Source organism: Chelatococcus reniformis (assembly GCF_014640075.1).
In the GTDB taxonomy this organism is placed as follows: domain Bacteria; phylum Pseudomonadota; class Alphaproteobacteria; order Rhizobiales; family Beijerinckiaceae; genus Camelimonas; species Camelimonas reniformis.
The window spans coordinates 112474-343159 of sequence record NZ_BMGG01000010.1; the positions used below are offsets into that span (position 1 = coordinate 112474).

At 67.7% G+C, this 230686-nt stretch carries 194 protein-coding genes, 1 tRNA gene and 2 pseudogenes (1 of these 197 cut by a window edge); 100 read left to right on the forward strand and 97 right to left on the reverse strand.

Features of this window, described 5'->3' with window-relative positions; genetic code table 11:
- Positions 1 to 941, forward strand: the 3' portion of a protein-coding gene (locus tag IEW34_RS25140) for an NAD(P)H-dependent flavin oxidoreductase (protein WP_188611983.1). 37 nt of this gene lie to the left of the window's left edge; only the last 941 of its 978 coding nucleotides appear in the window; its start codon lies beyond the left edge, outside the window; it ends in the stop codon at positions 939 to 941.
- Between the two features lie 159 nt (positions 942 to 1100).
- Here the strand turns inward: IEW34_RS25140 and IEW34_RS25145 are convergent, their stop codons facing one another.
- A complete protein-coding gene (locus tag IEW34_RS25145) occupies positions 1101 to 2342 on the reverse strand; it encodes an ABC transporter substrate-binding protein (protein ID WP_188611984.1) in 1242 nt (413 codons plus the stop codon).
- 378 nt (positions 2343 to 2720) lie between these two features.
- Between IEW34_RS25145 and IEW34_RS25150 the strand changes: the two genes are divergently transcribed.
- The 4 genes from IEW34_RS25150 to IEW34_RS25165 all read left to right on the forward strand — a co-directional run bounded on the left by IEW34_RS25150 (position 2721) and on the right by IEW34_RS25165 (position 7967).
- Positions 2721 to 3929 (forward strand): acyl-CoA dehydrogenase family protein, encoded by a 1209-nt coding sequence (locus IEW34_RS25150; RefSeq protein ID WP_188611985.1) that lies wholly within the window; start codon positions 2721 to 2723, stop codon positions 3927 to 3929.
- Positions 3930 to 4129: 200 nt separating this feature from the next.
- A complete protein-coding gene (locus IEW34_RS25155; protein ID WP_244642200.1) occupies positions 4130 to 5788 on the forward strand; it encodes an acetate--CoA ligase in 1659 nt (552 codons plus the stop codon).
- Complete coding sequence (locus tag IEW34_RS25160; RefSeq protein WP_188611986.1) at positions 5785 to 6531, forward strand: FadR/GntR family transcriptional regulator; 747 nt, start codon at positions 5785 to 5787, stop codon at positions 6529 to 6531. Before IEW34_RS25155 ends, IEW34_RS25160 begins: the two co-directional genes overlap by 4 nt.
- Before the next feature lie 209 nt (positions 6532 to 6740).
- On the forward strand, positions 6741 to 7967 hold the full coding sequence (locus IEW34_RS25165) for an MFS transporter (protein ID WP_188611987.1): 1227 nt from the start codon (positions 6741 to 6743) through the stop codon (positions 7965 to 7967).
- A 159-nt stretch (positions 7968 to 8126) separates the two neighbouring features.
- Here the strand turns inward: IEW34_RS25165 and IEW34_RS25170 are convergent, their stop codons facing one another.
- The 6 genes from IEW34_RS25170 to IEW34_RS25195 form a co-directional block, all read right to left on the reverse strand.
- Positions 8127 to 8570, reverse strand: a complete 444-nt coding sequence (locus tag IEW34_RS25170) for an SRPBCC family protein (RefSeq protein WP_188611988.1) — start codon at positions 8568 to 8570, stop codon at positions 8127 to 8129.
- Between the two features lie 318 nt (positions 8571 to 8888).
- Positions 8889 to 9158 carry a hypothetical protein gene (locus IEW34_RS25175; protein WP_188611989.1) on the reverse strand — a complete coding sequence of 90 codons (270 nt, stop codon included), beginning with the start codon at positions 9156 to 9158 and terminating at the stop codon, positions 8889 to 8891.
- The gene (locus tag IEW34_RS25180) at positions 9155 to 9949 is read right to left on the reverse strand and encodes a DUF899 domain-containing protein (RefSeq protein WP_188611990.1); all 795 of its coding nucleotides are present in this window, start codon (positions 9947 to 9949) and stop codon (positions 9155 to 9157) included. The genes IEW34_RS25175 and IEW34_RS25180 overlap by 4 nt, the downstream gene beginning before the upstream one ends.
- Positions 9950 to 10285: 336 nt before the next feature.
- Complete coding sequence (locus tag IEW34_RS25185) at positions 10286 to 10528, reverse strand: hypothetical protein (protein WP_188611991.1); 243 nt, start codon at positions 10526 to 10528, stop codon at positions 10286 to 10288.
- Positions 10529 to 11077: 549 nt separating this feature from the next.
- Positions 11078 to 11374 (reverse strand): hypothetical protein, encoded by a 297-nt coding sequence (locus tag IEW34_RS25190; protein ID WP_188611992.1) that lies wholly within the window; start codon positions 11372 to 11374, stop codon positions 11078 to 11080.
- A 539-nt stretch (positions 11375 to 11913) separates the two neighbouring features.
- Positions 11914 to 13443 carry an ATP-binding protein gene (locus IEW34_RS25195; protein ID WP_188611993.1) on the reverse strand — a complete coding sequence of 510 codons (1530 nt, stop codon included), beginning with the start codon at positions 13441 to 13443 and terminating at the stop codon, positions 11914 to 11916.
- A gap of 492 nt (positions 13444 to 13935) precedes the next feature.
- Between IEW34_RS25195 and IEW34_RS25200 the strand changes: the two genes are divergently transcribed.
- On the forward strand, positions 13936 to 15105 hold the full coding sequence (locus IEW34_RS25200; RefSeq protein WP_188611994.1) for a DJ-1/PfpI family protein: 1170 nt from the start codon (positions 13936 to 13938) through the stop codon (positions 15103 to 15105).
- A gap of 133 nt (positions 15106 to 15238) precedes the next feature.
- Entirely contained in the window at positions 15239 to 15442 is a 204-nt protein-coding gene (locus IEW34_RS25205) for a CsbD family protein (RefSeq protein ID WP_188611995.1), read from the forward strand.
- Between the two features lie 186 nt (positions 15443 to 15628).
- Here IEW34_RS25205 and IEW34_RS25210 read toward each other — a convergent pair whose 3' ends face one another.
- Genes IEW34_RS25210 through IEW34_RS25230 form a run of 5 tightly spaced genes read right to left on the reverse strand, consistent with a single transcriptional unit; the run spans position 15629 to position 21771 of the window.
- Positions 15629 to 16756, reverse strand: a complete 1128-nt coding sequence (locus IEW34_RS25210; protein WP_188611996.1) for a DSD1 family PLP-dependent enzyme — start codon at positions 16754 to 16756, stop codon at positions 15629 to 15631.
- Positions 16753 to 19083 (reverse strand): xanthine dehydrogenase family protein molybdopterin-binding subunit, encoded by a 2331-nt coding sequence (locus IEW34_RS25215; RefSeq protein WP_188611997.1) that lies wholly within the window; start codon positions 19081 to 19083, stop codon positions 16753 to 16755. Before IEW34_RS25215 ends, IEW34_RS25210 begins: the two co-directional genes overlap by 4 nt.
- Positions 19080 to 19919, reverse strand: a complete 840-nt coding sequence (locus IEW34_RS25220; RefSeq protein WP_188611998.1) for an FAD binding domain-containing protein — start codon at positions 19917 to 19919, stop codon at positions 19080 to 19082. The genes IEW34_RS25215 and IEW34_RS25220 overlap by 4 nt, the downstream gene beginning before the upstream one ends.
- On the reverse strand, positions 19916 to 20371 hold the full coding sequence (locus IEW34_RS25225) for a (2Fe-2S)-binding protein (protein WP_188611999.1): 456 nt from the start codon (positions 20369 to 20371) through the stop codon (positions 19916 to 19918). Before IEW34_RS25225 ends, IEW34_RS25220 begins: the two co-directional genes overlap by 4 nt.
- Positions 20372 to 20400: 29 nt before the next feature.
- Positions 20401 to 21771, reverse strand: a complete 1371-nt coding sequence (locus IEW34_RS25230; RefSeq protein WP_188612000.1) for an amidase — start codon at positions 21769 to 21771, stop codon at positions 20401 to 20403.
- A 255-nt stretch (positions 21772 to 22026) separates the two neighbouring features.
- Between IEW34_RS25230 and IEW34_RS25235 the strand changes: the two genes are divergently transcribed.
- Positions 22027 to 23001, forward strand: coding sequence for a Bug family tripartite tricarboxylate transporter substrate binding protein (locus IEW34_RS25235; RefSeq protein WP_188612001.1), 975 nt, complete (start codon positions 22027 to 22029; stop codon positions 22999 to 23001).
- Between the two features lie 138 nt (positions 23002 to 23139).
- Here the strand turns inward: IEW34_RS25235 and IEW34_RS25240 are convergent, their stop codons facing one another.
- Positions 23140 to 24549: an amidase gene (locus IEW34_RS25240; RefSeq protein WP_188612002.1), complete on the reverse strand. Its 1410-nt coding sequence runs from the start codon at positions 24547 to 24549 to the stop codon at positions 23140 to 23142.
- Positions 24550 to 24709: 160 nt separating this feature from the next.
- On the opposite strand from IEW34_RS25240, the gene IEW34_RS25245 reads away from it, so the two are divergent.
- From IEW34_RS25245 to IEW34_RS25260, 4 genes are all read left to right on the forward strand, one after another.
- A complete protein-coding gene (locus tag IEW34_RS25245; protein WP_188612003.1) occupies positions 24710 to 25732 on the forward strand; it encodes an LLM class flavin-dependent oxidoreductase in 1023 nt (340 codons plus the stop codon).
- Positions 25733 to 25865: 133 nt separating this feature from the next.
- Positions 25866 to 26306, forward strand: coding sequence for a tripartite tricarboxylate transporter TctB family protein (locus tag IEW34_RS25250; RefSeq protein ID WP_188612004.1), 441 nt, complete (start codon positions 25866 to 25868; stop codon positions 26304 to 26306).
- A 1-nt stretch (position 26307) separates the two neighbouring features.
- Positions 26308 to 27825: a tripartite tricarboxylate transporter permease gene (locus tag IEW34_RS25255; protein ID WP_188612005.1), complete on the forward strand. Its 1518-nt coding sequence runs from the start codon at positions 26308 to 26310 to the stop codon at positions 27823 to 27825.
- Positions 27826 to 28062: 237 nt separating this feature from the next.
- Positions 28063 to 28944: a GntR family transcriptional regulator gene (locus IEW34_RS25260; protein ID WP_188612006.1), complete on the forward strand. Its 882-nt coding sequence runs from the start codon at positions 28063 to 28065 to the stop codon at positions 28942 to 28944.
- Between the two features lie 64 nt (positions 28945 to 29008).
- Here the strand turns inward: IEW34_RS25260 and IEW34_RS25265 are convergent, their stop codons facing one another.
- The gene (locus tag IEW34_RS25265) at positions 29009 to 30166 is read right to left on the reverse strand and encodes an amidohydrolase/deacetylase family metallohydrolase (protein WP_188612007.1); all 1158 of its coding nucleotides are present in this window, start codon (positions 30164 to 30166) and stop codon (positions 29009 to 29011) included.
- Positions 30167 to 30564: 398 nt separating this feature from the next.
- Here IEW34_RS25265 and IEW34_RS25270 point away from each other — a divergent pair, with 398 nt between their 5' ends.
- The 6 genes from IEW34_RS25270 (at position 30565) to IEW34_RS25295 (ending at position 38531) form a co-directional block, all read left to right on the forward strand.
- Entirely contained in the window at positions 30565 to 31014 is a 450-nt protein-coding gene (locus IEW34_RS25270) for a YybH family protein (RefSeq protein ID WP_188612008.1), read from the forward strand.
- 23 nt (positions 31015 to 31037) lie between these two features.
- Positions 31038 to 32039, forward strand: coding sequence for a glucose-6-phosphate dehydrogenase (coenzyme-F420) (gene fgd / locus IEW34_RS25275; protein ID WP_188612188.1), 1002 nt, complete (start codon positions 31038 to 31040; stop codon positions 32037 to 32039).
- A gap of 7 nt (positions 32040 to 32046) precedes the next feature.
- Positions 32047 to 33015 carry a 2-phospho-L-lactate transferase gene (gene cofD, locus IEW34_RS25280; RefSeq protein WP_188612009.1) on the forward strand — a complete coding sequence of 323 codons (969 nt, stop codon included), beginning with the start codon at positions 32047 to 32049 and terminating at the stop codon, positions 33013 to 33015.
- 244 nt (positions 33016 to 33259) lie between these two features.
- Entirely contained in the window at positions 33260 to 34594 is a 1335-nt protein-coding gene (locus tag IEW34_RS25285; protein WP_188612010.1) for an NtaA/DmoA family FMN-dependent monooxygenase, read from the forward strand.
- Between the two features lie 280 nt (positions 34595 to 34874).
- Positions 34875 to 35756, forward strand: coding sequence for a universal stress protein (locus tag IEW34_RS25290; protein ID WP_188612011.1), 882 nt, complete (start codon positions 34875 to 34877; stop codon positions 35754 to 35756).
- Between the two features lie 33 nt (positions 35757 to 35789).
- Complete coding sequence (locus IEW34_RS25295; protein ID WP_188612012.1) at positions 35790 to 38531, forward strand: cation-transporting P-type ATPase; 2742 nt, start codon at positions 35790 to 35792, stop codon at positions 38529 to 38531.
- A gap of 37 nt (positions 38532 to 38568) precedes the next feature.
- Here the strand turns inward: IEW34_RS25295 and cofE are convergent, their stop codons facing one another.
- From cofE to IEW34_RS25325, 6 genes are read right to left on the reverse strand one after another with little or no spacing between them, the layout of a single operon-like run.
- Positions 38569 to 39372: a coenzyme F420-0:L-glutamate ligase gene (gene cofE, locus IEW34_RS25300; protein ID WP_244642202.1), complete on the reverse strand. Its 804-nt coding sequence runs from the start codon at positions 39370 to 39372 to the stop codon at positions 38569 to 38571.
- Positions 39365 to 40075 (reverse strand): ABC transporter ATP-binding protein, encoded by a 711-nt coding sequence (locus tag IEW34_RS25305; protein WP_188612013.1) that lies wholly within the window; start codon positions 40073 to 40075, stop codon positions 39365 to 39367. Before IEW34_RS25305 ends, cofE begins: the two co-directional genes overlap by 8 nt.
- Entirely contained in the window at positions 40062 to 40850 is a 789-nt protein-coding gene (locus IEW34_RS25310) for an ABC transporter ATP-binding protein (RefSeq protein WP_188612014.1), read from the reverse strand. The genes IEW34_RS25305 and IEW34_RS25310 overlap by 14 nt, the downstream gene beginning before the upstream one ends.
- Complete coding sequence (locus IEW34_RS25315) at positions 40847 to 41791, reverse strand: branched-chain amino acid ABC transporter permease (RefSeq protein ID WP_188612015.1); 945 nt, start codon at positions 41789 to 41791, stop codon at positions 40847 to 40849. Before IEW34_RS25315 ends, IEW34_RS25310 begins: the two co-directional genes overlap by 4 nt.
- Before the next feature lie 3 nt (positions 41792 to 41794).
- Complete coding sequence (locus IEW34_RS25320) at positions 41795 to 42667, reverse strand: branched-chain amino acid ABC transporter permease (RefSeq protein ID WP_188612016.1); 873 nt, start codon at positions 42665 to 42667, stop codon at positions 41795 to 41797.
- A 10-nt stretch (positions 42668 to 42677) separates the two neighbouring features.
- Positions 42678 to 43817 carry an ABC transporter substrate-binding protein gene (locus tag IEW34_RS25325; protein WP_188612017.1) on the reverse strand — a complete coding sequence of 380 codons (1140 nt, stop codon included), beginning with the start codon at positions 43815 to 43817 and terminating at the stop codon, positions 42678 to 42680.
- Positions 43818 to 44174: 357 nt separating this feature from the next.
- Here IEW34_RS25325 and IEW34_RS25330 point away from each other — a divergent pair, with 357 nt between their 5' ends.
- The 5 genes from IEW34_RS25330 (at position 44175) to cofH (ending at position 51377) form a co-directional block, all read left to right on the forward strand.
- Entirely contained in the window at positions 44175 to 45197 is a 1023-nt protein-coding gene (locus tag IEW34_RS25330; RefSeq protein WP_188612018.1) for an AraC family transcriptional regulator, read from the forward strand.
- Positions 45198 to 45347: 150 nt separating this feature from the next.
- Positions 45348 to 46658: a phenylacetate--CoA ligase PaaK gene (paaK, locus tag IEW34_RS25335; RefSeq protein ID WP_244642204.1), complete on the forward strand. Its 1311-nt coding sequence runs from the start codon at positions 45348 to 45350 to the stop codon at positions 46656 to 46658.
- A 32-nt stretch (positions 46659 to 46690) separates the two neighbouring features.
- Positions 46691 to 47809, forward strand: a complete 1119-nt coding sequence (locus tag IEW34_RS25340; protein WP_188612020.1) for a TIGR03617 family F420-dependent LLM class oxidoreductase — start codon at positions 46691 to 46693, stop codon at positions 47807 to 47809.
- A 471-nt stretch (positions 47810 to 48280) separates the two neighbouring features.
- Positions 48281 to 48922, forward strand: a complete 642-nt coding sequence (gene cofC, locus IEW34_RS25345) for a 2-phospho-L-lactate guanylyltransferase (RefSeq protein WP_188612021.1) — start codon at positions 48281 to 48283, stop codon at positions 48920 to 48922.
- Between the two features lie 22 nt (positions 48923 to 48944).
- The gene (gene cofH, locus IEW34_RS25350) at positions 48945 to 51377 is read left to right on the forward strand and encodes a 5-amino-6-(D-ribitylamino)uracil--L-tyrosine 4-hydroxyphenyl transferase CofH (protein WP_244642205.1); all 2433 of its coding nucleotides are present in this window, start codon (positions 48945 to 48947) and stop codon (positions 51375 to 51377) included.
- Here cofH and IEW34_RS25355 read toward each other — a convergent pair.
- Positions 51354 to 52382, reverse strand: a complete 1029-nt coding sequence (locus tag IEW34_RS25355) for an NADPH:quinone oxidoreductase family protein (RefSeq protein ID WP_188612023.1) — start codon at positions 52380 to 52382, stop codon at positions 51354 to 51356. The genes cofH and IEW34_RS25355 overlap by 24 nt on opposite strands.
- An 81-nt stretch (positions 52383 to 52463) precedes the next feature.
- Here IEW34_RS25355 and IEW34_RS25360 point away from each other — a divergent pair, with 81 nt between their 5' ends.
- The 16 genes from IEW34_RS25360 to IEW34_RS25435 all read left to right on the forward strand — a co-directional run bounded on the left by IEW34_RS25360 (position 52464) and on the right by IEW34_RS25435 (position 71661).
- Positions 52464 to 53558 carry an AraC family transcriptional regulator gene (locus IEW34_RS25360; protein ID WP_188612024.1) on the forward strand — a complete coding sequence of 365 codons (1095 nt, stop codon included), beginning with the start codon at positions 52464 to 52466 and terminating at the stop codon, positions 53556 to 53558.
- A 204-nt stretch (positions 53559 to 53762) separates the two neighbouring features.
- Entirely contained in the window at positions 53763 to 54926 is a 1164-nt protein-coding gene (locus IEW34_RS25365; protein WP_188612025.1) for a transporter substrate-binding domain-containing protein, read from the forward strand.
- Between the two features lie 5 nt (positions 54927 to 54931).
- Positions 54932 to 55522 (forward strand): ANTAR domain-containing response regulator, encoded by a 591-nt coding sequence (locus IEW34_RS25370; protein WP_188612026.1) that lies wholly within the window; start codon positions 54932 to 54934, stop codon positions 55520 to 55522.
- A gap of 370 nt (positions 55523 to 55892) precedes the next feature.
- Positions 55893 to 57947 carry a hydantoinase/oxoprolinase family protein gene (locus IEW34_RS25375; RefSeq protein ID WP_188612027.1) on the forward strand — a complete coding sequence of 685 codons (2055 nt, stop codon included), beginning with the start codon at positions 55893 to 55895 and terminating at the stop codon, positions 57945 to 57947.
- Positions 57948 to 57978: 31 nt separating this feature from the next.
- Positions 57979 to 59991 (forward strand): hydantoinase B/oxoprolinase family protein, encoded by a 2013-nt coding sequence (locus IEW34_RS25380; RefSeq protein WP_188612028.1) that lies wholly within the window; start codon positions 57979 to 57981, stop codon positions 59989 to 59991.
- 111 nt (positions 59992 to 60102) lie between these two features.
- Entirely contained in the window at positions 60103 to 61347 is a 1245-nt protein-coding gene (locus tag IEW34_RS25385; protein WP_188612190.1) for an urea ABC transporter substrate-binding protein, read from the forward strand.
- Positions 61348 to 61511: 164 nt separating this feature from the next.
- Positions 61512 to 62378: a branched-chain amino acid ABC transporter permease gene (locus tag IEW34_RS25390; RefSeq protein ID WP_188612029.1), complete on the forward strand. Its 867-nt coding sequence runs from the start codon at positions 61512 to 61514 to the stop codon at positions 62376 to 62378.
- Positions 62378 to 63439, forward strand: a complete 1062-nt coding sequence (locus tag IEW34_RS25395) for a branched-chain amino acid ABC transporter permease (protein WP_244642207.1) — start codon at positions 62378 to 62380, stop codon at positions 63437 to 63439. The genes IEW34_RS25390 and IEW34_RS25395 overlap by 1 nt, the downstream gene beginning before the upstream one ends.
- Positions 63440 to 63442: 3 nt before the next feature.
- Positions 63443 to 64165, forward strand: coding sequence for an ATP-binding cassette domain-containing protein (locus tag IEW34_RS25400; protein WP_188612031.1), 723 nt, complete (start codon positions 63443 to 63445; stop codon positions 64163 to 64165).
- On the forward strand, positions 64162 to 64839 hold the full coding sequence (locus tag IEW34_RS25405; RefSeq protein WP_188612032.1) for an ABC transporter ATP-binding protein: 678 nt from the start codon (positions 64162 to 64164) through the stop codon (positions 64837 to 64839). Before IEW34_RS25400 ends, IEW34_RS25405 begins: the two co-directional genes overlap by 4 nt.
- Positions 64840 to 64880: 41 nt before the next feature.
- Complete coding sequence (locus tag IEW34_RS25410) at positions 64881 to 66017, forward strand: aminomethyl transferase family protein (RefSeq protein ID WP_244642232.1); 1137 nt, start codon at positions 64881 to 64883, stop codon at positions 66015 to 66017.
- A gap of 13 nt (positions 66018 to 66030) precedes the next feature.
- Positions 66031 to 66630, forward strand: a complete 600-nt coding sequence (locus tag IEW34_RS25415; RefSeq protein WP_188612033.1) for a dimethylamine monooxygenase subunit DmmA family protein — start codon at positions 66031 to 66033, stop codon at positions 66628 to 66630.
- Positions 66627 to 67586, forward strand: a complete 960-nt coding sequence (locus IEW34_RS25420) for a PDR/VanB family oxidoreductase (protein WP_188612034.1) — start codon at positions 66627 to 66629, stop codon at positions 67584 to 67586. The genes IEW34_RS25415 and IEW34_RS25420 overlap by 4 nt, the downstream gene beginning before the upstream one ends.
- 78 nt (positions 67587 to 67664) lie before the next feature.
- Positions 67665 to 68705 carry a heme-dependent oxidative N-demethylase family protein gene (locus IEW34_RS25425; protein WP_188612035.1) on the forward strand — a complete coding sequence of 347 codons (1041 nt, stop codon included), beginning with the start codon at positions 67665 to 67667 and terminating at the stop codon, positions 68703 to 68705.
- Positions 68706 to 68849: 144 nt separating this feature from the next.
- Positions 68850 to 70376, forward strand: coding sequence for an acyl-CoA synthetase (locus IEW34_RS25430; RefSeq protein WP_188612036.1), 1527 nt, complete (start codon positions 68850 to 68852; stop codon positions 70374 to 70376).
- A gap of 76 nt (positions 70377 to 70452) precedes the next feature.
- A complete protein-coding gene (locus IEW34_RS25435; RefSeq protein WP_188612037.1) occupies positions 70453 to 71661 on the forward strand; it encodes an ABC transporter substrate-binding protein in 1209 nt (402 codons plus the stop codon).
- A gap of 342 nt (positions 71662 to 72003) precedes the next feature.
- Here IEW34_RS25435 and IEW34_RS25440 read toward each other — a convergent pair whose 3' ends face one another.
- Entirely contained in the window at positions 72004 to 73185 is a 1182-nt protein-coding gene (locus IEW34_RS25440; protein WP_188612038.1) for an acyl-CoA dehydrogenase family protein, read from the reverse strand.
- A 274-nt stretch (positions 73186 to 73459) separates the two neighbouring features.
- On the opposite strand from IEW34_RS25440, the gene IEW34_RS25445 reads away from it, so the two are divergent.
- A complete protein-coding gene (locus IEW34_RS25445; RefSeq protein ID WP_188612039.1) occupies positions 73460 to 74806 on the forward strand; it encodes an NAD(P)/FAD-dependent oxidoreductase in 1347 nt (448 codons plus the stop codon).
- Here IEW34_RS25445 and IEW34_RS25450 read toward each other — a convergent pair.
- The 12 genes and pseudogenes from IEW34_RS25450 to IEW34_RS25495 form a co-directional block, all read right to left on the reverse strand.
- Positions 74763 to 75140, reverse strand: coding sequence for a YciI family protein (locus IEW34_RS25450; RefSeq protein ID WP_188612040.1), 378 nt, complete (start codon positions 75138 to 75140; stop codon positions 74763 to 74765). The two genes, IEW34_RS25445 and IEW34_RS25450, sit on opposite strands and share 44 nt — an antisense overlap.
- 10 nt (positions 75141 to 75150) lie before the next feature.
- Positions 75151 to 76299 carry an alpha-hydroxy acid oxidase gene (locus IEW34_RS25455; RefSeq protein WP_188612041.1) on the reverse strand — a complete coding sequence of 383 codons (1149 nt, stop codon included), beginning with the start codon at positions 76297 to 76299 and terminating at the stop codon, positions 75151 to 75153.
- Between the two features lie 7 nt (positions 76300 to 76306).
- On the reverse strand, positions 76307 to 77704 hold the full coding sequence (locus IEW34_RS25460) for an FAD-binding oxidoreductase (protein WP_188612042.1): 1398 nt from the start codon (positions 77702 to 77704) through the stop codon (positions 76307 to 76309).
- Positions 77701 to 78564 (reverse strand): ABC transporter ATP-binding protein, encoded by an 864-nt coding sequence (locus IEW34_RS30370; protein ID WP_210324583.1) that lies wholly within the window; start codon positions 78562 to 78564, stop codon positions 77701 to 77703. The genes IEW34_RS25460 and IEW34_RS30370 overlap by 4 nt, the downstream gene beginning before the upstream one ends.
- Positions 78561 to 80333 (reverse strand): branched-chain amino acid ABC transporter ATP-binding protein/permease, encoded by a 1773-nt coding sequence (locus tag IEW34_RS25465; protein WP_210324584.1) that lies wholly within the window; start codon positions 80331 to 80333, stop codon positions 78561 to 78563. Before IEW34_RS25465 ends, IEW34_RS30370 begins: the two co-directional genes overlap by 4 nt.
- Positions 80330 to 81370, reverse strand: a complete 1041-nt coding sequence (locus tag IEW34_RS25470) for a branched-chain amino acid ABC transporter permease (protein ID WP_188612043.1) — start codon at positions 81368 to 81370, stop codon at positions 80330 to 80332. Before IEW34_RS25470 ends, IEW34_RS25465 begins: the two co-directional genes overlap by 4 nt.
- Positions 81371 to 81434: 64 nt before the next feature.
- Positions 81435 to 82577, reverse strand: coding sequence for an ABC transporter substrate-binding protein (locus IEW34_RS25475; protein ID WP_244642208.1), 1143 nt, complete (start codon positions 82575 to 82577; stop codon positions 81435 to 81437).
- A gap of 310 nt (positions 82578 to 82887) precedes the next feature.
- Positions 82888 to 83211, reverse strand: coding sequence for a 2Fe-2S iron-sulfur cluster-binding protein (locus IEW34_RS25480; RefSeq protein WP_188612044.1), 324 nt, complete (start codon positions 83209 to 83211; stop codon positions 82888 to 82890).
- Between the two features lie 188 nt (positions 83212 to 83399).
- The gene (locus IEW34_RS25485; protein WP_188612045.1) at positions 83400 to 86831 is read right to left on the reverse strand and encodes an indolepyruvate ferredoxin oxidoreductase family protein; all 3432 of its coding nucleotides are present in this window, start codon (positions 86829 to 86831) and stop codon (positions 83400 to 83402) included.
- A gap of 315 nt (positions 86832 to 87146) precedes the next feature.
- Positions 87147 to 87596 carry a TetR-type transcription factor C-terminal domain-containing protein gene (locus IEW34_RS25490; RefSeq protein ID WP_244642209.1) on the reverse strand — a complete coding sequence of 150 codons (450 nt, stop codon included), beginning with the start codon at positions 87594 to 87596 and terminating at the stop codon, positions 87147 to 87149.
- 12 nt (positions 87597 to 87608) lie between these two features.
- Positions 87609 to 87743: pseudogene (locus IEW34_RS31160) on the reverse strand (helix-turn-helix domain-containing protein); the annotation flags it as partial.
- Between the two features lie 293 nt (positions 87744 to 88036).
- On the reverse strand, positions 88037 to 89425 hold the full coding sequence (locus IEW34_RS25495) for a phenylacetate--CoA ligase family protein (RefSeq protein WP_210324585.1): 1389 nt from the start codon (positions 89423 to 89425) through the stop codon (positions 88037 to 88039).
- Positions 89426 to 89673: 248 nt separating this feature from the next.
- Here IEW34_RS25495 and IEW34_RS25500 point away from each other — a divergent pair, with 248 nt between their 5' ends.
- The 3 genes from IEW34_RS25500 (at position 89674) to IEW34_RS25510 (ending at position 92403) form a co-directional block, all read left to right on the forward strand.
- Positions 89674 to 90930: an aromatic ring-hydroxylating oxygenase subunit alpha gene (locus IEW34_RS25500; protein WP_188612048.1), complete on the forward strand. Its 1257-nt coding sequence runs from the start codon at positions 89674 to 89676 to the stop codon at positions 90928 to 90930.
- 10 nt (positions 90931 to 90940) lie between these two features.
- Positions 90941 to 91450, forward strand: coding sequence for an aromatic-ring-hydroxylating dioxygenase subunit beta (locus IEW34_RS25505; protein WP_188612049.1), 510 nt, complete (start codon positions 90941 to 90943; stop codon positions 91448 to 91450).
- Between the two features lie 125 nt (positions 91451 to 91575).
- Entirely contained in the window at positions 91576 to 92403 is an 828-nt protein-coding gene (locus IEW34_RS25510) for an enoyl-CoA hydratase/isomerase family protein (RefSeq protein WP_188612050.1), read from the forward strand.
- A gap of 70 nt (positions 92404 to 92473) precedes the next feature.
- On the opposite strand, the gene budC is transcribed toward IEW34_RS25510, so the two are convergent.
- From budC to IEW34_RS25525, 3 genes are read right to left on the reverse strand one after another with little or no spacing between them, the layout of a single operon-like run.
- Positions 92474 to 93298, reverse strand: coding sequence for a meso-2,3-butanediol dehydrogenase (gene budC, locus IEW34_RS25515; protein ID WP_188612051.1), 825 nt, complete (start codon positions 93296 to 93298; stop codon positions 92474 to 92476).
- A gap of 36 nt (positions 93299 to 93334) precedes the next feature.
- Positions 93335 to 94414, reverse strand: coding sequence for a zinc-binding dehydrogenase (locus IEW34_RS25520; protein WP_188612052.1), 1080 nt, complete (start codon positions 94412 to 94414; stop codon positions 93335 to 93337).
- Entirely contained in the window at positions 94411 to 96168 is a 1758-nt protein-coding gene (locus IEW34_RS25525) for a thiamine pyrophosphate-binding protein (RefSeq protein ID WP_188612053.1), read from the reverse strand. Before IEW34_RS25525 ends, IEW34_RS25520 begins: the two co-directional genes overlap by 4 nt.
- Positions 96169 to 96414: 246 nt before the next feature.
- On the opposite strand from IEW34_RS25525, the gene IEW34_RS25530 reads away from it, so the two are divergent.
- Both IEW34_RS25530 and IEW34_RS25535 read left to right on the forward strand, forming a co-directional pair.
- Entirely contained in the window at positions 96415 to 97068 is a 654-nt protein-coding gene (locus IEW34_RS25530) for a TetR/AcrR family transcriptional regulator (RefSeq protein WP_188612054.1), read from the forward strand.
- A gap of 120 nt (positions 97069 to 97188) precedes the next feature.
- The gene (locus IEW34_RS25535) at positions 97189 to 98409 is read left to right on the forward strand and encodes an ABC transporter substrate-binding protein (RefSeq protein WP_188612055.1); all 1221 of its coding nucleotides are present in this window, start codon (positions 97189 to 97191) and stop codon (positions 98407 to 98409) included.
- A gap of 293 nt (positions 98410 to 98702) precedes the next feature.
- Here IEW34_RS25535 and IEW34_RS25540 read toward each other — a convergent pair whose 3' ends face one another.
- The 5 genes from IEW34_RS25540 to IEW34_RS25560 are packed head-to-tail and all read right to left on the reverse strand — an operon-like array spanning position 98703 to position 103108.
- Complete coding sequence (locus IEW34_RS25540; protein WP_244642233.1) at positions 98703 to 99092, reverse strand: MaoC family dehydratase; 390 nt, start codon at positions 99090 to 99092, stop codon at positions 98703 to 98705.
- Positions 99092 to 99475: a hypothetical protein gene (locus IEW34_RS25545; RefSeq protein WP_188612056.1), complete on the reverse strand. Its 384-nt coding sequence runs from the start codon at positions 99473 to 99475 to the stop codon at positions 99092 to 99094. The genes IEW34_RS25540 and IEW34_RS25545 overlap by 1 nt, the downstream gene beginning before the upstream one ends.
- Before the next feature lies 1 nt (position 99476).
- Complete coding sequence (locus tag IEW34_RS25550) at positions 99477 to 100268, reverse strand: enoyl-CoA hydratase-related protein (RefSeq protein WP_188612057.1); 792 nt, start codon at positions 100266 to 100268, stop codon at positions 99477 to 99479.
- A gap of 54 nt (positions 100269 to 100322) precedes the next feature.
- Positions 100323 to 101456: an NAD(P)H-dependent flavin oxidoreductase gene (locus IEW34_RS25555; protein WP_188612058.1), complete on the reverse strand. Its 1134-nt coding sequence runs from the start codon at positions 101454 to 101456 to the stop codon at positions 100323 to 100325.
- Between the two features lie 41 nt (positions 101457 to 101497).
- Positions 101498 to 103108: an AMP-binding protein gene (locus IEW34_RS25560; RefSeq protein WP_188612059.1), complete on the reverse strand. Its 1611-nt coding sequence runs from the start codon at positions 103106 to 103108 to the stop codon at positions 101498 to 101500.
- 151 nt (positions 103109 to 103259) lie between these two features.
- On the opposite strand from IEW34_RS25560, the gene IEW34_RS25565 reads away from it, so the two are divergent.
- From IEW34_RS25565 to IEW34_RS25575, 3 genes are all read left to right on the forward strand, one after another.
- Entirely contained in the window at positions 103260 to 103943 is a 684-nt protein-coding gene (locus tag IEW34_RS25565) for a TetR/AcrR family transcriptional regulator (RefSeq protein WP_188612060.1), read from the forward strand.
- Positions 103944 to 104094: 151 nt separating this feature from the next.
- Positions 104095 to 105342, forward strand: coding sequence for an ABC transporter substrate-binding protein (locus IEW34_RS25570; RefSeq protein ID WP_188612061.1), 1248 nt, complete (start codon positions 104095 to 104097; stop codon positions 105340 to 105342).
- Positions 105339 to 106469, forward strand: a complete 1131-nt coding sequence (locus tag IEW34_RS25575) for an acyl-CoA dehydrogenase family protein (RefSeq protein ID WP_188612062.1) — start codon at positions 105339 to 105341, stop codon at positions 106467 to 106469. The genes IEW34_RS25570 and IEW34_RS25575 overlap by 4 nt, the downstream gene beginning before the upstream one ends.
- A gap of 25 nt (positions 106470 to 106494) precedes the next feature.
- On the opposite strand, the gene ybaK is transcribed toward IEW34_RS25575, so the two are convergent.
- On the reverse strand, positions 106495 to 106968 hold the full coding sequence (ybaK, locus tag IEW34_RS25580; protein ID WP_188612063.1) for a Cys-tRNA(Pro) deacylase: 474 nt from the start codon (positions 106966 to 106968) through the stop codon (positions 106495 to 106497).
- Positions 106969 to 107275: 307 nt separating this feature from the next.
- Here ybaK and IEW34_RS25585 point away from each other — a divergent pair, with 307 nt between their 5' ends.
- Together IEW34_RS25585 and IEW34_RS25590 are read left to right on the forward strand one after the other, a co-directional pair.
- Positions 107276 to 108523, forward strand: a complete 1248-nt coding sequence (locus tag IEW34_RS25585; protein WP_188612064.1) for an ABC transporter substrate-binding protein — start codon at positions 107276 to 107278, stop codon at positions 108521 to 108523.
- Positions 108524 to 108654: 131 nt separating this feature from the next.
- The gene (locus IEW34_RS25590) at positions 108655 to 109902 is read left to right on the forward strand and encodes an ABC transporter substrate-binding protein (protein WP_188612065.1); all 1248 of its coding nucleotides are present in this window, start codon (positions 108655 to 108657) and stop codon (positions 109900 to 109902) included.
- A gap of 617 nt (positions 109903 to 110519) precedes the next feature.
- Here IEW34_RS25590 and qhpR read toward each other — a convergent pair.
- Entirely contained in the window at positions 110520 to 111578 is a 1059-nt protein-coding gene (qhpR, locus tag IEW34_RS25595; RefSeq protein ID WP_244642210.1) for an AraC-like transcriptional regulator QhpR, read from the reverse strand.
- 406 nt (positions 111579 to 111984) lie between these two features.
- Between qhpR and IEW34_RS25600 the strand changes: the two genes are divergently transcribed.
- From IEW34_RS25600 to IEW34_RS25610, 4 genes are all read left to right on the forward strand, one after another.
- On the forward strand, positions 111985 to 113940 hold the full coding sequence (locus tag IEW34_RS25600) for a primary-amine oxidase (protein ID WP_188612066.1): 1956 nt from the start codon (positions 111985 to 111987) through the stop codon (positions 113938 to 113940).
- Positions 113941 to 113964: 24 nt separating this feature from the next.
- Entirely contained in the window at positions 113965 to 114099 is a 135-nt protein-coding gene (locus tag IEW34_RS30965) for a hypothetical protein (RefSeq protein ID WP_280516332.1), read from the forward strand.
- A 246-nt stretch (positions 114100 to 114345) separates the two neighbouring features.
- Positions 114346 to 115410, forward strand: a complete 1065-nt coding sequence (locus tag IEW34_RS25605; RefSeq protein ID WP_210324587.1) for a threonine aldolase family protein — start codon at positions 114346 to 114348, stop codon at positions 115408 to 115410.
- A gap of 326 nt (positions 115411 to 115736) precedes the next feature.
- A complete protein-coding gene (locus tag IEW34_RS25610) occupies positions 115737 to 117410 on the forward strand; it encodes a porin (protein WP_188612068.1) in 1674 nt (557 codons plus the stop codon).
- A 293-nt stretch (positions 117411 to 117703) separates the two neighbouring features.
- On the opposite strand, the gene IEW34_RS25615 is transcribed toward IEW34_RS25610, so the two are convergent.
- Entirely contained in the window at positions 117704 to 118102 is a 399-nt protein-coding gene (locus IEW34_RS25615; protein WP_188612196.1) for a RidA family protein, read from the reverse strand.
- A 211-nt stretch (positions 118103 to 118313) separates the two neighbouring features.
- On the opposite strand from IEW34_RS25615, the gene IEW34_RS25620 reads away from it, so the two are divergent.
- Positions 118314 to 118910 (forward strand): TetR/AcrR family transcriptional regulator, encoded by a 597-nt coding sequence (locus IEW34_RS25620; RefSeq protein ID WP_188612069.1) that lies wholly within the window; start codon positions 118314 to 118316, stop codon positions 118908 to 118910.
- 75 nt (positions 118911 to 118985) lie between these two features.
- Here the strand turns inward: IEW34_RS25620 and IEW34_RS25625 are convergent, their stop codons facing one another.
- A complete protein-coding gene (locus IEW34_RS25625) occupies positions 118986 to 120644 on the reverse strand; it encodes an FAD-binding dehydrogenase (protein WP_188612070.1) in 1659 nt (552 codons plus the stop codon).
- A 219-nt stretch (positions 120645 to 120863) separates the two neighbouring features.
- Here IEW34_RS25625 and IEW34_RS25630 point away from each other — a divergent pair, with 219 nt between their 5' ends.
- A complete protein-coding gene (locus IEW34_RS25630; RefSeq protein WP_188612071.1) occupies positions 120864 to 122747 on the forward strand; it encodes a sigma-54-dependent Fis family transcriptional regulator in 1884 nt (627 codons plus the stop codon).
- Positions 122748 to 122904: 157 nt separating this feature from the next.
- Here IEW34_RS25630 and IEW34_RS25635 read toward each other — a convergent pair whose 3' ends face one another.
- From IEW34_RS25635 to IEW34_RS25650, 4 genes are all read right to left on the reverse strand, one after another.
- Positions 122905 to 124005: an LLM class flavin-dependent oxidoreductase gene (locus tag IEW34_RS25635; RefSeq protein ID WP_188612072.1), complete on the reverse strand. Its 1101-nt coding sequence runs from the start codon at positions 124003 to 124005 to the stop codon at positions 122905 to 122907.
- 235 nt (positions 124006 to 124240) lie between these two features.
- A complete protein-coding gene (locus tag IEW34_RS25640) occupies positions 124241 to 125863 on the reverse strand; it encodes an AMP-binding protein (protein ID WP_188612073.1) in 1623 nt (540 codons plus the stop codon).
- 34 nt (positions 125864 to 125897) lie between these two features.
- Positions 125898 to 127118 (reverse strand): ABC transporter substrate-binding protein, encoded by a 1221-nt coding sequence (locus IEW34_RS25645; RefSeq protein ID WP_188612074.1) that lies wholly within the window; start codon positions 127116 to 127118, stop codon positions 125898 to 125900.
- Between the two features lie 162 nt (positions 127119 to 127280).
- Entirely contained in the window at positions 127281 to 128600 is a 1320-nt protein-coding gene (locus tag IEW34_RS25650; RefSeq protein WP_188612075.1) for an FAD/NAD(P)-binding protein, read from the reverse strand.
- 207 nt (positions 128601 to 128807) lie between these two features.
- Here IEW34_RS25650 and IEW34_RS25655 point away from each other — a divergent pair, with 207 nt between their 5' ends.
- From IEW34_RS25655 to IEW34_RS25665, 3 genes are read left to right on the forward strand one after another with little or no spacing between them, the layout of a single operon-like run.
- Complete coding sequence (locus tag IEW34_RS25655; protein ID WP_188612076.1) at positions 128808 to 129761, forward strand: TAXI family TRAP transporter solute-binding subunit; 954 nt, start codon at positions 128808 to 128810, stop codon at positions 129759 to 129761.
- Positions 129758 to 131896 carry a TRAP transporter permease gene (locus tag IEW34_RS25660; protein ID WP_244642212.1) on the forward strand — a complete coding sequence of 713 codons (2139 nt, stop codon included), beginning with the start codon at positions 129758 to 129760 and terminating at the stop codon, positions 131894 to 131896. Before IEW34_RS25655 ends, IEW34_RS25660 begins: the two co-directional genes overlap by 4 nt.
- 21 nt (positions 131897 to 131917) lie before the next feature.
- Complete coding sequence (locus IEW34_RS25665) at positions 131918 to 132319, forward strand: DUF1850 domain-containing protein (protein WP_188612077.1); 402 nt, start codon at positions 131918 to 131920, stop codon at positions 132317 to 132319.
- A gap of 85 nt (positions 132320 to 132404) precedes the next feature.
- On the opposite strand, the gene IEW34_RS25670 is transcribed toward IEW34_RS25665, so the two are convergent.
- Genes IEW34_RS25670 through IEW34_RS25680 form a run of 3 tightly spaced genes read right to left on the reverse strand, consistent with a single transcriptional unit; the run spans position 132405 to position 135729 of the window.
- Positions 132405 to 133967, reverse strand: a complete 1563-nt coding sequence (locus tag IEW34_RS25670; protein ID WP_188612078.1) for an ABC transporter permease/substrate-binding protein — start codon at positions 133965 to 133967, stop codon at positions 132405 to 132407.
- A 2-nt stretch (positions 133968 to 133969) separates the two neighbouring features.
- Positions 133970 to 134791 (reverse strand): ATP-binding cassette domain-containing protein, encoded by an 822-nt coding sequence (locus IEW34_RS25675; protein WP_244642213.1) that lies wholly within the window; start codon positions 134789 to 134791, stop codon positions 133970 to 133972.
- The gene (locus tag IEW34_RS25680) at positions 134788 to 135729 is read right to left on the reverse strand and encodes a class I SAM-dependent methyltransferase (RefSeq protein ID WP_373288326.1); all 942 of its coding nucleotides are present in this window, start codon (positions 135727 to 135729) and stop codon (positions 134788 to 134790) included. Before IEW34_RS25680 ends, IEW34_RS25675 begins: the two co-directional genes overlap by 4 nt.
- A gap of 386 nt (positions 135730 to 136115) precedes the next feature.
- On the opposite strand from IEW34_RS25680, the gene IEW34_RS25685 reads away from it, so the two are divergent.
- The 3 genes from IEW34_RS25685 to IEW34_RS25695 all read left to right on the forward strand — a co-directional run bounded on the left by IEW34_RS25685 (position 136116) and on the right by IEW34_RS25695 (position 139107).
- Entirely contained in the window at positions 136116 to 137096 is a 981-nt protein-coding gene (locus IEW34_RS25685; protein ID WP_188612080.1) for a glutathione S-transferase family protein, read from the forward strand.
- A gap of 220 nt (positions 137097 to 137316) precedes the next feature.
- Positions 137317 to 138261, forward strand: coding sequence for a transglutaminase family protein (locus IEW34_RS25690; protein ID WP_188612081.1), 945 nt, complete (start codon positions 137317 to 137319; stop codon positions 138259 to 138261).
- A gap of 42 nt (positions 138262 to 138303) precedes the next feature.
- Complete coding sequence (locus IEW34_RS25695; protein ID WP_188612082.1) at positions 138304 to 139107, forward strand: transglutaminase-like domain-containing protein; 804 nt, start codon at positions 138304 to 138306, stop codon at positions 139105 to 139107.
- A gap of 343 nt (positions 139108 to 139450) precedes the next feature.
- On the opposite strand, the gene IEW34_RS25700 is transcribed toward IEW34_RS25695, so the two are convergent.
- The gene (locus IEW34_RS25700; RefSeq protein ID WP_188612083.1) at positions 139451 to 140143 is read right to left on the reverse strand and encodes a TetR family transcriptional regulator; all 693 of its coding nucleotides are present in this window, start codon (positions 140141 to 140143) and stop codon (positions 139451 to 139453) included.
- 329 nt (positions 140144 to 140472) lie between these two features.
- Between IEW34_RS25700 and IEW34_RS25705 the strand changes: the two genes are divergently transcribed.
- Entirely contained in the window at positions 140473 to 141684 is a 1212-nt protein-coding gene (locus tag IEW34_RS25705) for an LLM class flavin-dependent oxidoreductase (protein WP_188612084.1), read from the forward strand.
- A 37-nt stretch (positions 141685 to 141721) separates the two neighbouring features.
- On the opposite strand, the gene IEW34_RS25710 is transcribed toward IEW34_RS25705, so the two are convergent.
- From IEW34_RS25710 to IEW34_RS25750, 9 genes are all read right to left on the reverse strand, one after another.
- The gene (locus tag IEW34_RS25710; RefSeq protein ID WP_188612085.1) at positions 141722 to 142513 is read right to left on the reverse strand and encodes an SDR family NAD(P)-dependent oxidoreductase; all 792 of its coding nucleotides are present in this window, start codon (positions 142511 to 142513) and stop codon (positions 141722 to 141724) included.
- A 119-nt stretch (positions 142514 to 142632) separates the two neighbouring features.
- Positions 142633 to 144051: an aldehyde dehydrogenase family protein gene (locus IEW34_RS25715; protein ID WP_188612086.1), complete on the reverse strand. Its 1419-nt coding sequence runs from the start codon at positions 144049 to 144051 to the stop codon at positions 142633 to 142635.
- A 14-nt stretch (positions 144052 to 144065) separates the two neighbouring features.
- Positions 144066 to 145169, reverse strand: a complete 1104-nt coding sequence (locus IEW34_RS25720) for an NAD(P)-dependent alcohol dehydrogenase (RefSeq protein ID WP_188612087.1) — start codon at positions 145167 to 145169, stop codon at positions 144066 to 144068.
- A gap of 322 nt (positions 145170 to 145491) precedes the next feature.
- Entirely contained in the window at positions 145492 to 146442 is a 951-nt protein-coding gene (locus IEW34_RS25725; protein ID WP_188612088.1) for a sulfonate ABC transporter substrate-binding protein, read from the reverse strand.
- 280 nt (positions 146443 to 146722) lie between these two features.
- Complete coding sequence (locus IEW34_RS25730; protein ID WP_188612089.1) at positions 146723 to 148252, reverse strand: sugar ABC transporter ATP-binding protein; 1530 nt, start codon at positions 148250 to 148252, stop codon at positions 146723 to 146725.
- A complete protein-coding gene (locus tag IEW34_RS25735; RefSeq protein WP_188612090.1) occupies positions 148252 to 149361 on the reverse strand; it encodes an SMP-30/gluconolactonase/LRE family protein in 1110 nt (369 codons plus the stop codon). Before IEW34_RS25735 ends, IEW34_RS25730 begins: the two co-directional genes overlap by 1 nt.
- Positions 149361 to 151514, reverse strand: a complete 2154-nt coding sequence (locus IEW34_RS25740; RefSeq protein WP_188612091.1) for an ABC transporter permease — start codon at positions 151512 to 151514, stop codon at positions 149361 to 149363. Before IEW34_RS25740 ends, IEW34_RS25735 begins: the two co-directional genes overlap by 1 nt.
- A gap of 164 nt (positions 151515 to 151678) precedes the next feature.
- The gene (locus IEW34_RS25745; RefSeq protein WP_188612092.1) at positions 151679 to 152692 is read right to left on the reverse strand and encodes a sugar ABC transporter substrate-binding protein; all 1014 of its coding nucleotides are present in this window, start codon (positions 152690 to 152692) and stop codon (positions 151679 to 151681) included.
- Positions 152693 to 152753: 61 nt separating this feature from the next.
- A complete protein-coding gene (locus tag IEW34_RS25750; protein WP_244642215.1) occupies positions 152754 to 153743 on the reverse strand; it encodes an ABC transporter permease in 990 nt (329 codons plus the stop codon).
- Positions 153744 to 153996: 253 nt separating this feature from the next.
- On the opposite strand from IEW34_RS25750, the gene IEW34_RS25755 reads away from it, so the two are divergent.
- Together IEW34_RS25755 and IEW34_RS25760 are read left to right on the forward strand one after the other, a co-directional pair.
- The gene (locus IEW34_RS25755; RefSeq protein WP_188612093.1) at positions 153997 to 154659 is read left to right on the forward strand and encodes a GntR family transcriptional regulator; all 663 of its coding nucleotides are present in this window, start codon (positions 153997 to 153999) and stop codon (positions 154657 to 154659) included.
- Positions 154660 to 154826: 167 nt separating this feature from the next.
- Positions 154827 to 155471 carry a COG3904 family protein gene (locus IEW34_RS25760; RefSeq protein WP_188612094.1) on the forward strand — a complete coding sequence of 215 codons (645 nt, stop codon included), beginning with the start codon at positions 154827 to 154829 and terminating at the stop codon, positions 155469 to 155471.
- Positions 155472 to 155594: 123 nt separating this feature from the next.
- Here IEW34_RS25760 and IEW34_RS25765 read toward each other — a convergent pair whose 3' ends face one another.
- The gene (locus tag IEW34_RS25765; protein ID WP_188612095.1) at positions 155595 to 155825 is read right to left on the reverse strand and encodes a YMGG-like glycine zipper-containing protein; all 231 of its coding nucleotides are present in this window, start codon (positions 155823 to 155825) and stop codon (positions 155595 to 155597) included.
- Positions 155826 to 156188: 363 nt separating this feature from the next.
- On the opposite strand from IEW34_RS25765, the gene IEW34_RS30770 reads away from it, so the two are divergent.
- On the forward strand, positions 156189 to 156536 hold the full coding sequence (locus IEW34_RS30770; RefSeq protein ID WP_244642216.1) for a hypothetical protein: 348 nt from the start codon (positions 156189 to 156191) through the stop codon (positions 156534 to 156536).
- Positions 156494 to 156856: a methyltransferase family protein gene (locus IEW34_RS30775; protein ID WP_244642217.1), complete on the forward strand. Its 363-nt coding sequence runs from the start codon at positions 156494 to 156496 to the stop codon at positions 156854 to 156856. Before IEW34_RS30770 ends, IEW34_RS30775 begins: the two co-directional genes overlap by 43 nt.
- 59 nt (positions 156857 to 156915) lie before the next feature.
- Here the strand turns inward: IEW34_RS30775 and IEW34_RS25775 are convergent, their stop codons facing one another.
- Positions 156916 to 157971, reverse strand: coding sequence for a glycosyltransferase family 4 protein (locus tag IEW34_RS25775; protein ID WP_188612200.1), 1056 nt, complete (start codon positions 157969 to 157971; stop codon positions 156916 to 156918).
- A gap of 142 nt (positions 157972 to 158113) precedes the next feature.
- Between IEW34_RS25775 and IEW34_RS25780 the strand changes: the two genes are divergently transcribed.
- Positions 158114 to 159883, forward strand: a complete 1770-nt coding sequence (locus IEW34_RS25780; RefSeq protein WP_188612096.1) for an ABC transporter ATP-binding protein — start codon at positions 158114 to 158116, stop codon at positions 159881 to 159883.
- Positions 159884 to 159947: 64 nt separating this feature from the next.
- Here IEW34_RS25780 and IEW34_RS25785 read toward each other — a convergent pair whose 3' ends face one another.
- Positions 159948 to 160655, reverse strand: a complete 708-nt coding sequence (locus IEW34_RS25785; protein ID WP_188612097.1) for an LrgB family protein — start codon at positions 160653 to 160655, stop codon at positions 159948 to 159950.
- The gene (locus tag IEW34_RS25790) at positions 160633 to 161049 is read right to left on the reverse strand and encodes a CidA/LrgA family protein (RefSeq protein ID WP_188612098.1); all 417 of its coding nucleotides are present in this window, start codon (positions 161047 to 161049) and stop codon (positions 160633 to 160635) included. The genes IEW34_RS25785 and IEW34_RS25790 overlap by 23 nt, the downstream gene beginning before the upstream one ends.
- An 87-nt stretch (positions 161050 to 161136) precedes the next feature.
- Here IEW34_RS25790 and IEW34_RS25795 point away from each other — a divergent pair, with 87 nt between their 5' ends.
- Positions 161137 to 162036 carry a LysR family transcriptional regulator gene (locus IEW34_RS25795; protein ID WP_188612099.1) on the forward strand — a complete coding sequence of 300 codons (900 nt, stop codon included), beginning with the start codon at positions 161137 to 161139 and terminating at the stop codon, positions 162034 to 162036.
- Positions 162037 to 162211: 175 nt separating this feature from the next.
- Positions 162212 to 163441: an MFS transporter gene (locus IEW34_RS25800; RefSeq protein WP_188612100.1), complete on the forward strand. Its 1230-nt coding sequence runs from the start codon at positions 162212 to 162214 to the stop codon at positions 163439 to 163441.
- Here the strand turns inward: IEW34_RS25800 and IEW34_RS25805 are convergent.
- A complete protein-coding gene (locus tag IEW34_RS25805) occupies positions 163375 to 164904 on the reverse strand; it encodes a carbohydrate porin (protein WP_188612201.1) in 1530 nt (509 codons plus the stop codon). The genes IEW34_RS25800 and IEW34_RS25805 overlap by 67 nt on opposite strands.
- A 181-nt stretch (positions 164905 to 165085) precedes the next feature.
- Complete coding sequence (locus tag IEW34_RS25810) at positions 165086 to 165970, reverse strand: alpha/beta fold hydrolase (RefSeq protein ID WP_188612101.1); 885 nt, start codon at positions 165968 to 165970, stop codon at positions 165086 to 165088.
- Positions 165971 to 166092: 122 nt separating this feature from the next.
- Between IEW34_RS25810 and IEW34_RS25815 the strand changes: the two genes are divergently transcribed.
- The 4 genes from IEW34_RS25815 (at position 166093) to IEW34_RS25830 (ending at position 169297) form a co-directional block, all read left to right on the forward strand.
- On the forward strand, positions 166093 to 167016 hold the full coding sequence (locus tag IEW34_RS25815) for a LysR family transcriptional regulator (protein WP_188612102.1): 924 nt from the start codon (positions 166093 to 166095) through the stop codon (positions 167014 to 167016).
- Positions 167017 to 167145: 129 nt separating this feature from the next.
- Entirely contained in the window at positions 167146 to 167859 is a 714-nt protein-coding gene (locus IEW34_RS25820) for an SDR family NAD(P)-dependent oxidoreductase (protein WP_188612103.1), read from the forward strand.
- 9 nt (positions 167860 to 167868) lie between these two features.
- Positions 167869 to 168105, forward strand: coding sequence for a tautomerase family protein (locus tag IEW34_RS25825; protein ID WP_188612104.1), 237 nt, complete (start codon positions 167869 to 167871; stop codon positions 168103 to 168105).
- 118 nt (positions 168106 to 168223) lie between these two features.
- Positions 168224 to 169297: an NAD(P)H-dependent flavin oxidoreductase gene (locus tag IEW34_RS25830; RefSeq protein ID WP_188612105.1), complete on the forward strand. Its 1074-nt coding sequence runs from the start codon at positions 168224 to 168226 to the stop codon at positions 169295 to 169297.
- A gap of 52 nt (positions 169298 to 169349) precedes the next feature.
- Here the strand turns inward: IEW34_RS25830 and IEW34_RS25835 are convergent, their stop codons facing one another.
- From IEW34_RS25835 to IEW34_RS25855, 5 genes are all read right to left on the reverse strand, one after another.
- Positions 169350 to 169796 (reverse strand): nitroreductase family deazaflavin-dependent oxidoreductase, encoded by a 447-nt coding sequence (locus tag IEW34_RS25835; RefSeq protein WP_188612106.1) that lies wholly within the window; start codon positions 169794 to 169796, stop codon positions 169350 to 169352.
- Between the two features lie 412 nt (positions 169797 to 170208).
- Positions 170209 to 170466 carry a hypothetical protein gene (locus IEW34_RS25840; protein WP_188612107.1) on the reverse strand — a complete coding sequence of 86 codons (258 nt, stop codon included), beginning with the start codon at positions 170464 to 170466 and terminating at the stop codon, positions 170209 to 170211.
- Between the two features lie 126 nt (positions 170467 to 170592).
- The gene (locus IEW34_RS25845; protein ID WP_188612108.1) at positions 170593 to 170799 is read right to left on the reverse strand and encodes a hypothetical protein; all 207 of its coding nucleotides are present in this window, start codon (positions 170797 to 170799) and stop codon (positions 170593 to 170595) included.
- 232 nt (positions 170800 to 171031) lie between these two features.
- Positions 171032 to 172489 (reverse strand): metal-dependent hydrolase family protein, encoded by a 1458-nt coding sequence (locus tag IEW34_RS25850; protein WP_188612109.1) that lies wholly within the window; start codon positions 172487 to 172489, stop codon positions 171032 to 171034.
- A gap of 239 nt (positions 172490 to 172728) precedes the next feature.
- A complete protein-coding gene (locus tag IEW34_RS25855) occupies positions 172729 to 173658 on the reverse strand; it encodes an MBL fold metallo-hydrolase (protein WP_188612110.1) in 930 nt (309 codons plus the stop codon).
- Between the two features lie 382 nt (positions 173659 to 174040).
- Here IEW34_RS25855 and IEW34_RS25860 point away from each other — a divergent pair, with 382 nt between their 5' ends.
- From IEW34_RS25860 to IEW34_RS31165, 3 genes are all read left to right on the forward strand, one after another.
- Entirely contained in the window at positions 174041 to 175219 is a 1179-nt protein-coding gene (locus IEW34_RS25860; protein ID WP_244642219.1) for a GAF domain-containing sensor histidine kinase, read from the forward strand.
- A gap of 348 nt (positions 175220 to 175567) precedes the next feature.
- Positions 175568 to 177502, forward strand: a complete 1935-nt coding sequence (locus tag IEW34_RS25865) for a Hint domain-containing protein (RefSeq protein ID WP_188612111.1) — start codon at positions 175568 to 175570, stop codon at positions 177500 to 177502.
- A 95-nt stretch (positions 177503 to 177597) separates the two neighbouring features.
- Positions 177598 to 177984, forward strand: coding sequence for a DUF6766 family protein (locus tag IEW34_RS31165; protein ID WP_373288321.1), 387 nt, complete (start codon positions 177598 to 177600; stop codon positions 177982 to 177984).
- Between the two features lie 68 nt (positions 177985 to 178052).
- On the opposite strand, the gene IEW34_RS25870 is transcribed toward IEW34_RS31165, so the two are convergent.
- The 3 genes from IEW34_RS25870 to IEW34_RS25880 all read right to left on the reverse strand — a co-directional run bounded on the left by IEW34_RS25870 (position 178053) and on the right by IEW34_RS25880 (position 181203).
- On the reverse strand, positions 178053 to 178613 hold the full coding sequence (locus IEW34_RS25870) for a hypothetical protein (RefSeq protein ID WP_188612112.1): 561 nt from the start codon (positions 178611 to 178613) through the stop codon (positions 178053 to 178055).
- A gap of 106 nt (positions 178614 to 178719) precedes the next feature.
- Positions 178720 to 179568, reverse strand: a complete 849-nt coding sequence (locus IEW34_RS25875) for a metal-dependent phosphohydrolase (RefSeq protein WP_188612113.1) — start codon at positions 179566 to 179568, stop codon at positions 178720 to 178722.
- Between the two features lie 90 nt (positions 179569 to 179658).
- Positions 179659 to 181203 carry a CYTH and CHAD domain-containing protein gene (locus IEW34_RS25880; protein WP_188612203.1) on the reverse strand — a complete coding sequence of 515 codons (1545 nt, stop codon included), beginning with the start codon at positions 181201 to 181203 and terminating at the stop codon, positions 179659 to 179661.
- Between the two features lie 613 nt (positions 181204 to 181816).
- On the opposite strand from IEW34_RS25880, the gene IEW34_RS25885 reads away from it, so the two are divergent.
- Positions 181817 to 182920 carry a YihY/virulence factor BrkB family protein gene (locus tag IEW34_RS25885; RefSeq protein WP_244642220.1) on the forward strand — a complete coding sequence of 368 codons (1104 nt, stop codon included), beginning with the start codon at positions 181817 to 181819 and terminating at the stop codon, positions 182918 to 182920.
- Between the two features lie 50 nt (positions 182921 to 182970).
- Here IEW34_RS25885 and IEW34_RS25890 read toward each other — a convergent pair whose 3' ends face one another.
- Positions 182971 to 183930: a TIGR03885 family FMN-dependent LLM class oxidoreductase gene (locus IEW34_RS25890; RefSeq protein WP_188612204.1), complete on the reverse strand. Its 960-nt coding sequence runs from the start codon at positions 183928 to 183930 to the stop codon at positions 182971 to 182973.
- Between the two features lie 196 nt (positions 183931 to 184126).
- Here IEW34_RS25890 and IEW34_RS25895 point away from each other — a divergent pair, with 196 nt between their 5' ends.
- The gene (locus IEW34_RS25895) at positions 184127 to 184723 is read left to right on the forward strand and encodes a PRC-barrel domain-containing protein (RefSeq protein WP_244642221.1); all 597 of its coding nucleotides are present in this window, start codon (positions 184127 to 184129) and stop codon (positions 184721 to 184723) included.
- 139 nt (positions 184724 to 184862) lie between these two features.
- Here the strand turns inward: IEW34_RS25895 and nikE are convergent, their stop codons facing one another.
- From nikE to IEW34_RS25925, 6 genes are all read right to left on the reverse strand, one after another.
- Positions 184863 to 185711, reverse strand: a complete 849-nt coding sequence (gene nikE / locus IEW34_RS25900) for a nickel ABC transporter ATP-binding protein NikE (protein ID WP_188612115.1) — start codon at positions 185709 to 185711, stop codon at positions 184863 to 184865.
- Complete coding sequence (locus tag IEW34_RS25905; protein ID WP_373288322.1) at positions 185708 to 186493, reverse strand: ATP-binding cassette domain-containing protein; 786 nt, start codon at positions 186491 to 186493, stop codon at positions 185708 to 185710. The genes nikE and IEW34_RS25905 overlap by 4 nt, the downstream gene beginning before the upstream one ends.
- The gene (gene nikC / locus IEW34_RS25910; protein WP_244642222.1) at positions 186490 to 187359 is read right to left on the reverse strand and encodes a nickel ABC transporter permease subunit NikC; all 870 of its coding nucleotides are present in this window, start codon (positions 187357 to 187359) and stop codon (positions 186490 to 186492) included. Before nikC ends, IEW34_RS25905 begins: the two co-directional genes overlap by 4 nt.
- Positions 187352 to 188299 carry a nickel ABC transporter permease subunit NikB gene (nikB, locus tag IEW34_RS25915; protein ID WP_188612117.1) on the reverse strand — a complete coding sequence of 316 codons (948 nt, stop codon included), beginning with the start codon at positions 188297 to 188299 and terminating at the stop codon, positions 187352 to 187354. Before nikB ends, nikC begins: the two co-directional genes overlap by 8 nt.
- Before the next feature lie 2 nt (positions 188300 to 188301).
- Positions 188302 to 189900 (reverse strand): nickel ABC transporter substrate-binding protein, encoded by a 1599-nt coding sequence (gene nikA, locus IEW34_RS25920; RefSeq protein WP_444542166.1) that lies wholly within the window; start codon positions 189898 to 189900, stop codon positions 188302 to 188304.
- An 84-nt stretch (positions 189901 to 189984) separates the two neighbouring features.
- The gene (locus tag IEW34_RS25925; RefSeq protein WP_188612118.1) at positions 189985 to 192204 is read right to left on the reverse strand and encodes a TonB-dependent receptor; all 2220 of its coding nucleotides are present in this window, start codon (positions 192202 to 192204) and stop codon (positions 189985 to 189987) included.
- 322 nt (positions 192205 to 192526) lie between these two features.
- Between IEW34_RS25925 and nikR the strand changes: the two genes are divergently transcribed.
- Complete coding sequence (gene nikR, locus IEW34_RS25930; RefSeq protein ID WP_188612119.1) at positions 192527 to 192967, forward strand: nickel-responsive transcriptional regulator NikR; 441 nt, start codon at positions 192527 to 192529, stop codon at positions 192965 to 192967.
- Between the two features lie 414 nt (positions 192968 to 193381).
- Positions 193382 to 194245, forward strand: a complete 864-nt coding sequence (locus IEW34_RS25935) for a LysR family transcriptional regulator (protein ID WP_188612120.1) — start codon at positions 193382 to 193384, stop codon at positions 194243 to 194245.
- A gap of 434 nt (positions 194246 to 194679) precedes the next feature.
- Here the strand turns inward: IEW34_RS25935 and IEW34_RS25940 are convergent, their stop codons facing one another.
- Positions 194680 to 195501 (reverse strand): SDR family NAD(P)-dependent oxidoreductase, encoded by an 822-nt coding sequence (locus IEW34_RS25940; RefSeq protein WP_188612121.1) that lies wholly within the window; start codon positions 195499 to 195501, stop codon positions 194680 to 194682.
- A gap of 343 nt (positions 195502 to 195844) precedes the next feature.
- Between IEW34_RS25940 and IEW34_RS25945 the strand changes: the two genes are divergently transcribed.
- The 3 genes from IEW34_RS25945 (at position 195845) to IEW34_RS25955 (ending at position 200692) form a co-directional block, all read left to right on the forward strand.
- Positions 195845 to 197344 (forward strand): AMP-binding protein, encoded by a 1500-nt coding sequence (locus tag IEW34_RS25945; protein ID WP_244642223.1) that lies wholly within the window; start codon positions 195845 to 195847, stop codon positions 197342 to 197344.
- Between the two features lie 335 nt (positions 197345 to 197679).
- Positions 197680 to 198831 carry a serine hydrolase domain-containing protein gene (locus tag IEW34_RS25950; RefSeq protein ID WP_210324588.1) on the forward strand — a complete coding sequence of 384 codons (1152 nt, stop codon included), beginning with the start codon at positions 197680 to 197682 and terminating at the stop codon, positions 198829 to 198831.
- A 16-nt stretch (positions 198832 to 198847) separates the two neighbouring features.
- On the forward strand, positions 198848 to 200692 hold the full coding sequence (locus tag IEW34_RS25955) for a flavin-containing monooxygenase (protein WP_188612122.1): 1845 nt from the start codon (positions 198848 to 198850) through the stop codon (positions 200690 to 200692).
- A 241-nt stretch (positions 200693 to 200933) separates the two neighbouring features.
- On the opposite strand, the gene IEW34_RS25960 is transcribed toward IEW34_RS25955, so the two are convergent.
- Positions 200934 to 202529 (reverse strand): AMP-binding protein, encoded by a 1596-nt coding sequence (locus IEW34_RS25960; protein ID WP_188612123.1) that lies wholly within the window; start codon positions 202527 to 202529, stop codon positions 200934 to 200936.
- Positions 202530 to 202595: 66 nt separating this feature from the next.
- Positions 202596 to 203402: an SDR family NAD(P)-dependent oxidoreductase gene (locus IEW34_RS25965; protein ID WP_210324589.1), complete on the reverse strand. Its 807-nt coding sequence runs from the start codon at positions 203400 to 203402 to the stop codon at positions 202596 to 202598.
- A 423-nt stretch (positions 203403 to 203825) separates the two neighbouring features.
- Here IEW34_RS25965 and IEW34_RS25970 point away from each other — a divergent pair.
- Positions 203826 to 204242: pseudogene (locus IEW34_RS25970) on the forward strand (ABC transporter substrate-binding protein); the annotation flags it as partial.
- Positions 204243 to 204581: 339 nt separating this feature from the next.
- Here the strand turns inward: IEW34_RS25970 and IEW34_RS25975 are convergent.
- Positions 204582 to 205565, reverse strand: coding sequence for a LysR family transcriptional regulator (locus IEW34_RS25975; protein WP_188612125.1), 984 nt, complete (start codon positions 205563 to 205565; stop codon positions 204582 to 204584).
- Between the two features lie 395 nt (positions 205566 to 205960).
- On the opposite strand from IEW34_RS25975, the gene IEW34_RS25980 reads away from it, so the two are divergent.
- The 7 genes from IEW34_RS25980 to IEW34_RS26010 all read left to right on the forward strand — a co-directional run bounded on the left by IEW34_RS25980 (position 205961) and on the right by IEW34_RS26010 (position 214225).
- Positions 205961 to 206755: an enoyl-CoA hydratase/isomerase family protein gene (locus tag IEW34_RS25980; RefSeq protein WP_188612126.1), complete on the forward strand. Its 795-nt coding sequence runs from the start codon at positions 205961 to 205963 to the stop codon at positions 206753 to 206755.
- Between the two features lie 108 nt (positions 206756 to 206863).
- Positions 206864 to 207691 carry an SDR family oxidoreductase gene (locus IEW34_RS25985; protein ID WP_188612127.1) on the forward strand — a complete coding sequence of 276 codons (828 nt, stop codon included), beginning with the start codon at positions 206864 to 206866 and terminating at the stop codon, positions 207689 to 207691.
- A 180-nt stretch (positions 207692 to 207871) separates the two neighbouring features.
- Positions 207872 to 209167, forward strand: a complete 1296-nt coding sequence (locus IEW34_RS25990) for a spinster family MFS transporter (RefSeq protein WP_188612128.1) — start codon at positions 207872 to 207874, stop codon at positions 209165 to 209167.
- A 682-nt stretch (positions 209168 to 209849) separates the two neighbouring features.
- Positions 209850 to 210449 carry a recombinase family protein gene (locus IEW34_RS25995; protein ID WP_188612129.1) on the forward strand — a complete coding sequence of 200 codons (600 nt, stop codon included), beginning with the start codon at positions 209850 to 209852 and terminating at the stop codon, positions 210447 to 210449.
- A 362-nt stretch (positions 210450 to 210811) separates the two neighbouring features.
- Entirely contained in the window at positions 210812 to 212401 is a 1590-nt protein-coding gene (locus IEW34_RS26000) for a porin (protein WP_188612130.1), read from the forward strand.
- Positions 212402 to 212553: 152 nt separating this feature from the next.
- Positions 212554 to 212778, forward strand: coding sequence for a hypothetical protein (locus IEW34_RS26005; protein ID WP_188612131.1), 225 nt, complete (start codon positions 212554 to 212556; stop codon positions 212776 to 212778).
- A gap of 271 nt (positions 212779 to 213049) precedes the next feature.
- Positions 213050 to 214225, forward strand: coding sequence for a hypothetical protein (locus IEW34_RS26010; RefSeq protein ID WP_188612132.1), 1176 nt, complete (start codon positions 213050 to 213052; stop codon positions 214223 to 214225).
- Positions 214226 to 214403: 178 nt separating this feature from the next.
- Here IEW34_RS26010 and IEW34_RS26015 read toward each other — a convergent pair.
- A tRNA-Arg gene (locus tag IEW34_RS26015) sits at positions 214404 to 214480 on the reverse strand.
- A gap of 351 nt (positions 214481 to 214831) precedes the next feature.
- Here IEW34_RS26015 and IEW34_RS26020 point away from each other — a divergent pair.
- Together IEW34_RS26020 and parA are read left to right on the forward strand one after the other, a co-directional pair.
- Positions 214832 to 215830, forward strand: a complete 999-nt coding sequence (locus IEW34_RS26020) for a Tim44 domain-containing protein (RefSeq protein WP_188612133.1) — start codon at positions 214832 to 214834, stop codon at positions 215828 to 215830.
- A gap of 201 nt (positions 215831 to 216031) precedes the next feature.
- The gene (parA, locus tag IEW34_RS26025; protein WP_188612134.1) at positions 216032 to 216673 is read left to right on the forward strand and encodes a ParA family partition ATPase; all 642 of its coding nucleotides are present in this window, start codon (positions 216032 to 216034) and stop codon (positions 216671 to 216673) included.
- Between the two features lie 46 nt (positions 216674 to 216719).
- On the opposite strand, the gene IEW34_RS26030 is transcribed toward parA, so the two are convergent.
- Positions 216720 to 217202 carry a PaaI family thioesterase gene (locus tag IEW34_RS26030; protein ID WP_188612135.1) on the reverse strand — a complete coding sequence of 161 codons (483 nt, stop codon included), beginning with the start codon at positions 217200 to 217202 and terminating at the stop codon, positions 216720 to 216722.
- A 229-nt stretch (positions 217203 to 217431) separates the two neighbouring features.
- On the opposite strand from IEW34_RS26030, the gene IEW34_RS26035 reads away from it, so the two are divergent.
- From IEW34_RS26035 to IEW34_RS26045, 3 genes are all read left to right on the forward strand, one after another.
- Entirely contained in the window at positions 217432 to 218208 is a 777-nt protein-coding gene (locus IEW34_RS26035; RefSeq protein ID WP_188612136.1) for a cyclase family protein, read from the forward strand.
- An 84-nt stretch (positions 218209 to 218292) separates the two neighbouring features.
- Complete coding sequence (locus IEW34_RS26040; RefSeq protein ID WP_188612137.1) at positions 218293 to 219834, forward strand: DUF1800 domain-containing protein; 1542 nt, start codon at positions 218293 to 218295, stop codon at positions 219832 to 219834.
- 70 nt (positions 219835 to 219904) lie between these two features.
- Complete coding sequence (locus IEW34_RS26045) at positions 219905 to 221089, forward strand: DUF1501 domain-containing protein (RefSeq protein WP_188612210.1); 1185 nt, start codon at positions 219905 to 219907, stop codon at positions 221087 to 221089.
- 36 nt (positions 221090 to 221125) lie between these two features.
- Here IEW34_RS26045 and IEW34_RS26050 read toward each other — a convergent pair whose 3' ends face one another.
- Positions 221126 to 221683, reverse strand: coding sequence for a type 1 glutamine amidotransferase domain-containing protein (locus IEW34_RS26050; RefSeq protein WP_188612138.1), 558 nt, complete (start codon positions 221681 to 221683; stop codon positions 221126 to 221128).
- A 242-nt stretch (positions 221684 to 221925) separates the two neighbouring features.
- On the opposite strand from IEW34_RS26050, the gene IEW34_RS26055 reads away from it, so the two are divergent.
- Positions 221926 to 223038, forward strand: coding sequence for an acyltransferase family protein (locus tag IEW34_RS26055; protein ID WP_188612139.1), 1113 nt, complete (start codon positions 221926 to 221928; stop codon positions 223036 to 223038).
- A 76-nt stretch (positions 223039 to 223114) separates the two neighbouring features.
- Here the strand turns inward: IEW34_RS26055 and IEW34_RS26060 are convergent, their stop codons facing one another.
- Positions 223115 to 224017 carry a metallophosphoesterase family protein gene (locus IEW34_RS26060; RefSeq protein ID WP_188612140.1) on the reverse strand — a complete coding sequence of 301 codons (903 nt, stop codon included), beginning with the start codon at positions 224015 to 224017 and terminating at the stop codon, positions 223115 to 223117.
- Positions 224018 to 224311: 294 nt separating this feature from the next.
- On the opposite strand from IEW34_RS26060, the gene IEW34_RS26065 reads away from it, so the two are divergent.
- The gene (locus tag IEW34_RS26065; protein WP_188612141.1) at positions 224312 to 224782 is read left to right on the forward strand and encodes an NUDIX domain-containing protein; all 471 of its coding nucleotides are present in this window, start codon (positions 224312 to 224314) and stop codon (positions 224780 to 224782) included.
- A gap of 11 nt (positions 224783 to 224793) precedes the next feature.
- Here IEW34_RS26065 and IEW34_RS26070 read toward each other — a convergent pair whose 3' ends face one another.
- From IEW34_RS26070 to IEW34_RS26085, 4 genes are all read right to left on the reverse strand, one after another.
- Positions 224794 to 226353 carry a class I adenylate-forming enzyme family protein gene (locus IEW34_RS26070; protein WP_188612142.1) on the reverse strand — a complete coding sequence of 520 codons (1560 nt, stop codon included), beginning with the start codon at positions 226351 to 226353 and terminating at the stop codon, positions 224794 to 224796.
- 145 nt (positions 226354 to 226498) lie between these two features.
- Positions 226499 to 227728: an ABC transporter substrate-binding protein gene (locus IEW34_RS26075; RefSeq protein ID WP_188612143.1), complete on the reverse strand. Its 1230-nt coding sequence runs from the start codon at positions 227726 to 227728 to the stop codon at positions 226499 to 226501.
- Between the two features lie 156 nt (positions 227729 to 227884).
- On the reverse strand, positions 227885 to 228712 hold the full coding sequence (locus IEW34_RS26080) for an AraC family transcriptional regulator (RefSeq protein ID WP_188612144.1): 828 nt from the start codon (positions 228710 to 228712) through the stop codon (positions 227885 to 227887).
- A gap of 49 nt (positions 228713 to 228761) precedes the next feature.
- A complete protein-coding gene (locus IEW34_RS26085; RefSeq protein WP_188612145.1) occupies positions 228762 to 229190 on the reverse strand; it encodes a DUF2000 domain-containing protein in 429 nt (142 codons plus the stop codon).
- A 136-nt stretch (positions 229191 to 229326) separates the two neighbouring features.
- Between IEW34_RS26085 and IEW34_RS26090 the strand changes: the two genes are divergently transcribed.
- A complete protein-coding gene (locus IEW34_RS26090) occupies positions 229327 to 230304 on the forward strand; it encodes a D-2-hydroxyacid dehydrogenase (RefSeq protein WP_244642224.1) in 978 nt (325 codons plus the stop codon).
- Positions 230305 to 230325: 21 nt separating this feature from the next.
- On the opposite strand, the gene IEW34_RS26095 is transcribed toward IEW34_RS26090, so the two are convergent.
- A complete protein-coding gene (locus tag IEW34_RS26095; RefSeq protein WP_188612147.1) occupies positions 230326 to 230622 on the reverse strand; it encodes a hypothetical protein in 297 nt (98 codons plus the stop codon).
- Between the last annotated feature and the right edge of the window lie 64 nt (positions 230623 to 230686).

Below are 230686 nucleotides of genomic sequence, written 5' to 3' on the forward strand. Positions count from 1 at the left end.
ATCCGATCATCCAGGGCGGCATGCACTATGTCGGCTTCGCCGAGATGGCGGCGGCGGTGTCGAACGCCGGCGGGCTCGGGATCATCACGGCCTTGACGCAGCCGTCGCCCGAGCATCTCGCCCGAGAGATCGCCCGCTGCCGCGAGATGACCGACCAGCCGATCGGTGTGAATCTCACCTTTCTGCCGTCGGTGAAGCCGCCGGACTATCCCGGCTACGTCCGCGCCATTCTCGACGGCGGCGTCAAGATCGTCGAGACGGCAGGCAACAATCCGCAGCAGTGGCTGCCGGCGTTGCAGGAGGCCGGCGTCAAGGTGATCCACAAATGCACGTCGGTGCGCCATGCCCTGAAAGCCGAGGCCATCGGCTGCGATGCGGTCAGCGTCGACGGCTTCGAGTGCGGCGGCCACCCGGGCGAGGACGACGTGCCCAACATGATCCTGCTGCCGCGCGCTGCCGACGAGCTCAGGATCCCGTTCGTCGCGTCCGGCGGCATGGCCGACGGGCGCAGCCTGGTCGCGGCGCTCGCCATGGGCGCCGACGGCATGAACATGGGCACCCGCTTCGTCGCCACGCGCGAGGCGCCGGTGCACGACAGGGTCAAGCAGGCGATCCTGGCGGCGAGCGAGCTCGACACACGGCTGGTCATGCGCCCGCTGCGCAACACCGAGCGGGTACTGGTCAACGCTGGCGTCACCCGCCTGCTGGAGAAGGAGCAGACGCTCGGCCGCGACATTACCTTCGACGACATCGCGCCGGAGGTGGCCGGCGTCTATCCGCGGGTGATGGTGGACGGCGACATGGACGCCGGCGCCTGGAGCTGCGGCATGGTCGCCGGACTGATCCACGACATCCCGACGTGCCGCGAGCTGATCGACCGCATCATGGGCGAAGCCGACACCATCATCCGTGGCCGCCTGGAAGGATTGCTCGCCGCCTAGAGCATCTCCGCGTTTCTTCGAATCGCCGAAATGCTCTATCCGTTTGATTTGGCGCGTTTTCTTCACGCGAACCGGCGTCCACTTCGCTCGAAAACGCTCTAGATCGCTGCGCGGATGAATGGCCGGGCGTGACCGGCCATCAACTTGGCAAAGTGCCGCCTACGACTTGACCAGCGGGCAGCCGCCTTCGGCCATGGGGCGGTAGGCCTCGTCGCCGGGGATGCGGGCGAGCACGGAGTAATAGTCCCAGGGCTCCTTGGATTCCGCGGGGGATTTCACCTTGAGCAGGTACATGTCGCGGACCAGCCGGCCGTCCTGGCGGATCTTGTAGTTGTCGCTCCAGAAGTCGTTGACCGGCAGCTCCTTCATCTTGGCGGCGACCGCAAGGGATTCGTCCGTGCCTGCCGCCTGTACCGCCTTGAGATAGTGAAGCACGGCGCCATAGACGCCGGCCTGGTCCGCGGTGGGCGCCTTGCCGCCGTGGCGGGCCATGAAGCGGCGCGACCAGTCCCGCGTCTTGTCGTCCAGGTTCCAGTAGAAGGATTCGGTGATCACCAGCCCCTGCGCGTCGGTGAGGCCGATGGCGTGCACGTCGGTGATGAACATCAGGAGGCCGGCAAGCGTCTGGCCCGGGGTGATGCCGAACTCCTTGGCCTGCTTGATGGCGTTCACCGTGTCGCCGCCGGCATTGGCGAGCCCGATCACCTTGGCCTTCGAGGCCTGCGCCTGCAGGAGGAAGGAGGAGAAGTCGAGCGTGTTGAGCGGATGGCGCACCGCGCCGGCCACCTTGCCGCCGCCCTGCTCGACGAAGCGGACCGCGTCCTTCTCCTGGGAGTGGCTGCCGGCGTTATCGGCGGTGATGAAGAACCAGCTGTCGCCGCCCTGCTTGATCAGCGCCCGCGCCGTGCCGTTGGCCATGGCGTAGCTGTCGTACGTCCAGTGGATGGTCGTCGGCGCGCACAGCTTGCCGGTGAAGTCCGACAGCGCGGGGCCCGATAAAAGCAACATGCGGTTGCGATCGCGGGTGACGCTGAGCACGCCGAGCGCGGTGGCCGAACTGGGCACGTCGGCGATGGCGTCGACCTTGTCCACATCGATCCACTTGCGCGCGATGGCCGAGCCCACGTCCGGCTTGTTCTGGTGGTCGCCGGCGACGATCTCGATCGGCTTGCCGAGCACGGTGCCGCCGAAGTCCTCGACCGCCATCTTGGCCGCGAGCACCGAGCCCGGGCCGCTGAGGTCGGCATAGAGGCCCGACTGGTCGTTGAGAACACCGACCTTGACGACGCCGTCCGAGATGCCGCCCGCCGCTGCGGGCGCGGCCGGCTTGTCCGCCCCCTGCGCCAGCGCGCCGCCCGCCCATACCGCGCCCACCGCCGCAGCGATCCATAGCTTGCGCATGCACGTCCTCCCGGTATCTCCGACTATTATTGTCGGACAAAAAATGAGAATAGAAGCGGGAGGCCGCTCCGTCAACGACGCGCACGTCGATTGTTGTCTCGCGGCGGATGGATGGTCGGCTGGCCCGATCATGACGATAACTCGGCGGAGATGCTGCGACTTCGACGTCATGATCGGGCTCGACCCGACCATCCGTCCTCTAAAGGCCTGCGGCGGCCTGCACCCCGCTTGACAGCAAGCCCTCGGACGCGCGACATCGTTATTGTCCGACAATAAAAGCCGACGTGCCCGCCCGATGCGGCCGCCGTCGGCGGGCATGCCATCGCGGCGCGGCGATGCTAGTGCTGCGGCACTGTTGTTCCAGGGAGACCCCACGACATGTCGAAGCCCACCACCAGCGCCGCCTTCGGGTTCGAGATCCCGGCCGAGCTGACGGAGCTCGCCGACCGCATCGGCGCCTTCGTCCGCAACGAGATCATCCCCTACGAGAACGACCCGCGCTGGGGCGCCCACGGGCCGAGCGACGAGCTGCGCCGCGAGCTGAACGCGCTGGCCCGCAAGGCCGGCGTCTTCGCCCCGCATTCGCCGGAGGAGTTCGGTGGGCTCGGCCTCGGCCACCTCGGCCGCGCTGCGAGCTTCATCGCCGCCGGCTACTCCATGCTCGGCCCGATCGCGCTGCATTGCGCGGCGCCCGACGAGGGCAACATCCACCTGCTCGAGATCGTCGCCACGCCCGAGCAGCGCGAGCGCTACCTGAAGCCGCTGGCGAGCGGCGAGGTGCGCTCGTGCTTCTGCATGACCGAGCCCGCGCCCGGCGCCGGCTCCGATCCGCGCCAGCTCGCCACCGTGGCCCGGCGCGATGGCGACGACTTCGTCATCAGCGGTCAGAAGTGGCTGATCACCGGCGCCTATGGCGCCGCCTTCGCCATCATCATGGCCCGCATCGAGGGCGGCGAGGGCGACGGCAAGGCCACCATGTTCCTGAGCCCCATGGACGCACCCGGCATCGTCATCGAGCGCGCGCTCGATTCGCTCGATTCCAGCTTCACCGGCGGCCATGCCGTGATGCGCTTCGACGGCTTGCGCGTGCCGGCGAGCGCCGTGCTCGGCCAGCCGGGGCAGGGGCTGCGGTACGCCCAGGTGCGTCTGGCGCCGGCGCGGCTCACCCACTGCATGCGCTGGCTCGGCTCGGCCATGCGCGCCCACGATGTCGCCGCCGACTATGCCCGCACCCGGACCGCCTTCGGCAAGACGCTGGCGGAGCACGAGGGCATTTCCTTCATGCTGGCCGACAACCTCATGGACATCCACACGGCGCGCCTCACCATCTGGCACGCCGCCTGGCTGCTCGACCGCGGCGAGCAGGGCGGCAACGAGAGCTCCATGGCGAAGGTGATCTGCTCGGAGGCGATCTATCGGGTGGTCGACCGCTCGCTGCAGGTGCTCGGCGGCCTTGGCGTCACCCGCGACGCCATCGTCGAGCGCATCTTCCGCGACGTGCGCTCGTTCCGCATCTACGACGGCCCCTCCGAGGTGCATCGCTGGGCGCTCGGCCAGCGCATCGCCAAGGGCGAGCTCAGCTACTGAGGAGCGCGCTGCGTTCCCAGCGTCATGGCCGGGCTTGACCCGGCCATCCATCCACTCGGGAACGCTCCGCTCCGGCCAGCCCTGGCGGGCTGCATTTGGTTCGATCGATGGATGGCCGGGTCAAGCCCGGCCATGACGGCTGAGGCGCGTTGCGCGAGACCGATCTCGGGCCGGCCTTGGGATGAGGCGGGAGGACAATCATGCGGGACATCTGGACGGCTGGACCCGAGGCTTCCGGTGAGAGCTACGTGGCGATGCGTGCCGGCTTTCGCTGGGACGTGCCCGCCACCTTCAACTTCGGCAGCGACGTCATCGACCGCTGGGCGCAGGAGCGGGACGGGCCGGCGCTGATCTGGCGCAATGCCGCAGGCGCTGCCCGCACGCTCACCTATTCCGACATGGCGACCGAGACCAACCGTCTGGGCAACGTGCTGCGTGCCCATGGCATCGCGGCCGGCGACCGCGTCCTCGTCATGCTGCCGCGCATCCCGGAGTGGATGACCGCCCTCGTCGGCGCCCTCAAGATCGGTGCCGTGCCGATCCCCTGCATCGAGATGCTGACGCCGCGGGACATCGAATATCGCGTGCGCAACTCCGGTGCCAAGGCGGTGATCTGCCGGGCCGAGCAGGCGGACAAGTTTGTCGCTGTCACCGGCGAGGTGCCGGTGCGCATCGCCATCGGCGGGGAGGCGGGGTCGCCGGCAGACTGGCTCGACTGGAGCCGCGCGCTGGCTGCGGCGGCCGAAACGCTGGAGGCCGCCGTGGTCAGGGCCGACGATCCGGCCATCATGTATTACACCTCGGGCTCCACAGGGCATCCCAAGGGCGTGCTCCACGCCGCGCGTGCCCTCTACGCCTGGCGCGTCTCGGCAATGTACTGGCTCGACCTGCGGCCCGGCGAGCGCATCTGGTGCACTGCCGATACCGGCTGGAGCAAGGCCGGCACCAGCATCCTGTTCGGGCCGCTGAGCTGCGGTGCCGCAAGCTTCTTCTACGACGGCCCGTTCGTACCGAGCGAGCGGCTGAAGCTTCTCGCCGAGCATGGCGTCACCGTCTACTGCGCGCCGGCGACGGAGCTGTTCCGCCTCGTCGACGAGAACATCGCCGCCTACGACCTCTCGGCGCTGCGCCGAGTCGTCTCCTCGGGCGAAGCCATGAATCCGGTCGTCGCGGGTCGCTGGGAGGCCGCCACCGGGCTGCGCGTCGACGAGGCCTATGGCCAGACCGAGACCTTGATGACCGTGCTCAACTATCCCGGCGAGCCGGTGAAGTACGGGGCCATGGGCCGGCCCTCGCCCGGCAGCGAGCTGGCCGTCATCGACGAGGCGGGCCGGCGGCTGGCCCAAGGCGAGGAGGGCGCGCTGGCGCTGCTGACGCCCAATCCGCAGATGATGCTCGGCTACTGGCAGGACGAGGCGCGCACGGCGGCGGCCCACGTGGAGGGGCCAGAGGGTCGCTGGTACCTCACCGGCGACCGCGCCAGCTTCGATGCGGACGGCTACCTCTGGTATCGCGGCCGCGCCGACGACGTCATCAATTCGGCCGGCTACCGTATCGGGCCGCTCGAGGTGGAGAATGCGCTGCTCGAGCATGCGGCGGTCCAGGCCTGCGCCGTGGTCGGCAGCCCGGACACCGAGCGCGGCGAGATCGTCAAGGCCTTCGTCGTGCTGCGCGCCGGCCATGCCCCGTCCGATGCGCTCGCCCGCGAGCTGCAGGACCACGTCAAGCATGTCACCGCGCCCTACAAATATCCGCGGGCCGTCGCCTTCATCGCGGCGCTGCCGCTGACCGCGACCGGCAAGATCAAGCGGCGGGACCTGCGCGATCAGGAATACGCCAAGGCGGACGCCGCGCCATGACCGGTGTCGATGTGGGCCTGGTGCCGGCCCGCACCGGGCTCGCCTACCGCACAGTCGCGAGCTTCATCGAAGACCGCATCCTGCGCGGCGACTGGGCGGTGGGCGCCCGGCTGCCGTCGGAGACGGCGCTGGCCGAGCAACTCGGCGTCAACCGCTCGACCATGCGCGAGGCCATCCGGGTGCTGGAGCAGAACGGGCTGGTGCGGCGCCACGAGGGCGGCAAGCGCCTGTTCGTCAGCGCCCCGCGCGACGCCGACATCGCCTCGCGCGTCGCGGCCGCCATGGTGCTGCGCGAGATGAGCTTCTTCGAGCTGTGGGAAGCCATGCTGAGCCTGGAGCCGGGCCTGGCCGAGGGGGCGGCCGGCCGCATCTCCGCCGATGAGCTCGACGCCATCGCCGACAACGTGGCGCGCACGCGCCGGGCACTCACCGACGAGCGCAGCCTCACCGAGCTCGACATCGAGTTTCACGACCTCGTCGCCAAGGCCTCGCGTAACCGCGCTCTCCAGCTCTGCCGCGAGCCGATCAGCCGCCTGTTCTACCCCGCGTTTCTCCAGGTGTTCTCGCGCCTCAACGCCGGCGAGCGCCTCATCTTCGCCCACGAGCGCATCCTCGCCGCGCTGCGCGCCGGCGCCGCGTCCGAGGCCCGCGCCTGGATGGACAAGCACATCGTCGATTTCCGGCGGGGCTACGAGCTGGCCAGCCTGGACATCGAGGCGCCGGTGCGGATGCCGCAGGCTTAAGAGCTCACCGGGCAGGCCTAGGGGCGTGGGATCATGCCGGGGTGAGGGGGCGCGAGGGGGCGGACATAGGCCATCCAGCGCCGGCTGGCCATTGCGCGGTCAGCATTCGCGCCCAGCCAGCCCTGACAAGGTCAGCATTGTCCGATAAGGTGACCGCCGCCATCGGCGCCATGGCTTGAATTGCCTTTTCGGGCACAGCGGGGTCCGCATTGTACGCGCAAGTTGCAGCCATAATACTTGCCACGAGCTTTGTTCAACTGGCGAACGGGTTCTTCACGACTTTAGTCGCGCTGCGCCTCGGCATCGAGAATTTTTCTCCCTCGCTGGAGGGCGTGATCATGAGCGCCTATTTCGTGGGCTTCACCATCGGCTCGCTGACCTGTGGCGGCATCATCCAGCGTATCGGGCATATCAGGGGCTATGCGGCGTTCGGCGGCATCGTCATCTGTGCCACCATGGGCATGAGCCTCCTCGTGGACGGCCTTGCCTGGGCCTTGCTGCGGGCCGCCATCGGCTTCGGCTGCGTGGGCCTTTTCGTGGCGACTGAGAGCTGGCTCAACGCCAAAGCCACGCCGGCGCTGCGGGGCCGCATCTTCTCCACCTACATGGTCGGCACGTTTCTGGCGCTCGCCGGCGGCCAGTTGCTGGCGGGGCGGCTGTCGCCGACCGGCTCGGCCTCGTTCGACATCATCGTCGCGTTGTTCGCGCTGGCGCTGGTCATCGTCAGCATGACGCGCGCCGAGCCGCCGGCCATCGTCACGGAGGCCAGGCTGCCTTACGGGGCCTTGGCGCGCGTGGCTCCGCTGGCGGTGCTGGGCGCGGCCATCGCAGGTATGGTCAGCGCCACCTTCTACGCCGTCGTGCCCACGTGGATGATGGCCCGAGACGTCCCGCAGGAGACCATTGGCCTCGTCATGCTCAGCGTCGTGCTGGGTGGATTGGCCTTGCAGGTGCCGGTGGGGCTGCTGTCCGACCGCGTCGACCGCCGGCTGCTCCTCGCAGCCCTTGCGCTCGGATATGCGACGGCCGCACTGGCGTTGATCGTCGTCCCGCGCAACCTCGCCATCGTGCTGCCGCTGGCAGCCGTGCTCGGCGGGTTCATGTCCACGATGTATCCGGTCTGCGTCGCCAACGCGATGGACAACATGGGGGGCGAGAGAGCCGTTTCCGTCAGTGGCCGGCTCATTCTCGTCAGCGGCATCGGGTCGATCATCGGGCCCTTCGCGGGCACATGGCTGATGTCGCATCTCGACATCGACGGGGTGCTCTACTTCGTTGCAGCCGCTGCCCTCGTGCTGGCCGCGGTGGCGGTCTGGCGCGCGGTGTCGCGCGCTGCCGTCCCGGCGGTCGATGCACCTTTCGTCATTGCCCCTTCGCAGGCGGCACAGTTCGTTCCCGAGCTCGAGCCGGGCGCCTCCCGACCGGGCGCGGTATGATGCCGGCGGCCCGCCACGCGCCCGACCGCCTGCCGACCATTCGTCGGCGATAACGGGATCGGGCGGGGGCACCCGAGGGGCGGGCTCCAGGCGCCGCCGTCGGATCGCGGGGTTCGGCCGCGCGATCCGATGCCGGGGCCTCGCTCGACGCCGATGCGCCTACTCGTTGATCTCGGGCTCGACGAGCTTGGCCAGATTTCGCAGCGACTCCTGCCAACCGAGGTAGCACGCCTCGAGCGGAATGACGTCCGGCACGCCGGACTGCTCGACATCCAACTCGGTGCCGACCGAGACCTTCTTCAACGTCACGGTGACCTGCATCTCGCCGGGCAGGTTGGGATCGTCGAATTTGTCCGTGTAGCGCAGGCGTTCGCCGGGCACGAGCTCGACATATTCGCCGCCGAAGGCGTGGCTCTTGCTCGTTGTAAAATTCCGGAACGACATCTTGAAGGTGCCCCCGACCTTGGGCTCCAGATGATGCACGGTGCAGGCAAAGCCGTTGGGTGGCAGCCATTTCGCAAGCGCGTCGGCCTCGACGAACGCGCGATAGACCTTCTCCGGGCTGGTCGCCAGAACGCGGTGCAAGCGCACAGTGTTGGGCATACTCGTATCCTCATGCATTGGCGGATGGCTGTCGACGCGGTCAAGCGCCTGGTATCGGCAGAACCGGCAAGATCTCCACCGGACGGGGCCCGGAGAGAGCGATAGCAAGCCCCTTTGCGCCCGTGAATTGCCGATCCATGGTCCGAGGACGAAGACGGGCTTGTCAATCCGACAGCGGGTCTCAGATTTATCGAGGCCACCTGCGATTGCTTGCGGATCCACGGCGATGAATGGGGCGGGCCGGGCCCGTTCTCATATTGAGGATGAGGGCTTTCGCTTTCGCCACGTCATCGGCGGTCTGACGCGACCTCCATTCGCTCAACGGGCCGGGCGGCTACCGGCACGGATCAGCTTCAGCCACGGTGCCGCGTGGAAGAAGCTCATCAGCAGGTACATCGTCGCCATGCCGCTCAGCGGCCACACGGGCGCGGCCGCGCAGAGCATATCCGCCGGGCCGCCGCCCAGCACGCCGGTCAGCAGCGCCATGACGGCGAAGGTGGGCGAGGCCGCCAGCGCCAGCCCGTCGGCCACCCCCAGCGCAGGTGCGCGCCGGGGTGGCGCGGACCCGCCGACACACGCCGGGCTCATGGCTTGGCGCCCGCGTCCCGGTTCCGGAACGCCGCCTCGCCCGCATCCGACACCGCGACCCACGTCTTGTCGGGTGCGGCGTCCGGGACGTAGCTGTCGTGCCAGTTCCACCACTTGTAGGTCGGGGTCTGAGGATAGCCTTCGGGCGAGTCCTCCCAGGTCTCCTGCCGGCCCAGCGGCGTGACGTCGAGGTAGTTCCAGGTGCTCCCCATCTGCTCGTCGCCGCGGTTGTTGACGAAATAGGTGCGGTAGACGCGATTGCCATCGCGGTAGAACACGTTGGTGCCGTGCCACTCGCCCACGTCGAAGTCGGCGTCGAAGCTGTCGGTGATGGTGAACCACGGCATCTCCCAGCCCATACGCGCCTTCAAGCGCGCGATGTCGGCCTGGGATGCCCGCGAGATGAACACGAGTGTGGTGTCCCGGGCATTGAGATGGGCGAGGTGGGCGACCTGGTCGGCCACCATCGAGCAGCCCCGGCAGGCCTGCTCGGGCCAGCCGAACACGCCGGGCTCGAAGAAGGCGCGGTAGACGATCAGTTGGCGCCGGCCCGCGAAGAGGTCGAGCAGGCTGGTCTTGCCCGCAGGTCCCTCGAAGGCATAGGTCCTCTCCACGGCCATCCACGGCATGCGCCGGCGCTCGGCAGCCAGGGCGTCCCGGGCACGGGTCTGCGCCTTTTCCTTGACCAGCAGTTCCTGATGAGCCGTCGCCCACGCCTGAGCCGACACCACCAGTGGCGTGTGCATGGCGGGCTGGCCGTCGTCGCGTCCGTTCTGGACTGATGTCGTCATGGCTGGTGAACCTCCTGACCTGGCAATGTCCTGCCTCGGGGCGAGGCGCGACTTCCGCCGCGGCCCATCGCCCGTGTGTTGGCCGTGAGATCGTTTTTGCACCGCCGATCGAACGGCGGGGAGTAACAAGTGCGGCGCCATTTCGCTGGCGCTGCGCCGGGCCTGTGCAGCGGCTGAAAGGCGATGGCATCCCCGCGTGCCGCGGCCCCTGCGGGACGCCACGCATTTCGGAAAGGTCCGACGGGTGGAACGGTTCCGGCGATCGCGAAGCGCTCCGGCTTCAGAAAGCTATGAGCATTCGTGCGCTGCGGCTGGGGTCGGCTTTGTCATGATCGTTCATACGAATGACCTCTCCTCCCCCTTCAACACAGCATCGAAGCTGCACGAATAGAGTATCCTGCCTTCTGCATCGGTGACCGTCAGCGCGTCGGGTCGCTGCGGCATATCAAGGGCTTGCGCCAGCGCCCAGGCTCGCCCAATTGCGGCGTCGCGATCGAACGCATCCTCCGTCTCGCGGCCGACGACAGCATGAGCGCCATCCTCCTGTCGGACCCGGAAAAACTCGATTACGATTCTCACGGCCACCTCGCGTTGCTACAACGGGCGCGTTGACGATCCGAGCCCGGCGCCGCCTTGCCCGCAGAGCGTTGGCCAGAAGGGCAACGGATCTGACGGCCGCAGTCCTAACAGTTCGAGCAGATTCCGCTCGTTGCGCGCTTCAATTCGGTCGCTCTCTTGTTGAAGGCGCGCTCTTCAGCATCTTGCTTGGTGTGGTTAGGGTTCCTTCCGGTGTTCACGCTGGTACGACCGCTCTCCAGTTCGGTCGACTGTAACGGCCGGTGCGGACCAGGCTTCTCCTTGGCGAAGCCAACAGCAGGCAGCGTCGCCGAAAAAGCAAGTACGTATAGCCCGAAGGCATAGCGTCTAGACCTGATTTGTATCATTCGATCTGACCTTAGTATGATTTTACTGACGATACCGATATTCCGTCGCGGTGACGAATATTCGGCGTCCGTCACGGAATGACATTCCTATCCCGACTAATATTTTGCGCCTGGCTCCCTCGAAAGACCGCGCTCCGCCGCGCATCGCCCGCGTTCTGCGCCCGCGATCAGCCCGAGGGCCCGATCAGGTTAGGCCTTCGACCTCGTCAAATATCTCTTGGGCGCCCTCGATATCGCATGCGGGGACCCATACCCAGCAGTCGCCCCATCGGGTCGCCTTGGGCACGGTATCCATCCATTCCCTTGGAACGCCCATCGCCCAGAGCCCGACATAAGGCCCGCCGTCATCCTTGGAGATGCGCCAAATGGCCTCGAACACACCGGTTTTACCGATGAACGCCGCGGATCCAGGTTTCAAATCGGCCATACGCTTCGGCGAGTACATGGCGCGGTAGCGACTGTACAGGACAAAATCTTTCATTTCGCCGTTCCCCGCAGCTCACAACGTCGGTGCCATCCGCGGCGGCTCACCTGTCGCGTCGGCCCCAACGTTCCCGCCCGCAGAGGTCGCCGCACTATCTTGCCGGCATCGTCAGCTGCCAATCGGCATCTTTTGTCAGTTTGAGCAGGGCGCTCTCGCCAGCAGTCCTTGCCTCCTGCTCGGTTGCGACAACCGGCCCGCTCCGCCCGGGAACTCTCACGCTGGCGCACCAAAGCTGATACTGGAACCCGCCCTCAACCCGAAGGACAAGCGATACAGGGGAGCGGGACAATTTCCTTGCCATGACCATACGCTCATGTGGGGGCGCCGACCAACGAATGTAACCAGGCGCGTTGCGGCGGCTGGCGGCTCGAGCGACGCTGTTTGGAATGCATGGTTCCGCTTCCCCAAAAGGGAACGAACTGTCCGGCTCCGCCTTGGCGCTGATGGGCACCGTACGCCGGTTCGGGCGGAAACTTCCGGGTGATGGACGATCGGGCGGAGTGCGCGTCTGTCAGCGTGAGCCGCTCCGATCGCGTTCACTCCGCCGCTTGGCCGGGCATGCTCATCCCCGCCGGCGCGTTCGGGTCGCCAGGCTCGGTTTCCCAGGCCAGGCCCGGAATGGCCACGATGCGCCGGCCGCGACCGTCCTGACGGCAGACGATCACCTGACGTTCCTCCATGTAGGCGAGCAGGCGCCGCGCCCGGCCCGGCGAGCGGCTGCCGTAGGAGCGGGCGACGTCGGCGTCGGACGGGCAGAGGCGGCGGTCGAAGGCGGCCCGCGCCAGGGACAGGAACACGCCCTGCATGTCCTCCGGCAGGGCGCCCGCCATCGTCAGCACCTCGGCCCAGGGAGAATCCTCCGCTTCCGCCTCGGCGAGGTCGATGCCCGCATGGGCCACCGCCAGCCGACGCCGGAAGGACGGGAGGCTGAGGGGCTCGCCCCCGACCCGGCGGATCCGGCAGCGCACCAGGAAGTCCTGGTACAGCACCGCGATGGTACGAAAGCCGGCGTCGCTCTCGCTCAGGATCTCGCGCAGCGCCGCGTCGATGGCCGCCTGACGCTGCTCGGGCGAGAGGCTGGGCAGCGGCTCGGCGGCGGGCGGCAGCGCCGGCGGCACGCTGCGCGCGAGTTGGGTCAGCACGTCGGCGGTGGATGTCACCGCCGGGGCCCGGCGCGGCGCCGGCGGCCGCGCCTCGTCGGCTCCTGGGGTGAAGATCAGATCGCGCGTCTCCTCGGCGGCGGCCGGCTGCGGTAGTGGCATCAGCCTGGGGCTGGTGGAGCGTGGCGCCGTCTCGACCGGGCCGATGCGCACCGGCAGCGGGCGGCGGGCCAAGGCCGGCCCGAGGGCGACGAAGTGGCCGCTCTCCAGATCTCGGAACATCTCGGCCTGGCGCCGCTCCATGCCCAGGAGGTCGGCGGCCCGGGCCATGTCGATGTCGAGGAAGGTGCGGCCCATGAGGAAGTTGGACGCTTCCGCCGCCACGTTCTTGGCGAGCTTGGCCAGGCGCTGGGTGGCGATGACCCCGGCGAGGCCACGCTTGCGGCCACGACACATGAGATTGGTCATGGCGCCGAGCGACACCTTGCGGGCTTCGTCCGACACCTCGCCCGCGGCGGCAGGGGCGAACAGCTGCGCCTCGTCCACCACCACCAGGAGCGGGTACCAGATGTCCCGGTCGGCATCGAACAGCCCGCCGAGGAAGGCGGCGGCGGCGCGCATCTGCTGCTCGCTGTCGAGCCCCTCCAGGTTGAGCACCACCGACACCCGGTGCTGGCGCACCCGCGCCGCCACGCGCTGGAGATCCGCTTCGCCTCGCTGGGCGTCCACCACCACGTGGCCGTAGCGGTCCGCCAGCGTGACGAAATCGCCCTCCGGGTCGATGATCGCCTGCTGCACCCAGGGCGCGCTCTGTTCGAGCAGGCGGCGCAGCAGGTGCGACTTGCCCGAGCCCGAGTTGCCCTGCACCAGCAGGCGGGTGGCCAGCAGTTCCTCGAGGTCCAGCGCGGCCGTGTCCCCGCCCGCGCGCGTGCCGAGGTCGATGGACACCTTGGCGGGCGGCGTCATCGTGTCGCCGACTCTGCGGTGCGGGGGGCAAACATCATGGGCGGACTCATATCGATTCGCGCCGCACGTTCAACCGCGGGGAAACGGGCAGCCCGTGAAGCCCGGCGCAACGGCCCCTCCGGCTCTCTTGCGCACTGCGACAGGCGGCACCATATCGCAAGCATCAGCAGCGCAGCTCAAGCCGGCCTGAAGGACTTACGTCGAAAGGCGTAGTGTTTATTGTTTGTATGCGCTGCATCGCGGAATTAACTATAAGTCTCCCGTTGGCTTCCAGCCATTACGGCCAACGGGAAGCTTGGGCCGGCGCAACCTGATGGATGCGTCGGCCCTTTTCTTCGCCGACCCTGTTCCGCCCCGCGCACAGAGGCGCGGCCGATGCTGACGGGGCGGACGTGCCGCCCGGCCCTGCAACGGCAGTTTGGCAGAAAGGACACGTCATATGGCGCTTGCGCCATGGACGACGCTGGTATCCTCCGCCGCAATGGAGGCCACATGCGCAAGCGCACCATCCTTCTCGCCATTGGCGCCGCCCTCGCGCTCCCGCTGATCGCGGCGCCGTTCGTGCTCGCGCCTCGGCCGGCGTCGACGCCGCTTCCGCCTGCCGCTGCCGTCGGTTCCGCCGAGCAGGCCCGGACCATCGCGGCGATGCGACCGCCCAAACGGGCGCGGCCGGTGATCGCCATCGCCACCTTCAACGCCGCCACCGAGGTGTCCGACCTTCTCTCCGCCTATGGCGTGTTGCGCCGGGCCGACGTCGCCGACGTGACCGTAGTGGCGGAGCGGGCCGCGCCGGTGCAGCTCTATCCGAGCCTCAGCATCGAGCCGGAGGCGACGATGAGCGATTTCGATGCGCGCCATCCCGAGGGGGCGGACTATGTCGTCGTGCCGGCGATGGAGCCGGTCGACCCGTTCGTTGCCGGCTGGATCGCGGCGCAACATCGCAAGGGGGCCAAAATCGTCGGGATCTGCAATGGGGCGAGGACGCTCGCCGCCGCGGGGTTGCTCGACGGCCGTCGCGCTACGGCGCACTGGAATGCCATTCCCGAGCTCAGGCAGCAGCATCCGACCATGCAGTGGGTGCGGGACCGGCGCTACGTCAGCGACAACGGAATTACCACCTCGACCGGCATCTCCGCCAGCGTGCCGGTGATGCTGGCGCTGGTGGAGGCGATCGGCGGCCGGCCGGTGGCCGAGCGGGTGGCGGGCGATCTCGGCGTCACTGACTGGGATGCGCGTCATCGATCGGCCGCGTTCGAGCTCACTGGCGAGCACCAGAAGACCTTCGTGCGCAACACCCTGACGTTTTGGCGCCGGGAGACCGTGGGCATCCCTCTCCATGCCGGTGTGGACGAAGTCGCCCTCGGCTTCATGGTCGACGCTTACGCCCGCACGGCAATGGCGACGGTCGTCACGGTCGGCGGCGAGGGCGCTGCGGTGCGCAGCCGCCACGGCCTGATGATCCGCCCGGACCGCGCGAGTGACGCCTCTGCGGCGGATCACATGCTTCCCGCGCCATCGGCCGAGTCTCCGGCACAGACGATCGCGCGGGAGCTGCCGCGCATCGCCGCCCGCTACGACGGGTCCACGGCGGCGATCGTGGCGCTGGTGATGGAGTACCCTTGGCCGGGCGCGGACGTCGCGGCGGGCGCGCCGGGCGGCTGATGGAGCCGCGATCGGAGGGGCTCCCGGGCGAGGCGATTGCCGCGTCATCCGCGTGTGTCGTCTGTCTCACATTGGAACCAATCGGCCAGCTCGGATCTTTCCAATTCATGATCGTATCCAAGAGGAGGATGGATTGGATTGGAACCGCGTCGAAGGTAATTGGAAGCAGTTCAAGGGGAATGTGAAGGAGCAGTGGGGCAAGCTGACCGACGATGACCTCGACGTCATTGCCGGAAAGCGTGACCAGCTCGAAGGAAAGATCCAGGAACGCTATGGCGTTGCCAAGGACAAGGCCAAGGAGGACGTCGACAGCTGGTATTCCCGGCAGCGGCTCTGAGCGCGGATTCCCGCTCTCGAAGGCTTGCGTCCTTGATGCCTGGGGGGCGCGGCGCCCGCTCCCTCCGGGCCAGCCGGCCCCGCCGGCACATTCCCGCCATACGGCTGCAGCTCGCGCCGGCGTCCTCTGGGCGCCGGCCGCGTTCGTGTCCTGCCAGCTGATCGGGCAATGCTTCGCCCGTCTCCGCTAAGGCGTGGTGGTGTAGCGCCCCTCGATGGGCCAGCGCTGCAGCGGGACGTCCGGGTGCCACACGCGGTAGGCGTCGTGCAGGTTGACCGTCGGGTCGCAGTGGCTGGCCGACAGCAGCAGCCGCGTGCCGATCGGGAGCTGGGCGGCGCCGGCCGGCAAGTCGAGGATGCCGTGCTCGTCGCCGCCGAAGCGGAAGCGAGCGCCATCGGCGCCGAGGATGACGTGCGGCGGCGGGCCGTTGGTGGCGATCGCCTTGGTGCCGGCGTCGATGGTGACCTGGCCGGGCCGGCTGGCCGAGACCACGGTGGCGAGCACGTAGAGGGCGACGCCGAAGGCGGCGTCCTCACCGTCGCCGCGCCGCACGCGGTCGTAGTCGGCGTCCATCAGCGCATAGGACCCGGTTTGCAGCTCCGTGTAGGGGCCGTCGCGATCGAAGGCGAAGGCGCCGGTGCCGCTGCCCGAGATCAGCGGCACGGCCAGGCCCTCCGTCTCGATCGCCTCCACCGCTCGCGCCAGCACTTCCGACGACTGTCCGGCCGCCGCCCGGCGCTCGTCCGGATCGACGATGTGCTGGACATGGCCGGCATAGCCCTGCACGCCGGCGAAGCGAAAACGGCCGTCGGCGGCGATCAGTCCGGCAAGCTCGGCCCCGGCTCCGGCGTTGGCGACGCCCGTGCGCCGCTGCCCGACGTCCACGTCGACCAGCATGGAGACGGGCGGATCGGACGGGCGCGAGGCCCGATGCAGCAGCTCGACCTGGGCGGGATGATCGACGACGGCCAGCATCGGCGCCCTCTGATTGAGATCGAGCAGACGCCGCGCCGTCGCCAAGCTACCGAAGGGCGCCGTCAGCAGCAGGCCGTGGATGCCGCGCGCGGCGAGCGCCTCGGCCTCGCCGATGGTCGCGCAGGCGATGCCGACGGCGCCCGCGTCGAGCTGGCGCCGGGCGATATCGGGCGATTTGTGGGTTTTGGCGTGGGGCCGCAGCGCCACGCCGGCGTCCATTGCCGCGGCGGCCATGCGGGCGAGGTTGGCGTCCAGTACAGGAAGGTCGATCACCAGTGCGGGCGTCGCGATCTCAGCGAAAGCGGCGAGGCCGGGGGCGATGCGGGTGGCTTGCGTCATGGCGGGGCGACCAGTCGGTGTGTGGCGAGGCGGCAGGCGGTATAGACGCGCTCGGGCCGCAGCGGCAGCGTGTAGAGCGGCGCCTCGTGGCCGGTAGCGCCCGGCGCGATGGCATGGGCGAGCGCGTTGGCAATGACGGCAGCGGTGGGAATCAGTCCGCCCTCGCCGATGCCGCGCACGCCGAGCGGGTTGGTGCCCGGGCGGGTCTCCACGTGGCCGAGACGGACGCGCGGCAGATCAGGCGCCGTGGCGACCAGGTAGTCGGCCATGGTCGAGGTGACCAATTGACCCTCGTCGCTGTAGATCAGTTCGGAATACAGCGCGCCGCCGATGCCGTCGATGACGCCGCCGATGATCTGCCCTTCCACGATCATGGCATTGAGCGCCCGGCCGGCATCATGGGAGACGAAATAGTCGAGCACGCGAAAAAAGCCGGTCCGCGGGTCCAGGCGGACCCTGGCCACATGTACGGCTCCGCCGAAGGTGAGCGGCTGGTCGCTGCCGTAGACGTACTGAGCTTCGAGCGCCGGCTCCCCGGCAAAGTGCGAGCCGCCAGGGCTCACCGCCCGAGCGATGGCGGCGATGTCGAGATCGGTGTCGCCGCCGGCGGCGCGTACGATGCGCCCATGGGCGATCGTCAGGGCGTCGGCCGGAGCCTGCAGCATATCGGCGGCAACGGCCAGGATCTTCTCCCGCAGCCGCTCGGCCGCGCCGAGCACGGCGTTGGCGCCGAAGATAGCGCCGCGGCTGGCGAAGGCACCGCGGCCGAAGGGCACCAGCTGGGTGTCGCCCATGCGCACGTCGACGCGCTCGAAGTCGACGCCGAGCGTCTCCGCCGCCACCTGGGCATAGGTCGTATGCTGCCCCTGGCCCTGGGTGCTCATGCCGGAGGTGACCGTGACGTTGCCCAGCGCATCGGCGCGAATGACCGCCGTCTCGAAATTGACGAAGCCCGAGCCCTCGATGCAGGCCGCCAACCCCCACGCGGTGCGGCATCCGTCGGCCTCGGTGACGACGTCTCGGCTGTAGCCGCTGTCGGCGAGCGCCTGGTCGAGGAGGGCGGGGAAGTCGCCGCTCTCGAAACGTAGGGGGATGCCGGCGAGGCTGCGTTCCAGCTCGTGCGGCAGGTCGGCCGGGCGGATGAGGTTGCGGCGCCTGAGCTCGACCGGCGTGAGGCCGGCCCGCTTGGCCAGCAGGTCCATCAGGCACTCGATGGGAAATGCCGCCTCCGGCGCGCCCGCGCCCCGGTAGGTGGCGATCGGCGTCTTGTTAGTGCCGATGCAGCTGACGTCGACGCGGAAGTTGGGGATGCGGTAAGCGTTGGCGATGAAGCCGGCGGCCACCTCCGCGGTCATGATGCCGCTGGTGAAGACGTAGCCGCCCATGTCCAGGCGCAACTGCGCCTTGAGCGCGAGCAGCGCGCCGCCTTCGTCGCACCCGAGTTCGATGTCCACGTCGATGGCGCGGGAATGGGTGGTCGCCTGCAGGTTCTCGAAGCGGTCCTCGATCCATTTGACCGGCCGGCGCAGGCGCCGGCTGGCGTGGCTGACGACGAGTTCCTCCACATAGGTGCGCGACTTGGCGCCGAAGCCGCCGCCCACGTCCTCGCAGACGACGCGGACCTGATACTCTGGGAGGTCGAGGATGGAGGAGAGGTTCTGACGCACGTTGTAGTGTGCCTGCGTCGACATCCACACCGTGAGCGCCTGGCGCGCCTCGTCGTAGTCGGCGACGATGCCGCGCGTCTCCAGCGGCAACGGCGCCTGCCGGACGAAGCTGAAGGTTTCGCGCACGCGATGGGCGGCGCCGCGCAGGGCCGCATCGGCATTGCCCGTTGCCTGCTGGAAGTGAGCGCCGACGTTGCCGAGCCAGTCGGGATGCAGGCGCGGCGCGTCCGGCCGGACGGCATCGGCCACCGTGGCGATCACCGGCAGCTCGCGATAGGCGACCTCGACGAGCGCCGCCAGGTCTTCGGCGCGGTAGCGGTCGTCGGCCACCACGAAGGCGATCGGCTCGCCGACGAAGCGGACGCGGTCCGTGGCCAGGAAGCGGGGCAGGCCGCCGCGGATGGCCGCGTGCCAGTAGCGCGTCACCCAGGGGCGATCGTTGAACGGCAGGTCCGCGGCGGTGAGCACCAGCAGCGCGCCGGCGGCGAGCGCGGCGCTCGCGTCGACCGAGACGATCTCGGCGTGGGCGCGCGAGCTGCGGACGAAGGCGCCCTCCACCATGCGGTCGAGATGCACGTCGTCGACGAAGCGTCCGGCGCCACGCAGCAGCCGGGCGTCCTCCTTGCGGCGGGGGGCGGATTGGGCGGCGGTTCGGCTCATGGCGGCAGCACCTCGGCCAGGCAGTCGTTCAGCAGCACGCGGGCCAGCTGAAGCCGGTAGTCGGGGCCGATGACCCCGTCCTCGAGCGGTTCCGTCTGCGCCAGCTCCTCGTCGATCAGGCGGACGACGGCAGCCTGCTCGAACGGCCGGCCGGCCAGCTCCCGGCTCAGGTGCGCACACACGCGGGGCGTCGCTTCCAGGCCGCCGACCGCGATCGTCAGGCCCTCGGGCGACCATTCGGCGGCGACCGCGGCGATGGCGAAGTCGCCGTGGCGGCGCGCCAGCTCCCGGAAGGCGCAGCGCGCCCCGGGGCGGCTTGCCGGAAACGTGATCTCGGTCAGTATCTCGTCGGCAGCGCGCACCGTCTCCATGGCATGCAGGAAGAAGGCACGGGCCGGAACGGTGCGGGTGCCCGCGCTGCTGAGCAGGGTGAGAACGGCGTCGGCGGCCACGGCGACGAGGGCGAGCTCGGCCGCCGGATCGGCGTGGCACAGGCTGCCGCCGATGGTGCCGCGGCTGCGCGTCTGCGGATGGCCGATGTGGGGCAGGGCGAGCGCCAGCAGCGGCAGCGCTTCGCCCACCGCCGGGGTTCGCATGAGCGCCGCCTGCCGGGCCATGGCGCCGATGCGCAGGCGGCCGTCATCGCGCCGCACGTCGGCCAGCCCGGCGATGCCGTTGATGTCGATCACCGTGTCGGGGGCGGCCAGCCGCAGGTTGAGCATGGGCATCAGGCTCTGGCCGCCGGCCAGCAGCACGGCACCGTCGCCCTGCGCCAGCAGGCCTGCCGCCTCCGCGACGGTGCCGGGCCTGGCATAGGCGAAGCTGGGCGGCTTCATCGGGCTTGCGCCAGGACGGCGTCGACGATGTGCTGGTAGCCGGTGCAGCGGCAGACGTGACCGCCCAGCACGTGGCGCACGCCGTCCTCGTCGCCGGGCAACTGCCCGGACCGCGCGAGCGCCTCCAGCGTCATCAGGATCCCGGGTGTGCAGAAGCCGCATTGCAGGCCGTGATGGGCATGCAGCGACGCCTGCATCGGCGACAGCTCGCCGCCAGCGGCCAGGGACTCGGCCGTCTCGATGCGGCAGCCGTCGGCCTGCACCGCGAGCATCAGGCAGGAGCGAACCGGCTCGTCATCGACGATGACGGTACAGGCCCCGCAAACTCCGATCTCGCAGCCGACGTGCGTGGCGGTGAGCCGGAGCTGGTGGCGCAGGAAGTCGACCAGCAGCAGGCGCGGCTCGGCCGTCGCCTCGATCCGAAGGCCGTTCACGGTGCAGGTAAGCTTCATGGGCTGTGCTCCGATCACTGGCCGCTTCGTCAGGCCCGCCGTTGCGCGCCGGGGGCCCACAGGGTCTCGTCGGCGCATACCGCGTCGGCCCAGGCCGGCAGATAGCGCGACGACGCCGTGCCGGCACCGGCGCTGAGCAGACGCTCCAACGCGTCCGCGACCGCAAGCAAGCGCGGTTCGGCGTAGCGTTCGGCCACCACCTGCAGGCCGATCGGCATGCCGGTGGCGCCGGTCGCCGCCGGCAGCGTCAGGCACGGCACGTGCAGCACCGTCCACGGGATATTCTGGGACGGATCGCCGGTGTGGCTCATGTCCGGCGCTTCCGTCGCCGCCGCCGCGCAAAGCAGGGCGTCGTAGCCCGCTGCCGCGCGCTGAAAGGCCATGCGAGCCTCCTCGGCGCGCCCCAGGGCATCGCGATGGTCGGCGGCAGTCCACCGTCCGGCCCGCTCGATGCCGGCGGCCATCGACGGCGCCAGGCGGTCGCGGGCAGCGATATACTCGGGCATCAGGCCGCGGCGCATCTCGAAATCATGGATCGTGCGGCCGATCTCGACAAGGTCGGCGAAAGCCGGCCCGAGGTCCACGTCGTCGATCGCCAGGCCCGCGGCGCGCAGCCGGCCGACGCTGGCCTCGATCGCGGCGCGGGCATCCGGCGCCACCTCGCTCCACCAGGCGCCGCGGCAGAAGCCCAGCCGCAGCCCGCGCCTGTCCGCGGTCTCGGGGCCGGGCTCGTCCACCAGGGCCTCGTAGAGCAGCCGCACGTCCGCGACGCTGCGCGCGAACAGGCCGATGCTGTCCAGCGATTCCGCCAGCGGCTTCAGGCCGGCGCGGCTGAGGCGCGCGTAGGTCGGCTTGAAGCCGACCACGCCGCAATAGGAGGCCGGGCGAACGACCGAACCCAGGGTCTGGGTGCCGATTGCCAAGGGCACCAGGCCCGCCGCGACCGCCGCCGCCGAGCCGGCCGAGGAGCCGCCGGGCGAGCGCGCCGAATCAAGCGGGTTGCGCGTGCGCGCCGGCGGCCACGCGGCGAATTCGGTGGTCGCCGTCTTGCCAGCCACGATGGCGCCACGCTGCCTGAGCGCGGTGACGATCGCCGCATCCATCACCGGGCGATGGCCGGCATAGGCCTTCGAGCCAAAGCTCGTCGGCATGGCGGACGTCTCGAAGATGTCCTTCACGGCAACGGGAAGGCCGGCAAGCGAGCGGCGCACCGGCCCGGCCGATGGGGCCGGCGCCGCGTCGGCGACGAGCGCGTCCTCGCCGACGTAAACGAAGGCTTCCAGGTCGGCGGCGGCGCGGATGCGCGCCAGGGTCCAGCGGACGAGGCGCTCCGCCTCGATCGCGCCGGCGGCGACCGCATCTCTGATCTCGGACAGCGGGGTTTTGGCAAAGGGCTGCATGCGGCTCACGCTTCAATGGCGTAACCATAGGAGACCGAGAAAGAAACTGAAAGTTCAGAATTCGCGCTAGGTGCTCGCTCTTTGCGCCCGCCTGATGAGAGAAGCGGCAGGGAGGCTCTCAATTGGCCTTGACCGCCAATGCCTTCGCCCACATCGTAGATACTGAAATGTCAATTCAAGCAAAAGCTCCAGGGGGCAACCGGGGCGCGTGATGCGCGCGGCGGCCCGACTGACGAGCGCCAAGAGGGGATCGGCATGAAGCGAAGGACCATCTTAGCCGCGCTTGCAGGGGCGATGGCGGTAACCCTCGGGCTGGCGACGGAGCCCGCGGCACAGGCCGCGGGGACGTTTCCCGACAAGCCGATCACCTTCGTGGTGCCGTTTGCGCCCGGCGGCATCAGCGACGTCATGGCGCGCGCCATCAGTGCGGCCATGGCGCCGGAGCTCGGCCAGCCGGTCGTCGTGCTGAACAAGCCGAGCCCGGGCATGGTGCTGGGTCTCAGCGAGATCGCCAACGCCAAGCCCGACGGCTACACCATCGGCATCTGGGCCAACTCGGCCTACACCTTCCCCATCGGCATGAAGACGACGGTACCCTACGACGGCATCGACGGCTTCACCTTCCTTCGCTCCTACAGCGAATTCGTGCTGGGCGTCGTCGTCCGCGCCGACGCGCCGTGGAAGACCTTCCAGGAGCTGGTCGAGGAGGGCAAGAAGAGCCCGGGCAAGCTCAAGTTCGGCTCGGTGGGCATCAACTCCATCCAGCACCTGATCATGGAACAGGTGATGAAGGACACCGGTGCGAAGTTCGTCCACGTGCCGCAGGCCGGAACCGCCGCAGGCATCGCCAACGTGCTCGGTGGCCACCTCGACTTCCTGTCCGACGCCTCGTCGTGGGCGCCCAACGTGCGCCAGGGCCAGTTGCGCCTGCTCGCCTATACCGGTGACCAGCGCTCGAAGTTCTTCCCGGACGCGCCGACCTACAAGGAGCTCGGTTTCGACGTCGTGCGCAGCCGCGGCGCCATCGTCGCACCGGCCCGCTTGCCCGAGCCGATCCGCGCCAAGCTCGAGGCCGCCATCGACAAGGCGCTGAAGGACCCCAAAGTGGTGGAGGCCTTCGCCGGTATCGCCACCGAGATCGGCAGCATGCCGGGCGAGGAGATGCGCACATTTTCCATCGCCGACCGAAAGCAGTGGGAAGCCATGCTGGGCGCCGCGCCGAAGAACTAACGGCGAGCATCTCGACGTCATAGCCGGGCTTGGCCCGGCTATTCATCTCCAAGCCAGGTAGCGGGCAGATTCTTCAGGTGAGAATAGCCGGGTCAAGCCCGGCTACGACGGCAAGGGCAGACCGGCCAGGTCTGCCGCCTAAACCCCCGCTTCGTGCCACATCGGCCAGGGGCGCAGGCGCTCGAAGGCAGCGGCGGCGGCGAGCACCCGGGCGTCGCCGCACCTCGGGCCGACGATCTGCAAGCCGACCGGCAGGCCGGCCCGGGTGCGGCCGGCCGGCACCGAGATCGCCGGCTGGCCGGTAAGGTTGAAGGGCCGCAGATAGGGCGACCAGGCCGATGGCGGCACAGCGCGGCCGCCGATCGTCGCCGGGGCGAGCGTGCCCACGGGGAAGGGCGGCGCCGCCGTCGTCGGTGTGACCAGCAGGTCGAACGCCTCGAAGAGCCCCAGGGGGTGGGCGCACCAGCGGTTCCGCTCCAGATAGGCGTCGTAGAAGGCGTTGGGCGGCAGCGCCGCGGCGTGATCGAGGATGGCGAGGATGCCGTCCTCGATGTCGTCGCGGCGGTCGAGGTGATCCCCGAGGCGCCAGGCAAAGCCGACCGCCGACAGGGTGTTGGCGAAGGCGGCCGGATCCGGCCAGTCGAGGTCGCGCTCGACGATGGTCCAGCCGAGCTCGGCCAGCGCCGTGGCCGCCTCCCGGCACAGCGCCTCGATCTCCGGATCGACCGCTTCGACGAAGCCGAGCTGGGTCGTGAACAGCACCTTGAGGCCGCAGGGCGTCGACTGCGTCGCCGCGACGAAGTCGTCCGCGCCGCGCGGCAGCGAATGGGGGTCGGCCGGATGCGGGCCGGCAGCTGCCTCGAGCACGAGGGCCACATCGGCCACGGTGCGGCCGATGGGGCCGTAGTGCTGCATCAGCCAATGGGGATGTGCCGGCACGTCCGCCAGGCGCCCGTGGGACGGCTTGAAGCCGACCGTGCCTGTAAATGCGGCGGGCGTGCGCAGCGAGCCGCCACCGTCGGTGCCGATGTTGACCGGCGCCAGGGCTGCGGCGGCGCTGACCGCCGCGCCGCCGCTGGAGCCCCCGGCGGTCACGGTGCGATCGTGGGGATTGGGGGTCGGCCCGAAGAGCTTGTTATCGGTCGAGCCGGTCCAGCCGAATGCCGGTGTGTTGGTCTTGCCCACGACGATGCCTCCCGTCCGCCGGACGGCGGCGACGACGCCGGCATCGGCCTGCGGCACGTGGTCAGCGAAGAGCGGCGAGCCGGAGGTCGAGCGCAGGCCGGCGGTCATGATGTTGTCCTTCACGGACACGGGAAGGCCGGCCAGCAACGGCGGCTCGTCCGCCCCCATGAACGCGTCTTCGGCGCGCCGCGCCTCGGCCCGCGCACGCTCCGGGTCGACCAGGACGAAGGCGTTGAGCCCCGGGTTCAGCCGTTCGATGCGGGCGAGGTAGCCGTCCATGACCTCCACCGGCGAGAGCTGCCGCTGCCGATAGAGGCGGACCAGATCGCTCGTGGTCAGCAGCTGCAGGTCCGGTTCGTGCATCGCATGCCCCAATTTTCACCTTGACCGTTATGCATGCACCGCCCAGACTTTCAACTGAAATGTCAGATACTCAAATTCTGATATTGTCAGTCGCAAGGCGCGTTCGCCCATGGCGGGGCCCGGGCCTCGCGTATCGATAGCTGAGCGCAGGAGGCGTCCGGTGCAGAGACGGTTCGGCATGCGTCTGGATGGTTGGATGACGCCGCAGGTCTGCGTCGACCTGGCCATCACCGCTGAAAAATGCGGCTTCGATTCGATCTGGTATGCCGAGAACCCCTTCGGCCGCGGCGTGCTGCCCGCCGTCGCCGCCTGCGGCCTGGCGACGAGCCGCATCGACCTGGGCATCGGCGTGTTCAATCCGTTCAACCGTCACCCGTCGCTGATCGCCATGGAAATGGGCGCGCTGGACGAACTGCTCGGCGGACGGGCCAACCTGGGGCTGGGCTCGGGCGTCGCGCAAATCCTGGCGCATGCGCACCTGGGCTCCGACAAGCCGATCGCCGCCATGCGCGATACCATCAACATCGTGCGCGGCCTGATGAAGGGAGACGCGGTCACCTACGCGGGCAAGGTGTTCTCCGCCACGGACCTGCGGCTCGAATTCGCCGTTCCCCGCCCGGACTATCCGATCTTCATGGCGGCCATGGGCGAGCAGGCGATCCGCCTCACCGGCGAACTCGCCGACGGGCTGATGATCTCCAACCTCTGCACCCCGGGCTTCACCACCCGGGCCATCGAGCTGATGCAGGCAGGCATCGCCAAGCGCACGCTCACAACCCCCGTGACCGTCGTGCAGTACGCGCCCTGTGTGGCGCGGCCCGATCGCGCCGAAGCGCGCATCTTCGCCAAGGACATCGTCGGCAAAATGATCGCGCGCAGCTTCGGCCTCGAAGGCACGCCCCAGCTCAGGGGTTGGCACATGATCGGCAGCGGCGTCGCCGAAGAGGAGTTCGACGAGATCGCCGCGCGGCTCGATGGCGGCGCACCCGGACATACGGTGGTCAGCGACCGCATCCTCGATCTCTATGCGGTCGCCGGCAACGCCGACGATTGTCTGGCCGCCTACGAGCGCTACCTGGCCGCGGGGGTCAGCGAGATGGTGGTCACCTTCCGCGGCCCCGAGCCCAAGACCGAGATGGCCTATCTGGCCGATGCTCTGCGCGGCGGCGGGCTGACCCGCTGATGCCCGGCATCCAATTTGCAAAGCCAGGATGCGTGCGAGCCGGCGGGAGGTGACTCTGCGATTTCCGCTCGTCGAGCCGCAGCCAGACCCGAGGCGGGGCCCGTAGCGGCTGGCCGAAATGCTGGAGAGGCCCATGCGATTGTCCGCCTTTGCCCTTCCCGCCAAGCTGACCGGTCTCGGCCTGCTGCTGATCGTCCTCGGCTTCGGCATCGGCGCGCTGCGCCTCAGCATCTGGCAGTTCGGCATGCCGGGGCCGGGCCTGACGCCGCTGCTGGTGTCGATCGCGCTTTTGCCGATCGCGGCGGTGCTGGTGCTGGAGCCGCTGCGGCCGGAAGAGCGCGAGCCGCTGCAAGGCGCACCCCTGCTGACCGGCCTCGCCTTCCTCGCCTACGTCGCCCTGGTCGAATACGCGGGCTTCGCGCTGCCGACCTTTGCCTTCATCCTCCTGTGGGCGCGGCTGCTCTACGCGCGGTCCTGGGCCGTGTCGCTGGCCACGGCCCTCCTGATGCCCCTGGCGCTCTACGTGCTGTTCATGCTCGGGCTGGGCATTCCGCTTCCGCTGTGGCCGCGTTGACATGACCGACACCCTCCACAACCTGCTCTACGGCTTCTCGGTGGCGCTCACGCCGGGCAACCTTCTCTATGCCCTGGTGGGCTCGCTGCTCGGCACGCTTGTGGGGGTGCTGCCCGGGCTCGGGCCGGTGACCACCGTGGCGGTGCTGCTGCCCTTGACCTACGGCGTCGGCTCGCCGGTCAGCTCGATCATCATGCTGAGCGCCATTCTCTACGGCGCCATGTACGGCGGCTCGACCACCGCGATCCTGCTGCGCGTGCCCGGCGAGGCCGCCTCGGTCATCACCGTCATCGACGGCTACGAGATGGCCAAGCAGGGGCGGGCAGGGCCGGCGCTGACAGTGGCGGCGGTCGGCTCCTGGGTCGCCGGCACCTTCTCGGTGGTGGCCCTCACGGTGATCGGCCCCGTGCTCGCCAACTGGGCTCTCAGCTTCGGTGCTCCGGAATACTTCTCGCTCGCGGTCGTCGGGCTGCTGCTCGCCGGGACGATGACCGGCGGCCGGCCGATTCGCGGCGTGGCGGTCACGCTCGCCGGCCTGATCTTCGGGCTCGTCGGGCTCGATCCGATGTCCGGCCAGAGCCGCTTTACCTTGGGCGAGATCAAGCTGCTCGACGGCATCGACATCATCCCGGTGCTGATGGGCCTCTACGGCATCGGGGAAATTCTCTACAACCTCGAACGGCGCAAGGATCAGGACTTCAAGATCGCCAAGATCGGCAAGCTGATGCCGAGCCGGAAGGAATGGCGTGAATCGTCAGGCGCCATCGGCCGCGGCAGCGTCATCGGCTTCTTCGTCGGGCTGTTGCCGGGGGGCGGCGCGCTGCTCGCCGCGCTGCTCAGCTACATGGCGGAGCGCAAGCTGTCGAAGCACCCGGAAGAGTTCGGCAAGGGCGCCATCGCCGGTGTCGCCGGCCCGGAAGCGTCCAATAACTCCGCCGTCACCGCCGGCTTCGTGCCGCTGCTCACCCTGGGTATCCCGAGCAACATCGTCGCCGCCATCCTGCTCGCCGCGCTGATGATGCAGAACGTGCAGCCGGGGCCGCTGATGCTCAAGGAGCACCCGGACATGTTCTGGGGCGTCATCGCCTCCATGTATATCGGCAATGTCATGCTGCTGCTGCTCAACCTGCCCCTGGTGGGGCTATGGGTGAAGCTGCTGCGAGTGCCGTTCTGGCTGCTCGGTTGCGCCGTCATCGCCATTTCGATGATCGGCGCCTACAGCCTCAGCAACGACTTCTTCAACGTCTACGTCCTCGCCATCTCGGGCATCGTCGGCTACGTCGTGCGCAAGGCCGACTTCGACATGGGCCCCTTCGTCATGGCCTTCATCCTGGCCAAGCTCGTGGACAATTCGCTCGGCCAGAGCCTGCTCATGGGCAACGGCAGCCCGATGATCTTCCTGACGCGGCCGATCTCGGCCTGCCTGCTGATCCTCGGCGCGATCTACCTCGTGGCGACGATCGTCATCGCCCTGCGCGTCCCCAAGCCGCCCGTTCTCGCCGACCTCCCGGCAGAATGAGGGGCCTCTTCGCCTACGTGCTTGGTTTGGCTCGTCGTTCGCGTCAGGGTTGTTAAGTCATGGCTTGACAAGGCAGGGGGACTCCCCAAGAACGGAACTGAAATGTCTCGATCTGCATGGACACGGTTTCGGGCCTCGGGCTCCGTCCGGCGAGGCGGATCGGGACATGGGCAAAGGGTCGGACCGGGCGGCGCCGCGGACGCGGCTATGCCGCTCCGGCGACCGATGGGGTGACGCGTGGCACAGGCTGACAAGCGGGGAAGCGGGTCCCTTCGGCAGAACGCCTACGAAACCATTCTGCAGGCCATCATCTTCGGTGATCTGGCGCCGGGCTCCAGCATCGACGACAAGCAGGTGGCGGACGATTTCGGCCTCGGGCTTGCCGTGGTGCGGGATGCTCTGATGCGCCTGGCGCTGGAAAACATGGTCGAGCGCCATGCCCGCATCGGCACGCGCGTGCCGGACCTCGGCCTGCGCGAGGTGCAGGAGGTGTTCGAGGCCCGCGTCATCCTCGAGGGCGCGTGCGCCGCGCTGGCGGCCGAGCGGGCCTCGGCGGTCGAGGTCGAAGCGCTACGGGCATCGTTCGCCGGCTACGAGGAGGTGATCGAGCGCCGCGAGTTCCGCCGCCTGGTGGCGATGGACCAGGCCTTCCACCGCACCCTGGCGGACGCCTGCCACAACGGCCACATGGGCCGCAGCCTGGTGCTGCTGCACAACAACGCCTCGCGCTTCTGGTACTTCGGCCTGCTGCGGCTCGATGCGGTGACCTTGCGCGCCGACATCAAGGCGCATCTGGTCGTGGCGGATGCCATCGCCGCTCACGACGCGGTGGCGGCCGAGCAGGCCATGCGCGGCGTCCTCGGCCACTTCCCGGCCGACATGCGCAACTTCCTGATCGCGCCGCCGATCTTCGACCGGCTGACGGCGACGCGCGAGGCGCCGGCAGAACCCAAGGCCAGGCCGGCTGCCGAGAAGCCGCCAGCCGAGTCGCCGGTCACCGCCAAGGGGCCGGCCCGCAGCCGCAAAGCGGCGGCGAAGGGGCCGGCGAGCACCAGCCAGACGGGGGTGGAGAAGCCCGCTCCGGCGGGAAAGGCCAGACGAAAGCCGGCTCGGGCTTAGCGCCGGCTCGCCGGGTCCGGCCCGGGCCCGACGCGTCGGGCGGACGCGCTTTCCTCCGACTTCGTCATGACCGGGCGTGATCCGGCCGTTCATCCACCCGGTCGAACTGTCCCGCCGTCACCAGCCCACGGCAGCGGAAGCGGTGGCCGCCGCGGAGCACCTCGGAGCGGGCGTCGTGGTAGGCGAAGTCTCCCTCGTCGATGGAGAGCAGGGTGGCTTCGCCGACCGATCCGGGCTTGAGCGAGCCGAGGTCGGGGCGGCGAAGGGCCACGGCGGGAGCCGTGGTGACCATGCGGACGATGTCGGGCAGGCCGAGGCCGAGGCAATAGAACTTCGACAGGGTCGTCATCAGGTCGAACACCGGCCCGTCGACGTTGAGCGCATGCACGTCGCTGGAGATGATGTCCGGCAGGAAGCCCTTCTCGATCATCGCCCGGGCGACACGGAAGCCGAACGAGAAGCCGCCGTGGCCGATGTCGAACAGCACGCCGCGCTCACGCGCCAGCAGCACCTCCTCGAAGATGTCGCCGTCGCGGCGCACCGGGGCGTTCGGGAACGGCTTGAAGCAGTGGGTGAGGATGTCGCCCGGGCGCAGGCGCGCGAAGACCTCCCGCCGCGACGGCGGCGGATCGTCGAGATGGGTCATCACCGGCAGGCCGGTCTCCTCCGCCGCCTCCACCGCAAGGTCGAGCGGCGCTGCGCCGCTGTCACCTCCGGCGATCTTGCCGACGCGGACCTTGATGCCGACGACGAGGTCCCTGTTCTCGTCGATCACGCGCACGCATTCGCGCGGGTCGAGCAGTCGCATGTCGCCGCACTCCCCCACCATCACAGCCTTGCTGTAGGCGAAGATGCCCGGGTACGAGATGTTGATGAAGGGCAGGATGCGCACCGGCGAGGGCTCGATGACGAAATGCCGGAAGCCCAGGAAGTTGCCCGGACCCGCGGTGCCGGCATCGACCATCGTGGTGACGCCACTGAGCGGCGCCATGCGGCGCGCATCGAGGCTCATCGCGCTCGCGCCCCAGTACACATGGCAGTGCATGTCGATCATCCCGGGGGTCACGATCAGCCCGGCGGCATCGACGGTCCGCCGCGCCTCCTCCGCCAGATGTGGCGCGACGGCGGCGACCTTGCCGTCGCGGAAGCCGACGTCCAGCGTGCCGTCGAGCCCCTGGCCCGGATCGATGACGCGGCCTCCGCGCAGGATCAGGTCTAGCATCGCGCCTTTCTCTCTCCGTGTCGATTGGACGGGATCACGTCTGCCGATGGCCGCGTGTAGCCCGAGACCGGCACAATAGCGGCAGCAGGGCTGCGGTCCAGCTGCGGGATCGATCTGAAATGTCATTTTGGGAGACTTGGTAAGTTGTTGGGCATGCGCCTGGATTTCGAGCTGATCGGGTCGCGTGAGCCGGCGCCGCGCGCTTGACTCGCCAGCCATCCAGCCTCGATACTAAGACTGAAATGTCAGATATCAAGTTAAGAACTCGAATCTGATCGAGGCCAGGAAGGGCAGGCACTGGCCGCCGCTGCACGCGGGAGCCGGTCCGACGCGACATTTGCAGAGGCAGCGCCTGGCTGCCGCAACCATTTGGGGGTTCCATGCCGGACATACATTGGGTGGGTGGATCGGACGAGGATCGGGAGGCCGTCGCCGCACAGCACGAGGCCTATCTCGTCGCCAATTCGAAGTTCGACTGGGATCATCTCATGTCGGTCTACAGCGAGTCGTCGTGGGCGACCTATTTCAATTTGAACGGACATACCTACGACGGGCGTGATCACTGGATCAAATTGTGGAAGTACTACATTACCCAGCAGGAGACTGGCTACTGGCGTCCGTTCGACATGAAGGGGGTGATCTCCGGCGACCTCGCAACCGTCTGGTGTCACCGCAACACCCAGTCGACATGGTTCGGTGGCGACGACCCGATGTCGCCGCGCCGGGAAGGGAAGCCTTTCATCTCGCGCTCGACCATGATCTTCTGCCGCCAGGACGGCGATTGGCGCTGCGTTCACGTCCATTTCTCCGAAAGCCGCAGCGAGGAGCCGCGCCCGGGCGGCATCTGAAGCCATAGGGAGCGTTCGCGGTGATGAGGATCGGATACAAAGCGTCGGCGGAGCAGTTCGGCCCGCGGGATCTCCTGCGGTTCGCCGTCCTGGCCGAGGAGAAGGGATTCGATTCGGTCTTCGTCAGCGATCACTTCCAGCCGTGGCGCCACACCGGCGGCCATGCGCCGTTCTCGTTCGCCTGGCTCGGCGCCGTCGGCGCGGCGACCTCGCGCATCGTCATGGGAACGAGCGTCACGACGCCGACCTTCCGCCACCATCCCTCGACGGTCGCCCAATGCTTCGCCACTCTGGGCGACATGTTTCCCGACCGGGTCGTGCTCGGCATCGGCACCGGCGAATCGCTCAACGAGGTGCCGCCGACCGGCATGGAATGGCCCGAGCCCAAGGAGCGCCTGGCGCGCCTGCGCGAGGCGGTGGCCCTCATCCGCCGGCTGTGGAGCGAGGAGCGGGTCAGCTTCGAGGGCCAGTATTACAAGACCGAGAACGCCACGATCTACGACCGGCCGGCGCACATGGTGCCGATCTTCATCGCCGGCGCCGGGCCGTTGATCGCCAAGTTCGCCGGTCGGGCCGCGGACGGCTTCATCTGCACCAGCGGCAAGGCGACCGAGCTCTACCGCGACACCCTGCTGCCCAACGTCGCCGTCGGCCTCGAGGCGGCGGGGCGGCCGAGCGATGCGATCGAGCGCATGATCGAGATGAAGGTCTCCTTCGACATCGACCTGGCGCGGGCGCGCGAGGATACCCGCTTCTGGGGGGCGCTGGCGCTCTCGCCGGAGGAGAAGATGTCGGTGGAGGATCCGGTGGAGATGGAGCGCCTCGCCGATGCGCTGCCGCTCGAGCGGGTCACCAGCCGCTGGATCGTCTCCGCCGATGCGGACGAGGTCGTCGAGGCCGTGCGCCCCTATGTCGAGCTCGGCTTCCGCCACCTGGTGTTCCACGCGCCCGGCTTCGATCAGCCCCGCTTTATCGAATCGTTCGCCGACGCGGTGGTGCCCAAGCTGCGCCGTGCCTTCGGCTGAACGGACCATGCCACAAGGTTCCGGACACGTCCTGGCACTCTGCGGCGGCATCGGCGGTGCCAAGCTGGCGCTCGGGCTGAGCCGCGCGGTGGCGCCGGATCAACTCACCATCCTGGTCAACACCGGCGACGACTTCGTCCACTTGGGCCTGGCCATCTCGCCCGATATCGACACCGTGCTCTATACGCTCTCTGGCCTCGCCGATCCGGTCCGCGGCTGGGGGGTGCGCGACGAGACCTGGAATTTCATGGCCGCTCTCGGCGGGCTGGGCGGCGAGACCTGGTTCCAGCTCGGCGACCGCGACCTCGCCACGCACGTCGAGCGCACCCGCCGGCTCGCCGCGGGCGAATCCCTGGCCGCCGTGACCGAGGGATTCCGGCGCGCCTGGGGCATCGGGCCGCGCGTCCTGCCCATGAGCGACGACCCGGTGCGCACCCGGGTCGAGACCGCGGCGGGATGGCTCGACTTCCAAGACTACTTCGTCCGCCGCCGCTGCGAGCCGGCCGTGACCGGCCTCGACTTTGCCGGGGCGGAGGCCGCGGACCCATCGGACGCGGCGCTCACCCTGCTGGCCAGCCCGGAGCTGCGGGCCGTGGTGATCTGCCCGTCCAACCCCTACCTCAGCATCGATCCGCTGCTGGCGATGCCCGGCCTGCGGCGGGCGCTGGCCGCCTGCCCGGCGCCGGTCGTCGTCGTCTCGCCCATCGTTGGCGGTGCCGCGGTCAAGGGCCCCACCGCCAAGATGATGGGCGAGCTCGGCATCGAGGTGAGCGTCGCCAGCGTCGCCCGCCACTACGAGGGGCTGATCGACGCCCTCGTCGTCGACGCGGCCGACCGCGACCAGCACGTGCCGCCCGGGCTCGACGTGGTGGTGACGCAGACCGTGATGCGCACGCTCGAAGACCGGGTGAACCTGGCCAAGGCCGTGCTGGCGGCGGCCGACCGGATCGGTGGTTCACGCCGTCGATCGGAGTGAGCCTGCGGCGGTCCCGCCTGCCGACATCGATCTCCGGTGCTCACAGATTAAGCGCCGGGGCGCGCAGAATAAACGAACGCCAATCAGGATGTTTTGTGTTCGTCCGCGTAATGACTCGGCTCAATCCTTGCATGAACTGGCAATAGGCCGGGAGCCGTAGTCGACGTCGCGTGCTCTCTTGCGCGGCGCCTTCGTCGCATGCCGGCGTCGTTTGGTGTCCTCACGCACGAAGGGGTGGGCGTCGATGAAGCGGAAGATGCATCTCGGCTTCGATCTGTCCTGGACGCACCTGGAGGGGCGCTGGCGCCTGCCCGGCTCATGGAGCGGCGTCACCTTTCCCGACGTGCGGCTCTACGAGGAGATCGCGCTGCTGGCGGAGCGCGGGCTGATCGATTTCATCTTCTTCGGCGACGGCACCGGCATCCCCAGCACGTGGCAGGGCTCGCCCGATGCGGCGGTCAAATGGGGCATCGGCTGGCCGCGGCAGGACATGAGCCCCTACATTGCGCTGATGTCGCGGCTGACGCGGCACGTGGGTTTCGGGCTCACTTATTCGTCCACCTTCATGCACCCGTTCTACGTGGCGCGCTTGCTCAACTCGTTGGACCACGTCACCGGCGGCCGCATGGCCTTCAACGTCATCACCTCGACGCGGCGGGCGGACGCCGCTAATTACGGCTTCGACGAGCTCATGGATCATGACTTGCGCTACGAGCGCATGGAGGAGTTCATCGCCGTCTGCAAGGCGCTGTGGGACAGCGTCGCGCCCGATGCGTTCGTCTGGGACCGCGAGACCGGCATCGTCGCAGATACCGCCAAGGTTCGCCCGATCGACCACGTCGGCCGCTTCTTCAAGGTGAAGGGCCCGCTCGCGTCGGTGCCGTCGCCACAGGGGCGGCCGGTGCTGATCCAGGCCGGCGCCTCGCCGCGGGGCATCAGGGCCTCGGCGCAGATCGCCGATCACGTCTTCGCCATGAGCCCGGGGCTGGAGCGCCAGACGCGGCACCGGGCTGTGCTGGATCAGGCGCTGGCCGACCAGGGCCGCAACCCACAGGGCGTCGGCATCCTGTGGGACGTGGTTCTCATCGTGGCCGAGACCGAGGCGGAGGCGAAGCGGCGCCGCGAGCAGCTGCTGACTGTCGTGCCGCCCGAGGCCGTCGGCGCCTTTCTCTCCCACCAGATCGGCTACGACCTGTCCAAGCTGCCGGCCCAGTTCACCATCCTGGGGATCAACGAGGAAATCACCGCCGGCCAGGCGTCGCCAGTCGCTTTCCTCAACATGACGCGCCACCTGGATCCGCAGGCGACGATGTCGCGCGAGGAGTTCTACGATGTCCTGCTACGGCGTACGGCGTCCTACGAGGAGACGCTGGCCGGATCGCCGGCCCAGATCGCCGACTACCTGGAAGAGGTGTTCGAGGCGACGGGCGAGCGCGGGGGCTTCATGATCGCCCACCCGCCGGTGACGCCGCGCGATCTCGCCAGCGTCGTCGACTATCTGGTGCCGGAGCTGCAGCGGCGCGGCCGTTTCCGGACCGCCTACGGAAGCCGGCTGCTCAAGGACAATCTGGCAGATTGAGGAGGCTGGCCGAGAAGGTGTCGACAAAAAGAACTTCTTCGCGAAGAAAACGCTGAATTCGCACCTCGAGGTTTTCATATTTTAAATTCAATTTTACACAAAATCTATATATAAATTTTGCGATTTTCTTCGAAAATTGGCTATGTTGGTGATTTTAAACTTATTTGATTTGGGTCAATAGATATTGACATCAGATGTGTGAATAGTAGCCTCCCGTCCTGGGCGACCGTTGATTGTCGCGCGGGCGCGCATCGCGTAGAGCGGCTCGGGAGGCGAACGTATGACGGCATCAGGCGCATCTCTGCCACGGCATATTTTGCTGGCGACCGACCTGAGCGCGCGCTGCGACCGCGCTCAGGATCGAGCGCTCGAACTTGCCAGGGAATGGCAGGCGAAGCTCACCATGGCTCATGTCCTGGATGTGCCGAGCCTGCCGGACGACGAGGAGGTAAAGCCCGATGCCGGCGACGCCAGGGGGCGGGCATTGGGCCTGATGCACCGAGAGCTCAAGGACATCGGGGATGTGTCCTGGGAGGTTGAGGTTCGCGAGGGCCGACCGTCGGACGTTGTTCTCGACGTCGCCCGAGAGAAGGGCTGTGACCTGATCGTCACCGGCATCGCCGGCCGCGACACGCTCGGGCGGTTCCTGCTCGGCAGCACGAGCCTTGACGTGGTCCAGCATGCCGAGGCGCCCGTGCTGGTGGTCAAGTCGCGATGTCATGCGCCCTATCGAGGCGCCGTCGTGGCCAGCGATCTGTCGCCGGCTTCCGGCAGTGCCTTGGAGGAGGCGACCCGGCTGTTTCGGCCCTCGCAGCTCACCCTGTTCCATGCGTTCGACATGCCGTATCGCGCCTTCGCCGAGGAGCGGCGTGACTACGAGGATGCCTCGGGGCGGATGGCCCTCGACGAGATGAGGAGCTTTCTGACAAGCCGCCTCGGGCCGGCCGGCGGCGAGGTAGGCGTCCATGTCGCCTATGGCGATCCGGCGACGCTCCTGGCCGAGTACGCCGCAAAGTTGGATATCGACCTCGTCGTCGGCGGGACAAACGGACGGACGGGTATTCTGGGCGTGCTCCTGGGGAGCGTCGCTGCGGCGATTCTCGACGAGGTACCCTGCGACGTGCTGATCGTGCCGAGCAAAGGCGCACGGCAAGCGGCGTAGCGATCCGACAACGGCGGGGCCGTGACAGGGGGGATGATGGCGACGACGATCGACGCTGAGGTCGCCGACGATGCGGCCTGCGCCCCTCGCCCATGGCATGCCCAAGCGCCGGCGGAAGTCTGCGCCGCGCTCGAGACCGGCATCGACGGGCTCGATCGCGCCGAGGCGCGGCGCCGTCTGCACGTGTGGGGTGCCAATCAGTTGCCGGCGGCGGCCCGCATCCACCCGCTGGCGCGCTTTCTCGCCCAGTTCAACAACGCGCTGATCTACTTTCTGCTTGCCGCCGCGGCGGCAGCCGCAGTCCTGGGGCATCTCGTCGACGGCGTCGTCATCGTGATCGTCGTGCTGATCAACGCGATCGTCGGCTTCATCCAGGAGGGCAAGGCCGAGCAAGCCCTGGATTCGATCCGCGACATGATCGCGCCGCATGCTGTCGTCGTGCGCGACGGCGAGCGCCACATCATCGACGCGCGCGAGATCGTTCCTGGCGACGTCGTCGCCGTCGAGGCCGGCGACAAGGTGCCGGCCGACATCCGGTTGCTGCGGGCCCGCGGCCTGAGCGCGGACGAGGCGGTTCTCACCGGCGAGTCGGTTCCGGCGGACAAGCGCGAGGACGCGGTCGCAGAGAAGGCGCCGCTCGGCGACCGCTTCTCCATGCTCCATTCGGGGACGCTCGTGACCACGGGGCAAGGCTTCGGCATCGCCGTGGCGACGGGTGCCCGGACCGAGATCGGCAGGATCTCGAGCCTCATCGGCAACGTCCAGACGCTCGTCACGCCTCTGCTGGCGCAGATCAACGACTTCGGCCGGCGCTTCACCTGGTACGTGAGTGGCGCAGCCGTGGCGCTGCTCGTCTTCGCCATGCTCTTCAGGGGCTACGGCTGGGTCGACGCCCTGATGGTGGTGGTGGCGCTCTCCGTGGGCGTGGTGCCCGAGGGGCTGCCTGCCGTCATCACCATCACGCTGGCGATCGGCGTGCGGCGGATGGCGGCTCGCAATGCCGTCGTGCGCCGCCTGCCGGCCGTCGAGACGCTCGGCGCAACGTCGGTGATCTGCTCGGACAAGACCGGCACGCTGACCAAGAACGAGATGACCGCGTGCCGGGTGATCACCGCGCGAAGCGTCTCGATGATATCCGGTTCCGGCTATGCGCCGGAGGGCGCCGCGACGGCGCCCGGCGGCGCTGCTGCGCCCCCTGACGACGTCCGCGATCAACTCGTTCGCGCCGCTCTCCTGTGCAACGATGCCCGCCTCGTCGAGCGCGACGGCCGCTGGTCGGTGCTCGGCGATCCGATGGAAGGCGCATTGGTGGCGCTCGCCGCGAAGGCCGGGCTGCATCCCGAGGCCGAGCGCGAGACTTGGCCGCGCATTGACGAGCTCCCGTTCGATGCACAGCATCGTTTCATGGCGACCCTGCACGACGATCCGCGCGGGGGCCGCAGGATCTTTGTGAAGGGCGCCCCGGAGCGCGTGCTGGCGATGTGCGCGGAGCAGGCGGAGGCGGGCGCGACGGGCCCCGTCGATCCCGCGTCCTGGCAGCGGTGCATCGATCTTGCGGCCGCCGAAGGCGAGCGCGTGCTGGGCTTCGCGGTCAAGGTGGTCGGCGCCGAGACGGAGCGGCTCACCTTCGAGACGACGGAGACCGGGCTAACCTTTCTCGGCATCGTGGGCTTCATCGATCCGCCGCGCGAGGAGGCGATCGCCGCCGTGGCGCAATGCCGGGCCGCTGGCATCGCGGTCAAGATGATCACCGGCGACCATGCCGGCACCGCCGTCGCCATCGCCCGTCAGCTGGCCATCGCAGACGCGCCCAAGGCGATGCAGGGCGCCGAGCTGGACGCGGTCGGTGACGACGACTTGCAGCGGGTGGTGGACGGCGTGAGCGTCTTCTCGCGCACCACCCCCGAGCACAAGCTCAGGATCGTGCGGGCCCTGCAGGCGAACGGCCACATCGTCGCGATGACCGGCGACGGGGTCAACGACGCTCCCGCGCTCAAGCAGGCCGATGTCGGCATTGCCATGGGGCGCAAGGGCACCGAGGCCGCCAAGGAAGCGGCGCAGATGGTGCTGCTCGACGACAACTTCGCATCCATCGTCGCTGCGGTGCACGAGGGGCGGACCGTCTACGATAACATCCGCAAGGTCATCGGCTGGACCCTGCCCACCAACGGCGGCGAAGCGCTCTGCATCGTTGTGGCGATCATTCTTGGGCTCGCGCTGCCGATGACGCCCGTCCAGATCCTCTGGATCAATATGATCCTGACGGTCACGTTGGGGCTGGTGCTCGCCTTCGAGCCGGCCGAGCCCAACGTCATGGGCCGGCCACCGCGCAAGCGCCGTGCCCCGATCCTGTCACGGCTCTTGGTCTGGAGGATCGTGCTCGTCTCGGTCCTCTTCATGCTCGGTGTCTTCGGCATCTTCCACTATGCCCTGGCCACGGGCCAAAGCGAGGCGACGGCGCGAACCATGGTCGTCAACACCCTCGTGGTGATGGAGACCTTTTATCTCTTCAACATCCGCTATCTGCACATGACCTCGTTCAGCCTCGTCGGAGCCATGGGGACGCCGGCCGTACTGGGGGCGGTCGCTGCCGTGATCGTTGCGCAGCTCGCCTTCACCTATGCGCCCTTCATGCACGGCATGTTCGGCAGCGCGCCCGTCGCCTTCGCGGATGGGCTGCTGATCGTCGCGATCGGCTTCCTCACCATGGTCGTGCTCGAGCTGGAAAAGATCATCATGCGGCGCATGGCGCCCGCGACGGCGGCGGCGGCCTGAGCGGGCGGCCGAACGTCTCGGCGCCCGCTCCATCGGCTCAGGTGAACAGGTCTTCGGCGAGCGGCCGCACCAGGTCCGCGGCGGTCCCACGGGCGGCGGCCGCGACAGGCAGGCCGCGCACAATGACCAGCGGCAGGCCCTCCGCCGCCTGCCCCATGACGAGGGAGGCCGCGGCGGCGATCTCGTCTCCGGTGCCGACGACCGTCGAGACCAGGGTCTGGCCGAACAGATCGGGCCGTCCGCGCAGGTCGGCCACGGTGGTGAGGCCGGCCGCGCCGATGCAGGCGCCGCAGGTGCCCAGGCGCCAGGCGCGGCCGAGGCTGTCGATGATCACCACCGCGACGTCGGCGCCCGTGGCCACGGCAAGGTCGTGGCGCAGCGCCGCGGCGCTGGCGTCGGGATCACGTGGCAGCAGCAGCACCCGGTCGCCGCCGGCCGAGCCGGGGATGTTGGAATGGTCGATGCCGGCATTGGCGAGAACGAGGCCGAGCCGGTGACGGACGATGATCACCCCCGGCCGGCAGCGTACGACGGCGGTCGATTCGGCCAGGATGATCTCGACGAGCCGTGGGTCCTTGCCGCAGACCCCGGCGAGGTCGCGTGCCTGTGCCGACGGCTCGACCGACGCGAGCTCGACATAGCGGTTCTCAGCTTTGGAGACGATCTTCTGGGCCAGCACGACGACGTCGCCGTCGCGCAGAGCCAGCTTGTCCGCCGCCAAGGTCGCCAGGATCAGAGGTGCGATCGGCTGGCCCGCCTCCACGAGCGGAAAGCCCGTTGGGGCGAGCAACTCCATTCGCACGCCTGTGCGGCGTTCGGACGGAAGCTGGCTGTCACGCATCAACATGAACTCCGAGATAAGCTTGGCGAACGCGATCATCGCATATCAGCGACCTTCCGCTGCCTTCCAGCGTGATCCGCCCGGTCTCCAATACGTATCCACGGTCTGCGATGGCAAGTGCCGCCTGGACGTTCTGCTCAACGACCAGCACTGTCACCCCCTGGCTTCTGATGTCGGCGATGATGGCGAAGATCTGATCGATCAGCAGGGGGGCCAGCCCCATCGACGGCTCGTCCAGAAGCAGCAAGCGTGGCCGCGCCATCAGCGCTCGCCCGATCGCCAACATCTGCTGCTGCCCACCCGACAGTGTGCCGGCGGCGCGATGGCGGAAGTCGGCCAGCATGGGAAAGGTCACGAAGATGCGTGCGAGATCATCGGCGATGGCGCGTCCGCGCGTCCAGGCGCCGACCAGCAGGTTCTCTTCCACGCTGAGCGGGCCGAAGACCTGGCGGCCCTCCGGAACCTGAACGAGCCCCAGCCGGACGCGGCGGTGTGCCGCGATCCGCTGGATCTCCCGGCCGTCGAACCGGACCCTACCCGCGACGATCGGCTGGACGCCGGACAGCGCCTTGAGCAGGGTCGTCTTCCCCGCCCCATTGGAGCCGACCAGCGCGATGATCTCGCCCGCGGCGACATGCAGCGTCACATCGTGCAGCGCTTCGATGCGCCCGTAGCGGCTGCTCAGGTGCTCAACCGTGAGCACGCGACGTCTCCCCCGGCTTCGCCGTCCCAAGGTAAGCTTCGATCACGGCCGGGTTGTTACGGATCTCGCTCGGCGTTCCTTCGGCCAGCGTCATGCCGCGGTTGAGCACGTGGATGCGGTCGGCGAGCGTCATCACGAAACCCATGTCGTGCTCGACAAGCATGACGGTCATGCCCGAGCCCGCGATCTTGCGGATCACGTGGGCGATCTCAGCCGTCTCCACCGCATTGCAGCCGGCAACCGGCTCATCGAGCATGATCACCGAAGGGCGAGTCGCCAGCGCCCGGGCGATCTCGAGGCGCTTCAGCACCCCGTAGGGCAACTCGCCCGCTGGCTGATCGCCCAGCCCCGACAGACCGACGAGGTCGAGAAGCTCCTCAGCGAGCTTGCGGCTCTCGGCGTTCTGCCGATGCACCATGGGCAGGCCCAGGAAATCGAGCAGCGGGTTGCGCCGCTCGTGCAGGTGACGGCCCACCATGACGTTTTCGGCGGCGCTCATGCGAAAGAAGATCTGCAAATTCTGAAAGGTGCGGGTGAGACCTTTGCGCGCCAATTCGTGAGGAAGCGCGCCGGTGATGGTCTTGCCGTTGAAGCGGATGCGACCGTCCGTGCAGGCGTAGACCCCGCTGACGACATTGAACAGTGTGGTCTTACCGGCCCCGTTCGGCCCAATGAGGGCGAAGATCTCGCCGGGGGGAACGTCGAAGCTGACGTCCGACAGGGCGACCAGGCCGCCGAAGCGGATGCTGACATGCTCGACTGAAATCGCGCTCACGCCGCTCCCCGCAGCAGCCAGGATTGCAGGCTCGGAATGACGCCCCGGCGCAGCGCGATCATCAGCACCATCAGGATGGCCCCGAGGATGGCATGCTCGAACTCGTGAAATGAGGTGAGCGCCTGCGGCAGCACCACCAGCACCGCCGCACCTAGCACGCTGCCCAGGATCGAGCCGAGGCCGCCCAGCACGGCCATGGCGACGAACTCGATCGATCGCAGGATGCCGCCCGTGACCGGTGTCACGTGGCCGTCGAACAACGCAAGAAAGGCGCCAGCGGTTGCGGCGTAGATGGCCGAAATGACGAACACGAGCAGTTTGTAGCGCGCGACGTCGATGCCGAGTACGCCGGCGGCGACCTCGCTGTCGTGTATGGCACGCAACGCCCGGCCCGTCGGGCTGGACAGCAGGTTCGCGGCGCCCAGCATGGCCACGATCAGCGTGATGCCGGCCACCCAGTACCAGTTGGCGACGCCGCTGACACGCCAGCTGCCGATCCACAGGCGAGCCACCTGCATGCCGTCAGGGCCGCCGGTCCAGGCGATTTCGTTGGTGATGACGATCGAGACGATGACGCCCAGTCCAAGCGTTGCGACGGCAAGGTGGTAGCCCTTGAAGCGCAGGATCGGCTTGCCGACGCCATAGGCGACGACGCCGGTCAGGACGATGCCGGCCAGCATCGATGCGAGGGTGGGCAGGCCCAGGTGAGCCGGACCGATGGCGGACGCATAGGCCCCCATGGCGAAGAAGGCCGCGTGACCGAGACTGATCTGGCCGGCATAGCCCATCAGCAGATTGAGCCCGACGACAACGAGCGCGTTGATGAAAACCAGCGTCGCCAGGCGCAAGTAGAAGGGGGATGGCACCAGCAGAGGCACCATGACCACCACCACCGCAAGGGCGAATGCTGGCGCATACGGATTGGCGAGGATCCGGCGCATGGGTCAGACCCGCTCGACGGCCCGGCCGCCAAGGATCCCCTGGGGCCGCAGGAATAGAACACCGAGGAGCACGACGAAGGCGAAGACATCCTTGTACTGCGAGGAGATGTAGCCAGCGCCAACGGCCTCCAGCAATCCGATCATCAGCCCGCCGAGAACTGGACCGGCCGGGTGGGTGAGGCCGCCGAGCACGGCTGCGGCGAAGCCTTTGACCGCCAGCAGCGTCCCCACGTCGAAGCTGGTGAGCGTGATCGGCGTGATGAGGATGCCGCCGAGCGCTCCGATCAGCGCCGATATGGCAAAGGTGAGGCCCACGATGACCCGTGGGTTGATGCCGGCAAGCTGCGCCGCGAGCCGGTTGGCGGCGGTCGCGCGGATGCCGCGACCCAGCTTGGTCATGCGCAGGAACAGCCAAAGGGTCAGGACGATCGCGACGCTGCCGGCCATCACGACGAGGCCCTGTGTCTGTACCGAGGCGCCGCCGAGGTCGAGCGTCGGCGTTGCGAGCAGCGGTGGCAGGGTGTGGAATTCCTTTCCCATGCCGACCGAGGCGAGCCCGCGGATGAAGATCGAGGCGCCTATGGTGATGATGATGACGACGATGGGGCTTGCATCGCGCGCCGGCGCTACGGCGAGCCCGTAGAGCAGGATGCCGGTCACGACCGTCGCGACGATGGCAAGCGATGCGGCGGGCAGAGGAGCCAGCCCCGCTGCTACCGCCGTCGCCGAGATCATGCCGCCCAGCATGACGAACTCGCCCTGGGCGAAGTTGACGACCTCGGAGGAGCTGTAGACCAACGTGAAACCGATGGCGACGAGCGCATATATGGCGCCGACGGTCAGGCCGGAGAAGAGGATCTGCAGGGCCGTGGCCATGGTCGGATGATCAGTCCACCACTGCCCACTTGCCGCGTTTGACCTCGAGCATGCGGAAGGCGGAGAGATCGATGCCCAGATGATCGGTGGGCGACATGGTGATGATGCCGACGGTGGCCACGTAGCCCTTGGTCTTCTCCAACTGATCGCGCACCTTGGCCGGATCGGCGCTGCCGGCCCGCTTCATGGCGTCGACGAGCAGTAGGAGGCCGTCGTGGGCATAGCCCCCGAAGGTGCCCACAGGCTTGCCGGTCGCCTTTTCGATCACCGCCGTATAGTCGAGCAGGACCTTCTTCTGCGGATCGCTGTCCGGCAGTTGCTCGGCGACCAGGAGCGATGGTCCGGGTAGTCGCACCCCCTCCGCCGCCGGCCCGGCGAGCTCCAGGTAGCCCTGTGTCGCGGCGCCGTGGCTCTGGTATAGCGGCATGCCCAGGTTGATCTGGGCAGCGTTCCGGGTGACGATCGCCGGCCCCTGGCCGATGTCTGCGTTGATGACCGCCTTGAGGCCAGGCAGCGCCTTGATGCGGGTGAGTTGGGCCGTCATGTCGCTGTCACGCGGCCCGTAGCTCTCCTCGGCGAGAATCTTGATGCCGTACTGGCCGGCCACTGACCTGCATTGCGTCACCATCGACTTGGCGTAGCCGCCCTGTCCGGCGATGAAGGCGGCATTGGTGAGGCCGCGCTGCTTGAGATCGGTAAAGATCTTGGCGCAGGCCATGCGGTCCGTGTGGGGTGGCTTGAACACCCATTTGCGGACCGGATCGATGATGTCGACGCCGCCCGACAACGATACGAAGGGGATGCCTGCTTCCTCGAACACGGGGATCATCGCCAGGGAGTTGCCGGTGCCGGTGCCGCCGACAACGGCGACGACCTGATCCTGCTCGACGAGACGCGTGGCGAACGTGCGCGAGTTGCTGGCGTCGCTCCCGTCGTCGTAGATGATCAGACGGATCTTCTCGCCGTTCACGCCGCCCGCATCGTTGATGCGCTTTGCATAGACCTCGAGTGTCTGCTTTTCGGGCTCGCCCAGGAACGAGGCCGGTCCGGTCGTCGACAGGACGCTGCCGATGAGGATCTCGCTCCGCGCCGCAGTCGCGAGCCCGGGAGCCATGAGGACAGCGCACACCAATGCCCGGATCGGCTTCATCGTTCCTCCCTGTCGTTCTTGCGCACCGCGTTATGACGGCGAACTGCCGATGCCGGCTGTGGGCGGACGCCTGAAGAGCGAAGCTCGGCTCAGGCCGCCTGCCACCCATGAGGATGCGCAGTGGAGACCGTTTGGGGAGGACCAAAACTCTCCATGAAAGGGACGGTTTCAATCACGTCGGGCGCTTGCCCCGTGACAAACTTTACGCCCAGCCAAGCGCGCGATAGGCTGAAACTGACAGCGAGGGTCATGCGATAGCTTGCGGCCGCAAGGAGCACGGCATGTGGGCGCAAGCTTGGAGCGCTGAATGGCTGATGAATAAAGCTCGGCGTGCCGGAGCAACAGTAGGATGAGCCGGTGCCGACATCCTGCTCCCACTATTTCGGCGAAACCATCCGCGGCGCGCAACGCGTCGGTATCGACGGGGAACTGCTCCTCGCCAACGTCGGGCTGACACGCGAACAGGTGTTCGATCCGCAGTGGCGCGGGAATGTGGAGCTGCTGGCCCGTCTTGTCCAACTGGTCTGGTTCGCGACCAAGGACGAGTTCATGGGACTCGTCGGCCGGCCCGCCAAGCTCGGCACGTTCGCCATGATGGCGCATTGCATCATCGCCGAGCCGTCGCTCGATGCCGCGATCAGAAAAGGCGTCCTCTTCTACGACCTGTTCACAGACGATCTGAAGATGAGCCTTGATGTCAAGGGCGATACTGCAATTTTTACCGTCAAATTCGAGCATCCAGAGCTCGATCCCGAACACTACTTTCTCGAATTCTGGCTGATGATCTGGTACCGCATGATCAGCTGGATGGGTGGGGGACTGCCGCCCCTGTTGCGTGCCACCTTCGCCTATCCGCGGCCGGGCAAGTACGTAGAGGAGCTGAAGCACGTCTTCCGTTGTGGCTATCTCTTCGATGCGCCGACCACATCGCTCTGGTTCGACGCGCGCTTTCTGCGGCAGCCGGTGGTGCGCAGCCGCGATGAGCTGAAGCGCTTTCTCTCCGTCGCACCGCTCGGCTTCATGATGATGCCGGAGGACGAGGCGAGCCTGTCGCGCAGGGTTCGCAGCATGTTGCTGGCCGGTGGCACCCTGCCGCTCAACTTTCCGACCTTCGAAGAGGTGGCTACAGCGATGCGGACCAACGAGCAGACGCTGCGGCGGCGGCTGAAGCAGGAGCTGACTTCGTACAGAACCATCAAGGAGTATATCCGGCGCGACCTCGCTATCCAGAAGCTGATGGAGAGCCGGCTGCCAGTGCAGGAGATCGCTTATCTGCTCGGTTACTCGGAGCCTCGCGCCTTCACGCGCGCCTTCCAGCAATGGACCGGTTCCAGCCCGATCCGGTACCGCACGCGCCTGCACCAGCAGTTTCGACCCTGAGCCATGCGTCACGCCGCCGCGAGGCTCGCCTTGACCGGTCAGGTGAGCTCGCGCGTCAGTTTTCGTCCTGTCCGGCCCGTGCCGGCGGCCCATAGAATCACGGCCAAAGATCCCGGACCGACGACGAACGGTGCGGGCCGGGAGGATATAGTGCAGCAAGCCAGCGGATTGCTCCGGAGCGCAGGGTTCGAGCCGATCGAAACCGCGAGCATCGACGAACTGCGCGCTCTTCAGTGGACGCGGTTGAAGCGGGCGTTGCGCTATGCCTACGACCATATGCAGGTTTACCGGGCGAAGTGTGACGCGATCGGTGTCCATCCCGACGATCTCAAGCAGTTTGCCGACCTCGCCCGTTTTCCCTTCACCACCAAGCAGGACTTTCGCGAGAACTATCCGTTCGGCATGTTCGCGGTGCCCGTGGACAAGCTGGCGCGGATCCATGCCTCGAGCGGCACGACAGGCAAGCCCGTCGTCGTCGGCTATACCCAAAAGGACCTGGAGCTGTGGGCCAACCTCGTGGCCCGCACCATCTATGCGGCGGGCGGCCGGCCGGGGGACAAGGTGCACGTTGCCTATAATTATGGGCTGTTCACGGGCGGCATCGGCTCGCACTACGGTGCCGAGCGACTCGGCTGCACGGTGATTCCAATGTCAGGCGGCCAGACGGAGCGGCAGGTCCAGCTGATCTGCGATTTCGACCCGGACCTGATCATGGTGACGCCGTCGTATCTCATCAACATCGCCGATGAGATGGAGCGGCAGAGTATCGATGCGTCCAAGCTTGCTCTGCGCGCCGCGGTGGTCGGCGCCGAGCCCTGGACCGAGGCGATGCGCGCCGAGATCAACCGCCGTCTCCACATGCGCGCCCGCGACACCTACGGCCTGTCGGAGGTGATCGGACCGGGTGTGGCGCAGGAGTGCGCCGAGACGGAGGACGGCCCGACGCTCTGGGAGGACCACTTCTATCCCGAGGTGATCGATCCCGAGACCGGGAAGGTGCTGCCCGACGGCGAAGCCGGCGAACTGGTTCTCACCTGCCTCACCAAGGAGGCGCTGCCGGTCATGCGCTACCGCACCCGGGATCTCACGCGCCTGCTGCCCGGTACGGCCCGGACCATGCGGCGTCTGGAGCGGGTGACAGGGCGGTCGGACGACATGCTGATCATCCGTGGCGTCAACATGTTTCCGTCGCAGGTCGAGGAACAGGTGCTCGGAATCGCCGCGCTCGCGCCCAATTACCTCATCGAGGTGCGGCGCGAGGGTGCCATGGACGCGCTCAGCGTCCACGTCGAATTGCGCGAAGCCGCTGCGGCGGATCCGGTCGCGGTGGTGCAGGAGCTCCGGCACAAGATCAAGACCTTTGTCGGCGTGTCCGCCGACATCGTGATCGCGCCGCCGGGCTCGCTGGCCCGCTCCCAGGGCAAAGCGGTGCGTGTGATCGATCGCCGCCGCGCCTCGTGATTTATCGTGCATCGCCCGAGAGGAGACGATCGTTGCGCCTTGAAACCCTGCTTCCGCTCGGCAAAGTCGATCCGGGTCTGCGGACGCCCGAAACTCCGCTCGACATTTCGTCCGTCGCCGCCAGCGCGCGGCTGCTCGAGGAGATCGGCTACGACGGTTTGGTCGTCGAGGAGACCAAGGACGACCCCTTCATCATCATGGCCTTGGCCGCGCAGGCCACCACGCGTCTGAAGCTCGGGACGGCCGTCGCCATAGCCTTTCCGCGTAGCCCGACCGTCACCGCCATGAGCGCGTGGACGTTGCAGAAGCTGTCCAGGGGGCGGTTCACGCTCGGCCTCGGCCCGCAGGTGAAGGGCCATATCGAGCGGCGCTTCGGCCTCAAATGGTCACCCGCTGGCCCCTGGATGCGTGAATACGTCGGCGCGCTCAGGGCGGTGTGGGAATGCTGGCAGAACGGCACGCCACTCGACGTTAGAGGGGAGCACTACAATCTCAGCCTGATGGTGCCGCTGTTCAACGCCGGCCCTATCGAGCATCCCGATATTCCGATCCACCTGGCGGCCGTCAACACGGTCATGTGCAAGGTCGCCGGCGAGGTGGCCGACGGCGTCCGGCCGCACCCGGTCTGTACGCCGTCTTATATCGAAAAGGTGATGCTTCCGGCGGTGCGGGCGGGCGCGGACAAGGCCGGTCGGGGCCTCGATGACTTCAAAGTCTGCATGAAGCCGCTCGTCGCGTCGGCTCGCACCCGGGAAGAGCTTGCGCCAAAGATCCGCGACGCACGGGCGCGCATCGCCTTCTACGCCTCGACGCCGGCCTATGCCGCCGCTTTCGAGCACGTCGGTCTCGGCGGTCTCGCCGAGACGGCAAAGGTGTTCTCAAAGGAGCAGCGCTGGGAAGAACTCCCCAAGCTCATCACCGACGAAACGCTCGACATGTTCGCCGTCATCGGCACCTACGATACCGTGGGCAAGCAGTTGGCCGAGCGCTTCGGCAAGCTTGTCACCAATGTCGAATTCTCGATCGCCGTTCAGACCGAACAGGACCGCGAGACGCTCGCGTCGATCGCCCGCGACATCCAGTGCGACGAACGGCTCGATGCGCGGCCCGCGATTCTGGGGCAGGCCGCCCCGGCCTTCAATCGGCGGTGAACGAGGTCATCGGACTGGGCAGATGCTCTCCAAATTGTGGAAGCTGGCGGGCCTCTCCAGCGGTTGACGAGTCCACCTGACGGCCAAGCGCTTCATCGCCGGCTGAAACTGGGAAACTAGCTTTCGTGCTCTTGCAAGCCTATGAATCGAGCCTCGTTTTGGAGACCGCTTGGCAGCGCATGGTTGCCATCCGCGGCATGGGAATTGCCTAGCCCCTGCGCTAAAGTTGGCGGCCCAGCGGGGGGCTCGCATTGACGGTTCGGGCCATGGTCGGCGATGGTGATCGAGAGGTATTGGCGTTGCAGAATGTCTCGGCCGAACAGCTGGGCTCGTTCGAACCGCTCGCCGCGCGATGAGCTGGTGAGCGGCAAGGAAGGAAAGGCACGCCGGGTGGTGCTCGCGTTCAACGGAACGCTGACGCGCGGACGCACGGTCCGCATCTCCATCGTCGACCGCGACGGGTAGAGCCGCATGTGGGCCATCGTTCCGATCAAGCGATTTGCCGAAGCCAAGCAACGCCTGGCGCCGCTGCTCTCGCCGGCGCAGCGCGCGGGGCTGGCGCGGCATATGGCGGAGGGCGTCCTCACGGAGCTCGGGCGCCTGCACTGGCTCGATGGCGTGCTGGTTGTGTCCGCGGAAGCTGGCCTGTCGAATCTCGTGCGGAGGCTCTGCTTCGAGCCTTTCGACGACGCCGGCGCCGGGCTCAACGCGGCACTCGATGCGGCCGGGGCCCGGCTCGCCGGTCGAGGCATCGACGAGACGGTGATCGTCCATGCGGATCTGCCGCTGTTCCATGCGGGTGCGCTCGAGCATGCCGCCGCTTTGCACCGGCGCGGGGGCGCGCGGCGCATGACCATCGTCACCGACTTGCGCGGCGGCGGCACCAACGTGCGCTTCTGCCGCCCGGCCGCCGCCGTGTCCGCCCACTATGGCGAGGGCAGCGCGGCGCGGCATCGGGCGGCGGCGCAGGCGGCGGGTCTCGCGGTCGAGACCGTCACGCTGCGCGAACTCTCATTCGACTGCGATACGCCCGACGATCTTCGCATGGCCTACGGCAACCGTCTTCCCGGCAGCGCAGCGTTCGGCGCCCATCGCGCCCCGTCGGCCGCCTGAGGTGTCCAGCATGGAGCCGAACGTGACATTGCGATCCCAGGCTCCTGCAAGCGCGCACGCGGCCCGATCCGCCGAGGCGGTCCCGGCCGATCTGGCACGGCCCACTGCCGCCCTTTCGGCCGAGGCGCGGGCCATCCGTGATCGCGCCTTCGCCAACCGGATCACCTATTCGCGCAAAGTCTTCCTGCCGCTGACGCAGCTTTGCCGCGATGTTTGCCATTACTGCACCTTCGCCAAGGCGCCGCGGCACCTGAAGGCGCCGTATATGGGTTTCGACGAGGTGCTCGCCGTCGCCCGCGCCGGCCAGGCGGCCGGCTGCGACGAGGCGCTGTTCACCCTGGGGGAGCGACCCGAGGCGCGCTACAGCGCGGCCGCGGACTGGCTGGGGGAGCACGGCTTTGCCTCGACCATCGCCTATGTGGCCGCGGCGGCCCGTGCCGTGCGGGACGAGACCGGGCTCCTGCCGCACATCAACGCAGGCACCCTGAGCGACACCGAGATCGAGATGCTGCGGCCGGTGTCGGCGTCCATGGGCCTGATGCTGGAGAGCGGCGCCGAACGCCTGATGCAGCCGGGCATGCCGCACCACGGCTCGCCTGACAAGGCGCCTCAGGCGCGCCTGGCCACCCTGCGCCGGCTCGGCGAGCATGGGGTCCCGACCACGACCGGCATTCTCATCGGCATCGGCGAGACCGAAGCGGAGCGCCTGGAGTCGCTTGCCGCGCTGCACGACATCCATGGGCGCTACGGGCACATCCAGGAGATCATCGTCCAGAATTTTCGCGCCAAGCCGGGCACGCGCATGCACGGGCACGCGGAGCCGACGCTGGACGACCTCGTGCGCACCGTGGCGCAGGCTCGGCTGCTGTTCGGCGGCGAGGTGAGCATCCAGGTGCCGCCCAACCTCAACCCGAATGGCATCGAAGCCATCGTCGATGCCGGCATCGACGATTGGGGCGGCATCTCCCCGGTGACCATGGATTTCGTCAATCCGGAGGCGCCCTGGCCGCACGTGGACGAACTGGCCGGGCAAATGGCGGCGAAGGGCAAGGCGCTGGTCCAGCGCCTCACCATCTATCCCGCCTACGCCCGCGAGCCGGCGCGCTGGCTCGACCCGGCGATGGCCCCCGCGGTGCTCCGGCGCAGCGACGCCGCCGATCTCGCCCGCGGCTGCGCCTGGAGGGCCGGCGGGACGGCGCCGCCCGCGCCTGCCATCATTGACGAGATCGTGCGCGGCGGCAGGTCCGCCGTTTCGCCGGAGGTGGCCCGATCCATCGATCTTGCCGCGACCGGCAAGCCGCTCGCGGTCGACGCCATCGAGCGGCTGTTCCAGGCGCGCGGCGCCGATCTCGCCTTCGTCTGCCAGGCAGCCGACGCCCTGCGCCGGGAGGCGGTGGGCGGTGTGGTGAGCTATGTCGTCACGCGCAACATCAACTACACCAACGTCTGCACCTACGGCTGCCGCTTCTGCGCCTTCTCCAAGGGCAAGACCCACGAGGACCTGCGCGGCACGCCCTACACCGTGAGCCTGGCCGAGGTCGGCCGCCGCACCGCCGAGGCCTGGGAGCGGGGTGCCACGGAGGTCTGCATGCAGGGCGGCATCCACCCGGACTATACCGGCGATACCTACCTTGCGGTGTGCCGCGCCGCCAAGGCGGCAAGCCCGCCCATGCACGTGCATGCCTTCTCGCCGCTCGAGGTGACGCAGGGCGCCCGCACCCTCGGGCTGCCGCTGGAGACCTTCCTGAGCCGACTGAAGGCCGAAGGGCTCGGCACGCTGCCCGGCACCGCCGCCGAGATCCTCGACGACGAGGTGCGGCAGGTGCTGTGCCCGGACAAGCTCACCACGGCCGAATGGCTGGCGGCCATCGAGGCGGCGCACCGGGTCGGCCTGAAGACCACGGCGACGATCATGTACGGCCACGTGGATCGGCCGGTGCATTGGGCCCGCCATCTGACCCGCATCCGCGCCCTGCAGGACCGCACCGGCGGTTTCACGGAGTTCGTGCCGCTGCCGTTCGTCGCCGCCGAGTCGCCGCTGTACCTCAAGGGCCACGCTCGCCCGGGGCCGACCTTCCGCGAGGCGGTGCTGATGCATGCCGTGGCGCGAATCGCCTTCCACGGTGCTATTCCGAACATCCAGGCGTCGTGGGTGAAACTCGGGCCCGTGGGCGTCCAAGTCTGCCTCGGAGCCGGCGTCAACGACCTCGGCGGCACGTTGATGAACGAGTCGATCACGCGCGCCGCCGGCGCCCAGCACGGCCAGGAGGCGCCGCCGGAGACCCTCGAGGCGTGGATCCGGGCGGCCGGCCGCACGCCGCGCCAGCGCACGACGCTCTACGAGTCCGCGCCGCCTGAGCGGCAGGCGCGCGCCCGGGGCGCTGCGCCGTTGGCGCCGCTGGTCAACGAGGCCTTCGTGCGGCCAAGGCGGTCAACCGTCGGCGGGCGACAGTAGGGCCGGCGAGCCGGGCATGGTGACCACGACCTTGCCAAGCGCGCTGCGGTCGCGCAGGCGGGCGATGGCCTCGCCGCCACGGGCGAGGGGGTAACGCGCGGTGATGGCGGGGGCGATGCGCCCGCTCTCGTAGAGGCGGAAGAGCTCGCGCTGGTTTGCCTCGTTGCCGGCGGCATGGGCCGTGGCGAAGGTGCGCCAGTTCACGCCCAGGATGTCGCAGGATTTCAGGAGCGGCAGGTTCAGAGGGACGGCCGGAATGCCGGCGGTGAAGCCCAGCACGAGATAACGGCCGCCTTCGGCGATGGCACGCAGCGCGGGCTCCGCGACAGGGCCGCCCACGGGGTCGACGATGATGTCGGCCCCAGCCGCGCCGACGGCGCCCTTGAGGGAGCGGGCGAAGGCGCGCCCCTCCTCGATGCCTGCCTGCTCAGGATAAACGAGGCCGTCGTCCGCCCCCTGCTCGCGCGCGAAGGCGAGCTTGTCGAGCGATGATGCGGCGGCGACCACCCGGGCGCCGAGCGCCTTGGCGATCTGGACGGCCGCGATGCCGACGCCGCCCGCCGCTCCCAGGACCAGCACTGTCTCACCCGCCACCAGGCGCCCCCGCGTGACGAGCGCGAAATAGGCGGTGGCGTAGGTGAACAGGAACACCGCTGCCTGATCGAGCGGCATCGCCGCCGGGATGCGCGTGCAGCGGCCGGCGTCGAGCACGATCTTTTCGGCCATGCCGCCCCAGCCGGTGCGGCCGATGACGCGATCGCCCGGCGTGAAGCCCTCGACGTTCGGGCCGACGGCCGCGACCACGCCGGCGACCTCGGCGCCGGGCGCGAACGGCCGCGACGGCCTGGCCTGGTAGAGATCCTGGATCAGCAGCAGGTCCGGGAAGTTTACGCCGCAAGCGGCGACCTCGATCAGCACCTCGCCCGGTCCGGGCGCCGGATCGGGCATCTCCTCGAGCGTCAGGGTCTCGGGACCGCCGACGGCGCGGCTCAACAGAACTTGCATGGGCGAGGCTCCCGCTCCACAAACGGCGCAACGGACGTTTCAACTCGTCGCAGGACATGGAACGAGCCGCTGCGGATCGAAATGGCAGGAACGCTCAAAACCATTGACCCGCGCCGCACGACCGGCGCCGGTGCGGCCGCGCCGCCACGGGCGCCGCGTGCCGGCGATCGGCGCGAGATCGATGCGGGCTATGCCGACCTGGTGATGAGCGGCGTGCGCCAGGCGGGCTACGACGGTGATGCCATTCTCCGCCGTGCCGGCATCGATCCGGCGATCCTCGCCGCCCCCCACGGCCGGCTGTCGCAACGGCAGTTCGCCGCGCTGATCTCGCTGCTGACGCGGCTGACGCGGGACGAGATCTGGCTGCTGTGCAGCCGCCCGATCAAGCCGGGCACCTTCCGCCTGATGTGCCGCCTGCTCGTGCGCTGCGCCAACCTGCGCGAGGCGATCCGCGCCGGCTGCCAATTCTACCACCTGCTGATCGACGACTTCACGGTGCGCTTTCAGGCCGACACCGGCGAAGGGCGCATCTGGCTCGTCGACAGCATCGGCGATGCCGAGCGGCGGCGGATGCTCAACGGCGCCGTGCTGTTCTTCGTTTATGGCCTGATGTGCTGGCTGGTGGGGCGCAAGCTGCCGTTGACCAGCGTCCACTACGTCTTCTCGGCGCGGCCGCACAGTGCCGAGCTCGAGCCGGTCTACGAGGCGCCGATCCTGTTCGACCAGCCCAGGACCGAGTTGCGCTTCGAGGCCGAGCTGTTGGATTTGCCGATCCTGCCCGACGAGGAGCGGCTGCGGCGCTTCCTGGCCGTGGTGCCGGCGACGCTCCTGGTGCGCTACCGCGACGACACCGGCATCCCGGAGCGGGCCCGCGCCATCCTGCGCCGCAACCTGGGCCGCAACCTGACGCTGGAGGACGTCGCGGCCCGGCTCCATGTCTCGCCGCAGACCCTGCGCCGCCGGTTGCAGGAGGACCAGCAGGGGTTCCAGGACCTCAAGGACAGGGTGCGCCGCGACGTCGCCGTGCACCTCCTGCGCAAGTCCCGGCTGTCGCTCGACGACGTCGCGGCGGCGCTCGGCTTTTCGGAGGTGAGCACCTTCCACCGGGCGTTCCGGCGCTGGACCGGGCAGACGCCGGGCGAATGCCGGCACGGCGGCCAAGGGGAGATCGGTTGACGCAATGCTTTGAGCCAAGTCGAGCGCGGCCGTGGCGCAAGATCAGGGCGTTGCGCCCAAGAATGAGGCGCCTTCGCCTGAAGATTGGTCATGATGCGCCTTGACGGCCGGGCGGCCTCTTCATAGCATTTTCCACGAAGAGCCAAGGGGGCTCTCGCCTTTCAACGGGCGAGAGCTCCCTTTTTTGTTGGGGAGCTGGCGTCGGTGTCAGATTCGAAAGAGCCACTGCGCATCGGCGCGCTGTATTCCCAGACCGGCCGGACAGCTTTCGTGGAGCGGACGCAGCTTAATGCAACCCTGCTCGCCATCGAGGAAATCAACGCGGCCGGCGGGATCTGCGGCCGCGAGGTCGTCCCCGTCACCGTCGACGCGCAATCCGATCCGCAGCGCTTCAGCCGCATCGCCGAGCATCTGCTCGACGAGGCTGGCGTCGCCATGCTGATCGGCTGCTACATGACCAACACGCGCCAGGCGGTCGTGCCCGTCGTCGAGCGCCGCGGGGCCGCCCTTGCCTATGCGGCCTGCTATGAGGGCTTCGAGTATTCGCCCAACGTGGTCTACGGCGGCGCCGTGCCCAACCAGCACATCCTGATGCTGGCGCGCCACCTCATGGCCAACGTGGGCAAGCGCTTCTACCTGGTGGGCACACGCTATACGTTCCCGATCGAATCCAATCGCGTGATGATGACCCTGGTCGCCGAGCAGGACGGGCAAACCGTCGCCGAACGCTACGTCAAGCTGGACGCCGAGCGCAGCGAGCTGGCGGCGATCGTCGGCGACATCAAGGCGAAGCGGCCGGACGTCGTCTTCTGCACGGTGGTGGGGGAGGCGGCCAGCCTGTTCTACCAGCTCTGCCGGGACGCCGGGGTCATGTCCGACACCGCCATCGCCAGCCTGACCATCACCGAGGCGGAGATCGCGCTCATGCCGGCCGGTCTGGCCGAGGGCCATTTGACCGCCGCGACCTACTTCCAGACCATCGGGACAGCCGCGAACCGTCAGTTCGTCCGGAACTACAAGGCCAAATTCGGAGCGCACGAGCCACTGAATGCGATGGCGGAGACGGCCTATGGCCTCACCCACATGGTGCTGGCCGCCGGCGCCCGAGCGGGATCCTTCGCTCCGGCGGCGCTGCGGGCCGCCCTTGGCGACCAGCCCTTCGAGGCGCCGCAGGGCACCGTGCGGCTCGATGCCGACAACAGCCACTTCTACCTTTGGCCGCGCATCGGGCGGGTGGAGGCCGACGGCCAGTTCGCCATCATCGAGGAGAGCCCGGTCGCGGTGAAGCCCGACCCCTACCTGATCAACCACACGCTCGCCGACTGCGAGCCGACGATCGCGTTCAACCTGCGGACGGCGCGGAGGTAGGCCCCGTGCTCAAAGCCCTTCGCGATATCCGCAGCCTTCGAGTCCACATCCTGCACCCCAAGGACCGGGAGTGCGACGAGCTTGTCGCCCAGGTGCGCCGCATCGGCTGCCGCGTGGAGGCGGTGTGGCCGCCGCAGGACGACATCCCGCCGGAGACCAACATCGCCTTCTTGCTCTTCCGGCAGGATATACTGACCGATTCCCTATTGAAGGCACTCGCCGACCGGCTGCCGGAGCTGACGCTGATCGGCATCGTCGAGTTCGAGAGCCCGGCGGTGATCGAGGCGGTGGTCCGCGCCGGCGCCAAGGCGGTCATTACCAAGCCGATCCGGCCATTTGGGCTGTTGACAAGTATGATAATCGCCAATACTCTATCTGAAAGGATTAAATCATCATCAGATAGATTAGCTAAGCTGCAAGCCAGGATAAATGGCTTGAAGCGAATCGAGCAGGCCAAGTCGATTCTGATGTCCAGAAAGGGCCTGTCCGAGCAGGATGCCTACGACACGCTAAGGGAGCGTGCGATGGCGAAGCGGACGACGATGGAGTCGATCTCGTCCGCCATTATCGAAGCGAACGAGTTCTTCGGTACGTAAGCTAGGTAGCGGCGGCGGTGGCCGGGACGAGCCTGCCATCCATCCATCCGTGCGGGACGGATCATTCGGTCTGACCCGTCGGGAACGCTTCCGATCTGACGCGGCGATGAAGTTGAGAATGCCATCACCGCAAATAGTAATCCGCCGTATCGTGTTGTCATGCGCGTTGATGTGATCTGAATACGGCTATTCCAAGTTGTACATTCGACGCGGGCGCGCCAAAGCTGCCGCCACCCGTGTCCCGGAGGCTAAGGGAGCCACCACCAGCTTGATCGCTGGCGGTGGCTTTTTCGTTTTCGCGACGCCGTGACCTCAAGGCTCGGCGCAACGGCAGCGGCGCGACCAAAACGCGCCCAAGGAGCAAGTCATCATGTCGACAACCGAAGTATCCAAGGACGCGGTGAGGGTCGCCTGCGACGTGGGCGGCACGTTCACGGACATCTGCGTGCTCAACGAGCTGACGGGCCGCATGCATGTCGCCAAGGTGCCGACGACGCCCGATCCGATCGAGGGCGTGCTCGCCGGCATCGACGCCGGCGGCGTTGCGCTCAAGGACATCGTGCTGTTCTCGCACGGCACGACGCTCGCCACCAACGCGCTCATCACCCGCCGCTTCCCGCCGGCGGTGATGATCACCACCAAGGGGTTTCGCGACACCATCGAGATCCGGCGCGGCAATCGCGACGACCTGTGGGACACCTACAAGGAGATGGCGAAGCCCTACATCCGCCGGCGTGACCGGCTCGTCGTCAGCGAGCGCATCGACTATTCCGGCCGCATGGTGACGCCGCTCGACGAGGCCGAGGCGGCCGATCTGGCGCGCATCGTCAAGAAGCGCGGCGTCAAGACCGTGGCGATCTGTTTCGCCAACGCCTTCATCAACCCGGAGAACGAGCGGCGGATGCGGGACATCCTGGCGCGCGAGATCCCCGACGCCACCATTTCGCTGTCCAGCGACATCATGCCGGAGATCTTCGAGCACGAACGCTTCTCCACCACCGTGGCCAACGCGGTGCTGGCGCCCGTCGTCGGTTCCTACGCGCGCCGGCTGGAAGGGCGCATGAAGGAAGGCGGCTACCACGAAGACGTGCTGCTGCTGCATTCCGGCGGCGGCGTGATGACGGCCAAGACGGCCGAGCAGTTCGCCGCGCGCCTGTCGGCCTCCGGCATCGCCGCGGGCGCCATCGCCAGCCGCTTCGTGGCCGAACATGCCGGCTTCAAGAACTCCATCGGCCTCGACATGGGCGGCACGTCCACAGACGTGTCGCTGTGTGACAACGGCAATCTGCGCGTCACCAAGGAATGGTACGTCGAATACGGCTATCCGATCTGCTTCCCCTCCATCGAGGTGCTCACCATCGGCGCTGGCGGCGGCTCGCTCGCCTGGATCGATGCGGCCAAATCGCTGCGCAACGGCCCGCAGTCCGCCGGCTCGACTCCCGGTCCCGCCTGCTACGGCCGCGGCGGCAGCAACCCGACCAACTGCGACGCCAACGTTGTGCTTGGCCGGCTAAGCGACAATCTGGCCGGCGGCAAGGTCTTGCTCGACAAGGCGCTGGCAACCGCGGCGATCACCGGCGGTGTCGCCGACCCGCTCGGCATGTCGGTCGAGGAGGCGGCGCTGGCGGTGCTCAAGGTGGCCAACGCCAACATGGCTGACGCCGTGCGGCTGCTGTCGATCCGCCGCGGCTACGATCCGCGCGACTTCGCGCTCGTGGCCTTCGGGGGCGCCGGGCCGCTGCACGGGGCGGCGCTCGCCAAGGATCTGTCGATCCCGGTGGTGCTGGTGCCGCCCAATCCGGGGGTGACCTCGGCGCTCGGTTGCCTCTTGGTCGATATCCAGCATGACGTCACGCAGATGTACCTGTCCAAGGTCGAGGACGTCGCCATCGACGACCTCGAGACGACGTTCCGGGCCCTGGAGATCGAGGGGCGCGAACGCCTCAAGAACGAGGGCGTCGGCGACGACCGCATGGTGTTCCAGCGCAAGATCGACATGCGCTACCTCGGCCAGTGGCGGGCGCTGTCGATCCCGCTTTCGGCGCCGATCACCTCGCTGGACGAGGCTATCGCCAGCTTCCACCACGAGCACGGCCGCGAGCACAATTATTCGCGCCCCGGCGCGCCAGTGGAGATCTATCGCGTCAGCGTCATCGCAACCGGCCTCACGCCACAGGCCAGCTTCGCCGAGTTCGATCTCACGGACGCCCCGGCCGTCGCTGTGGGCAGCCGTTCCGTCCGTTTCGACGAATTGCCCGAGGCGGTCGAGACGCCGGTCTACGACCGAGGGGCCCTGCAAGCCGGCATGAAGGTTGCCGGCCCCGCCGTTATCGACCAGCTCGACTCCACCATCCTGGTGCCGCCGGGCGTCACCGCCGAAGTCGACCGCTCCCTCACTATCGTGATGCGCATTCCGCTCGCCTGAGATGCTGCTGCACCTGAAGAAAGATCTTGCCATGAGCACGAACGACAAGGGATTGGATCCCGTCACCTTCGAAGTTCTCAAGAACGCTTACGTCAATATCGTCGACCAGATGGCGGAGCAGATCTTCCGTACCTGCTATTCTTTCGTCATCTATTCCCGCGATTTCTCGTCGGCGCTGTGCGACGTCAACGGCGACACCATCATGCAGGGCAGCGGCGATATCGCCGCGCATGTCGGGACGTTGCACTACACGGCCAAAGCGGTGATCAACAACTTCAAGGATGACATCCATCCCGGTGACGTCTTCGTCGTCAACGACGTCTACCAGGGCGGCACTCACTTCAACGATACACGCATCGTGCGCCCGATGTTCTACAAGGGCGAACTGCTCGGCTTCTCCCAAGCCAACGGCCACTGGGCCGACGTGGGCGGCGCCGTGCCAGGCTCCTTCAACGTCAATGCCATCGACCATATGGCGGAGGGCCTGCGCATCACGCCGACGCGGGTGTGGAGCAAAGGCCGGTGCCTCGACGACGTCTGCCGGCTGATCGCCTCCAACACGCGGGCACCGGCCGACATCATCGGCGACATGCAGGCCCAGGCTGAGGCCACCAGGGTGGCGGAGCAGGAGATCTGCCGCCTGGTCGAGAAGTACGGGCTCGACGTCATCAAGCGCTCCTTTGGCGCCGTGCAGGACTATGTCGAGGTGCTCACGCGCCAGCGGGTCTCCGAACTGCCCGACGGCGTGTGGCAGACCGAGGACTACATCGACGTCGATCCGGGTCTCGGCGAGGGCCTGATCCCGATCCGCATCACCATGACCATCAAGGGCGACAGGGTGCATTACGACCTGTCGAAGTCCCATCCCAAGTCGATCTCGAGCTTCCTCAACGCCTGCTTCGGCGGCGCCTTCGCCGCCATCGTCGCCGGCACCAAGATGCAGTTCCCCGAGATCCCGTTGAACTCGGGCTTCTACCGGGTCGTCACCGTCGATCTTGGTCCAGAGGGATCGGTGGTCAATGCCGCCTGGCCGACGCCGGTGGCCGGTTTCTGCTCGGGGCCGTTCGAGAAGATCATGAACTCGATCTTCGAACTGTGGGCGGAGATCCTGCCGGAGCGGGCGATGGCCTGCACCTTCAACCTGGATTACCTGCTGATCGGTGGACGCGATGGGCGCCAGCCGGGCCACCAATACTTCATGTGGTACGACTGGATGGTCGGCGGCTGGGGCGCCCGCAACGGCCGCGACGGCTGGGCGGCCACCGGCCCGGTGTTCGGCGTCCAGCTCGGTACCCAGCCGTTCGAGGGCCAGGAGCGGCTGGCACCGGTGCTGACCACCTGTCACGAGCTGCAGGTCGATTCCGGCGGCCCGGGCGAGTTCCGCGGCGGCATGGGGGTCGAGAAGGGCGTCATCCTCACCAAGGTGGACCGCACCGTGGTCTCCTACTGCTGCGACCGCGAGCGCTCGATCACCTGGGGGCTGTGGGGCGGCCTGCCGTCCATTCCGCACGGCGTCTGGGTCAACCGGGACACCCAGGGCGAGCGCTACCTCGGCTCCCTCTTTTCCAACGTGCCGCTCGAGGCGGGCGACATGGTCTCGCGACCATCCGCCGGCGGCGGCGGCCTCGGTGATCCGCTGGAGCGGGACGAGGAGCTCGTCTGCGAGGACGTGGCCGACGGCTACGTCTCGATCGAGCGGGCGGCCAAGGACTACGGCGTCGTGGTCAAGGAGATCGATGCGGATCTGGCCGAATACGAGGTCGATCACGAGGCGACGCTCGCCCGCCGCGCCTACATCCGCAGCAACCGCGCGAAGTGGCTGCAGGAGGATGCGGAAACCGTAGCCGCGCGCTACCGCGCCGGCGAACTCACCATGCACGACCTCATCCGCGCCCATGGCGTCATCGTCAACTGGGGCTCGGGCGAACTGCTGCCCAAGACCACCGAACAGTTCCGCGCCATGCTGATGCGCCGCACCGCGCCCTACTGGGGCAAGAGCGTCGCCAGCGGCAAGGACGCATCCGTCACACTCAAGGTCGCCTGAGACCATGGTCGGCCCGCACCGCGGGCCGTCCGCCATCGCGCAGATCCGGCCGCACCGGGCGCCGGAGCGTCATCGCCCGTGCATCAACACAACTGGAAGGTGGACACGATCATGGTCGACATCACCCGTAGGACGCTCCTCACCCTCGCCGCAGGGGGCGCCGCCGCCAGCGTCGGCCCCTTCTATCTCAGGCGGGCGCAGGCCGCCGACGCCATTCCCATCGCCGGCATCCACGATGCCTCGGGCGGCATCGACATCTATGGCCGGCCGATGATCAACTGCCTGCAACTGGCCGTGGAGGAGCTCAATGCGGCCGGCGGCGTGCTCGGCAAGCCATTGAACCTGGTCAACTACGACCCCCAGTCGAACATGCAGCTCTACACCCAGTACGCCACCGAGGCGGCGACGAAGCAGAAGGCCGCGGTGGTGTTCGGCGGTATCCTGTCGGCGTCGCGCGAGGCCATGCGGCCGACGCTGCGGCGCTTCAAGACGCCCTATTTCTACAGCCTGCTGTACGAGGGCGGCGTCTGCGATCGCAACATCTTCTGCATGGGCTCGACGCCGGCGCAGACCTTGCAGAAGTTCACGCCCTTCGTGATGAAGCGTTTCAACGGCAAGAAGATCTACACCTTGGCCGCCGACTACAACTACGGCCAGATCACCGCCAAGTGGATCAAGAAGTTCGCCACCGAGAGCGGCGGCGACGTCGTCGCCACCGACTTCTTCCCCCTCGACGTCAATGATTTTGGGCCGACGATCCGCAAGATCCAGGCGGCGCAGCCCGACATCATCATGTCGGTGCTGGTCGGCGCCAACCACAATGCGTTCTATCGGCAATGGGTGGCCGCCGGCATGAAGAACAAGATCCCGATGGCCTCGACGACGTTCGGCATCGGCAACGAGCAGCTCACCACCTCCCCCGAGGAGCAGAACGGCATCATCGTCTCCTACGCCTACCTCGACGGCATCCAGACGCCTGAGAACAAGGCGTTTCTGGCGAAATACACCAAGCGCTTCGATGACAAGGCGGACCCCGTCACCGAGGGCGCGGCGATGACCTATCACGCCGTCAACCTGTGGGCGAAGGCGGCCGAGCTGGCCGGCAGCGTCGACCGCGATAAGGTGATCGAGGCGCTGGAGACCGGCCTGAGCTTCATCGGCCCGGCGGGCAAGACCACCATCGATCCCGCCACCCACCACGACACGCTCGACGTCTACATCGCCGAAGTGCGGGACCGCAAGTTCAACGTGCTCGAGAGCTACTTGCAGCAGCCTCCGGCCGACACTGCCGCGGTCTGCAACCTCAGGGCCCATCCCAACGAGAACAAGCAATTTGTCATCGACGTGAAGGTGTGATGAGCGCCAGACAACACTGCGATGCCGTCATGGCCGGGCTTGACCCGGCCATCCATCGAAAAGTAACGGCGTCGTCGTCGGCCAGACGATCTGAGTTCTTGAGTGGATGGATGGCCGGGTCAAGCCCGGCCATGACGCGGCGACTACCGTTGAGAGCCCTATAGATGGATTACATCGTCATCATCGTTTTGCAGCTCGCGGTGACTGTCGCCAACCTGGCCCTGATCGCGGCTGGTCTGGCGATTGTCTTCGGCATGATGAGGGTCATCAACTTCGCCCATGGCGAGTTCTTGATGCTGGGCGGCTATGCCGCCATCGTCTCGCACCGGGCCGGAGTCAACCTCTGGATCGCCATGTTCGTCGTCGCGCCCCTCGTCGTCGGCGCCGTCGGAGCCGTTCTGGAGCGGCTGGTGATCCGCCGGCTCTATGGGCGCATGATCGACACCATGCTGGCGACGTGGGGCATCAGCCTGGCGCTGATCGGCCTCGTCACCGTGGTCTTCGGCAACACGGTATCGGGCATCTCGCCGCCGCTCGGCAGCCTGGAGGTCGGCCGCTATGCCATCGGCCGCTACGAGCTGCTGCTGGCGGTCGTCTGCGCAGCTCTCTACGGGGGTGGCTGGTTGCTGTTGCGGCGCACCTCCTTTGGGCTGATCGCCCGCGGCACCATGCAGAACCGCACCATGGCTGCGGCTCTCGGAGTCGATCCCGGCCGCGTCTACGCCGTCACCTTCGCCGCCGGCGCCGCCGTCACTGGTCTTGCCGGCGCTTTGATCGCGCCCATCGCCGGGGTCGTGCCGACGATCGGCGCGGCCTACATCGCCAAGGCCTTCATCACCGTTATCTCCGGCGGCGCCGCCATCATCGCGGGTACGCTGAGCTCGGCCACCCTGCTCGGCTCGATCAACACCGCCTTCGCCTTCGCCTTCAGCCCGGTGTTGGGCGAGGTCGCCCTGCTGGCCGCGGCCGTCATCCTGCTGCGGCTGCTGCCGCAGGGAATCACCGGCCGCTTCTTCAGAAAGTCGCTGTGATGCTGAAGTCCTCCCTCGGCGCCGCCGCCGTCGCACTCGCCGCCGTCTACGCCCTCGTCGTCGTGCCCGCCGAGGGCCAGATGACCACGATGATCAACGGCTCGGTCTATGCGAGCTACGGCATCCTGGCGCTGTCGCTAGCCTTGATCTGGGGCTACGGCGGCATCCTCAGCTTCGGCCAGGCCGCTTTCTTCGGCCTCGGCGGCTACGCCTATGCGATCGCCGCCCTCAACCTGGGCAATACCTGGGCGGCGCTCGTTATCGCCGTAGCGCTGGCCGGCGCCAGCGCCGCGGTGCTCGGCTATTTCATGTTCTGGGGCCGTATCAGCGACGTCTATCTCGGCGTCATCACACTCACCGTGTCGCTGATCCTCTACCGCTTCCTCAACCAGACCGCGGGCGATGAGTGGACCATCGGCTCGGCGCCGCTCGGCGGCTTCAACGGCATCCCGTCGACGCCGATCCTGACGCTGCCCGGCCTGCCCGACGAGCCGCTCTCGCCGGAGCAAATCTACGTGCTGGCCATGGGCGCGCTGTTCGTCGGCTACCTCGCCTGCAAGCTGCTCGTCGCCACCCATTTCGGCCGGGTCGTCGTGTCGATCCGGGAGAACGAGATGCGCGCCGAGCTGCTGGGCTACGACGCGCGGCTCTACAAGCTCGGGCTGTTCACCTTCGCCGGAGCGCTGGCCGGCATCGGCGGCGTGCTGTTCGCCAACTGCGTCTTCGTCAGCCCCAACATGTTCAATTTGCAGACGAACGGCCAGCTGATCATCTGGGTGATCGTCGGCGGCCTCGGCACGCTGGCCGGCCCGGTCATCGGTTGCTTCCTGCTGCTGATGCTGGCGACCTTCCTCGGCACCGTTCACCAAGGCGGCGGCACCAACTGGTTCGACCCCAACCTGGTGCTCGGCGTGCTGCTGACGCTGGTGGTGGTGGCGCTGCGCAAGGGTCTGCTGCCGCTCGCCATCGCGGGCTTTGACGCCATCGCGGCGCGCCGTGGCCAACGCGGCCGCCTGGCCCGAGCCGCCGACCCCCTGGTCTGCGAGCCGCAGGCGGAGTGAGCCATGACCGAGGCCCTCATCCTCGAAGCCCGCGGACTGACCATGCGCTTTGGCGGGGTCACCGCCGTCGATGGCGTCGATCTCAAGGTCCGGCCCGGCGAGTTGCGCTGCCTCATCGGCCCCAACGGCGCCGGCAAGAGCACGTTCTTCAAGATGCTCTCCGGCCAGTTGCGGCCGAGCGCCGGCGACGTCGTGTTCAAGGGGATCAGCCTCGTCGGCCTGCCCGCCTCGCGCATCGCCCGCCTCGGCATCGGCATCAAGACGCAGGTGCCCAGCGTGTTCAACGGCCTCACCGTGGCGGCGGGCGTGACGCTCGCCGCGCGTCGGTCGCTGCCGCCGATGCTGGCTCGCGCACGCACCGACGAGACCTTGGCGCGGATCGGCATCGGGCGGCTGCGCGACCGGCTGGTGGGCGAGCTGGCCCACGGTCAGCGCCAGCTCGTGGAGCTCGCCATGGTGCTGGCGCCGCAGCCCGACCTCGTCCTGCTCGACGAGCCGGCGGCCGGCATGACCGCCGACGAGGTGAGCCGGCTCGCCGATCTCGTCGTCGAGCTGACGCGGTCGAGCGCCGTCATCATCGTCGAGCACGACATGCAGTTCATCCGCCGTATCGCCCGCGACGTCACCGTCTTCAATTGCGGCCGCGTGCTGGCCGAGGGGCCGGCCGGCCAGGTGCTGGCGGACCAACGGGTCAAGGACGTCTATCTCGGAAAGGAAGCGGCATGAGCCTTCTCGCCGCCAGCGGCATCGAAGCGGGCTACGGGCAGATGCGCGTTTTGACCGACGTGCGCTTCGAGGTGGAGGAGGGCGAGTTCCTCGGCATCCTCGGTCACAACGGCATGGGCAAGAGCACCTTGCTCAAGGCGCTGTGCGGCGAGATCCCACTGACCCGGGGCGCCATCGCCTTCGCCGACCGGGATGTCGGCAAGCTGGCCGTGCATGCGCGCGCGCGGGCCGGGATCGGCTATGTGCCCCAAGGCCGGCAGATCTTCCCGGCCCTGACCGTGCGCGAGAACATGCTGATGGCGGCGCTCGGCTCAGGTCGACCGGCCACTGTGGCCGATCGCGTCCTCGCCAAGTTCCCGCGGCTGCAGCCGATCGTCGACCGGGCCGGCGGCGTCCTCTCGGGCGGCGAGCAGCAGATCCTGGCGCTGGCGCGCTGCCTGTGCGGCGAGCCCAAGCTGCTGCTGCTCGACGAGCCGACCGAGGGCGTGCAGCCGTCTATCCGCGACGAGATCAGCGACACCCTGCTCAGGCTGCGCCGTGACTTCGGCCTGACGCTGCTGCTCGTCGAGCAGAACATCCAATTCATGCAGAGCCTGGCCGACCGCGTGCTGCACATGGAGAAGGGCCGCGTCTCGGCCGGGCACGACGAGGCGGCCGGGGCCCTGGCCTTCTAAGGCATCCGCCGATTACCGCAAACCGAGGAGGAAGCATGTCGATGGGCGTGATGTCGTGGCGGCGGTCGCCCCTGGCCGAGAGGCACCGGGCACTGGGGTCCAATCTGGAGGATTGGAACGGCATGGAGACGGCCTGGACCTACGCGGGCCGCAGCGTCGCCGACGAGCATGAGGCGATCCGCACCAAGGCGGCGGTGATGGACGTCTCGGGGCTGCGCAAGGTCCACCTGGTCGGGCCCCATTCGCACCACATCCTGCAGCGGGCGACGACCCGGGACGTGCGCAAGGTCTATCCGGGCAAGTCGGTCTATGCCTCGATGCTGAATGAAGCGGGCAAGTTCATCGACGACTGCATCATCTATCGCACCGGCCCCAACACCTGGATGGTGGTGGTCGGCTCCGGCACCGGCTACGAGGCGCTGACCTGCGATCTTGCCGGCAAGAACGCGGCGCTCCTGTTCGACGACGACCTCCAGGACCTGTCGCTGCAGGGGCCGCTCGCGGTGGACTACCTGGCCCGCCATGTGCCGGGCATCCGCGAGCTCAAATACTTCCATCACATGCAGACTACCCTGTTCGGCAAGCATGTGATGATCTCGCGCACCGGCTACACCGGCGAACGGGGTTACGAGATCTTCTGCCGAGCCGAGGATGCGACCGAGATCTGGGACCAGATTGTCGCCGAGGGCGAGGGCATGGGCATCATTCCGGCCTCGTTCACGGCGCTCGACTGGGTCCGCGTGGAAAGCTATCTGCTATTCTTCCCCTACGACAATTCGCAGATGTATCCCTTCGCGGACGAGCCGCCGGGCGACACCCTGTGGGAGCTCGGCCTCGACTTCACCGTCTCGCCCGGCAAGACCGGTTTTCGCGGCGCCGAGGAGCACTATCGGCTGAAGGGCCGCGAGCGCTTCAAGATCTTCGGCGTGCTCGCCGATACGGACGCAGTTCTGACGGCGGGCGACGCGCTGTTCCAGGGCGACAAGCGGGTCGGCGTGGTTACTTGCGGCATGTATTCTCGGCTGACCCGGCGCTCGATGGCCATCGCCCGCATGGATGTGGCGGTGGCCCGCGAGGGGGTGGCGTTCGAGGTGCGCGGCGCGGAGGTCGCCTGCCGCGCTATCGCCCATCCCATCACCTTCGACGATCCCAAGAAGACCAAGCGTACGGCCGCTTGAGACGGATCCCGCCATGCCTGAAACGAGCATCAAAAGCCGGCCCGTGTACGGCACGCTGGCGCCGCAGCCGGGTACCCGGCATATCCTCCTGGCCGATGGCGACGGGGCCGCGGCGATCGTCGACTTGGCCCGGGCGGCGCCGCCGGAGTTTTTCGAGCGTGCTCACATCATCACTGCGCCGGCAGCCGGCGCAATGGCGGTGCGAGCGCCATTGCGCGCCCTCGCACCGGCCGTCCTCGACGAAACGGACCGACTGGCTGCTGCCCTGTCGCGTCTGGCCGAGGTGCTTGCTGGTGCGGGCATGGGCACACGCCTCTATGTAGCCGGGACAGAGGGAACGATCGGCCAGGCCATGCAGGTCGCCCTGGACGCGGGCGTCGAGCTCGGCGCCATCGCCACCGAGCACCGCGGCTCCAGGGCGCGGCGGGTGCAGTGCGCGCACTGCAAGACCTTCATCGATGAGGTGACCACGCAGCCGGTGGCCTGTTCCGGCTGCGGCCTGATGCTCTTCGTGCGCGACCACTATTCGCGTCGCCTGGCGGCGTTTCAGGGCGTCTGCGTCGACGCGGAGGAGCCGGGCAGCGCCCCTACCCCCGAGGAGGTGTTCACGTGAGCGCCCCGTCGATCGCCGTGCGGGTGAGCGAGGTCGCCGCGGTGACCCCCCTGGTCAAGCGCTTTCGCCTGGAGCCGGAGAGCGGGGGCCGGTTGCCGGCTTTCTCCGGCGGCGCCCACATCGCCGTCGAGATGCAGGACGGCGCGCACCGTCGACGCAACGCCTTTTCGCTGATGGGGTCGCCGTCCGACACCACGGGCTACGTCATCGGCGTGCGGCGCCATGACAACGGTCGCGGCGGCTCGCGCTACATGCACGAGCGCGTGACGCCGGGGACGATGCTTCGCATCGCCCATCCGGCCAATCTGTTCCCCATCGACGGGCGCGCCCGCAAGCACCTGCTGCTGGCCGGCGGCATCGGCATCACGCCGCTGGTGGCCATGGCGGAGCAGTTCGCCCGGGACGGGCAGCCGTTTGAGCTGCACTACGCCGCGAGATCGCCGGAGCATGCCGCCTTCGCCGACGAACTCCTGGAGCGCTTCGGCCCCGCCGTGCACACCCACTTCTCGGCGCAGGGGCGTCGGCTCGCCTGCGCCTCGCTCCTGGCCGAGCAGCCGCTCGGCACGCACCTCTACGTATGCGGGCCCGAGACGTTGATGGACGAGGCCTTCGCGTCGGCCCGGGCACTCGGCTGGCCCGAGCAGAGCCTGCACCGCGAGCGCTTCGCCGCGCCGGCGCGCGGGCTGCCCTTCGCGGTCCGGCTCGCGCGCTCGGGCCGGCGCGTCGACGTCGGCGCGGATCAGTCGATGCTGGAAGCCCTGGAGGCCGCCGGCGCGCCAGTGGCCTCGCTGTGTCGCGGCGGCGCCTGCGGCCAATGCGAGACGCGGGTGCTCGCATGCGACGGCACGCTGCTGCACGCCGATCACTACCTCAGCGCGGCCGAGCGGGGGGCAGGCGGCAAGGTCATGCCGTGCGTCTCACGCTTCGCCGGCCGCTCTCTCACCCTCGACCTCTAGCTCCATGAACCCAGACCGCTTCTTCTGCGATTGGGTGGATCCACCCAATCGCGAAGCGCTCTAAGCCCGAGAGCCGCGATGACCATCACGTTCCGCCGGGAGACGTTCCGCGACGACTACAACTTTAGCAACAGTGCGGTGGGCATCCGCCGTTTTCCCTTCCCGTTCGATCGCGACCACTACATGTACGCGGTCAACATCGAGCCGCATGTGAAGGGGCACCCCGGCACCATCTACGAGAGCCTCATCGACGTCGACGAACACTATGTGGCGGAGATGCAGGACCGGGCGCTGGTCCTCGCCGAGGATCCACTGCGCTCGCAGTCCCTGCCGCATATGGAGCTGGCCGGCTGGGACCTGCTGGAGCTGCTGATGGAGCAGCTGGCGGCCGGCTATCCCGCGCATTTCGAGCTGCGCCGCAGCGGCAAGCGCTGGCGCTGGGTCAATCGGCCGCTCGGCATCGACGACACCTTCGTTTTCGGCGCGGCGTCGACGCTGCCGTATGGCCCGATGGAATACATCACGCGCCAGGCGCAGGGGGATTTCTGCATCCTCGACCAGCGCGACGGCAATCTGTGGATGGACGCGGGCATGGTGACCACGCAGGCCGACTGGTCGCTCGATTTCGACCTCGGCATGAACTTCATGGAGTGGCATGCGCCGGTGCCGCGGGCCCACGAGATGGGCGTGTTCGACCGAGCGCTGAAGTTCATGCTGAACCTGGGGCAAGGCCAGCCCATGCGCCGCTTCAACTGGACCATGACGGTCAACCCGCGGCTCGACACCAGCCCCGAGACCTACCCCAAATGGGGGCCCGACCGCCGCTCGGTCACGGCCGACAACGTCGGCGACAAGGTGCACCTGCGCGTCGAGCTTCAGAGCTTCTGGCGGCTGCCGCGCTCCAACGCCATCGTCTTTCCGATCCGCTGCTACCTGATCAAGCTCGAGGAACTCGTCACCGTGCCCAAATGGGCGCGCCGCATGCATCGGGTGCTGCGCGACCTGCCGCCGGACCTGGTGGACTACAAAGGCCTGACCCGCTGGCGGCCGATTGCCGTCGACTACCTCGCTGCCTTCGACGACGGGGCCGCGACCTCGCCCGGCATCTGGCCGGATTGACGCTCTTTGTGTTCTGCGGCTCCCGGCCGGCGCAGAAATCGCCAACGAATTTGTCAGTCGAGGTCATTCGGCCCCTGCCGGCGGCTCGTTATGGAGATGGCATGAGCGCGGCCACCCGCGTCGCCGCCTGCCGCCGAGACCGCCATGCCGACCTTGCACTCATGGGCCCGCCAGGCCCCGGACAAGCCTGCCTGCATTCTGGCCGATACGGGCGAGTTGCTGACCTATGGCGTGCTGGACCGGCGCGCCAATGCCGTCGCGCAGCTGCTGCTTGAGGTTGGGCTCGCGCCCGGCGACGGCGTCGCCATTCTGCTCGACAATGACCTCGCCTATTTCGAGCTGGTCTGGGGCGCCCGGCGCTGCGGGCTCTACTACACGCCGATCAGCACGCACCTGAAAGCCGAAGAGGCCGCCTTCATCGTGCGCGACAGCGGCGCGCGCGCGCTGTTTGCCAGCGAGCGCTACGCCGACGCCGTGGCGGCGCTGCTCGCGGACAACCCGGCGGGCTGCACCGTCTATGCCGTCCGCGGCGAGATGCCCGGTGCCCGTGACTATGCGGCGGCTCTGGAGCACTTCGACCGCTATGCCGAGTTGCCGGCGGGACCCGTCGGCAAGGATTTTTTCTATTCCTCCGGCACGACGGGGCAGCCGAAGGGCATCAGGCAGCCGCTCTTTACCAATAATCGGCAGGCACAGGCGTCCGGTGACTGGGTTCGCGACAGCTTCGACTTCGTGCAGGACATGGCTTATCTGTCGACGGCGCCGCTCTACCACGGGGCGCCGCTCCGCTTCACCATGCGGACGCTGGAATCGGGCGGCTCCGTGGTGGTGATGCGCAAGTTCGACGCGCCGGCCGCCCTGGCTGCCGTCGAGCGCTATCGGATCACCCACAGCCAGTGGGTGCCGACCATGTTCTTCCGGCTGCTGGCACTGCCGCCCGAGGTGCGCAGCCGCTACGACCTCGCCTCCCACCGCTGCGCCATCCACGCCGCGGCCCCGTGCCCGCCCGAGATCAAGGAGCAGATGATCGCCTGGTGGGGACCGATCGTCTGGGAATATTACGCAGGTTCCGAGCGCAACGGCGTCACCTGCATCTCGACGGCGGACTGGCTCACGCATCGGGGCTCGGTCGGCCGCGCCGTGGTCGGCCGGCTGCATATTCTCGATGAGGACCAGCGGGAGCTCGCGCCGAACCAGGTCGGCGACGTCTACTTCGACGGCCCGGAGTTCGTCTATCACAACGATCCGGAGAAGACCGCGCGGTCTCGCAACGCCGCGGGCTGGAGCACCATCGGCGACGTCGGCTACCTCGACGGAGAGGGGTTTCTCTACCTCACCGACCGTCGCTCGCACATGATCATCTCCGGTGGCGTCAATATCTACCCGGCGGAGATCGAGAACCGTCTGGCGCTGCACGAGGACGTCGCGGACGTGGCCGTCTTCGGTGTGCCGAACCGCGAGTTCGGCGAGGAGGTCAAGGCGGTCGTCGCGCTCAAGGATCCGTCACGGGCATCGCCCGAGCTGGCCTCCGCTCTGAGTGCCTTCTGCCGGGAGACGCTGTCGCACGTGAAGTGCCCGCGCAGCATCGACTTCGAGCCCGAGTTGCCGCGGCACGAGAACGGCAAGCTGTTCAAGCACGTCCTGAAGCAGCGGTACTTGGACCGCGCGTGAGCGGCGCCCGGGGCCACGGTGGCATTCGTCGCGCGGTGCTGCGGCCGCGCGGCTTACCGCACGAGGGGAGGAAGAGATGAAGACGTTCGGCAGGGCCGGATGGGCGCTTGCGCTCGTGCTGGCGACGGCCACCCAGGCCCAGGCGCAGAAGGCCTACGGGCCCGGCGTGACGGACAGCGAGGTCAAGATCGGGCAGACCATGCCCTATAGCGGCCCGGCCTCGAGCTTTTCCGCGATCGGCAAGGCGATGAGCGCCTACTTCGCCAAGATCAACGCCGAAGGGGGCGTCAATGGTCGCAAGATCAACCTGATCTCGCTGGATGACGGCTACAGCCCGCCGCGGGCGGTGGAGCAGACGCGGCGGCTGGTCGAGAGCGACGAGGTCTTCGCCATCGTCGGCACCTTCGGCACGCCGACTAACTTCGCCATCCAGAAGTACCTGAACGCCAAGAAGGTGCCGTCCCTGTTCCTCGGTACCGGCGCGGACCGGATCTCGGAGCCGCAGACCTATCCGTGGTCCATGGGTTGGCAGCCCAACAACCACGCCAAGGGCGTCATCTATGCCAAGTATATCCTGAAGGAGCGGCCCCAGGCCCGGATCGCGGTTCTCTACCAGAACGACGACTTCGGCCGCGACTATGCCAAGGGCTTCCGCGACGGCCTTGGCGACAAGGCGTCGATGATCGTCAAGGAGCTGAGTTACGAGCTGACCGAGCCCACGGTCGATTCCCAGCTCCAGATCCTGCGCGCCACCGGCGCCGACGTGTTCCTGGACCTGTCGACCCCGAAATTCTCGGCTCAGGCGATCCGGCGCGTCGCCGAGACGAAGTGGACGGCCCTGCACCTGCTGAGCGACGCCTCGGGATCGATCGCCAGCGTGCTCGAGCCCGCGGGCCTCGACAATTCCAAGGGCGTGATCTCGGTCGCTTTCCGCAAGGATCCCAACGACCCGGCTTGGGAGAATGATGCGGGCATGAAGGAGTACCTGGCATTCATGAGGACATACATGCCGGATGCCAATGTCCACGAAAGCTACAACGTATTCGGCTACGCGACGGCGCAGACCTTCGTGCACGTGCTCGAGCAGTGCGGCGACAACCTGACCCGCGAGAACCTCATGGCGCAGGCGCGCAGCATCCGGGGGCTGGCGCTGCCGATGCTGCTGCCCGGCATCGTCATCCACACCAGCGCCACCCAGCCGACGCCGATCAACCAGGAGCAGATCGTGCAGTTCGACGGCAAGCGCTGGGTGCCGGTCGGCGAGGTGATCAGCGCCGACAAGTAGAGCTGCCCGCGAAGCTGCTTCGACTGTCGCGCTTGGCGGTCGACGACGATGGAATACAAGTCGTCTTAGTTAGATGGATGGCCGGGTCAAGCCCGGCCATGACGATGTGCAGGCGCAAAGCAGTATTCTCGACGGCATGGCCGACCATGTCGTGGAAAGTGATGGCTTGTCCGTCCCCGCCGCGTCATGGCCGGGTTTGACCCGGCCATCCATCCACTTAGGGACACGACGCGTTGCGATGAGCCATCGTCAAACAAAGACCGGGAGCCAGATGAGGTTTCAAGGAACTCTCATCTGGCTCTCATACTGCAAACCTAAAATTTGGCGCCCTTCGGCGCGATCCTACCGATACGCCTTCAGGACTTCGCGCGCGACCGTGAGCTTCATCATCTCGGTCGTGCCCTCGGCCACCTGCGCGATGCGGCTCTGGAAGTAGAGCTGGCCGAAGCGGCTGTCGCGGAGGACGCCCAGGCCGCCGTGCACCTGGATCGCCCGGTCGATGACCCGGCAGGCCGCCAGCGGGGCGAAGCACTTGACCATCGCCGCCTCCTTGCGGGCATCGAGCCCCTGGTCCAGCATCCAGGCGGTCTTGTAGACCATGAGGTGGGCCTGCTCGAGGTCCATCTCCGATTCCGCCAGCATCCACTGGATCGCCTGCCGGTCGGCGAGCGGCGCGCCGAAGGTCTCGCGCTCGCGCGCCCGCGCCACGGCCTGGGCCTGGGCCCACCGGGCCGTGCCGGTCAGCCGGGCGCCGATCACGGTGCGATTACGGTTGAGCTGGTCCATCATGTAGCGAAAGCCCATGCCCTCCTCGCCGAGGAGGTTGCGGGCCGGCACCACACAATTCTTGTATTCATAGTCGCAACTGCGGCCGAGATAGGTGCCTGGCGCCATCGTCTCGTATTCGCGGATCACCGAGACGCCTGGATTGGGATAGTCCACCAGAAACAGGCTGATGCCCTCGTAGCCCTTGCCCGGATCGGTCACGGCGTAGCAGAGCAGATACTTGGGCGTGATGCCGGGGTGGTTCGGCGGCGGCGCCCAGCGCTTGATGCCGTTAATGACGTAGGTGTCGCCGTCGCGCACCGCCGTCGTGCGGATGCCGGCCGCATCCGAGCCGGCGCCGGGCTCGGAGATGTTGATGTGGTAGAACTTGTCCTCCTTGAGGATGGGATAGAGATAGGCCTCGCGCTGCCACTCCGGGGCGGTGTGCAGGGCCGGGTGGGGGTCGAGGAAGCCCGACCACGTGGCGAGCAGCCCGTGCATCACCGGCGACTTCACGATCTCCTCGTAGACCAGGCATTTGGCGATGGTGCCGAGCCCCTGGCCGCCGGCCTCCTTCGGCACCGCGAGACCGCGGAAGCCGTATTCGCGGAACTTGGCGACGACGCCCATGAAGACGTCGGTCGGCACCTGGTAGTCGTCGACGCCCCAGCTGTCCTCCAGCGGCCGGCAGACCTCGTCGACGAAGAGGGCGGCGCGGTCCTTGATCTCCTGCTGCGCGCGCGACAATGCGAAGTCCATGCGTAGGGTCTCCCAATCTGATCAAATGATCCCTACGGCGTACGCCCGGCCGCATACGGCCGTTATGGCCGGGACGCCCAATGTGGTTGACCGTTCCGGCGGGGCGGCGCGTCCGTGGCCGCAGGTCGTGCGGGTTCGATCGCCGCGCGAGACGGGTGCAGGGGGCGGTTTTGAGATACAGTTGGGGGGACGCGAGCCCTTTCGGGATCGGCGTCACCGCGAGGGTGTCGGGATCGCGGCAGAGCGCGCACATCGCGCGTGTGAGGACGGCGGCATGTCGACGACTCCAACGGTGTGGCGCAGTCACTCGGGCGCGGCGGCGGGCCGCGTGCCGCTGCCGGCAGCCACCGGCCTGCACCGGGTCGTCATTGTCGGCGGCGGCTTCGGCGGCCTGGAGGCGGCTCGCGGCCTTTCCGGCGCACCCGTCTCCATCTGCCTCGTCGATCAGCGCAACCACCACATCTTCCAGCCGCTGCTCTACCAGGTGGCGACCGCGTCGCTGGCCACCTCGGAGATCGCCTGGCCGATCCGGGCCATCCTGCGCAACCGCCCGGAGATCACCACCCTGCTGGCGACCGTCGTCGGCATCGACGCCGAGGCCCACGAGGTGAAGCTCGACGGCGGCCAGACGGTGCCCTACGACACCCTGGTCCTGGCCACCGGCGCCCGCCATGCCTATTTCGGCCACGACGACTGGGAGCCAGTGGCCCCCGGCCTCAAGACCATCGAGGACGCCACGACCGTCCGGCGGCGCATCCTCCTCGCCTTCGAGCGCGCCGAGCGCGAGGCCGATCCCGCGCGGCGGAGGGCGCTCCTGACCTTCGTCGTGGTCGGCGCCGGCCCGACGGGAGTGGAGCTGGCCGGCACGATCGCCGAGCTGGCGAGGGACACGCTGCCGCGGGACTTCCGCAACATCGACACCCAGGAGGCGCGCGTCCTCCTCATCGAGGCGGGCCCGCGCGTCCTTGCCGGCTACCCGGACGACCTTTCCGACTACGCCCGGCGCTCGCTCGAGGCGCTGGGCGTCGAGGTTGAGCTCGGGCGGGCCGTGTCGGCCTGCTCGGACGAAGGGGTCGTTTACGGCGAGCGGACGCTGCCGGCCAAGACCATCATCTGGGCCGCCGGCGTGATGGCCTCGCCCGCCGCCGAGTGGCTTGGGGCGCCGGCGGATCGCGCCGGCCGGCTGCTGGTCGAGCCGGACCTGACGGTGCCGGGCCATCCCGACATCTTCGCCGTCGGCGACACCGCCATGGTCGCCGGTCCGGACGGCAAGCCCGTGCCTGGCATCGCGCCGGCCGCCAAGCAGGGTGGCCGCTATGTCGCCGCCGTGATCAAGGCGCGGCTCGGCGGCGCGAAGGCGCCGCCGCCGTTTCGCTACAGGCACCAGGGCAGCCTGGCGCAGATCGGCAAGCACCGCGCCGTCATCGACTTCGGTTGGATCAAGCTGCGCGGCGCCCTCGCCTGGTGGATCTGGGGCATCGCCCACATCTATTTCCTGATCAGTGTGCGCACGCGCCTTGCGGTGGCCATCAGCTGGCTATGGATCCACGCGCGCAACCAGCGCGCCGCCCGCCTCATCACTCAGGGTGGCGACGAGGATCGCGACCAGGCGCGCCGCTAAGCGCCTTGAGGCGGCGCGCATCGAGCAGCATCGTCTCCAGGAACAGCGGGTCGTCATGCGGCACGAAGCGATCGAGGGCCTCGATGGTGGTCGTCTCGAACAGGCCGGCGCGCGCATAGGGCTCGGCGGCGAGGAACGCCTCGGCGTCGACGTGATCGCAGCCCTTCAACGTCACGAACATGCCGATTACCGTGGCCCCGTCGCGCGCCAGGAGCGCGCCGCCCTGCTCCAGCCGGTCGCGCTGCCCGATCATGTACTCCAGGTGGACGTCGCGGATGGCGAGCCGCGCCTCGGCGCCTCCGGGACGGTAAAGGCAGCGGATGATCAGCGACATGCCACATCCCTCATGGCGCGCGGCGCACACGGTCGCGGCCGATGGCATAGGGCTGCGCCGCCCCGAGCAGCGCCATCGCGGTATCGAGCTCGGCGCGCAGGATTGCTAGCGCCTGTGCGACGCCGGCCTCGCCGCCGGCCGCCGCCGCATAGAGCGTGCTGCGGCCGAGCTGGACGGCCTGGGCGCCCAGCGCCATTGCCTTGGCCACGTCGGTGCCGCTGCGGAAGCCACTGTCGACGAGCACCGTCAGATTGCCGCCGACGGCATCCGATATCTCCGGCAGCAGGTCGATGGCGGCCGCGGCGCCGTCGAGCTGCCGGCCACCGTGGTTGGAGACGACGATGCCGTCGAAGCCACGCCGCGCCGCTTCGCGCGCATCGGCCGGATCGATCAGGCCCTTGACCACCAGCTTGCCGCGCCAGTGGTCGCGCAGCCAGGCGATGTCGTCCCAGGTGACCGCTGCATTCAGCAGGGTGCCCATGGTCTCGGCGATGGTCGCGGTGCGCGCGTGCCCGGCCAGCAGAGAGGCGACGATGGCGAGCTGCGGCATGCCGTGGCGGGCCATGGCGAACGCCCAGCGTGGATGCGCGGCCACCGAGGCGAGCTTGCGCGGCGTCCAGGTGAACGGTAGCGAAAAGCCGTTCTTGTTGTCGCGCAGCCGTGTCCCGGGCACGGCGCAATCGACGGTGACCTCGACCAGCTCGAAGCCGAGGTCGGCGACCTGGTCGAGGAGCTGGCGCGTGAGCGCCCGGTCGCGCAGCAAATAGAGCTGGAACCAGCGGCGGCCGGCACTAGCACGAGCCACGTCCTTGAGGGGGACGGCGGCGGCGGTGCTCATCACGAAGGGCACCCCGAAGGCGGCGGCGGCGCGCGCCAGGTCGATCTCGGCGCCCGGGCGCGCGACGCCGGCGAGGCCGGTGGGGCCGATGACGAACGGCGCGGCGCTGGGGGCGCCGAACAGCTGGACCCCAGTACCGCGTACGGCGACGTCGACCGGAGCTCGGGCCAGCAGGTGCCAGGCATCCAGAGCGGCGCGGTTGTGGCGGAGGGTGGCTTCCGAACCCGAACCGCCGTCGATGAAATCGAACACCATGCGCGGCAGGGCGCGTCGGGCGCTCTCGCGGAAGTCGGGGATCGAGGCATGGTCGGCGATGCGCATCGGCAGCTCAGTCGTAGGGCCGATAGGCGTCAACGCGCAGCACCTTGCCGGGGTTCATGATGCCGCGCGGATCGAGCGCGCGCTTGAGCGCGGCGAGCGTCGCCATGGCCGGGCCGCGCTCGGCCACAAGGTCCTTCATCTTGCCGGTGCCGATGCCGTGCTCGCCGGTGCAGGTGCCACCCACCGCATGGGCACGCGCCACCATGCGCCGGCCGAGTTCGGCAATGCGGCCACGCTCATCGTCGTCAGCCGGATCGGCCAGGACGCACAGGTGGAAGTTGCCGTCGCCCACATGGCCGCAGAGCGGCGCGATCAGCCCCAGCTCGGTCACATCTCGTCCGGTCTCGGCGATGACGCGCGGCAGCTCGGAGATGGGGACGCAGATGTCGGTGGGCAGGCCCTTCGCGCCCGGGCGCAGGGCCAGCGCCGCCCACCAGACATCGTGGCGCGCCTGCCAGAGGCGGCTGCGCTCCTCCGCCGCCGTCGCCCATTGGAAGGCGCCGCCGCCGTGCTCCGCGGCAATGGTCCCCATGCGGCTTACCTGCTCGTCGACACCGGCCGGCGTGCCGTGGAACTCCAGGAACAGGGTCGGCCGCTCGGCGAGTTGGAGCTTGGAGTAGCGGTTGCAGGCGCTGATCTGCAAGGCATCGAGCAACTCGGCGCGAGCTACGGGGATGGCGCTCTGGATGGCGGCGACCACCGCCGAGACGGCGGCGTCGACGCTCGGGAAGGTGCAGACGGCGGCACCGATGTGCTCGGGGATCGGCGCCAGCCGCAATGTCACCTCGGTGATGACGCCGAGGGTGCCCTCGGCGCCGACGAACAGCCGGGTCAGATCGTACCCCGCCGCCGATTTGCGAGCGCGGCTGCCGGTCTCGATGACGTCGCCGTTGGCCAGCACGACGGTGAGCGACATCACCACGTCGCGCATGGTGCCGTAGCGGACGGCATTGGTGCCGGAGGCGCGGGTGGACGCCATGCCGCCGAGCGAGGCATCGGCGCCGGGATCGATGGGGAAGAACAGGCCGGTGTCGCGCAGGGCTGCATTCAAGGCCTTGCGGGTGATACCGGCCTCGACCGTGCAATCGAGATCATCGGGCGAGATGCGCAGCACCTGCGTCATGCGCGAGAGATCAATGGTGAGGCCGCCGCGCTCGGCACTGATCTGGCCTTCCGTCGACGTGCCCGTGCCGAACGGAATGACCGGGCAACGGTGGGTGTGGCAGATCGTCAGCGCGTCGGAAACGTCGCGCGTCGAGGTGGCGAACAGCACGGCGTCGGGCGGCCGGGTGGCGTGCCAGGTGACACCCTCGGCGTGGTGCCGGCGCACGGCCATGGCCGTCGACAGGGTGTCTCCGAAACGCTCGGCCAGCTGGGCCAGCGCGGCAGGAGCAGCACCGTTCATGACGCGGCTCCGATCGCGGGCCGCGTCCGGGCATGGTGCACGCCGGCATCCCGGGCCGGACGGGACGCCTCGCTGCCCGAGGCAAGACCTCCTTCGATCCGCTCGGGCGGCTCCGCGACCGGGCCTTGCGCACCCCCCGTGCGTCCCATGCCGAGATAGGCGCCGACGACGCGCGCGTCCGCCATGACGGTGGCCGCGGAACCCTGCAATTGCACCTCGCCACCCTCCAGCACATAGGCGTGGTCGGCGACCCGAAGAGCGGCACGGGCGTTCTGCTCGATGAGCAGGATCGCCACGCCGTCGCGCTTGAGCTGCTCGATGACGCGGAAGATCTCAGCGACGACGAGGGGCGCGAGCCCGAGGCTCGGCTCGTCGAGCATGAGGAAGCGCGGGCGCAGCATCAGCGCCCGGCCCAGCGCCAGCATCTGCCGCTCGCCGCCGCTCAGCGTCTGGGCCTGTTGATGGCGGCGCTCATCGAGCCGCGGAAACAGGCGGGCCACCTCCGCCAGGCGCGCCTCCATGTCGAAGCCCCGCTCGGAGCGGGCGACAAAGGCCCCGAGCCTGAGATTGTCCAGCACCGTCATGGGCCCGAAGAGGTCGCGGGTCTCCGGCACCAGGCAGATGCGGGCGCGCACCCGCGCTCCGGTCGACAGCGCGGCCTTGGGCCAAAGGGGAAAGGTGACGCGCCCGCGCGACGGGATGAGGCCCATCACGGCGTTGACCAGCGAGGTCTTGCCGGCGCCGTTGGGGCCGATCACCGTGGTAACCTCGCCCGCCCGCGCCTCGAGGCTGACGTCGCTGAGCGCAGTGAGGCGATTATAGCGGACCGACAGCCGCTCGAGATCGAGGAGAATGCTCACGCCGCCACTCCGAGATAGGCTTCCTGCACCTCCACGTTGGCGCGCACCTCGCCCGGCTGCCCGCAAGCGATGAGGCGGCCGAAATTCATCACCATCAGCCGGTCGGCGAGCTCGGAGACGAACTCCATGTCGTGCTCGACGAGCAGGATGGCGAGGCCGTCGGCGCGGAGCTCGAGCAACAGGCGGGCGAGGTCGGTCTTCTCGTTGGCGCGCAGGCCGGCGGCCGGCTCGTCGAGCAGCAGCAGCACCGGGTCGGCGGCGAGGGCGCGGGCGATCTCCACCAGTCGCTGGTGGCCGAGCGGCAGCGAGCCGGCCGCCTCCCAGGCCTTGTCGGCCAGGCCGACGCGCGCCAGGAGATGCTGCGACCAGCCGAGCAACCGCCGCTCCTCGGCGCGGTCGAGGCCGAGGGAGGCGGCGGCGAGGCCGCAATGTCCGCGTTGCGTCGCGCCCATGGCGACATTCTCCAGGGCGCTCATGTCCGGCACCAGCTTCACGTGCTGGAAGGTGCGTGCGAGGCCCCGCCGGCACATGTCGCGGGCGCCCACGCTCGCCAGGGGCTGGCCGAGGAAGCTGAGTTCGCCGCTGCTGCGCGGCAGGGTGCCGCTGATCAGGTTGAAGAGCGTGCTCTTGCCGGCGCCGTTGGGGCCGAGCACGCCGAGGATCTCGCCGGCGCGCACGTCGAAGCTCACGTCGTCCACCGCCACCAGGCCGCCGAAGCTGCGCCGCATGTGGCTGGCGGCGAGGACCGGCAGCCCGGGCGTCGGCCTCGCCCGGCCGCTCGGCAGGTCGATCCCCGCGACTATGGGCGGGGCTGGCAGGTGGAGGCTGATCAGACCCTGCAGCAGCGGCCAGAGCCCCCGCCGCGCCCGGTGCAGCATGACGATCATCAGCGCGGCGAAGACCAGCATGTCGAGCCGCGTGGTGGCGCCGAAGACCGGCTGCAGCAACCCTTGAAGCTCCTGCTTGGCCGTTGTCACCAGGGCGGCGCCGAGCAGCGCGCCCCACACCTGGCCGCTGCCGCCGATAACGGTCATGAACAGATAGTCGATGCTCGCCGGCACCCCGAACGGCGTCGGATTGACGAAGCGCTGCACGTGCGCATAGAGCCAGCCGGACAGCGCCGCGGTGACGGCGGCGGCCACGAAGGCGATGAGCCGGTGGCGCTGTCCGTCGACGCCGAAGCTCTCGGCGATGACGGTGCCGGTGCGTAGGGAGCGCAGCACGCGGCCGGTGCGGGAGGCAAGGAGCCGTCGCGTCCACCAGATGACCAGGGCAAGGGCGCCGAGCACCAGCGCAAAGCCCGCCGCCTCGCTGCGCAGGGCGATGGCGCCGACGGTGACCGGCGGGATGCCGGTGATACCGTTGAAGCGGCCGAGCAACTCCGCGTTGCCGACGAGGAAATAGAAACTGATGCAGAAGCAGAGCGTGGCGAGCGCCAGATAGTGACCGCTCATGCGCACGGTGATCAGCCCGATGAGCGCGGCGAGAACAGCGGCGCTCGCGATCGCCGCGACGAGGCCGATCCAGGGTGACAGGGCGAACGTGGTGGAGAGCGCGGCGGTCACGTAGGCGCCGACGCCGACGAAGGCCGCCTGCCCGAAGGAGACCATCCCGGCGACGCCGGTCATGAGCACGAGGCCGGTGCAGACGATGGCCGCCAGCATGATGTAAGTCGCGACGGTCAGCTGATAGGGCGTGAGAAGCAGCGGCGCCATGGCGGCGACGGCGAGCGCGCCCAGGGGCGCCCAGGCGAGGATCCGGCGCATCATTCCGCCTCCTCTTCCACATGCGGGCTGGCGAGGGAGCGCCAGAACAAGACCGGGGTGATCAGGGTGAAGACGATGACGTCCCGGTAAGCGCTGGCCCAGAAGGAGGCGAACGCCTCGACGAGGCCGACGAGCAGCGCGCCGAGGGCGGCGAGCGGATAGATCGCCAGCGCGCCGACGATGGCCCCGACGAAGCCCTTCAGGCCGAGAATGAAGCCCGAGTCGTAGTAGAGCGTCGTCATCGGGCCGATGAGGATGCCCGAGATCGCGCCGATCAGGCCGGCGACGATGAAGGCAGTGCGGCCGGCGGCCGTGGCGCTGACGCCGATCAGCTCGGCGCCGCGCCGGTTGTGGGCGGCGGCGAGCAGCGCCTTGCCGCTGAGCGAGCGGCGGAAGAACAGGCTGAGCAAGCCGACGAGCACGAGGCTGCTCGCGATCACCCCCACCGTCTGGCGGGTGACCACGAGATCGCCGACAACGAGGGGCGGACCGGCAAATCCAGGCGTGCGGACACCTTCGGCGCCGAAGACGTGCAGGCCGATGCTGCTGAGGCCGAAATGGGCGGCGACTGCCGCGATCAGCAGCACCAGCGGCGAGGCCGCGGCGATCGGCTCGAAGACGAGACGATAGAGAATGGGCCCCAGGCAGGTGATCAGGGCGCAGGTGACCGCCATCTTCCACAACAACGGCGCCTCCTTCGGCACCAGGAACAGCGCCGTCAGCACGATGGCGGCGGGGACGGCGCCGAACCACAGCGCGGCGGAGGCGAGGCCCGCCAGGTTGCGCTCGCCCGCCGCCTTGCCGCCGGCAAGGATCAGTGCCAGGGCCGCGCCCAAGGCGAGGATCCAGACCGTGCCCGGGGTGTGCCCGGCCTCGAAGGCCGCGAGCGTCAGCGCGCTGAACGCGATGAGGTCGCCCTGCGGCACGAAGACGATGCGGGTGACGGTGAAGACGAGCACCAGGACGGTCGCCAGCAGGACGTAGACCGCGCCATTGGCGACGCCGTCTTGAAAAAGGACGGCGGCAATATCGAAGGTCATTCGGCGTCCCCATGCCAAGAGATATGACGGGAGGCGAGCAGAGACGAGCGATCCATCGCCGTCTCTACTTGACGAGCTTCCAGCCGCCGTCGACGATCTGCGTCATCACGGCGGAGCGCTCGTCGAGGCCGAGGTGGTCGGTCGGCGACAACGTGTAGACGCCGTTCGGTCCGGCGACGTCCCTGGTGCTTTCGATGGCGTCGCGTAGTGCGGCACGGAAGGCCGGCGTCCCTGGCGTGGCCTTGGCGCTCGCGGCGGCGATGGCCTTGTCGAGGATGAGCTGCGCGTCCCACAGATAGGCGGCGAAGGTGGAGCGGGCACCGGCGCCGGGCAACGCCTCGTAGCGGCGGATGAAGTCGAGCGCAGGCGCCTTGGCCGCGTGGCTGTCGGGCAGTTGCTCGGCGACCAGGACGGGTCCGGCCGGCACGAAGGTGCCCGCCAGGGCCGCACCGCCGACCCGCAGGAAGTCGTTGTTGGCGACCCCGTGCGTTTGGTAGACGACGCCCTTGTAGCCCCGCTCCGCCAGCGTGGTTTGCGGCAGCGCGGCGGGTGTGCCCGAGGCGGCGATGAACACCGCCTGTGGTTGCTTCGACATGATCTTGAGGATGGGTCCGATGACGCTGGTGTCGGTGCGCTGATAGCGCTCGGAGGCGACCACCTCGATGCCGGCCGCCTGGGCGAGCTTGGTCATCTCCTTGATCCAGCCTTCGCCGTAGGCGTCGCTGAAGCCGATGAAGGCGACGCTCTTGAGGCCCTGACGCTGCATATGATCGATGACGATGCGCGCCATCTGGGCGTCGCTCTGCGGCGTCTTGAAGGTCCAGTGGCGCTTGGCGTCGACGGGACTGACGATGAGTGCCGAGCCGGCCAGGCTGATCATCGGCGTGCCGGTGTCGGTGACCAGATCGAGCAAAGCGAGCGAATTGGGCGTGAGGCTCGGGCCGATGATGACATCCACCTTGTCGTCGGTGATGAGCTTCTGGGCGTGCTTGACGGCGGTCGACGTGTCCGAGGCATCGTCGAGCAGAACATAGTCCGCCTTCAGGCCGCCTAGCGTGCTGGGAAGTATGCCCGCCGTCCTTTGCTGCGTGATGCCGACGGACGCGGCGGGGCCGGTGGCCGAGACGATGATGCCGACCTTGACTTGCGCCCACGCCGGCATGACGACGACGGTCGCAGCGGCGAGCCCGAAGATAAGCCTTCTCAAGAAAGTAAGCCTTTTCACTGTGTCCTCCCTCTGTGCTGTCCTTTGGACATGACCTTATGTTTGCTGAGTCTTGCGCCGGGCAGTGGCAGCATTCGCGTTCGACGCGGGAATTCGACGTGATACGGCCCCAGATCTGCTGCCGGCCCGAGTGATGAAACGGCGCGGTCGATCCTTCGGGCGCCCACCGGGGTTGGGCGATGCGGCCTCAGCTCGTAATTAATAGACCAATCGTTCGGTCTAGTAAATGGTCAATCGGCCATGGGCGGGCCGCGAACGGCACGGCAATGCCGTTGCCGTGGAATCGATCGCATCAAACCTGCCGCTCGGGTACATCGACCAAAAGTCCGTCTAATTCGGAGGTAACCTCGATCCGGCAAGACAGTCGTGAGCGGCGTTCGTCCACGTCCAAGGCAAATTCGAGCATGCTCGCCTCGAGCTCGCCCTTCGGCGGCAGGTGGCCGATCCACGCCTCGTCCACGTACACATGGCAGGTGGAACACGCGCAGGCGCCGCCGCAATCGGCCAGAATGCCGGCCACGCCGTTGTTGCGGCCGCCTTCCATCAGCGTCAGACCCGGCGCGACGTCGACGACGATCGCCTCGCCGAAGCTGGAGCGGTAGGTAATCCTGGCCATGCTTGGTCCGTTACGTTGCTGCGCCCAAGTCAAGGGCGTCATAGCCGGGCTTGAGCCGGCCATTCATCGAATAAAAGGGTGAGGCTCTCAGAATTGCACTTCTTGTCTTGTTCAAAGTGGATGGATGGGCCGGGTCAGGCCCGGCCATGGCGTGGAGATGGGCTTCGATGGCGGGCGTCGCTAGCGATTTACTCGGCGGCAACGGCCGGCGTTGCACGCTCATCCTTGATGCGTGCCAGCAGATCGAGCCGCTTCGCCGCGGCTGCGTCGATGCTGCGCTTCTTCACGTGACCATAGCCGCGGATCGTCTCCGGCAGCCGGGCCAGGACGACGGCGGCGGCGTGGTTCTCCGCGGTCAGCGCACCGGCCGCCGCCGCCATGTCCGTCTCGTATTGCGCGATCAGCGCCCGCTCCTCGCGGCGGTCGGGGTGATAGCCGAAAACGTCCAGAGGCGTGCCGCGCAGCGGCCGCAGGCGTGCCAGGAGGCGAAGGACAGGCAGGATCCACGGACCAATGCGCCGCTTGAGCGGCAGCCCCGTGACGGGGTCGCGGCGGGCGAGGATGGGCGATGCGAGGTGGAAGGCGAGCTTGGTCCCGGGCCCGAACTGCTCGTCCACCTGCGTCCGGAAGACACCGTCGGTGTAGAGCCGGGCCACCTCGTACTCGTCCTTGTAGGCCATCAGCTTCGCCAGGTTAAGGGCGACCGCGTGCGCCAGATCTCCCGCCGCGCCGATCGCCATCCTTTCGGCTACGGCCACGGCCTCGACCTGGCGCCGATAGCGCGCCGCATAGGCGTCGTCCTGGTAGGCGGCGAGGAGGGCGGTGCGGCGGTTCATCACCTCGTCCCATCGTGGCGCCCCGGCTGCCTCCGGCTCGGCGACGGCGGTGGGCCAGGCGGCGTAGTGGCGACCGAGGGCGAAGGCGCGCCGATTGAGCCCGACGGCCGCGCCGTTCAGCTCGATCGCCTTCAGGATGGCGGCCTCGGAGAGGGGCAGGAGGCCCTTTTGCCAGGCGTAGCCGACCATGAGCAGGCCGGCCCCGATCTCGTCGCCGAGCTGCGCGCGGGCGATGGCCCGGGCGGCCAGCAGGTCGGCGCGCTCGTCCAGCACATCGGCGACAGCCGCCTTGAGCCGGGGGGTGGCGAAGTCGAGGTCGGGATCGCGCGTGAAGCGGCCGTCGACGGCCTGTTCGGTGCAGATGACGGCGCGCGCCGACTCGCGGTCCAGGAGGCCGAGCAGCGTGGGATCGGCGCAGACGCCGAGATCCCCGCCGATCATCAGCCGGGCCTGGCGTTCGGCGATGCGGACGCTGCCGAGCGCCTCGGGGCTCCCGGCGATGCGCACGTGGCTGTTCACGGCGCCGTATTTCTGCGCCATGCCGAGCTTGTCATGGATGGTGAAGGGCTTGCCCTCCAGATGTGCCGCCATGCCGAGGATGGCGCCCACCGTGACGATGCCGGTGCCGCCGACGCCCGCGATGACGATGTCGTAGGTCGCGCCGGGGCGGATCGCCAGGGGCGGCGGCTCTGGCAGATCGCCGCTCGGCAGCGGCGCCGGCTCGCGCTTGCGCAGGCCGCCTTCGACGGTGACGAAGCTCGGGCAGAAGCCCTCGACGCACGACAGGTCCTGGTTGCAGCTGGTCTGGTCAATGGCGCGCTTGCGGCCGAACTCCGTCTCGACGGGCACCACCGACAGGCAGTTGGACTTGGCCGAGCAATCGCCGCAGCCTTCGCAGACCCGCTCGTTGATGACGACGCGCCGGGGTGCCTCGGCCATCGTGCCGCGCTTGCGCCGCCGCCGCTTCTCGGTGGCGCAGACCTGGTCGTAAATCAGCACGCTGACGCCGGGCGCCTCGCGCAGCTCCCGCTGCACCTGGTCGAGCTCCTCGCGCGGCCTCACGGCAAGCGCCGAGGGCAGGACGACGCCGGCGTAGCGCGCGGGGTCGTCAGCGACCAAGGCGATGCGCCGGACCCCTTCCGCCTGGAGCTGGCGCACCAGCACGGGGACGGAGAACTCGCCCTCGACCGGCTGGCCGCCGGTCATGGCGATCGCGTCGTTGAACAGGATCTTGTAGGTGACGTTGACCCCGGCGGCGAGGGCAGCGCGGATGGCCAGGCTGCCCGAGTGGAAATAGGTGCCTTCGCCCAGGTTGACGAAGACGTGGCCCGTCCGGGTGAACGGGGCGGTGCCGATCCAGGGCACGCCTTCGCCGCCCATCTGCGTGAAGGTCTCCGTATGGCGCTCCATGCCGGTCGCCATGAAGTGGCAGCCGACGCCGGCCAGCGCGCGGCTGCCGTCCGGCACCTTGGTCGACGTGCTGTGCGGGCAGCCGGAGCAGAAGTAGGGCGTCCGCGCCATGATCGCGGCCGGGCGCGGCTCGGCTGCTCGCAGCAGCAGCGTGTTGAGCAGGCGCCGGCGATCCGGATCGAGGTGGGCCGACAGTTCAGGCGCCAGTGCGCGCAGGATCGGCAGCGGGCCGAGCTCGCCCACCATGGGAAACTGCCGCTCACCGCGGCGATTTGCGCGGCCGAGCACGACGGGGGCGGCGCCTTCGTCCTGTCCGTAGAGGGCAGTCCGCACCTGGGCCTCGAGCAGATCCCGCTTCTCCTCGATGACGAGCACCGTGGCATGGCCGCGGCAGAAGGCGCGCAGCGCCGCTTCGTCGACGGGCCAGGGCATGCCGATCTTGTAGATGGAGATCCCGAGGGATGCCGCCGCGGCGAGGTCGAGGTGGAGCAGCCCCAGCGCCTGCACGAGGTCCAGATACGACTTGCCGGCCGTGACGATCGCCAGGCGGGGGGATGCGGCGCGGGCAACGGTGCGGTTGAGGCCGTTCGCCCGGGCGTAGGCGAGGGCGGCCGGCAGCTTGACCTCCAGCAGCCGCAGCTCGACGTCGGGCCAGGGGTCCGGCCAGCGGATCCAGCGGTCGTTGACCGGGCCCAGGGGCTCGGGCTCCGCGGCCGTCAGCCGGTGGAGGCCCACATCGACGACAGCGGTGGAGTTCACGTGCTCGGCCAAGACCTTGAGCCCGACGTAGCAGCCGGAATAGCGCGACATCTCCCAGCCGTGGCCGGCGTAGTCGAGCATCTCCTGAATGTCTGCCGGGTAGAGCACCGGCATCTGCATGTCGATGAAGGTAGGCTCGGAGTGATAGGCTTGGCTCGACGACTTCAGGGCATGGTCGTCGCCGCTCACCACCAGCACGCCGCCGCGCCGCGAGGCGCCGGCACCGTGCGCATGGCGCAGGGCGTCGCCGCAGCGGTCGAGGCCGGCGCCTTTGCCGTACCACAGGCCGAACACGCCTTCGACCGTTGCGTTGGGGTCCAGGGCCACCTGCTGGCTGCCCCAGACGGCGGTGAGCGCCAGATCCTCGTTGATGCCGGGCACGAAGCGGATGTCCTCGCGGGCGAGATGCCCGGCCGCTTGCCACGCCTCGCTGTCGAGGCTGGCGAGCGGCGAGCCGCGGTAGCCGCTGAGAAAGCCGGCGGTGCGGTAGCCGCGGCGGCGATCGAGGCGCCGCTGGCGCAGCATGGCGACGAGCAAGGCCTGCGTGCCGTTGAGGACCACGGCCCCGTCCTGCGCCGTGTATCGGTCGTCGAGCGCGACGGATCTGAGCTGCATGCGGCGCCGCTTTCTTGCCCGGAAACTGCTGTTGCTGCAGATTGAGCATAGTCCGAACGATCGGTCAATGATTTGATTGGCTGCCGCGTATCCGAGAGGGTCCAGCCGGCGTGCGGGCGGAGCTTCGGCGTTCAGACCGAGGCATGTCCCGGCCTGCGCCGGTCATCCATCATCTTGAATTAAAACGGACAATGATCCAGGCGCCGACCCGATGCGGCGGCAGAGCCGCGATGGCGATCTGTCCAGTCAGGTTGAATGGCCGGGACGGTGATGACGCCGGGGCGCAGGCGCTCTGCAACGAAACCGGTGGCCCGCTCAGGCCTTGACGGCGACGCGCGGCGGCGCGGAAAGGGCGCCGTCGAAGTGGCTGTAGCCTTGCAGGAAGATGTCGACGCTACGGTCGGCGATCTCCTTGGGCGAGATCGCGCCGTTGGCCACGAACCAGGTGTAGGTCCAGTTGATCATGCCGAAGAAGAGCATGGTGTCGACCTGGGTCAGGCCCGGTTCGCGCGCAAGGTCCGGCCGGATGCGGGCGAGCTCGTCGTGCACGTAGGCGACGAGCTTGCGCTCCTTGTCGAGCACGGTATCGCGGGCCTCGGGCGGCAGGAACTCCATGCAGGTCAGCAGCACGACGTGCTTGTCGCGCGAGACCGCGTAGATCTCGAGGAAGTGGCGGATCAGCTCGCGGAAGCGCACCTCGGGCTCCTTCTTGCGGCGGACGATCTGCTTGCACTCGACGAGCAGCTTGTCCACGTGCGTGGTCATCATCTGCTCAAGAATTGATTCTTTAGAATCGAAATAATGATAAAGGCGGGACTTGGAGCATTCGCACGCCTCGGCGATGTCGCCGATGGAAGTCGCCGCATAGCCGCGAGTCGCAAATAGAGCTGCGGTCCGTTCGATGATGAACATTTGGATCGTGTCGTAGTCCGGCGACCGCGTCCTTGCCACTATCCGAATCCCGCGAAAAAATGTTTGACCGATCGGATTATATGTGGCCGGGGAACACAAGGCAATTTGCCTTTCGGCCGCGGGGGCAGCGGCGGGCGCTTCGCGCAGGGAGGTGTGAGCGTTTCCGCCGCGTCATGGGCCCGACCCGGCCCTCCATCCGCCTTGAAGCGCCAGCCGATACCCAGCCTTGACGCCATTTGACCGTTCGATGGATGGCCGGGGCAGCCCGGCCATGACGAGGCGCGTGGTGCCGTCTACCCCGCCTCGGCCCGGTGCAGGACACGGGTGGCCTTGGCTTCGTAGCGCGGCAGGGTGCCTTCGGTGGCGCATTCGACCTCGGCGCTGATGCCGAGCCGGGCGCGGATCTCGCGGCGCACGTCGGCGGCGATGGCGTCGGCGGGCCGGCCGGACTGCCCCTCGGCCTCGACGGCGACGCGCATGGTGCCGATGGTGCTCCGCTCCTTGTCGACATAGATCTGCCAGGCCTCCTTCACCGTGCCCGCCGTCTTGGCGACGATGTCCTCAATCTGAGAGGGGAACACGATGACGCCCTTCACTTTGATCATGTCGTCGGTGCGGCCGATGATGCGGCTGATCTTGCGCATGCCCCGGCGGCCGGACGGGCAGTCGAACGGCGAGGCGGAGAGCCGCACGAGGTCGCGTGTCCGCCAGCGCACCACCGGCGAGGCCTCGCGGCCGAGCGTCGTGACGACGATCTCCCCGACCTCGCCCGGCCCTACCGGTGCCAGCGTCTTGGGGTCGAGGATCTCGGTGATCACGGTGTCCTCGTTGACCAGCTGGAGCTCGTCGTCGGCGTGGGTGTGGGGCGTCGAGATGGCCAGGATCGGGCCGCCGGCCTCGGTGGTGCCGTAGATGTTGTGGCTGACGAAGCCGTCCGGCATCGCGGCCTCGAGCTGGGTGCGGAACTCGGTCGATACCGACTGGCCGCCCAGGATGCCGAGCTTCAGCCCCCACTCGCGCTTGGGATCGATGCCGAGCTCGCGGGCCGTGCTGACCAAGGTCATCAGCCACAGCGGCGACATCGATGCGACCTCGTAGCGGTGGTCGCGCATCCACTTGACCACCAGTTCGCCGCGGCCCGGCCCGATGGGCACGGTGGCGCAGCCGAGCGCGGCGAAGCCGGCATCGAGCGCCGGGCCGCCGATCCACAGGCCGTAGCCGTAGCCCTGATAGGCGCGCTGGCCGCGCTGCACGCCGGCCGCCGTGAGGACGCGGGCCATCTGGTAGGGCAGCAGCCGGCGGAAGTCGTTTCCCGTCATGCCGAACATTACCGGCAGCCCGGTGGTCCCCGACGTCGCCATGAAGCGCTCGATCGCCTCCATGGGTGCGGTGAGAAAGGGGAACGGATAGCGGGCGTGCAGGCTCGACTTGTCGAGGAAAGGGGCGTGGGCGAGGCCATCCGCCGCCGCCAGATCGCGCGGGTTCATGCCGGCCGATCGGAAGTGGGCGATCCACTCGTCGCTTTGGGCGAGCCGCTGACTCAAGGCGGCGAGTCGCTCGCGCTGCAGGGCGAGCAGCGCGTCGTGATCGAGCGTTTCGATCTCGGGGTGCATCATCGGCTCAGGCCTTCCTCCCGGCGCGGTGCGCTCGGCGATGTCTTGGTTGTGGTTAAGGTAAAACATAGACCGATCGTTCGGGCTATGCAATCGGATTCACGCTGCGGAGCCGCGCGGGCCGCGCGAGCCGCCGATGCCCGCTGAGGCCTTGCTGAGCATGGGTCCCCGCGTTTGGGTGTCGATGCTGTGCCGCTTGTCTCACGGATCCTGCGGCGTCGCATGCGGCTTGACAGGCGTAACATTGGGCGGCAATTAATAGCCCGAATGGTCGATCGTGCAATTGCGAGGCGAGGCGGCCGGGATGGGGAGGCCCCATGAACGACATGTCACCGGTGCGCGACTATCGCCGCCTCATCGAGCCGACGCGCGTGCACAGCGCGCTCTACTACGATCCGCAAGTCTTCCAGGAGGAGCTGAGCCGGATCTGGTACCGCGGCTGGGTCTATGTGGGACATGTGAGCGAGGTGCCCAATCGCAACGACTATGTCACCAAGTCGATCGGGCCGACGCCGGTGCTGATGGTGCACGACCGCCGCGGCGACATCAGCCTGCTCCTCAACAAATGCCCGCACCGGGGCAACCAGCTCTGTGCCTACAGTCAGGGCAATCGCACCAGCTTCACCTGCCCCTATCACTCCTGGACCTTCGCCAATTCGGGCGAGCTCATCGGCTATGCCTACGCCGACGGCTACCAGGGTGCCGACAAATCTCAATTCGCCCTGGGCCGGGTGCCCCGCATCGGCATCTACCGCGGCTTCGTCTTCGGCTCGTTCGCCGAGGACGGCCCCTCGCTCGACGATTACCTGGGTGGGGCCAAGGCCTCGATTGATCAACTGCTCGACAACTCGCCGGAGGGCGAACTCGAGCTCACCGCCGGCTTCCTCCAGCACCGCACCAAGGCCAATTGGAAGTTCATGCTGGAGAACGAGACCGACGGCTACCACCCGGCCTTCGTGCACGGTTCGATCTTCCAGGTGGCGGAGAGCGGCATCGGCAACCTCTACAGCCCGGCCTCCACGGCGCTGACCCGTGACTTCGGCAACGGCCACACCGAGTTCGACCTCAGGCCCGAGTGGCGCCGGTCGGCCAAGCCGCTTCAATGGTTCGGCACCGATGCCGAGCGCCTGCCCGGCTACGCGGCGGCGATGACCGCGGCCTACGGGGCAGAACGTGCGCGGCAGATCATGATCGACGGCTCGCCGCACACCATGATCTTCCCCAACCTGTTCATCGCCGAGATCCAGCTCTTCGTGCTGCAGCCGGTCGCCGTCGACGAGACCATCCAGCACGTCACGGCGTTGCAATTCAAGGGCGCGCCGGAGCTGAACCGTCGGCTGCGCCAGCAGACCATGGGCTCGGTCGGCCCCGCGGGATTCCTGCTGGCCGACGACACCGAGATGTACGAGCGCAATCACCGCGGCGCCCTCATCCGCGATCCGGAGTGGGTGACGCTGATCCGCGGGTTGCATCGGGAGGGCCGCGATGCCGATGGTTTCCGCATCGGCCACGCCACCGACGAGGTGCCGCAGCGCGGCATTTGGCGCCACTACCTAGATCTGATGACGTCGTAGGGTGACGAGGATGAACGCGCAGATCGACGCCGCTGCGGTGGCGGCCCGAGAGGGGCTGCACCGGCTGGTCGAGCAGTTCCTGTTCAAGGAGGCCCGCCTCCAGGACACCCACGCCTACGACGAGTGGGAGGCCCTGTGGACGGACGATGGCATCTACTGGGTGCCGGCGAACGGCCACGACACCGATCCGGAGCGGACGATGTCGTTCATCTACGACAACCGCTCGCGTATCGGCATCCGCATCGACCAGCTCAAGACCGGCCGCCGCCACACCCAGACGCCGCGCTCGGAGCTGGCGCGGGTGCTGTCCAACATCGAGATCGTGTCGCAGTCCGGTGACGAGATCGAGGTGCGCGCCAACGCCGTCGTGTTCGAGGACAATCTACGCGGCGAGACCGTCTGGGCCACGCGCAATGAATATCGGCTGCGGCTGGTGGACGGCGCGCTCAAGATGGCGCGCAAGAAGGTGGGCCTCGTGAACAACCACAAACCGATCTTCACGCTGTCGTTCCTCGTCTGAGTAGATGGATGGCCGGGTCAAGCCCGGCCGTGACGTTCCAGGTCGAGCCACGCCAGTCCAAAGTCGTCATGGCCGGGCTTGACCCTGCCATCCATCAGACAAGCAATAAATCCAGGTTCTTTCCAATGCCGCACAGTTTATCCACCGATCCCGAGCCCTGGATCGCCCACGGCCCGGTGCTCCTCGCCTACGCCGATGGTGTCGCCACCCTGACGCTCAACCGGCCGGCCGCATCGAACGGCATGAACATCGAGATGATGCAGGGCCTGTGCGCCGCGGTGATGCGCTGTCACGGCGATGCCCGGGTCCGGGTCGTCCACCTCCGGGGCGCGGGCGCAAACTTCTGCGCCGGCGGCGACGTGCGCGAATTCGCCTCCAAGGGCGAGGCGGTCGGCGACTTTCTCCGCGAGGTCACGGCCCACTTGCAGGTGGCAGTCGGTGCGCTGATCCGGCTCAACGCCATCGTCGTCGCCGAGGTCCACGGCTATGCCGCCGGCGGCGGCGGGCTCGGGCTGGTGTGCGCATCCGATCTGGTGATCGCCGCCGACAGCGCGCGCTTCATGGCCGGCGCCACGCGGGTCGGCATGGCCCCGGATGCCGGCTCCTCCGTCGTGCTGGCGCGGCTCATCGGCCTTCGCCGCGCCACGGAGCTGTTCGTCACCAACCGGGTCGTTGCCGCCGAGGAGGCGCGGGCGCTCGGCCTGATCAATCGCGTCGTTCCGGCGGGCGAGCTCGCGGTGGAAGCCCGGCGGCTGGCCGCCGAGGTCGCGGAGGGGGCCCCCAAGGCGCTGGCTGCCACCAAGCGCCTGCTGTGGAACGGCGTCGGCCTCGGCGTCGAGGCCTGTCTGCCCGAGGAAGCGCGGACCGTGGCCGAGCTGTCGGCCACTGCCGACAGCCGCGAGGGCCTCGCCGCGGTGATCGGCAAACGCCGCCCGGTCTTCTCCGGACGGTGATTCCTGGCGCGGCGCATCGGCCGCCGCCCCCGCGCTCCGCCGAACGGTCGGCGGCGTCGGGCTCGTCGCGTCAGACGCTCGGAACGCCGACCCCTTCGAGGAAGCGGGCGATGTGGGGTTGGCCGGTGTGGGCGGTGAGGCCGCCGTCCACGGGCACGATCGCGCCGACCATGAAGGAGGCGTCGTCGCTGGCCAGGAACGCGACGACGGCGGCGATCTCCTCGGGCTGGGCGAAGCGCCCCAGCGGCACCCGCTCGTCCCAGTGCTCGCGCAGGCCCGGCATCTCGTTGACGCGCGCGATGATCGGGGTGTCGACCGGGCCGGGGCAGACCGCGTTGACGCGGATGCCGGCGCGGGCGAGGCCGATGCCCAGGGCGCGGGTATAGTTGATCACCGCGCCCTTCGCTGCGTTGTAGGCGTCGAAATTGAAGTCGCCGGCCATGCCCGAGATCGAGGCGGTGTTGACGATGGCGCCCGACCCCTGCGCCGTCATGATCGGGATGGCCGCCTTGCAGCCGAAGAAGACGCTGTCGACGTTGACGGCGAACACCCGGCGCCAATCCTCCTCGGGCAGGTCGACCGTCGTGCTGTGCGAGCCGATGCCGGCGTTGTTGAACAGCACGTCGAGCCGGCCGTGCCGGCGCGCCACCTCCTGGATCGCCTCCGCCATCTGCGCCCGGTCGGCGACGTCCACACGGCGGAACGCCATGCGCTCGCCGCCGGCCGCGCGCACCAGCTCGGCGCCGCGTTCCTCGTCGAGGTCGAAGGCGACGACGGATGCGCCCTCGCCGTGCAGCCGGCGCGCCGTCGCCGCGCCGATGCCCGAGGCCCCGCCCGTGATGATCGCCACTTTGCCCGAAAAGCGCACGCTCGTTCCTCCCGCTGCTTCGTCCATTCCGGCTTCGACGCCGGCCGTCCCTTTATGGTCCTGTCAAAGGCGGGGATCGACGACGATCTTGGCGTGCTCGTCGGCGCGGCTCGCCAGGGCGAAGGCGTCCGCCACCGCGGCAAGCCCGACGACCTTGGTGACCAGCGGCCCGGCCTTGATTCGCCCGCCGGCGATGTTGGCAAGCGTAGCGGCGAACTCCTCGGGGGAGTAGGCGAAGACGAAGTCGAAGCTTAGCTGCTTGTTGATGGCCATCAGCGGCTCGATGGCGTCCGATTGCATGCAGGCGCCGACGACGACGATGCGCGACCCCGGCGGGGCGCCGTCGATGACCGCCTGCAGCATCCCGGGCTTGCCGACGCATTCGAAGATCGTCGCCGGGCGGGTCATGCGTCCTGTTGCGAGGGCGACCGATCGGCTGGCCAACGTCGCCGGCACGTCGAACGTCTCCCAGCGCCCATAAGGGCTGTCGACGGCGGGATCGATGACGATGTCGGCGCCGATAGTCTCTGCCAGCTGACGTCGCGCCGGCGAGAAGTCGCAGGCGACGACCGGGCCGATGCCGCGCAGCTTGGCCGCGGCGACGGTGGCGAGCCCGATCGGCCCACAGCCGAGGACGAGGACCACGGCGTCGCCGTCGAGCCGAGCTGTCGCGACCGCATGCTCCCCGACGGCGAACGGCTCGGTCAGGCAGGCGAGGATGTCGGAGAGATGCTCCGGCACCGGCAGCAACAGCGCCTCGGTCAGCAATAGCCGCTCCGCGAAGGCCCCGGGGAAGCGGTTGGAGAAGCCGACGAGCTCCATGCCGCCGGGCCCGGCGCAGAAGGGCATGGCGACGACCCGCGTGCCGGGTCGGATGCGGCCGCTGCTGCCCGGCCCCGCCTCGATCACCTCGGCGCAGAATTCGTGGCCGAACACCACGTCCTTGTCGCCGTCGAGCGTTGTCGCCGAGCCGCAGCGCTGCGCCAGCGCCGCAAGCTCCTCCAGGTGCTCCAGCCCGTGCAGGTCGGACCCGCAGATGCCGCAGGCGAGCGAGCGGGCCAGCACCTGCCCGGTGCCGGGCACAGGCTCGGGGAAGCCCTCGTCCAGCACGAGCCGGCGCTGGCGGCGCACGACGGCCTTCATCGCGCGGCTCCCGGCGCCCGCCGGCCCGGCGCGGGGATGTTCTCGTAGTAGGGGATGGGGATCTCGTCCTCGGCATCCAGCTTGCCGATCATCGTCGGCGTCACGGGGTGCACGATGGCCGGATCGGTCGTGATGTTGATGCAGGCGGCGACCTTGGCCGCCTGGGCGCGCCGGATCGCCGGGGCGATGTCCTCGTAGCGCGTCACTTTCTCGCCGTGGCCGCCGAAGGCGACGGCGACCTCGTGGTAGTCGCTGGCAGCGAGCTTCACCGCCGCGAGATTCTGCCGGCCGAAGACCAGCTCCTGCCCGTGCTGCGACATGCCCCAGCAGGCGTTGTTGAAGATCACAGTCACCACGGGCAGTCGGTGGCGCACCATCGTGTCGAACTCGGCGATATGGAAGCCCGCTGCACCGTCGCCGAGGATGAGGGCGACCGGATGCTCCGGCCGGGCGCGGGCGAGCCCGATGGCGAAGCCCTGGCCCACGCCGAGGCAGCCGAGATAGCCGTTGCCGAGGCTGAGGCCGGGCCCGGGGACGCGCGCGAAGGGGCGGAACCAGCCGGGCGCCTCGCCGCCGTCCCAGGCAATGGCGGTATCGGGGCTCAAGGCTTCGGCCACGGCCCGCGCCGCGTGGAAGGGGTGCAGCAGCCCCCGGCCGTTGTCGGTCGGCGCGCTCTCGAAGGCACGCAGGAAATGGCCGGGGCAACGCTTCAGCGTGTCGATCCACTCGGCGCGGCGGCGCCACGTCCGGCCCCGGGTGCGTTCGGCCACCGCCTTGAGGAACTCGGCCGCATCTGCGGTGATGGCGAGGTCGGGCACCCGCAGGCGGCCGATCTCCGCCTCATCGATATCGATCTGCACCAGCTTGGCGCCGTGGGGGATGATCGTGCCTTGGCGACCGCCGAGGAACATGCCCGCGCGGGCCCCGAGCAGAATCACCAGATCGGCTGGCTGCCGCTCGACGAGCGCGGCCACGGCCAGCGTGCCGGCCGCTCCCGCGCTGAAGGGATGCTCATGGGGCAGGACGCCCGCGCCCTTGTTGCTCGCCAGCACAGGGATCGCCGCCGCCTCGGCGAATGCGCCCAGCAGCGCGGCACAGGCGCGCGACGCAGCCCCGCCACCGACGATGATCGCCGGCCGCTCGGCCGCCTCCAGCAGGGCGACGAACTGATCGATGGCGGCCACCGGCACCGAGGGCCGTGCCGTGATGGCCGGCCGGACGGCACGCGAGAGCAGCGCCTCGTCTGCAACGCCGAACATGATGTCGATCGGCATCTCGATGAAGACCGGGCCGGGGCGCCCGGACCGCGCGAGATGTAGCGCCTTCTCGATCAGATCGGGAATGCGCTCCACGTTGGTGATGCGGTGCGACCACTTGGTCACCGGCGCGGCCATGGCGACCTGGTCGAAGCCGCCTTGCAGCGGGTTGGTCGCCACCTCGCGCAGCGGCGGTGCGCCGGCGATGAACAGCACCGGCGTGGCGTCGAGCCAGGCGTTGGTCATCGACGTCAGGGCGTTGGTGAAGCCCGGCCCGGCGGTGATGACGCAGACCCCCACGTCGCCCGTGGCGCGGGCATAGGCTTCGGCCGCATGGCCCGCCGTCGCCTCGTGGCGCGTATCGGTGAGGCGGATGCCGGTGTCGGCGCAGGCGGTGAGGAAGGAATCGAGGTGGCCGCCGTGCAGCGTGAAGACCTCGCCGACGCCCAGCGCGTTCAGCGCTCTCGCCAGGGCCATGCCGCCGCTGATGTCCGCCATCGTGTCCTCCCGTGTCGCTGGCCATCCGGCGCGGACCGTGGTCTCGCGCGGCGCCTCGTCTTGAACGCTGGTCCGGCGCGGGCCGCCGGCTGGCATCGGCATAAATTTATTAGAGTGGACTCTAAATATGTCAATGCGCAGGTGCGGCTATTTGTGCCCGGCGCGGCGCGATCGTATTGCTGAGGCGTCGGCGAGCGGGTGTCGCCGCGGGGGGAGGGCGATCGGATGCCCCGGGCAGGAGCTTGCATGGACGCCAAGCCGAACGGACACGAACTGGCCAAGCGCCGGCGGCGGGTCCGCATCGTGTCGGCGACGATGATGCTGTTGCGGGAGGTCGAGCTGGAGGCGCTCTCGATCACCCTTGTCGCCGAGCATGCCGGCGTCAGCCCGGCGACCGTCTACAATCTGTTCGGCAACAAGTCGTCGGTCCTGAAGAGCGTGTTCGACCAGGATCTGGCGCACTTCCAGGCGGTCTTCAATGAGCGTTCCGGAGCGGATGGCCTGGACAACTTCTTCATCGCGTTGGATGTGGCGACCGAGCTTTACGACGAGCAGCCGGGTCTCTACAGGGCGATGATGTATGTGAGCGGGCGGGAGGGCAATCTCTACGCCGAGATCAGTAAGCCGCGAGTCGATTTCTGGTGCCGCCTCGTCGCCGCGGCCCGCCAGAGTGGCCGGCTGCGCCGCGATACCGACGATGCCGAGACCGGAGCGACCCTGTCCTTCCTCGCTCGCGGTGGCCTTTCGCATTGGGCCGAGGGGATGATCACGACGGACGAGCTGCGCCGCAAGCTCAAAGTCGGTTTTTCCCTCGTCCTCGCCGCCGTGGCGAAGCCCGAATCGGCGGCGCGGCTGCGCGCGCTCCGGCAAGCGAGCCTCGCTCGGCTGCAAGCCGATTGACATCATTAGAGCGCGCTCTAATCTCCCCGGCAATTCGCGGATCGTGGCCCGCCGGCGTCGGTGCGCGCATCAACGACAAGCCGACCTGCGCAGCAGGCGGTGGCGAGGTGGGGAGGTGGCATGACGGGGTTCGACCGCAGGACATTCGTGGCTGGGCTGGCCATGGCGGGGCTCATCACGGGGGGCGGGCGCCGCGCCCGTGCAGACGACCTGCCCGGCGTGACCGATGCCGAGATCAAGATCGGCAGCACGACGTCGCTGAGCGGTCCGGTCTCGGCGCTCGGCATTCAGGCCCGCTGCCAGGACGCCTTCTTCAGGATGGTCAACGAGGCGGGCGGCATCGCCGGCCGGAAGATCACCTACATCTACTACGACGACGGCTTCAGCCCGCCGCGGACGGTGGAGCAGACGCGCAGGCTGGTTGAAAGCGACGGCGTCGCCTTCCTGTTCAACACGCTTGGCACCGCGCCGAATTCGGCCATCGTCAAGTATCTCAACCAGAAGAAGGTCCCGCACCTGTTCCTGTCGGTGAACGGCGACAAGTGGGGCGACTACAAGACCAATCCCTGGACCATGGGCTTCGCGCCGAGCGCTCGCATCGAGGCGCAGATCTTTGCCAAACACGCGCTCCAGCAGAACCCGTCGGTCAAGTTCGCCATCCTGTATCAGAACGACGACCTGGGTAAGGATTACGTCGCGGGGGTGCGAGATGTCCTGCAGGGTAGTTTCGAAAAGCAAGCGACCACCGTTCCGCACGAGGTTTCCGACCCCACCGTGGATTCGCAGATCGTGCAGTTGAAGCAGAGCGGGGCCGATGTGCTGCTCTCGGGCACCACGGCGAAGTTCGTCGCCCAATCGATCAAGCGAGTCTACGAGCTCCAGTGGAAGCCGACCCACTATATCGCCAATGGCGCCGCCTCGATCGCCGGCGTGTTGATCCCGGCCGGTGCCGAGCGGTCGACCGGCGTGATCGCCTCGGCTTATCTCAAGGACGCCACCGATCCCACCTGGGCCGACGACGCGGGCACAAAGGAATATGTGGACTTCCTGGCCAAATACTTCCCCGACGGCAAGATGAACGATTCCTACATTCTGTATGCTTACACGGTCGCCGGCGTGCTCATGAAGGTACTGGAGCAGTGCAACGGCACCTTCACGCGCGAGAACATCATGAAGCAGGCGACCAGCCTGAAGGACCTCCAGATGCCGACCATGCTGCCCGGCATCCTGGTCAACACCAGCCCCACGAACTACCACCCGATCCGCCAGGTGCAGCTGCAGCGATTCGACGGCGCCGCCTGGAAGCGCTTCGGCGGCATCATTGAGGGGGCGGAGATCTAAGGGGGGGGGTGCGCGCACGAGGTGCAGTCGACCAGGCCAAGTCGAGGCCAAGGTTTCCAACGCGATGGATAGCCGGGTCAAGCCCGGCGATGACGTCGAGGGGAAGGGCCCTTCAATTCCGACTTGGTCATGGCCGGGATTGACCCGGCTATCCCATCGAACCGTATTGCGCCCGCCCCGTGGGCTGGCACTATTCTTTTATCTTCAGAGTCGAACGCTTCGGACCCATCCTAAAGCATTTTCGAGCGCCGTGGACGCCGGTTCGCGTGAAGAAAAATAAACGCGGATATGCTCTACCCGACGTGTGCGAGGTCGACGGTGCCGACAATGACGGCCTCGCCATGCTGGTTGACGACCCGCACCGCGTAGCGGCCGGGCGCATCGGCGACCGCCTCGCCTTCCGCATGCACGGTGTCGTCCTCGCGCACCGGCTTGATGAAGCGCACGTCCATGACGGCCCCGTCCGCCACCTGACGGCCGAAGGTGGCGCGTAAGGCTTGCCAGACCAGGTTGAGCGACAGCATGCCGTGGGCGATGATGCCTTTCATCGGCGACTTGGCAGCGAACTCCGGATCCAGATGGATCGGATTGAAATCGGTCGTCAGCTCGGCGTAGAGGCGGATGGCCTGGCGGTCGATCACCTTCTCGGCGGGGACGAGGCGGGCGGGCATGGCATCGGTCATCACGCGGCCCACACGTTGTTCATGCGGCTGGAGAACAGGTGCTCGCCGTCCGCCGTGGCGCTGTCGATCGCCAGCAGCACCCACTTGCGGCCACGCTTCTCCTCCTTGCGCTCGCAGCCGACCGTGGTGACGATCTCCTCGCCGGCGCGCGGCAGGCGCGACACGCGAAAGACCTGGCCACCGTGCACGCCGCCGGGAGGCGAAGGCCGCAGCGTGTGGGACACGGCGCGGCTGGTGATGACGGGCATCATGCCCGGCGGCATGACGGCGCCGTCCGCATCGGCGGGGTACAACTCACACCATTGGTCGATCAGCGCCTGCTCGAGCGTCAGGCGGTGCGAGCCGATGGCCTGGCCCGGTTGGAACGCGGCATAGTCGAACATGTCAGGCCCCCGTGAAGCGCGGGGCGCGCTTCTCGACGAAGGCGCGCGCCGCTTCCTTGTGGTCGGCCGTCACCGTGGCGCGCGTCTGCTGCAAGGCCTCCGCATCCAGGCAGACGTCGAACGGCGCGGTCTCGGCCAGGTTGAGGTTCTGCTTCATGTAGCTCAGCGTCAGGCTGGGCCCCTGGGCCAGCCCCGAGGCGATCTCGTGCGCGACCCGCTGCAGATCCGCGTCGGCGACGACCTTTGTCACCAGTCCGTGCGCCAGGGCCTCGTCGGCGGTCAGCAGCGGGCACAGCAGGAACAGCTCCCGCGCCTTGGCCGAGCCGAGCAGGCGGGTGAGCAGGTAGGTGCCGCCGAAGTCGCCGGGCAGCGCCACCTTGGCGAAGGCGGTGGTGATCTTCGTCGACTTGGCCGCGATGCGCAGGTCGCAGGCGAGCGCCAGCGAGAGGCCGCCGCCGGCGGCGGCGCCGTCGAGGGCGGCGATCGTCGGCTTGCGCATGTCATGCAGCAGGCGCGACACCTCCATGACGCGGCGTAGCTCGCTGACCTGGTGGTCGACCGGGCCCGAGCCATGGCCGCGCTCGGCCATGCCCTTGACGTCGCCGCCGACGCAGAAGGTGCCGCCGGCGCCGCGCAGCAGCACGGCCCGCGCCTTGGGATCGGCGGCGGCCCGCGCCACCGCCGCCACCAGATCCTCGGCCAGCTCCATGCTGATGGCGTTGCGCCGGTCCGGCCGGTTGAGCGTGATGATGGCGAGACCCTGGTCGAGGTCTTCCGAGACGTAACGGGCCATGGAAACTCCAGTCTAGCGCATGGTAATTCGAAGACGAACCGTCCTGCCCGGGGATCAGCTGGCGAGGGTGTCGAGGTCGCCGAGGGCCTCGGCGAACTCCTCGCGGAAGTCCTGCACGACAGCGCGTGCGGAGCGGACGTTCTCGACCAGACCGACGCCCTGGCCGACGAAGTAGGTGACGAGCTCGCGGCCGCCGGCCACGCCCCGTTCGGCGGCGGCCGTCGCCTTCTGCAGGGCCGGTTCCGAGATCATCGATTGCAGCGGCATGGGCAGCGCACCCGGGCTGTCCGGCCCCTCCCAGGCGTCCGTCCACGCCGACTTGAGCTGGCGCGAATACTTGCCGGTGCGGCCCTTGCTGCGCACGGTGTCGCGCGAGCGCGCCTTGACCATCTTGTCGCGGAAGATCTCGCTGGTCTCCGATTCCGTGGTGGCGAGCCACACCGAGCCGGTCCAGGCGCCGGAGGCGCCGAGCACCATGGCCGCCGCCATCTGCCGCCCGGTCATGATGCCGCCGGCGGCCAGCACCGGCACGTCGCTGACGGCGCGCACGGCCCGCACCACCTCGGGGATGAGCACCATGGTCGAGACCTCGCCGCAATGGCCGCCGGCCTCGCCGCCCTGGGCGACGATGACGTCGACGCCCGCCTCCACGTGGCGCAGGGCATGCTCGCGCGCGCCGGCCAGCGCCCCCACCAGCACGCCCTTGGCGCGGGCGCCCTCGAACATCTCCTTGGGCGGCAGGCCGAGCGCGTTGACGATCAGCTTGATCGGGTGGCGGAAGGCGACGTCGAGCAGGGCGACGCCCTGGGCGCGCAGCAGCGACGGGGGCCGCGACACGCGCACCGCGTCCGCCTCGCCGCCCGGGTCGACGCCGTGCGTCTTGAGCAGATCGGCGACGAACTGGCGATGCTGCTGGGGAATGCCGCGCGCCAGGTCGGTGACGCGGGAAGGGTCTTCGCCGGCCAGCGCCATGTTCTCGGGGAACAGCAGGTCGACGCCATAGGGATGGCCGTCGATGTGCTGATCGATCCAGGTGAGCTCGGTCTCCAGCTCGTCCGGCGAGAAGCCGGCGGCGCCGAGCACGCCGAAACCGCCGGCCTTGCTGACCGCGACGATGACGTCGCGGCAGTGGCTGAAGGCGAACAGCGGGAAGGGCACGCCAAGCTTGGTGCGCAGGGTGTCGTTCATGGCAGTTTCCTCAAGGGTCAGCGCCGGGCCGGGCGGCTGTGTCAGCCGATGGCGCCGATCTTTTCGCGTTTGATGCGGATGCCCGCCTGCTCCCGGTCCCACGTGTCGGACGTGATGCCGGCGCTGCGCAGCAGGTACTTCTCGACCTTCTGCGTGGGCGTGCGCGGCAGCGCCTCCATGACGCGGATGTAGCGAGGCACCATGAAGTGGGCCATGCGCGGGATCAGGAAGGCGATCAGCTCGGCGGGATCGAGGGTCTGCCCGTCGGCGAGCGACACCACCGCGAGCACCTCGTCCTCGGAATACTCGTTGGCGACGGCGACGGCTGCGGCCTCGCGAATGGCGGGATGAGCGCACAGCTCGGCTTCCACCTCGAAGGAGGAGATGTTCTCGCCGCGGCGGCGGATGGCATCCTTCATGCGGTCGACGAAGAAGAAGTTGCCCTCCTCGTCGCGCCGGAAGGCGTCGCCGGTGTGAAACCAGCCGTTGCGCCAGGCGCGCGATGTCGCTTCCGGGTTCTTGTTGTAGCCGTGGTTCATGGCCCACGGCCGCGCCGTGCGCACGATCAGCTCGCCGACGATGCCGGGCGCCACCTCGCAGTCGTTCTCGTCGACGAGGCGTACGTCGACCCCTGGGCGGGGCCGCCCGCAGGTGCCCTTGACCTTGGGGTTGCGCTCGGAGACCAGCGGCGTCGACACCTCGGTCATGTTGAAGCCGGTATAGACGTCGCTGCCGAAGCGGCTGGCGAAGGCCGAGGCATCCTCGGACAGCGGCACCATCAGCACCTTGCGCAGCGTGTGATCCCGGTCGGCCGGACTCTCCGGCTCCTTGAGCAGGAAGGGGGTCATCACGCCGAGCAGCGTGCACACCGTCGCCCGGTTCTCCCGGACCACCCGCCAGAAGGCGCGGGTGTCGAAGGCGTCGACGATGGCGACGGAGCCGCCCCTGGCGAGCATGCCGTAGGTCAGGCTGGCTCCGCCCACGTGGAACAGAGGCAGGGCGATGAGCTCGCGGTCGTCGCCGTCGATGAACCAGAGCGCCTCGACGGTCATCGCATGGGTCTGGATGTAAGACGTCAGCACGCCCTTGGAGGGCCCCGTCGTGCCGGACGTGTAGATGATCATCTGGGTGTCCCAGGGCGCCACGTCGGCCGGCTCGACCGTTGCCGGGTCGCCGTCGAGCGCCTTTGCGGAGAGCGCCTTCAGCGCCGGCGGCAGCTCGGCTTCGCCGCCGAGGACCACGGCCCGGGCCAGGCGGTGCAGCTCGATCCCGGCGAGTCGCGGCGCCAGATCGCGGTGTGCCACGATGAGCGCGGCGTCGGAATTCTGGATCACGTGCTCGAGGATGCGGCCCTTGTAGGCCAGGTTGATCGGCACGAAGACGGCGCCGAGATAGTTCAGGCCGAACCAGATCTGCAGCTGCTCGATGCCGTTGGGCAGCCAGCAGAGCACGCGGTCGCCGTGCTTGACGCCCAAGCCCTGCAGGGCCGCGGCGATGCGGCGGGTGTCGGCGAGCGCCTCGGCGTAGGTCCATTCGCGGCCGTCGGCGAGGCGGGCGAAGACCTTGTCCCCCTGTTCACGCGCGCGCCGTTCCAGCAGCGGGCCGAGCACGCAGTCGTCTGCGGACGGAATCCGAGCCAGCTCGGCGTCCATGGCATCCCTCCCTCGGCGCTCCATTTGATCGTGGACGCCCTTGCCGTTATCTGAGCGAGAGATAAAGCTGAACTGACTGGAGTGTCAATTGAACGACCGCGGCACCGGCGGATCGGCCGCGCTCCGATCGGCCCGCCCCAACGAGGACCGCATGCCCGCGCCGAGCCCACGCAAAGCGACCGCGCCCATCCGGCGGGGGCGCACGCGCAAGGCGGAGAACACCGAGGCGCGGCTCATCGCGGCGGCGTTCGACGTCGTCAGCCGTCTGGGCTTTGCCAAGGCGACGATCGGCCGGATCACCAAGCGCGCCAAGGTCTCGCACGGCACCTTCTACAATTACTTCACCTCCCGGCAGGATATCTTCGACCTGCTGCCGGAGATCTTCGGGCAGAGCATGTTCGCCTTTGTCCGCCAGGGCGTGCCGGCGGAGCTCGCGGGCCTTGATCGCGAGGTCGCCCGCTTCGAGCAATATCTGGCTTTCATCGCCCGCAACCGCTGGGGCGGGCGCCTCATCTACGAGGCGGTGACCTTCGCGCCGCGCGGCTACGAGCGCTACATCGTGCAGGTTCGCGACGGTTTCCTGCGGGCGTTGCGCCGCGCCATCGCCGCCGGCGATATCCCGCCCTTGCCGGACGACGAGCTTGTCGTCATCGTCGAGATGCTGATGTCGATCCGCGAGGGCATGGCACGGCTGTACTTCACCGAGGCGACCCGGCACACCGCCGTACCGCCGGTGCTGTCGGCGACCTACCGCAAGGCGGTGGCACGGCTGCTGTTCACGCAGGATGCCGCCGAGGCCGCGCCCATCGTGCATCATCGCGCAGCCGGCGGCTGACGCGCCGTGACCGCGTGGCCGAGAAATGACAGGGCAGTCAGTTCCTCCTTGACCCTGCTGCGGGCGGCGGCCAAGCTGCCCCTCACGGATCAGCTCGGCCGCACGCTGCACGCCAGCGCGCGGGACAAGAGCACCATTAGGGAGGACGGAGATGACGGAGCGCACCCTTTGGGTCGACCGCAAGCAGGGCATTGACCGCCGCGATCTGATGACCGCCGCGGCCGGCCTCTTCGCCGGCGTCATGGGCGCCCCCAGGTTCGTGGGTCAGGCGATGGCGCAGAGCGAGCCGTTCCGCGTCGGCTGGGTGCGGCCGACCACCGGCCGGCTGGTGTCGTCGTTCACCATGCTTTACGTCGGCGGCCTCGTCGCCATCGAGGAGATCAATGCCGCCGGCGGCATCATGGGCCGGCCGATCGTCAAGCAGGAGGAAGACGACGAAGCCTCGCCCGCCAAGGAGCCGGCGATCGTTCGCAAGCTCCAGGAGAGCGGCATCAACTACATGTGCGGGCCGACCGGCAGTTCGCAGTCGCTCGCCTCCCTGGCGGCAACCACCTCCGGCAAGGTCATCCAGGCGGCCTTCGGCAATGCGGCCGAGCTCGGTGACGCCAGCAAGTATCCCTACAACTATCAGCTGCTGTTCAACTCCAACCAGCAGGCCGAGGTCTGCGTGCGCTACCTGGCCGAGACCTTGCGGCTGAAGAAGATCGGTATCCTGCAGGAGAACACCGCCTTCGGCGAGCAGGCCACCGCCGCCTCGCTGGCGGCGATGAAGAAGATCGGGCTCGAGCCGGTGCGCATCGAGATCTACTCGCAGACGGCGCCGGATCTCTCCGCCTACCTCACCAACCTGCGCAAGGCCGGCGCCGAGGGGCTGCTGGCGTGGATGGCGAGCGTCCCCAGCCTGGCCATGTGCTACAACGGCCTGCACGCGCAGAAATGGTATCCGCCGATTACCGGGCACAATGGCGTCTTCTACGAGTCGCTCTTCAACCTGGTGCCGGACGAGGCGCTCCGGAATGTGACGGGCACCTTGTACAAGACCCTGCTGTGGACGGACAAACGCCCGATCGGCGCGCGCCAGCAGGCCTACGCCAAGAAGCTGACGGCCTACCCGGAGACCAAAGGCTCCGCCACCGCGACCGCAGGAGCGCCGTTCTACGACTTCCTGTATCTGCTGAAGACGGTGATCGAGGCCGAGAAGTCTTTCGACGTCGAGAAGGTCAAGCGGGCGCTCGACAACGTGCAGGGCTACGACGGCATGCTCGGCAAGATCACCCTGACGCCGCAGAACCACACGGGGATCTCGATCGACCAGATCAGCCTGGGCACGGCTCTGTCCGGCAAGGACCCGCGCGCCATGGGGGTCTTCCGCGAGGAGGCGGCGGGGCTGACCGGATGAATGCGCTCGGCGCCGACGATCTCACGGCCCTGCGTGACACCATCGCTCGCTTCGTGCGCGAGCGCGTGGTGCCCCATCTCGTCGAATGGGACGAGGCCGGCACGTTTCCCCGCAGCCTCTACGAGGAGGCGGCGGCCGCCGGCATCCTCCAGGTCGGGCTGCCCGAGGAGTACGGGGGGTTCGGCCACTGGGCCTATCGGGCCATCGTCTTCCACGAGTTCGGCCGCGCCGCCGCCGGCGGCGTCTGGGCGAGCCTCGCCACGGTGACGATCGGGGCGCCGCCGATTGCGCTCTACGGGTCGCAGGACCTGAAGCAGCGGGTGCTGCCCGACGTCCTGGCCGGCCGCCGCATCATCGCGCTCGGCGTCACCGAGCCCGGCGGCGGCTCGGACGTCGCCGCGCTGCGGACCACCGCGCGCCGCGACGGCGACCACTACGTCGTCAATGGCGCCAAGACCTTCATCACGTCGGGGATCCGCGCCGACTGGGTCACGACCGCCGTGCGCACCGGCGGCCGGGGCCAGCGCGGCGTGTCGCTGCTGGTGATCCCGACGCGCACGCCGGGCTTCAGCGCAACGCCGCTCAAGAAGATGGGCTGGTGGCCGTCCGACACCGCCACCCTGCACTTCGACGACTGCCGGGTGCCGGTGGGCAACCTGGTTGGACGCGAGAACGAGGGGCTGAAGCTCATCTTCGAGAACTTCAATGGGGAGCGCCTCAACATCGGCGCCGGGGCGCTCGGCGCCGCCGAGTGCTGCCTGGCGGATGCGGTCGCCTATGCGCGCGAGCGCTCGACCTTCGGCCGCAGGCTGATCGAGCACCAGGTGATCCGCCACAAGCTGGTCGACATGGCCATGAACATCAACGGCTGCCGGGCCGTGCTGGACGTGCTGCTCGATCGTCTGGTCGCCGGCGAATCCCCGGTCGCCGAGATCTGCATGTTCAAGAACCAGGCGACACTGTGCATGGAGCACTGCGCGCGCGAGGCGGTGCAGATCTTCGGCGGCGCCGGCTTCATGCGCGGCGTCAACGTCGAGCGCATCTATCGCGAGGTGCGCGTCAACGCCATCGGCGGCGGCGCCGAGGAGATCATGCGCGACCTCGCCGCCAAGCAGATGGGCTGGTAGCACGCGTCGAAGCTCCGCGTGTCGTTTACGCCACCAGGGGCGCGGCGACGCCGTCGAGCAGACGCAGCGCCTCGCGCGGGTCGAGCCGCACCTGCAGGCCGCGCTGGCCGGCGTTGATATAGACGCTGGCGTGCGCCAGGGCGGCTTCTTCGAGCACCACGCGCGGCGCCCGCATCTGGCCGAAGGGGCTGATGCCGCCGACCTTGTAGCCGGTGAGGCGCTCGGCGTCGGCCGGCTTCATCATTTGCGCCGACTTGCCGCCCAAGGCGGCCGCGAGCTTCTTCATGGAGACCTCGCGGTCGGACGGCACGATCGCGCAGACCGGCTTGCCGTCGACCATCGCCATCAGCGTCTTCAGCACGCGCTCGGGCGGCTCGCCCAGGGCCTCGGCCGCCTGCAGGCCGACCCGCTCGGCGTACGGGTCGTAGGCGTAGGCATGCACCGAGAAGGCGACGCCCGCCTGCTCCAGCGCCCGTGTTCCACGTGTCGTCTTGGCCATGGGCGGACCTTTTGGCCGAATGGCCGCGTGGGTCAACGCCCGGCCCGGGGACGTCGGTGGCGAATCATATGTCCGCTTCAGGTCGCACGCGATCTGTCCGGTTTGAACCGGAGCAGTCGGATGCTGCCGGCGGAGCTCTCGACACACTGCGGAGCGCGGCCATCACCCGGAGAGACCTCCGGCCGCTCACGCCCGGCGCTGAACCCGCTTGACGATGGCTGGTTGGATAGCCAACCATGCTGCCGCATCACGGGCCAGCCGCGCGGCTGCGCCCGCAACGAGATCCGCGCTTGGGGGAGGATGGACGATGACGGAGCGCCCGCTATGGGTCGATCGCCGGTGCGGTCTCGACCGCCGTGATTTTCTCGTGCGCGCCGCCGGGCTGTGGGCGGGCGCCATGGGTCTTTCCGGCGTGGCGGGCCGCGCCATCGCGCAGAGCGAGCCGTTCCGCGTCGGCTGGGTGCGGACGACCACGGGGCGGTTGGCGTCGTCGTTCTCTATGCTCTACGTCGGCGGCCTCATCGCCGTCGACGAGATCAATGCGGCTGGCGGCATCCTCGGCCGCCCGATCGCCCGGCAGGAGGAGGACGACGAGGCCTCCCCGGCCAAGGAGCCGGCGGTGGTGCGCAAGCTTCGGGAGGCCGGCGTCAGTTACGTCCTCGGGCCGGCCGCCAGTTCCCAGTCGCTCGCATCGCTCTCCGCCACCACGCCGAACAAGATGATTCAGGCGGCCTTCGCCAATGCCGAGGAACTGGGGGACGGCAGCAAGTATCCCTACCACTACCAATTGTCCTACAATGCGACTCAGCAGGCGCAGGTCTGCGTTCGCCACCTGGCGGAGACGCTCAAGCTTAAGAAGATCGCCATTCTGCAAGAGAATACCGCCTTCGGCGAGCAGGCGGCTGCCGCATCGCTCGCGGCACTGAAGGCCTTCGGCCTGACGCCGGTGGCGCGGGAGGTCTATGCGCAGACGGCGCCCGACCTCTCGGCCTATGTTAGCAACCTGCGCAAGTCCGGCGCCGAAGGGGTGCTCGCCTGGATGGCCAGCACCCCGTCGCTGGCCATGTGCTACAACGCCCTGCATGCCCAGAAATGGTATCCGCCGATCACGGGCCACATCGGTGTGTTCTACGAGGTGCTGTTCGACCTCGTGCCGGACGAGGCGCTGCGCAACGTCACCGGCACCGCCTACAAGACGCTCCTGTGGACGCCCGACCGCCCCATCGGCGCGCGCCAGCAGGTCTATGCCAGGAAGCTCGCGGCTTATCCTGAGACCAAGGGCACCGGAGCGGCCACCGCGTCGGCGCCGTTCTACGACTTCCTGCATCTGCTGAAGGCCGTCGTCGAGACCGAGAAGACCTTCGATACCGACAAGATCAAGCGGGCCCTCGACAATGTGCAAGGCTACGACGGCATGATCGGCAAGATCAGCTTCTCGCCGCAGAACCACACCGGCATCTCGACCGACCAGGTCAGCCTGGGCACGGTGTTATCGGGCAAGGATCCCCGGTCCATGGGGGTGTTCCGCCAGGAGGCGACCGCCACCTCCGGGTGAGCTCGGGCCGCGCGTGCGCGCGCGGCGCCTCGCTTGACGATGCATGGGCTGGCGCCCAAGCTCCCTCGGCAATAGAGGCTCGGCCGCGCGCATTGACGCTCGGGACAAGAGCCGTGCCTGGGAGAAACACCATGACGGAGCGCCCGCTTTGGGTCGACGGCCGGGACGGCCTTGACCGCCGCGATTTTCTCGTTCGTGCCGCCGGGTTGTGGGCGGGCGCCATGGGGGCCGCCGGCTTCGCGGGGAAGGCCATAGCCCAGAGCGAGCCGTTTCGTGTCGGGTGGGTGCGGCCGACCACCGGCCGGCTGGTGTCGTCGTTCACCATGCTCTACGTGGGCGGTCTCATCGCCATCGACGAGATCAATGCCGCCGGCGGCATCCTCGGCCGCCGGATCGTCAAGCAGGAGGAGGATGACGAGGCCTCCCCTGCCAAGGAGCCGGCGATCGTGCGCAAGCTCCGGGAAAACGGCATCACCTATATCTGCGGCCCCACCGGCAGTTCGCAGTCGCTGGCATCGCTCGCCGGCACCACGTCGGCCAAGGTGATCCAGGCCGCCTTCGCCAATGCGGTCGAGCTCGGCGACGGCGGCAAATATCCCTACCATTATCAACTGCTGTTCAATTCCAGCCAGCAGGCGGAGGTCTGCGTCCGCTACCTTGTCGAGACCTTGAAGATCAAGAAGATCGGTATTCTCCAGGAGAATACCGCCTTCGGCGAGCAGGCGACCGCAGCATCCCTCGCGGCGCTGCAGAAACATGGCCTCAAGCCGGTGGCGACGGAAATCTACTCGCAGACGGCGCCCGACCTCTCAGCCTACATCACCAACTTGCGCAAGTCCGGCGCCGAGGGGCTGCTCGGCTGGATGGCCAGCGCGCCGTCACTCGCCATGTGCTACAACGGCTTGCACGCGCAGAAATGGTACCCGCCGATCACCGGCCACAACGGCGTCTTCTACGAGGTGCTGTTCGATCTCGTGCCGGAGGAGGCCCTGAGGAACGTCACCGGCACCAATTACAAGACGTTGCTGTGGACCCCCGAGCGGCCGGTCGGCGCGCGCCAGCAGGCCTATGCCAAGAAGCTCACCGCCTATCCCGAGACCAGGGGCTCGGGCGCCGCGACCGCGTCGGCTCCCTTCTACGATTTCCTGTACCTGCTGAAAGAGGTGGTGGAAGCCGAGAAAAGCTTCGACACCGAGAAGGTCAAGCGGGCGCTCGACAGCGTTCAGGGCTTCGATGGCATGCTCGGCAAGATCAGCTTCACGCCGCAGAACCACACCGGCATCTCCATTGACCAGATCAGCCTGGGCACCGCCCTGTCGGGCAAGGATCCGCGCGCCATGGGCGTCTTCCGCCAGGAGGCGACGGGCGGCGTCGGGTGACGACGGTCATCATGGTGCGCCATGGTGGCCCGCAATCTGATGCAGGCTTTGGGGACGGCCGGTTGCCCCCTCCACCATGCTGCGCATGGTCCCCCTCCCCGCTGCGCGGAGGAGGATCAATCCGCCGCCGCTGCGCCTGTTCCTCCTCCGCGCAGCGGGGGAGGGGGACCGCCGAAGGCGGTGGAGGGGGCGGGGCTGTCCTGACCTGATGGATAGCCGACGAGGATGACCTGATAGATCTTTGACAGTTTTGTGGGCGCCGGGAGGACCGGCTGATGCCCTGGAAAGAGAGCTGTCGGCTCCAGCGGAACAGCTCGACCGGATTTTGCGTGCGGCCGCACTCGTGCAGATCGAGGACGAAGCCGCTGAAGACATGGATGCCGGTGCACGGGTCGCATGGCGGCTCCGCGGCAGGGATGTCGATCGTTCTGTTGCCATCACGGCCGATACGCCCGGCCGACCGTGGAAACTCGAAAACCGCAGGAGCACGTGTCCTGCGGCAGGGTCGGTCAACCCGATGGCGTGGCGCTCCGGCGCGGAACGGCTGCTCTTCGACGGATACCGCCGATCCGGGTCGCCATCTTGAGCACGATCTCTTCCATTGGGGAGATCATGCTTTAGGCCAGTGTCTCCGCTGGCCGCTCGCGCTTGCGATAGGCTGCCGGGGTCTCTCCGACCTGGGTCTTGAAGCCGCGCGAGAAGGCGCTCGTCTCGCTGTAACCCAGCCTGAGGGCAATCGCCGTCACCGGCAGGTCGGTCTCCTCCAGCATGCATCTGGCGATCTGCGAGCGTACGTCGTTGCGCACATCGGCATAGGCGACCCCATGCTCGGCCAGCTTGCGCTGGAACGAGCGGATGCTCATGGCGAAGTCGCCGGCAACCACGTCGATGTCGGTGGTGGCGGAGCGGCACAGAGCGGCCGCCAGCCAGGCCTCGACGCTGCCGATGAAATCGAGCCGTGATGTCTGCGCATCCATGGCGCAGGCCAGCGTCGTTTTGAAAAGCGCGTGCAGCCGCTCGTCCGCCGCGGCGAGCGGCGTACTTAGGAAGCGCGCGGGAAAGAGCAGCGCATTCTCGGCCCGGCCGAAGGCAAGCGGGCAGGCGAAGTGCTCCCGGTAGCGCCCGACGTCGCCGCCGGCCGCATGCCGGAACTCGACGCCGCTCGGCTGCCAGCTGGGGCCCACGAGGTCGGCGAGCATGGAATGCTGGATCGCCAGCGTGAAGCTCGCATCCTGCGCCCGGAACCGCACGGTCGGGTCGAGGATGGAATAGGCGAGGCGCGCGGTGCCGTCGCTGACCGCCAGGGCGCTGCGCGTATTGGTCTGGATGGTGGGGAAGTAGCGGTTGAAGTCCTCGATCGCGCAGCCGAGCGTGGGCGCCGTCCGCATCGCGTCGACCACGGGGCCCAGCGTCGCGGTGCGGAACTCCTTGCCGAGCTCGAGGCCGAGGGCGCTGTTGCCGAGCTCGTAGGCAGCCGTCTCCAGCATGGACGTGAAGGCGGCGAGCGGCAACGTGTCGGTCGGGTCGCGCAGGCTGGCGCCGCGAATGCCGGCCTGGCTGCTGATCTCCGCGCTGGCCGGGCGCCGCCTGGCAACGCCGGACAGGAATTCGCGTGCCGAGCCGGCGGTGATCGTCGCCGATGAACGCAGGCTCGAGATGTCCAGCGAGATGGCCATAGCGCATCACCAGCAAGAACCGGGCCACGCCGACGGCTGCACCTGGCCGCCCCCGCGGTCGTCCGGCAAGGCGGGGCGGCATGGACGCGACGAGGCGAGCCCTGCGTCGTGCCTCCGCGCGCGTCGAGCGCAGGGTCCGAGCGCCCGGCGCCGGCGAACGGAAAGACGAGCGAGCGTCCTCCACTTTGGCGTCTACTGTCAATTCTCGCCGAACCCGGCTCCCTACGCTGCCGATCCATCGCTGGCCGGTTCAGGATCGTCGTGTCGCTCGACATTCAAGTCAACGAGGGCCCGATCGACGATGGCTCGGTGAGCGACGGGCTGCCTCGCAGCGCGCTGGCGTCGCCCGTATCGTCTTCTCCGACGACCACAGCCGGCCGGACGAGGCTCCAGAGAGGAGAACGTCGTGAACATCGCTGCCAAGATCGATTGCTGCCATGCGGCCGTCCCGTCCTCCCACAAGGACGGGCTCACGGTGCTGCATCCGCTCCAGGCGCTCACGCCCGCCGAGATCCGCGAGGCGGTCGCCGTCGTGCGCCGGGATCCACCCTACGGCACGGCGACCCGCTTCGAGCTGATCGAGCTCGAGGAGCCGGCCAAGGCGGTGGTCCGCGCCTTTGCGCCCGGGACGCCCATTGCCCGCCGTGCCCGAGTCAATGTGTTCAGCGCCGAGGCAGTCGGTGTCACCCGCCTCGTGGTCGACCTGGACGGGGGCGCCATCGTCGCTCGCGAGGAGATCGCAAGCGCCCGGCCGATGATTCAGCTCGAGCAGTTCATGGCGATCGAGGGCATCGTGCGGCAGGATCCCGCCTTCATCGCCGCCTGCGCCAGGCGCGGCATCACCGACATGTCGACGGTGTGCGTGGACCCGTGGTCGGCCGGTAATTTCGACGTGCCAGGCGAGGCGAGCCGCCATCTCTGCCACACCTTTGCATGGCAGCGTCTGCGCGAGAACGAGAACTTCTACGCCCATCCGATCGAAGGGCTGAATGCCGTGATCGACCTCAAGACCTGGGAGGTGATCCGCGTCGACGACTACGGCGTGGTGCCGGTGCCGCAGGCGGAGGCCAACTACGAGCGCCAGTTCCTCACGCCACAGGCACCGATGCGGCCGATCGACGTCGTGCAGCCGGATGGCGTGAACTTCCGCATCGAGGGACGCCGGCTCACCTGGGGCAAGTGGTCGTTGCTGGTGGGGTTCAACGCCCGTGAGGCGCTGACACTGCACGACATCAGCTACGACGGCCGCCCGATCCTGCACCGGGCCTCGCTGGTCGAGATGGTGGTGCCCTACGGCAGCCCCGAGCACGGGCACTTCCGCAAGAACGTCTTCGACATCGGCGAATACGGCATCGGCAAGCTGGCCAATTCCCTGAAGCTCGGCTGCGACTGCCTGGGCGCCATCGAATACCTCGACGTCCATCTCAACACCATGGACGGCGACGTGATGACGATCGAGAAGGCGATCTGCATCCACGAGGAGGATTCGGGCCTGCTCTGGAAGCACTGGGACTTTCGCACCGATCGGGCCGAGGTGCGCCGCGCGCGCAAGCTCGTGGTGTCCACCATATGCACGGTGGGCAACTACGAATACGCGCTCTACTGGTACCTCCACATCGACGGCTCCATCGAGTTCGAGATGAAGGCGACCGGCATCATCAACACCGCCGCCTGCATTCCCGGCCAGCCCGGCAAATACGGCCGCGAGGTGCTGCCGGGCGTGGTCGGGCAGATCCACCAGCACATCTTCTGCGCCCGCCTGGACATGGCCATCGACGGCGATGCCAACAGCTTCGTGGAGTGCAACACCTACGCGGAACCCGAAGGACCGCAGAACCCCTACGGCAATGCCTTCTACGAAGAGGAGACCGTGCTGGCGAGCGAGCAGGCGGCCGCGCGGCGTGCCAACCCGGCGAGCCAGCGCTACTGGAAGGTCGTCAACCCGGGCAAGCTGAACTACGCGGGCACGCCCGTGGCCTACAAACTCGATGCCACCAACTGTGTCACGCCGTTCGTGGCCGCGGGCTCCCCGTCGGGTAAGCGCGCCGGCTTCGTGCAGAACCACGTGTGGGTCACCGCCTTCGATCCCGAGCAGCGTTATCCGGCCGGCAATTTCATGAACCATTCGGACGGCGCGGGCGGCCTCGCCGACTTCATTGCCAACGACAAGCCGATCGAGAATGCCGACATCGTGCTCTGGCACGTCTTCGGGCTGCATCACCCGGTGCGTGTCGAGGACTTCCCCGTGCAGCCCTGCGTCACGACCGGCTTCAAGCTGATGCCGTCCGGCTTCTTCAACGGCAATCCCTGCATCGACATGGCGCCGGAGGTCAACGGCGCGAGCTGCTGCGCCGAGGCCTGAGCCAGCCGACCCGAAGGATGGCAGATGAGCGCGGGCGACCTCGGCCCGGTGGCGGGCCTGCTCATGGGGCTCGCCAGCAGCCTGCACTGCGCCGGACTTTGGCGGGGGGCAGCGTTCATGGTGGCTTCGGCGTCGGCACCATCCCGGCGGTCGCCGTAGCGCCTACGGTATCTCGCTGCTCGCCGGCACGGGCCTCGGCCTGCACAACAGGCGCGCACTCAGGCTCCTGTGCGGGCTTGCGCCGATCTCGTTCGCCCTCGCAGGGCTGTGGATCCCGCTCGCGGCTATCCCGGCGCGATGCCGCGCGCTATGACGTCCCTGCCGCCGGGGCGCCATTCCCGATCGCGGACGCGACGAATGCGGCGTGCCGCTCGCGCGGCGCCGGCCACACCGGGACGAAGCGCCATGATCGATTTGCGGAGTGATACCTGCAGCCGTCCGACGGTGGAGATGCGCGCGGCCATGGCCGAGGCCGAGGTCGGCGACGACGTCTACGGCGACGATCCGACCGTGAAGGCGCTCGAGGCGGCAACCGCCGAACTGCTGGGCAAGGACGACGCGGTCTACATGCCGTCCGGAACAATGACCAACCAGGTCGGCATCCGCACGCATACGCAGCCCGGCGACGCCGCCCTCTACGATCACCAAGCCCACGTCTACCAGCTGGAGGGGGGCGCCTCGGCCGCCATCTCCGGCGTCCTGCCGCGGTTGCTACCGGGCGTGCGCGGCATCTTCTCGCCGGCGGATGTGGAGTCTGCCTTCGGCCGCGATCATCGCTTCGTCCCGTCCGCCGTTGCGCCGCCAGTGCGGCTGCTGTGCCTGGAGAACACGCACAACGCCGGCGGCGGCTCGGTGTGGCCGCTCGACACCCTGACCGCGGTGGCCGGCGCCGGCCGGGCTCGCGGGCTGGCGCTCCACTTGGATGGTGCGCGGCTCTGGCACGCAACGGTCGCGACCGGCGTGGCGGAAGCCGCCTATGCCGCGCCGTTCGATTCGGTCAGCGTCTGCTTCTCGAAGGCGCTCGGCGCGCCGGTCGGCTCGTGCCTCGCCGGGTCGCACGCACTCGTCGCCCGGGCACGGCGCTTCAAGCAGCAGTTCGGCGGCGGCTTTCGCCAGGCGGGCATCATCGCCGCCGGAGCGCTGCACGCCCTGCGCCATCACCGCGAGCGGCTGCACGAGACCCATGCCAATGCTCGCCGCTTCGCCGAGGGGCTGGCGGCCATGCCCGGCATCGCTCTCGACCTGGCGACGGTGGAGACCAACATCGTCCGCTTCCAGCTGACCCACGTCGCCGCCAGCGCTTTCGTCGATGAGGCCCATCGGCGGGGCGTGCACATGCTGCCCTCCGGCAGCGACGGCGTGCGCGCCGTGTTCTATCTCGACATCGCACCCCAGGACGTGGACGACGCGCTGACGGTGGTCGATCGGACTCTGGCGGCCCTGGCGCGGAGCCCGCCGGAAGGGGCATGACGCGGGCAGTAAATCGGGTATCCGGGATAGGTCACGTAAAGATTATAAAAATGGCTCCGTGATCGTTATCGAGGCATCGAAAGTTCACATAAGTAGCAATTTCTGAAACCTCGTGACGTTTGTGCAACAGCGATTGTCAAAAGTGGCTAAGCCAAGGCGCCGCGGGTCAAATCTTCGTTGCTTGGGGTGGTCTGCGGAATATGTTGGAACAACGGCGGTCGACCACGTGCCAGCCGATGCCATCATGCACGATCCACTCGTGCTAGGGCGAAAATGCCAATAAAAGGGAAGACGCCTCAAGGATCTCTAAGAATCTGGAGGTCATAATGAAGCTCGTTAAGAGCCTTCTGCTTGGGTCGGCAGCAGGATTGTTTGCGGTGGCCGGCGCGCAGGCGGCGGATCTACCGATGACGAAGGCGGCGCCAGTTGAATACGTGAAGGTCTGCGCCGTTCACGGCGTCGGCTTCTTCTACATCCCCGGCACCGATACGTGTATCAAGATCGGTGGTCGCGCGCAGTTCCAGTATGAATTTGCGCAGTATCGGTCGCTCAACGGCGTCGATCGATCGAACTTCATCGGCGCCGGCCGTATCCAGGTGGATGCCCGTACCGCCACCGCGTGGGGCACTCTGCGCACCTTCATCCGCTTCGATATCGCCAGCCGCACCGGCAATCAGCACGGCTCGACGGGCGTGTTCCGTCAGTGGGGCCCGAACTCGTTCAACGCGACGGGCATCGATACCGCCAACCGCGCCAACAAGTACGTGGACGTCGACAAGGCGTTCATCCAGTTCGCCGGTCTCACCGCCGGCCGCGCCTCGTCGTTCTACGACTTCTACGCCAACGATATCGAGTTGACCGGCTTCTCGATCACCTCGGACGTCTGGTCGACCAACCTCCTGGCCTACACGTACCATTTCGGCGACGGCTGGAGCGCCACGGTGTCGGCGGAGGATCCCTCGTTCCGCCGCATGCCGCTGTTTTCGGTCAACCCGCAGAGCGCGGTCCCGGGTGCCAACCTCACGTTCGCCCAGCCGACGACGGGCAACATCTCCCCGTCGCTGGCGGCGCTGTGCACGGACGGGGGCGTCAATGGCTGCACTTACGGCTCGCCGGTCTACTTGTTCAACGCCGCCGGCGATCGCATCGGCTTCGCCAACGTCGATATCTCCCAGCGCCAGCAGCTGCCCGACTTCGTCGCCAACCTGCGCGTCGACCAGGACTGGGGCTCGGCCCAGATCTCGGCCGCCGTGCACCAGGTCTCCATCGGCGGTTACAACAACCTCGGCGTCTATAACAACTCGGGCGTTCTGGTGTCGCCGGCGAACGTGGCCGCGGCGGGCGTCTACCCGCAGCGGCCCGAAGCGGCCTACGGCTACGCGGTCCAGGGCGGCGTGAAGTTCAATTTGCCGTTCCTGGCGCCGGGTGATGCCCTGTGGCTGCAGGCGGCCTATGCTCGCGGCGCCATGTCCTACACCGGCGTCAATAACCCGCTGGGCTACGACTTCTCGACCGGTGCCGGCATCGGCGGCGGCACCCGCTTCAACGTCTACACGTTGGACGGCTACGTCGACCCCAACAGCGGCGACATCAAGTTGACCAAGTCGTGGTCCGCGGCTGCCGCGTTCCTGCACTACTGGTCGCCGGAATGGCGGTCCGGCTTCGTCTTCACCTATGGTCAGCTGGACTATCCCGGCTCGGCGCGGACTGCCGGGCCGCTGGGCAACCTCTATGCCAACTCGGCCGGCAGCGTGACGGCCGCTTCGGCTGCCGCGGGCTCGACCAACATCGCCTTCAAGAGCTTCAACGAGATCGTCACCATGGCCAATCTGGTCTGGTCGCCGGTCAAGGATCTCGATATCGGCGTCGAGGTTCTCTACCAGCGCATCGACGTGAAGGGCCGTGTGGTCGACAACAACAAGTACGGCGCGCTCACGGGCAAGACCGTCAGCTTCGACGACAACTGGCTGACACGCTTCCGTATCGACCGCACCTTCTAGAGCGCTTCTTGATCGGGAGAATCGCTACAGTTTCAAAGGCTTGGAGCATTTCTAACCGATCAGATGATTCCATCTGGTCGGGAAATGCTCCAAGCGCCGGCCCGCCCGACGCGACGATCCAGAAGCCCCGGCCGCCAGGCCGGGGCTTTGCCCTTCGGAGCCGACATCGGTCGAGATCATTTCGGTGCCGAAGCGCTCAATCCCGCGAACGAGGCTTATCGCGCCAGCGCTCCCGCACCGTACACGAGGCCGACTGGCGAGATGCAAGCTCGACGCCCTTCGCCGCCGGTCGATCAGGTGGATTGGGGAAGGCGCGCGATGACCTTGATCTCGAAATCGAAGCCTGCCAGCCAGTTCACGCCGACCGCAGTCCAGTTCGGGTAGGGCGCCTCACCGATCGCCTTCGCACGCACGGCGAAGAACGTTTCCCATTGCGCCGAGGGATCGGTGTGGAAGCTGGTCACGTCGACCACATCGTCGAACGTGGCGCCGGCGGCCTTCAGCACGGCCGTCAGGTTATCGAAGGCAAGCTGAACCTGCTTTTCGAAGTCCGGCTCGGGCGAGCCGTCTTCGCGGCTGCCGACCTGACCCGAGACGAAGAGAAGGTCGCCGGAGCGGATCGCCGCCGAATAACGGTTGATTTCGTAGAGCGCCTGCCGGCCGGCAGGGAAGATCGCTTCGCGTTTCGCCATCGGTTTGCTCCTCGACAGGGTAGAGCAGGCCATGCCTTTTCCGGGCGACGCGGCCGCGTCATCGGCGGTGCCACGTCCACGCGGTCTGGGCTTCGGGCCCTCTGCACGCACGGGGCGAGGGTTGATATGCGCCCCATACGACGGCATATTTGTACATACGCGTCGTATGTCAATACGCATACGCGGCGTATGTCACTGACAGGAGGGGCCGTTGGTCGCGAGGCGGCGCGCGCAGATGGTGGAGGAAACGCGTGCCAAGCTCATCCGAGCCGCCCGGACCGCCTTCGCCGCAGAGGGCTATGCGGGGGCGTCGATGGACGACCTGACCGCCGAAGTGGGCCTGACGCGGGGCGCGCTCTACTACAACTTCGGCGACAAGAAGGGCCTGCTGCAAGCAGTGATCGATCAAATCGACTCCGAGATGGTGGCCCGCATGCGCGCCGTCCACGACCGGGCGCCGACCCGCTGGCTCGGACTTCTCGACGAGAGCGTCGCCTATATCGAGATGGCGTTGGAGCCGGACATCCAGCGCATCATGCTGCTGGACGGGCCAGCCGTGCTCGGTGATCCGTCGCGCTGGCCCAATCAGACAGCGTGCCTTCGCACGACGACGCAGACGATCCAGGCCCTCATCGACGAGGGAACGGTCAGCCCGATGGATGCGGAGGCCGCCGCCCGGCTTCTCAATGGCGCGGCGCTCAACGCCTCGCTCTGGATTGCCGCAGCGGACGATCCACACGCCGTCTTCGCCAAGGCGGTGGAGGCTTTTCGACATCTCGCGGTCGGTTTGCTGCGAACCGGGGACTGATCGCCACGGCCTTGCGCTCCGTGGACGCGGCGGTGCGGGTCAAGGCGGGCCTGACGCGGTGACGGTCGTCGGGTGTCAGCCGACGGCCGCGGCCGCGGCGCGTCCAGCGGTGCGGCCGGAGAACAGGCAGCCGCCGAGGAAGGTGCCTTCGAGCGCGCGGTAGCCGTGCAGGCCGCCGCCCCCGAAGCCGGCGGCCTCGCCGGCTGCGTAGAGGCCCGGAATGACCTCGCGGTCCTCGCCGAACACGCGACCCTCCAGGTCCGTCTCGAGGCCGCCGAGGGTCTTGCGCGTCAGGATGTGCAGCCGCACCCCGATCAGCGGTCCGTGGGCGGGATCGAGGATGCGGTGCGGCGGGGCGGTGCGGATCAGCTTGTCGCCGAGGGAGCGGCGGGCGTTGTGGATGCCCATCACCTGCGCGTCCTTGCCGAACGGATTGGCGAGCTCCCGATCGCGGGCCGTGATCTGGCGTTCGATGGCGGCGAGGTCGAGCAACCGAGCGCCGCTCAGCCGGTTCATGCCGGCGACAAGGTCGGCCAGGCTGTCGGCCACGACGAAGTCCTCGCCCTTGTCCTTGAAGGCCTCCACCGGCCCGGTGGCCCGGCGGCCGATGGCCCGCCGTGCCGTCAGCCGCCAGCTGCGGCCGGTGAGATCCGGGTTCTGCTCGGAACCGGAGAGGGCGAACTCCTTGCGGATGATGCTCTGGTTGAGGATGAACCAGCTGTAGTCGTAGCCGGTGCTCCTGAGGTGCGTGAGCGTGCCGAGGGTATCGTAGCCCGGGAAGTTGGGCGCCGGCAGCCGCCGACCCGTCGCGTCGAACCACATCGAGGACGGGCCGGGAAGGATGCGGATGCCGTGCCGCTCCCAGATCGGGTTCCAGTTGCGGATGCCTTCCACGTAGTGCCACATGCGGTCGCGGTTGATGAGGCGCGCGCCGGCCGTCTCGGCGATGGCGAGCATGCGTCCGTCGACGTGCTTGGGCACGCCGGAGATCATGTGGGCCGGCGGCGGACCGAGACGCTCCGGCCAAGCCGCCCGCACCATGTCCTGATTGCCGCCGATGCCGCCCGCGGCCACGATCACCGCCTGCGCGGCAATGGCGAAGTCACCGACGGCCCCGCGCGAACTCGCGGCGCCGCGCTCGACTCCGCTGGGCTCCAGGATGGTGCCCTCGGCGCCGGTGACGGCGCCGCCGGTCCGCACCAGCCGGTCGACCTGGTGCCGCCACAGGAAGCGCAGCCGGCCCGCCGCCTCGGCCTCACGGGCCCGGCGCGCGAACGGCTCCACCACGCCGGGCCCGGTGCCCCACGTCACATGGAAGCGCGGCACCGAGTTGCCGTGGCCGGTGGCATCGCCGCCACCCCGCTCGGCCCAGCCGACCACGGGGAAGAGCCGGTGGCCCATCTGGCGCAGCCAGGCGCGCTTCTCGCCTGCGGCGAAGGCGACGTAGGCCTCGGCCCAGCGGCGCGGCCACAGGTCATCCTCGCGATCGAAGCCCGCGGCGCCGAGCCAGTCCTGCCAGGCGAGCGCGGCGCTGTCGCGAATGCGCATGCGCCGTTGCTCGGGCGTATCGACCAGGAAGAGGCCACCGAGCGACCAGAACGCCTGCGCCCCGAGGTTCTGCGCGGGCTCCTGATCCACGACGATGACCGAGCGGCCGGCGTCCGCGGCCTCGGTCGCCGCCACCAGCCCGGCAAGCCCCGCGCCGATGACCAGCACGTCGGTGGATTCGCGCATGCCATGCTCCTCGTTCGGGCGGCTCTGAGGGACGGACGATTGTCCTACGAATCGTCGCCGCGCCCAAGCCTTGCTCCGCGGGCGACCCGTTCGAGTTCAGCGGCCGGCGGCCGGCGAGCTCCGGACCGAAGCCGCCGTTTCCGGCCGGAGCGGCCGCAATTGACTTCGAACAAAGCGCGATGACACTCTTTGCCAAAGTCTAGGGTGGAGACAATCGCGATGGCGAACCCTGTGGCTCGCAACCACGCCGAGCGCGTGTTCTCAGTCGCGCGGAACGTTGCGGCCGTCATCGACGATTCCGGCATCGCGAGTTCCTGGCGGCGCTGCCTTGTCGACCACAAGCTGGACCCGGCCCGTCGCGGACCGCCCCGCACCTTAAGCCAATCGGAGTTGAGGGAGCACGTCGCGCCGGTGGACAGGCTGATCCACCTCGCCATGCCCGAGCTCGAAGAGCTTTACCGGGTCCTGCGCAGCGCCGGCTATTGCGTCAATCTGGCCGATACGAACGCAGCCATCCTGGTCAGCCGCCTGCCGGACGGTGAGGCCGCGGCCATCCTGCGGCGATGGAAGGTCCACACCGGATCGGTCTTCTCCGAAACCGTCGAAGGCACCAACGGGCTGGGCACGGCGCTTGCCGAGCAACGCCCCGTCCTCGTGCATCGCGACGAGCATTTCCGCGAGCAATGGTCCCAGTTCACCTGCGCGGTGGCGCCGCTGTTCGACCATGCCGGACAACTCACCGGGGCGGTGAACATCACCTCGTGCCGCGGCGACCTCGATCGCGGGGCGCATCAGCTCGCCTTTGCCGTCATGGCGCAGTCCGTGCGCCGTCTCGAGGAGACGATTTTCCGATCGCACTTCCGCGACGGCTGGATCGCAAGATTGCCGGCCGAAGGCGGGGGCGGCCCAGTCCTGATCGCGTTCGACGATGACCGCCGGGTGCTCGGCGCCAGCCGCGCCGCGCGCCATGCCTTCGGCCTGTCGGACACGATGATCGCGGCGGGAACACCGCTGTCACAGCTTCTCGAGCTCGACGCCGCCGTCCCGTGGCGGTCGGACGAGCCGCAGGTGCTGCACGACCGCGCCGGACGGCGCCTCGGGCACGGCCAGATCTCGAGCCCCCCGCGCGCCCGTCCGCCGACCGCGGGGCGGCCCTCGGTGGGCACCGCCCAGGTCGGGGATCAGCGCTTCGCCGCGCTCCTGCAGCTCGCCGGCGGCGACCCGGCGCTGCGGCGCGGCGTCAAGCGGCTGATGATGGTCGCCGACGAAGACATCCCTGTCCTGTTGCAAGGCGAGACCGGCAGCGGCAAGGATGTCTTTGCCCGTGCGATCCACGCCGCCAGTGGCCGCGCCCAAGGGCGTTATGTGGCCTTGAACTGCGCGGCGCTGCCCGAGAGCCTGATCGACGCCGAGCTGTTCGGCTACGAGGCGGGGGCATTCACCGGCGCCCGGCGTGACGGCTGCAAGGGATTGGTGGCGCAGGCCGACGGCGGCACGTTGTTTCTCGACGAGGTCGGAGATATGCCGCTGGCGCTGCAGACGCGGTTGCTGCGCGTGCTGGAGAACCGGGAGGTCTGGCCGCTCGGCGCCGCCAAGCCGGTCAGGGTCGACATCCGGCTCATCAGCGCCACCCATCGCGACCTCGAGCTCATGATTGCCGACGGCGGCTTTCGCGCCGACCTCTACTACCGGCTGCGCGGCTTGCGGGTCGAGCTGCCGGCGCTGCGGATGCGAACCGACAAGGTCGAGGTGATCGCCCGGATCGCCGCCGAGGAGGCGCCCTGCGCTCGCTTGTCATCGGGCGCTCGCGAGTTGCTGCTGGCCCACCCGTTCCCCGGAAACATGCGGCAGCTGCGGCATGTGCTGCGGTTGGCCGGCTGCACCGCGGAAAACGGCCTCATCGTCGAGGCCGATCTCGACCTGCCGCCGAGCGCGCGTCGGGCGCCGCTGCCCGACCTCGAAGCGGCCGAGCGCAACGTCATCGTCGCGACGCTCCGCGTGCACCCGGGTCGCATGGAGGATGCGGCGCGGGCGCTGAACATCAGCCGCGCCACGCTCTACCGCAAGATCAAGGCCCTGAAGATCTCCCCGCCAGGAGAGTAGGGCTCGCGTGCATCGGCCTCTCTCCCCGCGGGCGGGGAGAGAGGCCTTCGCTAGTGCATTTCCGCGTTTCTTCGAATCGCCGAAATGCTCTATCTGTTTGATTTGTCGCGTTTTCTTCACGCGAACCGGCGTCCACTTCGCTCGAAAACGCTCTAGGTCAAGCGGCCTTGTCGATGGCTGGCCTGAGGTGAGCGAGGCGCGGCAGCACCTCCTGCTTCAGAAGCCGCAGCGAATTGTGCCACGCCTCCGGCTTGTGCTTGTAGTCGAAGCCGAACACCAAGAGCGTGCCGAAGCCGCCGACCTCGTCGTAGATCTTCTCGATCTTCTCGGCCACGGTGGCCGGCGAGCCGACGATCCAGTTGTGCTTGGCGCAATATTCGACGGTGACGTCGCTGTCCGGCACGTCCGGCGCGTGCTTGAGATAGTCCTTGAAGCCGAAGTGGCCGAGCAATTGCAGAAAATACTCGCCCATCATGCGGCCCATCATGTCGCCGACCGACAGGCGCCAGGCTTCCTCGTCGGTATCGGCGACGAACACCTCGCGCACCATCCGCCAATCCTGTCGGTTCGGCTTGCGCCCGGTCTTGGCGGCACCGAATTCGACGGAGTCCCAATGGCTCGACACGTAGGCGGGGTTGAGGTTGAGGCTCATCGGGATGTAGCCGCGTTCGCCGGCGAGCTTCAGCGTATCGGATCCCTTGCTCAGGCCGGCCACCGCGATCGGCGGATGGGGCGCCTGGACTGGCTTGATATGGGGCTTGAGAAAGTCGAACATCACGTCGGGCTTCGAGACCGTCCAGTATTTCCCGGTATAGGTCCACGGCGCGTCGTCGGCCCACAGCTTGAGGATGATCTCCAGCGCTTCGCGCGTCATGTCGCGGTTCTGGCCGGACATGCCGTCGACGTTGAACATCGCCCAGTCGCTCGGCAGCCCTGAGGCAGCAACCCCGAAATTCAGCCGCCCGCCGGAGAGGTGGTCGAGCATCGCCACGCGATTGGCGAGCTCGGCGGGATGGTGGTAGGGCAGCAGGAAGCCGCCCGGGCCGAGGCGAATGTTCTTGGTTTGCAGGAAGGCCTGCGCGAGCAGCAGGTCCGGGGCCGGATGCGGTTCCCACGGGGCCGTGTGGTGCTCGCCGATCCATCCTTCCTGGTAGCCGAGCTCATCGGCCCAGCGCAGCACCTGGAGGTCCCAGTCGTGCCCCTCCTTCAGCCCGCACTCCGGCGGGTGCGACGGCATGGTGAAGTAGCCGATCTCCATGTTCGTTTCCTCTTGATAGATTGATTGTCTGCAACGCGTCTTGAGCGCGTTCCGGAAGCAGAGCAATCGCCGTGCCAGCGCTCAGCTCCCCGCTGGCCACAGCATCTTCAAGTGAATTTGGCGGGCATCGCCCACCTTTGAGGTCAGAGGAGCGCTGCGGAGCTTGTATGGGAGTCTCAGGGCTGAGAATGACGCGTCTCAATTCTGAGACACGACGTGCCGCGCGCGAGGCGTCTCAGCCTGGGCGAGCGGCCGCAGCCATGTCGCGTGCCCAACGATAGTCGGCCTTGCCGTTCGGGGCACGACGGACCTCGTCGACGGGCACGATCAGCCGCGGAACCTTGTAGCCGGCAAGGCGCGACCGCGACCAGGCCTCGAGATCGGGCGGTTGTTCGACCCCGGACCGGAGCGAAACGACGGCGGCGATCCGCTCCCCGAAGCGCTGGTCCTCGACGCCCACGACCAGGCAGTCTTCGACGTCCGGATGGGCCTTGACCGCCGCCTCGACCTCCTCGGGGAAGATCTTCTCGCCGCCGCTGTTGATGCACAGCGAACCCCGGCCCAGGAAGACCAGGCTGCCGTCGGCCGCCACCTTGGCGAAGTCGCCGGGGAAGCTGTAGCGCACGCCGCCGATATCGCGGAACGTGATGGCGCTCTTCGCCGGGTCCTTATAGTAGCCGATCGGCGTCGAACCGCCGTTGCCGATCATCCCGATCTCGTCGGATCCCGGCGCGACCTCCCGGTCGTCGTCCGCGAAGACCTTCGTGGTCAGGTTCGGCTCGATCCGTGACAGCGCGGCCGCGGGGGTGGCGCGCGTGACCACATTGCGGCCCATGCTGCCTTCGCTCGAGCTCATGAGGTCGAAAATGGTGACGTCGAGAAACGACAGCAGGCCGCGCTTGACCTCGTCCGAAAAGGCCACGCCGGACGACTGGATGAAGCGGAGCGAGGTCAGGTCCGGTACCGTGCCGGTCTTCTGCCACGCCAGCAGGGTGTCGAGCAGGGGCCGCGCGAGGGCGTCGCCGACGATGGTGAGGTGCGTCACGCGCTCTTGCGCCACCAGCCGCCAGACCTTGGCCGGATCGAAACGCTGGTCCCGATAGGTCACGACCGTTCCCCCCATGTGATGGGGGATGACCGCGCCCAGGAACATGCCAGTGCCGTGCATGAGGGGACAGGCGGTGAGGCTGACCGGCGCGAGGCCGTCCCGGTGCAAGCGGGCGACGATCCGGGCCAGCTCGGCGTGCGTCTGCGGCACGTCGAGGCCCGCGACCTGGTAGCCGAAGAGGTGGTTCTGCGAGAACGCGGCCTGATCGTACATGACACCCTTCGGCAGTCCGGTGGTGCCGCCGGTGAAGAGCATGTAGATCGCGTCGTCGCTGAGCTGACGGTGGGGCAGGGGGACCGAAGCCGCGATGATCTCCTCGTAGCGCAGTGCCCCTTGCAGATGCCTGCCGGAGCCGTCGTCCACCTCGATCAGAAGTTTGAGCTTGGGCACCGACGCGCGGACCGCGCCGACCCGCTCGGCGAAAGCGGCATCGAAGAAGAGCGCCTCCGCATCCGCGTAGTCGAGCAGGTACGTCAGCTCGGAATCCACGTAGCGATAGTTCACGTTCACTGGAACGCCGCCCATCTTCATGATGGCATAGTGCGCTTCGAGGTATTCGTTGCTGTTGTGGGCGTAGAGACCGATCTTGTCCCCCTCGCGCAGGCCGGCATCGACGAGGGCCGCAGCGAGGCGAGCCGCCCGCTCCTCGTACTGGCGCCAGGTGCGGCGGACGTCGCCGTTGGCCACGGCGATCCGATCCGGAATGGCCTCCCCCACGGTGCGCCACACATTCGCGTAATGCCAGGTCATCGGCTCGGTCCCCACAGCCGCACGGCGCACACGCCTAATCGGCGATCGTGTGCTCGGATAGTTCCCAGTCCTGGCCGGTATAGCGGCCCATGTAGAAGGTCGTCACGGGCTCGTAATCGGTCGCCGTCACGGCAAGCGTCAACCCCGGCAGCAGATAGGGCGTGCGCATGCCCTTGAGATCGGTCGCCTGCTTCAGCAGGTTGGCGCGGGTGAGGTCGTCGCCGCACCGGCGAAGCACCTCGCTCAGCAGCACGGCACCTGAATAAGCATAGAAGCCGGTGTCGTCGGCGGGATCGACGGTGGGCACGTACTTGGCGCGGAACGCCTGATAGGCCTGAACCTCCGCGTCGTCGTGCCAGCGCGGGCTGCCGACGCGCTTGTTCGACTGGATGGCGATCAGACCCTTGGCATTCTCCGGCCCTGCGGCCTTGATCATCATGCCGCTCGCGGACGCGCTCATCATGTACTGGAGCGGCTTCCAGCCGAGCTCGGCCACCTTCTTGATCGACTGCGAGGCGAACTTGCCGACGGTGACGTTGAAGAAGACGTCGGCTCCCGAGTTCGACAGCTTCACGAGCTGCGAATCCAGCGTCGGGTCGGTCGCATCGTAGGTGGCTTCGCTGACGATCATCGTCGCGGCCTTATCGCCCAGCACCTCCCTGAAGTTGCTAACGAAATCGCGACCCAGGTCGTCATTCTGCGAGAGGATGGCAACCTTCGCATCGGGCTTGTTGTTGAGCAGCCAGCGGGCGAACACCCTCCCTTCCGTCGAGTAGAGGGGTACCCCGGGCGTGGACCAGGGGAACTTGTCCGGCTGGTTCCACCTCGACGCGCCCGAGCTCACCATGAGCTGCGGGATCTTCTTTGCATTCAGATACTTCTGCACAGCGCTCTGGGTCGCCGTGCCCATCGAGTTGAAGGTGAACAGGACGCCCTCGCCTTCGATCAGCCGACGGGTGGCTTCCACGGTCTTGGGTGGACTGTAGCCGTCGTCGAGGCTGATCAGGTTCACCTTGCGACCGTTGATGCCGCCCCGCTGGTTCAACTGCTCGAAGTAGGCGCTCTGGATGCGCCCGACCACGCCGCTGTAGGATGCGGGCCCGCTATAGGCAAGCGTCTGCCCGATCTTGACCTCGGTGTCGGACGCGCCCTCGTCGTACCTCTTGTCGGCGGCTGCCGCCGGAAGGCCGGACGACAGCCCCGCAGCCAAAATGACAGACGCCAACAAACGGCGGCGACCAAGCCTCACTCGCATAGCGACCTCCCGATCTTACGCATGCGTAAGTTCATTGACGCCTGTGTAACAATGCTCCGGGGCCTGTCAATCCGGGACTACTGAGACCGCGCCGCGAGCGGGGGCGTCGAGGCCGTGGCGCGGCGGGTGGGGATTGGTCGGGGGGCTGATGCGATCGCTCGCCTACGCTCGCCGCAGATGCCGTTCGACCATGGCGGCGCATTGCAGGCGGATGTCCGGGACGGCGGTGATCTCCCACAGGGCTGCGCGGGTGACCGGGCCGACACCGTAGACGCGCGGCGAGACTCGGCCGTCGCGGCCGACGACGGCACCGTCGCCCGCCACGTCGAGGCCGAGGCCGAGCGCATCGGGCCGCGCCCCGCCGCGGGAGACGAGGTCCCGCAGCACGGGGTTGGACCCGAGTGGATGGCAGCTCACGCCGGTGCAATCGAAGCAGCGGTCCACGTCGACGATGCGGACCGCGCCGGAGCCGCGCTGGCGCACGGCGACCCGCAGGCGCCCCGCCGCCGCCTCCTCGCCGGCAATGCGCCCGGCGATCACGGTGAGCTTGCCGCTGGCGAGCGCCTCTTCCACCACCTGAGCGATCTGGGGCGCCGTGCGATGGCGGTGGCTGTCCCACCAGGGCCGCAGATGGGTCAGGAAGCGTCGGCGCTGCGCCACCGACCAGCTTTGCCATAGCTTCTGGCTGTGCGGCCGGAGCCCATCGACCACGTCGCGCCAATCGCGGCCTTGCTCGCGCGCATCACGGACGAGGCGGCGCACCCAGCCCAGGGTCTGCGACATCTCCGCTCCGAACGGCACGCCCGCGGCATCGATGGGGAGCGCTGCGCTCTGCCGGTGCACCTGCGGCAGTTGCCCGCGCCGCGACAGCGCGATGATCGGCCCACGGTGGCGGCGGGCCGCCAGGGCAATGAAGAGGTCGACCATGCCGAGGCCGGTGCCGCGGATCAGCACCGTATCGTCCGGCACGACCTCGTCGACCGAGACCGCCGAGACCGGCGCGTCATAGCCCACGGCCAGGAATGCCGTGGTGCCCGCATGGCGGCTGCCGTCCGCCAGGCGGGCTTCCACGCCGGCCTCGGTCTCGACGAGCGCCTGGCACTCGCCTTCGACGCGGCGGAAGCGGTCGCCTGCTCCGGCGAGTTGCTCCAGCGTGTGCCGCAGATAATGGGCGTAACGGCTGCGCTGGGCGAAATGGAAGCCGTCGATGCCGCCGTCGGTCGGGCCGTCCCCGTGCCGGAGCCAGCGACTAAAGTGCTCCGGGTCGTCGGCGAACATGCTCATGCTGTGCGCCCGCACGTTGAGCAGATGGCCGGGGTGATCGGTGGAATAGGCGAGGCCGCGGCCGACCTGCTCGCGCCGTTCGATCAGCGTGATGCGGATGTCCACCTCAGGCCGCCGCAGCAGATGACAGGCGAGGATCACGCCGCTGGCGCCGCCGCCGATGATCAGGAGCGCCCCGGGCGCCGTCGTGCCGGTCATTGGATCCTCTGGCCGGAACCGCCGCCTTGCAGGACCGCAACAGGTCCGCGAGGCGCCCCTCCAGCAAGAGAGATAGAGCGGGACCAGAGGAGGGCGAGAGGCCGGCCCCCGACAGCGGTCCGAAAGGCGAGGTTGAGGTGGGCGCCGCCGGCGTGGAACAATGCGGCAAAGGCCGGCGGCGCTCCGGCCCGCTGGGAGGTCTCGAAGATGGACGGCAGAGGTGTGGGGCGGTTGATCGGCGTGCTCGCCGTGGCAATGCTCGGGGCGTTGCCCGCCCGGGCCGACGAGTTCGTCAATATCCTGACCGGCGGCACCTCCGGCGTCTACTACCCCATGGGCGTCGCCATCTCGAAGATCATCGGCGAGAAGGTGCCGGGCACCCGCCCGTCCGTGCAGGCCACCAAGGCTTCGGTGGAGAACCTCGTGCTGCTCCAGCAGGGCAAGGGCGAGATCGCCTTTTCGCTCGGCGACAGCGTCGTCTTCGCTTGGCAGGGCAATGAGGAGGCCGGCTTCAAGAACAAGCTCGGCAAGCTGCGCGGGCTCGCGGCGATCTATCCCAACTACATCCAGGTCGTGGCATCGAAGGGCTCCGGCATCCGCACGCTGGCCGATCTCAAGGGCAAGCGGCTGTCGGTCGGGGCGCCGAAGTCGGGCACCGAGCTCAACGCGCGCGCCATCCTGCAAGGCGCAGGCCTGAGCTATGCAGACCTCGGCAAGGTGGAATACCTGCCGTTCTCCGAATCGGTGGAATTGATGAAGAACCGCCAGCTCGATGCGACGTTGCAGTCGGCAGGCCTCGGCGTCTCGTCGCTACGCGACCTGGCCACGGCCGTCGACATCGTCGTCGTCGAGATCCCGCCCGCGGTCGTCGACAAGGTCGGGCAGCCCTACGTCAAGGCGGTGATACCCGCCGGCACCTATACGGGCCAGGACAAGGCGGTCGAGACTGCGGCCGTGGTCAACTTCCTGGTCACGCGCGCCGACCTCTCCGACGATGCCGTATTCGCCATGACAAAGGCGATCTTCGACAACCTGCCGGAGCTGCAGGCCGCCCACAGCGCCGCCAAGGAGATCACCCTGGAGGGGGCGCTCAAGGGCATGCCGATCCCGGTGCATCCGGGTGCGGCCAAATACTTCGCCGGGAAGGGCGTCAGCCAGTGAGCCTGGCGGACGGGGGCCGGGCCGGCCCGGGAGCCGCGCCGCCCCAGCCGATCGACGATTTGGAGCACGGGCTGCCGCCCGGATTCGGCCCGGGCGGGGCGGGCCGCGTGCTGTTCCTGATCGCCATTGCCTTCTCCACTTTTCAGATCGTCACCGCGCTCTACGCCTTCCTGCCGAGCCAGGTGCTGCGGACCGTGCACGTGGGCTTCCTCGTGCTGGTCGGTTGGGCCCTGGTCGGCAATCATGCCGGCCGCGCCGGTGTTCGCTTCGCCTGCTGGGCCGTAGGGCTGGCGGGCTTTGCGGCCGGCCTCTACCACTGGGTGTTCTACACGGACCTGGTGAATCGGGCGGGCGACATGACCACCGCCGACATCGTCGTCGGCCTCGTCGCGCTGCTGACCCTGTTCGCCATCGCCTGGCGGCTGATGGGCGCGGCGCTCCCCGTCATCTGTCTGGCGTTCGTGGCCTACGCCCTGTGGGGCCAGTATCTGCCCGCGCCCTTCGACCACCGTTCGTTCGACTGGCAGCAGGTGCTCGAGCAGATGAGCTTCGGCACCGAGGGCATCTACGGCACCCCGACCTTCGTCTCGGCCACCTACATCTACCTCTTCGTGCTGTTCGGCGTCTTCCTCGAGAAGGCCGGCATGATCCAGCTCTTCAACGACATCGCCATGGGGCTGTTCGGCCGCGCCAAGGGCGGCGCCGCCAAGGTCTCCGTCTTCTCCTCGGCGCTGATGGGCATGATCTCCGGTTCGGGCGTCGCGAATGTCGTCACCGTGGGCCAGTTCACCATCCCGCTGATGAAGCGCAGCGGCTACTCCTCGTCCTTCGCCGGGGGGCTGGAGGCGACGGCATCGATGGGCGGCCAGATCATGCCCCCGGTGATGGGCGCGGTCGCCTTCATCATGGCCGAGAACATCGGCGTTCCCTACACGGACATCGTCAAGGCGGCCGCCCTGCCGGCCGTTCTCTACTTCGCCTCCGCCTTCTGGATGGTGCATCTGGAGGCGGGGTTGCGGGGCCTGCGCGGGCTCAGAGCGGACGAGCTGCCGAACCCGATCGCCTCGCTCAAGCGGCGGTGGCATCTGTTGATCCCGCTCGGCGTCCTCATCTACCTTCTGACTGCCGGCTACACCCCCCTGTTCGCCGGGGCCGTCGGCCTTGCGCTGACCGCGGTGATGATCCTCGCCGCCGGCGGCTCACCGCTCATCCCCTCGTCGGCCGGCCGCATCGTGTTCTGGGTCGCCATCGGGCTTGCTGCGGGCTCCTTCGTCGAGTTCGGCCCGCTCGCGCTCGTGGCGGTCGTCGCTGCGCTGGTGGCGCTCAACGCCGTGACCCGCGGCGGGCGCGCGACGCTGGCGCTGTGCCGGGACGCGCTTGCCGACGGGGCGCGCCAGGCGCTGCCGGTCGGGCTCGCCTGCGCCATCGTCGGCACGGTGATCGGGGCCATGACGCTCACCGGCGCCGGCGCGATCTTCGGCAACTTCGTCGTCACCCTGGGCCGGGACAACCTGTTCCTGTGCCTGGTGTTGGTGATGGTGACATCGATCATCCTGGGCACTGGACTGCCGACGATCCCCACCTACATCATCACCGCCTCGGTGGCGGCGCCTGCGCTGCTCAAGCTCGGCGTGCCGCTCATCGTCAGCCACATGTTCGTGTTCTACTACGGCATCATCGCCGACCTGACGCCCCCGGTCGCGCTGGCGGCGCTGGCGGCGGCACCCATCGCCAAGGCCTCGCCCGACGCCATCGGCTGGCAGGCGACGCGCATCGCCATCGCCGGGTTCCTGATCCCGTTCATGGGCGTCTACGAACCCGCCCTGATGCTGCAGGAGGGCGGTGCCGTCGCCGCGGCCTACGGCTATCCGGTGGAGGTGGCGCTCGCCTTCGCCAAGGCGTCCGCCACCGTGGGCGTCACCGGCGTCGCTGCCATCGGCTACCTTTTCGTCCGCACGACGCTGATCGAGCGGTTCGCGTCGGCGGCCGCCGCGCTGCTGTTCATTTCGCCGTTCGGGGGGAGCGACTGGATCGCGCTCGCGCTCGCGCTCGCCGTCGTTGCCGCGCAGTGGTGGCGGCGGCCGAGCGGCCCGGGCGCGTCGGCGGACGCGGCGCCGCTCCGGCAGGCTCCGTGACCGCGAGGGGCCGCTGAGCCGATGACCGTGAGTCTGTGCCTTCTGGCGGGCGGCGTGATCGTCAGGCTCGGCGTCGAGGCGGCGACATTGGCCTGGAGCCACTCGGTCGAGAAGATTCTGTGGGAGGAGGATTGGCGTGCGACCCCCGCGGGCCTCGTCCTCGACCAGGCCCGCGTGCGCGGCTCTGGCGCCGGCATGGAGCCGCCGCCGGACGCCCGGCTCAGCAACGACGTCTGGTCCTGGAGGCCGACCCTCGCGCCGCTACCGCAGGTCGTTATGCGCCGATCCGGTGCCACCGCCGACTGGCGCATCTGCGCCCGCGGCGCCTGCCGCGTCGTCGGCGATCTCGTGCCGCGCGACGCAGACCCGGTGCTGCTCGAGGCGTGCGGAGACGCGCACCCGCCCCGCTCTGGTCGCCGCTGATGTGGGGCGCCGTCGCGCCGTGCAATGTCCGTCGAGGCGGAGCGTCGAGGCGGTCAGCGCACGGTGGATGCCCGCGGCGGCCGCCTCACTCGCTCCCGGAGTGCGGTATCATCTTGCCGAGCCAGCGCGCGGCCTCGGCCGGCGAGATCGCCCCTTGGGGCTTGTCGACCAAGAAATTGGCCTGCCGCATCCTGCGCACGGGGACCGCTCCGATCAACGGCGCGAGAGCGGACGCGAGTTCCTCGTCGTTTGCACGCTTGGGCGAGACCATCAAGATGGCGTCGTAGGGTGGGATGCGCTGTTGCGGATCCTCGAGCACCGTGAGGTGATCGGCTTCGATCCGGCCGTCGCTGGAGAATGCGGCGATGACATCGACATCGCCATCGGCCAGGGCACGATACATGAACGTGGACTGGAACTCGCGCGTGTGGGCGAAGCTCAAGCCATAGCCGTCGCGCAGCATCGTCCAGTCCGGTCGGGCGAAGAACTCGTAGTCGCTGCCAAGGCTGAGGCCGGGGGCATGGCGCCCGAGATCGGCGATCGAATGGACGCCCAGTTCCTCGGCGCGATCGCTGCGCATCGTCAGCGCGTAGGCGTTCTCGAACCCCAATGCTCCCAGCATGGTGATGCCGTGTTCGCGTTTGAGCCAGCTCTCGATCTCGCGCAGCATCACCTTGCGTGATGGGTGGTCGCTCCGACCCATTGCATTGGCCCAGATGGTGCCGGAATAGTCGACGTAGACATCGATGTCGTTCTGCGCGAGGGCGCGAAAAACCACCGCCGATCCGAGGCCGCTGCGGACGGCCGCGGCATGTCCGGTGTGCGCGAGCCGCTGACCGATGAGATCCGCCAGGATATATTGCTCGGTGAAGTTCTTGGCGCCGATCACATAGTCGGTGCGCGAGGCGGGCCCGAGCACCGTAAATGCGGCCGTAAGCACACCGAGCAAAAGCGCAACTCCGGCCGACCAGATGCGCCGGCGGCGCCGCTGGGCGAGGCCGCCCTCTATCACGGCCAGAAGCTGATCAACGGTCAAGGCTAACGCCGCCGAGACGGCGCAGCCGAACAGCACCCAGATCCAGTTCTCGGTCTGAAGCCCGGAAAAGATGTAGTTGCCGAGGCTGGTCTGGCCGACCGGCGTGGCCAAGGTCGCGGTGCCGATCACCCAGACGGCGGCGGTACGGATGCCCGCCATCATCACGGGCGCGATCAGCGGCAGTTCAACGCGGAGCAACCGCTGTCGGCCGGTCATGCCGACTCCATCGGCGGCTTCGCCCAGGGAGGGGTCGAGGTTGGCGATGCCGGCGACGACGTTCCGCACGATCGGCAGCATGGAATAGAGCGTGAGGGCCAGCAGCGCCGGCAGAAAGCCCAGGGCCGAAAAGCCACCGCCGGTGAGCTTTGTCGTCAACAGCGAGAGCCCGATCAGGATCGGATAGAACAGCGCCATCAACGCGAGACCCGGAATCGTCTGCACCAGGCTGACGAAGGAGAGGAGCGGCCAGCGCAGGAGGGCGCTGCGGCTGGCGAGCAATGCGAGCGGCAAGCTCAGCGCGATGCCGATCGCCAGCGCGGCAGCGCTCAGAAGAACATGGTAGCCAAGGTACTCGGGCAGGACGCGGAGCGCGCTCGCAACGGGACCGTCCACGGTCAGGATCCGTCCGTCGATCGACCATCGAGCAGAGCCCGGACCTTGCCCGCCTGGCGTAGCGGCATATCCATCAACGCCCGCACCCCGTCGTCCGGCGGGTCCGTGAGGAGCGCGTGGGGCGTCCCGTCCGCCACGATGCGGCCCTCGCGAAGGATGACGATCCGGTCGGCGAGCAGCACGGCCTCGAAAATGTCGTGCGTGACCATGACGGTGGTGAGCCCAAGGGCCGTATGCAGCCGGCGGCACGCATGTCCCAGCGTGTCGCGCGTGATCGGATCGAGGGCTCCGAATGGCTCGTCCATGAGGAGGAGACCAGGCCGCGCGGCGAGCGCTCTGGCGATGCCGACGCGCTGGCGCTGGCCGCCGGAGAGTGCGTCGGGCATGCGTGCGCCGTAATCGGCAGGAAGCTCGACCAGCGCCAGCAGCTCGGCAACGCGATCCACGATTTCCTGTCGGGGCCAGCCAAGCAGGTCCGGCGTGATGCCGATATTCTCCGCAACGGTGAGATGCGGAAACAGACCGACGCCCTGGAAGACATAGCCGATGCGACGTCGCAGATCGTGCGGGGGGCGATCGTGCACCGGCCGTCCGTCGACGAGGACCTCACCGCGTTCAGGCTCGACCAAGCGGTTGATGCACTTGAGGGCTGTCGTCTTACCTGATCCGGACGCGCCCACCATCGCGACGAAGGTGCCCGGAGCTATCGAGAGGCCGACATCGCGAAGCGCAAAATGCCGCCCCTCGTCGAAGCTTTTCGTCACCCCGTCCAGCACGATGGCTGGAGCCATCTCGCCCTGCGGCGAGAGGCCGGCCACCCTCATGTCTCCATGGCGATACGGGTGTCACCCTCGTGGCTGACCTGCACATAGCGCGCCCCGATGGCTGCAAAGCGGCCACTGGTCACGGTGACGATGTCGTCGATCGGGAGTGCCCTCGCGGCCTCCGCGGGCCGCGACACGAACAGCTCCGCCTGGAACAAGCCGTCGGCTTCGAAGCCCGACGTGTCGATGCCGCGTGCCTTCAGGCTGTCGAGGCTGCGCTCGAATTCGTCCTCATCGCGAAAGCGCCGCTGGACGAAGGTTGAGCCGGCCAGTTTCTCGGTCACCATGCCACGTTCGGCGAATGCGGCGATGAACTCGTCATAGGGGAACATTCGCAGCACGAACGAAATGATCCAGGGCGGGCTCGCCGTCGCATCGAGGAGCTTGCTGTAGGTCTTATGAGTAACGTAGCCGATCGCTCCGGTCGACAGCAGCACGTTGGCCGGCGCAACGATGGCGGCGTCCGCTGCCGACAGCGAACCGGTCTCGAGATCGGCGGCGACGCCATTGGCATGAAGCCCGACGGCATTGGCGTACCCGATCGCGGCATCGGAAGCATCGAAGCCGATGAAGCGGCCAAGTCCGATGTCGGGCCAACTGGAGTAGAAGTGTCGGTCCAGCCGGATCAACTCCTCCGGCTGGAGTTTGATCATCTCGCGACGCGCATAGCGTTGGCGCAGGCTCGCGAAATTCACGGGAAAGCGGTGTATGGCGGCGTTGATGCCGTAGGAGCAACCGATGTCGAGCACCGTGTTCGTGCAGCCATTGTACCGGGCGTGGGCATCGAGTAGCTGGCGGATGACGGGTTCAGCGACATCGGGGATCATATAGTCGAGAGCGCCAAGTGTAGAAAAATACAATCTAGGGTCGGATAGCGTATAGATATCGTCGAATACGGCCTTGTTCTTGTTGATGCGAGCGATCGAATCGAGCAATATATGCCTCCTCGTGCGGCCAGCATACGTGGCGCCAGACGTCATTAATTCTCCGCGGATAGCTGTGTCTTATCCGCGTACCAGACGTTTTTCAACCCGGGGAGCGCAGATTGACGTCTGCTGCTTCAGAGAATGAGCGCACTAACCGTGGGCATGGCAGTTCGTTTGGGCCGATGCTGCGCCGGTTGCGAGAGGCGCATGGCCGGCAAAATCAGCGCCTCGGCCGCGACCGAGGCGCTGCGTGGAGACAGCTGACCGCGCTGGGCGGATCGGTCGCCGCGGCGCGTTCTCCATGCCTCCCGGGCACAAGAGCGGATAGCATCCGTATCGGCGAAGCGGCCGCCCGGGCGCGCTGACCCGGCGCGCGGGCCCGGACCAGGGAGACGATCGTGGGATTGCTGATCGATGGCCAATGGCAAGACGACTGGTACGACACGGCTGCGACGGGCGGGCGTTTCGTCCGCAAGGAGGCGCAGTTCCGCAATTGGGTCACCGCGGACGGCGCGCCGGGGCCACGCGGCGTCGGCGGCTTTCGGGCCGAGGCCGGGCGTTACCACCTCTACGTCAGTCTGGCCTGTCCGTGGGCGCACCGCACGCTGATCATGCGCGCCCTCAAGGGACTGGAGAACATGATCTCCGTGTCGGTGGTCCACTGGCGCATGCTCGACCGGGGGTGGACCTTCGCGGATGGGCCGGGCGTTGTCGCCGACGGCATCAACGGCGCCGCCTACCTGCATCAGGTCTATACCGCCGCAGCGCCCGACTATACGGGGCGCGTCACGGTCCCCGTGCTCTGGGACAAGCAGCAGAGCGCTATCGTCAACAACGAATCGTCCGAGATCATCCGGATGCTCAACTCCGGCTTCGACGGCGTCGGCGCGCGGGCGGGGGACTACTATCCGGCGGCGCTGCGTGAGGACATCGATACGCTTAACACACGCGTCTACGACACGGTCAACAACGGCGTCTACAAGGCTGGCTTCGCCACCACGCAGCGCGCCTACGAGGAGGCGGTGGGGCCGCTCTTCGACACGCTCGACTGGCTCGACGCGCGTCTTGCGGCGCGGCGCTTCCTCCTGGGCGCCAGCCTCACCGAGGCCGACGTCCGCCTGTTCACGACGCTCGTACGTTTCGATGCGGTCTATGTCGGCCACTTCAAGTGCAACATCCGCCGCATCGCCGACTATCCCAGCCTCTCGGGCTATACCCGCGATCTGTTCCAGACGCCGGGCGTCGCCGCCACGGTGAACTTCGAGCACATCAAGCGCCACTATTACGAGAGCCACCGTACCATCAATCCCAGCGGCATCGTGCCCCTGGGGCCGGCGCTCGATTTCATGGCGCCGCACGGGCGCGACCGGCTCGGCTGAGCGGATGGATTGTCGCGCGATGTCGTGCGCGCGACGGCTGGCGCCGGGCGCGGACCGCGAGTAGCCTCCGAGGGAGCTGCCCGGATGCGGGGCCGGTCCGTGCCTCGCCGAGGCGAGGCGCTCGGCCTGCGGTCCGGGTACGACGAGCAGCACGGCCTATCGGCCCGGAAGCTTCTCATTCCGGGTGGAAGATGCTCGGGGAGGCCAAACCCACCGCGTCATGACCATCTTTTCCGTCCAGCACACGACGATCTACCGCTACGCACGCCCGGTCTCCTTCGGCGACCACCGGCTCATGTATCGCCCCCGTGACAGCTATGATCAGAAACTGCTCAGCGAGCGCCTGGTCGTAACCCCGCGGCCCAAGCAGGTTCGCTGGATCCACGACGTCTTCGGCAATTGCGTCGCGCTCGTCGGATTCTCGGGCCAGGCGCGCGAGCTCAGCTTCAACTCGCTGATCCGGCTGGACCATACGCCCCAGGACGTGCCGGACTTCCAGATCGACAAGGCGGCCCTGACCTATCCGTTCGCCTATGGCGAGGAGGAGCTGCCGGATCTCACCGGCACGATCACGCGCCACTACCCCGACCAGCATGACGCGGTCGGACGCTGGGCACGGCAGTTCCTGAGCGCGCGCCGGTCGATCGAGACGGGCCGGCTGCTGATGACGATGTGCTACGCGATCCACGAGGGCTTCGCCTACGCCCGTCGCAGCGAAAACGGCACGCAGCCGCCGGCGCTGACCCTGGAGCTGACCCGCGGCACCTGTCGCGACTTTGCGCTGCTGATGGTCGAGGCAGTCCGCTCGCTCGGCCTCGCCGCCCGCTTCGTCTCCGGCTACATCTACGTTCCCGACCGGGACGGCTCCACCACGCTCGGCGGCGGCGCGACCCACGCCTGGTGCCAGGTCTATCTGCCGGGGGCGGGATGGGTGGAGTTTGATCCGACCAACGGCATCGTCGGCAACCGCGACCTGATTCGCGTCGCCGTCGCCCGCGATCCCCGGCAGGCCGTCCCGCTCAGCGGCAGCTACGAGGGGGAGGCGGAGGATTTCGTCGGCATGTCGGTGCAGGTCAATGTGACGACCGAGCCGCCGCTCGCAAACTGGGATCTGGTCGAGGGCGGGGCCGCGGAACCGCCGACGCGGAGCGGCGTTGAGCCCTAGCTTTCTCAACTGAGGGAAAGCTTTGGGAGGGCTGGCGCATTGATGAAAATACGGGCTGGATTCACCATCGGCTATGAATGCCCCAAGCCGACACCAATGTTGCTTGCGCTCGACGTTCATCCGTCGCGCCGGGGCGACCTGCTGAGCGAGCCGACGCTGGCGTTCGACCCGCCGATCGAAGCTCGCAGCTATGTCGACGGCTTCGGCAACGCCTGCACGCGCATCGTGGCGCCCGCGGGGCTGACGACGATCTCGACGGCGTTCCGCATCTTTGACGACGGGCAGCCAGACGTCGTCGCGCCGGATGCCGCGCAGCACGACATCGGCGATCTGCCGGACGATGTCCTCGTGTTCCTGCTCGGCAGCCGCTATTGCGACACTGACCGGCTGGCCGACTTCGCCTGGTCACAGTTCGCCGCGACGGAGCCCGGCTGGGCGCGGGTGCAGTCGATCTGCGATTTCGTCCACGAGCATGTCATCTTCGACTACCAGAAGGCCGATTCCCTGAGGACGGCGCACGGCGGCTACGTCGAGCGCATCGGCGTGTGCCGCGATTTTGCTCACCTGGCGATCACGCTCTGCCGGTCGATGAACATCCCGGCGCGTTACTGCACCGGCTATCTCGGCGATATCGGCATCCCGCCGGTTCCCGATCCGATGGACTTCAGCGCCTGGTTCGAAGCCTACCTGGGGGGGCATTGGTACACCTTCGACGCGCGCCACAATACGCCGCGCATCGGCCGCATCCTCATGGCCACCGGCCGGGACGCCACCGACGTGGCGCTCTCGACCAACTTCGGGCCGACCCGGCTGGCGCGGTTCGAGGTGGTCACCGAGGAGGTTTAGAGCGTTTTCGAGCGAAGTGGACGCCGGTTCGCGTGAAGAAAACGCGACAAAACAAACAGCTAGAGCATGTTCCCCAAAAGTGGATACCGGTTTTGGGACAAGATCATGCTCACAACAAAGACTCAGAGCGGGATGATGATTCGGGCATAGGCCGCCGTCCTCAAGATCTTCAGCTTGTCCTCGTGCGTCATGCCCTCGATACCTCATCTGCGATGGCGCGCGTCCATGCCGTTGCCAAACACCCCCGAGATTGTCGAATACCGCAAACGCGGGCCCGTCCCCACGGCCGGATTTCGATCCCGGCCGCACGCACAGGGGGGGCTCCACGGCGCCGTCGGTCCCCTCAGCGCCGCCGCGGGCGACCGGTCCGCGGCGCCGCGGCGGCGCCGCGGTCCGTCGGCAGCAGGGCCTCGATGAAGCGCACATGATCCTCTCGCAAGGCATCCGCCGCCTTGAGGATCATGCGCCGGCCGCGGTTGAACATGAGCTCGATGGCGAGGCCGCGAACGGCGGCGATCATCAGGCGGGCGTGCACCAGCAGGCGGCGATGGTCGCGAATTCCCGCGGCCGTCGCCATCCGCGTGAGATCGGCATCGATGACGTCCTCGATGCGGACCGCCACGGGCCCCAGGCGTTCCGCCAGGCCGGGCTCCCACCGGGCGGCCAGCAGGATCTCGGTCAGGGCGAGGGCGGGCGGCTCTCGTTGCAGCTCCCAGAGCACGTCCGGAAGCAGCATCAAGCCATGCGCAGGCGTCTCGAGTGCGTCGAAGCGGCGCCGGCCGGCTTCCACCATCTGCTCCATCGCGTAGCCCGCCGTGGCCTCCATCATGTCGAGCCGGGTTTGGAACTGATGTAGCATGGAGCCGCGGCTGACCGCCGCGAGCTCGGTGACCGCCTGGGTTGTCGTCGCGCCGTAGCCCCGGGTGCTCAGGCAGAGCGTAGCGGCCTCGAGGAGCCGAAGGCGTGTCTGGGCACCGCGTTCGGTCAAGGGGCGCATTCGGACCACCACCGATGCCGGATCCGCTCGCGTTTGCATGGCGCGTCCTCCCTGCGCTTTGCCTCAAGCCTCGCTCCGCAATTTGGATGAGAACCATCCCGTTGCGGAGAGATCCTCCAAGCCACGGAATCCGCAGCGCTGCTTGTGCGGCGGGTGATTCACCCAAGGGCGAAGCTCTAGAGCATTTCCGCGTTTCTTCGAATCACTGAAATGCTCTATCTGTTTGATTTGCCGCGGTTTCTTCCGGCGAACCGGCGTCCACTTCGCTCGAAAACGCTCTAGGGTAGATCGACTAGTCAGAATAGACTAGTTTCGTTGGCGCAGGGCACGAGATCCTGGGCTCCCTCAGACAAGGAGGACGACGTTTCATGGCTGGGACCAAGCTTCGTTTTGGTGCGTTCATCGCGCCGTTCCATCCCCTCGATGAAAACCCCACGCTCGCCATCGAGCGGGACCTGGAGCTGGTCCAATGGATGGACCGGCTGGGTTATGACGAAGCCTGGATCGGCGAGCATCACTCAGCCGGCTACGAGCTGATCGCGAGTCCGGAGCTGTTCATTGCCACTGCTGCTGAGCGGACCAGGCAAATCCGCCTGGGCACCGGCGTTTCCTCGTTGCCGTATCATCATCCCTTGATGCTGGCAGACCGCATCAATCAGCTCGATCATATCACGCGCGGGCGCGTCATGTTCGGGGCCGGCCCCGGCGCCTTGCCGTCGGACGCCCGCATGATGGGGATCAAGGTCGCCCAGCAGCGCGACATGATGGACGAGGCGCTGGACGCGATCGTCGCCCTGCTGCGCGGCGAGACGGTAACACGCAAGACGGACTGGTTCACGCTGGACGAGGCGCGTCTTCAACTGACGCCGTACTCGCGGCCGTCGGTCGAGATCGCGGTGGCAAGCCAGGTTTCTCCCACGGGTGCTCGCGCGGCCGGCCGGCTCGGCCTGGGCCTGCTGTCGATCGGGGCGACCTCGGTCGGCGGCTTCAATGCGCTCGCGTCCAACTGGGCGATCTGCGAGGAGATGGCCACGAGCCACGGCCAGTCGGTCGACCGGTCGGGCTGGCGCCTGGTGGGGCCCGTGCACATCGCGGAGACGCGCGAGCAGGCCCGCCAGAACGTCCGCTTCGGCCTCGAGAAATGGATCTACTACTTCCGCGAAGTGGCGGCACTGCCGCTCGCGCCCATGGAGGGTGACCCGGTGGACGCGCTGATCGCGTCGGGGCTTGCCGTGATCGGCACCCCGGACGATGCCATCGCCCAGATCGAACGGCTGGAGCGCCAATCCGGCGGTTTCGGCGCCTTCCTGCAACTCGCCCACAACTGGGCCGCGTTCGAGCAGACCAAGCGGTCGTACGAGCTGATGGCGCGCTACGTCTTCCCCCGTTTCCAGGAGCTCAACACCAATCGCCGCGCGTCGCTGGAGTGGGCCCGCGACAATCACGCCGCGCTGTTGGCCGAGCAGGTCCAGGCGGTCGGCAGCCGCGTCGTGCAGCACATCCAGGAGAAGGGCACCGAGAATATCAGCCCCGAGATCCTCGCCATGCTGCCCGGCCAGGGCCCAGCCAAGCCGGCTTGACGCGCGGCGCGATTGGGTGCCCCACCCAATCGCGCCGTCAGCGGCTGCCGCCGGCCATGGTGCCGCCGTCGGCCGTGTAGATGCCGCCGGTGCAGAAGCTCGCCTCGTCGCTGCTGAGGAAGGCGATCAGCGCGGCGATCTCCTCCGGCCGGCCATAGCGCTTCAGCGGGATGCCTGTGAGGAACTTGGTCTTCGCGCCGTCCGGATCGTCCGGCCTGGCGCCCGCCTCGATGGAGCGCATCATGCGCGTCTCCACCGGCGCCGGGTTGACCGTGTTGACGCGGATGTTGTGCGGGGCTCCCTCGAGCGCGGCGCTCTTCATCAAGCCGATCACCGCATGCTTGCTCGCCGTGTAGGCGGCGAGCCCGGCCGCGCCGCGCAGGCCCGCGGTAGAGGAGGTGATGGTGATCGCCCCGCCGCCCCCGCGCCGCAGGGCGGGAAGCAACTGCGCCAGGCCGAGGAAGACGCCGCGCACGTTGACGGCGATGACGCGGTCGAAGTCGGCCGGTGCCAGCTCGTCGATGGCCGCCACGCGCCCCTCGATGCCCGCGTTGAGGACGCCGATGTCGATCCGGCTCCAGCGCTCGAGCGCCAGGGCGACAGCCGCCCGGTTCTGTTCCTCCTCGGTCACGTCGGCGCAAATCCATGCGGCCGACGGCCCGAACGCGGCGGCCAGGTCCGAGAGCGCCTCTGCGTCGAGGTCGGCCAGCACGACCCGAGCCCCCTCGTCGACGAAGCGGGCCGCCGTGGCCCGGCCGATGCCCCCCGTCGCTCCGGTGATGAGCGCGACGGCTCCATCGAGCCGCCGTGTTGCTGCATTGCTCGCCATCGCTCAATCTCTCCCTATGTCGCTCCAGTCGCAGGGAGCCCCTCGAGCCGGATCTGGATGAGTTGCCTCCGGCAGGTTGACCGAGCCGCGCCGGCCGACCTGTCGCGGGCGCTGCGGCTTCAGTTCTTCGCCACGTAGATCGCTTGCGGCGCCATGTATTCCAGCAGACCCTTCATGCCGTTTTCTGCGCCGAAGCCGCTCTGCTTGCGGCCTGCGAACGGGGTGTCGGGCCGCAGATTGAGGTTCTGGTTGACCCACACCGTTCCCGTCTCGATGCGGCGAGCGACGCTGACGGCTTGATCGAGATCCTTCGACCAGATGGCGCCGGCCAGCCCGTAGTCGCTGGCGTTGGCGCGGTCGATGACCTCGTCCACGTCGCTGAACTTCAGCATCGGCAGGATCGGGCCGAAGGCTTCCTCCTGGACGACGCGTGACGATTCCGGCGGGTTGTCGACGATGGTGACCGGCACGAAGAAGCCGCCGTTGTCGGGGATGGCGGCCCCTTCGATCAGCGTCAGCTGGTTGGCGCGGGCATCCTCCAGCAGGTTCATGACACGGTCGTACTGCCGCCGGTTCTGGATCGGGCCGAGTACGGTGCCCTGCTCGGCGCCGTCGCCGACCTTGACCGCCTTGGCGATCGCCGCCAGACGATCGCGCAGGCCGTCGTAGACCGCTTCGTGCACGTAGAGGCGCTTGGTCGCGACGCAGATCTGGGCGCTGTTGTAGAAGGCGCCGAAGAAGATTTTCTGGGCCACCTCGTCGAGGTCGACGTCGGGTAGCACGATGGCCGCGTCGTTGCCGCCCAGCTCCAGCGTGATGCGCTTCAAGTCCTTGGCCGCGCTCTCCATGACGCGCTTGCCGGTGGCGCTGGAGCCGGTGAAGGAGATCTTGTCGAAGCCGGGGTGGGCGGTCATAGCCGGGCCCAGGTCGTCGCCGCCGCAGATCACATTGAGCACGCCGGGCGGGAAGACGTCGCGGAACAGCTCGCCGATCTTCAGAGTGCACAGCGGCGTGAACGGCGAGGGCTTCAGCACCATGGTGTTGCCGGCCAGGAGCGCCGGCGCCACCTTCCACATCGACAGAGTCACCGGGAAGTTCCAGGGCGCGATGGCGCAGATGACACCGAGGGGCACGTACCGCGTCTCGATCAGCTGCTGCTCGGAATCCTCCGAGACCTCCACCGGCGGCCGCATCGTCGAGACCGCGTGCAGCCACTGGGCCGCGCCCTGGATCTCCTGCTTGGCGCCGTCGACCGGTCGGCCTTGCTCATGGGTGAACAGGCGCGCCAATTCGTCGGCGTGGGCCGCCAGCACGTCGCCCGCTTTGCGCAGCAGCTCCTGCCGCTCGTCGATGGGCACCTGGCGCCACCGCTTGAAGGCGGTGCGCGCAGACGCGACCGCCTCGTCGAGCTGGGCGGGCGTACAGTCGGGCGCCTGCGCAAACGCCTCTCCCGTGGCCGGATTGACGACGGGGATCGCCGCGCTCGCGCGCGCGGCGCGGCCGTCGATCGTCATGCTGTAGTCGGCGTTGACATCCATCGCTCGGCTCCTGCTCAGGCGTCCATCAGCAGCACGATCTTCACGCACTCGCCGCGGTGCTGCGCCGCGACCGCCTCGTTGATCTGCTCGAAGGGAAAGGTGGTGATCAGTCGATCGAAGGGCAGCCGCCCGAGCCGGTGGAGGTCCATCAGCTCGGGCAGGAACTCACCCGGATTGCTGTCGCCCTCGATGATGCCCTTGATCGTGTAGCCGAACGTCATCGTCGTGTTGATGTCGCCCGGCAGCGGCGTGCCGGGCGGCGCGACGCCGACCAGGCCGAGCACGCCCTTGGGGGCGAGCGCGGCCACCGCCGCCGGGTACACGGCGGGAATGCCGGTGGTGTCGAAGGCATAGTCGACGCCGGCCGGCACGATGGCGCGCACCGTGGCCGCAAGGTCGGCGTCGGCGGCTGGATCGATGGTGTGGGTCGCGCCGAATTCGCGGGCCAGCGCCCGGCGCGCCGCATGCGGCTCGACCACGATGACGGTGCCGCAGGCCTGCACCTTGGCGCCCATCACGGCGGCCAGGCCGACCGGGCCGCCGCCAAGGATCAGCAGCGACGAGCCCGCCTCGCAGGCGAGCGAGCGCATGATGCTGCCGGCACCGGTCTGGATGCCGCAGCCGAGCGGGCCGATCAGTTCCAGCGGCAGGTCGCCCGGCACCTTCACCACGTTGCGTTCGTAGGTGATGGCGTGGGTGGCGAAGGAGGATTGGCCGAAGAAGTTGCTGGCGACCGGAACGCCCTCGCAGCGCAGCGCCGTCGAGCCGTCCGGCCGCATGCCGGTGTAGTTGAGCTGCGGCATGGTGAGGCAATAGGCGGCGTCACCCCGGTTGCAGCGGTGGCAGGCGCCACAGGAGCGGAAGGTGATGGCGACACGGTCCCCGGGCGCCACCTTGTGGACCTTGGGGCCGACGCGCTCGACGATGCCCGAGCCCTCGTGTCCGAGCACCGCCGGGGCGGCGATCGCACCGGCGTCTCGGAACACGAGGTCGGTGTGACAGACACCGACGCCGATGATGCGGACAAGGATCTCGTCGTCGCGAGGCTCGTCGAGGTCGAGCGTGCGGATCTCGAACGGCTGGCCGGCGCCCGTCGCCACCGCTGCGCGGATCCTCATGGTCGGACTCCGGCGAGGATGGGAGGGTGAAGCGCGCGGCAGCGCCTCGCGCCGGTCGCATCCGCCAGCGCGGACGCCTGATCGTGCAGCAAGATGGATCCTCCCTCCGCGTCCCCGGTGCATGCCGGAGGCGTCCCGCGACCGATACAGTCAGCCGGGGCGCCGCTCAACACCTATAACGCGAGGGGGGATTGCCGACGAATATTCGCAGCCGCTATCGCCGCGCCGCAAGGCCGCTTGAGGGCTTCGCTCTGATCGGGTGGAACCCTGCGATCAGAGAGAGGCATCCAGATGCAGCTTTGCGAGAGCGACGCGAATCTCTCTACGGCCCGGGCTTCCTCACCGCCGCCGCGACCTCGATCGGCCTGGGCAGCAGGCCGAGCGCGAGAAAGGTGTCAGCAATCTTCTGCTGCTCAGCGACGACCGTCGCATCGAGGGGCTTGACGCCGAAGGTCTGCCGCTTGAGCGCGATCTTCAGCACAGGGGCCGGGATGCCCGTACCGGGACTGAGCTCTTCCGCGACGGCGTCCTCGTTGTCCTTCGCCCAGGCGTTGATCTCCTCGATCGCAGCGAGGACGGCATCGATGACCTGCGGGTGGGCGTCGTTGAAGGCCCGCCCGGCGAGGTAGAACTGGCGATTGGCGGCAATCCCGGTCCCGTCGGCGAGTGTGCGCGCGCCGGTTGCGACCTCGGCAGCCGCCTGGAACGGATCCCAGATCACCCAGGCGTCGACCGAGCCGCGTTCGAAAGCCGCCCGTGCGTCGGCGGGCGCCAGAAAGGCCGGCTCGATTTCGGAATACTTCACGCCGGCCTTCTCGAGGGCCTTGACCAGTAGATAGTGGACGTTGGACCCCTTGTTGAAAGCGATCTTCTTGCCGCGCAGGTCGGCCACGGAGGTGATGGGCGAGTCCTTCCTGACCAGGATGGCCTCGCCGCGCGGCGCCGGCGGCTCGAAGCCGGCGTAGACGAAGCCGGCGCCCGCCGCCTGGCCGAAGATCGGCGGCGCCTCGCCGGCGTGGCCGAAGTCGATGGCGCCGACGTTCAGCGCCTCCAGGAGCGGCGGGCCGGAGGGGAACTCCTTCCATTCGACACGGAAGCCAAGGGGCGCGAGCTTCTTTTCCAGGCTGCCCTTGCCCTTGAGCAGGATGACATTGCCGTACTTCTGGTAGCCGACGCGCACGACCTTGTCGTCGGCGCGGGCGGCGGCGGATATCAGGCCGCCGGCCAGCATCAGCAGCCCGGCGGCCAGGGCGAATCTGCGCAGGATGTTCATGTTGCCTCTCGTCGTCTGGTCGAAGCTGCGGAAGCGTCGGGTTGCGCGGCCGAAGCGAGGGAAACCGACGCGCACCCCCCTCGATGCCGAAGAGGTGCAGGCAGTTGATCGATTCGAAACGGCAAAGACCTCAGGCGAGCGGCACCGAGGGACGGCAACACTTATCTACGACGTCGACAAGCCGTGCGCCAAGTGAACAATATTTCAAATATTTCTCGAATTTGGAGAATTTTATTCTATCTGAGGCTGATGAATTAGCGTCTTCTCTTTGCGACAGCTTTCAATGGATGGCGGCGTACATGACGCGCGCCTCCGTCGCCTCGGCGGCGGGGATCTCCTCGACGATGCGGCCGCCGCGCGCCACCAGGATGCGGTCGGAGATGGCGAGGATCTCCGGCAGGTACGACGAGATCACGATGACCGCCTTGCCCTGGCGGGCGACCTCGCGGATCGCCGCGTGGATCTGCGGAATGGCGCCGACATCGACGCCGCGGGTCGGCTCGTCGAAGATCACCAGCGAGGGCTCCTGCACCAGGGACTTCGCCACGACCACCTTCTGCTGATTGCCGCCGGAGTATTCGATGATCTTGAGGCTGCGCTTCAGCGCCGAGATCCCGAGAGCGCCGATCCAGGCGTCGGCGGTGCGCTTGCGCTCGCGCGGCGAGTAGAACCAGCGGCGGCCCAGGCGCGAGGCGAGGCGCCCGAGATAGATGTTCTCGTCGGCTGTCATGGTCTCGAAGAAGCCGTCCTGCTTTCGGTCTTCGGTGATGTAGACGATGCCGTCGTTGATCGCCTGGCTGGGCACCCGGTAGCGCACCGGCTTGCCCTTGAAGTAGATCAGGCCGCCGCGGAGGAGGTTGCGCTTGCGGGCGCCGCAGATGATGTGGGCGATCTCGGTGCGGCCGGCGCCCACGAGCCCCGCCATGCCGACGATCTCGCCGGCGAACACCGAGAACGACATGTTCTTGACCACCGCGCCCATGGTCACGTTCTCGACCGAGAGGACCTTCTCGCGGCGGCCGGCCGACGCTGGCGCGGCCATGCGCGGGGCGGCGTAGGCGCCGCCGGCGACGTCGCGGCCCACCATCATGCGAACCAGTTGCGCGCGGTCGACCTCGCCCGCTTTCACGGTCGCGACGAGCTTGCCGTCGCGCAGCACCGTCAGGCGGTCGGCGATGCTCAGCGCCTCTTCCAGCGCGTGGGAGATGAAGATGATGCCGACACCCTCGTCGCGCAGCCGTCGCAGCAGGTGGAAGAGGTGCTGGATCTCCTCCGGCGTCAGGCTCGCGGTCGGCTCGTCGAAGATGATGACGCGCGCCTGGTAGCGCGCCGCGCGGGCGATCTCGACCATCTGGCGCTTGGCGGTGCCCAGCGTCTCCACCAGGGCCAGCGGATCGACATGGAAATTGAGCGATTGCTGAGACTGTTGGGCGCTGATGTTGAGCTTGCGGAACACCGTGTAGAACGGCTCGCGCCCGAGCTGGAGGTTCTGTGCCACGGTCATCGACGGCACCAGGCTGGTCTCCTGGTAGACCATGGCGACGCCGGCCTTGAGCGCACCGCTCGGCGAGGAGAAGCCGGCCTTGCGCCCGTCGAGCAGATACTCGCCCGTCGTGAGATCGACCGCGCCGGAAATGACCTTGCACAGGGTCGATTTGCCGGCGCCGTTCTCGCCCAGCAAGGCGTGGATCTCGCCGGGACGCAGGTCGAAATCGACGTTTTCGATGGCATGGACGCCGCCGTAGACCTTGCTGGCGGAGACGATGCGGACGAGGGGCGGGGCGCCGTCGCGGGGGGCCGTCGCATCCATCAGTGTGCTCCCCTTGCCTTGGCCGGCAGCTCGACCAACTTGTCGTGGCCCTTGGCGCACGCGATCACCCGCGGCCCGACGGCGCAGACGGAAGTGATGCCGTGGGTGTGGCCGCCGACGCGGCTGTGGAAGCTCTCCACCGGGTCTCCCTCGGGCGACAGGCGCGCGAGCAGGCCGTAGGATCGCGCCGGGGCCCAGGGCTTCTGGATACCGAGCTTCTTGATGCGGCCGATCTGCGTCGGCTCGCGATAGTTGAACGGAGAGGACAGGGCCGGCCCGATCCACAGCTCCGGCGGCACCTCGGCCATCATCTGGGCGCGGAAGCGCGGCTCGCGCAGCACGAACTCGGTGAGCTGACTGCGCAGCGCGAAGAAGGCGATCCAGAAGCCGTCCGTGGCGCGCTTGAGGCGGGCTGGGTAGCCGGCGAAGTTGGGCACCAGCACCCGACCGCCGCCGCCGCGTGGCACCGATACAAGGGAGTGGCTCCAGGCCTCGGTAACGAGGAGCGCGCCCTCGTCGGCCGTCGTCGCCACGCCGTTGGGCCAGGCCAGACCGCCCTTCAGCGTGCGCGCCGCGGCGAGGCGGCTGTCGCAGACGACGAGGCGGCCGCTGGCCGGGGCGGCCGCCATCAGGTCCTGCAGCCAGTCCTCCGGCGGATTGTGGCGCGAGCCGTCGGTGACGAAGACCGTGCCGTCGCTCGCCACGGTGATCGCGGTCGGGCAGCGCAGCGGTGCGCCGTCCACGGCCTCGAGCTGCGCCTCGCCGCGTCCGTCCGGCGTCAGGGCCAGCACGCCGCGGCCGGAGACGCAGGCGAGCAGGCGCCCGTCCGGTGTCCAGGCCAGGCCGCCGACCGGCCGACCCAGATCGGCGAAGACGCGGCGGCTGTCGAAATCGGCTCCCGCGCAGCGCAGCACGGTTGTACCGCTCGACACGTAGAGAGCGCCGTCCGGCCCCGGCGCCAGGTCGTCGGGCGCCGTGATCGGCGCCCCGAGCGCCCGCGCGTCGTCCAGGCGGCTGTTGGGCGACAGCGCGCCGTCCAGCACCGGGATGCCGTGCACCGGCCGGTTGGGAAACAGGATGGCGTCGACGAGGTCCCGCAGCAGCGCCATCACGCCATCTCCCGCACCGGTGCGCGGCGCCCGGCGCTCGGGCTGGCATCGTCCCAATAGGAGGCCCAGCTCGTCCAGGTGGGATCCGCGCCGGGCAGCCGCAGGCGCCCGATCCGGTTGTTCTCGAGGCCGCCGATATAGAGGTGGCCCTTGTGCTCGCGCATGGAGGTGATGGTGGGGTGGGAATGCCCACCTGGATCCCACAGAGTCTCCAGCACGGTGCCGTCGTCGTCGAACTTGGCGATGCAGCCGTAGTTGATACCGGGGCACAGCCATTCATCCGGCGGGATCTGCTTGACCATGCGCACGCGGAAGCCCGGATCGGCCATGGCGAGGTCGTAGACGGGCGAGCGGATGCCCACGAGGGCGAGCCAGTAGGTGCCGTCGGAGGCCCGGTTGATGTTGTCGGGATAGCCGGGGAGGTTGTCGACCAGGATCTCGCATTGTCCCGCTCTCGGGCCGGCGATCCACAGGCGGTGGATGCGGCACAGCCAGGTGCTGGCCCAGAGCACGGACTGGGCGTCGTGCGCCAGGCAGACGCCGTTGGGAAAGGCGAGGTCCTTGAGGATCGTCGTCGAGCGGCCGGTCGCCGGATCATGGCAGATGAGGCGCCCGTTGCCACGCCCCTCGAAGCCGTCCAACGCCCAGTCGGCGAGATCGTAGCGGATCGTCGCCTCGCTGAAGTAGATCTTGCCGTCAGGCGCGATGTCGAGGTCGTCCGCCAGGTAGAGACGAGAATCGTCCTTGAGGCGCAACCACGAGCGGTTGGTCTCGTCGGTCACCTTGAACACCGAGCGGTCCGGCCTGACGCCGTAGACGCCCATGCCGGCGACGCAGACGATCAGGTTCTCCTCGCGGTCCATGGCCATGCCGAGCGGGCGGCCGCCGATGCGCGCGAATTCCTCACGCACCTCGTAGTCGGGGGCCAGGAAGCGGATGATCGAGCCGTTGCGGTTGACCGTGTAGAGGTTGTCCTGCCGGTCGAGGATGACATCCTCAGGCCCCTCGATGCGCTCGTAGGCGATGGCCTCGGCGGCGTGCAGGCGGTCGTTCTCGGCGAAGGCGGTGCCCGCGTCGCGGGCGATCGACGGCGGCGGCGTGAACTCCACCAAGGTCGGGCTGACGTAGATCTTCTGGAGTACCTTGCCCTTGTTCTTCTGCCATTTGACGTTGAAGCCCACCGCCGCGATCAGCAGGAAGCCGATCGTCGCCGTGGTCAGGCTGCCGTGAGTGCCGAGCTGCACGAGGCCGTTGATCAGGAGAAAGATAATGACGGCGCCGATCAGGGCGCGGGCGATGGTGCCGCGGCCTCCGGCGAGGCTGATGCCGCCGAGCACCACGGCGGCCAGCGCGTTGACCTCCCAGCCGACGCCGGTGTCGGTGCCGGAGCTGTTCTGGCGGGCGGCATAGAGGATGCCGGCGAAGGCGGTGAGCAGCCCCGACACGACATAGGCGGTGAACAGGGAGCGCTTGACATCGATGCCGGCGTGGCGCGCCGCCTTGCGGCTCGAGCCGACCGCCATGATCTGCAGCCCCGGCCGCAGGCGGGTCAGATAGATGTGCGCGGCGAGGCCGATGAGGACGAGGCAGACCATGTTGACCGGGATGCCGAAGATCGTGCCGATGCCCAGGAAGTCCCAGGCGTCGCTCGTTTCGGACGCGGAGGCGAGCTCCCGGGTGTAGGCCGTGGTGAGCTTGTTGTAGGAGGCCCGCACGACGATCAGCACCACCATTGTGGTGAGGAACGGGCGCGTCTTGGCGTAGGCGATGAGGCCGCCGTTGATGGCGCCGACCAGGGCGCCGAAGGCGAGCACGCCGATGATCATCACCGGGAACGGCAGGCCGAGGATCTGCAGCAGGTAGAGTGCCAGGAAATTCGCCATGGCGAACACGGCGCCGACGGAAAGGTCGATGCCGCCGGCAAGCACCGCGACGGCCATGGCCATCGCAACCAGCGCCTGCTCCGGGAAGCTGCGCATGAGCTGCTGCAGGTTCGGCCAGCCGGCATATCCGGGGATGGTCAGCACGAACGCGAGGAAGACGAGGCACATCAGCGTGAACGGAACGATGGGTTCCATCCAGCGCTTCTCCAGCAGCTCGCTGATGAACAATTGTGGCGAGTGGCGGTACCAGAGGCGCCGGACCGAATCCATAAGAGGAGGCTCCGTTTCGACCGACGCAGGTGGCGCGGGTCCGTGCCGGGCGGCGCGGCGTTCGCGCATCCGGCGAGGCGGGCGGCGGCGTCAGCCGGCGGCCCCGACGAAACTGGCCGGGCCGACGGGCCGCCGCGGTGGGCGGCGGCCCGTCGGCAGGGCCGTCATTCCTTCGGTACTGTGAAGCAATAGGCGCGGTCGTCCTTGCTCTTCACCCAGTAGTTAGTTGTATAATACGCAAGCTTCTTGCTGCCCGGCTTGTCGCCGTTCTGCAACAGGCCGAGCACGGCGTTGACGATGGCTTCACCCTGTGTGTCGGCGCGATAGGACAGGTTTTTGGTGAACAGGCCCTGCTCGAGCAGGTCGCAGTCGGCGGGCTGACCGTCGCTGGCGACGTAGATCTTCACCTGGCCCTGCTTGCCGGCATTCTTGACGGCCTGCGCCGCGCCGGCGGTCATCGGTCCCCAGACGCTCAGGATGGCGCATAGGTCCGGGTGCTGCTGCAGCACGGTCGTGGTGATGTCGCCGGCCTTGTTGGCGTCCCAGTTCGCCGGCTGCGAGGAGACCAGCTTGATCGTGGGATCGGTCTTGAGCACTTCGGTGGCGGCCTTCGCCATGTCGAGCGAATAGGCGGCGGTGGCTTCCCCCTCCAGGATCGCCACCTTGCCCGAGCCCTTGCCGCCGCCGCACTCGGCGACCACGTCCTTGGCCAGCATGCGTCCGAGCTTGGGCACGTCGGCGCCGACATAGGCATCGGTGAGCGTGTTCGATGCCATGTTCACCTGCACGACGTAGATGCCGGCATCCATCGCCCGCTTCAGCTCGCGGGCCAGCAGGTTGGCGGTTGGATTCTGCACGATCAGCACGTCGGGCTTCTCGTTGATCAGCGTGCTCACGGCCTGCAACTGCACGTCCGACTTGAAATTGGGGTCGCGCACGACGAGCTTCATGCCGTAGTCGTCGAAATGCGCCTTCATCACCCGTGTCCAGGTGGACTCGAGCACGCCGAGCCACACCGGCACCCAGGCGACGGTCTTGCCTTTGACCGCTTTTTCGAAGCTGGCATGCAGTTCTTCGCGCGGGTCCGCCGCCCGGGCAGGCGTCAAGGTCGCCGCGGCGAGGAGGCCGGCGGCGAGTGCCGCCGCCGCCGATTTCACGAAGATGGATCCTTTGCTCATGGTCACCCTCCCGTAGATATTATTGGTGCTGTTACGTCCACAGCATGGTATTCGGCGCGATTCAGTCGCCCTGCTTGGCCGTCTCTTCTTCCCGCGGATGCATGTAACTGTCGATGCCGATGGCCGCGAGCAACACGATGCCCTTGATGATGTCCTGGGTCTGCGTGTCCAGGTTCATGATGGTCATGCCGTTCAGCAGCACGCCGATCAGCAGGGTGCCGGCGACGACACTGAACACGTTGCCGCGGCCGCCCACGAGGCTCACTCCGCCGAGCACCACCACGAGGATCACGTCGAAGATCAGCGTGGACTCCGCGATCTGGAGATGCATGAGCGCCGTCGACGCCACCATCATCAGGCCGCCGATATAGCCGATGGTGGCTGACAAGGCGTATTCCAGCATGGTCAGCGGCCGCACGCCGATGCCCGACAGGCGCGCCGCCGCCACGTTGTCGCCGTGCGCGTAGATGAAGCGCCCGAGCACGGTGCGCGACAGGAAGACGTGCACGACCACCGCGCAACCGGCAAAGACGAGCAGCGGCACCGGAATGCCCCCCGCGACGTTGCGTCCGAGCGCCAGGAGACCGTCGTGGCCCGGCGACAGGAACACCTGATAATGCGGCACCACGAACGCCCGCGTCAGGCCGACGACGAAGAGCCCCATGGCCAGCGTCGCGAACAGCGCCGGGATCTCGACGACGGCGATCAGGAAGCCGTTGGCGACGCCGATCGTCACGGCGAGAACGAGGCCGAGCAGCAGCGCGACGCCGCTCGACAGGCCGGCGTTGATCAGCGTCACCGCCAAGGCGGCCGAGACGGCCAGCGTCGCGATCTGCGACAGGTCGATGCCCCGACCGATGACGACGAGCGCCATGCCCAGCGCCAGGACGCCGAGAATCGATACCGCACGGGCCAAAGCCAGAGCGTTGCCGACGCTGAAGAAGCCGGGGAGAGTGATGCTGAAAACGGCCGCGGCAGCGACGGCAAAGCCCATGACGGCGAGCGCCTGCGAAGGTCTGAAGCCACCTCGCCGCTGTGCGGTGTCCGCCATGGTCGCGTTCGTCCCCGTTGTTCCCTCGATCCGGTCCGCATGCGGAGCCAGTTGCCGTGTCGGCGTGGGAGCAGTGCGCCTTTAGCGCTTGCTATGAACGTTCCAGCGCCGTGCTGCTCTGTCAAGGATTTTATCCAAACGGGCCGAAAGATCCAGAAATCCGCTCGCATCCATCGCATTTGAAGTAAAATCGGATACAATCGCGGCAACCGTGATCGTTGAATCTACGGGTGGGAGGCGCAGGGCGGCCGCAATGACGAAGGGCAGCGGGCGGGACGAGCGGCTTCTCGGCGTGCAAATCGCCGAGCAGTTGCGACAGGGAATTCTGCGCGGCGACTGGAAGCCGGGCAGCCGCATCCAGCAGGACCGCCTGGCCGAGCAGTTCGGCGCCAGCCGCATCCCGGTGCGCGAGGCCCTGCGGCTACTGGAGAACGAGGGCCTGGTCGTCCTCGTGCCGAACAGCAGCGCCTGGATCAGCAAGCTCGACAAGGCCGAATGCATCGAGGTTTACATGATGCGCGAGCGCCTCGAGCCGCTGGCCCTGGCGCAGAGCGTCGCACATCTGTCGGACGGGGACATCGGCGAGCTCTCCGCCCTGGCCGCCCGCGCCAGGGTCACTCCGGATATCGAGGACTACATCCAGCTCGATCGCGAGCTTCACCTCCTCAGCGTGCGCCGCGCGCCGATGCCGCGCCTGCTGACCACGATCGAGCGCTTCTGGAACATCACGCAGCCCTATCGGCGCAATTATCTCGCCACCACGGGCGCGGAGGGGCGCTGGATCAGCGACGTCGAACACACCCTGATGATCGAGGCGATCAAGCGTCGGGACGCGGAGGAGGCCGGCCGGATGCTCGGAGCACACATTCGCAGGACGCGGTTGCACCTGGAGCAGGCAGCGTGGGTGGCCGAATAAGCCTCTGCCGCGCCTCCGGGCCGCCCCGTGTCCGCCAAATAGTTGAGAGCGAAGCGCGCTTCCGCGGCAGGCGCGGATTTTACCCAATCGGCATGGAAACACTCTAGGATGGTGCGTCGCACACAGCTGGATCGCTCGGTCGCGGTCCCGCCAACCGGAGCATTGCGTTGCTTCGCCGAGCTATACCAACTGCTCTGTGGACCTTCATCGTCGCCGTGGGGGCCCTGCCGTGGGCCAGCGGCCCAGCCCAGGCCATGAACTTCCGTCTGGTGCAGCTCCAGGACCCGCGTTGCGGCCGCGGCTGCCCACCGATCATCGCTGCGGAGGGGGAGATCACGCCCGGCACCACGGCCCGCTTCGTCGAGTTCACGCGCCAGGCGATGGACCGGGGGCCGGTGAGCAACCTCGTCCTCATCAACTCGCCCGGCGGCGTCGTCATCGAATCCCTGACACTGGGAATGGTATTGCGGGAGATCGGTGCTTCTGTGGCGGTCGCACGGGCCGGTGGTCAGGGGTTGAGCGGCGGCACCTGCTACTCGGCCTGCGTCTATGCGTTGATGGGCGGCAGCCGCCGCATCGCGCCGCCGGGGAGTCGCCTGGGCGTGCATCGCGCCTTCATGGGCCGCCCCGGCCAGCATTGGGGGCCGGCCCGCGGGGCGCGGCCGCCGGCGGGGCTGACGAACGCTATGCGCCAGTACGCACGCGCCATGGGCGTGGATCCCGCGGTGATCAGCATCGCCGAGCGTACGCCGTCCAACTCGATCCATAAGTTTCGCAGCCAGGAACTGTCGCGCCTGCGGCTTGCGCGCTGACGGCACGCTCGCGACCGCGAGGCCGCCGCGCGCGGCCGGGACAGACAAGATCGAGCGCGGCCAAGCGGCTCAGCGCCCGGCCGCACCCTTTCGCTCTTGCGGCGTAGCCGCGGCTGCGGTTGGTTAGTACCGGTAGCGCCTCGGCGTCGTGGCATTGCCGACGATGGCACCGCCGACACCGCCGATGGCGGCACCAGCCAAGGCGCCGCCGGCCGAACCTGACGCCACTCCGCCGACGAGGGCTCCCGCGCCCGCGCCGATGGCAGCACCGCCGAGAGTGCGGTCGGTGCGGTTATAGGGGTTGCAAGCGACCAGCCCGAGCGCAAGCATTCCGACGATGCACAGCTGTTTCATTCAGAGTCCCTCCTCCATACCGATAATCTGCGGCATGGCTGCAGGTTCCATGCGGGGCGATTCGGGTCAATACCCGCGGCTGCGTCGGTCGGCAGGCGGCCGTTGACCCTTGCGCGCGCCCGGCCACCGCGGCGCTTCCACGGCGGAACACGGGACCCGAACTCACCTCGCGGCCTTCTCCACGCGGCGCAGTTGCGCCTTGCGATGCGGGGCCTACGCGGCATTGGCTCGCCGCGGGCGTCGCTCCGTCACGCGCGCCGGGCCCGTCAGCGGGCGCGCGCCGCCCACGCTTCTAGCTGGTCGGCTGGCTCGTCACGCCGCCCCCGTCGCCCATCGTCAAGGTGATCAACCCGGGAGATAATCGTGGCCGGTTACCTGCTCCAGCTTGCAGCGTGGATGGCCGTCATGGCCGTCCTGATTCTGTGGCCGGCCGGCAAGCTGGCCTATCCGGGCGGCTGGGTGCTCATCGGACTGTTCGGGACCGGCGGCCTGGCGATGATCCTTTGGCTGGCGGCGTATAGTCCGAGCCTGCTGCGCGAGCGCATGGCCGCGCCATTCCAGCGCGATCAGAAGCCGTGGGATCGGGCGTGGCTGGCGTTCTTCATCGTCGGATTCGGCGGTTGGATGGCCTTCATGGCTGGGATGCGGGGCGCACGGACTTTGCGGCGGTGCCGCCATGGCTCCAGGTCGTCGGGGGCCTCTTCGTCGTGATCAACGGTGCCGGCACCTGGTGGACGTTCCGCGAGAACGCCTTCGCCGCCCCGGTGGTGAAGCTCCAGCAGGGCCAGCGGGTGATCGACACCGGCCCCTACGCCATCGTGCGTCATCCAATGTATGCGAGCGTGCTGTTCCTCCTCGTCGGCATGCCGCTGCTGCTCGGCTCCTGGCTGGGTCTGGCTTTCGCCGGCGTGCTGATCCTCGCCGTCGCGTGGCGCTCGGTGCATGAGGAGGCAACCCTGCGCGCAGGCCTCGACGGCTACGACGCTTATGCGGCGCGCGTGCGCTACCGTTTCGTTCCGTTGCTCTGGTAGCCGCCGTGCCGCCGGGACGCTTTGCGATCGGTGAGATCATCCGATCGCAGGGCAAGCGCTCAGGCCTTGACGAGATGCGGCTTGACGCGCTGGCCGTCGATCAGCTTGCGGTACACGCCGAGGTACTGGCGGGCCATGCGCTCGGCGGTGAACCGCTCCTCGAACCGCCGCCGGACGGTGGCGCGCGAGATCGCGCTCAAGTCGCGCACCGAGCCGGCCGCGCTCACGACATCCTCGACGACGAAGCCGGTGACGCCGTGCTCGACGATCTCGGGTACCGAGCCGCGGTTGAAGGCGATCACCGGCGTGCCGCAGGCCATCGCCTCGATCATCACCAGCCCGAAGGGCTCGGGCCAGTCGATCGGGACCAGCAGGGCCATGGCGCCGCTCAGAAACTCCGATTTCTCCGCATCGCCGATCTCGCCGATGTAATCGACGTTCGGAGCCGCCAGCAGCGGGCGGATGGTCTCGTCGAAGTAGTCCTGATCGGCCCGGTCGACCTTGGCGGCGATCTTGAGCGGCAGGCCGCTGAGCTGGGCGATACGGATCGCGCGGTCGACGCGCTTTTCCGGCGAGATGCGGCCCAGGAAGGCGAGATATTCAGGCCGTGCTGCAGTTGGACGCAGCAGGTCGGAGGGCATGCCGTGATGTACGGTCGAGACCCAGTTGGCCATCTGCACCGGTCGCCGCTGCGCATCCGATATGGAGATCACCGGGACGGTATCGAAGGTCGTGAACGCCGGCTGGTGCTCGGGCAGGTCGAGGCGGCCGTGCAACGTCGTCACGAAGGGCGTCGGTTGCCGCGACATGAGCGAGAAGGGATAATAGTCCAGATGGAAGTGCATCAGATCGAATTCGCCCGCCCGACGGTAGACCTGCTCGATCATCGACATGTGAAGCGCATTCGGGTCGCGTACGGTTCCGTCGAGACGCAGCGAACGGGGCCACAGTGCCTCGAGCCGTGCGGTCGTCACCGAGTCACCGCTGGCGAACAGCGTAACATCTTGACCTAGGGCGACGAGCTCCTCAGTCAACCACGACACCACCCGCTCGGTCCCGCCATACAACGTCGGCGGCACGGCTTCCGTCAGCGGGGCTATTTGCGCGATCCTCATCCTGTCATCATTCTCCGGCTGGTTGCGGTTCCATCTCGTAAGGTGAAGCCGACTTGTCCCGCAATGCAACATTTGATTGGATGAGTTAGTTCCCTGCCGGATCAAGCGTCCTTGCCCGCGTCAGAGAGAGGCAATTCCATCCGTGCAAAATGACCTTTGCCGCTATGCGGATCGCCCACTAGCGTTCTTCTTCCGCTATATCAGCCGTCGTCCAATCTCTCACGCGGTGATCCTCGTCGCCGTCCTGGCAGCCGTGATCTGCTCGGTGAGCACCCAGTACGGCGTCAAGTTCTTGGTCGATTCCCTTTCTGTCGATCCCACCACGGGCCCGAGCCCGTGGCCGGCCTTCGCGCTGCTGGTGGCGTTCATCGCCGCGGACAATTTTCTGTGGCGGATTGCCACGTGGGTCTCGAGCTACGCCTTCGTCGGCGTGACCGGAGACCTGAGATCGGAGCTGTTTCGCCATCTCACCGGCCATGCGCCCAGCTATTTCGCAGATCGTCTGCCGGGGGTGCTGACCAGCCGCGTCACGGCGACCTCCAACGCCGTGTTCCAGGTCGAAAACCTGTTCTTCTGGAACGTGATGCCGCCCTGCGTGGCGACCGTCGGCGCAATTGCGCTGCTGGCCACAGTCAGCGTCGAGATGGCGGTGGTACTGGTCGTCATCTCGGCCTGCGTCATGGTCGCGATGTTCCGCATCGCGGCCAATGGCCGCCCCCTGCATCACGCGTTCGCCGACAAGGCGGCGGCGGTGGACGGCGAGATGGTCGACGTGGTCGGCAACATGGGGATGGTGCGGGCATTCGGCGGCATCGCGCGCGAGCATCGCCGCTTCGACCGCAAGATCGGCGACGAGTTGGTGGCCCGCCGCCGCAGCCTGCTGTACCTGGAGAAGCTGCGTCTCTCCCACGCGGCGATCGTGGTGGTCATGACCTGCGGCCTGCTGGCCTGGGCCCTCTTGCTCTGGCGGCAGAAGCAGGCGACCGCCGGCGACGTGGTGCTGGTCTGCACTCTCGGCATATCTGTTCTGAGCGCCACGCGTGACTTAGCGGTCGCCTCTGTCGATGCAACTCAGCACCTGGCGCGACTGGCGGAGGCCTTGCTGACCCTGCTCTCCCCCCACGAGCTGCGCGACCATCCCCGGGCTTTCGCCCTGGTGCCCAATGGCGCCCGTGTGCGGTTCGAGCGCGTCTCGTTCCGTTATCCCAGTGGCAAGCACGTTTTCGATGGCCTCAACCTGGACATCCGGCCCGGCCAGCGCGTCGGGGTGGTCGGCCCGTCGGGCGGCGGCAAGTCGACCCTGGTCGCGCTGCTGCAGCGCTTCTACGACGTGCAGGGCGGGCGGATCCTCATCGACGGCCACGACGTCGCCCACGCGACCGACGACAGCCTGCGGCAGGCGATCACCGTCGTGCCGCAGGATACCGCGCTGCTCAACCGCACGTTGCTCGACAACATCCGCTACGGCCGGCCCGGCGCCAGCGACAAGGAGATCTGGGATGCGGTGGTCGCAGCGCGCTGTCAGCCGTTCGTCGACAACTTGCCCGAGGGCCTGCTCACCGTCGTCGGCGACCGGGGGGTGAAGCTCTCCGGCGGCCAGCGCCAGCGCATCGCCATTGCCCGCGCCTTCCTCAAGGACGCGCCGCTGCTGATCCTCGACGAGGCCACCTCCGCCCTCGATAGCGAGTCGGAGGAGGCGATCCGCGAGGCTCTCGAGCGGCTGATGGTCGGACGGACGGTGATCGCCATCGCCCACCGCATCTCCACCCTGCGCAACTACGACCGCATTCTGGTGCTCCAGCGCGGCAAGCTGGTCCAGGATGGCCCGCCCGATGTCCTGATGCGGCAGGAGGGCGCCTACCGCTATCTGGTGGAGCGCGAGCTCGGCCGGCTGTCCAAGCGGGTCGCCTGACGTCCGCCTCGGCGATGCCCGCGCTGACGCTTGCCGTCGGCGCGGCGGTCGCCCGCGGGCCCGCTCAGCGGAGCCACCAGGCGAGCGCCGGCGCCAGCAGCACGTTGGAGAGCCCGACGAGCACCATGACGAGGCCGGCGATGGAGCCCTCCTCGCGACCGATCTCATGCGCTTTGGCGGTACCGGCGCCATGGGCGCCGACGCCGAGGAGGGCGCCGCGCGCCAGGGCCGAGCGGATCGGCAGCCACGTGAGCATTGCCTCGCCGAGCACGGCGCCGAGGACGCCGGTCAGCACTACGAACACGGCGGTGAGGTCGGGAATGCCGCCGATGTCGCGGGACACCTCCATGGCGAACGGTGTGCTGATCGAGCGTGGCAGCAGGCTCAGCCGCAGGGCGCCGTCGAGGCCGAGCAGGGTGGCCAGTCCCCACCCGGTCAGGACGGCGGTGGCGCAGCCGGTGAGCATGCCGATCCCCAGCACCGGCCAGTGGCGGCAAATCAGCGTGCGCTGCTCGTAGATGGGCACCGCGAAGGCGACGGTCGCCGGGCCCAGCAGCGCGACGAGCCAGCCGGTGCCGCCGATGTAGTCGCCGTAGCTGACGTGGCAGGTGAGCACGACGACGATCAGTAGCGCCGGGGTTACCGCCAGCGGCATCAGCCACCAGCGTGGCCAGCGGCGATAAAGGCGCTTGGACGCCAGGTAGAATCCGATCGTCAGGGCCGACCAGAATAGGGCCGGGGCCAGCGGATCAGCGTGAGAGGGGAGGGGCATGCCTCAACCTCCAGCGATAGCACAGGTCGACGGTGAGGGCCGTGACGCCCATGACCGCCGCCGTCCCGGCGAGGATGACGATCAGGATCTTCAGGCCGAGCAGCCCGAGCAGTTCGCGATGGTCGATGATCGCCAGGACCGCGGGCACGAAGAACAGCAGCATGTCGGCCAGGAACCACTCGGCGCCGCGCCGCACGCTGATCGGGGTGAGCCGCCGGCTCGCCAGCAGCGCCAGCACGATGGCCATGCCGACGACGCCGCCGGGCAGGGGCAGGCCAAGGAGCCGGACGAGTGCTTCACCGGCCAGCCAAAAGCTCATGATCAGGCTGATCTGGCCGAGGCGGCTGCGACGCATGCGGCGGCGAAGACGGGCCGTGAGCGGGCGAGCGGGCATCAGGATCTCCGCCACGCAAGATATGCTGCGTTGTCCCATGCACAAAATGACTTGTTTGAATAATGTATATTCTGATATCGACTGGACATGGAGCTTCGAACGCTGCGCGCCTTCGTCGAGGTCGTGCGCCAGGGCAGCTTTTCGCGGGCCGCCAAGGTGGTGTTCGCCACGCAATCGACCGTCAGCAAGGCGGTCAAGCAGCTCGAGGACGAACTGGGCGTGCCTTTGCTCGATCGCATCGGACACCGCAGCACGCTCACAGTCGCCGGTGAGGTCGTCTACCGACGCGCGGTCCAGATGCTGGCGCAGCGCGACGACCTCATGTCCGAGTTGCAGGATCTCCAGGGCCTGCGGCGGGGGACGCTGAGGCTGGGTCTCCCGCCGGTGGGCTCAAGCACGCTCTTCGCGCCGCTCTTCGCGATCTATCGCAATCGCCACCCGGGCATCGACATCCGGCTCGTCGAGCACGGCAGCGACCGGCTGGAGGAGATCCTGCGGAACGGCGAGATCGATTTGGCCGCCTTGCTGCTGCCGGTATCGGAGGAGTTCGCGTGGCAGCAGGTGCGGCGCGAGCCGCTGGTCGCGCTGCTGCCCGCTGCCCACGCGCTGGCGCAGCGCACGTCAGTGACGCTCGTCGACCTCAAGGATGTCCCCTTCGTCCTGTTCGAGACGGGCTTTGCGTTGAATCGCATCATTCTCGGCGCGTCCCGGCGCCACGGCTTCGAGCCGGTGGTGGCGGCCCGTAGCAGCCAGATCGACTTCGTCGTGGAACTCGCCGCCGTCGGTCTCGGCGTCGCCTTCCTGCCGCGCATGATCGCGCAGCAGCGCCCCCATCCCGCCGTCGCCCGCGTGCCGCTCGCCGAGCCGCAGACGGGTTGGGACATCGCCATGATCTGGCGCCGCGGCGCCTATCTGTCCCAGGCGGCCCAGGCCTGGCTTGCCCTCGTCCGCGAAATTCATCCCGGGCGGGCCACTCGCCCGGCGTGATTGTCACAATTCCATCGGCGACTGGATCGTAGTCGGGCAATTCATTTGAATGTGCTGCATCGCAGCATAAGTTCCGCGTCGGCTCCGGTTGCCGGCGCCGCCGGGAGGACGGGCGGCCGGGCCGAGGGTTTCGCAATCGGGCGCATCAGGCTGTGCCCGACACTCGGTGATGCTGATGCCCACGCAACCTCCAGCTTTGTCCACCCACGGCCTGTCGGCCTCCCGACTTCCGTTGCTCGCGCTCGCGATCGCGTCATTCGGCATCGGCACCACCGAATTCGTGATCATGGGGCTGCTGCCCGACGTGGCGACGGACCTCGCAGTGACGATTCCGCAGGCGGGCCTGCTGGTGACGGGCTATGCGCTGAGCGTCACGTTCGGTTCGCCCATTCTCGCTATCGCGACGGCACGCATGCAGCGCAAGCGGGCTCTGCTCGTCCTGATCGCCATCTTCATCCTGGGCAACCTGCTTTGCGCCGTGGCGCCGGGCTATGCGCTGCTGATGGCAGCCCGCATCGTGACGGCGCTCTGCCACGGTGCCTTCTTCGGTCTCGGCGCCGTCGTGGCGGCCGCCCTCGTCGAGCCGCATCGGAGGGCCCAGGCGATCGCCATGATGTTCGCCGGCCTCACCCTGGCCAACGTGCTCGGCGTGCCCTTTGGGACGGCGCTTGGGCAGGCGCTGGGCTGGCGCGACACCTTCTTCGCCGTCGCAGCCATCGGGGTTCTGGCGGCGCTGGCGCTCCAGGCCTGGCTGCCGCGGGAGCTGCCGGTGCCGCCGATGGATCTGGCGCGCGAGGCCCGCTCCCTCGGCCGCGTCCAGGTGCTCCTCGCCATGCTGATCAGCGTCGTCACGTCGGCGAGCCTGTTCAGCGTCTTCACCTACATCGCACCGATTCTTGAGCAGGTGAGCGGAGTGTCGCAGCACGGCGTCACCCTGATGCTGCTTCTGTTCGGCGTCGGGCTGACCATTGGCAATGTCCTCGGCGGGCGGCTTGCCGATGCTCGGCGGCCCGGACAGGCGCGAGGTCGAGATCCGGGCTGGCGACGTCGCGCTGCTGCCGGTCGGCACCGGCCATTGCCGGTTGGAGGCGCGCCAGGATTTCCTGGTCGTCGGGGCCTACCCGCCGGGACAGAGCCCGGACCTCGTCCGTACGGCGCCGACGGCGGAGATGAGCGAGCGTATCGCGAAGCATGCGTTCCCGTCGTCCGATCCCGTGGCGGGCGCGGGGGGCCCGCTCGCCTCCTTCTTGCGCGCCGCCTGACCGACGCGACCGCCGTCGGAGAACGCCGAGCAGCCCAAGCGCCAGCGGCGCGGCGAAGCCGGCCGAGCCATGACGGTCAATACCGGATGGTCCAGCGCAGGCCGACGATTGCCGCGTCGGCGAGACGGCCGGCGGCCGGGTAGCGAGGGTTGCGGAGGCCGCCGCCCGGCCGAATGATGTACTGGAAGTCGGGCTGCACCGAGATGCCGGGGCCGAGCACCACCTGGTAGGTGGCCTCCAGAACCGTTTCCGCCTTGCGCACGAAGCCGCCGCCATCGTCGCCGAGCAGGATGGCGTCGCGATCAGCCCCGCGCGCCCCGCCGGAGAAGCGCGCGTGGGCGATAGCGACGCCAAGCGTGTCGTCCGAGCGGCCGGGGAGCAGCCCCTTATAGGCAAGGCCGGCGTCAACATAGAAATCGACGGGATTGCGGTCGCCCAGTGAGGCGGCGACGCGGACGAAGGCGCTGGCGCCGTCGTTGGGGTCGTTCGGCTCGCGGTAGATCGTCTGATCGATCATGCCGTAGACGCCTGAATTGCCGCGCAATCGGCGGGCGGCCCCCTCGGCGGTGGCGCCGGAAAGGGCGAGCCCGCCCACCTCGTGGCGCAAGGAGTCGAACCGGCCGAAGTGGTGCCAGCCTCCGACCGTGATGGTGCCTGGTTGGCCCTTTGAGCCGGCGTCGATGTTGTAGGCATAGGCGATCTCGCCGATGACGAACGCCGGGTCGGTGACGCGGAAATTCGTTCCCCGGCGGTTTCGCCGCTGTGGCTCGGGCTGAAGCCCGAGGCGATCGGGCCCAGCGGGGTCGCCGTTGAAGACGCCGACCTGGAACGAGAGGTTCTCGTTCGGCACGTATTTGACCCGTGCGCCCGGCGTCGCCAGCGGATAGATCGGGCCGCCGCTCGGCAGATCCATGGCCAGGATGGCCGGCCAGCCGAAGGTCGAGTTGACGAACAGCGTCGCCGTCTGGCTGACGGCGAACTCCGTGTCGGCGGCGAGTTGCCCGGCCCTGAGCGACAGCCGGTCATCGAACAGGCGCTGCTCGAACCACAGCTCGAAGAGCCGCGACGAGGGCAGGGCCTCGATGCCGCTCGCCGTCATGCCGTTGCCGATGTAGCTGTGCGAGATGTCGGCTCCCTGAATCTGGTAGAAGGTGGCGTGGGCGGCGCCTCCCTTCCAGCCGACGAGCTTCTCGATATCGAGGTCTATTTGGGCGTCCAGCCTGCCCGCGTAGACGCCGCCTCGGCGTCTGCCTCCCGAGGCGTTGCCCAGAACCTCGCCGATATAGGTGAGGCTGTAGTCCACGCCATGCCGCTTCAGGAAGGCGCGATAGCCGCCGGGGTCGCCCAGGGGCCCCAGGCCGTCGGCGATCGACGTCGTCACGTTCGCCGACGGCTTGGCCGACGTGTCGGGCTGCGCGACCGAGGTCTGCGGATCGCCACCGGCGCCGAACGGCGAGCCGATGGCTGGAGCCTCGGCCGCGATGCGCCTTGCCTCTGCGGCACGCCTCGCTTCACTGGCCTCCAATGCCCAGGCGGGCGCGCTGCCGCAGCACGCCCAGCAGGCGAGCGCGATGGTGCTGCGGTTTGGTCTGCGGGAGCGGTCCATGCGCATGAGGCGACGTTGTTCTGGTGACACTCGCATGAACGGCTGCGCTCAACCACCGGCTAAGTTTCAACTTCGCACATGCCTATCAGCCATCGGCTGCCCGGACATGACAGTGGGATCGCGCAATCAGGCACCCCGCGATCGCGCGACGCGTTGGCCTCTTGCGCCCGGGTGCCTCGCCTCAAGGGCGAGCCAAGGCCCGAGCCAGAAACGCCCGAATGAGTGATGCAATGTCCGCTGCGTGCGTCTCCAGCGCGAAATGCCCGGTGTCGAGCAGATGGACCTCGGCGTTGGGGTTGTCGCGCCTGAAGGCCTCGGCGCCCGGCGGCAGGAAGAACGGATCGTGCCTGCCCCACACCGCCAGCACCGGCGGCCGGCGCGTCGCGAAATAGCTTTGGAAGGCTGGATAGAGCGCGACGTTGGCGGCGTAGTTGCCGAACAGGTCCAGCTGGATCTCGTCCTGGCCGGGACGTGACAGCAGGGCGTAGTCCAGCCAATACGATTCAGGCGCCACCTTGGTCTCATCGGGTACGCCGTGCACGTATTGCCAGCGGGTGCCCTCGAGGGTGAGCAAGGAGCGGAGGGCGTCACGGTTCTCCTGGCTCGGCTCCTGCCAGTATTGTCGGATCGGCGCCCAACCGTCGCTCAAGCCCTCCTCGTAGGCGTTGCCGTTCTGGGAAATGATGCCCGTCACCCGCTGTGGGCGCGACAGCGCCAGGCGAAAGCCGACCGGCGCGCCATAGTCGAAGACGTAGAGGGCATAGCTCGCAAGGCCGATGACGTCGGTGAACTGCTCGATCACCTTGGCCAGATTGTCGAAGGTGTAGTCGAACTGGCCGCGTTCGGGTGTGGTGGTGAAGCCGAAGCCCGGCAGATCCGGCGCCACGACGTGATAGCTGTCGGCCAGGCGTGGGATGAGATCGCGGAACATGTGCGACGAACTGGGAAAGCCGTGCAGCAACAGCAGCGCCGGCTTCGCTGGATCGCCGGCCTCCCGGTAGAACACCGTGACCGGGCCGACGGCCGCGGTGCGCAAGGCGACATTCGTGGTCGTGGACAGGGGCATCGTCGATCTCCCGAGGTAATGCGGCGGTGCCGTCCGCCGTCCTCGGGACCGATGTACGGCGTTGCATGACGCCGATGAATTCCTAGACTGCGACAGTCAGTGTTTCAGATTTCGGAATAATGATGGATCGCATAGACGCGATGAAGGTGTTCGTCACGACGCTGGACGAGGGGAGCCTCGCCGGGGCAGGGCGCCGCCTCGGGCGCTCGCCCGCCGCGGTGAGCCGGGCGCTGGCGCTGCTCGAGGCCCACGTCGGAGTGCAATTGCTCCATCGCACCACGCGCTCGATCCGGCTGAGCGAAGCGGGCGAGCGCTACGCCGCCGCCTGCCGGCGTGTGCTCACCGATCTGGAGGAGGCGGACATGCTCGCCGCCGGCGAGCGCTCGGCGCCGCGCGGCACCTTGACCATCACGGCGCCGGTGGTCAGCGGCGAAGACGTGCTCCGGCCGGTTCTCGACGCCTTCCTCGACGCTTTTCCGGCGGTTGCCGCGCGGCTCTATCTGCTCGACCGACCGGTGAATCTCGTCGACGAGGGCATCGATGTCGCCCTGCGCATCGCGCATCTGCCGGATTCGTCGATGGTGGCCGTGCGGGTCGGCGAGGTGCGGCGCATCGTGACGGCGTCGCCCCGCTATCTTGCGGCCCACCCAAGGGTCGACGAGCCCGCAGACCTCGCCAAGCACCGGATCATCGCCATGACCCATTTCGGGCCGGATTCGTGGAGCTTTCCGCCGGCGAGCGGCTCGTCGGTGTCGCGAAACGTGCCATTCACGCCTCGCTTCGTCGTCAATAGCGTGCGCGCCGCCGTTGCTTCGGCCGTCGACGGGCACGGCGTGACGCGGCTGTTCTCCTATCATGTGGCAGAGGAGGTGCGCAGGGGCCGGCTTGCAGTGATCCTGACGCAGGCCGAGCACGCGCCGCTGCCAGTGCACCTCATCACGCCCGAGGGCCGGTTGTCGGCCCCGAAGGTACGGGCCTTCGTCGACTACGCGGTACCGCGCCTGCGCGCCGTGTTCGCCCGCCTAAAGACGGATGCCGCCGGCTGACGAACCGTCATTCGCTCGAAATGCGCAAGAGTGTCCGCCGCAGTGCGGGTATTCGGCCTAGGAACGGCGGGGCTTAGATGGCGAGCGCGCCGGGGCAATCGCCCGCCGGGCATCTCGTCGAGGTTCATCATGGGTGCAGAGCAGAAAGTCGTTGTCGTCACCGGCGCCTCCCAGGGCATCGGCGCCGGGCTGGTCAAGGCCTACAGGGACCGCAACTACCGAGTGGTCGCCAACGCGCGCTCGATCAAGCCGAGCGGCGAAGCGGACATCGCGGCCGTCGCTGGGGACATCAGCGATCCCGCGGTCGCAGATCGCGTCATCGGCGACGCACTGGCGCGCTTTGGGCGTCTCGACACCCTCGTCAACAACGCCGGTATCTTCATCGCCAAGCCGTTCACCGCGTATTCGCCGGACGATTTCGCTTCGTATCTGTCGGTCAATCTGGCCGGCTTCTTCCACATCACGCAGCGTGCCGCGGAGGAGATGGTGAAGCAGGGCTCCGGCCATATCGTCAACATCACGACCAGTCTCGTCGACCAGCCGATTGCCGGTGTACCCTCGGTGCTGGCGTCGCTGACCAAGGGCGGCCTCAACGCTGCCACCCGGTCGCTCGCCATCGAGTACGCGTCGACGGGCGTCCGGGTGAATGCCGTGTCGCCCGGCATCATCAAGACACCGATGCACGCGCCAGAGACGCACGAGGCTCTGGCCCGGCTGCATCCCGTGGGCCGCATGGGCGAGATCCGCGACATCGTCGAGGCGGTGCTCTACCTCGAAACCGCGAGCTTCGTGACGGGTGAGATCCTGCACGTCGACGGCGGCCAGAGCGCCGGCCGCTGGTGAGGGAGTGTCATGCCGATCGTCACCATCCAGATCACCCGTGAAGGATCCGGGTCCCGTCGCAGTGCCGCGACAGCCGAGGAGAAGGCGGCCCTGATCAAGGGCGCGAGCCAGCTGCTGCTCGATGTGCTCAACAAGCCCTTCGATGCGACCTTTGTCGTCATCGAGGAAGTAGACATGGAAAATTGGGGGGTCGGCGGCCTGCCGGTCGCCGAGTATCGTCGCCGCAGCGCGCCTGCGGCGCGCTGACCCCAGTCCGCGCGCACGTTTCGATCGGGGGGAACCACCCGACCGGAGACACGCGCTCCCGATTCAAAAAGGTGGAGCATTTCATCTGATCGGGACATGCTCTAGGAGGGCTCGCGCTATGACAGCATCCGATCGCAGACTTCTCGATCTCTTCGGCATCGAGCTGCCGGTGATTCAGGCGCCGATGGCGGGGGCGACCACACCGGAAATGGTTGTCGCGGTGAGCGAGGCCGGCGGCCTCGGCTCGCTGCCGGCAGCGCAATACTCGGCTGAGCAGCTTCGCTCGGCGCTGGACACCGTCCGCGCCGGCACGCGCCGGCCGATCAACGTCAACTTCTTCTGCCATACCGTGCCGGCCGCTGATCCCGCCGGGCAGGCGGCTTGGCGCAAGCGGCTCGCCCCCTACTACCTTGAGCTGAGTCTTAATCCCGACGATGCCCCCGCCGGGGCCGGGCGGGCGCCGTTCGACGAAGCCTTCTGCGAGGTGGTCGAGGCCTATCGGCCGCGGGTGGTCAGCTTCCACTTCGGTTTGCCCGAGGCGGCGCTGCTCGGCCGGGTGAGGGCGACGGGTGCACGGATCATCTCGTCGGCGACCACGGTCACCGAGGCTCGCTGGCTCGCTGCCCGCGGCGTCGACGCCGTGATCGCCATGGGCGCGGAGGCCGGAGGCCATCGCGGCAACTTCCTGGGCGCGGACATGACGACCCAGGTGGGCACCATGGCGCTCGTCCCGCAGGTGGTCGATGCGATCGACGTGCCCGTGATCGCCGCCGGCGGCATCGCCGATGGCCGCGGCGTGGCGGCGGCCTTCGCCCTTGGTGCATCGGCGGTGCAGGTCGGAACCGCCTATCTCCTCACGCCGGAGGCGCGCATCCCAAAGGTTCACCGGGAGGCGCTGGCCGGCGACGGGGCTGCTGAGACGGCCATTACCAACGTGTTCACCGGCCGTCCGGCCCGCGGCATCGTCAACCGCCTGATGCGGGAGGTCGGACCGCTCTCGGACCTGGCTCCGGCGTTCCCCACCGCCGGCGGCGCCCTTGCGCCGCTGCGGGCGCAGGCGGAAGCACGCGGCTCGGCGGACTTCACCAACCTGTGGGCCGGGCAGGCCGCCCGCCTGGGGCGCCCGATGCCGGCCGCGGTGCTGACACGCCTGCTCGGCGGCGGAGCGGCTGGGACAGGCGCATCGACCTGAGTCCCGGACTCGAGGACTTGGGCCGAAGCACGCCTGCCCGCGGCGGTCTGTCCTACCCCGTCGTGCGCAGCGGCTCGGCCACGAAAAGCGGGATCTGCCGCGTCGTTCGCTTCTCGTAGTCCGCATAGGGCGGAAAAGCCGCGACGCTAAGGGCCCAGAGCCGCGCGCGCTCGGCCGCATCCTCGACCTCGCGTACCCGCATGGGCTGCGCTACGGTCTCGTCGCGGATCTCGACCTCGCCATTGCCGCGGAGGTTGTGGACCCATTGCGGGTCCTTCGGCGCGCCGCCTTGCGAGCCCACGAGGACGTAGCTGTCGCCGTCCTTGACGCGCATCAGCGGCGTCTTGCGAACCGCACCGGTCTTTTGGCCGATGTGGGTGACGATGATGACCGGCAGCCCGGTGTCGAGCAGCGTCGTGCCTTGGGTGCCGCCGCTGCCCTCGTAGAGATCCACTTGCTTGCGGACCCACTCGACAGGGCTCGGAATGTACTCAGCCATGGATGTGCACCTCGACCAGGCGCCATGAGGCGCGGGAGGCGACCAGCCTACGCCGGCTCGCCGCCGATTGCATCCCGGTGCCCACGTCGCTGCCTCATGGCCTGCGGCACGCGTGCGGCAACCGCAGACTAAAGGCGATGTTGTCGCCAGAATGTAAAATGGTTCTAATGAGTTCGGTTCCGGGTGCCGGCCTAGGTCGCCCAATCAATGGCCGACACAGGGGACCGCGATGAGGCCGGTGCCGCCAAAGGGGCGAGCACCGGCCTTATTCTTTCGCCGGTCCCATCCCCGAGCGCCGGACCGATCGGGTCTAGAGCATTTCCGCGTTTCTGCGATTCGCCGAAATGCTCTATCTGTTTGTTTTGTCGCGCTTTCTTCACGCGAACCGGCGTCCACTTCGCTCGAAAACGCTCTAGCGGCCACGCCGGTCAGGCCCCTGCCGGAGCGCCAGTTGGCGCCCCGCCGAGGTGATGCAGACGACAGATCTAAACCTGGAGCCGAGGCGGACGCGAACGAACTGGCCGCTGTCCATCCGCCTCGAGAGCTGCAGCAGCGGCTCGAGGCGCTCGTGTGGAATGTCGCTGGTGGCTTTCTCGCCGCCGGCGTCGACGAGCCAGCGCAGGGCCGAGAGATAGCCTTCGGAAGGCAGGTGAGTCGCGTCGTTGGTCATGGCAGAACTCATGCATTGTCCAACGGGTCGGGTGTGTTGCTTCTGCAATCTTCACAATGGCTTGCCGAGCGGCGGCCGACGCCGCCGGCCTCCGCCACATGATCTCCGGAGACGCCTGAGGCCGCGCTACCGGCGCCGCTGTCCCTTCTGTCGGATCAGGCTCGCCAGTTCGGGTGCCGCGAAGGTAGCCCCGCCGACGCCTGCGACGCCGGCCACCTCCTTGCCCTTCTGGATGAGCCGCTGTGCCAAGTCGACGGCCTCCGCCAAGCTCTCGCGCACGAGTGCCGACGGCTCGCGGCCGTGCTTGCGATAGATCAACACCACGTAGCCCATTTCCGGTCTCCGTGCCCCCAAACCTGCACCCCCAAGGGCAGGCTGACTAGCGCAAAGAGAGAATGGCATAATCCGCGCAACCTGAAAGCCGACTTCACGTTACTTTGAAGGGCGCGGCCGTGGCCGTACTTGGCGGAGTTGCCGGCGCCGCGCAGAACCTCAGATGGTGTCGCTCGCGGCGGGCCGGCGTCGCGCGGCAAGGTTTGCTCCGTCCCGCGAGGCTGGCGCCGGGTCAGGCCAAGGTGTTCCTGTACAGGCGTCCGTCCTTCATGATGACCTTGAGGTTCTTGTCCGGATCGGCGAGCAGCTTGATGTCCCCGGTGGGATCGCCGTCGACGAGCAGCACGTCGGCATAGGCATCGGCTTCGATCACGCCCACCCTGGCGGGATACGGGTTGCGTGGGCCCGACATGGCCAGCAGCTCCCCGTTGGTGCCGGTCGCCATCGTCAGGATCTCCGCCGGGGCGTACCAGCGGGTCAGCGTCGCGAGAATGGCGCCCTGATCCTTCGTCCTCCCGGGGTCGAACAGCATGTCGGTCCCCCAGGCCGTCCTGAGCTTGTATTTCTTGGCGAAGCCGTAGGCCGCATCGGTGCCGGCGGACACCTCGAGTTGCTTGGCCCGGTTCAGCGGGTTGGGCTGTGGATTGGCATACTCGTTGTCGAGGAAGGGCTGCGTGCTGAGCCAGATGCCCTTGTCGGCCATGATCCGCGCCGTCTCCTCGTCCATCAACTGGCCGTGCTCGATACAGCGCACGCCGCCGCGAATGGCGGTCTGGACGGCGCGCGGCGTGTAGGCGTGCACCGTGACGTAGGTGCCCCAGTTGTCCGCCGCGTCCACGGCCGCGCGGAACTCGGCCTCGGTGAACTGGGCAACGTCGATCGGATCGTGGCTGGAGGAGACGCCGCCGCCGGCGGCCAGTTTCAGCTGGCTTGCGCCCAGCATCAGCTGCTCGCGCGCGCGCTTCAGCACCTGATCGGGGCCATCCGCGATCATGCCTGCACCCAAGACCTCGCCGTGGCTCAGAGGCGCGTTGGGTGCGGCCGGGACCTCGTAGGGCATGCGGAAGTCGCCGTGGCCGCTGGTCTGCGAGATCATAGCACCGCAGGGCCAGATGCGTGGCCCGGCGGTCAGGCCGCGGTCGATGGCGCGCTTGAGGCCGAACGACGGGCCCGCCATGTCGCGGATGCTGGTGAAGCCGCGCATCAGCGTCCTCTGCGCCTCGTCGGCCGCCGCCAGGTTGATGAAGCCGATGTCGGCGGTCAGCAGCTCCAGCATCGGAACGGCGGCCATCATGGCGTGCCAGTGCGCGTCGATGAGGCCGGGCATCAAGGTGCGGCCGCCGCCGTCGATGACCTGAGCGCCCGGAACGAGGGGGCTGTCGGCCGGCTCGACGGCCTTGATCTTGTTGCCGTCGACGATCACGCGCCGGCCCTCGGCCAGCTGGCCCGACTTGCCGTCGAACAACTTGACGTTGGCGAAGACGATCGGCGCCTTCGGCGCGTCGGGGATGCCGGCGCCCGCCTGCTTCGGCCACAGCTCCGCGGTGCCCGCCGCGGCGGCGCCCGCGAGGAAGGCGCGCCGTGTGAATCTGCGCTCGACGAGCGCATTCAGTCGGGCGAAGGCCGGGCTGTGGCACAGGCAGAGGCCCGCCTCGGACGGCTCGTCGTCGATGGGCGAACACGTGAACATTCCCGGGCTCCCTTGGCTCAGGGCGGCTCGTGACGAGCCCCACCAATCATTGTTGGTGACGATAAAAAGACTTGAGACATTCGAACCCGACCAGACGATTTCATCTGGTCGGGACTTCCTCCGGGTCCGTGTCGTCCCTATTGCGGCAGGGTTCGGCGGAGGCGGAGCCGGCGGCGCATGACACCCCGTGCGCTTGCGCGGCTGGACCCGCCGTTCACGGCCCAGGGGCCCAGCCCCGCTCAGGCAGGGCGGTACACACCCTCCTCGTCGACCCGCGCGCGTCCGTCGGCGACGAGCTCCTCCAGGTGCTGCGAGATGGTGCGTGTCTCGCAGTCGACCACCCACGGCTCCTGGTAGTCCACCGGATAGAGCAGGCGGCACGCGACCAGTTGTTCGAGCGTCTTGGGAGAGGAGCGCAGCAGCTCGAGCAGGCGCCCGTCGCGTTCGTCGAGCTTGGCGCCGTAGGCGGCCAGATCGTCGAGAAAGCGCTCGCGCTCGGTATAGATGCCGCGGTGGTGGAAGGTGACCCACACCTGCGCCGGGATCTCCGCCACACGCGCGATCGAGCGCCGGAAGTCGCCGAGGCTCGACGACGCGTCGCCGTAGTAGGGACCGAAACCGCTGAGGTCGATGTCGCCGATGAAGGCGATGCCCTCGGGCTCGATCAGGAGTGCAGTATGGCCGGCGGTGTGGCCGGGCATGTGGAAGGCGCGTATCCGCACCTGACCCAGATCCCAGACCTGGCCGTCCCCATAGCCGGTCGCGTCGGGCCGCGGGGCATAGAAGAACTCGGACTCGAACTTGGCCAACATCGCCGGAAGAGCCGCCTCGGCGGTGCCGTAGGCTGCCGCCAGGCCCTCCCAGCTGTGCGCCGCCGCGAGGTCGGCCTCGTGCACGTGCACGGGAGCATGCGGCAGGCGGTGCAGGCCCGCCATGTGGTCCTCGTGCACGTGGCTCATCACCACCAGCTCGGCGGAGTCGAACGCGGGGCCGATGTAATTGGAGGCGATCGGCGTGTCCAAGGCGACGAGCGTGTCGGAACCACGCACCATGACCTGGTTCCCGTCGGGATACTTTCCGTTCTTCTCTCCGAGGAACACCGAGACGCGACCGAAGTCGGCACGCTGCAACGGAGGGCGGGCTGTGGATTCGGCGGCGAGGCTTGCCATGCTGATCTGTCTCTCTCCCTGGATCCTGTTTTGGCCGCGGCGGAGGCGGGCTTCGCCAGTGTATCCATCGGCCGCCCGAACGTCAGCAGGGCCCGGCGCTGTCGGCCGCATCGCGACACCCGGCCGCGGTCGGCGAAGCCGTCACCTGACAGTGGATCCGCCATCTGCCGATCGCCATCCGCCGATCCGCATCGCCGATCTGCTCCGAGCGTCCCCCGCCGCATGAGGCCTCGGGGCAGATTCGAGCGCCCGAGGCGATGGCGCGCCGAGGCCGCGCGGCTGTGGCTCAATTCGCCGTTGTGCATTATGGCTGACGCCGGGGCGCGTGCGGCAGCATCGCCTTGCGGGCGCCGGCGATCACAACTCCGCGGATGAACCGAACGTGTCCAGCGCCGGCTTCGAGACGGACGTCGAGCTGATCGCGAGCATCGAGGCGGTGCCCTCGATCCTCCAGGTGGTGTGCGACGCGACCGGCATGGGATTTTCGGCCGTCGCCCGGGTGACCGAAGGGCGCTGGATCGCCTGTTCGGTGCTGGACAGGATCGACTTCGGTCTGAAGCCTGGTGGCGAGTTGCAGGTCACGACCACCATCTGCAACGAAATCCGGCAGAGCGGGCAATTGGTGGTCATCGATCACGTGGCTCAGGACCAAGCCTTCTGCAGCCACCCGACGCCGGCGATATACGGCTTTCAGAGCTACATCTCCGTGCCCATCGTGCTGCAGGACGGGACGTTCTTCGGCACGCTCTGCGCCATCGATCCCCGGCCCAATCGGCTGAAGACGCCGGCCGTGATCGGGATGTTCCAGTTGTTTGCGGAACTCATCGCGTTCCACATTTCCGCGGGCGAGCGTCTCGCCCGGAGCGAGGCGAGTCTGCTCGATGAACGGGCGACAGCCGAGCTGCGGGAGCAGTTCATCGCGGTCGTCGGTCACGATCTGCGTAATCCCCTCGCTTCGATCAGTGGAGGGGTGCACCTGCTGCGGAAGGAGCCGCTCACCGGTCGTGCGCTGGCCATCCTGCAGGTCATGCAGGGCAGCGTCACGCGCATGTCGAGCCTGATCTCGAACGTGCTCGACTTTGCGCGCGGGCGATTGGGGGGCGGCATTTCGCTGGATCGCGGCGACCCGCGAAATTTGGGTCCCACCTTGGAGCAGGTCCTGTCGGAGCTCTCGCTCGCCCACCCCGATCGAAGGATCGAGACGGATCTCACGATTCCCGACGCGCTGGAGTGCGACTGCGGGCGCATCGGTCAGATGCTCTCCAATCTTCTGGCCAATGCGCTCACCCACGGCGACCCGGCGGACCCCATCAGCGTAGAGGCAAAGTCCCGAGGCGGCGCATTCCTGCTGTCCGTTTCCAATTCAGGCAAAGCGATACCGGAGGAGACGGTGAAGCGCCTCTTCCAGCCGTACACGCGCGGAGAGAGCTTGAGCAAACAGGGCTTGGGGCTCGGGCTTTTCATCGCGTCCGAAATCGCGCGCGCCCACGGCGGCATACTGACCGTGATCTCAACCGATGAGGAGACGCGCTTTACATTCGAGATGCCGCTGCGCGCCTGAGCCGCGGGGGCAACGGGCGCCGACGCGCCGGCGTGCCCACTCGGTTCGGGAACCGAGTGGCCGGCAACGCGTTTAATGGCCAGACCCCGTTATTGCCTTGGCCCCGTCCGCGCTCGCGGGCGGGGCTTCTCTTTGGGGCGGCGCCTGGCAAGCGGCTCATTCTTGCGGCGCTCACGGGGCCGCAGCCTTATCCTTTGGGCACGATAGTTCGTCTTGGTTTCTCCCTGCTTTGGACGCTGGGAAAACCCCTCGGGCTTGCCGCCATGACGCGGCGTTGCCGGCCGGTCGGTGTCACCCCCGTGTATTTCACGGTGTGCAATGATATTCCACACGGCTTGGCTGGAGCTTATGGGCATTATGGCAACGATCATCTGGACAGGCGCTGCGGGCAACAACAGCTGGGCGGACCCGGGCAACTGGTCCTTGGGCGCGCTGCCGGCGGCCGGCGACGACGTCGTCATCCCCGCGGGGGGCCATCCTGCCGTAACCACGAATTTGGCCGCATCGCAGTTTGCCTCGTTAACCGTTGAGGTTGGCAGTTCCGTGTCGGTGCTCGGCAGTGGATTGCTCAACATCGGCCACCTGTCGAACAGCGGTGACGTGAACATACAAGGCTCAACCAGCCTTTTTGTCTTTGGAGATAACAATAATATTGGAAATATCCAGGTTGGATCGTCCGGGCAGCTTCGCTTGTTTAACGCGGACTATTCCGCTGCCGATCTGGCTGGGGTGGTCAGCAGCGGAAGGGTTGTTCTCAGTGGCGGTCGGTTCGATCTATTGGACGGGGAATTTGACCCGGCGCATTTCGGCGCCATGGAGTTTCTCTCAGTCAGCGTGGCGAATGGCACGCTCATAGCGGGTGCCAGGTTTCTAGGCGCGACACTAGATGCGGTCACCTTTCGAGGCGATCTCAATGTTGAGCTTTCCTTGACGGTCACTAACGGGCTGACCGTCGTTGGGAGTGACGGTGGAGTTCCGGGAGTCGTCAACGTCACTGGTATTGCAGGTATGACGGGCGGCGCTCTAGCGTTCAGTGGCGACCAGGTCATCGACGACGTGGTGATCAACCTGCCCGGACAAGCCACCGAAAACGGCGGCAACCTGGTATCGTCGGGCGGTACCACAACGTTCGGAGCCGGCGCCGTCGTCAATCTCGACGTGACCGGCTCCGCGCTGCGGCTGACCGGCAGTTTCGTGAGCCTCGGCACCATCAATGTCGGAGGGAGCGTCGTCAACGCCGGCAGCATCGTGATTGCCACTGGAGGCACCTTCACCGACACAGACTTCGTCAACAACGGCAGCTTCACCCTTCGGGCCGGCGGCGCCGCCAACCTCACCGGCTCGCTTACCGGCACGGGCACCATCAGCCTGGAGGACGGCGCCGCGATCACCCTGGGAGCCGTCGGCGCGCAGCAGACCGTCGCTCTTGTCGACGGCAAACTGACGCTCACGAACACCGCCGGGTTCGCTGCCACTATCGACGATTTCGACGACGCCACCGACGTGATCGATCTGGCCAACGTCCATTGGGATGCGGGCGACACGGTGACCTTGCTCGCCGGCAACGTTCTGGAAATCACCCAGCTCGAGGACGGCACGACGATCCGGCTGCAGCTGGATCCGGGGGGCAGCTACGGCGGCGTTCCCTACCAACTGATCGACGACAGAGCGGGCGGCACCGCTATCGTGGTGACCTGCTTCTGCCGTGGCACCCGTATCGCCGCGCCGGGCGGCGAACGGCCGGTGGAGACCCTGGCCGCCGGCGACCCGGTGCTCACCGCCGCCGGCGAGATCCGACCGATCAAGTGGATCGGCCGGCAGACGGTGGTCTCCGCCTTCGCCGATCCGCTGTATTGCTACCCCATCCGCATCGCCGCCGGCGCGCTTGCCGAAGGTGTGCCCGTGCGCGATCTCTTGGTCTCTCCAGAGCACGCCCTGCTCATCGACGGCATCTTGGTGCAGGCCAGCGCGCTCGTCCACGGCGCCGCGATCACGCGCGTCGAACGACCCCAACAGCGCTTCACCTATTTCCACATCGAGCTCGATGACCACGCCTTGGTCCTCGCCGATGGCGCGCCGGCCGAGACCTTCGTCGACAACGTCACGCGGCGGCGCTTCGACAACTATACGGAGTACGAGGCCCTGTTCGGTGGCAGCGAGCCCCGCATGCCGGAGCTGGAACTGCCGCGCGTCAAATCGGCCCGCCAGTTGCCGCGGGCCGTGCGCGAGCAGCTTGCGGCACGGGCGGAGGCGCTCGGCTTGATGAGCGAGGCGGCCGCATAGCGGCTGCCGCGGCGGCCCGCGCGGCCGCATGGCTTGCCGGCCTGTCGCTCATTTTGCAACTCGCTTGCGGCAGAAGGCGAGGGTCCCGGCCAGTTGTGCTGGCTCTTTGGCTGGTTCGACTACGTCGAACAGCAGAATCAGCACCGATCATCAATTCAATTGTCGGATTAGCCGTTCAGCTGGCGCGCGAAACTCTTGAAAACTGGCAATCGGAGTTTCTGCAGCTGCTCTTGCAAATCGGAGGTCCGGCTCTGCTTCTTTATGTCGGCTCGCCCCAATCCAAGAAAGGCGATGATCGCATGGAGGCGAAGATCGATGCCATCCGCGGCCGTGGAGCCCGTCAAAGCGGATCAGCTCATCAGCGAGATCGATCGCGCTTGCGCTGGGCGACATACGGACGAACGCCGGATCGCCATGGCGAAAGGGCGCCAGAGCGACGCACGGCATGGGGCTCAGCCATAACGCAGCTCATCCCGCTCTAAGTCTTGTTTCTAAGCCGATCCTGGCCAAGAAGCCGTGCCCGCTTCTGGCATCATGCGTTCCCGGCGGCTCATTGTGGCGTGGGTGGCTGCAGGGGAGCCGCAACAACCGGTTCGCCGGCGCGCGCCTCCTTCGCTCCGTGCAGCACGGCCGCAATATAGCCCCTCACCGGGACGCCTCGCCTCATGGCTTCTGCCACGAGCTTTTTGCGCAGGCGGTAGGGGCCGTGGAAGTCGAAATCGCTCCATCCCTCGGCGAGGATCTCGGCGAAGCGCGCCCGAACGTGCAACTCGCTCGCACCGGCGCACTTGGCGAGGGCGGCGATCATCTCGTCGCTCGGGGCCGACGTCTGCCCGTGAGCGACGACATGGGCGAAGACGATCTCGTCGAGCACCTCGGCTGACATCAACCCAGGCGCGATCCGCCCCAGCTCGGCTTGGAGCCGATCGCGGTGGGCGATCTGCTCGGCTTGCAGCGCTTCGAACTCCCGCAGCAGCCGCTCCGCTTCGTCGCGAGCCTCGCCCGAGGGCAGGCTGGCCGCGAGTGCTCGTTGCCCCTCGATCAGCGGTTCGCACTCGACCACGTGCTGTTCGGCATGCTCCAAGGCCCGCCTGATCAGCTTCCCATCCATGACGCCCTCCCTTAAGCGGTCCGAAACTTCGCGTCACCAGGGGCGATACGCTACCTCCGCAGGTCCGGCGGCGACGAGGTGGAAAAGCGACGATCCGGCTTGTCCGCTAGCCTTGATGAGGTCCCATCCGCCTTCGGTCGTGCTCGATCGCGAAGACATGGGCGTAGAGGTTTGCCACCCAGCGCCGACCCTCGACGGTCTTGTCGAGGGCCTGGATGGCCGCTCCGATGACCGGTTCGACCTGGCTCCAAAAGAACGCCGGGTATCGTTCGGCCAGATCCGCTGGCGATGCATAGCCGAGCTTTTCGTTCACGCCGACCTCGGCGAACTCATGGAACAGGGCATTCAGCTTGCGCGGATAGAGGGGGTCGCCGAGCTGGCCGATCAGATCGGCGGCGCGCATGTAGCCCGCCTCCGTGGCCGAGCCATCGTTATCGCCGGCGGTCGGCACGGGGAAGCGCGTCAATTCGACGGCGCGCGCTATCCGTTCCGCATCAATGAAGGAATGGTTGTGGAAGCGCTCGCGCACGGCGATCTTCGAGCGCTCGACATGGTAAGGCGACAGGGCCGCATCCGAAGCGCCTCGGGGCAGCTCCACACTGGTCCCGTCGAGGGCGACGACGAAGCGTCGGGTATCGTCGCCCGAGCAGATGCCGCGGACATAGCCGACGTCGTGATAGAGCGCGGCCAGGATGGCGTGCAGCCAATCCTCGGGCGTCAGGCGCTCGGTGACGGAGCGGCCCAGCAGGATGTCCTGGGCGACCAGAGTGACGAGGGCGGTATGCTCGCCGTCATGGTAGAGGGCGTCGCTGCCACCGATCCTTTCTATGGTGAACCGCGCGACATCTTCCAGCACTTCCGCGAAGCGGGGCTCGCGGCTGCCGAAAACACGCCGGTACGTCACGGCGAGATGCTCGCCGAGCGCGTTCGCAAGAAGCCTGGTCGGATCCAGCATGCCGACGCCTTCGAGACAGCGCGCCCGCAGATCACCGGCGCTTCAATTGCTCGGTCGTGTTCACTTATACGCTGCTGGAACACCGTCCCGTCAACGCCAGAACGGCCGGACCTCGACCAATGCCGTGTGGGCCTCCGCTGCCGACGCCAGAAGCCTTTGCGACCTTGCCTCGATGTCGGCCATCGTCAGACCCGCAGCGAAACTGGCCGAGCTATCGGCGCCCGCTCCGACGATCTCATCGATAATCTCGTGGCCGGTCGCGATATCATTGAGCGCTCCGAGGCTGTCCTGCATGTCCGAGAGGGCCGTGGTGAAGGCCTTCTGACGCCCGCGCTCCTTCCTGCCGGTGTACAGCCCCGCAAAGAACTCCGCGCCGTAGCGCAATTTCTTCGCCGCGATACGCACCTTGTGGCGGTCTTCGGCATTCAAGTTCTGAAGGTCCCGGCCGCGCTTCTTCACCTGGCGCCTTCGCTTGTGCAGCACGCCGGCCGCGAATGCCGTCGCCGGCTGGTTTCGCGCGAGCGCTCCCTTGCGTCCGCCGGAGGAAAGCCAAGGACCGGCGTTGATCCAGCCGAGAAGGTCCAGTACGAACCGCGGCCATTCTTCGGACTGAAGTCCCCGCATGACGGACCTATAGGCCTCCAGGCGCTGTGCTTCGAGGTGCTTCTCCAGGTTGAGCAGTTCGACCTTGTCCGGATGCCGCGCCCGCTCGGCGGGAAGCGTATCCGACAGGAAGACGTCGAGATTCCGTGCGCGGCCGAGCGGTTCCGACAGGCGCTTCAGCTCCGCATGGATGACTTCGCTCCGATCATCGGCGATCAGGTCCTTGAACAGGGAAAAGGACGAACGCAGGCGCCGGATGGCGACCCGCATCTGATGGAGCGCGCTCGCATCGCGGTGATCGAGCAGGACGTCCTCATTCAGGCGCATGTGGCGAAGACAGGCGTGCGCGATGGCGCGAAACGCCTCCGCCGCGGTCAGGTCGTCCGACAGGAGGATGGGCTCGGCCTTGCGCACCCCCTCGCCCTTACCGTCAGCCAGGGCAAAGCCGCGTTCCGCCTTGCTCCTGACGCCGAGCCGGAGCGGGACCTCGTCGGCGAACTCCCGGGCGAGCGCGAAGAGGTCTGCGGCCGACCCATTCTTCAGCTCCAGCTCGATCTCGCTGATGGACACGGCCTGGGTCTTTCGTTTGGCGCCCGGCGCGACGATGCCCCCGCGATCCATCGCCACCTCGATCCGGGAGTTCGCCCGCTCGACCTCGTAGGCGCCCCGCTCGACAGAAACTGTGAACAGGGGCACGAGCGTCGGCCGCTTTCCTAGCACCTTGGCCAGGGGGGTCTTCCTCAAGCCGTCGAGATCGGGCTCGGGGCCGGATACGGCACGCTCCCATTCCGATCGTTCGATCAGGCCGTCACCGGCGGCCTTGGCGGTTTGAACGTATCCATCCCGTGACCTGCGCACGCGCAGGATATAGCCGGCTTCCTGAAGGAGCCGGTCCGGCGTGTCGAAATAGGCCGAGTTCAGCTGGTCTTCGTCCTTCGCGGCCGCGCCTTGCAGCCGCGTCGACGCCTGCAAAGCGCACATATCGGCTGCGTTGCAGATCAGTTTCAGCTCGATTTCCTTGGGCTCGCTCATCTCACCGTCCTGCTGAACTTTGATCACATCGGGAAGATCGACCGATTGCAAACAGCTGAAAGAAGAGACCGAAAAGATTGTTCCGCGCCGGCTTGCACGCGCTGCGGGCGGCGGCTCATCGCCTGAATCCCTCGCTCCGGCGCAGCCGCCTCGAGCGGTGGGAGCCCTTTGCACCGACCGGCGTGGGGCCACGATAGCTTGCTTTGGCGTGCACCGCGCTGCAATCCGCCAAGGCTCCCGCTTGTGCAGCGTCACGTCCCTGTGAACGACTGATGGTCCCGGCAACGCTGCGTCGTCCGTGCTTCGACGGGGGCGGCATCTGCGGTCGGGGAGTTCCGGCCTGAGGTTTGGCCGGGCCGGGGACACGCCATGCGCTCTCGCCGAAGCGCAGCGTCGCGCCGGTCGCGCCGGAACCAACCCTCCTGTCCCGTGTTCCCTGCCCACCAAAGCTTGGTCCTGAGTCGACACCGCGTCAGTGAATCCGCGGCAGCATGCATGCGCAGGCCGGAGGGCTGCGGGTTCGCATTGGCCAGCTCAGCTGGCCGCAAACAGTTTTCGAGGAAGCATGATCACTCGCACGGGCAGTCCGCACGCAGACGCGGCAGGAAGCCATATGCCCGCTTTTGCAGCCGTTACTCTTTTGGCGAGCGCCGTCGCGTATCTCGTGTTCGCCATGCGCGGCGATCCCGTGGATGTGCGCCGTCCACGCGAAACGCTCTCGGAAGACCGCGCGCCGCCCCGTTCGGTCGAGCCTCACGGAGCGCGCGTCGAGCAGGGCCGTGGCCGGTCGGCCGACAGCCCGACGGACATTCCGGCCCGGGGTTGGAAAGACATTCTCGTCCGGGTCTACAAGAACCTGACCGAGCAACGGCTGTTCGCCATCGCCGCGGGGGTCACCTTCTACTCCATTCTCGCGCTCTTCCCCGCAATCGCGGCGTTCGTCGCACTCTATGGGTTGTTCGCCGACAGCTCGACCATCAGCTCTAACCTCCAATCCCTGTCCGGCGTACTGCCCGAGGGCGGAATGGCCGTGCTAGACGACCAGCTCAGAAGCCTGGCGGCCCAGCCCCAGGACAAGCTAGGCCTCACCTTCTTCGTCAGCATTGCGCTCGCACTCTGGAGCGCCAATGCCGGAATGAAGGCGCTCCTCGACGCCCTCAACGTGGTCTACGGCGAGCGCGAAAAACGCGGCTTCTTCAAGTTGAACGCGATATCCCTGAGCTTGACCATCGGAGCCATGGTCCTCCTGATCGCGAGTGCCGCTGCCGTGGTGGTTCTGCCGGCGATCCTCGACATGGTCTGGCTGGGGGCATTGAGCGAGGGCATCGTCAGGTTCGGCCGTTGGCCCCTCCTGCTGTTCGTCGTCGGCCTGGCCTTGGCTGTCGTTTATCGCTATGGGCCGAGCCGCGATGCACCTCAGTGGAGGTGGGTGACAGCCGGCAGCGGGGTTGCGGCCGTGATCTGGCTTGCCGCCTCCATCCTGTTCTCCTGGTACGCCTCCGAGTTCGGGAGCTACAACAGGACCTACGGCTCGCTGGGCGCGATCATCGGCTTTATGGTGTGGATCTGGATTTCATCCATCGTGGTGCTGCTCGGTGCCGAACTCGATGCGGAGATGGAGCATCAGACCGTCAAGGACACCACCCAGGGGTCCCCGGTCCCCTTGGGCGCGCGGGGCGCGCAAATGGCAGACACCGTTGGAGCGGCGCAGGGTTAGTGGTTCACACCACCCGGGGAAGGCGCAGCGTCCGCGCCTTCCCCGCGGTTTCAGGATAGCGTCGGAAGGACTTGAGCGCCGAAGGTCTCGATGAACTCCCGCTGGTTGCGGCCCACATTGTGCAACACGATCTGTTCGAATCCCATGGCGGCAAATTCCTGAAGCCAAGCCCGATGCCGCGCGACGTCTGCCGACACGAGGACGCTCTGCCGGATGTCGTCCTCCCGCACAAATCTCGTTGCCAGGTCGAAGTCACCGGGTCGCCGCAAATCCCAATTCACCTCTCCTCCGACGGCGTTGGCGCTCCACTGATGGAGAGCCTCGGCCACGGCCTGCGCTTCCGTGGCGCCCCATGACAACGTTACCTTCAGGTAGATGGGTTTGGCCGGGCCAGCGCTGCTTCGGAAGGCCTGGATCACCCGGGCGAGCCGGTCGGGCGGTGCGTGCACGGTCAAGAGCCCGTCCGCCCAGGATCCGACGAAGGCCGCGGTCTCCTCGGTGACCGCTCCGCCGAGTAGCAGTGGGGCAGCGGCAGGGCGGGAGTAGAGCTTTGCCTCGACAACGGTGACCCGACCCCGATGGGTGACGATTTCCCCCGCGAACAAGCGTCGGATGATCGCAGCGCACTCTCCGAGCTGGGCGTTCCGCTCCGCCTTGTCCGGCCAGGGCAGCCCCGTGATGGCTTCGTTTATCGCTTGCCCGCTGCCGAGCGCGAGCCAGAGACGGCCCGGATACAGCTGCGCGAGCGTCGCCGCGGCCTGAGCGAGCAGGGCTGGATGATACCGATAGCCCGGTGCCGAGATGGTGCCGAAAGGCAGTCGCGTTGCCTCCAGGGCGGCGCCGAGCCAGGCCCACGCGAAGCCGGATTGGCCCTGCCGCTCGCTCCAGGGATGGAAATGGTCGGATGACATGCCGCAGGCGAAGCCGCTGGCTTCCGCCAGTCTCGCCCAATCGAGCAGGTCCCTGGGCGTGAACTGCTCATGCGAGGCGTGGTAGCCAAATGCTGTCATGGGCTCTTGCGCGCGGGGAGCGACGTCCCTCCTCAACGAACGCGATACCCCGATCGTTCCGGCGCCGTGGCGTTCACGGTGCGTCAGGGCCGGATGCTGCCCCTTCTCAGGCTATGCGAAGGCTCTCGACGCCCGGGACGAACCCCCTGCCCGATCAGCACGTTGTTCCTTCGACAACAAGCTACGGAATCCTGCCGTGATCATCGCTCGGACCCTCCCCATCGCCGTCGCGTGCCTCTCACTCGCCACCCCGGTGTTCGCCGCGCTGCCGACCGCTTCAACCGTCCCGGAGCCGATGCGTTCTGGCCAGGCCGCGCCGCCGCCCGGCGAAGCGGTGCAGACCATCATACGGCAAAGCGCCGGCCAGTGGCGCGTGACCAAACTCGATGGAATGAGCATCTATGACTCCAACGATCAGCAACTTGGGGAGATCGACGACGTGCTCGTCGACGCCTCCGGGAAGGTCGCCGCAGTGGTGATCGGGGTCGGCGGAGTGCTGGGCCTCGGCGAGGAGCAGATCGCCGTCCCCTTCGAGGCCATCCAGTGGCATGCACGCCCCAATCAGGACCGACCTCCCGGGCGCCAGTCTGCTGGCCAGGACACGCAGGGCGGAACCGCCGGCCGGGCGAGCGACAACTACATCTCCACGGCGGGAATACCTGATCGGCCGCGGCTGGCGATGACGGGGGAAGACGCAAGGCGCGCTCCCGAGTTCAACTACGCTGGCCGAACCACGCCGACGGAAGGTGACCAGGGCAGCCCGTCGGGTAACCGGCTGGAACCGCAGCAGTAGCGCTGGAGCGCCTTGCAATTGGCGGGCTCGCCCAATCCGCACGGTGCATGAGCACGAAACCAGGCGCATCTCGGCAGTCGCGTGAAGGTGGCGTTGGTCAGCACCGGATCGTCCAAGCCTGGGCGTCGCGGCGGCCGCTTCAGCGGGCAATCTGCCGCCGGTCTGCCAGCGCGGACGGATCGCACAAGTCGCCAACGGGTGGGAGGCGGCCCGCAAGCGGCCACGCAGGCAAAACGGCTTCCTGCAACGCTCGCCCGGCCGGACTCCTGAGCGCAAGCGCAGCGGGGGCGTCTTCGGCGATGCGGCCGGTGTCCATCACCAGCACGCGGGAGCAGAAGCGTTCCACCAGTCGCAGGTCATGCGTCACGAACAGATAGGAGACGCCCCGCGCCCGGCGCAACTCGGCGAACAGCTCGAGCATCCGGATCTGAAGGTGCACGTCAAGATTGGACACGGCCTCGTCGAGAATGACGAGGCGCGGCTGCGGCGCCAGCGCGCGGGCGATGCACACGCGCTGCAGCTGACCCCCGCTCATCTGGTGCGGATAACGGCCGACAGCCTCCGGTCCGAGCTCCACCGCCGACAGGAGCTCCGCAATGCGCAGCCGGATCTCGGCGGGCGAAAGCCCGCAGAGGTTGCGCAACGGCTCGGCGAGCACATCACCGACGGTCGCCCGCGGATCGACCGCTCCGACCGGGTCCTGGAAGACCATCTGCACGGTGCGGCGCAGGTCCTGCCATCGTGCCTTGGGCAGGCGGGCCAGCGACTGTCCCTCGAACAGCACCTCGCCGGCGTCCGGCCGATCGAGCCCCACGAGCATCCGCGCCAATGTGGTCTTGCCGCAGCCGCTCCGGCCGAGCAGGGCGACGGTTTCGCCGGGAGCAATGTCGAGGGACACGCCGTCGAGCACGCGATGAGGCCGCCCCCGGCCGAGCAGGGGAGCGCGGTCATAGCTGCGCGACAGGTTGCGTGCCGACAGCAGGCTCATGCCGCAGGCTCCTGTCGATAGAGCGACAGGTGCGCCTCCACCAGCCGCCGCGTCACTATGTGGTGCGGAGCATGGAAGATTTGCATCACCCCTCCGGTCTCGACGATGCGCCCCGCCTCCATCACCGCCACCCGGTCGGCGAGGCGCGCCACCACGCCCATGTCGTGCGTCACCAACAGGATGCCCAGCCCGCGCTCGCCCTTCAGGTGGTCGAGAAGGTCGAGGATCTCGCGCTGGACGATCAGATCGAGATCGGTGGTCGGTTCGTCCGCGAAGATAAAGGGCGCGCGCGAGATCAGCGCCAGCGCGATCATCATGCGCTGGAGCATGCCGCCGCTCATCTCGAACGGGAACAGCGGCAGGATGCGCTCCGGATCGTCCAGCCCGGTATCGCGCATCGCTTGCCTGACGTCAGCCCATGCGTCCGCCCCGCCGCCGGCGACACGCAGGCTCTCCCGCACATGCTCGCGCATGCTCCGCACCGGATTGAAGGCGGTGCGCGGGCTCTGGAGGATGCTGGCAACCTGTCGCCCGCGCAGGTCGGTCGCCGTGCACGGCCGGCCGTCGATGCTGACCGAGCCCTTCACCCGCCGCGTGCCGGGCGGCAGGACGTCGAGGCACGCGGCACAGGTCATGGACTTGCCCGAACCGCTGGCCCCCACCAACGCCAGCACCTCCCCCGCATGGAGCGTCAGAGAAACGCCGTCCACCAGCGCCGTTCGCCCCTGGGGATCGATGGTCTCGACCCGAAGTCCTTCAATGGTGAGGTGATTGGCGCTCAATGAACATGCCCCAGGTCGAGACGCGGGTCGAGGCGGTCGCGCAGGGCATCGCCCGCAAGGTTGAAGGCCATGACGCTGAGGAACAGGGCGAGGCCCGGCCACAGCATCAGCAGCGGTTTAGTCCAGACGAACTGGCGCGCATCGTTCAGCATCACGCCCCATTCCGCCGTCGGCGGGGTGACGCCGAGCCCAACGAAGGAGAGGCTCGATACGTGCAGCATGATGTGGCCGATATCGAGCGTCGCGAGCACGAGGAGCTGCGACAGGGTCGCCGGCAGCAGGTGCTTGGTGAAGACGCGCAGGCGGCTCATGCCGGCGAGGTGCGAAGCGAGGACGAATTCCCGGTGCTTCAGCGACAGGACGATGCCCCGCACGATGCGCGCATACCAGGCCCAGTGTGACAGTGCGATGGCGAGGATGACGTTGGTGAGGCCCGTACCCAGCATGCCGATCATGAACAGCGCCAGCACCAGCGTCGGGAAGGTGAGGAAGATGTCGGTGGTCCGCATGATCGCCTGGTCGAAGCGCCCGCCCAGCACTCCGGCCGCGCCGCCGATGGCGATGCCCGCCGCCAGGATGAGCGCCATGGCCAGAGCCACTGAGCCCAGCGAGACGCCAGCCCCGGCGATCAGGCGCGAGAGGATGTCCCGGCCGAGATGATCGGTGCCCAGCCAATGCACCGGGCCGGGCGGCTGAAGCCGCTGAACGAGATCCACCGCATCGGGATCGAACGGCATGATCCATGGGCCTGCCGCCGTCACGGCGACGATCAGGGCCACCAGCGTGAAGGCGATCTGCGCCGTCCAGCCGAAGCGGCGGCCATGGAGCGGCGACAAGCCGTCCGCCGACAACGCCCGCTCAATCATGGGCAACCTCCGGCGACAGGCGGATGCGCGGATCGGCCCAGGCATAGGCGATGTCGACCGCAAGATTGCACAGGACGAAGATCGTCACCATCAGCAGCGTGAAGCACTGGATCACGGGATAGTCGCGGTTGAGGATGGCGGAGATGGCATAGCGCCCCACGCCCGGCCAGCTGAAGATGCTCTCCACGATCAGCGTGCCGCCGATGAGCTCGCCCACGTGCATGCCCGTGGCGGTGACGATGGGCAGCAGGGCGTTGCGGAGTACGTGCGAGCGCTCCACCGTTCGCTCGGACAGGCCACGCAGCCGCGCATAGGTGACGTGGCGCTGCCCGGCCACCTCCAGCATGCTCGCCCGCAGCAGCCGCGCATTGATCGACAGCGACATCAGCGAGATGGCGATGGCCGGCATCACCATGTGCGACCAGCCGCCCCGCCCCATGGCCGGCAGCCAGCCGAGGTGCACGGAGAACAGCAGCACCAGCAGGAAGCCGAGCCAGAAGTTCGGCATGGAGACGCCGATGAAGGCGATCAGCCGCACGAGGTGGTCCGGCAGCCGGTCAGGATGGCGCGCCGCCCACATGCCGAGCGGCACAGAAACGCCGAGCGTCACAACCAGGGCGACGCCCGCAAGCTGGAGCGTGGCGGGCAGGAAGTGCAGGAGGCTCGGCAGCACGGGCCGCTGCGTGACATAGGAAATGCCGAAATCCAGCCGCACGGCCTTCCACAGCCAGTCCAGATACTGCACGGCCAGCGGGCGGTCGAGCCCCAGCATGGTCTGCGCTTCGGCCAGCGCCTGCGGCGTCGGTGGCACGCGCGACAGGCGCAGATAGTCCATCGCCGGATCACTGGGGCCGAGGCGCAGCAACAGGAAGATGATGAGCGAGGCCGCCAGCAGCATCGGCAGCAGCAGCAGCAGGCGCCTTAAGATAAAGCCTGCCATGGTCACGGCTCGCGCGGACGGATCTGATCGAACGGGATCTCGCCGGCGATCGGCGAGAAGGAGACGGCGCCCAGTTCCGGCTTCGCGATCAGCATCGCGCTGGTGAACGTGAGCGGCAGATAGACCGCGCCATCGTGCAGCCTTGTCAGGATGTCGCGATAGAGCCGCCGCCGCTCGGACGCATCCACCGACAGCAGCACCTGGCCGATCTTCGCATCGATCTCCGCCTTGTCCGGAAGGCCGCTCTGCGCCTGGTAGTCCGCGTGGGAGGGCGCGCGCATGGAACTGATCAGCGCGTGGGGATCATAGGGCGGTCCCCAGGTGCGATTGAAGATCATGCCGAAGCGACCGTCACGTTGCCGGGCATAGACGCTGCTCTCCTCCTCGCCCACCAGTCGCACGCCGATCCCGACCTTCTTCAGATCGGCCTGCACGATCTCCGCGATGGTCTTGGACACGGCATCGGTGCCGACGAAACAAAGGTCGATGAGGAGTGGCTCGCCGTTCTTCTGCCGCGCGCCGCTCGCCGCCACGGTCCATCCAGCCTCGTCCAACAGGCGGCGCGCGCGCGCGGGGGCGTAGGCATAGGGCTGAAGGCCGATGTCCGCGTAGGGGACATTGGGCGCCAGCAAGGTGTCCGCGCGCGTCTGCGTCCCGTAGAGAACGGTGGCGATCATCGTATCCTTGTCGACCGCATGGTTGATGGCCTTGCGCACCGCCAGATCCCGGGTGGCCCCTCGATTTGAGTTGATGGCGAGGGCAAGTGTCTCGACGGGCTTCGAGAGCCCCGTCGTCAGTTGGCCCATGGCGCGGAAACGGTCGAACGTGTCGGGGGAGACGGGCCCGTCGCTGCCGTAGATCAGGTCGATCTCGCCCGTCTCCATGGCCACCGCGCGGGTGTTGGGATCGAGGATCACCTTGATGTTGATCTCCCCGATAGCGGGCCTTGGCCCCCAGTAGCGCTCGTTGCGCGTGAAGAGGTCGCGCACTCCGAGCTGGGTGTCCTTCAGCACCCAGGGGCCGGTGCCGATGGGCGCCGTGATGCCCGCCTGCGTGCCGCCGCCCACGAACTGCGAGGGCGCGACGAAGCGGAAGGGCCGGGGAAGCGCCAGTTCCTCCAGCGTCGGATAATAGGGACGCTTCAGCGTCAGCCGCACCGTATGGGCATCGAGCGCTGCGACGGTCTCGATCTGGTTCGTCAGTTCCAGCCACGCATGCCGGCTGCGGCCGGCGAGGATGGCAGTGAAGTTGGCGACGACGGCAGCGGCATCGAAGGGTTCGCCATTGGAGAATCGCACGTCCTGCCGCAGCCGGAAGGTATAGATGCGGGCATCGTCCGACACCTCCCAGCCTGCCGCCAGCCACGGCCCGATCGTGCCATCGGCCTGATACTTGACCAGGGGCTCGTAGACCATGGCCTGCGCGAACATCTGGTTCGGTGCATAGAGGTGCGGATTGAGCGGGCCGACATTCGCCGGCCATGCGGCGTTCAACCGCGTCTGCGCCATTCCCTGGCCAGTCGGCCCGATGGCCAGAGCGAGGCCGACGGCGGCCAAAGCAAATACTCTGACCTGACGAGCCTGAGGCGCTTCCTTTGCGATGAGGTGATTGTACCCGATCGCGACACGCCTTGGCAGGGTCTTGAAGGGAGCCACGGGGGACCTCTTTGACGGGAGCTGCGGCACTCAGAACTTCGCGACGTAGGACAGTTCGATGCTCCGCGGCGCAGCGATGTAGACCTGCGTCGGGTTGTCGGCCGCCCAGTCGGCGTAGAAGGCGTCGAAGAGGTTGCGACCGCGCAGCCGTAACGTGCCGGGCCCCAGTTCATAGCTGATCCAGGCGTCGACGACCGTGTGCCCGTCGATCTCGATGGTGTTGGTGGTGTCCGCATAGAACGAGCCGACGTATTGAGCAGACGCGCTGACGGTCATCGGCAGACCGGGCACCTTGTAGTCGGCCATCACGAACGCGGTCCACTCGGGCACATTGACTGGCCGGTTGCCGGCGAGGTCGCCGGCCGGCGACCAAAGCTCCGTATACTCCGCCTTGATGTAGGAGGCGTTGGCCGTCAGCTTGAGATGGTCGGTGAGAGCGACGGCGATCTCCGCCTCGATGCCGCGCGAGCGCTGGCTGCCGCCCTGGATGGTCAGGGCCGTGTTCGCCGGATCACGGGTCAAGATGTTGTCCTGGTCGATCTGATAGATCGAAAGGCTCGCGACCGCGCGATTGTCCCAGAAGGTGGCCTTGATGCCCGCTTCCGCCGATTGTCCGGTGGAGAGTTCGAACCGCGCATTGCTGATATTGCTCAGCAGCAGCGTCGACACAGGGACGGTCGCCTGATTGTATTGCGCGAACAGCACGGTGCCGGGCAAGATCTCGTAAACCGTGCCCAAGCGCCACGATACGCTGTTGTAGGTTTGGTCGAAGCTTTGCGGAGCCGCCACGGTGTTCAGGTCGAAGATGGAACGGTCGAGCCGGATCGTCTCGTACCGTCCGCCGGCCACCACCAGCCATTTGTCCGTCAGGTTGATTGCGTCCTCGGCGAACACCGCGAAGGTGTCGAGCCGGCTATTGAAATTCTGACGCGTTGGAAAATTCGCCGCCGTGTCGGCTGGGACGAAGCCGCGGATCGGGAAATAGGGGCTCACCGGCGTCGCTTCGCCGAACCGGCGCTCGGACAACAGCTCGGTGTGGTTGTAGGCGAGGCCGGCCGCGAAGCGATGGCGCATGCCGGCGATCGCGCCGTCGAAACGCGCGCTGATCTGCTCGTAGAACACCTGCTGGTCGTTGGTGATCAGGTCTGAGGAGCGATCCAGAAGGCCCGTCGCGCCGTTATAGGTGAAGGCCTCCGAATTGGCCCATGGACGCTTGGCGGTGTAGAAGCCGACGTCGTTCCTGATGGTCCAATTGTCGGTCAGCTCGTAGTCCGTGCGATTGCGCAGCCACAGGGTGTCGGAGGCCATCTCGCCATTGTTGAAGTTGTAGTTGCGGTTTCGCAGGGCTCGATCGATCGCCAGGCCGCCTGGCGCCGAGACGATGTTGGAAGGCGAAATCGCGGCCGACCGCGCGATGAGGGGCGTTCCCTCGTAGGGCGTTCGGAAGGCGTCGTGGTAGTAATCGAGCGAGAAGGTCGTGGTCAGCCGGTCGGACAGCGCGGCGGTTGCTCCGAGCGTGACGGCCGCCGTTCGCGAATCCGTGTCGTCGATATAGCCATTCGCCTGGCTGAAGACGGCACTCGCGCGGACGGCCGCGTTCTCGCCCACTGCGACATTGTAGTCGCCGCCCATCCGAAGCCTGTCGAAGCTTCCGTAGCTCAGGAGACCCTGGCTCAAGTTCTGGCCAAGGATCGGTTGCTTCGTCACCAGGTTGATGGTCCCAGCCAACGCGCCGTTGCCGGAAATGACGGATGACGGCCCCTTGAGGACCTCGACCCGATCGAAGTTGAAGCTGTCATAGTCTCGCGACAGCATCTGTGGGCCGGACAACTGGATGCCGTCGTACATGTAGCCGATCGCGCCGCCGGGGAAGCCACGCAGGGTTGCGAGGCTGTGCGTCGCCGGGTCGTTGCCGGCCATGAGGCCCGGCACGGCGTTGAAGACCTCCTTGAGAGTGCGCAGGCCGCGCTGCTGCATCTCCGGCTGGGTCACGATGTCGACGCTCGCCGGCGTCTCGAAGGGCGTCAGCCCGACCAGCGAGCCGGTGTCGTTTGCGAGCTTCAGCTTCTCGATGTCCGGCCGGACCAGTTCCTCGGCCGGCGAGCCCGCCTGCACACTGATCGTGGGCAGTTCCACGACGCCGCTGCCCGGATCCGTCTGCCGCGCTTGCGCGCAGGTGAGTGACGTCCCGGACAGGAGAGCGGCAGCAACGCTGAACGTGGTGAAGCGCTCCACTGATGAACCCCACACGATTACTGCCCCCTGGCCAAAGCGCCGAACGGTGCGTCCAGTCCGATCCGACATGGGTGCGCTGGCCGGCTGCGCTCGGCCATCTTGCCTTGCCTTCGAGTCATACCTTTTTCAAACCTGAGGCGACTATAACCAAGCAATTTTTCTGCGGAAATGCGTGTCGATGCTCATTTTTCCGCCAAGCTGGCACGGTCCTTCGTATGAACTTTCAGCACATTTGGCCACCTGGAGACGTGCGAATGGTCCCCCGAACCTCTCCCATGCCATCAGACGTGCCGCGATGCGGTATGATGGGTCAGGGCTCAGGGCGAGGGATGGCGCGATGCAGCGCATTACGATCACCATCGATGACGAGTTGTTGGACACCGTGGACGCCTTGGTGGCCGCCCGGGGCTATGCGACCCGATCGGAAGCGATCCGGGATCTGGTCCGCCGCGGCGCCCTGGACGCGACCACCTCCGGGGACGAGACGCCATGCGTGGGCGTTCTCGGATATGTCTACGATCACGAGACGCGCGCCATGGCGCAGCGCCTGTCGAGCACGTTCCACGCTCACCACGGCCTGACGGTCGCGAGCATGCATATCCATCTGAGCCACGAGGCCTGTCTCGAGGTGGCGGTCGTCAAAGGACCGCAGGCGGACATCCGCAACCTTGCCGACAGTGTCGCCAGCCAGAGGGGCGTGCGGCACGCCAATCTTCATCTGGTGCCGGAAACGGAAGGCGAAATCGCTACGCGCAAGAAGGGCCATTCTCACGGGTAGCCGGCTCATATGAGCAGGGGCGAACGACCGGCCCTCGGGCGAGCCGTAGCCCCTCGGCCATGCCGCCGCCTTGCGCGGCAGAGGCGCGGGCCGCGGCCAGATGGAGCACGCTCTACCGCCTTTTTCCGAGCCGCGCGGACCCCCACCGTAAGCTTCCCGGGCCCGTGGCCGGCGCGCATGGCGGTTTCGCGGTAGAGATCGGCGAGCGAACGGAAGCGCTCGAAACGATCGCCGATGATCGCGACCATTGGAGGAAGACCAGAAGCGAAGCAAGGCCGTGACGAAGCGGCGTGAATACATCCTCTGCTGGCGTTGCGAGTGAGGCTGGTTCGCGGGGAGACATGCGCCGATGCCGGCGCTGTGATAGTGCCCTTTTGCGCCAAGTCGTCGTGTCGCTAGATCGGGAACGCTGAATTGGACATCGAAGAGTTGCGGACTTTCGTCGACGTCGCTGATGCCGGGGGAGTCTCGGCCGCCGCGCGCCGGCTCGGCGTCTCCAAGTCAATCGTCAGCCGGCGGCTCTTCCGGCTTGAAGCGGAGCTTGGCGTCCAACTCCTCGCACGAACCACCCGCGGCGCCGCCCTCACGGAAGCCGGGATCACGTTTCGAGATCACGCCGCCAAAGTCGTCGCGGAGATAGACGTGGCCAAAGAAACGATCCTGCCCGCCGGTGACCTTCGCGGCCGCCTGCGAATTGCCGTACCGCTTTCTGTCGGCCCCGCTCAATTCGCGCCCATGCTGGCGGAAATGGCGCGGCGCCACCGGCAGCTTCACATCCATACCTCCTATAGCGATCGCTTCGTTGATCTCATCTCGGAGGGTTTTGATTGTTCGATCCGGGTTGGCTATCTCCCGGACTCCAACCTGATCGCAAGGCGCGTCGGGCCGATTTATGGGAAGCTCGTTGCGAGCCCGGACTATATCAAAGTGCATGGTTCCCCTGAGGCGCCGGAGGAGCTCGCTTCGCATCAAGCGCTCATGCAGGGAACCGAAGCCTGGCAACTGATGGATGGCGAGAAGATCCTCACCATTCATCCGCAGGGGCGTTTCAAGGCTGACAACGGTACAGCTCTCGCCGCCGCCGCAGCAGCAGGGCTTGGGGTCGCCTGGCTTCCCGATTGCCTCATCGATGAATACGTTGCCTCCGGCGCGCTTGTTCCGGTCATGACACGTTATCCACCACCTCCGGCAGGTGTATATGTCATCCGGCCGCCAGGTCAGTACCCCGCCCGGAAGGTGCAGGTCTTCACCGAGTTGATGATTGAGTATTTCGAATAGGCTTCGCACCTTGCGGTGTCTGCCCCTGAAGCACGAACGGTGCAAAGCCCCATGCAGGCGCCGCGACAGCCGAAGCGGGGGCGGTTGAGGATTGATCCGTAACCATCAGCCACTTGTATGGCGTGCGAAGGATGATCTTCGCCGGGACGGACGCGCCTCGGGGGCCAAGGCGCTTGGCCAGCCAGGCCGGTCCTGAACAATGACCTTCGATGTGCGGGCGGGGCATGGGTTCGGTGGCCCGGCGTGCGATAGACGGCGACGGCTCCGCAGCCCGATCGGCGTACATATAGATCATAGGCAGGCTGCACCTGATCATAACTGCGTCAATCAGCGCAAAGCGGATCGCCTTCTCCGCCATCACGTTCCAACCTTCGCTCTGGCCACGCGTAGCGAAGGGGAGCATGCCGAGCCGGCAAGTAAGCCGGTCGAGCCGGCTATCCCGGCATGGCGTCGAGAAGCGCCTTGGCACGCGCCTCGATCGCATCCGCCATGATGCGATCCGTATGTATATATAAGCTGTTGCCCTGCACGGCTCTGAGAACCATCTCGCCCACGCGGTCGGTTCCGACGCCCTGCTTCAGGAATTCGGTCATCCGATCTCGCCGTTCTGCACCCAACCGCTCCTGCTCTTCCGACAACGACAATCCGATCTTGGGCGCAGCATTCGCCGATCGCTGAACGATGTCGGTCGCGACCGGGCCAGGGCACAGCACGCTGACACAGATACCTGCGGACCTCAGCTCGGCATTGAGGGACTCCGAGAGTCCCACCACGCCATATTTGGCCGTACAGTACAGGACCCCGGAGCTTGTTGCTGCAAGGCCAGCGCCCGAGGCCGTATTCACGATGTGCCCCTGTCGGGCGCCTTCGACCATTCGCGGCAGAAACGTCTGGATGCCATTGATGACGCCGTAGAGATTGATACCGATCGACCAGTCCCAGAGGTCGTAGGTGAGTTTCGCAGCAGGGGCTCCGCCGGCGACGCCGGCGTTGTTGAACAGCAGCGTTACCGGGCCCAGCACGCGCTCGGCGGCGTCCGCCGCCGCCGCGTAAGCGTCGCGATCGCGCACATCGAGCTGGAAGGTCTCGACTGGAGCAATATCCTGCAGCTCCGCCTTGGCACGGGCCAGAGCTGCTGCATCCATGTCGGCGAGGGCCAGCTTGACGCCAGCGCGCGCAAAACGTCGGGCGATGCCCAAGCCAATGCCGTTGCCACCGCCGGTGATGAACGCGGTGCGCCCCTGCACGTCCGTCATATCGTCTCCCTCCGTTCGTCCTCTCGCGCAGCCGGTCTGCCGATGCAACGTCACTTTCGACATGCAGCCAGTCTTCTCCGCGCCATGGGCCGCCGGCGAGCGGCCTGACGTGATATCTTTCCGCACCAGCGCTAGGGCATAGCTTGCATATCGCGAAATGAAAATTCGGGGCAGGCGATGATCTAGAAGAATGGAAGGTTAGCCATGCCCGGCAGGCATCGCTGATCCAGTTTTATCTCGCCTCAACTCACCGCCCCACTGCTAGCGTCACTGGAAGCGGCGCGGCAAGGCGGCTTCCGGCCGCATCCGAGAATGTCCGCATCCGGCAGAGAGGAGCGTCGAGTTGGAGAACGGCCAATCTGACATGGCAACCGCGGAGCCCTCGCTGCTGCCCATCGGTGATCTGCTCGCCTATCATGCGAACAGGGATCCGACCCGCCCGGCGGTGACATGCGATGACATGACCGTCAGCTACGCCCAGCTCGACGCGGGGGCCAATCGCAAGGCGCGGCAACTGGCCAATCTGGGTGTCTGCGAGGGAGATGTCGTGACCCTCGCCGTGCCGAACAGTGTCGAATTCTACGAGACCGTCTTTGCAGTCTGGAAGCTGGGCGCAACCCCGAACATTGTCTCTTCGAAATTGCCCGCGGCGGAATTGCGGGCGATCGTTGACCTTGCTAAGCCCCGCCTGATTATCAGCGAACAACAAGCAGTCGCGGGCTGGGGTTTTCTGGCCGTAGGCGAGGGCCCGCGCGAAGGCCTCTCCAGCGATCCGCTCCCGACGAGAATCCCTCCGCGCTGGAAGATCATGACGAGCGGTGGATCGACCGGACGGCCGAAGCTGATCGTGGACAGGACGCCCGGCGTGCGCGATCCGAGCAAGGCTCCGGGAAACCAGATGCTCGGTGATACAATGCTCAATCCAGGCCCCTTGTATCACAATGCACCGTTCGCGATGTCTTCGCAGTGCCTCTTCTCGGGAGGCCACGTCGTCGACATGGGGAAGTTCGACCCCTTGCATACGCTTCAGTTGATCGAACGCTACCGGGTCAACTGGGTGAATTTCGTGCCGACGATGATGCATCGGATTTGGCGCTTGCCACCCGAACAGCGGGACTCCTTCGATCTCTCGTCCCTCCGGGCCGTGTGGCACATGGCCTCCGTCTGTCCTCAGTGGCTCAAGCAAGCCTGGATCGATTGGATCGGGCCGGACCGAATATTCGAGATGTATGGCGGGACCGAACTGCTCGGCGTGACGGTCATCACGGGACGCGAATGGCTCTCGCACAGGGGCTCAGTCGGCAAGATCCAGCCGGGATCCACGATGCGAGTGCTGGACGAGCAGCGCAATGAGTGCAAGCCGGGCGACGTTGGCGAGATTTACTTCCTGCCGGATGGCGGGCGCCATTCGACGTATGAGTATATCGGGGCGGAAGCCAAGGCAGTGGGCGGGTGGGAGTCTTACGGCGATCTTGGTTACGTGGACGAAGAGAACTACCTCTACATCGTCGACAGGCGAACTGACATGATCGTCTCGGGCGGTGCCAACATCTTCCCGGCCGAGGTCGAGGCCGCCCTCGATCAACACCCGGATGTCCAATCCTCGATCGTGGTCGGCCTGCCGGATGCCGATCTGGGACAACGCGCGCATGCGATCGTGCAACTGGCGGAGGGCGCTCGCGAGCGCACCGGCGCTGACGCGTTGCGCGTGTTCCTGTCCGAGCGGCTGGTGCGATACAAGATTCCGCGGGCCTTCGAGTTCACCGACGAGAACCTGCGCGACGACGCCGGCAAAGCCCGCAGGTCAAGATTTCGCGACGAACGGATTGTCAACGCATCCTGATCCCACGCGCCGATGCTCGGTCCGTTGCGAGCGCGGCATGCCTGATCAGGGAGGCCGCCGGCGCTCTCGTCCCGGGGCGCGATCATGGCGTGAACGCTCCGGAACTGGTCTATCCTTCAGAAGATGTTGGAATAGATAAAGTCTGCTGTAATGACGCGTCCACAGAGGGGCATCGCGCCTTGCGCCGTGGCATATACGTGAACCTATATTCACTTGATGAGCATTCGCGTCGGGAATTGAGGCGCCCGGTAAGGAATTCGACATGTCATTTCAACTCACCGATACGTTTTAGTGCTGACGATGGATCTTGAATCACAAGGCGGGAGGAGAAACGCGTGAACGACGACAGTCCGGCCGCGCCAGTGCCGTTGGGTGGATTCGTCCACGACCGGTTCGCCGAGGTGCAGCGCCTGTTCGCGCAGCGGATCTGCGACGGGACGGAGATCGGCGCCTCCGTGGCCGTGTCGATCGACGGAGAGATGGTGGCCGATCTCTGGGGAGGATGGGCCGACGAGGGGCGCGCCCGCGCCTGGGCGGCGGACACGATCGTCAACGTCTACTCGGTCAACAAGACCATGATGGCGCTCACGGCGCTGCTTCTCGCCGACCACGGCGCGATCGACTTCGACGCGCCGGTCGCATCCTACTGGCCGGAATTCTCCCAGGGCGGCAAGGGCGACATCAAGGTCAGCCAGCTGATGGCTCACTCGGCCGGGCTGTCGGGCTGGAAGGAGCCGATGGCGTCGACCGATCTGTACGACTGGGACAAGGCGACAACCCTTCTTGCCCGGCAGGAGCCGTTCTGGCGGCCGGGAACGGCGTGCGGCTATCACGGCATCACGCAGGGCTATCTCGTCGGCGAGGTTGTCCGGCGGGTCACCGGACAGACGCTCAGTGAGGTGTTCCGGCGGGAGATCGCGGAGCCGTTGGGGGCCGACTTTCACCTGACCCTCGATGACCGTGACGATCACCGTGTCGCGGACCTGAAGGACGCGCCGATCGTCGAGGGCTTGCCCGAGCCGAGCGAACTCATGAAGAACATCGCCACCAATCCGCCGCTTCTGGTGCAAGCCACGCGCACGCGCGCATGGAGAGCGGCACAGATCTATGCGGCGGGCGGCCAAGGCAATGGACGGTCGATCGCGCGGGTGCACGCTCTGCTGGCCAATGGGGGTGAAGTCAATGGCAAGCGCTTGATGTCCGAGGCCGGGTGTCGAAGAGCCCTCGCGCTTCAGATCGCGGGTCAGGATCTCGTTCTCTCGATGCCTGCACGGTTCGGAATGGGTTTCGGTCTGCCGGGCGATTGGCTGAAGACGCCGCACGCGGACTGCCTCTTTTGGCCGGGCGCGGGCGGAGCTCTCACCGTCATCGACATGAAGGCTCGCATGAGCTTCGGCTACGCGATGAACCGGATGGAGCGCGGATTGCTCGTCAATCCGCGCCCGCACGATCTCTTGAAAGCCACGTGGAACGCGCTCGAATCCTGATCGGAGAGATGGCCAGATGACATATCCGCAAGACATCCAGGACCTTGGCTTCGATCCCGAAGCGGTCCGCGCCAAATATGCGTCCGAACGCGACCGCCGGGTTCGCCGGGAGGGGGCGGAGCAATACATCGAAGCTGCGGGCGCATTTGCGCGCTACGGGGATGACGACCCCCATGCGCGGGGAGAGGATATGCGCGAGCCGCAGAAGGAGGACATCGAAGTTCTCGTCGTCGGCGGCGGCTTCAGCGGGTTGATGGTCTCGGCGGAGCTGAGAAAGCACGGCATCGAGGACGTCTGGATCGTGGAGGCGGGCTCCGATTTCGGCGGGACGTGGTATTGGAACCGCTATCCGGGCGCGCAGTGCGATATCGAATCCTACATTTACCTGCCTATGCTGGAAGAGACTGGGTACATTCCGAAGGAAAAATACGCCTATCAACCCGAGATCTACGCGCATGTGCAGCGCCTCGCCGCGCATTTCGGGCTTCGCGACCGCGTGATCTTCCGCACGCGCGTTACAGAACTGCGCTGGGACGAGGAGATTGTGCGCTGGCGGGTCACGACCGATCGAGGCGACGCGTTCGGGGCCCGGTTCGTGATCAACGCGACCGGCCCGGCAGATCGACCGAAGCTTCCCGGCATCCCCGGTATCGAATCATTTTCGGGCAAGATGTTTCATACGTCACGCTGGGACTACGGCTATACGGGCGGTGATACGTCGGGCGGGCTTCGTAAACTCGCCGACAAGCGTGTCGCCATCATCGGCACGGGCGCAACCGCGATCCAGGTCGTGCCCCATGTGGGCCAAGCCGCGAAGCAACTCTATGTCTTTCAGCGCACGCCGTCATCGGTGGATGTTCGCGGCAACCGGCCGACCGATCCTGAATGGGCTGCGAACCTGAATCGGGGCTGGCAGCGCGAGCGCCAGGACAACTTCAACGCGATCATGAACCGTGAGCCGGTGGCGGTCGATCTGGTCCAGGACATGTGGACGGACCTGATCAAATATATGCCCCGGCGCGATGCCGCACGGCCGTTCGATAAGCAGGCGGCGTCGTGGGCGGAACTGGCCGACATGCAGAAGATGCATGAGATCCGCGCCCGGGTTGATACGATCGTCACCGACCGCTTCGCCGCCGAAGCGCTCAAGCCATGGTATCCGCGCTATTGCAAGCGGCCCACGTTCCACGACGACTACCTGCCGACATTCAACCGGCCGAACGTCACGCTCATCGACACGAGTGACACACGCGGCGTTGAGCGCATGACGCCTCGCGGCGTTGTCGTGGACGGCATCGAGTACGAGGTCGATTGCATCATTTTCGCGACGGGGTTCGAGATCACGACGGGCGCGCACCGCAAATTGCCGATCAGCATCGTCGGACGGGGCGGATCGACAATTGCCGAGCGGTGGGTCCCCGATCTCAGCACCTTCCACGGTCACTCCGTGCACGGGTTCCCGAACTGGTTCTTCCTTGGAGGCGGCCAGAACGGGCTTTCGGCCAATTACACCTCGGTACTGGCCGCGCAAGCCGAGCATCTCGCCTATATCGTGAAGGAGGTGCGCGACAGGGGCGCCATCGCAGTCCAGCCGACACGCGAAGCCGAGACGGAATGGGTGCAGACGATCCGTGCCCTCGCCACTGCCGCCGTCGAGGCTTATGCCGCCTGCACGCCGGGCTACTACAACAACGAAGGGCAGATCGGCGAAGGCAAGGGCCGCGCGCTCGGGGAAGTGTACGGCCCTGGGCTGAACGCCTTCAACCGGCTGCTGAAGGCGTGGAGGGAGGACGGCACGATGAAGGGGCTCCAGCTGGAGATGCCGGGCATCACCGCGCTGCCGCGCACCGCTGCGGCCTGATCGGTTTGAGTGCTGCGGGATGATCCGCGCACTAATCGGTTGCTCCATCTCGTTCGCTAGGAGCTCTGCACCGAGATTTTTGAGTCCTTGGGCGGATGGATGGCCGGGTCAAGCCCGGCCATGACGCTGGAAGGCTTGCGCTTTATCTTCATGCCGTCATGGTGGGGCTTGACCCGGCCATCCTTCCACTTGAAAACTAAGCCGTCGCCGTGATGGCCCGCCGCGCACCGGCCGGAGCCTGTCAGCCCGTTACCGCATCGAGCGTGAGCACATGGGCGCGCAGCTCGCGCTTGAGGACCTTGTCGAGCAGCCCCTTTGGGAGTTCTGCAAGGAACATCACCTGGCGCGGCTGCTTGAACTTGGACAGCTTCAGCCGGCACGCGTCCATGATCTCGCATTCCAGCGCGGCGCCCGGTTCGGCGGCGACAATGCACGCCACGGGAACTTCGTCATAGACGGGATCGGGCCGGCCGACGACCGCGACCTCGATGACTCCTGGAACCTGCGCAATCACGCTTTCGATCTCGATGGCCGCGACATTCTCACCGCCGACCTTGAGCATGTCCTTGTCACGCGAGGCGAAGAAGACGAAGCCGTCGTCCTGCGGCGTCACCAGGTCGCCGGTGCTGAACCAGCCCTGCGGATCGAACGCAGCCGCCGTTGCCTCGGGGTTGTGCAGATAGGCCTGGAAGAGCGAGATGCCAGCGATGCCGCGAACCCATAAATGACCGGTCTCGCCGAACGCCACCTCCGACCCGTCCGAACGCCGGATCGCGTTCTCATACTCGGCGGCGGGTAGACCCATCGAAAACTCGCGGCCGACCAGTGTGCGGGAGTAGGTGATCGTCTGGGCGATGGTTTCGGTCATGCCGTACCAGCCGATGGTCTTGATGCCCCAGCGTTCGCGCACCAGACTAAGGTCGCCCCCCGCCAGCCAGAATGCGAAGCAATGGTTCTCCGGGGCGGGCAGCGAGCCAAGCGCACGCAGGTGAAAGCCCAACGCGAACGTCCACGTGCAGCGGTGCCGCACCGCCACGTCCCAGAAGCGCGAGGCGGAGAAGCGCGGCATCAGCACGGCTGTTCCCCCGGACCACAGCGTTCCGAGCATCGAATAGCCGAGGGCGGCGGTGTGGAACAATGGCAGATGCACGAGGTGGACGTCCTGCTCGGTCAGCCCGGCATGGGCCGTGGTGGTGCGGCCGCTCCACAGCGCGTTGGCATGCGTCCACACGACCCCCTTGGGCCGCGAGGTGGTGCCGGAGGTATACTGGACGCTGTTGGCGAGCAGAGGCTCGGGCGCGCGCCGGGGCGCGGCCTCGGGGTCGCCGCGCAGTGTCTCGAAAGCGACCGCACCTGCGCCCGGCGGGGCGGCCACCGCCTCTCCGGCGTCGTCGCCGATACACGCCACCCGCTCGATCTGTGGCGCCGACGTGCGCACCAGGTCGAGGTAGCGGGGCTGGGTGATGGCGGCGATCGCACCGCTGTGCTCCAGGAAATAGCCGAGCTCGTCCCTGGTCGAACGCGTATTGGTCGTCACCGCCACCGCGCCGAGGCGAGAGCAGCCATACCAAGCGAACAGGAACTCGGGGCAATTGTCCAGGTGGATCGCGACGAAGTCGCCCTTGCATATGCCCCATGCGGCCAGGCCCGCCGCATAGGCGGCGGTTTCCCGCGCGAACTCCGCGAAGGTCCATGAACGGGACGGTCCGTCGAACGGCTCCCAGACCAGGAAGACGTTGTCCGGTCGGGTCCGCGCCCGTTCGTCGACAAGCCAGGGCACGTCCCGGCCGGTGAACAGGTGAAACCCGGTGGGGAGCCGCGCGGAAGGAGCGGTCATGTCGAAACCTCCAGCTCACGGGGCCGCAACTCCGCTCCCCGCACCGGCGAAGGCGGTCGCCCGTCTTCAGATCGGTGCACACTCGAGCGCGCCGTCGATGTTCAGGATCACCCCGCTGAGGTGCCCGGCATCATCAGACGCGAAGAACGCCGCCGCGCGGGCAACGTCGAATGGTGAACCATGCTCGCGGCGCAGCGGCACCTTGCGGCGGGTCGTATCCAGCGCCTGCTCCCGCTCCTCTCCGCTCAGGCCGCGCGCATCGATCGAGCGCACGGCCAGCGGCGTCTCGGAAAAGCCGATCCGCAGGCAGTTCACGCGGATGTTGTCTCGCCCGTAGGCGGCGGCGCAGGAGCGCGTGAGCGCCTCCACACCGGCCTTGGCCGCGCCATAGGCGACCGTCGGGCGCGACAGGAAGCGGACGGCCAGCAGCGAGGAGGTGTTCAGGATCACGCCCCCGCCGTGCTCCCGCATGATCGGGGCGGCCAGGCGAATGCCGAGATAGGCCGTGGTCAGGTTCTGCGCGACTTCGCGCTGGAAGGCCTCGAGGGAGACCTGATCGGGCGCCCCGGCCGAACCACCAACCCCGACATTGTTGTGCATGACGTCGAGACGCCCCGACTCGCCCAGCGTCGCCTCGACCGCCGCCCGAAGGTCGTCCTCGTCCGTGGCATCGGCCCGCAGCGCGATCGCCCTGCCGCCGGCCTCGGAGACCAGGTGCGCTGTCTCCTCGGCGCGCGACAGGACGTAATCGACGCAGGCAACGGTTGCGCCGCGTTCGGCATAGGTGGCGGAGCAGGCCTTGCCGTTGCTCCAGCCGGGCCCGATCGCCCCCGCGCCCACCACCATGACCGTGCGGCCATCCAAGCGGCTCATCCATCCTCCCCATCTTCGTCCTTCGACCGCGACGCTACACGCGCCCGTGCCAGGCCACCACAGCGATCGCGGGCGGAACTATTCCTTAAGGGAATGGCACGACGGGATGGGCCGTGTCGTCATTGCACGCCTTCCTGTGGAGCATGCCTCGGCCCAAAAATGAATTTGATGCCGGACGCATCGGGAGCCCAAGATCACCCCGGTCCGTTCGGAACAGACCGGCGAACGCGGGGAGCATTCTTGAAGGCCGAAACGCCCCTCCGGGTCCGGCGCGCCCCTCCGCTGAACGACGAACTCGCCTTCATCTCTGCACGCATTGAGGCGGACAGCGAAAAATATTGACGAACCAGTCCGAGTTTTATGGCGCCACAGGTACGACGGACGCAGATCCAAGAGCGCCTGCAAAAGCCACCGGGGAGAGAAATGCACAATCGATCGCTGGTTAGACTGGCCGCTATCGCGCTGGCGGGCCTCGCCCTTATGGCCAGTCCGGGCTTCGCTCAGAAAAAATACGATCCAGGAGCAAGCGACACCGAGATCAAGATCGGTAACATCACGCCCTATAGCGGGCCTGCCTCCTCCTATGGCGCGATCGGAGCGACCGGAGAGGCTTATTTCAGGATGATCAACGATCAGGGCGGTATCAATGGCCGCAAGATCAATTTCACCTCCTACGACGACAGCTATAGTCCGCCGAAGGCCGTGGAGCAAACGCACAAACTCGTCGAGAGCGGCAACGTCCTCCTCATCTTCAACTCCGTGGGGACGCCGTCGAATACGGCCATACAGAAATACCTCAATGCCAAGCGGGTGCCGCAATTGTTCGTGGCCAGCGGTGCCATGCTGCTGTCCGGCATCACGGTCAACACCAGCCCGAGCGACTTCTATCCGATCAAACAGATGCAGATGATGCGGTTCGAAGGCGATCGCTGGGAGATGTTCGGGCCGGTCATCAGCAGCGACATAAACGGCTGAGGTACGGGCAGGGCGATGTCCGGACAGGGCGCCGTCTCGCGTTGCCTCGGTTACCCCTTCGCTCGGGCGAACGCATCTCCTGGAGAGCACGGGCCTGCGGCGCTCCATCGCGATCGATGGGGCATCGAGCCCGATGGTCATGCCGCAGCGCTAACCGCTCCTGGCGGCAGCGCTTTGTGCGGCATCGACATGAACGCCTCTCGCTCACTCGCCTGCGGGGCGACCCGCAGCGCTGTCCAGCGATATGTCGCCGTGAGCCGAGACGGAGGGCTCGCGATCGCTGCCGTTCATCGACCGCAGGCGCCGTTCCCGGCAGGCCTTCATGAAGGCGCGTACGGCCGGACGCGGGCTCCATCGGAGACGGGTTGCGCAACAGAGCGGCGCAAGCGGCCGTGACTCGAGAAATGGGACGAAAGCGAATCGACTCTTGAAGGTGCGTGTATTCGTATAATGAATCGACACGATGCCAATGGCGTCCGTCTTATGAACGAGTCTTGCGACAATTGGAAAGTAATCGATTATATGAAGCTTTTCATGGGCGTCGACACCGGCTTCTTCGTAAATTTGACGCCAGAAGTAGTCGTAGGGCGAGGAGCCGGAGGGCGAAATCAGATCATATTTGGCGATTTCCGCAGTAGTTACTTCTTTGCAGGCGAGAATAGGATGGCCATGCCTGACGAAGAAAGTCGTCGGCATGGGTGGCAGTGGCTCGCGACGGAAGTCAGGATGCTCTTCAAACGCCGCTTCGTAGCCAAGGGCTACATCGATTGCGCCGGCACGTAACTGCTGCACCGCGCGGTCAAAGCCGCCGCCAACAATATCAAACCGGATCTTGGGATGTCGGGTGAGCAACGTCGACAATGGCTCCACCAGAATCCATTCAAGCGACGCAGGGCACACGCCGATCCTGAGCACACCGGCGTAGGGGTCCGACCCGGCCGATCCTCCGCGAAGCAGGTCCTGGGCCTCGTCGAGGAGGCGTGCCGCGCGCTCCGCAAACGTGCGCCCTTCATCTGTCAGGAGAACGCCGCGGGCGGTCCGAGTAAAGATCGAATAGCCGAGTTGTCGCTCCAGATCAGCCACACTCTTGGTGATCGCCGACTGGGTCACCCCGACTCGCTCTGCAGCGGCGGTAAATGAACCGAAATGCGCCGTGGAGACAACATACTGAAGACGTCGATCAATCATAGCGCTATTCCTATAGGGAATAGTCGCGCATGACAAGTGACGAATGCGGATCTCCTCGGCCGACGCGGAAGCTGTCTACTCTCAAATATGAGCTGCGGGTATGCTTAGCTTCGAACCAGCAGACAGGTCGCTCCGACGGGAGGAGCGGCCCAGCTATGACTATTGGTCATCGCTCCTGCCGCATATGAATTTCTGCTGTCGCCTCCGCCCCTCTATTGTCCGCTTGATGAGGCCATCGGCGATGTTGGAAGCAAGCAAACGAGCGCCGACCGGATGCCCGCGACGGCGACAGCCGCGTCGAGAGACAGTCGAGGGAAGATCTGAAGTCGATGTGCCAACAAAGAAGGGTCGGAGCGCCCGACGCGTTGCCGAATGACGGGCAAAGAAGGTGAACGATGACCGACTATTCCACGATCGACGTTGTCCATGAAGGTGCAGTCGACTGGCTGACCCTCAATCGGCCGGATCGCCTCAATGCCCTGGATGCGACGATGGTGGGCGAGCTCTGGGATTATTTCGGCGGGCTGCAGTCCGACTATGCGCGCCGGATCGTGGTCATGCGCGGCGCTGGCAAGGCGTTCTGCGCCGGGCTCGATCTCGTCTGGTTCAAGAGTTCGCAAGCGGGCATGCCGAAAGGTGCGACGGATCGGGGCCCGGGCCCGTCATTGGCCGACATCGTCCTCAAGATGCGCTCCTGCCCACAAGCCATCATATCGCTGGTTCGGGGCGCGGCGTGCGGCGGAGGGTTCAACCTCGTATTGGCCTCCGACATTCGCATCGCGGGCCGCAGCGCTCGGATGAATGCGGCATTCGTCAAGCTTGGCCTCTCCGGCTGCGAGCTTGGAACCAGCTACTTCCTGCCGCGGATGGTAGGCACCTCCGTTGCGGCCGACTTGATGATGACCGGCCGCTTCATTCACGCCGATCGCGCGCTCGCCACGGGGCTCATATCGGAGGTCGTCGACGACGATGAGCTGGAAGGTGCCGCCCGCTCGCTGATCGTCGACTTGCTCGCCACCTCCCCCGTGGGACTTCGCAAGACCAAGGAGACGATGGGGCTAGCGGCGTGCATCGGCGACTTGGCCGGGGTGATCGCGTTGGAGGATCATACCCAGATGGCGTGTATGCAGGCGAGTTCCTTCGCGCAGACGGTTGCCGAGTTCGGCGAGACGAGGATCGAGCGGGGCTGAGTGCGACGAAGACTGGAGCGGCGGCTTCGATGGGGCCGGGAGCTGCCGCTCGCATGTTCTTGACCAGCGGCGCGTCGCCCGCGGCCCGACGCCCTCGATTGGAAGCACATGACTGAAATCGCTCATCGCACCGCCTTCATCACGGGAGGCGCCAATGGAATCGGCCTCGGCATCGCTCGCTCCCTCGCGCGAGCAGGAGCGAAGCTCGCTCTGATCGATCTGGACTCCCTCGCGCTCGAGCGGGCGGCAGCGGAGCTGGGTCAGGTGACGGAGGTCGCCATTGCCGTCCTGGATGTCCGCGACCGTGCCGCCTATGCGCGCGTGGCGGACGACGTGGAGGCCAAGCTCGGGCCGGTATCGATCCTGGTGAACAACGCGGGCGTTGCCGGTGGAGCCCCGGCCGACAGGCTCACTTATGAACTGTGGGACTGGGGCATGGGGATCAACCTGGGCGGCGTGATCAACGGCGTTCAGGCCTTCCTGCCACGGATCGTGGAGCGCGGCGGGGGTGGTCATATCGTCAATACGGCTTCTGGCGCGGGGCTGTACGCGACGGGGGGCGGAGTGCTCTACGCCACGGCCAAATTCGCCGTGGTGGGCCTGAGCGAGGCGCTTGGCGTCGAGCTTGAAGACCAGAACATCGGGGTGACCGTATTGTGTCCCGGCCCCGTCGCGACGGACATCATCGCGCGGACGCGAGCAGCTCAGCCGAGGGTCACGAAGTCCATGTCCGCGGCGCAACGGAGCAATGCCTTTGCGAGACAGCAGGTGATGACGGATTCCCTGGCGCAAGGCACACCGCCCGACGCCGTCGGCGACATGGTGCTGGCCGCGATACGCGAGAACCGCCTCTACGTTCATACCGACCGGTCCTCGATGGATCCGATCGCCGCGCGTACCGCGGCCCTGCTCGCCGCGATGCCGCCTGCGGCGTGAGCTGAGCCGACCCATCGGCCCCACGCCTGTCCGATCGGGCTGCCCGTGCCCCTCGTCCTCACCGAGAGGCGTGGATAGCCGCTTGCGCGGTCTATGAAACGCCGCAGCCCGCGCCAGAAGCTGACCAGAACAAACCTAAATATTCGGAAGACAAAGCGGCTTCCGAGGGAGGACGTGCGGATGAGCAGCCAAGATCGCCCACTTGCCGGATTTGGTGCAGGCGCGCCCCGGCGGGTGAGAATCAGCACGCCAGCCTACGTGCTGGGCCTCCTGACCGCGGTGAGCTTCTTCAACTATCTCGATCGCATGGTGATTGCGATCCTGCTCGAACCGATCAAGCGGGAGCTCGGCCTCACAGATGCGCAGATGGGCCTGGTCGCCGGCTTTGCCTTCGCGATGCTCTACGCGGTGCTGGCGCTGCCGCTCGCGCGCATCGCGGATCGTCGGTCCCGCGTCACGCTCGTGTCGATCTGCCTTGCGATATGGAGCGCCATGACCGCCCTGACCGGGCTGGCGCGCAACTTTACTGAACTGTTCGTCGCCCGAGCGGCCGTAGGCGTCGGCGAGGCAGGCTGCGTGCCCGCCGCCCACTCGCTTCTGGGCGACCTGTTCCCGCGCGAGCGTCGGGCCTTTGCCATCAGCATCTTCCAGGCGGGCGGAGTCCTTGGGCAAAGCGCAGGGTTGGCGCTCGCGGGCGCGGCCGCGCAACTCTGGGGGTGGCGAGCGGCCTTGGTGATCGCGGGCCTGTTCGGCATTCCGCTGGCGCTCCTGATGTTCTTCACGGCGCGCGAACCGCCACGCGGCGAAGGTCATGCCCGTGCGTCGGCCGAATCCACGCTGGCGACGCTGAAGGCGCTTGTGGCGCGGCCTCCTCTGGTTCATCTCGTCTTGGGCGTCGCCGTCGCCGCATTCGGCAGCTACGGAATTGTCCAATGGCTACCGGCCTTCTTCATCCGTAGCCACGGATTGACCCTGGCCGAGGTGGGGCTGTACAGCGGCGCGACCGGCGCCATCGGCGGCGTTCTGGGAACGATCTTCGGCGGCTATGCCCTGATACGCCTCGGGCCCCGCGATGTGCGGTGGGAGCTGTGGTGGCCGCTGCTCGTATTTGCGCTCTTTCCGCTGTTCATGCTGCCGTCTTTTTGGGTCGCCGATTGGAAGGTCGCCCTCGGGTTTCAGCTGATGGCATTCTTCATCGGCTCCTCCGGCGGAGGCGTCGCGCTGTCCGCGTTGCAGACCTATGTCGAACCGCACCGGCGAGCGACCGCTGTCGCCATTCTGTTGCTGATGTCGTCGCTCCTCGGCCTCGGCCTCGGACCCGTCGCTGTGGGCGTGATCAGCGATCGTCTCGCACCGAGCCTCGGGTCCGAAAGTTTACGCTACGCCCTGATGGCGACGACCTGCATGCCGATCTGGGCCGCAATCCATTTTTGGCTTGCCGCCCGCTCGAGCAAGCGTTGGAGCCTCCCGGCCTAACACGCAGCGAGCGGCCACAGACCAAGCAAGGCAATGGCGCGGTGAGACGTTCGGCGGATGGTTCGCGCACGGAGCGGGCAAATGTCGGGCGGGAGCCATGAGACGATCTCATGCCTTGCACTCGGTTCGCATTGGACCAAGCGCGGCCCGCCTTATATGAAGCGGAGAAGCGGCGGGATCGGCAGCCGACGTGCTGCCGCGCATACCGATGGCACCGCCTTGGCGCCAAAGGCCAAGTAAAAAATCAAGAGTGGAGGTATCCTGTTGGATCTGCCGGCCGCGGCCGGGCGACCATCAAGGATACTCAAGAGGAAACGTAGCTGACAGATTTCGGTGCGAAATCCGCTGCGAGGGGGAATGATCATGGGGCCTCTACCTTGCTCGAAGGGCGTGGCGCACGGCTTGCCGTTGTCGCGCCCGCCAGCCCTGGTCGAAGGGCGCTGCGTCGGGCTCGAACGGGAGGCGCTTTGGTGCGCTTGCCGCGCTTCACTAGAGCATTTCCGCGCTTCTTCGAACCGCCGAAATGCTCTATCTGTTTGTTTTGTCGCGTTTTCTTCACGCGAACCGGCGTCCACTTCGCTCGAAAACGCTCTAAAGTCCGGCGGCCATGTATAGGCCCGGGCGCAACGGGCGTACGGTCGGCTACCTTGCGGCAGAGACCAAGGAGCAAGCAGCCGAGAAAATGACGCGCCTCGATGCCGAGGGCTGCGCGGACATCGTGCTTTCGCTGGGCCTCGAGACCGGCAACGGTGGCCTGAGCAAGCTCGTCAATGAACTCCAGCCCGGCGATAGGCTCGTAGTCCCGAGCTTGGCCTCGCTGGGCTTGGACGCCCAGGGCATTGTGCGGCTGATATCGCGACTTTATCGGGACTCCATACAATTTGCAGCGGTGGAAGACAACGTGTCGTCCGCTACGATCGGCCAGTTTTGCCTCAAGTTGAACAAAGTGGCCATCGGCTCGTCTACCGGGGTGAGCGGAAGGAGGAGGACGGTACCGGGAATCGAGGCGCGTGCGAAGCAGGGGCGGCCGGCCAAACTTACGACTGAGTTGCTTTACACGATACTTATCCTCAGCCAGTCAAATACGCTTGCCGAAATCTCCAGGGCGGTCGGCCTCAGTAAATCGACCGTCTGGCGTTGCCTGCGCCAGCACCGCGCTGCGAGTGGCGACGTCCGCCGGGCCCGGCTCCCGAGCGAATCCACCACCGGCGAGACCGAAACCACGCGCAGCGCCGCGACAGTCCAAGACAAGTTGTCGATTGCCGATCCGCTTCGAGTCTAGAACGTCTATCTCTGCGTAGCTACGAGCCGCAGAGTAGCATAGACGGGCGCTCGTCCAATTCGATCTCTTGCGCTGCGATCGCGTCGGACGTGACACGATGGTGACGCTCTTCGTTTCAAAACGTACATTGAATTATGAATACTTGATCATCTGATAATATAATAAGAAATTATGGCGTGTGTGCGCCGTCATATTCTCAGCTCGGAAGTATTTGAGATGAGTCGGTGAGCGCTGCGGGCCGCGCGGGTCGAGCCGCGCCAAATATGTCTTCGGAGGAAAAAATGCAGCCTTATAGAAGTCTACTGCTGGGGTCATGTATGGCCCTGATGTCAATGCCGGCAGCGCTTGCGGCCGATCTTCCCATGACGAAGGCGGCGCCGGTCGAGTACGTGAAGGTCTGCGCGGTGCATGGCGTCGGCTTCTTCTACATCCCGGGCACCGACACTTGCATCAAGATCGGTGGCCGTGCCCAGTTCCAATACGAGTTTGCTCAGTATCGTTCGCTGAATCTTGCCGATCGATCCAACTTCATCGGTGCCGGCCGTATCCAGGTGGACGCCCGCACGTCCACCGCCTGGGGCACGCTGCGCACCTTCGTCCGCTTCGACATGGCCAGCCGTACCGGCCAGCAGCATGGCGCCTCCGGCACACTGCGCAGCTGGGGCCCGTTTGCATTCAACGCCACGGGCATCGACACCTACAACCGCGCCTACAAGTTCGTGGACGTCGACAAGGCCTTCATTCAGTTCGCCGGTCTCACCGCCGGTCGCGCGTCGTCATTCTATGATTTCTACGTGACCGACGTCGAGCTGACGAACTTCTCGATCGCATCGAACGTCTTCTCCACCAACCTGCTCGCCTATACCTATCACTTCGGCCATGGCTGGAGCGCCACGGTGTCGGCGGAAGACCCGTCGTTCCGCCGCAACCCGTTGTTCTCGGCCAATCCGCAGAGCGTCGTCCCGGGTGCCAATCTCACCTTCGGCCAGCCGAACGCCGGCTCGATCGACCCGGTTCTCCAAGGCCTGTGCGCCGCTGGCGTCAATGGCTGCACCTACGGCTCTCCTGTGTATCTCTTCAACGCCGCCGGTCAGCGGACGGGCTACGCCTTCGTCGACATCGCCCAGCGCCAGCAGCTGCCCGACTTCGTCGCCAACCTGCGCGTCGACCAGAGCTGGGGCTCGGCCCAGATCTCGGCCGCCGTCCACCAGGTGTCCATCGGCGGCTACAACAACCTCGGCGTCTACAACAACGCCGGTGTTGCGGTCCCGCCGGCGGCGGTGGCGGCGGGGGGCCTCTACCCCCAGCGGCCCGAGGCGGCGTATGGCTACGGCATCCAGGCCGGCGTGAAGTTCAAGCTGCCGTTCCTGGCGCCGGGCGACGCGCTGTGGCTGCAGGCGGCGTATGCGCGCGGCGCCATGTCCTACACCGGCGTCTCCGTCCCGATCGGCACCGAGAGCCCGATCGAGGCGGGACCGGGCGGCGGCGCCCGCTTCTTCGCGTACAAGGTGGATGGCTATGTCGATCCCAACAGCGGCGATATCAAGCTGACGCGGTCGTGGTCGATGGCCGCCGCCTTTCTGCACTATTGGGCACCGCAGTGGCGGTCGGGCTTCGTCTTCACCTATGGCGAGCTGCAGTATCCCGGTTCGGCCCGCACCGCCGGCCCGCTCGGCAACCTCTATGCGAATTCGGCCGGCGTCGTGACCCCAGCCTCGCTGGCTGCCGGTTCCACCAACGTCGCCTTCAAGAGCTTCAACGAGATGGTGACCGTCGCCAACCTGGTCTGGTCGCCGGTCAAGGACCTCGATATCGGCGTCGAGGTGGCGTACCAGCGCGTCGACCCGAGGGGCCGGGTGGTCGACAACAACAAGTACGGCGCCTTGACGGGCAAGACCGTCAGCTTCGACGACAACTGGCTGACACGCTTCCGCGTCGATCGCACCTTCTGAGTGCAGGGGACCGGCCTCCTGCGATTGGGTTGGGCACCAATCGCAGGGTACGTACACCCCCGGTGTCGGCCGGCGGAGCGCGCCTTCACGGCCGCGCCGACCCACAGACAGGGCCGTTCGCTTTCGATTGGCCGCTCTTGGCGCGTGCTTTGATGAAATCGTCGACGCGCCGACTGGCCGGCGAGGTGCGCATCCCGGCGATCAGCACCATTCATGCCCCGCGTCCCGGCGATCGTGATCACCACCGACGTCGTACCTCGATGCCGTCCAGTCCGGCGTTGGCGATCGATGATTTGTCGCTGCGGCGCAGGCGTGAACATATCAGTCGCAAAGTCGCGAGTGCGGACGAAAGCGCGCTTTGGGCAGAGGTGTTTTGACCGGGGCTCCCCACTGCACCGTACATTTCAGATCAACTGTCCGCATGATCAAGGCCCTATATGCTATCTCGCAATCATGGATGATAAACTCATTCAGTCTCTGCTTGAGGCTCCGCTCCATCGCTTCCAGCCCCGCGACTGGTCGGAATGGTATGTGCGCGTTGCAGGCCTGCTGGAATTGGACGACGCAGCGGTCCGCGCGTCAGCGGTCGAGCGGCTATCCATGGCAGCGTTCTGGGCTGAACACTCGCCTCCGCTAGGAGCGCCGGGCGTGTCGACCGATACGAAGCGGCAGCGCGCCGTTTGGCTGACCGGCGTAGTGGACCGGGCGAGCTGTCACCATTCCGATGTGACGCTCGTCTTCGTAGACCAGTTGCGCCACAAGGGTGACGGTCCGCCGTTTCCCGAGGTCCTCGTGCCTTGGCTGCGGGACCTTCGCGATCGGTGTCCGGCCGGCGTGCCGCTCGATCGAATTGAAGGGGCTATCGTGCTCATCGGCGGCCTTGAACCGTGGGAAGGTTCGCGCCTGCCTCCGATCCTCGATCATTCGTCCGACTATGTGCGGGCATGCGCCGCCCATATGCTGGGCAGAGCCGGTCACGGCGAAAGCGACGACGACCATGAGGGGCTCTATGACGCTGACTTCATCGCCGAACTGACCACGAAAGAGCTGGCCCGGCCGGGCATCGCTGGCCCCTACTGGTCGGCGACAGGCCTGATGCAATCCGATTTCAGCCAACTTGGCTTCGATCCGACCGAATGGATGCTCGGGATCATTGAGCGGCGCAACGGCCTCGAGCCAGTCAGCCTGCCATTCAACGGCATTGACTTCCACATCCACGAACTGGCGGCTGGCGATCCCCGAGCGGTACGCCGACTGATCGAGGCAGATCGTGCCGATCTCGCCATCATGACGGCGACGGAAATCCGGGACGAGGTCGCGGGCATGACCCCGATCTTATGCGAGATGGCAGATCACGCCGATCTTCGCTTCGCCGTCCCGGCCCAAATCCATCTCGCGAAATATCACGGAATGCTTCATCCGCGCGCCGATCCGGAGCGTATCCGGTATCTGCCCGGCTGGCGTGATGATGCGCGGGTCTTCGCAATCCGCTATGGCGAGTCGGATCGGTTCCCGGACCAGGCGGTGATCTTTCCTGGCCGCAATGCAGCTTTCGACGAGGCCCAGGCTGAGGCGATTGTCGACATGGCTTTGCCACCAGACCGTCGCGGTGAACTCGCGAGGCACTATCTGGAATCCTACGATGCAGACCCGGCGCCTTATCGCCTCGGCTGTGACGAACTGCGCAGCTACGTTTCGGGGGCGCATGTCGCACGGATCGGCGCAATCGAGCAGCCGGGGTGGAGGCGCATAGAAATATCGGCCGGCCGCTTGGCTGACCGTTGGGGTCCCTGGAGCTGGAGCGAGAGTACTGGCTCGATCTGAGGGAGCGGTACTGTTTCGAATTCCCAACCCCAACCTTGGCGGGGTCGGCAACCCGAAACGGCGCCAAGCGGGCTTGATCCCGAGCGGTTGGGGGGCTATCCGCAGTCAAAACCCGTACCAATTCGCCGCTCTCGCACGGCGTTGTGGTGCTAAGCCATTAAAAAGACTGGGAAAAGACTGGCGCGCCCGAAAGGATTCGAACCTCTGACCCCCAGATTCGTAGTCTGGTGCTCTATCCAGCTGAGCTACGGGCGCCGACGGCGGGCAGATGGCCCGCGGTCAAGGCGCGTCCAATACGGGATCGGCCGCGCCTTTGCAAGCCTCAAGCGATGATGCCTGTGGATGATGGCGACGAGGCGAGCGGGATGCCTGCGCCGCAACGGCGGCGGTGGGCTTCCGGCTGCGTTTCCCTGCACGGCTTGTCGGTTGCACGCTCCCGCCCCCTTCCGTCGGAGCGCGGTCATCCCATATGATACATGCGCGGACCTAGCATGTCCGGACGGCATACGCCGGTTTGCGGCCGGGCATCTCCGATACGGGACGATGCCGGGCCGACCCGCATGCCGGCCCGGGCCGTGACACCGATCCGCGGGAGGGGAACCTGAAATGCCGTCTTTCTTGTCTCGTGCGGGCCGCATCGTCTTGGCGTCCGCCCTGGCAGCCAGTCTCGCCGTCAGCGTCGCAGATGCCCGTCCGTCCTCGGGCGGCAGCCGCGGCTCCAAAACCTTTTCGACGCCGCCGTCAACGCAGACGGCGCCCGGTGCCGCTCAACCGTTGCAGCGCTCGCAGACCCAGCCGGGCTACCAGAACGGCGGCATGGCAGGTGCTGCCCAGCAGGCGCAGCGCTCGCGCTTCGGCTTTGGTGGCGGTCTGATGGCCGGCCTGCTCGGGGCCGGCCTGTTCGGCCTGCTGGCCGGCAACGGCCTGTTCGGCGGCCTCGCCGGCATTGCCTCGTTCCTGGGGCTGCTGCTGCAGGTGGGCCTGATCGTCGGCCTGGTGATGTTGGCGCTGCGCTTCTTCCGGCGCCGTTCCGAGCCCGCCCTTGCGGGCGCCGGGCCGAACCTGCGCCAGGGCATGGGACCTGCGGGCCCGGGTGGCCTCGCCGGTCTGAGCGGTCTTGGCGGAGGTACGGGCGGTGCTGCCCCAGGCGGCATGGCGCGCCCCGGCGCGGCCCAGCCTGCGCCGACGCGCAGCGACACCGTGGGCATCGGTCCCGATGACTACGGCGCCTTCGAGCGCCTCCTGGGCGAATTGCAGACGTCCTACGGCCGCGAGGACGCCGATGCCCTGCGCCGCATCACCACGCCGGAGATGTTCGGCTACCTCAGCGAGGAACTGGCCGAGAACGCCCGCCGCGGCGTGGTCAACACGGTAACCGAGCCGCGGCTGCTGCAGGGCGACCTGGCCGAAGCGTGGCGCGAGGGGCCGACCGACTACGCCACCGTGGCTCTGCGCTTCTCGATCAAGGACGCGACCGTCGAACGGGCCAGCGGCCGCGTCGTCGGGGGCGACCCGAACGTTCCGAGCGAGGCGGTGGAGCTGTGGACGTTCCGCCGCGACAACCGCGGTCCCTGGATCCTGTCGGCGATCCAGCAGGCCGGCTGACGCCGCTCCGCTCACGCGCGAATGAAGGGCCGGCATGGTTCGCCATGCCGGCCCTTTTTCGTCGCCTGGAGGTCCCGGCGCGGCTGCTGCGGCGACCAACTTTGCGGCATTGCGGCGCCCGTCTGCCGCAAAACCGGTGCCCCGGCGGTGCCGTTCATGCTCTAAGCTCACCCGTGACGACCTCCTGCCGGGGAACGGTTCATGACGGGCAAGATCATCACCGTGTCGCAACAGAAGGGGGGCTCCGGCAAGACCACGCTGGCGGCCCACCTGGCGGTGGCCTTCAGCCGGCCCGATGCGCCGGTGGCGGTGCTCGACGTCGATCCCCAGGGCAGCCTGGGGCAATGGTTCGAGATGCGCGAGCAGACGCTGGGGGAGGCCAAGACCGGCCTCGTCTTCCGCACGGCCAGCGGCTGGGGCGCGCGGCGGGAGGCCCGCAGCCTCGTGCGCGATCATCATCTGGTGGTGATCGACACCCCGCCCAAGTCCGACCTGGAGACGCGGCCGGCGATCGAGGCGGCAGACCTGGTGGCGGTGCCGATCCAGCCGACGCACATCGACCTGTGGGCCGTCGACCCGACTCTGGCGATGATCGCCAAGGAGGGCAGCCGGTCGATCCTCGTCGCCAATCGCGTGGTGCGCCGCGCTGCCCTGACCGCCCAGGTGCTGGCGGCGGTCCAGCGTCTCGGCCACCTGGTGGCGGAAGCGCAGCTGGGCAACCGCGTCGCCTTTCCGGCCAGCATGGGGCAGGGCCGGGCGGTGGGCGAGACCCAGCCGGGCAGCTCCGGGGCGCTCGAGGTGGAGGCCCTGGCCAGTGAGGTCGCCCGCCACATCGGCCGCTGAGCCGGCGCGCCTCGGGCCGGCGCGGCGCCGAACAGCCGGCTCGGCGCTATTCGGCCAGCGTCTCGTCGGCGAGCTCGCGCGCCTGGCCGAGCTGCTGGCGCAGGTTGAAGCCCTCCATCTGCTGCCCGCGCTTGAAGGTGCCGCTGGTGCGCATCACCACCTCGCCGTCGGCGGTGACCAGGGCCTGGGTGAACACCAGGTTGCGGGTGACCCGCAGGATGTCCGTCGTGCCCTCGACCCAGCTGCCGAGGCGCGCGGGGCCGACGAAGTCCATGGTCATGCCGACCGTCGGCAGGAACTGACTGAGCCCCTCGGCGAAGTTGGCGCTCATGGGCATCAGCATATCGGCAAAGGCCATCAGCATGCCGCCGTGGGCCATCTGCATCGGATTGCAGTGGCGTTCCTCGACGCGGAAGCCGACGCGCAGGCGCCCCGCGTCGTATTTGGCGTAGAGCGGTCCGTTGATGGCGAAGAACGGCCCGCCGGCCTGGGGCAGGCGGATGAAGCCTTCGGGGATGGAGACGGTCATGGATATCCTGCGTGCGAGCGATCGATCGGCGTAGCCGCTTACCCCCTCATCTCCGTGATCGCAGCTGCAACATCAAGTCGCCGTGCTGCATGACGGGGCCCGGAAGCTCCGCTTGCGCCACGCGGCTGGGACCTCGCCGCGGCTTGCCAGGGCCGGCGGGGCCGACCGATGATCGGTGCCCAAGGGCGCCCGCCGCGGCGCCCGGCGGCCAAGCACGGGAGGCTCAAGCATGGCACGGCGGTTGATCGACATATCCGTCCCCCTCGAGAACGATGTCCCGGCCGATCCGCCGATCCAGACGCCCAAGCTGCACTACACGGACCACCGGCAGTCGGCGCCGCTGGTCGCCTCGCTGTTTCCCGGCCTCAAGCCGGAGGACCTGCCGGATGGCGAGGGCTGGGCCGTGGAGCGGGCGGAGATCTCGACCCACAACGGCACGCATCTGGATGCGCCCTATCACTTCCACTCCACCATGAACCGGGGCGAGCGTGCCATCACCATCGACGAGGTGCCGCTGGAGTGGTGCCTGCAACCGGGGGTGAAGCTCGATTTCCGCCACCTGCCGGACGGCTACGTGGCGACCCCCGCCGACGTCGAGGCAGAGCTTGGACGCATCGGCCACACGCTGAAGCCGCTGGAGATCGTGCTGGTCAATACACGTGCGGGCGAGCGCTATGGCGAGGCCGACTACGTCGATTCCGGCTGCGGCATGGGCTATGCGGCGACCATGTACCTGCTCGAGCGCGGCGTGCGCGTCACCGGCACCGACGGCTGGAGCTGGGACGCGCCGTTCTCCCACACCGCCCGCAAGTTCGCCGAGACCGGCGATGCGAGCCTCATCTGGGAGGGTCACAAGGCCGGGCGTCACATCGGCTACTGCCACCTGGAGAAGCTGCACGGCCTGGAGCAGCTGCCCTCGACCGGCTTCACCGTGTCGTGCTTCCCCGTGAAGATCCGCGCCGCGTCGGCCGGCTGGACGCGGGCCGTGGCGATCATCGACGCCTAAGCGGCGTCCCGGTCGCATGTGCGTCACGCTGCAGCCCCGTTTGGGCGCCACCATCGCCTCGTCGACCGCATTCGGGTCCTGCGCATGGTGCTTGCTCAGCGGCGTTGCCTCCTCGGCGCCACCGCCTTCGTCGCCGTCCTGCTGGCGGCGCCGCTCGCGGTGCCGGCAGCCGTTGCCCGGGACGATGCGGCCGCGCAAAAGGATCTGGCCCTCCTGGATGCGGTGACGTGGGGGGCCAGCCCCGCAAGCTTCGACCGGCTGGCGGCGATGGGCCGCGAGGCCTGGCTGCGCGACCAGCTGCACCCGGGCACCGGCGAGGCCTTGCCGGAGGCGGTTGCGGCCGAGATCGCAAGGCTCCAGCCGGCGGGATCGCTGTTCGAGCGGGTGGCCGCCTTCGATGCGCAGGCCAAGGCCGCCGCCGCCGAAATCGATCCCACCCGGCGAGAGGCGGCGCAGGCCGCCCACCAGACGGCGCTCACCGAGGCGGGCCGGGCCTCCGTTCATCAGGCGATCTTGCGTGCGCTTTACACGCCGGCGCAGCTGCGCGAGCGCATGACCTGGTTCTGGCTCAACCGCTTCAACGTCTTCATCGGCAAGGCGAACGTGCGCGCGAGCGTGGGCGACTACGTCGACACGGCCATCAGGCCCCATGCCCTCGGCCGCTTCCGCGACCTGCTGGCGGCGACGCTGCAGCACCCGGCCATGCTGCGCTACCTCGACAACGCCGACAACGCCGCCGGCCGCATCAACGAGAACTACGCCCGCGAGCTGATGGAGCGCCACACCATGGGTGTCGGCTCCGGCTACACCCAGGCCGACGTCGAGCAGCTGGCGCGGATCCTGACCGGGGTCGGCATCAGCAGCAGGGCGGAGCCGCCGCGGCTGAAGCTGCTGATGCAGGAGGACCTCGTCCGCGACGGGCTGTTCGAGTTCAATCCGGCCCGGCACGCCTACGGCCCCAAGGTACTGCTGGGCCGCCCGATCCAAAGCCGCGGCTTCGCCGAGGTGGACGAGGCGCTGGATATCCTCAGCCGACATCCCGCGACGGCCCGCAACGTCGGCCGCGCGCTCGCCACCTATTTCGTCGGCGATACGCCCGCCGAGGCGCTGGTGCAGAAGCTGGCGGCGACGTTCACGCGGACCGACGGCGACATCGCCGCCGTGCTCGATGAGCTGTTCCATGCGCCCGAGTTCGCTGTCGCCGCGGCCGGCGGCCGCTTCAAGGACCCGGTGCGCTTCGTCTTCTCGGCCCTGCGGCTCGCCTACGACACGCGCGTCATCCGCAACCCCGCTACCGTGCAGAGCTGGCTCACGCGCTTGGGCGAGGGGCTGTTCCTGCGCTCGACCCCCGACGGCTATCCCCTGGCGTCGGCGGCCTGGACCGGGCCCGGCCAGATGGTGACGCGCTTCGAGGTGGCGCGCCAGATCGGCTCGGGGCCGGCCAATCTGTTCAAGCCGGCGCCGGAGAGTGAGGCCGAGCCGGCCTTTCCGCTGCTCCAGAACCGTCTCTATTTCACCGTCCTCGCGGGCACGCTGGGCGAGCGCACGCAGGGCGTGCTGGCCCGCGCCGTCTCGCCGCAGGACTGGAATGCGCTGTTCCTGGCCTCGCCCGAGTTCATGCATTGACCGGGGCGGCGCGGCATCGCGCGTATCGCCGAGCGCCGGCGAAGAAGGGGGAGCCATGGCCCGTGCCCTGATGAGCCGCCGCGAGCTGATCGCGGGCCTGGCCGGGGGCGCCGCCGTCGCGGGGCGGGCCTGGGCGGCGCCGCACACGGACGTGCGCCTGCTCGTCGTGTTCCTGCGCGGCGCCTACGACGCCGCCAACGTGGTGATTCCCGTCGGCAGTGACTTCTACTATCAGGCGCGCCCCCGGCTCGCCGTCGCCAGGCCCGACCCGGCCGATCCGGCCGCCGCCCTGGCGCTCGATGCCGATTGGGGCCTCCATCCGGCGCTCCGTGACACCATCCTGCCGCTCTACGCCAAGGGCCAGGCGGCGTTCGTTCCCTTCGCCGGCACCGACGACCTCAGCCGCAGCCACTTCGGCACCCAGGACACCATCGAGCTCGGCCAAAACGCGCAAGGGGCACGCAACTACCAGTCCGGCTTCATGGCGCGTCTTGCGGCGGAGCTGACGCGCGTTCGTCCGATCGCCTTCACCGACCAGATGCCGCTGATCTTTCGAGGCGGCAGCGAGGTCGTGCCCAACGTCTCCATCAATCGGGTCGGCAAGCCGGGCGTCGATGACCGGCAGGCGGCCCTGATCGCGGCGATGTACCAGGGCTCGGCGCTTGAGGCGGCGGTGACGGAGGGGTTCCGGGTGCGCGACGAGGTCTTTCACGCCATCTCGGACCATCAGGCCCAGGCGGATCGGGGGGCGGTGTCGCCGCGCGGCTTCGAGCTGGCGGCGCGGCGCATCGGCCGCCTCATGCGCGAGCAGTTCAACCTGAGCTTCGTCGATGTCGGCGGCTGGGACACCCACGTCAATCAGGGGGCGGCGACCGGCTACCTGGCCGACCGGCTGGGTGAGGTCGGGCGCGGTCTCGTCGGCTTTGTCGAGGAGATCGGCTCGGGCTGGAGCAACACGGTGGTGGTGGTCCTCTCCGAGTTCGGCCGCACCTTCCGCGAGAACGGCAACCGCGGCACGGACCACGGCCACGGCAGCGCCTATTGGGTGCTCGGCGGCGGCATCCACGGCGGCCGTATATCCGGGCCGCAGGTCCGCATCGACGAGGCAAGCCTGTTTCAGAAGCGCGACTATCCGGTGCTGACCGACTACCGGGCCCTGCTGGCCGGCCTGTTTCAACGCCTATACGGCCTTGATGCGGCCTCTCTTCAGCGCGTCTTCGCCGCCGTCAAGCCGGCCAAGCTCGATCTGGCTTGAGCGCTCCGGGCGAAGCGCAGGCGCCTGCCGGCTCGTTCACGCCGCCCGGCGGTGGCGGCCTTCCTCGACTTCCTCGACGATCTTGGCGACGAAGGCCGGGAGGTCCTTGGGGTTGCGGCTGGTGATGATGCCCTGGTCGACGACCACCTCCTTGTCGGTCCAGCGACCGCCGGCGTTGATCACATCGGTCTTGATGGACAGGTAGGAGGTCACGTCGCGGCCGCGCACCGCGTCGAGCTCCACCAGTAGCCACGGAGCGTGACAGATCGCGGCGACGATCTTCCCGCTCTCCAGGAACGCCCGGATGATCGCCAGCGCCGCCGGATTGATGCGCAGCAGGTCGGGGTTGATCTGGCCGCCGGGCAGCACGATGGCGTCGTAGGCGGCTGGATCGACCTGATCCAGCGTGAGGTCGACAGGCACGCTGTCGCCCCAGTCGGTGTGGTTCCAACCCCGGATCTGGCCGGCCTCGGGCGAGGCGAGCTCGACCGTCGCGCCCTTCTTCTTCAGCTCCTGCTGCGGCACCGTCAGCTCCGATTGTTCGAAGCCATGGGTGGCGAGGATGAGAATGCGTGCCTGGGTGATTTGCGGCATGTGGTCCTCCGGATCAGGATGGTCGCTTCGCGCCACACCGCCATAGCCGATGGCCAGGGGCGGCGATGGCGGGATACGGGGAGACGCCGATGGCCGGCGCCGCGCGCTTGGCTGTCCACAGCTAACGGCGGCCGCGCGACGACTGTTCCGCCGCTCGCTTGGGCCAGCCGGCTCTTGCCAAAGCGGCTGCCGTCTAGTCCATTGCGCGCCTTTCCGGGCCTCTGGCCCCGTCCGAACGCGTCGTGACCAGAAAGTCCATTCCGCCCTCGTCCAAGGCCGTCGCCTCCGCCCCCGGCGGACAGCCGACGCTGCTCGGCCTCCAGGTCCTGCGCGCGCTGGCGGCGCTGGCCGTCGCCATCCACCATGTGCAGCACGAGGCGGCACAGCTCGTCGCCCAGGACGGGCGGAGCTTCAGCGCCTCGCACGTGCTGCCGTGGCTCGCCGGCGTCGACGTCTTCTTCGTCATCTCCGGCTTCATCATGGTGCTCAGCTCGGCCAGGCTGTTCGCCCGCCCGGGGGCGTCGCGCGTCTTCTTGAGCCGCCGGCTGATCCGCATCGTGCCGATCTATTGGGCGGCGACCGGCCTATTTCTCGTGGTGATGCTGCTGACGCCGCAGGCCTTGAACAGCCCCCGTCCGGAGGTCTGGCAGGTCGTCGCCTCGCTCCTCTTCATCCCCTATGCGCGGCCCGACGGGCTCGTGCAGCCGGTCTATTCGCTGGGCTGGACGCTGAACTACGAGATGCTGTTCTACGTGCTGTTCGGCGCCGCGATCGGCCTGCCGCGCCACCTCGCGGTGGCGGCGGTCACGGCGCTGCTGGCGCTGGCTGTCGCGCTGGGGCTGGCGCTCGGGCCGCTGCCCGAGCCGCTCGCTTACTGGACCCAGCCGATCGTGCTGGAGTTCGTGCTCGGCATGGGGCTCGGGCTCCTGTACGCGCGCGGCGTGCGGTTGCCGCTGGCCGTTCGCGCCGGCCTGGCCGTCGCCGCCCTCCTGGCCTTGCATGCCGACCTGCCGCAGACCGGTGCGTTCGGCGCCTTCGGCAACGTCATCGGCTATGGCGTCCCCGGCGCCCTGCTGGTCGTGGCGGCCGCGTTCGGCCATGCGCCGGGCAAGCCGCCCCGTTTCGAGACGGCGCTGGCGACGCTGGGCGATGCGTCATACGCCCTCTACCTCGTGCACCCCTTCGCCATCCGCTTCGCCAGCCAGGCTCTGGTGGCGGCCCACCTCGCGCCAAACGTCCCGGCAGCGGCCTTCATCGCCGTTGGCCTCGTTGTGGCGGTGGCGGCGGCGCTCGCCGTGCACCGGTGGTTCGAGCAGCCGGTGCTGCGGCTGCTGCGGCGGCGCGTGGGCGTGTGATCGAGCGCTCCAGACTTCAAGAGCTCGGAGCATTTCTGCTCGGATGACGCCATCCGCGCGAGACATGCTCCCGAGGTCACGCCGCCGAGATCTCGCCGAGGGCCGTCAGCTCGGCGATCTGGCCCCCGGGCTTGAGCCCGCGGCTGCGCACCACGATCGACGAGCGCGTGCCGTCGGGCGTGATGTCGACCAGGTGGTAGCCCGCCCGATGCTGGCGCGCGCCGGCATAGGCCGAGGAGGAGGGGGCCCCGAGCGCCGGTACTGGCCGCGCGGGCCCGGCGAGGCGCGTCAGCTGGATGCGATGGTTGTGGCCGTGCAGGATGAGCTCTGCCCCCACCCGGGCGACGAGGCGCTCGAAGGCCGCCGCGTCGATCAGCTGCCGGGCCGGGCTGGTCGCGCTGCGGTAGGGCGCATGGTGGATCATGACGACGCGGCATACGCCTTCGCGCCCGAGATCGCTGAGCAGGTCGGCGAGCCGCGCCAGCTGCTGCGCTCCGACCCGGCCGCTGGCCAGGAACGGCAGCGTCGGCACGGCCGAGTTGGCGCCGATCAGGGCGACGCCGTCGCGTCGGCGCACATAAGGGAACGTCGGGGCGCTGGCTGGAACACCATCGTCGCCGGTCATCCATGGGCCCAGTGCCCGATAGAGCGGGACGGCCGAGCTGCGCACGTAGTTGTCATGGTTGCCGGGCACGAAGCTCACCCGGGCGGGCGGGCCCAGGCGCTCCAGGAAGCGGCGCGCCGCCGGGAATTCGGCGGCCAGCCCGATGTTGGCGACATCGCCGGTGAAGGCGATATGGTCGGGCTTGTGGGCGGTGATATCCGCCACGATGGCTCCGAGCACCCCCATGTCGTGGGTCGCGTGGCGGCCGCGCCGCCAGTTGACGTAACCGGTGAGCCGCTTGCTGGCGAGGTCGACGAGCGTCGGCCGTGGCAGTGGGCCGATGTGGGCGTCGGAGAGATGGGCGATCAGTACCATCCGGCTGTCCTCACCCTGATCGTCCAGTGGGCCACACGCGGGCGTTGCCGATGAGGATACCGGCGATCAGCACCAGGACGCCACCCACGATGACCCGGATGGCCGGCGGCAGGAAGGGCGTTTTCCGCATTGCGGGGCGTGATTCAGGAGATCACAAGCGGGCGGATGCGATCCCGGTCGCCCCGATCGCCGGGGAGGAGGGCGACAGGCGGCCGGGCGCAGCGTGGGGCCGAACCGCGCCCCCGCCGGGGCGCCGCCTGTGATATAGCCCGGCTTTGGGGAGTGACCGCGCCAATGTCAGACCGGCTGGCTGAACGCATCGTCCGGCGGACCCTGCACACGTATTTCCGCTTTGCCCGCGGCCTGACGCTCGGCGTGCGCGGCGCCGTGTTCGATGCGGACGGCCGCATCTTCCTCGTCCGCCACACCTATGTGCGCGGCTGGTACATGCCCGGCGGAGGGGTCGAGGTCGGCGAGGATGTGCTGACCTCCCTCAAGCGCGAACTGGCGGAGGAGGGCAACATCGTCCTCACCGGCGAGCCGCACCTGCACGGAATGTTCTTCAACGGCAGGGCCTCGCGGCGCGACCACGTGGTGCTCTACGTGGTCCGCGCCTTCGAGCAGTCAGGCCCGCGCGCGCCGGACCGGGAGATCGCCGAGACCGGCTTCTTCGCGATCGACGCCTTGCCGGCGGACACGACGCCGGCGACCCGGGCTCGCCTCGCGGAGATTGTCGAGGGTGCCACGATCGCCGCGGAGTGGTGAGGAGCGGCCCCTCAGTTCACCCCGCGCTCGTGGCCCTCCCAGTAGGGCTTGCGGATCTCGCGCTTCAGCACCTTGCCGACCGGGCTGCGCGGCAGGGCGTCGCTGAAGTCGATGCTCTTGGGCGCCTTGAGCGAGCCGAGCTTGTCCTTGCAAAAGGCGATGAGTTCCTCGGCGCCGGCGCTGGCGCCGGGCTTCAGTTGCACCACGGCCTTCACCGCCTCGCCCCATTTGGGGTCCGGCACACCGATGACGGCGCAATCCTGCACCGCCGGGTGTTCGAACAGCGCGGTCTCGATCTCGAAGGGGAAGATGTTGAAGCCGCCCGACACGATCATGTCGCGCTTGCGGTCGGTGATGAAGAAGAAGCCGTCTGCGTCGCGGTAGCCGATGTCGCCGGTATGGTGCCAGCCGAAGGTCTGGATCTCCGCCGTGGCGGCCTCGTCGTTGAGGTAGCGCGCCATGGCGGTGGGGCCGCGCATGACGATCTCGCCGACCTCCCCGGTGGCGAGCAGCCGTCCGTCCTCGCTCATCACCTCCATCGCCTCCACCGTCTGGCATTGCCGCCCGCAGGAGAGCAGCCGGTGGCGCTTGGCCGGGTCGCGCACCGCCTCCGCAGTCTCCCGCGGCGAGATGAAGGTGAGGGGGAAGCCGCATTCGGTCTGGCCATAGGATTGGCACATCACCGGGCCGATGCGCTCCACGCCCTCGGCGATCTTGTCGGGGGAGATGGGGGCCGCCGCCGAAATCACGTAGCGCAGCGACGACAGATCCGTCGCAGCCAGCTTGGGGTGCGCCAGCAGGGCGTAGATGAGCGTCGGCGGCAGGAACAGCGTGGTCACGCGGTGCTCCTCGATCAGGCGCAGCACCTGATCGAGATCCGGCGTGGCGAGCATCACCGTTTTGCCGGAGACCGGCAGGTTGGCGAGGGCCACCATGCCGGCGGCGTGGGTGATGGGCGTCACGGCCAGATTGACCGGCTGGGCGTCGAAATGCAGGCAGGTCGACCAGGCGAGCACCGACATCAGCAGCCAGTTGTTGTCGGCCTGGGTCAGCTTGGGACGGCCGGTGGTGCCGCCGGTGGCCCCCTGCATGCCCAGCCCCTCGCCCGGCGCGCGGAAGTCGGGCCGCTCGTCGGGCTGCCCGGCGATCCAATCGTCCAGGAAGACGCCTTCCGCATCGGCCTGATCGATGGCCACGACGCGCCTGAGGCTCGGCACGCGGGCCTTGAGCTCCTTCACCTGGGCGGTGGCGGACGAATGGTAGAACAGCACCTCGCAGCCGCCCGCGCTCAGGATGTGGACGTTGTCGTCGATGGCGTTGCGCAGGTTGAGGTTGCACCAGGCGGCGCCCGCCCGGAGCGCGCCGATCATGGTCATCAGCGCCTGACCGCAATTGGGGCTGAAGACGGCGAAGCGCGTGCCGGTCGAGAAGCCCTCGGCCAGCATCTGGTGGGCGAGGCGGTTCACGACGGTGCGCATCTGGGCATAGGTGAACTCGCCGCCGTTGCCCGCCAGCGCGGTGCCGTCGGGCGCATTCTGGGCACCGATGTAGAACAGATCTGTAACGTGCATGGGCCTCCCCCTCCGACTGTTGTTGTCGATCGTTCTTATATGACCGATGGGTAAATTCTTCGCCGGAAGGGGTCAAGGAGCGTCCGGGGTGCTGCGCGCACCGGCGGGCTGCGACGGACGCCGCGTCACGTCTGCCACCCGGCCGCTACGGCACGGCGCAGGCCGGATTCATGGGCAGGAAGGCCTCGGCCCGGGGAATGGTCCGCACCGCCTCGTAATAGTCCCAGGGGGCCTTGCTCTCGGCTGGCGTCTTGACCCGGTAGAGTGTCGCATCGAACAGCACGCGCCCGTCGGCGCGGATCGAGGCCGGCCGGCCGAAGAAGTCGAAGGGCGTCGCCCGCATGGCCTTGTTGGCGGCCACCGCCTCGTCCGTTCCTGCGGTCTCGACGCCGTGCAGGTACTGCCGCACGGCGGTGTAGACGGCCGCGTGGTCCTTGGTCGGCATGATGCCGACCTTCTCCTTGAAGCGGCGGGCGAAGGCGCGCGCCGCATCGCTCTGGTCCCAGTAGAAGCTCGAGGTGAAGGTCAGGTTCTTGGCAACCTCCAGCCCGAGCGCGTTGATGTCGGTGATGTAGGTCAGAAAGCCCGTGAGCGTCGGCGTTCCCGTCCCGAGGCCGAACTCGTGCGCCTGCTTGAGCGCAGTGATGAAGTCGTTGCCGACGCTCGCCAGCGCGACGACGTCGGCGCCCGACGTGCGTGCCTGCACGATGAAGGACGAGAAGTCGGTGGCGCCGATCGGATGGCGCGACGTGCCGACCACGCGGCCGCCGCTCGCCTCGATCACCTTGGTGGCTTCGACTTGAAGCGCGGCACCGAAGGCGTGGTCGACGGTGATGAAGTACCAGGCGCGCCCGCCGCGCTGCATCACCGCCCGGGCGGTGCCGGCCGTCAGGGTGTGGGTGTCGTCCGCCCAATGGGTGCTCACCGGCGCGCAGGTCTTGGCGGTGAAGTCGGACGTGGCGGCAGCGGTGATCATCACCGTGCGCGACTTCTCGCGCGCCACCGTCTGGACGGCGAAGGCAACGGCGGTGACCGGCAGATCGACGATGGCGTCGACGCCCTCGACCTCGTACCAGCGGCGGGCGACGGCCGAGGCGATATCCGGCTTGTTCTGATGGTCGGCCGAGACGATCTGGATCGGCTTGCCGCGCACCTGGCCGCCCGCGTCGGCCGCGGCCAGTTCCGCGGCCACGACGGAGCCTTTGCCGGAGAGGTCGGCGTAGGGGCCGGAAAGGTCGGTCAGGACACCGATCCTGACGACATCGTCGGACACTTGCGCGCCGGCGCCGGTGGCGGCGCCAAGCAGCAGCAGGACCGTCGCCGCCGTGATCCACGCTCGCCGCGCCGTTCCAGGCGCGCGCCCGTCCTTCGCCATGTCAGCCTCCCCATCGCGCGTTGCGGCGAGCGACGGACGTCGGCCGGGCGATCATTGTCCGGCGCGGCGGCGCCGCGGCCTCCCTGTCCTCTTCAGACCGGTATAGCGGTCCCGTCCATCGGTCTTGAACACGACTTTGGGCGGAGCCTGCCTGCCTCAGCGGTCGAGATAGGCGCTGCGGTAGGCGCCGGGCGTCACGCCCAGGGTGCGGCGGAAGCTGCGGGTGAGGTGTGCCTGGTCGGCAAAGCCGGTGGCCGCGGCGACGTCGCCGAGAGGCCGGCCCTGGCGGATGAGGCGTGCCGCGGCGCGAACGCGGGCCTGGCGCTGGTAGGCATGCGGCGACATGCCGACGGCGCGGGCGAAGGCACGGTAGAGCCGGAACGGCGGCAGGCCGGCCGCTTGCGCGATCTGCGCGAGGCTGACGTGGCGATCGAGACGCTGGTCGAGGAACCGCCGCGCCAGCTGGACGGCGCGGGGCTCGCGGCCGGCGGCCGCGAGGGGCGCCGGCTCGCGGACGTGCCGGGCGAACAGCCGCGTGACGAAATCGAGGTAGCGCCCGTCGCGGGCAAGGAGCGGAGCCTCGGTCTCCGAGCCCGCGTGCACTGCCTGAAGCAGGTGCGCCAGCACCGGGTCGCGGATGATCGGACCGGCGAGCGCCGGCGCCAAGCCAGGCCGGCCGACGAGGCCGCCGAGCTCGGCCCCATCCACATAGAGCGTGCGCAGCCGCCAGCCCTCGCCGTCGATGGGCCAGCCCGCGTGCGGCTCCTCGGCGTCGATGGCGTAGACATCGCCCGCGCGGGCGACGAACTCGCCGCCGCGCATGCGGATGCGGATGGCCCCATCGGTGATGAGCGCGAAGCAGGCCGTGCCGTGTGTGTGCACGTCATAGGCATAGCCGCTGAAGCGTCCGCGCAGCAGCTCGGCGTGCCCCAGGGCGGGATCGCGCCAGATCTTGGTATCGACGCTTGCGGTCAACGGTCTCACGATGGGTTCGCTCGTCGTGCCCCAGCGTATCCGGGCCGGACGGCGCGCGCTACTTCAGCAGGGCGTACTTGCCGACCAGGCGCCCTACGGCTTTGCGGCTACCGTAGATGCCGACGCCCACATAGGCGAGGGCATCGGTCTCGACCGTCCGCACGGCGGCACCGAAGGCGGCGTAGTCGGTCGTCTGCTGGCCCTGGGCTGGAAAGTCCACCAGGTCGACGGTGCCGGCCCGCGCCTTGGCGCGCAACGCCTGCAGCTGCGGGGCAGGGGCGGCGAGGACGGCGATGCCGATCGGGATCAGCCCCGGGTGGATGTCGCCCGAGGCGTCGACCAGGTCGTGGCCGGCGAGATCGGGGTGGCGCTTCCCCAGAGTGAGCGCGATCACCGCCGCCGCATTGGCCGCGCGGCCCGGCGGCAGCGCGTCGTCCACGACGATGACGCAGCGCTGCGGCTCGGCTTCTTCCACGATGTCGTTCATGCCCGTCGGCTATCCCTCTCCAAGACGCAAGACGAGAAGCCCTGTGCCACCGATCGGCGGCGCGGTCTTGAACGCTATTGCGAGCCCCGCCACCATGGGCGACGCCACTTCCTCTCGCGCACAAGGACGCCATCTCTTGCAGGCACCCGAGTTTCCTCAGCATCCCGTCCGGATCGTCGTGTTGGATCGCGACACGCTGCCTCCGGACATCCCGTTTCGGCGTCCGGCCTTCCCCCATCACCTCGAGGAGTTTCCCAGCAGCAGCGAGGGCGAGGCGGCGGTGCGTATCGCCGAGGCCGATGTGGTGATCACCAACAAGGTGCCGCTGCGCGCGGATCTGCTCGCGCATGCGCCCCGTCTGCGCCTCATCGCGGTGGCCGCGACGGGCTATGACGTCGTCGACCTCAGGGCCTGCACGGCGCGCGGCATCCGCGTGTGCAACGTGCGCGGCTATGCCGTCCGCTCGGTCCCCGAGCACACTTTCGCGCTCATCCTGGCGCTGCGCCGCAACCTCTTCGCCTATCGCGCCTCGGTGGCCGATGGAGCGTGGCAGCGCGCCCCGCAGTTCTGCTATTTCGAGGGCACGATCCAGGACCTTGCCGGCTCCACCCTGGGCATCATCGGCCACGGGGCACTGGGCCAGGCCGTCGCCGCCATCGGCCGCGCCTTCGGCATGAACGTGCTGGTGGCGGCCCGCAGGGGCGAAAGCGGCGGCCCTCGCACGCCGTTCGACGAGGTGCTGCGGCACAGCGACGTCATCTCTCTGCACGCGCCGCTGACGGCCGAGACGCGTGGCATGATCGGTCCGCGCGAATTCGCGCTGATGGAGCGCCGGCCGCTCGTCATCAACACGGGACGGGGCGGCCTCGTCGATGAGCATGCCCTGGTGGCCGCGCTGACGAGCGGCCGCATCGCCGGCGCGGGCTTCGACGTGGCGTCCACCGAGCCGCCGCCGGCGGACCACCCGTTCATGGCGGTGATCGGGCGCGCCGACTTCATCCTGACGCCGCACGTCGCCTGGGCGAGCACCCAAGCCATCCGCACCCTGGCCGATCAGGTGATCGACAACATCGAGCGCTTCATCGCCGGGGAGCCCGTGGACTTCGTCGCCTGAACGGGGCCAACCGCTTGCCGATCAGCTCCGACGCCACAGGAACAGACGCTCGTAGCATTCCGGGGCGGAGACCTGGCTAGCGTCCGAGGCGCACTCCGGACCGGAAATAATCCGGTGGCCTCGCGCGTTCATGCAGGCCTGGATGTATTGGCCATCCCTCACATTTACAGGCGTGGACGAGCTGAAGTCCGGCTTGAGCTGCTCGATCCATTGCTGACGGCACGCACCCATGGCGCGCTCGGGGCTCTCGACGGGCCCGATGTCGAACAGCCAGGACCCGAGGGCCAGCAGCGCCAAGACAACCCCAAACACCTTCATCGCGCGTCCCCACCGCAAAGCCCTGGCGGCACACATAGCGCGACGATTGACGAGGGGCGACGGA

What these genes read in the sequence shown, in the direction of transcription:
- IEW34_RS25965 (WP_210324589.1), bottom strand. Translation starts at nt 203,402, where the DNA reads ATGAGCCGCTTGGATGGCCGCACGGTCATGGTGGTGGGCGCGGGGGCG.
- IEW34_RS25585 (WP_188612064.1), top strand. Translation starts at nt 107,276, where the DNA reads ATGACGGAGCGCCCGCTATGGGTCGATCGCCGGTGCGGTCTCGACCGC.
- IEW34_RS25460 (WP_188612042.1), bottom strand. Translation starts at nt 77,704, where the DNA reads ATGAACGGTGCTGCTCCTGCCGCGCTGGCCCAGCTGGCCGAGCGTTTC.
- IEW34_RS25795 (WP_188612099.1), top strand. Translation starts at nt 161,137, where the DNA reads ATGGAGCTTCGAACGCTGCGCGCCTTCGTCGAGGTCGTGCGCCAGGGC.
- IEW34_RS25575 (WP_188612062.1), top strand. Translation starts at nt 105,339, where the DNA reads ATGAATGCGCTCGGCGCCGACGATCTCACGGCCCTGCGTGACACCATC.
- IEW34_RS26050 (WP_188612138.1), bottom strand. Translation starts at nt 221,683, where the DNA reads ATGCCGCAAATCACCCAGGCACGCATTCTCATCCTCGCCACCCATGGC.
- IEW34_RS25810 (WP_188612101.1), bottom strand. Translation starts at nt 165,970, where the DNA reads ATGCCCCTGTCCACGACCACGAATGTCGCCTTGCGCACCGCGGCCGTC.
- IEW34_RS25155 (WP_244642200.1), top strand. Translation starts at nt 4,130, where the DNA reads ATGCGGGACATCTGGACGGCTGGACCCGAGGCTTCCGGTGAGAGCTAC.
- IEW34_RS25985 (WP_188612127.1), top strand. Translation starts at nt 206,864, where the DNA reads ATGACTGAAATCGCTCATCGCACCGCCTTCATCACGGGAGGCGCCAAT.
- IEW34_RS25445 (WP_188612039.1), top strand. Translation starts at nt 73,460, where the DNA reads ATGTCGACGACTCCAACGGTGTGGCGCAGTCACTCGGGCGCGGCGGCG.
- IEW34_RS25430 (WP_188612036.1), top strand. Translation starts at nt 68,850, where the DNA reads ATGCCGACCTTGCACTCATGGGCCCGCCAGGCCCCGGACAAGCCTGCC.
- IEW34_RS25820 (WP_188612103.1), top strand. Translation starts at nt 167,146, where the DNA reads ATGGGTGCAGAGCAGAAAGTCGTTGTCGTCACCGGCGCCTCCCAGGGC.
- IEW34_RS25295 (WP_188612012.1), top strand. Translation starts at nt 35,790, where the DNA reads ATGATGGCGACGACGATCGACGCTGAGGTCGCCGACGATGCGGCCTGC.
- IEW34_RS25850 (WP_188612109.1), bottom strand. Translation starts at nt 172,489, where the DNA reads ATGTTCACGTGTTCGCCCATCGACGACGAGCCGTCCGAGGCGGGCCTC.
- IEW34_RS25725 (WP_188612088.1), bottom strand. Translation starts at nt 146,442, where the DNA reads ATGAACATCCTGCGCAGATTCGCCCTGGCCGCCGGGCTGCTGATGCTG.
- IEW34_RS25325 (WP_188612017.1), bottom strand. Translation starts at nt 43,817, where the DNA reads ATGAAGCCGATCCGGGCATTGGTGTGCGCTGTCCTCATGGCTCCCGGG.
- IEW34_RS25955 (WP_188612122.1), top strand. Translation starts at nt 198,848, where the DNA reads ATGACATATCCGCAAGACATCCAGGACCTTGGCTTCGATCCCGAAGCG.
- IEW34_RS25785 (WP_188612097.1), bottom strand. Translation starts at nt 160,655, where the DNA reads ATGCCCCTCCCCTCTCACGCTGATCCGCTGGCCCCGGCCCTATTCTGG.
- IEW34_RS25710 (WP_188612085.1), bottom strand. Translation starts at nt 142,513, where the DNA reads ATGGCGAGCAATGCAGCAACACGGCGGCTCGATGGAGCCGTCGCGCTC.
- IEW34_RS25180 (WP_188611990.1), bottom strand. Translation starts at nt 9,949, where the DNA reads ATGACGACATCAGTCCAGAACGGACGCGACGACGGCCAGCCCGCCATG.
- IEW34_RS25790 (WP_188612098.1), bottom strand. Translation starts at nt 161,049, where the DNA reads ATGCCCGCTCGCCCGCTCACGGCCCGTCTTCGCCGCCGCATGCGTCGC.
- IEW34_RS25320 (WP_188612016.1), bottom strand. Translation starts at nt 42,667, where the DNA reads ATGGCCACGGCCCTGCAGATCCTCTTCTCCGGCCTGACCGTCGGCGCC.
- IEW34_RS25750 (WP_244642215.1), bottom strand. Translation starts at nt 153,743, where the DNA reads ATGGCGGACACCGCACAGCGGCGAGGTGGCTTCAGACCTTCGCAGGCG.
- IEW34_RS25740 (WP_188612091.1), bottom strand. Translation starts at nt 151,514, where the DNA reads ATGGATTCGGTCCGGCGCCTCTGGTACCGCCACTCGCCACAATTGTTC.
- IEW34_RS25535 (WP_188612055.1), top strand. Translation starts at nt 97,189, where the DNA reads ATGACGGGGTTCGACCGCAGGACATTCGTGGCTGGGCTGGCCATGGCG.
- IEW34_RS25175 (WP_188611989.1), bottom strand. Translation starts at nt 9,158, where the DNA reads ATGAGCCCGGCGTGTGTCGGCGGGTCCGCGCCACCCCGGCGCGCACCT.
- IEW34_RS25640 (WP_188612073.1), bottom strand. Translation starts at nt 125,863, where the DNA reads ATGACCTGGCATTACGCGAATGTGTGGCGCACCGTGGGGGAGGCCATT.
- IEW34_RS25815 (WP_188612102.1), top strand. Translation starts at nt 166,093, where the DNA reads ATGGATCGCATAGACGCGATGAAGGTGTTCGTCACGACGCTGGACGAG.
- IEW34_RS25465 (WP_210324584.1), bottom strand. Translation starts at nt 80,333, where the DNA reads ATGATGCGCCGGATCCTCGCCTGGGCGCCCCTGGGCGCGCTCGCCGTC.
- IEW34_RS26075 (WP_188612143.1), bottom strand. Translation starts at nt 227,728, where the DNA reads ATGGCGAAGGACGGGCGCGCGCCTGGAACGGCGCGGCGAGCGTGGATC.
- IEW34_RS26030 (WP_188612135.1), bottom strand. Translation starts at nt 217,202, where the DNA reads ATGACCGTCTCCATCCCCGAAGGCTTCATCCGCCTGCCCCAGGCCGGC.
- IEW34_RS25490 (WP_244642209.1), bottom strand. Translation starts at nt 87,596, where the DNA reads ATGACCACGCACGTGGACAAGCTGCTCGTCGAGTGCAAGCAGATCGTC.
- nikC (WP_244642222.1), bottom strand. Translation starts at nt 187,359, where the DNA reads ATGATTGAGCGGGCGTTGTCGGCGGACGGCTTGTCGCCGCTCCATGGC.
- nikE (WP_188612115.1), bottom strand. Translation starts at nt 185,711, where the DNA reads ATGAGCCTGCTGTCGGCACGCAACCTGTCGCGCAGCTATGACCGCGCT.
- IEW34_RS25505 (WP_188612049.1), top strand. Translation starts at nt 90,941, where the DNA reads ATGAACGCGCAGATCGACGCCGCTGCGGTGGCGGCCCGAGAGGGGCTG.
- IEW34_RS25315 (WP_188612015.1), bottom strand. Translation starts at nt 41,791, where the DNA reads ATGCGCCGGATCCTCGCCAATCCGTATGCGCCAGCATTCGCCCTTGCG.
- IEW34_RS25675 (WP_244642213.1), bottom strand. Translation starts at nt 134,791, where the DNA reads ATGAGGGTGGCCGGCCTCTCGCCGCAGGGCGAGATGGCTCCAGCCATC.
- IEW34_RS25355 (WP_188612023.1), bottom strand. Translation starts at nt 52,382, where the DNA reads ATGCAAGTTCTGTTGAGCCGCGCCGTCGGCGGTCCCGAGACCCTGACG.
- IEW34_RS25410 (WP_244642232.1), top strand. Translation starts at nt 64,881, where the DNA reads ATGGGCGTGATGTCGTGGCGGCGGTCGCCCCTGGCCGAGAGGCACCGG.
- IEW34_RS25195 (WP_188611993.1), bottom strand. Translation starts at nt 13,443, where the DNA reads ATGACGCCGCCCGCCAAGGTGTCCATCGACCTCGGCACGCGCGCGGGC.
- IEW34_RS25415 (WP_188612033.1), top strand. Translation starts at nt 66,031, where the DNA reads ATGCCTGAAACGAGCATCAAAAGCCGGCCCGTGTACGGCACGCTGGCG.
- IEW34_RS25145 (WP_188611984.1), bottom strand. Translation starts at nt 2,342, where the DNA reads ATGCGCAAGCTATGGATCGCTGCGGCGGTGGGCGCGGTATGGGCGGGC.
- IEW34_RS25200 (WP_188611994.1), top strand. Translation starts at nt 13,936, where the DNA reads ATGCGCAAGCGCACCATCCTTCTCGCCATTGGCGCCGCCCTCGCGCTC.
- IEW34_RS25705 (WP_188612084.1), top strand. Translation starts at nt 140,473, where the DNA reads ATGGCTGGGACCAAGCTTCGTTTTGGTGCGTTCATCGCGCCGTTCCAT.
- IEW34_RS25775 (WP_188612200.1), bottom strand. Translation starts at nt 157,971, where the DNA reads ATGAGGATCGCGCAAATAGCCCCGCTGACGGAAGCCGTGCCGCCGACG.
- IEW34_RS25560 (WP_188612059.1), bottom strand. Translation starts at nt 103,108, where the DNA reads ATGGACGCCGAGCTGGCTCGGATTCCGTCCGCAGACGACTGCGTGCTC.
- IEW34_RS25940 (WP_188612121.1), bottom strand. Translation starts at nt 195,501, where the DNA reads ATGACGGACGTGCAGGGGCGCACCGCGTTCATCACCGGCGGTGGCAAC.
- IEW34_RS25855 (WP_188612110.1), bottom strand. Translation starts at nt 173,658, where the DNA reads ATGGCAAGCCTCGCCGCCGAATCCACAGCCCGCCCTCCGTTGCAGCGT.
- IEW34_RS26045 (WP_188612210.1), top strand. Translation starts at nt 219,905, where the DNA reads ATGAGCCGCCGCGAGCTGATCGCGGGCCTGGCCGGGGGCGCCGCCGTC.
- IEW34_RS25655 (WP_188612076.1), top strand. Translation starts at nt 128,808, where the DNA reads ATGGACGGCAGAGGTGTGGGGCGGTTGATCGGCGTGCTCGCCGTGGCA.
- IEW34_RS25805 (WP_188612201.1), bottom strand. Translation starts at nt 164,904, where the DNA reads ATGGACCGCTCCCGCAGACCAAACCGCAGCACCATCGCGCTCGCCTGC.
- IEW34_RS25720 (WP_188612087.1), bottom strand. Translation starts at nt 145,169, where the DNA reads ATGAGGATCCGCGCAGCGGTGGCGACGGGCGCCGGCCAGCCGTTCGAG.
- IEW34_RS25570 (WP_188612061.1), top strand. Translation starts at nt 104,095, where the DNA reads ATGACGGAGCGCACCCTTTGGGTCGACCGCAAGCAGGGCATTGACCGC.
- IEW34_RS25830 (WP_188612105.1), top strand. Translation starts at nt 168,224, where the DNA reads ATGACAGCATCCGATCGCAGACTTCTCGATCTCTTCGGCATCGAGCTG.
- IEW34_RS25190 (WP_188611992.1), bottom strand. Translation starts at nt 11,374, where the DNA reads ATGAAAGATTTTGTCCTGTACAGTCGCTACCGCGCCATGTACTCGCCG.
- IEW34_RS25745 (WP_188612092.1), bottom strand. Translation starts at nt 152,692, where the DNA reads ATGAGCAAAGGATCCATCTTCGTGAAATCGGCGGCGGCGGCACTCGCC.
- IEW34_RS25635 (WP_188612072.1), bottom strand. Translation starts at nt 124,005, where the DNA reads ATGGAGATCGGCTACTTCACCATGCCGTCGCACCCGCCGGAGTGCGGG.
- IEW34_RS25765 (WP_188612095.1), bottom strand. Translation starts at nt 155,825, where the DNA reads ATGAAACAGCTGTGCATCGTCGGAATGCTTGCGCTCGGGCTGGTCGCT.
- IEW34_RS25160 (WP_188611986.1), top strand. Translation starts at nt 5,785, where the DNA reads ATGACCGGTGTCGATGTGGGCCTGGTGCCGGCCCGCACCGGGCTCGCC.
- IEW34_RS25520 (WP_188612052.1), bottom strand. Translation starts at nt 94,414, where the DNA reads ATGAAGGCCGTCGTGCGCCGCCAGCGCCGGCTCGTGCTGGACGAGGGC.
- IEW34_RS26085 (WP_188612145.1), bottom strand. Translation starts at nt 229,190, where the DNA reads ATGAACGACATCGTGGAAGAAGCCGAGCCGCAGCGCTGCGTCATCGTC.
- IEW34_RS25865 (WP_188612111.1), top strand. Translation starts at nt 175,568, where the DNA reads ATGGGCATTATGGCAACGATCATCTGGACAGGCGCTGCGGGCAACAAC.
- IEW34_RS25470 (WP_188612043.1), bottom strand. Translation starts at nt 81,370, where the DNA reads ATGACCTTCGATATTGCCGCCGTCCTTTTTCAAGACGGCGTCGCCAAT.
- IEW34_RS25400 (WP_188612031.1), top strand. Translation starts at nt 63,443, where the DNA reads ATGACCGAGGCCCTCATCCTCGAAGCCCGCGGACTGACCATGCGCTTT.
- IEW34_RS25235 (WP_188612001.1), top strand. Translation starts at nt 22,027, where the DNA reads ATGAAGCGAAGGACCATCTTAGCCGCGCTTGCAGGGGCGATGGCGGTA.
- IEW34_RS25615 (WP_188612196.1), bottom strand. Translation starts at nt 118,102, where the DNA reads ATGGCGAAACGCGAAGCGATCTTCCCTGCCGGCCGGCAGGCGCTCTAC.
- IEW34_RS25385 (WP_188612190.1), top strand. Translation starts at nt 60,103, where the DNA reads ATGGTCGACATCACCCGTAGGACGCTCCTCACCCTCGCCGCAGGGGGC.
- IEW34_RS25730 (WP_188612089.1), bottom strand. Translation starts at nt 148,252, where the DNA reads ATGGATGCGACGGCCCCCCGCGACGGCGCCCCGCCCCTCGTCCGCATC.
- IEW34_RS25450 (WP_188612040.1), bottom strand. Translation starts at nt 75,140, where the DNA reads ATGTCGCTGATCATCCGCTGCCTTTACCGTCCCGGAGGCGCCGAGGCG.
- IEW34_RS25610 (WP_188612068.1), top strand. Translation starts at nt 115,737, where the DNA reads ATGAAGCTCGTTAAGAGCCTTCTGCTTGGGTCGGCAGCAGGATTGTTT.
- IEW34_RS25510 (WP_188612050.1), top strand. Translation starts at nt 91,576, where the DNA reads ATGCCGCACAGTTTATCCACCGATCCCGAGCCCTGGATCGCCCACGGC.
- IEW34_RS25645 (WP_188612074.1), bottom strand. Translation starts at nt 127,118, where the DNA reads ATGCGAGTGAGGCTTGGTCGCCGCCGTTTGTTGGCGTCTGTCATTTTG.
- IEW34_RS25545 (WP_188612056.1), bottom strand. Translation starts at nt 99,475, where the DNA reads ATGTTCGACTATGCCGCGTTCCAACCGGGCCAGGCCATCGGCTCGCAC.
- IEW34_RS26000 (WP_188612130.1), top strand. Translation starts at nt 210,812, where the DNA reads ATGACGAAGGCGGCGCCGGTCGAGTACGTGAAGGTCTGCGCGGTGCAT.
- IEW34_RS25405 (WP_188612032.1), top strand. Translation starts at nt 64,162, where the DNA reads ATGAGCCTTCTCGCCGCCAGCGGCATCGAAGCGGGCTACGGGCAGATG.
- IEW34_RS25395 (WP_244642207.1), top strand. Translation starts at nt 62,378, where the DNA reads ATGCTGAAGTCCTCCCTCGGCGCCGCCGCCGTCGCACTCGCCGCCGTC.
- IEW34_RS25665 (WP_188612077.1), top strand. Translation starts at nt 131,918, where the DNA reads ATGACCGTGAGTCTGTGCCTTCTGGCGGGCGGCGTGATCGTCAGGCTC.
- IEW34_RS25440 (WP_188612038.1), bottom strand. Translation starts at nt 73,185, where the DNA reads ATGGACTTCGCATTGTCGCGCGCGCAGCAGGAGATCAAGGACCGCGCC.
- IEW34_RS26065 (WP_188612141.1), top strand. Translation starts at nt 224,312, where the DNA reads ATGTCAGACCGGCTGGCTGAACGCATCGTCCGGCGGACCCTGCACACG.
- IEW34_RS26095 (WP_188612147.1), bottom strand. Translation starts at nt 230,622, where the DNA reads ATGAAGGTGTTTGGGGTTGTCTTGGCGCTGCTGGCCCTCGGGTCCTGG.
- IEW34_RS25290 (WP_188612011.1), top strand. Translation starts at nt 34,875, where the DNA reads ATGACGGCATCAGGCGCATCTCTGCCACGGCATATTTTGCTGGCGACC.
- IEW34_RS25360 (WP_188612024.1), top strand. Translation starts at nt 52,464, where the DNA reads ATGGCAGGAACGCTCAAAACCATTGACCCGCGCCGCACGACCGGCGCC.
- IEW34_RS25255 (WP_188612005.1), top strand. Translation starts at nt 26,308, where the DNA reads ATGACCGACACCCTCCACAACCTGCTCTACGGCTTCTCGGTGGCGCTC.
- IEW34_RS25435 (WP_188612037.1), top strand. Translation starts at nt 70,453, where the DNA reads ATGAAGACGTTCGGCAGGGCCGGATGGGCGCTTGCGCTCGTGCTGGCG.
- IEW34_RS25540 (WP_244642233.1), bottom strand. Translation starts at nt 99,092, where the DNA reads ATGACCGATGCCATGCCCGCCCGCCTCGTCCCCGCCGAGAAGGTGATC.
- IEW34_RS26040 (WP_188612137.1), top strand. Translation starts at nt 218,293, where the DNA reads ATGGTGCTTGCTCAGCGGCGTTGCCTCCTCGGCGCCACCGCCTTCGTC.
- IEW34_RS25485 (WP_188612045.1), bottom strand. Translation starts at nt 86,831, where the DNA reads ATGCAGCTCAGATCCGTCGCGCTCGACGACCGATACACGGCGCAGGAC.
- IEW34_RS25845 (WP_188612108.1), bottom strand. Translation starts at nt 170,799, where the DNA reads ATGGGCTACGTGGTGTTGATCTATCGCAAGCACGGCCGCGAGCCGTCG.
- nikR (WP_188612119.1), top strand. Translation starts at nt 192,527, where the DNA reads ATGCAGCGCATTACGATCACCATCGATGACGAGTTGTTGGACACCGTG.
- IEW34_RS25880 (WP_188612203.1), bottom strand. Translation starts at nt 181,203, where the DNA reads ATGAGCGAGCCCAAGGAAATCGAGCTGAAACTGATCTGCAACGCAGCC.
- IEW34_RS26060 (WP_188612140.1), bottom strand. Translation starts at nt 224,017, where the DNA reads ATGGTACTGATCGCCCATCTCTCCGACGCCCACATCGGCCCACTGCCA.
- IEW34_RS25170 (WP_188611988.1), bottom strand. Translation starts at nt 8,570, where the DNA reads ATGCCCAACACTGTGCGCTTGCACCGCGTTCTGGCGACCAGCCCGGAG.
- IEW34_RS25210 (WP_188611996.1), bottom strand. Translation starts at nt 16,756, where the DNA reads ATGACGCAAGCCACCCGCATCGCCCCCGGCCTCGCCGCTTTCGCTGAG.
- IEW34_RS25975 (WP_188612125.1), bottom strand. Translation starts at nt 205,565, where the DNA reads ATGATTGATCGACGTCTTCAGTATGTTGTCTCCACGGCGCATTTCGGT.
- IEW34_RS25285 (WP_188612010.1), top strand. Translation starts at nt 33,260, where the DNA reads ATGAAGCGGAAGATGCATCTCGGCTTCGATCTGTCCTGGACGCACCTG.
- parA (WP_188612134.1), top strand. Translation starts at nt 216,032, where the DNA reads ATGACGGGCAAGATCATCACCGTGTCGCAACAGAAGGGGGGCTCCGGC.
- IEW34_RS25690 (WP_188612081.1), top strand. Translation starts at nt 137,317, where the DNA reads ATGACCATCTTTTCCGTCCAGCACACGACGATCTACCGCTACGCACGC.
- ybaK (WP_188612063.1), bottom strand. Translation starts at nt 106,968, where the DNA reads ATGGCCAAGACGACACGTGGAACACGGGCGCTGGAGCAGGCGGGCGTC.
- IEW34_RS25995 (WP_188612129.1), top strand. Translation starts at nt 209,850, where the DNA reads ATGACGCGCCTCGATGCCGAGGGCTGCGCGGACATCGTGCTTTCGCTG.
- IEW34_RS25500 (WP_188612048.1), top strand. Translation starts at nt 89,674, where the DNA reads ATGAACGACATGTCACCGGTGCGCGACTATCGCCGCCTCATCGAGCCG.
- IEW34_RS25240 (WP_188612002.1), bottom strand. Translation starts at nt 24,549, where the DNA reads ATGCACGAACCGGACCTGCAGCTGCTGACCACGAGCGATCTGGTCCGC.
- IEW34_RS25425 (WP_188612035.1), top strand. Translation starts at nt 67,665, where the DNA reads ATGACCATCACGTTCCGCCGGGAGACGTTCCGCGACGACTACAACTTT.
- IEW34_RS25220 (WP_188611998.1), bottom strand. Translation starts at nt 19,919, where the DNA reads ATGAAGCCGCCCAGCTTCGCCTATGCCAGGCCCGGCACCGTCGCGGAG.
- IEW34_RS25700 (WP_188612083.1), bottom strand. Translation starts at nt 140,143, where the DNA reads ATGCAAACGCGAGCGGATCCGGCATCGGTGGTGGTCCGAATGCGCCCC.
- IEW34_RS25875 (WP_188612113.1), bottom strand. Translation starts at nt 179,568, where the DNA reads ATGCTGGATCCGACCAGGCTTCTTGCGAACGCGCTCGGCGAGCATCTC.
- IEW34_RS25530 (WP_188612054.1), top strand. Translation starts at nt 96,415, where the DNA reads ATGGACGCCAAGCCGAACGGACACGAACTGGCCAAGCGCCGGCGGCGG.
- IEW34_RS25695 (WP_188612082.1), top strand. Translation starts at nt 138,304, where the DNA reads ATGAAAATACGGGCTGGATTCACCATCGGCTATGAATGCCCCAAGCCG.
- IEW34_RS25630 (WP_188612071.1), top strand. Translation starts at nt 120,864, where the DNA reads ATGGCGAACCCTGTGGCTCGCAACCACGCCGAGCGCGTGTTCTCAGTC.
- IEW34_RS25230 (WP_188612000.1), bottom strand. Translation starts at nt 21,771, where the DNA reads ATGCAGCCCTTTGCCAAAACCCCGCTGTCCGAGATCAGAGATGCGGTC.
- IEW34_RS25825 (WP_188612104.1), top strand. Translation starts at nt 167,869, where the DNA reads ATGCCGATCGTCACCATCCAGATCACCCGTGAAGGATCCGGGTCCCGT.
- IEW34_RS30965 (WP_280516332.1), top strand. Translation starts at nt 113,965, where the DNA reads ATGAGCGCGGGCGACCTCGGCCCGGTGGCGGGCCTGCTCATGGGGCTC.
- IEW34_RS25590 (WP_188612065.1), top strand. Translation starts at nt 108,655, where the DNA reads ATGACGGAGCGCCCGCTTTGGGTCGACGGCCGGGACGGCCTTGACCGC.
- IEW34_RS26070 (WP_188612142.1), bottom strand. Translation starts at nt 226,353, where the DNA reads ATGCACGTTACAGATCTGTTCTACATCGGTGCCCAGAATGCGCCCGAC.
- IEW34_RS25885 (WP_244642220.1), top strand. Translation starts at nt 181,817, where the DNA reads ATGCCCGCTTTTGCAGCCGTTACTCTTTTGGCGAGCGCCGTCGCGTAT.
- IEW34_RS25870 (WP_188612112.1), bottom strand. Translation starts at nt 178,613, where the DNA reads ATGGATGGGAAGCTGATCAGGCGGGCCTTGGAGCATGCCGAACAGCAC.
- IEW34_RS26035 (WP_188612136.1), top strand. Translation starts at nt 217,432, where the DNA reads ATGGCACGGCGGTTGATCGACATATCCGTCCCCCTCGAGAACGATGTC.
- IEW34_RS25735 (WP_188612090.1), bottom strand. Translation starts at nt 149,361, where the DNA reads ATGGCGCTGCTGCGGGACCTCGTCGACGCCATCCTGTTTCCCAACCGG.
- IEW34_RS25495 (WP_210324585.1), bottom strand. Translation starts at nt 89,425, where the DNA reads ATGTTTTACCTTAACCACAACCAAGACATCGCCGAGCGCACCGCGCCG.
- IEW34_RS25980 (WP_188612126.1), top strand. Translation starts at nt 205,961, where the DNA reads ATGACCGACTATTCCACGATCGACGTTGTCCATGAAGGTGCAGTCGAC.
- IEW34_RS26020 (WP_188612133.1), top strand. Translation starts at nt 214,832, where the DNA reads ATGCCGTCTTTCTTGTCTCGTGCGGGCCGCATCGTCTTGGCGTCCGCC.
- fgd (WP_188612188.1), top strand. Translation starts at nt 31,038, where the DNA reads ATGAGGATCGGATACAAAGCGTCGGCGGAGCAGTTCGGCCCGCGGGAT.
- IEW34_RS25380 (WP_188612028.1), top strand. Translation starts at nt 57,979, where the DNA reads ATGAGCACGAACGACAAGGGATTGGATCCCGTCACCTTCGAAGTTCTC.
- IEW34_RS25480 (WP_188612044.1), bottom strand. Translation starts at nt 83,211, where the DNA reads ATGGCCAGGATTACCTACCGCTCCAGCTTCGGCGAGGCGATCGTCGTC.
- IEW34_RS26005 (WP_188612131.1), top strand. Translation starts at nt 212,554, where the DNA reads ATGAAATCGTCGACGCGCCGACTGGCCGGCGAGGTGCGCATCCCGGCG.
- IEW34_RS25550 (WP_188612057.1), bottom strand. Translation starts at nt 100,268, where the DNA reads ATGGCCCGTTACGTCTCGGAAGACCTCGACCAGGGTCTCGCCATCATC.
- IEW34_RS25250 (WP_188612004.1), top strand. Translation starts at nt 25,866, where the DNA reads ATGCGATTGTCCGCCTTTGCCCTTCCCGCCAAGCTGACCGGTCTCGGC.
- cofC (WP_188612021.1), top strand. Translation starts at nt 48,281, where the DNA reads ATGTGGGCCATCGTTCCGATCAAGCGATTTGCCGAAGCCAAGCAACGC.
- IEW34_RS25375 (WP_188612027.1), top strand. Translation starts at nt 55,893, where the DNA reads ATGTCGACAACCGAAGTATCCAAGGACGCGGTGAGGGTCGCCTGCGAC.
- qhpR (WP_244642210.1), bottom strand. Translation starts at nt 111,578, where the DNA reads ATGGCCATCTCGCTGGACATCTCGAGCCTGCGTTCATCGGCGACGATC.
- cofE (WP_244642202.1), bottom strand. Translation starts at nt 39,372, where the DNA reads ATGCGTGACAGCCAGCTTCCGTCCGAACGCCGCACAGGCGTGCGAATG.
- IEW34_RS25890 (WP_188612204.1), bottom strand. Translation starts at nt 183,930, where the DNA reads ATGACAGCATTTGGCTACCACGCCTCGCATGAGCAGTTCACGCCCAGG.
- IEW34_RS25390 (WP_188612029.1), top strand. Translation starts at nt 61,512, where the DNA reads ATGGATTACATCGTCATCATCGTTTTGCAGCTCGCGGTGACTGTCGCC.
- IEW34_RS25800 (WP_188612100.1), top strand. Translation starts at nt 162,212, where the DNA reads ATGCCCACGCAACCTCCAGCTTTGTCCACCCACGGCCTGTCGGCCTCC.
- IEW34_RS25605 (WP_210324587.1), top strand. Translation starts at nt 114,346, where the DNA reads ATGATCGATTTGCGGAGTGATACCTGCAGCCGTCCGACGGTGGAGATG.
- IEW34_RS25150 (WP_188611985.1), top strand. Translation starts at nt 2,721, where the DNA reads ATGTCGAAGCCCACCACCAGCGCCGCCTTCGGGTTCGAGATCCCGGCC.
- IEW34_RS25840 (WP_188612107.1), bottom strand. Translation starts at nt 170,466, where the DNA reads ATGACCAACGACGCGACTCACCTGCCTTCCGAAGGCTATCTCTCGGCC.
- IEW34_RS25625 (WP_188612070.1), bottom strand. Translation starts at nt 120,644, where the DNA reads ATGCGCGAATCCACCGACGTGCTGGTCATCGGCGCGGGGCTTGCCGGG.
- IEW34_RS25265 (WP_188612007.1), bottom strand. Translation starts at nt 30,166, where the DNA reads ATGCTAGACCTGATCCTGCGCGGAGGCCGCGTCATCGATCCGGGCCAG.
- IEW34_RS25960 (WP_188612123.1), bottom strand. Translation starts at nt 202,529, where the DNA reads ATGACCGCTCCTTCCGCGCGGCTCCCCACCGGGTTTCACCTGTTCACC.
- IEW34_RS25650 (WP_188612075.1), bottom strand. Translation starts at nt 128,600, where the DNA reads ATGACCGGCACGACGGCGCCCGGGGCGCTCCTGATCATCGGCGGCGGC.
- IEW34_RS25525 (WP_188612053.1), bottom strand. Translation starts at nt 96,168, where the DNA reads ATGGCGGACATCAGCGGCGGCATGGCCCTGGCGAGAGCGCTGAACGCG.
- IEW34_RS25455 (WP_188612041.1), bottom strand. Translation starts at nt 76,299, where the DNA reads ATGCGCATCGCCGACCATGCCTCGATCCCCGACTTCCGCGAGAGCGCC.
- IEW34_RS25555 (WP_188612058.1), bottom strand. Translation starts at nt 101,456, where the DNA reads ATGAACGACACCCTGCGCACCAAGCTTGGCGTGCCCTTCCCGCTGTTC.
- nikB (WP_188612117.1), bottom strand. Translation starts at nt 188,299, where the DNA reads ATGGCAGGCTTTATCTTAAGGCGCCTGCTGCTGCTGCTGCCGATGCTG.
- cofD (WP_188612009.1), top strand. Translation starts at nt 32,047, where the DNA reads ATGCCACAAGGTTCCGGACACGTCCTGGCACTCTGCGGCGGCATCGGC.
- IEW34_RS25715 (WP_188612086.1), bottom strand. Translation starts at nt 144,051, where the DNA reads ATGGATGTCAACGCCGACTACAGCATGACGATCGACGGCCGCGCCGCG.
- budC (WP_188612051.1), bottom strand. Translation starts at nt 93,298, where the DNA reads ATGGACGAAGCAGCGGGAGGAACGAGCGTGCGCTTTTCGGGCAAAGTG.
- IEW34_RS25215 (WP_188611997.1), bottom strand. Translation starts at nt 19,083, where the DNA reads ATGAGCCGAACCGCCGCCCAATCCGCCCCCCGCCGCAAGGAGGACGCC.
- IEW34_RS25755 (WP_188612093.1), top strand. Translation starts at nt 153,997, where the DNA reads ATGACGAAGGGCAGCGGGCGGGACGAGCGGCTTCTCGGCGTGCAAATC.
- IEW34_RS25835 (WP_188612106.1), bottom strand. Translation starts at nt 169,796, where the DNA reads ATGGCTGAGTACATTCCGAGCCCTGTCGAGTGGGTCCGCAAGCAAGTG.
- IEW34_RS25225 (WP_188611999.1), bottom strand. Translation starts at nt 20,371, where the DNA reads ATGAAGCTTACCTGCACCGTGAACGGCCTTCGGATCGAGGCGACGGCC.
- IEW34_RS25565 (WP_188612060.1), top strand. Translation starts at nt 103,260, where the DNA reads ATGCCCGCGCCGAGCCCACGCAAAGCGACCGCGCCCATCCGGCGGGGG.
- IEW34_RS25990 (WP_188612128.1), top strand. Translation starts at nt 207,872, where the DNA reads ATGAGCAGCCAAGATCGCCCACTTGCCGGATTTGGTGCAGGCGCGCCC.